General features: G+C 36.1%; 175 protein-coding genes and 2 tRNA genes (1 of these 177 running past the window's edge). 79 read left to right on the forward strand and 98 right to left on the reverse strand.

Annotation, left to right across the window (positions count from 1 at the left end; genetic code table 11):
* The 3 genes from FJ651_RS02615 to FJ651_RS02625 form a co-directional block, all read left to right on the forward strand.
* Positions 1-545: the 3' portion of a NifU family protein gene (locus FJ651_RS02615; RefSeq protein WP_140988837.1), read on the forward strand. The gene continues 349 nt to the left of window position 1, outside the view; the window shows 545 of its 894 coding nt (coding positions 350-894); its start codon lies off the left edge, out of view; it ends in the stop codon at positions 543-545.
* 95 nt (positions 546-640) lie between these two features.
* Positions 641-1330 (forward strand): hypothetical protein, encoded by a 690-nt coding sequence (locus FJ651_RS02620; protein WP_140988838.1) that lies wholly within the window; start codon positions 641-643, stop codon positions 1328-1330.
* 76 nt (positions 1331-1406) lie between these two features.
* The gene (locus FJ651_RS02625; protein ID WP_140988839.1) at positions 1407-2219 is read left to right on the forward strand and encodes a mechanosensitive ion channel family protein; all 813 of its coding nucleotides are present in this window, start codon (positions 1407-1409) and stop codon (positions 2217-2219) included.
* Here FJ651_RS02625 and tsaB read toward each other — a convergent pair.
* From tsaB to FJ651_RS02795, 34 genes are all read right to left on the reverse strand, one after another.
* A complete protein-coding gene (gene tsaB, locus FJ651_RS02630) occupies positions 2216-2887 on the reverse strand; it encodes a tRNA (adenosine(37)-N6)-threonylcarbamoyltransferase complex dimerization subunit type 1 TsaB (protein ID WP_140988840.1) in 672 nt (223 codons plus the stop codon). The genes FJ651_RS02625 and tsaB overlap by 4 nt on opposite strands.
* A 2-nt stretch (positions 2888-2889) precedes the next feature.
* Positions 2890-4179 (reverse strand): efflux RND transporter periplasmic adaptor subunit, encoded by a 1290-nt coding sequence (locus FJ651_RS02635; protein ID WP_140988841.1) that lies wholly within the window; start codon positions 4177-4179, stop codon positions 2890-2892.
* Positions 4180-4211: 32 nt separating this feature from the next.
* Positions 4212-5552: a TolC family protein gene (locus tag FJ651_RS02640; RefSeq protein ID WP_140988842.1), complete on the reverse strand. Its 1341-nt coding sequence runs from the start codon at positions 5550-5552 to the stop codon at positions 4212-4214.
* A gap of 47 nt (positions 5553-5599) precedes the next feature.
* Complete coding sequence (locus FJ651_RS02645) at positions 5600-6766, reverse strand: efflux RND transporter periplasmic adaptor subunit (protein ID WP_140988843.1); 1167 nt, start codon at positions 6764-6766, stop codon at positions 5600-5602.
* A gap of 45 nt (positions 6767-6811) precedes the next feature.
* Positions 6812-8071 (reverse strand): ABC transporter permease, encoded by a 1260-nt coding sequence (locus FJ651_RS02650; RefSeq protein WP_140988844.1) that lies wholly within the window; start codon positions 8069-8071, stop codon positions 6812-6814.
* Position 8072: 1 nt separating this feature from the next.
* Entirely contained in the window at positions 8073-9317 is a 1245-nt protein-coding gene (locus FJ651_RS02655) for an ABC transporter permease (protein WP_140988845.1), read from the reverse strand.
* Positions 9310-10011 carry an ABC transporter ATP-binding protein gene (locus FJ651_RS02660; protein ID WP_140988846.1) on the reverse strand — a complete coding sequence of 234 codons (702 nt, stop codon included), beginning with the start codon at positions 10009-10011 and terminating at the stop codon, positions 9310-9312. Before FJ651_RS02660 ends, FJ651_RS02655 begins: the two co-directional genes overlap by 8 nt.
* Positions 10012-10145: 134 nt before the next feature.
* Positions 10146-10367 carry a hypothetical protein gene (locus FJ651_RS02665; RefSeq protein ID WP_140988847.1) on the reverse strand — a complete coding sequence of 74 codons (222 nt, stop codon included), beginning with the start codon at positions 10365-10367 and terminating at the stop codon, positions 10146-10148.
* On the reverse strand, positions 10360-10908 hold the full coding sequence (locus FJ651_RS02670; RefSeq protein ID WP_140988848.1) for a DUF420 domain-containing protein: 549 nt from the start codon (positions 10906-10908) through the stop codon (positions 10360-10362). Before FJ651_RS02670 ends, FJ651_RS02665 begins: the two co-directional genes overlap by 8 nt.
* Positions 10905-11654, reverse strand: coding sequence for an SCO family protein (locus tag FJ651_RS02675; RefSeq protein ID WP_140988849.1), 750 nt, complete (start codon positions 11652-11654; stop codon positions 10905-10907). Before FJ651_RS02675 ends, FJ651_RS02670 begins: the two co-directional genes overlap by 4 nt.
* Positions 11647-12357, reverse strand: a complete 711-nt coding sequence (locus tag FJ651_RS02680; protein ID WP_140988850.1) for a thioredoxin domain-containing protein — start codon at positions 12355-12357, stop codon at positions 11647-11649. The genes FJ651_RS02675 and FJ651_RS02680 overlap by 8 nt, the downstream gene beginning before the upstream one ends.
* A 75-nt stretch (positions 12358-12432) precedes the next feature.
* Entirely contained in the window at positions 12433-12813 is a 381-nt protein-coding gene (locus FJ651_RS02685; RefSeq protein WP_140988851.1) for a cytochrome C oxidase subunit IV family protein, read from the reverse strand.
* Positions 12814-12831: 18 nt separating this feature from the next.
* Positions 12832-13833, reverse strand: coding sequence for a cytochrome c oxidase subunit 3 (locus FJ651_RS02690; RefSeq protein WP_140988852.1), 1002 nt, complete (start codon positions 13831-13833; stop codon positions 12832-12834).
* A gap of 44 nt (positions 13834-13877) precedes the next feature.
* Positions 13878-14459, reverse strand: coding sequence for a cytochrome c oxidase subunit 3 (locus tag FJ651_RS02695; protein ID WP_140988853.1), 582 nt, complete (start codon positions 14457-14459; stop codon positions 13878-13880).
* A gap of 2 nt (positions 14460-14461) precedes the next feature.
* Positions 14462-15355, reverse strand: coding sequence for a heme o synthase (gene cyoE, locus FJ651_RS02700; protein ID WP_140988854.1), 894 nt, complete (start codon positions 15353-15355; stop codon positions 14462-14464).
* 76 nt (positions 15356-15431) lie between these two features.
* Complete coding sequence (locus FJ651_RS02705; RefSeq protein WP_140988855.1) at positions 15432-17555, reverse strand: capsule assembly Wzi family protein; 2124 nt, start codon at positions 17553-17555, stop codon at positions 15432-15434.
* A gap of 97 nt (positions 17556-17652) precedes the next feature.
* On the reverse strand, positions 17653-18411 hold the full coding sequence (locus tag FJ651_RS02710) for an energy transducer TonB (RefSeq protein ID WP_140988856.1): 759 nt from the start codon (positions 18409-18411) through the stop codon (positions 17653-17655).
* 101 nt (positions 18412-18512) lie between these two features.
* Entirely contained in the window at positions 18513-19235 is a 723-nt protein-coding gene (locus FJ651_RS02715; protein ID WP_140988857.1) for an energy transducer TonB, read from the reverse strand.
* A 64-nt stretch (positions 19236-19299) separates the two neighbouring features.
* Positions 19300-19683 (reverse strand): VanZ family protein, encoded by a 384-nt coding sequence (locus tag FJ651_RS02720; protein ID WP_140988858.1) that lies wholly within the window; start codon positions 19681-19683, stop codon positions 19300-19302.
* Positions 19655-20035 carry a glycine cleavage system protein GcvH gene (gcvH, locus tag FJ651_RS02725; RefSeq protein ID WP_140988859.1) on the reverse strand — a complete coding sequence of 127 codons (381 nt, stop codon included), beginning with the start codon at positions 20033-20035 and terminating at the stop codon, positions 19655-19657. Before gcvH ends, FJ651_RS02720 begins: the two co-directional genes overlap by 29 nt.
* Before the next feature lie 61 nt (positions 20036-20096).
* Positions 20097-27332: a T9SS outer membrane translocon Sov/SprA gene (gene sov, locus FJ651_RS02730; protein ID WP_449406376.1), complete on the reverse strand. Its 7236-nt coding sequence runs from the start codon at positions 27330-27332 to the stop codon at positions 20097-20099.
* A gap of 5 nt (positions 27333-27337) precedes the next feature.
* Positions 27338-27919, reverse strand: coding sequence for a Holliday junction branch migration protein RuvA (ruvA, locus tag FJ651_RS02735; protein ID WP_140988860.1), 582 nt, complete (start codon positions 27917-27919; stop codon positions 27338-27340).
* Between the two features lie 77 nt (positions 27920-27996).
* On the reverse strand, positions 27997-30279 hold the full coding sequence (locus tag FJ651_RS02740) for an NADP-dependent malic enzyme (RefSeq protein WP_140988861.1): 2283 nt from the start codon (positions 30277-30279) through the stop codon (positions 27997-27999).
* Between the two features lie 51 nt (positions 30280-30330).
* Complete coding sequence (gene queG, locus FJ651_RS02745; protein WP_140988862.1) at positions 30331-31251, reverse strand: tRNA epoxyqueuosine(34) reductase QueG; 921 nt, start codon at positions 31249-31251, stop codon at positions 30331-30333.
* An 8-nt stretch (positions 31252-31259) separates the two neighbouring features.
* Positions 31260-32282: a Holliday junction branch migration DNA helicase RuvB gene (gene ruvB / locus FJ651_RS02750; RefSeq protein ID WP_140988863.1), complete on the reverse strand. Its 1023-nt coding sequence runs from the start codon at positions 32280-32282 to the stop codon at positions 31260-31262.
* Positions 32283-32383: 101 nt separating this feature from the next.
* On the reverse strand, positions 32384-33157 hold the full coding sequence (locus tag FJ651_RS02755; RefSeq protein ID WP_140988864.1) for a prohibitin family protein: 774 nt from the start codon (positions 33155-33157) through the stop codon (positions 32384-32386).
* A gap of 230 nt (positions 33158-33387) precedes the next feature.
* On the reverse strand, positions 33388-35181 hold the full coding sequence (locus tag FJ651_RS02760; RefSeq protein ID WP_140988865.1) for a cytochrome c oxidase subunit I: 1794 nt from the start codon (positions 35179-35181) through the stop codon (positions 33388-33390).
* 36 nt (positions 35182-35217) lie between these two features.
* Positions 35218-36279, reverse strand: coding sequence for a cytochrome c oxidase subunit II (locus tag FJ651_RS02765; RefSeq protein ID WP_140988866.1), 1062 nt, complete (start codon positions 36277-36279; stop codon positions 35218-35220).
* A 24-nt stretch (positions 36280-36303) separates the two neighbouring features.
* Entirely contained in the window at positions 36304-37614 is a 1311-nt protein-coding gene (locus FJ651_RS02770) for a quinol:cytochrome C oxidoreductase (protein ID WP_140988867.1), read from the reverse strand.
* A 21-nt stretch (positions 37615-37635) separates the two neighbouring features.
* Complete coding sequence (locus FJ651_RS02775) at positions 37636-38193, reverse strand: c-type cytochrome (protein ID WP_140988868.1); 558 nt, start codon at positions 38191-38193, stop codon at positions 37636-37638.
* A gap of 1 nt (position 38194) precedes the next feature.
* Positions 38195-38737, reverse strand: coding sequence for a DUF3341 domain-containing protein (locus FJ651_RS02780; RefSeq protein WP_140988869.1), 543 nt, complete (start codon positions 38735-38737; stop codon positions 38195-38197).
* A gap of 8 nt (positions 38738-38745) precedes the next feature.
* Positions 38746-40473: an NrfD/PsrC family molybdoenzyme membrane anchor subunit gene (gene nrfD / locus FJ651_RS02785; RefSeq protein ID WP_140988870.1), complete on the reverse strand. Its 1728-nt coding sequence runs from the start codon at positions 40471-40473 to the stop codon at positions 38746-38748.
* Positions 40474-40502: 29 nt separating this feature from the next.
* Positions 40503-43616: a TAT-variant-translocated molybdopterin oxidoreductase gene (locus FJ651_RS02790; protein ID WP_140988871.1), complete on the reverse strand. Its 3114-nt coding sequence runs from the start codon at positions 43614-43616 to the stop codon at positions 40503-40505.
* 24 nt (positions 43617-43640) lie between these two features.
* Entirely contained in the window at positions 43641-44930 is a 1290-nt protein-coding gene (locus FJ651_RS02795; protein WP_140988872.1) for a c-type cytochrome, read from the reverse strand.
* Positions 44931-45150: 220 nt separating this feature from the next.
* On the opposite strand from FJ651_RS02795, the gene FJ651_RS02800 reads away from it, so the two are divergent.
* Positions 45151-45528 (forward strand): SPOR domain-containing protein, encoded by a 378-nt coding sequence (locus FJ651_RS02800; RefSeq protein WP_246085294.1) that lies wholly within the window; start codon positions 45151-45153, stop codon positions 45526-45528.
* A gap of 28 nt (positions 45529-45556) precedes the next feature.
* Here the strand turns inward: FJ651_RS02800 and infB are convergent, their stop codons facing one another.
* Genes infB through rimP form a run of 3 tightly spaced genes read right to left on the reverse strand, consistent with a single transcriptional unit; the run spans position 45557 to position 50029 of the window.
* Entirely contained in the window at positions 45557-48292 is a 2736-nt protein-coding gene (infB, locus tag FJ651_RS02805) for a translation initiation factor IF-2 (RefSeq protein WP_140988874.1), read from the reverse strand.
* Positions 48293-48319: 27 nt separating this feature from the next.
* Complete coding sequence (nusA, locus tag FJ651_RS02810) at positions 48320-49552, reverse strand: transcription termination factor NusA (RefSeq protein WP_140988875.1); 1233 nt, start codon at positions 49550-49552, stop codon at positions 48320-48322.
* 12 nt (positions 49553-49564) lie between these two features.
* Entirely contained in the window at positions 49565-50029 is a 465-nt protein-coding gene (gene rimP, locus FJ651_RS02815; protein ID WP_140988876.1) for a ribosome assembly cofactor RimP, read from the reverse strand.
* Positions 50030-50179: 150 nt separating this feature from the next.
* On the opposite strand from rimP, the gene FJ651_RS02820 reads away from it, so the two are divergent.
* The gene (locus FJ651_RS02820; protein ID WP_140988877.1) at positions 50180-51007 is read left to right on the forward strand and encodes a universal stress protein; all 828 of its coding nucleotides are present in this window, start codon (positions 50180-50182) and stop codon (positions 51005-51007) included.
* Positions 51008-51199: 192 nt separating this feature from the next.
* On the opposite strand, the gene FJ651_RS02825 is transcribed toward FJ651_RS02820, so the two are convergent.
* A tRNA-Gln gene (locus FJ651_RS02825) sits at positions 51200-51272 on the reverse strand.
* Between the two features lie 145 nt (positions 51273-51417).
* Here FJ651_RS02825 and FJ651_RS02830 point away from each other — a divergent pair.
* Together FJ651_RS02830 and FJ651_RS02835 are read left to right on the forward strand one after the other, a co-directional pair.
* Positions 51418-54747 carry a glycosyltransferase family 117 protein gene (locus FJ651_RS02830; protein WP_140988878.1) on the forward strand — a complete coding sequence of 1110 codons (3330 nt, stop codon included), beginning with the start codon at positions 51418-51420 and terminating at the stop codon, positions 54745-54747.
* Positions 54747-55370, forward strand: coding sequence for a polysaccharide deacetylase family protein (locus tag FJ651_RS02835; RefSeq protein WP_140988879.1), 624 nt, complete (start codon positions 54747-54749; stop codon positions 55368-55370). Before FJ651_RS02830 ends, FJ651_RS02835 begins: the two co-directional genes overlap by 1 nt.
* Here FJ651_RS02835 and FJ651_RS02840 read toward each other — a convergent pair.
* The 6 genes from FJ651_RS02840 to FJ651_RS02865 form a co-directional block, all read right to left on the reverse strand.
* Positions 55367-55663: a thioredoxin family protein gene (locus tag FJ651_RS02840; RefSeq protein WP_140988880.1), complete on the reverse strand. Its 297-nt coding sequence runs from the start codon at positions 55661-55663 to the stop codon at positions 55367-55369. The two genes, FJ651_RS02835 and FJ651_RS02840, sit on opposite strands and share 4 nt — an antisense overlap.
* A 137-nt stretch (positions 55664-55800) precedes the next feature.
* Positions 55801-57030, reverse strand: a complete 1230-nt coding sequence (locus FJ651_RS02845) for a metallophosphoesterase (protein ID WP_140988881.1) — start codon at positions 57028-57030, stop codon at positions 55801-55803.
* A 42-nt stretch (positions 57031-57072) separates the two neighbouring features.
* Positions 57073-59484, reverse strand: coding sequence for a beta-mannosidase (locus FJ651_RS02850; protein WP_246085295.1), 2412 nt, complete (start codon positions 59482-59484; stop codon positions 57073-57075).
* 62 nt (positions 59485-59546) lie between these two features.
* Positions 59547-60269, reverse strand: coding sequence for a copper homeostasis protein CutC (locus FJ651_RS02855; RefSeq protein WP_140988883.1), 723 nt, complete (start codon positions 60267-60269; stop codon positions 59547-59549).
* A 13-nt stretch (positions 60270-60282) separates the two neighbouring features.
* Positions 60283-62583, reverse strand: a complete 2301-nt coding sequence (locus tag FJ651_RS02860) for a beta-N-acetylhexosaminidase (protein ID WP_140988884.1) — start codon at positions 62581-62583, stop codon at positions 60283-60285.
* A 19-nt stretch (positions 62584-62602) separates the two neighbouring features.
* Positions 62603-63229 (reverse strand): putative polyvalent protein kinase domain-containing protein, encoded by a 627-nt coding sequence (locus FJ651_RS02865; protein WP_140988885.1) that lies wholly within the window; start codon positions 63227-63229, stop codon positions 62603-62605.
* A gap of 139 nt (positions 63230-63368) precedes the next feature.
* Between FJ651_RS02865 and FJ651_RS02870 the strand changes: the two genes are divergently transcribed.
* The 3 genes from FJ651_RS02870 to FJ651_RS02880 are packed head-to-tail and all read left to right on the forward strand — an operon-like array spanning position 63369 to position 68640.
* On the forward strand, positions 63369-66320 hold the full coding sequence (locus FJ651_RS02870; protein WP_140988886.1) for a GH92 family glycosyl hydrolase: 2952 nt from the start codon (positions 63369-63371) through the stop codon (positions 66318-66320).
* Positions 66321-66325: 5 nt separating this feature from the next.
* The gene (locus tag FJ651_RS02875; protein WP_140988887.1) at positions 66326-67636 is read left to right on the forward strand and encodes a sugar MFS transporter; all 1311 of its coding nucleotides are present in this window, start codon (positions 66326-66328) and stop codon (positions 67634-67636) included.
* The gene (locus FJ651_RS02880) at positions 67633-68640 is read left to right on the forward strand and encodes an isoaspartyl peptidase/L-asparaginase family protein (RefSeq protein ID WP_140988888.1); all 1008 of its coding nucleotides are present in this window, start codon (positions 67633-67635) and stop codon (positions 68638-68640) included. The genes FJ651_RS02875 and FJ651_RS02880 overlap by 4 nt, the downstream gene beginning before the upstream one ends.
* A gap of 51 nt (positions 68641-68691) precedes the next feature.
* Here the strand turns inward: FJ651_RS02880 and FJ651_RS02885 are convergent, their stop codons facing one another.
* Positions 68692-70101 carry an aldehyde dehydrogenase family protein gene (locus FJ651_RS02885; protein WP_140988889.1) on the reverse strand — a complete coding sequence of 470 codons (1410 nt, stop codon included), beginning with the start codon at positions 70099-70101 and terminating at the stop codon, positions 68692-68694.
* Positions 70102-70342: 241 nt separating this feature from the next.
* Here FJ651_RS02885 and FJ651_RS02890 point away from each other — a divergent pair, with 241 nt between their 5' ends.
* Positions 70343-70618 carry a hypothetical protein gene (locus FJ651_RS02890; RefSeq protein ID WP_140988890.1) on the forward strand — a complete coding sequence of 92 codons (276 nt, stop codon included), beginning with the start codon at positions 70343-70345 and terminating at the stop codon, positions 70616-70618.
* Positions 70619-70785: 167 nt separating this feature from the next.
* Here FJ651_RS02890 and cphA read toward each other — a convergent pair whose 3' ends face one another.
* On the reverse strand, positions 70786-73419 hold the full coding sequence (cphA, locus tag FJ651_RS02895; RefSeq protein WP_140988891.1) for a cyanophycin synthetase: 2634 nt from the start codon (positions 73417-73419) through the stop codon (positions 70786-70788).
* A gap of 95 nt (positions 73420-73514) precedes the next feature.
* Between cphA and FJ651_RS02900 the strand changes: the two genes are divergently transcribed.
* Positions 73515-74384: a cyanophycinase gene (locus FJ651_RS02900; protein ID WP_140988892.1), complete on the forward strand. Its 870-nt coding sequence runs from the start codon at positions 73515-73517 to the stop codon at positions 74382-74384.
* Positions 74385-74389: 5 nt separating this feature from the next.
* On the opposite strand, the gene FJ651_RS02905 is transcribed toward FJ651_RS02900, so the two are convergent.
* Complete coding sequence (locus FJ651_RS02905; protein WP_140988893.1) at positions 74390-75319, reverse strand: isoaspartyl peptidase/L-asparaginase family protein; 930 nt, start codon at positions 75317-75319, stop codon at positions 74390-74392.
* An 89-nt stretch (positions 75320-75408) separates the two neighbouring features.
* Between FJ651_RS02905 and polA the strand changes: the two genes are divergently transcribed.
* From polA to FJ651_RS02975, 14 genes are all read left to right on the forward strand, one after another.
* Complete coding sequence (gene polA / locus FJ651_RS02910; RefSeq protein ID WP_140988894.1) at positions 75409-78258, forward strand: DNA polymerase I; 2850 nt, start codon at positions 75409-75411, stop codon at positions 78256-78258.
* Between the two features lie 21 nt (positions 78259-78279).
* On the forward strand, positions 78280-79242 hold the full coding sequence (locus FJ651_RS02915) for an L-threonylcarbamoyladenylate synthase (RefSeq protein WP_140988895.1): 963 nt from the start codon (positions 78280-78282) through the stop codon (positions 79240-79242).
* 153 nt (positions 79243-79395) lie between these two features.
* On the forward strand, positions 79396-79851 hold the full coding sequence (gene rplM / locus FJ651_RS02920) for a 50S ribosomal protein L13 (protein ID WP_140988896.1): 456 nt from the start codon (positions 79396-79398) through the stop codon (positions 79849-79851).
* Positions 79851-80237, forward strand: coding sequence for a 30S ribosomal protein S9 (gene rpsI / locus FJ651_RS02925; protein ID WP_140988897.1), 387 nt, complete (start codon positions 79851-79853; stop codon positions 80235-80237). Before rplM ends, rpsI begins: the two co-directional genes overlap by 1 nt.
* Before the next feature lie 213 nt (positions 80238-80450).
* Positions 80451-81218, forward strand: a complete 768-nt coding sequence (gene rpsB / locus FJ651_RS02930) for a 30S ribosomal protein S2 (protein WP_140988898.1) — start codon at positions 80451-80453, stop codon at positions 81216-81218.
* Between the two features lie 25 nt (positions 81219-81243).
* A complete protein-coding gene (gene tsf, locus FJ651_RS02935; RefSeq protein WP_140988899.1) occupies positions 81244-82065 on the forward strand; it encodes a translation elongation factor Ts in 822 nt (273 codons plus the stop codon).
* Positions 82066-82143: 78 nt separating this feature from the next.
* Positions 82144-82932 carry a hypothetical protein gene (locus FJ651_RS02940; protein ID WP_140988900.1) on the forward strand — a complete coding sequence of 263 codons (789 nt, stop codon included), beginning with the start codon at positions 82144-82146 and terminating at the stop codon, positions 82930-82932.
* A gap of 120 nt (positions 82933-83052) precedes the next feature.
* Positions 83053-83760: a UMP kinase gene (gene pyrH / locus FJ651_RS02945; protein ID WP_140988901.1), complete on the forward strand. Its 708-nt coding sequence runs from the start codon at positions 83053-83055 to the stop codon at positions 83758-83760.
* Positions 83761-83806: 46 nt separating this feature from the next.
* The gene (gene frr, locus FJ651_RS02950; RefSeq protein WP_140988902.1) at positions 83807-84361 is read left to right on the forward strand and encodes a ribosome recycling factor; all 555 of its coding nucleotides are present in this window, start codon (positions 83807-83809) and stop codon (positions 84359-84361) included.
* A 55-nt stretch (positions 84362-84416) separates the two neighbouring features.
* Positions 84417-85676 (forward strand): DUF5686 family protein, encoded by a 1260-nt coding sequence (locus FJ651_RS02955; protein WP_140988903.1) that lies wholly within the window; start codon positions 84417-84419, stop codon positions 85674-85676.
* Positions 85677-85750: 74 nt separating this feature from the next.
* Positions 85751-88144 carry an efflux RND transporter permease subunit gene (locus tag FJ651_RS02960; protein ID WP_140988904.1) on the forward strand — a complete coding sequence of 798 codons (2394 nt, stop codon included), beginning with the start codon at positions 85751-85753 and terminating at the stop codon, positions 88142-88144.
* Positions 88145-88184: 40 nt separating this feature from the next.
* Positions 88185-89618: an asparagine--tRNA ligase gene (gene asnS, locus FJ651_RS02965; protein WP_140988905.1), complete on the forward strand. Its 1434-nt coding sequence runs from the start codon at positions 88185-88187 to the stop codon at positions 89616-89618.
* A gap of 88 nt (positions 89619-89706) precedes the next feature.
* Positions 89707-91170, forward strand: a complete 1464-nt coding sequence (rpoN, locus tag FJ651_RS02970) for an RNA polymerase factor sigma-54 (protein WP_140988906.1) — start codon at positions 89707-89709, stop codon at positions 91168-91170.
* A complete protein-coding gene (locus tag FJ651_RS02975) occupies positions 91167-91775 on the forward strand; it encodes a hypothetical protein (RefSeq protein ID WP_140988907.1) in 609 nt (202 codons plus the stop codon). The genes rpoN and FJ651_RS02975 overlap by 4 nt, the downstream gene beginning before the upstream one ends.
* Here the strand turns inward: FJ651_RS02975 and FJ651_RS02980 are convergent.
* From FJ651_RS02980 to FJ651_RS03015, 8 genes are all read right to left on the reverse strand, one after another.
* The gene (locus FJ651_RS02980; protein ID WP_140988908.1) at positions 91770-92474 is read right to left on the reverse strand and encodes a porin family protein; all 705 of its coding nucleotides are present in this window, start codon (positions 92472-92474) and stop codon (positions 91770-91772) included. The genes FJ651_RS02975 and FJ651_RS02980 overlap by 6 nt on opposite strands.
* Positions 92475-92597: 123 nt before the next feature.
* Complete coding sequence (locus tag FJ651_RS02985) at positions 92598-93068, reverse strand: ExbD/TolR family protein (RefSeq protein ID WP_140988909.1); 471 nt, start codon at positions 93066-93068, stop codon at positions 92598-92600.
* 21 nt (positions 93069-93089) lie between these two features.
* Entirely contained in the window at positions 93090-93719 is a 630-nt protein-coding gene (locus FJ651_RS02990; protein WP_140988910.1) for an ExbD/TolR family protein, read from the reverse strand.
* Positions 93720-93721: 2 nt separating this feature from the next.
* Positions 93722-94171, reverse strand: a complete 450-nt coding sequence (locus FJ651_RS02995; protein ID WP_140988911.1) for a hypothetical protein — start codon at positions 94169-94171, stop codon at positions 93722-93724.
* Between the two features lie 22 nt (positions 94172-94193).
* A complete protein-coding gene (locus tag FJ651_RS03000; protein ID WP_140988912.1) occupies positions 94194-94961 on the reverse strand; it encodes a MotA/TolQ/ExbB proton channel family protein in 768 nt (255 codons plus the stop codon).
* An 83-nt stretch (positions 94962-95044) separates the two neighbouring features.
* Positions 95045-95133 (reverse strand) — tRNA-Ser (locus FJ651_RS03005).
* Positions 95134-95209: 76 nt separating this feature from the next.
* A complete protein-coding gene (locus FJ651_RS03010; RefSeq protein ID WP_140988913.1) occupies positions 95210-96238 on the reverse strand; it encodes an asparaginase in 1029 nt (342 codons plus the stop codon).
* Positions 96239-96243: 5 nt separating this feature from the next.
* Complete coding sequence (locus FJ651_RS03015; protein WP_140988914.1) at positions 96244-97011, reverse strand: TatD family hydrolase; 768 nt, start codon at positions 97009-97011, stop codon at positions 96244-96246.
* Positions 97012-97061: 50 nt separating this feature from the next.
* Between FJ651_RS03015 and FJ651_RS03020 the strand changes: the two genes are divergently transcribed.
* Positions 97062-97511 carry a retropepsin-like aspartic protease gene (locus FJ651_RS03020; protein ID WP_140988915.1) on the forward strand — a complete coding sequence of 150 codons (450 nt, stop codon included), beginning with the start codon at positions 97062-97064 and terminating at the stop codon, positions 97509-97511.
* A 667-nt stretch (positions 97512-98178) separates the two neighbouring features.
* On the opposite strand, the gene odhB is transcribed toward FJ651_RS03020, so the two are convergent.
* Positions 98179-99399, reverse strand: coding sequence for a 2-oxoglutarate dehydrogenase complex dihydrolipoyllysine-residue succinyltransferase (gene odhB, locus FJ651_RS03025; RefSeq protein ID WP_140988916.1), 1221 nt, complete (start codon positions 99397-99399; stop codon positions 98179-98181).
* A gap of 25 nt (positions 99400-99424) precedes the next feature.
* On the reverse strand, positions 99425-102181 hold the full coding sequence (locus FJ651_RS03030; protein ID WP_140988917.1) for a 2-oxoglutarate dehydrogenase E1 component: 2757 nt from the start codon (positions 102179-102181) through the stop codon (positions 99425-99427).
* A 168-nt stretch (positions 102182-102349) separates the two neighbouring features.
* On the opposite strand from FJ651_RS03030, the gene FJ651_RS03035 reads away from it, so the two are divergent.
* Positions 102350-102829 (forward strand): alpha-ketoglutarate decarboxylase, encoded by a 480-nt coding sequence (locus FJ651_RS03035; protein WP_246085296.1) that lies wholly within the window; start codon positions 102350-102352, stop codon positions 102827-102829.
* Here the strand turns inward: FJ651_RS03035 and FJ651_RS03040 are convergent.
* Positions 102826-103173, reverse strand: a complete 348-nt coding sequence (locus FJ651_RS03040; RefSeq protein WP_140988919.1) for a hypothetical protein — start codon at positions 103171-103173, stop codon at positions 102826-102828. The two genes, FJ651_RS03035 and FJ651_RS03040, sit on opposite strands and share 4 nt — an antisense overlap.
* On the reverse strand, positions 103174-104148 hold the full coding sequence (locus FJ651_RS03045; RefSeq protein ID WP_140988920.1) for a polyprenyl synthetase family protein: 975 nt from the start codon (positions 104146-104148) through the stop codon (positions 103174-103176). It lies immediately after the preceding gene.
* 121 nt (positions 104149-104269) lie between these two features.
* On the opposite strand from FJ651_RS03045, the gene FJ651_RS03050 reads away from it, so the two are divergent.
* From FJ651_RS03050 to FJ651_RS03085, 8 genes are all read left to right on the forward strand, one after another.
* The gene (locus FJ651_RS03050; RefSeq protein ID WP_140988921.1) at positions 104270-104884 is read left to right on the forward strand and encodes a TetR/AcrR family transcriptional regulator; all 615 of its coding nucleotides are present in this window, start codon (positions 104270-104272) and stop codon (positions 104882-104884) included.
* Positions 104877-106217 carry a TolC family protein gene (locus tag FJ651_RS03055; RefSeq protein WP_140988922.1) on the forward strand — a complete coding sequence of 447 codons (1341 nt, stop codon included), beginning with the start codon at positions 104877-104879 and terminating at the stop codon, positions 106215-106217. The genes FJ651_RS03050 and FJ651_RS03055 overlap by 8 nt, the downstream gene beginning before the upstream one ends.
* Positions 106218-106244: 27 nt before the next feature.
* Positions 106245-107408, forward strand: coding sequence for an efflux RND transporter periplasmic adaptor subunit (locus FJ651_RS03060; protein ID WP_140988923.1), 1164 nt, complete (start codon positions 106245-106247; stop codon positions 107406-107408).
* 9 nt (positions 107409-107417) lie between these two features.
* On the forward strand, positions 107418-110918 hold the full coding sequence (locus FJ651_RS03065) for an efflux RND transporter permease subunit (protein ID WP_140988924.1): 3501 nt from the start codon (positions 107418-107420) through the stop codon (positions 110916-110918).
* A 160-nt stretch (positions 110919-111078) separates the two neighbouring features.
* A complete protein-coding gene (gene aspS / locus FJ651_RS03070) occupies positions 111079-112830 on the forward strand; it encodes an aspartate--tRNA ligase (protein WP_140988925.1) in 1752 nt (583 codons plus the stop codon).
* 38 nt (positions 112831-112868) lie between these two features.
* Positions 112869-114650, forward strand: coding sequence for a chloride channel protein (locus tag FJ651_RS03075; protein WP_140988926.1), 1782 nt, complete (start codon positions 112869-112871; stop codon positions 114648-114650).
* 21 nt (positions 114651-114671) lie between these two features.
* A complete protein-coding gene (locus tag FJ651_RS03080) occupies positions 114672-114908 on the forward strand; it encodes a hypothetical protein (protein WP_140988927.1) in 237 nt (78 codons plus the stop codon).
* A gap of 87 nt (positions 114909-114995) precedes the next feature.
* Positions 114996-115187: a cold-shock protein gene (locus FJ651_RS03085; RefSeq protein WP_140988928.1), complete on the forward strand. Its 192-nt coding sequence runs from the start codon at positions 114996-114998 to the stop codon at positions 115185-115187.
* Positions 115188-115235: 48 nt separating this feature from the next.
* Here the strand turns inward: FJ651_RS03085 and FJ651_RS03090 are convergent, their stop codons facing one another.
* On the reverse strand, positions 115236-115688 hold the full coding sequence (locus FJ651_RS03090) for a nucleoside deaminase (RefSeq protein ID WP_262710577.1): 453 nt from the start codon (positions 115686-115688) through the stop codon (positions 115236-115238).
* 7 nt (positions 115689-115695) lie between these two features.
* Entirely contained in the window at positions 115696-118350 is a 2655-nt protein-coding gene (locus FJ651_RS03095) for a T9SS-dependent M36 family metallopeptidase (protein ID WP_140988929.1), read from the reverse strand.
* Between the two features lie 111 nt (positions 118351-118461).
* Between FJ651_RS03095 and FJ651_RS03100 the strand changes: the two genes are divergently transcribed.
* Complete coding sequence (locus FJ651_RS03100; protein ID WP_140988930.1) at positions 118462-120237, forward strand: 1-deoxy-D-xylulose-5-phosphate synthase; 1776 nt, start codon at positions 118462-118464, stop codon at positions 120235-120237.
* On the opposite strand, the gene FJ651_RS15685 is transcribed toward FJ651_RS03100, so the two are convergent.
* The gene (locus FJ651_RS15685; RefSeq protein WP_216746064.1) at positions 120227-120394 is read right to left on the reverse strand and encodes a hypothetical protein; all 168 of its coding nucleotides are present in this window, start codon (positions 120392-120394) and stop codon (positions 120227-120229) included. The two genes, FJ651_RS03100 and FJ651_RS15685, sit on opposite strands and share 11 nt — an antisense overlap.
* A gap of 105 nt (positions 120395-120499) precedes the next feature.
* A complete protein-coding gene (dgt, locus tag FJ651_RS03105) occupies positions 120500-121846 on the reverse strand; it encodes a dGTP triphosphohydrolase (protein ID WP_140988931.1) in 1347 nt (448 codons plus the stop codon).
* Between the two features lie 191 nt (positions 121847-122037).
* Between dgt and FJ651_RS03110 the strand changes: the two genes are divergently transcribed.
* Entirely contained in the window at positions 122038-123285 is a 1248-nt protein-coding gene (locus FJ651_RS03110; RefSeq protein WP_140988932.1) for a hypothetical protein, read from the forward strand.
* A 90-nt stretch (positions 123286-123375) separates the two neighbouring features.
* Positions 123376-126198 (forward strand): TonB-dependent receptor, encoded by a 2823-nt coding sequence (locus FJ651_RS03115; RefSeq protein ID WP_140988933.1) that lies wholly within the window; start codon positions 123376-123378, stop codon positions 126196-126198.
* Positions 126199-126272: 74 nt separating this feature from the next.
* Here the strand turns inward: FJ651_RS03115 and FJ651_RS03120 are convergent, their stop codons facing one another.
* Positions 126273-126632, reverse strand: coding sequence for a toxin-antitoxin system YwqK family antitoxin (locus FJ651_RS03120; RefSeq protein ID WP_140988934.1), 360 nt, complete (start codon positions 126630-126632; stop codon positions 126273-126275).
* A gap of 266 nt (positions 126633-126898) precedes the next feature.
* Here FJ651_RS03120 and FJ651_RS03125 point away from each other — a divergent pair, with 266 nt between their 5' ends.
* Entirely contained in the window at positions 126899-129142 is a 2244-nt protein-coding gene (locus FJ651_RS03125) for an inorganic phosphate transporter (protein ID WP_140988935.1), read from the forward strand.
* 2 nt (positions 129143-129144) lie between these two features.
* Here FJ651_RS03125 and FJ651_RS03130 read toward each other — a convergent pair whose 3' ends face one another.
* Positions 129145-130269 carry a hypothetical protein gene (locus tag FJ651_RS03130; protein ID WP_140988936.1) on the reverse strand — a complete coding sequence of 375 codons (1125 nt, stop codon included), beginning with the start codon at positions 130267-130269 and terminating at the stop codon, positions 129145-129147.
* 136 nt (positions 130270-130405) lie between these two features.
* Here FJ651_RS03130 and FJ651_RS03135 point away from each other — a divergent pair, with 136 nt between their 5' ends.
* Entirely contained in the window at positions 130406-131161 is a 756-nt protein-coding gene (locus FJ651_RS03135) for a DUF6503 family protein (protein WP_140988937.1), read from the forward strand.
* Positions 131162-131365: 204 nt separating this feature from the next.
* Positions 131366-132217, forward strand: a complete 852-nt coding sequence (locus tag FJ651_RS03140) for an OmpA/MotB family protein (protein ID WP_140988938.1) — start codon at positions 131366-131368, stop codon at positions 132215-132217.
* A 165-nt stretch (positions 132218-132382) separates the two neighbouring features.
* Here FJ651_RS03140 and FJ651_RS03145 read toward each other — a convergent pair whose 3' ends face one another.
* Together FJ651_RS03145 and FJ651_RS03150 are read right to left on the reverse strand one after the other, a co-directional pair.
* Positions 132383-134854 (reverse strand): ribonucleoside-diphosphate reductase subunit alpha, encoded by a 2472-nt coding sequence (locus tag FJ651_RS03145; RefSeq protein ID WP_140988939.1) that lies wholly within the window; start codon positions 134852-134854, stop codon positions 132383-132385.
* 183 nt (positions 134855-135037) lie between these two features.
* The gene (locus FJ651_RS03150) at positions 135038-136018 is read right to left on the reverse strand and encodes a ribonucleotide-diphosphate reductase subunit beta (protein ID WP_140988940.1); all 981 of its coding nucleotides are present in this window, start codon (positions 136016-136018) and stop codon (positions 135038-135040) included.
* A 634-nt stretch (positions 136019-136652) separates the two neighbouring features.
* On the opposite strand from FJ651_RS03150, the gene FJ651_RS03155 reads away from it, so the two are divergent.
* Positions 136653-137387: a LytR/AlgR family response regulator transcription factor gene (locus FJ651_RS03155; RefSeq protein WP_140988941.1), complete on the forward strand. Its 735-nt coding sequence runs from the start codon at positions 136653-136655 to the stop codon at positions 137385-137387.
* A gap of 16 nt (positions 137388-137403) precedes the next feature.
* Entirely contained in the window at positions 137404-139347 is a 1944-nt protein-coding gene (locus FJ651_RS03160; RefSeq protein ID WP_140988942.1) for a tetratricopeptide repeat-containing sensor histidine kinase, read from the forward strand.
* A gap of 39 nt (positions 139348-139386) precedes the next feature.
* Here the strand turns inward: FJ651_RS03160 and FJ651_RS03165 are convergent, their stop codons facing one another.
* The 9 genes from FJ651_RS03165 to FJ651_RS03205 all read right to left on the reverse strand — a co-directional run bounded on the left by FJ651_RS03165 (position 139387) and on the right by FJ651_RS03205 (position 152306).
* Positions 139387-142224, reverse strand: coding sequence for a T9SS type A sorting domain-containing protein (locus FJ651_RS03165; protein ID WP_140988943.1), 2838 nt, complete (start codon positions 142222-142224; stop codon positions 139387-139389).
* An 18-nt stretch (positions 142225-142242) separates the two neighbouring features.
* Positions 142243-142956, reverse strand: coding sequence for a hypothetical protein (locus FJ651_RS03170; RefSeq protein WP_140988944.1), 714 nt, complete (start codon positions 142954-142956; stop codon positions 142243-142245).
* Between the two features lie 12 nt (positions 142957-142968).
* Positions 142969-143568, reverse strand: coding sequence for a hypothetical protein (locus FJ651_RS03175; RefSeq protein ID WP_140988945.1), 600 nt, complete (start codon positions 143566-143568; stop codon positions 142969-142971).
* A 49-nt stretch (positions 143569-143617) separates the two neighbouring features.
* On the reverse strand, positions 143618-144367 hold the full coding sequence (locus tag FJ651_RS03180) for a hypothetical protein (RefSeq protein ID WP_140988946.1): 750 nt from the start codon (positions 144365-144367) through the stop codon (positions 143618-143620).
* A 35-nt stretch (positions 144368-144402) separates the two neighbouring features.
* A complete protein-coding gene (locus FJ651_RS03185) occupies positions 144403-144951 on the reverse strand; it encodes a hypothetical protein (protein WP_140988947.1) in 549 nt (182 codons plus the stop codon).
* A gap of 11 nt (positions 144952-144962) precedes the next feature.
* Positions 144963-145781 carry a DUF4412 domain-containing protein gene (locus FJ651_RS03190; RefSeq protein WP_140988948.1) on the reverse strand — a complete coding sequence of 273 codons (819 nt, stop codon included), beginning with the start codon at positions 145779-145781 and terminating at the stop codon, positions 144963-144965.
* Positions 145782-146300: 519 nt separating this feature from the next.
* Positions 146301-147503, reverse strand: a complete 1203-nt coding sequence (locus FJ651_RS03195; protein ID WP_140988949.1) for a T9SS type A sorting domain-containing protein — start codon at positions 147501-147503, stop codon at positions 146301-146303.
* Between the two features lie 196 nt (positions 147504-147699).
* Positions 147700-151644, reverse strand: a complete 3945-nt coding sequence (locus FJ651_RS03200) for a hybrid sensor histidine kinase/response regulator transcription factor (protein WP_216746065.1) — start codon at positions 151642-151644, stop codon at positions 147700-147702.
* 95 nt (positions 151645-151739) lie between these two features.
* Positions 151740-152306: a DUF3109 family protein gene (locus FJ651_RS03205; RefSeq protein ID WP_140988951.1), complete on the reverse strand. Its 567-nt coding sequence runs from the start codon at positions 152304-152306 to the stop codon at positions 151740-151742.
* 101 nt (positions 152307-152407) lie between these two features.
* On the opposite strand from FJ651_RS03205, the gene FJ651_RS03210 reads away from it, so the two are divergent.
* Genes FJ651_RS03210 through FJ651_RS03220 form a run of 3 tightly spaced genes read left to right on the forward strand, consistent with a single transcriptional unit; the run spans position 152408 to position 153791 of the window.
* Entirely contained in the window at positions 152408-152986 is a 579-nt protein-coding gene (locus FJ651_RS03210; RefSeq protein WP_140988952.1) for a MarC family protein, read from the forward strand.
* Positions 152986-153189, forward strand: a complete 204-nt coding sequence (locus FJ651_RS03215) for a hypothetical protein (protein WP_140988953.1) — start codon at positions 152986-152988, stop codon at positions 153187-153189. Before FJ651_RS03210 ends, FJ651_RS03215 begins: the two co-directional genes overlap by 1 nt.
* Positions 153186-153791 (forward strand): FAD-dependent oxidoreductase, encoded by a 606-nt coding sequence (locus FJ651_RS03220; protein ID WP_140988954.1) that lies wholly within the window; start codon positions 153186-153188, stop codon positions 153789-153791. The genes FJ651_RS03215 and FJ651_RS03220 overlap by 4 nt, the downstream gene beginning before the upstream one ends.
* Positions 153792-153880: 89 nt before the next feature.
* On the opposite strand, the gene FJ651_RS03225 is transcribed toward FJ651_RS03220, so the two are convergent.
* From FJ651_RS03225 to FJ651_RS03235, 3 genes are all read right to left on the reverse strand, one after another.
* On the reverse strand, positions 153881-155479 hold the full coding sequence (locus FJ651_RS03225) for a S41 family peptidase (protein WP_140988955.1): 1599 nt from the start codon (positions 155477-155479) through the stop codon (positions 153881-153883).
* Complete coding sequence (locus FJ651_RS03230) at positions 155476-155910, reverse strand: deoxycytidylate deaminase (RefSeq protein ID WP_140988956.1); 435 nt, start codon at positions 155908-155910, stop codon at positions 155476-155478. Before FJ651_RS03230 ends, FJ651_RS03225 begins: the two co-directional genes overlap by 4 nt.
* Before the next feature lie 110 nt (positions 155911-156020).
* Entirely contained in the window at positions 156021-156611 is a 591-nt protein-coding gene (locus tag FJ651_RS03235) for a HupE/UreJ family protein (protein WP_140988957.1), read from the reverse strand.
* Positions 156612-156809: 198 nt separating this feature from the next.
* On the opposite strand from FJ651_RS03235, the gene FJ651_RS03240 reads away from it, so the two are divergent.
* Positions 156810-157274 (forward strand): hypothetical protein, encoded by a 465-nt coding sequence (locus tag FJ651_RS03240; protein WP_140988958.1) that lies wholly within the window; start codon positions 156810-156812, stop codon positions 157272-157274.
* Positions 157275-157436: 162 nt separating this feature from the next.
* On the opposite strand, the gene dinB is transcribed toward FJ651_RS03240, so the two are convergent.
* Positions 157437-158654 (reverse strand): DNA polymerase IV, encoded by a 1218-nt coding sequence (gene dinB / locus FJ651_RS03245; protein WP_140988959.1) that lies wholly within the window; start codon positions 158652-158654, stop codon positions 157437-157439.
* Complete coding sequence (locus FJ651_RS03250; RefSeq protein ID WP_140988960.1) at positions 158651-161623, reverse strand: DNA polymerase III subunit alpha; 2973 nt, start codon at positions 161621-161623, stop codon at positions 158651-158653. The genes dinB and FJ651_RS03250 overlap by 4 nt, the downstream gene beginning before the upstream one ends.
* 207 nt (positions 161624-161830) lie before the next feature.
* On the opposite strand from FJ651_RS03250, the gene FJ651_RS03255 reads away from it, so the two are divergent.
* From FJ651_RS03255 to FJ651_RS03265, 3 genes are all read left to right on the forward strand, one after another.
* Entirely contained in the window at positions 161831-162607 is a 777-nt protein-coding gene (locus FJ651_RS03255; RefSeq protein ID WP_140988961.1) for an XRE family transcriptional regulator, read from the forward strand.
* 33 nt (positions 162608-162640) lie between these two features.
* Entirely contained in the window at positions 162641-162904 is a 264-nt protein-coding gene (locus tag FJ651_RS03260) for an ORF6N domain-containing protein (protein WP_140988962.1), read from the forward strand.
* A 451-nt stretch (positions 162905-163355) separates the two neighbouring features.
* Entirely contained in the window at positions 163356-164117 is a 762-nt protein-coding gene (locus tag FJ651_RS03265; protein WP_140988963.1) for an isocitrate lyase/PEP mutase family protein, read from the forward strand.
* A gap of 184 nt (positions 164118-164301) precedes the next feature.
* On the opposite strand, the gene FJ651_RS03270 is transcribed toward FJ651_RS03265, so the two are convergent.
* Genes FJ651_RS03270 through FJ651_RS03280 form a run of 3 tightly spaced genes read right to left on the reverse strand, consistent with a single transcriptional unit; the run spans position 164302 to position 167482 of the window.
* Complete coding sequence (locus FJ651_RS03270) at positions 164302-164751, reverse strand: DoxX family membrane protein (RefSeq protein ID WP_140988964.1); 450 nt, start codon at positions 164749-164751, stop codon at positions 164302-164304.
* 3 nt (positions 164752-164754) lie between these two features.
* Positions 164755-165378: an HmuY family protein gene (locus tag FJ651_RS03275; protein ID WP_140988965.1), complete on the reverse strand. Its 624-nt coding sequence runs from the start codon at positions 165376-165378 to the stop codon at positions 164755-164757.
* A 19-nt stretch (positions 165379-165397) separates the two neighbouring features.
* Positions 165398-167482, reverse strand: a complete 2085-nt coding sequence (locus FJ651_RS03280; protein WP_140988966.1) for a TonB-dependent receptor plug domain-containing protein — start codon at positions 167480-167482, stop codon at positions 165398-165400.
* Positions 167483-167574: 92 nt separating this feature from the next.
* Here FJ651_RS03280 and FJ651_RS03285 point away from each other — a divergent pair, with 92 nt between their 5' ends.
* Positions 167575-168483: a DUF6607 family protein gene (locus FJ651_RS03285; RefSeq protein WP_140988967.1), complete on the forward strand. Its 909-nt coding sequence runs from the start codon at positions 167575-167577 to the stop codon at positions 168481-168483.
* A 92-nt stretch (positions 168484-168575) separates the two neighbouring features.
* Here the strand turns inward: FJ651_RS03285 and FJ651_RS03290 are convergent, their stop codons facing one another.
* Both FJ651_RS03290 and FJ651_RS03295 read right to left on the reverse strand, forming a co-directional pair.
* Positions 168576-168782 carry a DUF2283 domain-containing protein gene (locus tag FJ651_RS03290; RefSeq protein ID WP_140988968.1) on the reverse strand — a complete coding sequence of 69 codons (207 nt, stop codon included), beginning with the start codon at positions 168780-168782 and terminating at the stop codon, positions 168576-168578.
* A gap of 76 nt (positions 168783-168858) precedes the next feature.
* On the reverse strand, positions 168859-169020 hold the full coding sequence (locus tag FJ651_RS03295; RefSeq protein WP_246085297.1) for a hypothetical protein: 162 nt from the start codon (positions 169018-169020) through the stop codon (positions 168859-168861).
* Between the two features lie 209 nt (positions 169021-169229).
* Here FJ651_RS03295 and FJ651_RS03300 point away from each other — a divergent pair, with 209 nt between their 5' ends.
* Both FJ651_RS03300 and FJ651_RS03305 read left to right on the forward strand, forming a co-directional pair.
* Positions 169230-171146 carry a fumarate reductase/succinate dehydrogenase flavoprotein subunit gene (locus tag FJ651_RS03300; RefSeq protein WP_140988969.1) on the forward strand — a complete coding sequence of 639 codons (1917 nt, stop codon included), beginning with the start codon at positions 169230-169232 and terminating at the stop codon, positions 171144-171146.
* A 7-nt stretch (positions 171147-171153) separates the two neighbouring features.
* Positions 171154-171885: a succinate dehydrogenase/fumarate reductase iron-sulfur subunit gene (locus tag FJ651_RS03305; RefSeq protein ID WP_140988970.1), complete on the forward strand. Its 732-nt coding sequence runs from the start codon at positions 171154-171156 to the stop codon at positions 171883-171885.
* A 137-nt stretch (positions 171886-172022) separates the two neighbouring features.
* On the opposite strand, the gene FJ651_RS03310 is transcribed toward FJ651_RS03305, so the two are convergent.
* Positions 172023-172265: a hypothetical protein gene (locus tag FJ651_RS03310; RefSeq protein ID WP_140988971.1), complete on the reverse strand. Its 243-nt coding sequence runs from the start codon at positions 172263-172265 to the stop codon at positions 172023-172025.
* Between the two features lie 573 nt (positions 172266-172838).
* On the opposite strand from FJ651_RS03310, the gene FJ651_RS03315 reads away from it, so the two are divergent.
* The 24 genes from FJ651_RS03315 (at position 172839) to FJ651_RS03425 (ending at position 196658) form a co-directional block, all read left to right on the forward strand.
* Positions 172839-173951, forward strand: coding sequence for a glycosyltransferase family 4 protein (locus FJ651_RS03315; RefSeq protein ID WP_140988972.1), 1113 nt, complete (start codon positions 172839-172841; stop codon positions 173949-173951).
* Positions 173952-174073: 122 nt separating this feature from the next.
* Positions 174074-175084 (forward strand): UDP-N-acetylglucosamine 4,6-dehydratase (inverting), encoded by a 1011-nt coding sequence (gene pseB / locus FJ651_RS03320; RefSeq protein WP_140988973.1) that lies wholly within the window; start codon positions 174074-174076, stop codon positions 175082-175084.
* A gap of 2 nt (positions 175085-175086) precedes the next feature.
* Positions 175087-176274 (forward strand): UDP-4-amino-4,6-dideoxy-N-acetyl-beta-L-altrosamine transaminase, encoded by a 1188-nt coding sequence (gene pseC, locus FJ651_RS03325; RefSeq protein WP_140988974.1) that lies wholly within the window; start codon positions 175087-175089, stop codon positions 176272-176274.
* Positions 176261-176782: a GNAT family N-acetyltransferase gene (locus tag FJ651_RS03330; protein ID WP_216746066.1), complete on the forward strand. Its 522-nt coding sequence runs from the start codon at positions 176261-176263 to the stop codon at positions 176780-176782. Before pseC ends, FJ651_RS03330 begins: the two co-directional genes overlap by 14 nt.
* Positions 176775-177653 carry an aldo/keto reductase gene (locus tag FJ651_RS03335; RefSeq protein ID WP_140988976.1) on the forward strand — a complete coding sequence of 293 codons (879 nt, stop codon included), beginning with the start codon at positions 176775-176777 and terminating at the stop codon, positions 177651-177653. Before FJ651_RS03330 ends, FJ651_RS03335 begins: the two co-directional genes overlap by 8 nt.
* Positions 177644-178405 carry a cytidylyltransferase domain-containing protein gene (locus FJ651_RS15690; protein WP_216746067.1) on the forward strand — a complete coding sequence of 254 codons (762 nt, stop codon included), beginning with the start codon at positions 177644-177646 and terminating at the stop codon, positions 178403-178405. The genes FJ651_RS03335 and FJ651_RS15690 overlap by 10 nt, the downstream gene beginning before the upstream one ends.
* Positions 178405-179712 carry an aminotransferase class III-fold pyridoxal phosphate-dependent enzyme gene (locus tag FJ651_RS15695; protein WP_216746068.1) on the forward strand — a complete coding sequence of 436 codons (1308 nt, stop codon included), beginning with the start codon at positions 178405-178407 and terminating at the stop codon, positions 179710-179712. Before FJ651_RS15690 ends, FJ651_RS15695 begins: the two co-directional genes overlap by 1 nt.
* Before the next feature lie 9 nt (positions 179713-179721).
* Positions 179722-180288, forward strand: coding sequence for a GNAT family N-acetyltransferase (locus tag FJ651_RS03345; RefSeq protein WP_140988977.1), 567 nt, complete (start codon positions 179722-179724; stop codon positions 180286-180288).
* Between the two features lie 3 nt (positions 180289-180291).
* Positions 180292-180957 carry an SDR family NAD(P)-dependent oxidoreductase gene (locus tag FJ651_RS03350; RefSeq protein ID WP_140988978.1) on the forward strand — a complete coding sequence of 222 codons (666 nt, stop codon included), beginning with the start codon at positions 180292-180294 and terminating at the stop codon, positions 180955-180957.
* Positions 180954-181652 carry a metallophosphoesterase family protein gene (locus FJ651_RS03355; protein WP_140988979.1) on the forward strand — a complete coding sequence of 233 codons (699 nt, stop codon included), beginning with the start codon at positions 180954-180956 and terminating at the stop codon, positions 181650-181652. The genes FJ651_RS03350 and FJ651_RS03355 overlap by 4 nt, the downstream gene beginning before the upstream one ends.
* Positions 181653-181658: 6 nt before the next feature.
* Complete coding sequence (locus FJ651_RS03360) at positions 181659-182609, forward strand: ATP-grasp domain-containing protein (RefSeq protein ID WP_140988980.1); 951 nt, start codon at positions 181659-181661, stop codon at positions 182607-182609.
* Between the two features lie 17 nt (positions 182610-182626).
* Complete coding sequence (gene pseI, locus FJ651_RS03365; protein WP_140988981.1) at positions 182627-183670, forward strand: pseudaminic acid synthase; 1044 nt, start codon at positions 182627-182629, stop codon at positions 183668-183670.
* A 43-nt stretch (positions 183671-183713) separates the two neighbouring features.
* Positions 183714-184901 carry a glycosyltransferase family 4 protein gene (locus FJ651_RS03370; protein ID WP_140988982.1) on the forward strand — a complete coding sequence of 396 codons (1188 nt, stop codon included), beginning with the start codon at positions 183714-183716 and terminating at the stop codon, positions 184899-184901.
* Positions 184902-185004: 103 nt separating this feature from the next.
* A complete protein-coding gene (locus FJ651_RS03375; RefSeq protein WP_140988983.1) occupies positions 185005-186540 on the forward strand; it encodes a lipopolysaccharide biosynthesis protein in 1536 nt (511 codons plus the stop codon).
* 53 nt (positions 186541-186593) lie between these two features.
* Positions 186594-187667, forward strand: a complete 1074-nt coding sequence (locus FJ651_RS03380) for an EpsG family protein (protein ID WP_140988984.1) — start codon at positions 186594-186596, stop codon at positions 187665-187667.
* Between the two features lie 70 nt (positions 187668-187737).
* Complete coding sequence (locus FJ651_RS03385) at positions 187738-188589, forward strand: motility associated factor glycosyltransferase family protein (protein WP_140988985.1); 852 nt, start codon at positions 187738-187740, stop codon at positions 188587-188589.
* A 55-nt stretch (positions 188590-188644) separates the two neighbouring features.
* Positions 188645-189427 carry a glycosyltransferase gene (locus tag FJ651_RS03390; RefSeq protein WP_140988986.1) on the forward strand — a complete coding sequence of 261 codons (783 nt, stop codon included), beginning with the start codon at positions 188645-188647 and terminating at the stop codon, positions 189425-189427.
* A gap of 699 nt (positions 189428-190126) precedes the next feature.
* Entirely contained in the window at positions 190127-191143 is a 1017-nt protein-coding gene (locus tag FJ651_RS03395) for an NAD-dependent epimerase/dehydratase family protein (protein ID WP_140988987.1), read from the forward strand.
* Complete coding sequence (locus FJ651_RS03400; RefSeq protein WP_216746069.1) at positions 191124-191462, forward strand: cupin domain-containing protein; 339 nt, start codon at positions 191124-191126, stop codon at positions 191460-191462. The genes FJ651_RS03395 and FJ651_RS03400 overlap by 20 nt, the downstream gene beginning before the upstream one ends.
* Before the next feature lie 2 nt (positions 191463-191464).
* Positions 191465-192208 carry a WecB/TagA/CpsF family glycosyltransferase gene (locus tag FJ651_RS03405; RefSeq protein ID WP_140988988.1) on the forward strand — a complete coding sequence of 248 codons (744 nt, stop codon included), beginning with the start codon at positions 191465-191467 and terminating at the stop codon, positions 192206-192208.
* 2 nt (positions 192209-192210) lie between these two features.
* Positions 192211-192975, forward strand: a complete 765-nt coding sequence (locus FJ651_RS03410) for a methionyl-tRNA formyltransferase (protein WP_140988989.1) — start codon at positions 192211-192213, stop codon at positions 192973-192975.
* Entirely contained in the window at positions 192975-193823 is an 849-nt protein-coding gene (locus FJ651_RS03415) for a polysaccharide deacetylase family protein (protein ID WP_140988990.1), read from the forward strand. Before FJ651_RS03410 ends, FJ651_RS03415 begins: the two co-directional genes overlap by 1 nt.
* Positions 193824-193959: 136 nt before the next feature.
* Entirely contained in the window at positions 193960-194757 is a 798-nt protein-coding gene (locus FJ651_RS03420) for a class I SAM-dependent methyltransferase (RefSeq protein ID WP_140988991.1), read from the forward strand.
* A gap of 203 nt (positions 194758-194960) precedes the next feature.
* A complete protein-coding gene (locus tag FJ651_RS03425) occupies positions 194961-196658 on the forward strand; it encodes a carbamoyltransferase family protein (RefSeq protein WP_140988992.1) in 1698 nt (565 codons plus the stop codon).
* A 29-nt stretch (positions 196659-196687) separates the two neighbouring features.
* On the opposite strand, the gene FJ651_RS03430 is transcribed toward FJ651_RS03425, so the two are convergent.
* Positions 196688-198739 (reverse strand): right-handed parallel beta-helix repeat-containing protein, encoded by a 2052-nt coding sequence (locus tag FJ651_RS03430; protein WP_140988993.1) that lies wholly within the window; start codon positions 198737-198739, stop codon positions 196688-196690.
* Positions 198740-199201: 462 nt separating this feature from the next.
* Between FJ651_RS03430 and FJ651_RS03435 the strand changes: the two genes are divergently transcribed.
* A complete protein-coding gene (locus FJ651_RS03435) occupies positions 199202-200014 on the forward strand; it encodes a metallophosphoesterase (protein WP_140988994.1) in 813 nt (270 codons plus the stop codon).
* Positions 200015-200231: 217 nt separating this feature from the next.
* On the opposite strand, the gene FJ651_RS03440 is transcribed toward FJ651_RS03435, so the two are convergent.
* From FJ651_RS03440 to FJ651_RS03490, 10 genes are all read right to left on the reverse strand, one after another.
* Entirely contained in the window at positions 200232-202538 is a 2307-nt protein-coding gene (locus FJ651_RS03440) for a GumC family protein (protein WP_140988995.1), read from the reverse strand.
* A gap of 32 nt (positions 202539-202570) precedes the next feature.
* The gene (locus FJ651_RS03445; protein ID WP_140988996.1) at positions 202571-203329 is read right to left on the reverse strand and encodes a polysaccharide biosynthesis/export family protein; all 759 of its coding nucleotides are present in this window, start codon (positions 203327-203329) and stop codon (positions 202571-202573) included.
* A gap of 349 nt (positions 203330-203678) precedes the next feature.
* A complete protein-coding gene (locus FJ651_RS03450) occupies positions 203679-204359 on the reverse strand; it encodes a WbqC family protein (protein ID WP_140988997.1) in 681 nt (226 codons plus the stop codon).
* A gap of 1553 nt (positions 204360-205912) precedes the next feature.
* Positions 205913-207043, reverse strand: a complete 1131-nt coding sequence (locus FJ651_RS03460) for a type II secretion system F family protein (protein WP_140988998.1) — start codon at positions 207041-207043, stop codon at positions 205913-205915.
* Positions 207033-207509 (reverse strand): PulJ/GspJ family protein, encoded by a 477-nt coding sequence (locus tag FJ651_RS03465; protein WP_140988999.1) that lies wholly within the window; start codon positions 207507-207509, stop codon positions 207033-207035. Before FJ651_RS03465 ends, FJ651_RS03460 begins: the two co-directional genes overlap by 11 nt.
* On the reverse strand, positions 207487-207825 hold the full coding sequence (locus tag FJ651_RS03470) for a hypothetical protein (RefSeq protein ID WP_140989000.1): 339 nt from the start codon (positions 207823-207825) through the stop codon (positions 207487-207489). The genes FJ651_RS03465 and FJ651_RS03470 overlap by 23 nt, the downstream gene beginning before the upstream one ends.
* Entirely contained in the window at positions 207813-209066 is a 1254-nt protein-coding gene (locus FJ651_RS03475) for a hypothetical protein (RefSeq protein WP_140989001.1), read from the reverse strand. Before FJ651_RS03475 ends, FJ651_RS03470 begins: the two co-directional genes overlap by 13 nt.
* Position 209067: 1 nt before the next feature.
* Positions 209068-209529 carry a hypothetical protein gene (locus FJ651_RS03480; RefSeq protein WP_140989002.1) on the reverse strand — a complete coding sequence of 154 codons (462 nt, stop codon included), beginning with the start codon at positions 209527-209529 and terminating at the stop codon, positions 209068-209070.
* Positions 209519-209881, reverse strand: a complete 363-nt coding sequence (locus FJ651_RS03485) for a hypothetical protein (RefSeq protein WP_140989003.1) — start codon at positions 209879-209881, stop codon at positions 209519-209521. Before FJ651_RS03485 ends, FJ651_RS03480 begins: the two co-directional genes overlap by 11 nt.
* A gap of 474 nt (positions 209882-210355) precedes the next feature.
* Positions 210356-210847, reverse strand: a complete 492-nt coding sequence (locus FJ651_RS03490; protein ID WP_140989004.1) for a hypothetical protein — start codon at positions 210845-210847, stop codon at positions 210356-210358.
* Between the last annotated feature and the right edge of the window lie 284 nt (positions 210848-211131).

The following is a 211131-nucleotide window of genomic DNA, read 5'->3' on the forward strand; positions in this document are numbered from 1 at the left end:
TAAAATTTGTTGCCAACAAAAAACTGGTGCCTGTAGCCATGGAATTCAACAATATTGACGAATCTAAATATTCGCCATTAGCCATGGATCTTTTCCAATTTCCATTTGTTAAAAGCTTATTTTTTGAGGATAACTTTATTGCTATTAGTAAGTATGATATTGCAGACTGGAATGATATTACCATAGAATTAAGAGAATTTATAAGAAATTATATTGAATCAGGCAAAAGAGTATTAGAAGATGAGGCACTTTCTCAACTAGAAGAAAAAGAACAAAAAACAACTGTTGAAAACATTAATCTTGATATCACATCGAAAGAAATAATAAAAATTCTTGAAGAGTATGTAAAACCTGCTGTTGCCAGCGATGGCGGCAACATAGAATTTAAATCTTATAACTCCGAAACCCATAAAGTAAGTGTTTTACTTCAAGGAGCTTGCAGTGGTTGCCCATCTTCAACCTTCACCTTAAAAAATGGTATTGAAACCATGTTAAAAGAGATGCTTAACAACCAAAATTTAACAGTTGAAGCTTTAAACGGTTAAATTTATCATAATTAACAAATTAAAATTTTTTATTGCTTAGATTTTGTTGAATTTGGCACACTTTTAGAAACAACCTTAAAACAAAAACTTGTATTATGACAAAACAATTTGCTATCAAATTTTTCATTTTAATTTTAATTTTAATTCCTTTTGTAGGTCAAGCACAACAATTAGATTTTGCATCTGAAGTAGGCTTCTCACCAAAAAACATCTCAAGAGCAATGCCTAATGTAATGGGCAGCCCTTATGTTAATGAGGACTACCAGCAGGTAAGAATAAATGGAGCTGATAATAAAATCTACAGTGGCCGATATAATGCCTACATAAACGAAATGGAAATTCTCGTTGCTGCTGGTAGAGATCCAATCGCGTTGGACATATCTAATAATGATTACGAAGTATTTTTTATAAATGAAAACAAATTATACAAAACTTTCAACTATGAAAGTAATAGGGGAATAACTAAAAGAGGTTTTTTGGTTGTGATGTCAGAAGAAAATGATGTGACTGTACTAAAAGAGGAAATCGTAAAGTATTACGACAAAGTAGCCGCGAGCTCATCCTATGATCAAGATAAGCCTGCTAAATTTAGAAAAGAAGATGATAATTATTACATCAAATTGAAATCTGGTAGAGTTGTATACCTGCCTTCAAAAGATAAAGATATTGCTAAGGCTTTTCCGGAACAAAGTAAAGAAATTATGACTTTCGTTAAGAAAAACAAATTGAAAACTAAAAAAGAAGAAGATCTTATTAAAGTTGCAAATTTTATAGGAAGTTTGTAAAATTGTAAAACTATAAATTTTTTAAAACGCTATTAGTTAATAAATTAATAGCGTTTTTATTTAAAACAGAAAAAATATGGATTTACAAGTATGGATTGACAAAGCCTATGAACTCATTCTAGATTTTGGCCCCAGAATTATTGGGGCGATTCTTATCTACATTATTGGTGGGTGGATTATTAAGATTACTTTAAAAAGCTTGAAACGCTTTATGGAAAAGGCCTCTTATGAAGAGAGTTTGAAAAAGTTTTTAGTAAATCTGCTTAATTGGACTTTAAAAATTGTACTCATCATTGTTATTTTAGGTATTGTTGGCATTGAAACCACTTCTTTCGCAGCAATATTAGCCGCAGCCGGTTTGGCTGTAGGTTTAGCACTCCAAGGTTCTCTGGCCAATTTTGCCGGTGGTGTTTTAATTATGATTTTTAAGCCATTTAAAATTGGTGACCTAATCGAAGCGCAAGGAGAAATGGGGGTTGTTAAAGAAATTGAAATATTTACAACCAAGCTAACAGGCTTGTCTAACAAAGAAATTATTATTCCTAATGGAACGCTCTCTAATGGTAATATTGTTAATTACTCTGTAACCGGGACACGACGTGTTGATCTAGTTTTTGGAGTACATTACGACTCTGATATCAAAAAAACAAAAGAAGTCTTAATGAATGTTATTAAATCGCATCCAATGGTTATCGAAAGCCCGGAGCCAACGGTAAACGTATTAGAACTGGCAGATAGTTCGGTTAATTTTGCTGTAAGACCTTGGTGTAAAACTGCAGATTATTGGACTGTTTATTTCGACGTTATTGAAAATACAAAAATAGCACTTGATATGGCCGGAATTGAAATTCCATATCCGCATCAGGTTGAAATACAAAAGAAAGGTTAGGCTTTTGGTTTGGTTACCATAAAATCTTTTAAATAAAAAGGTTCAAAATAGGCAACATCTTCGGTGTTGCCTATTTTATATTTTTGATAAGCCAACTTTGCCATTTGTTTTGCAGATGGTAGTTGATCCAAAATGAAATGGGCATTTTGGTGATTAACAACTGTAGCGATTTTATTAGCGCCGCTTCCAAGAAAATATGCAGTGTTTTCAGACAATAAACTATTAAAACTATCAGGAGTTATTACTTGAGCTTTTACTCCTTCAACCATTTGGTATTTTTGATTAAATACAGCACTATAAACTTCCATTCGTCTTGCATCTAAAACAGGCACAATAAAACCGTCTTTTATTGTTGTTTGATGTGCTAAACTTTCTAATGTGTTTATTGATATAAGAGGGATGTTTAAGGCATAACATAAGCCTTTAGCCGCCGAAACACCAATACGCAGTCCCGTATAAGATCCCGGACCTTTGCTTATTGCCACCGCAGAAAGGTCTTCTAATTGTATTTGAGCCTCGGTAATTACTTCAAGAATATAATTGTGTAACAATTCTGAATGCGAGTAATTACTATCATTATACTCTTTTAACGCAATAACCTTATCATTTTTTGATAAGGCTACCGAACAATTGGTTGTTGATGTTTCTATTAATAATATATAGGTCAAAACTATCGTGGCTTTTTATCTACCTCTTTTTTCTCAGAGACTTTATCGCCTGTTTCCAAGGTTTTGGACACTAAGTTGTAAGGACCAATAATAACGGTCTCATTTTCGCTTAAACCCGAAGTTATCTCAATATTAGCGTTATCCTGGATTCCTGTAGTAATAACTCTTAATTTAGCCACATCACCATCTTTTACAAAAACACACTCAAATTTTTCATCTTCTCCCGAAAGTTTAACTTTCTTAAATTTCTCTGCAGCTGTTTTTTTGGTGCTTGTGGTATCGGTTTTGATAACAACAGAACTAATTGGAACTGCCAAAACATTAAATCTCTTTTTGGTAATAACATCAACCGTTGCTGTCATTCCTGGACGAAATGGAGAATAGCCTTCATTTTTACCTTCTAACAAATCTTGATAAGACGATTCTAAAATTCTAACCTTAACTTTAAAATTTGTAACCTGATCGGCTGTAAGATTTCCCTGTGCTGAGTTGGCAATTTCGGTAACCACGCCACTAAATTCGCGCTTTGGATAAGCGTCTACCTCTACTATCGAGGTGTCACCAATTTTTACTTTCACAATGTCATTCTCATTAACATCCATGAGTACTTCCATGGTGTTTAAATTAGCAACTCTCAAAATTTCGGTTCCTGCCATTTGCTGAGTTCCTACAACTCTCTCACCTAATTCAACACTTAAGAGTGAAATGGTACCATCTATAGGTGAATAAATAGTGGTTCTTAATAAATTATCACGCGCTTCATTTACGGTGGCGCCGGCACTTTGAACACCATAATAAGCAGATTGCTTTGCAGCTAAAGCCCCTTCGTAATTGGCAACGGCTCTGTCCCAGTCGGCTTTAGAAATTACGCCGCGCTCAAATAAACTCTTATTGCGTTCGTAATTAAAAGTTGCTTCTTTTAAGGTGGCTTCGGCCTGATTTAAATTGGCCTGTACGTTTTGATAACTGGCTTGAGCTCTGTTAAGCGCTGATTGAATTAAATCTGGATTTACCTTAACCAATAAATCTCCTTTAGTAACTCTATCTCCTTCTTTAAAAGGAAGCTCAATGATTTCTCCTGAAACTTCACTTGATATTTTCACCTCTGTTGAAGGTTGAATTTTACCTGTGGCTGAGACTTTCTCGAAAACATTTACAGGCTCAATTACCTTTAATTCAACCTCTTTAAAGTCTTCTTTATTACCAAACCAGCCCGCTTTTTTACCGCCGATTAAAGCAGCGATAAGCACCAAGGCAATTACAATAATGATGATGAGTTTTTTGCGTTTCACTGTTAAGTTATTTTAATTGACTGAAGTTATAATTAATATAAGCCAGCTAAATCTACTCCGAAATAGAATTCAAGTACTTTTAAACTGAATATATAATTAAATTTTGTTCTAACAATATCAGATTGAGCATTTTCGTAAGCTATTCTACTTTGATTATAATCGAAGGCATTAGATAGGCCAACATCATAACGCTCTTTAGCATATTCAAAAGCTAAACGTCGTGCTTCGGCAGTTTTAACGGCTGCCTGGTAAAATTTCTTTGAATTTTTAGCATCATTATAGGCCTGATAAACGTTAGATTCTAAATCTAAACTTACTTGTTCTAATTGAAGTCTCGATCGCTCTACGTTTATTTTGTTTCGCTGAACATTGCTTCTAACATTAAGTCTATTAAAAATCGGGATGTTTAACTGAAATCCTATCGCTGTACCATCAAATAACCATAACTGATCTGCAAAACTAATCTGTTCTCCAGTAAAAGGATTTCTTTGTGTACTTGCCCAACGAGCATTGTAGCCCATAAAAGCTGTTACCGTTGGAAAATAATTACCTTTAGCCAATTGTAAATCTTTTTCTGCAATTTCTAAATTGGCACTTGCTATTTTAACATCGTTTAATTCGTCTTTGGCTTTTTCAAAAATTGAAGCCGGTTTTTCTTCCAAAATTGCTTCTGAAATTAATTCAAAGTTTTCGTCGGCTATATCGAAGGTCTCATAATTTCTAAGCTGAAGTAATTGAGCTAAACCAATTTTTGAAATAATTAAATTATTTTCAGCAGCAATCATTTGTTGTTCCTGGCTCGCGCTTGTTGCTAAAATCTCTAGTAAATCTCCTTCAGGTAATACTCCGCCATCAACAAGTTCTTTGGTGTTTTTAATGTTTTCCTGAGTAACTTCAAATTGGCCCTGAATAACTTTTAATTGCTCTTTATTTGAAAGAATTGATAAAAATGAATTTGCTATCAAGAGTGAAATATCATCTTTCATTTTATCTAATCTGTAACGGGCAGCTGTTATATTTAATTTCGCTCTTTGCAAATTACGCCAGTTCTGTAATCCTGAAAACAAGTTTAACCCTGAGTTGGCACCACCTGAAGCAGATCTAAACACAGTATTTTCAAACTGGTTAGTTGCAGGGTTAATGTTAGCACCTGTATTGATATTAAAACTTGCATTGGCATTTAAAGACGGTAAAAAATTAGCTATTGCCTGCGTTTTATCAACATTAGACTGATCTACATCTAAAAGCGACTGCTCAACAGAAATATTGTTTTTATAGGCATATTCAATACACTCTTTGAGCGTCCACTTTTTTTCTTGTGCAAATCCAGACACAAAGACAAAGGCTATTATAATGACGATGGTATTTCTCATAGTTCAACTGTAAGACTTAAATTATATAAAATTGTTACAAAAAAAGTTTAATTTCTGCCGGCGTAAGCTGGTGGACCTTGAAGCTGATTCCAAACTTTGATCTTGTCTGATTCTGAAACACCTTCTAAAACCTGAACAAAAATTCCGTCACTGAGACCTAATTTCACATCACGACGTTCAAATTTTTGATTACCAATTTCAACTTCTACAAATGGCTTTTTTGTTTGTGAGTCGTATTGCACCAAAGCTTCTTTAATGGCCATTACATTTTCGGCTTTGTCTAATATAATTGAGGCATTGGCCGATAATCCAGCCCTTATAAAGGTGGTTTCATCCAAATTTTTTAAGGTTCCTTTAATATCAAATTGAATGGCGCCATTTTCAACAATCCCTTTTGGCGCAATGTAATCTAACACAGCTTCAAATTTTTGGTTGTCTATAGCTCCAATAGTAATTTCGAGCGGCAAACCTTCTTTTATTTTACCAACTTCGCTTTCATCTATTTTACCTTCAAAAATCATTTTTTGAATATCGGCAATTGAAGCAATAGAAGTACCTTCGTTAAAATTATTGGCTTCAATAACTTGATTACCTTCTTTAATTGGCACATCGAGTACCATTCCTGAAACAGTTGCTCTTACAAGTGTTTGTGCTGCATTACCCAATCCCGATGTTGTACCGGTTTTAATAATATCGTAATTTTGTCTGGCAGCGTTTAGCGAAATTCTGGCCTGTTCAACTGCTTGCTTTGCCTGAAGGTAGTTGTTATTAATTAAGTCAAAATCATTGGCAGAAATAACACCCTTTTCAAATAGAGATTTTTGTCTGCTATAAATAGCTTCCTGGTTTTGAAAATTAATTTGGGCGGTTTCAAGCGATGTTTGGTTAGAGGCAATATTATTCTTTGCACTTGTTAAAGTTGAAACGTTTGGAATTACTCTAATCTTGGCAATTAAATCACCTGAATTTACAAACTCCCCTGCCTGAATAAACACTTCTTCAACAACACCTGAAATATTTGGCTTTATCAACACCTCTTCTTTTGGCACAATACTGCCGGTTGCCATAGTTTTTACTACTATACTTTTATTTAATGCGGTATCTGTTGTATAAGTTACAGGATCTTCCTGGTTTTTTTTCCATAAATAAATCAAAGCTGTTGCAAATGACAGCACAATGATAACTAATACTATAACGGTGGTTGTTCTTTTCATTTTAAATGAATATTAAGGTCTTATTTTGTTTATTTCTAAATTTGATTATTCGGTTCTAAGGGCATCAACAGGTTTCATTTTAGTGGCGATATTGGCGGGTATCAGTCCTGCCAACAAGCCTGAAACTATTAAAATACTCAGTGCGGCAAACACAACAGGCATACCTACACTTGGATTTACAAAGTTTTCAATTGGACCGTTGATTTCAATGGCATAATTCATTAAATATATGGCACCGGCCGAAAAAGCAACCCCTACCATACCAGCCAATAAAGTTAATACTAAACTTTCCTGAAGTACCTGCGATTTGATATCCCACGGAGTTGCTCCTAATGCGCGCCTAACGCCAATTTCTTTGGTGCGTTCTTTTACAACAATTAGCATGATATTACTAATGCCGATGATACCCGACATTAAAATAAGGGCACCAACAAAAAATCCTACCACTGTAAGTATATTGAAAAGTCCATTTACTCTTTCAAATTGCTCGGCCAAATCTCTATGGCCAAAGGCTCTTTCATCGTCAGGGTGTACTCTGTGTCTTGTTTTTAAAAAATCGAAAACTTGCTCTTTTACATCGGTAATACTAAATTGGTCATAGGCGGTTATGGCCATCCATCCCACGTTATCACCACGATTAAAAGCTTTTCCAAAGGTTGTAAATGGAATAAATACGGTATTAGCTTCTTCTTCTGAATCGCCTTGACTATTAGTAATTTTAAAAGTCCCGGTTACCATAAAATTAACCCCATTTATCTTAATATAAGATCCTATAACAGGTTCGCCTTTATCGTACAAACCGGCAACCACATCAGGACCGATGACGCAAATTTTTCTGTCGTTGTCAATATCAGACTGGCTAATAAAACGCCCTTCGAGAATATCCATAGGCTTTTGTTTGATAAATTCAGGATAATCACCATAAATTTGAAAAGCCCCGGTTTTAGTACCTCTAATCACGTTACTGGCACCTTGATAGCCGCCCAATGAATTACGAGGCGATACATATTTCAATTGCGGGAATTCTTGTTTCAGCGCTACAACATCATCGGTTTTATAGTTAAATCTTCTTCCTCTCGGCAAGCCTTTGTAAGGTATTGAGGTACGTTGCACCCAGGTAAACATAGAGTTAGTGGCAAAATTGCTAAAACTAGAAGTCACCCCATTTTTTAAGCCATTGGTCAGGGCAAGAAGCAACACTAAAATAGTGATACCCCAAAACACACCGAAAGCCGTTAAGAATGTTCTAAACTTATTGGCTGTTAATGCTTCTAATATTTCGTCCCAACGATCTTTACTAAACATATTATTCGTCTCTAAGTGCTATAATTGGTTTGATTTTGGCTGCTCGATAGGCCGGAAGAAACCCTGCAAAGGTGCCCGCAATTACCAATATGAAAACAGTGGTTAATGCTGTATTAAAATCTACCTGAGGATATTTTATAAAATCGTTATCAATGGTTGGTCCAACTAATTCTAACAACCCCAAACCGGCAATTAATCCAAATAAACCCGAGAACATCGTAACGAAAATAGATTCTTGTAGAATCATTCCGATGATAGAAAGAGGTTGAGCGCCGAGCGCTTTTCTGATTCCAATTTCCTTAGTACGTTCTTTTACTATAATAATCATGATATTTCCCACACCCACAACACCGGCGATTATGGTACCGATTCCAACAAACCAAAATACTGCTCTAATGATATCAACCAATGAGTAGATTTTTTTGGCCTCTTCTAGAGTATTGTCAACCCTTATGGCCGCTATATCATCCGGGGCGATAATATACTTTTGTTTTAAATCGTATTCAATACCTGCTACCAGATCTTCAGATAATTCTAAAGCTTCATTTAAACTACCTGACATTGGCACTGTAAATGCCATGTCTCTTACCCGATCACCACCATTAAAAGCTTTTTGCGCTGAAGTTACCGGTATATAAACATTACTTTCTTCTCTTTCGCCTCCGGGATCAAAAAACACGCCAATAACTTTAAATTGAATACCGTAAATGGACACATATTCGCCTAAAGGACTTTTTCCTTTAAATAATTCAGTTTTTACTTTATTGCCAACTACAATTACCTTTTTGGCTTCATTTATGTCTGATTCATTTAAAAATCTTCCTTCTGAAATATCAGCATTTTCAATAAATTGAAAATCGGGCATAACGCCTTGAACACGAAAATTTCCTGATTCATTTTTATAATTGATTAAGCTACCCCATATAGAGTAATTCCCTGATCGATACTCGAGATAATCATCGTAATTTCTGGATACGTCAATAAAGTCTTCCATCTTAAGCTGAATATTTCTGCCCGGGTTTAAGCCTTTGTAACCTTTTGTAGTACTTCTTGTTCTAATAGACAATTTATTTGTGGCATCACTGGAAAACTGATCTTTAACGCCGTTTTGTATGCCAGAGCTAAAACCGAGTAAAACTATCAAGATAAAAATTCCCGAAGCAACCGAAATACAAGTTAAGGCTGTTCTCAATTTATTTTTACTTAGTGTCTCAAAGACTTCCTGCCAACGTTCTATATCAAACATATTGAGAGGCTCTAATTTGTTCTACTTTATGATCGTCAATAATTATCCCGTCTTTTAAATTTACAATACGCTTGGTCATTTGCGCTATGTCTGGCTCGTGGGTTACAATAAGTATGGTTTTGCCTTCATCATTAATACCTTGAATTAATTCCATTACTTCGTGTGAAGTTTTAGAATCTAAAGCGCCGGTTGGTTCGTCTGCCAATAATACCTTGGGGTCACTGGCCAATGCTCTTGCAATGGCAACACGCTGCTTTTGTCCGCCGGAAAGCTCACTTGGCAAATGGTGAGACCATTCTGCTAATCCTACTTTTTCAAGATAATGAAACGCACGATCCATTCGTTCTTTACGCGGCATTTTTTGGTAGTATAATGGCAAAGCAACGTTATCTAAAGCAGATTTATAATTAATTAAGTTGAACGATTGAAATATAAACCCAAGAAACTTATTGCGGTATTTTGCCGCAACACGTTCGTTTAAATTTTTTATTGGCACACCATCTAAAGTGTAGGAGCCTTCATCGGCCTCATCTAACATACCAAGTATGTTGAGAAGTGTAGACTTTCCAGAACCTGAAGAACCCATAATAGAAACAAGTTCTCCTTCTTCAACATTAAAATTAATGCCTTTTAAAACGTGAAGACTATTGCTTCCCATTTTATAAGACTTGTGTAAATCTTTAATTTGTATCATACGTAAGTGGCCAAATGTGGCGCAATGTTAAACAAAAGCACAGATTATTTATACTAACAAACTGTTAAGAGTTCAAATACTCTGTATTACTTAGACTTTTACAAGCCTAAAAGGTTAAAACCTTTAATAAATGTTTAACTTTTAGCGTATTTTTTGTACAGGAAAAAAGCGATACCCCCAACCAATATGTAGGGAATTGCCATAAGATATACTATTCCATTATTAACACCTTCGGCTATAGAAGTATCGGCTTCGCTTTCCAAAACAGCACGGCACATAGCACATTGTGCTTGCGATGCTGTAGAAGCAAGCAATATGATTAAGAAAAGCGCTATTTTGAGAACAATTTTAGGCATAGTATGGAGAAATCATCAAATAAACAATCACACCTGTTACGGCAACGTAAAGCCAAATTGGAAACGTGATTTTTGCGATTTTTTTGTGGCGCTCAAAATTATTGGTAATAGCCCGAACGTAGGTTATTAAAACAAAAGGAATCACAACAATAGACAATGCGATATGGGTGATTAATATGAAAAAATAAACATATCTAATAAACCCTTCACCACCGTATGGTGTACTGTCACTGGTCATATGATAAGCCACATACATCACCAAAAAAAGAACAGAGCACCCAATAGCGGTTTTGTTAAGTATTTCGTGAAGGTTTCTTTTTTGATTTTTTATTGCCCATAGCGACACCACAAGTAGAATTGCCGTGATGGCGTTAATACCGGCATAAATTGGAGGTAAAAAAGTTAAAGGTTGAACATCAAATCCTAACTTTCTCAAATTTATACCAAACAGCGCTGCAACGGCTATTGGAATAATAACCGATAAGGCTATAATTAATTTGTTATACTTTTTCTCGTTTTGTAAGTTAATATCTGTACTCATTCTTTTAGTAGTTTAGCAATATCTTCTTTTAAAATGGTGATTTGTTGGGTCATGCCATCTTCGTCGGTTTCGTCTTCGGCTAATATGCCATTGTAGTAAATTATCGGATTTTTAAAATCGTCTAACCTAGATCTTATAAACCCGTTTTTATCAATTAAGGCAAAATTTCCTGAATGTTCAAAGCCGCCTTCTACTTCACGGTCTTCGGCAGCATAAAGATTAAAACCCTTATTTGCTAGGGAATAAATATCTTCTTGATTCCCGGTCATTAAATGCCAGTTAGGATTGGTCATTCCGTAGTTTTGCGCGTAGGCTTTTAAAACTTCAGGTGTGTCGTGAGTAGGATTAATGGTAAACGAGGCCACTCCAAAATTTTCAAAATCTGAAAAATGATTTTGAATTTCAACCAAGTTTCTGTTCATTCTTGGGCAAATAGTTGGACATGTTGTAAAGAAAAATTCAACTACATAAACCTTTCCCAAATAATCTTTGTTGGTAATGGTGTCTCCATTTTGATTCACAAAACTAAAATCGGGTACCTTTCTGGCGCCTTCACCTACGTTAATAAAAGCGAGGTCTGAAGATTTTTCTCCTGTAGCTCCTTTAAGATTAGTTGATCTACTTTCGGCATCTCTACTAATGTCGTTATTTTGTAAGCGATCAACTATTTTAGGTATAAAAATTATACCGAATAGAAGAACAATAAAGGCTATTCCTATGTACGAATAGTTTGGTTTTTTACTCATTGCTTTCTTTTAAGTCGTCTGCTCTTCTAATTGAAGAATCAAAATTACCTTTTCTTTTTTGTCTGTATTCTGTAAACAAAATGCGCATATCTTCGCTCATTTTATTTTTTATTTGAGACACTTCTAAACAATTGTATTCTACTTTGCTGTATGGATCCATGCTTTTGGCAATCTCATTTTTTTCTCTATCGTCAATTCTTCCGCGTTGGTTAAGATCTTTATCAATAATAAATGCCGATGGTGTAGCCATATAGTCATCAAGTGCCTCAGATGATTTTAAACTTTCAAACAGCTGATTGATTTGATCATCGGTACCCAACACATAATGCCAGTGTTTGAGTTCTTCGTACGCCGATATGTTATTTTTAATGTCTTCTAACTTGTCTTTTGCCTGGTTAGGTAATACAGCCACCACCTGAAAGTTTTTAAACCCTTTAAATTTGTCGTAAACCAACTCCTTAAGATTTAAAGTTGCTATCATACTTTCACTTGGGTTAGCTCCTAGAAAGGTTAAAACGGTTATTTTATCCTTAAGCTGAATGATTTGATTGTCATCACTTCTAAATCCATTCAACTCCTTAACGTTTAAGTTTACTATTTCTAAGGGATTATAATTATGAGTTGAAGGATATAAAAACAACAAAAACATCACAGGCAAAAAGAAAAGCACTCCCAGGGTGATATTGCGTTTGATATTTTTCATAGATGATGCAAAATTAAAAAAAGACGACCTTAAGTCGTCTCTATTTTATGAATGATTAACAATCAAAATGTTTTTTTAAAAGTCTCGTTTTACGAATTCTTCATCATAGACATCGAATACATAGCCACCTTCCTGTAATAAAATAAAAATCAAGTAGGAGATTAGGAAAACTGCGGTCCAGACCACCGCACGTCTTAAACCGGCAGTTTCATCGCGCATGTGCATAAAATCCCAAGTGATGTAGTATGCTTTTACAATTGTAAGGATGATGAATATCCAGTTTAATAATTTCATGCCTCCCACTACCGTCATAAGTGATGCCGGTTTGTAAATACCTAATACCACCTCAACTGCAGTTACTATGGAAAGTAAAATTAAAACACCCCAAATTTTTTGAGTGTTAGATTTAAACTTTATAAGACCTCTTAATATTTCTAATTTGTGTGCGTGTGCCATTTTTTAAATAAATTCGAATTAAACCAAATAGAAGAATGTAAATACAAATACCCAGACTAAATCCACAAAGTGCCAGTAAAGTCCAACCTTTTCAACCATTTCGTAGCTGCCTCTTCTCTCGTATGTACCGATTAACACATTAAAAAAGATAATAATATTAAATACCACGCCCGAAAAAACGTGGAATCCGTGAAAACCGGTGATAAAGAAAAAGAAATCGGCAAATAAGGCGGTGCCGTATTCATTAGCTCTTAAGTTAGCGCCTTCAACAACAACTTTGCCATTATCTTTAATAGCTTTTAAAGACTCTTCTCTTGATAATATAGTTTTGTGGCCTTCTTCATTTATAATTTGAGTTCTTACCAAAATGTTGGGGTTGGCTTCCAAACCGCTGTAAACCTCATCTACCGTGTAGTTTGGCAACGTACCTTCTGATCTGTACCAAATACCTGTTTTTCTCTGATCTTGAACGCGCACTCTTTCACCTGCTTGGGTAAAGTCGGCAATAGCCACTCGTTTAAAGACTTGTTCACCATCTTTTTCTACATATTCGCCAAACTGAAGAATATTTCCACCTTGTGTTTGCACTGCTCCGTAATCACCTTTGATAAAGGTTGCCCATTCCCAAGCTTGCGAGCCAACGAATATCGCACCAAAAATGATGGTTAAAAAGAGATATATGGAAACTTTTGATTTGTTCATATTATGACCTGCATCAACGGCTAATACCATGGTTACAGATGATATAATTAAAATAAAGGTCATAAACGCCACATAAATCATTGGCAATTCTTGTCCGTGTAAAAATGGTACGTGGGTGAATACCTCATCGGCTATTGGCCATGAATCAATAAATTTAAATCTTGAAAAGCCATAGGCTGCCAAAAAGCCCGAAAAAGTTAAGGCATCTGATACAATAAAAAACCACATCATTAGTTTGCCGTAACTTGCCTTAAACGGCTCGTTACCGCCACCCCAAGTTTTTTCTGCCGTACCAGTGCTTGCAATAGAAGTATCCATAGAAATTGATTAGGTTAAATTTTGGACAAAAATAAGGATTTAATTTATTTAAAGAAATATAAAAAGAAAAACAGATACACCCATAAAATATCCACAAAGTGCCAAAAAGTTGCTGCAAGTTCAAAACCGAGCATATTTTGTGGATTGTATTTTTTTCTAAGTTGATTAATTAATACCACCAATAAGCATATTAACCCAACTACAACGTGCAATACATGCACAAAAGCGATTAAAAAAATGTAAGACATGGTGACATTACTTGTTGGACCTGTAAAGTGATACCCTTGAGAAACAATTTCATCGAAACCACTAATCTGATTAACTATAAAATAAACCCCCAACGCAAATGTTATAACAAGAAAAATAGTAGTCAGTTGCAGTTTATTTTCTTTAAGTGCTTTCTTAGAAAGAATCATGGTAACACTACTGGCTATAATTACGAAAACACTTATGAGAAATGGTTGCGGTAAAACAAAATCAGAGAGCCAGTCTTTTCTGGTACTACTCACTATAAAAGCGCTGGTCCAGCCGGCAAATGACATAATTAGTGATACAATGCCAAACCAAAGCATCATTTTTTTTGCTCTGGCCAATTTTTCCTGGTCTGTTCCCTGAGTTAAATCCATATCTATATAAACTTGTCTATAACGTAAACTATTTGTAATAATGTAATGTATAAAACACTAGACAGCATTAATTGTTTAGCTGCCTGAGTGCTTCGTTTTTTAAACAACTCAAATGCATAATAAAGCATTACCAATCCAAGTGCCAATACAATAATAGCAGCTACTATCGAGAGTTTTAAATCGCCGGTTATTCCAAAAGCAGGCAAAACAGAGACAATGATAGTCCAGATGGTATAGGCTATAATTTGTAAAGCTGTGCCTTTATCTTGCTTTTTGGTTGGTAACATTAAAAATCCACCTTTTTTATAATCGTCATAAAGTAACCAACCAATAGCCCAAAAGTGTGGAAACTGCCAAAAAAATTGTAAAGCAAACAAAGTTCCCGGTTCAATACCAAACTGGTCTCTTGCGGCAACCCAACCCAACATAAAAGGAATAGCTCCCGGAATGGCACCAACAAATACAGCAAATGGGGTTTTGGTTTTTAAGGGTGTGTAAACACTGGTATATAAAAAAATGCTAATTGCGCCATACATGGCGGTTCTTGGGTTGATAATGTAAAGAGCTATAATACCTAAAACCGTAAATGTAACAGCAATAGTAAAGGCAGTAGACACTTGCATTCTACCTGCAGGAATGGGACGATTTTTAGTGCGATTCATAAGCGCGTCTAAATCTCGTTCAATAATTTGATTATAGGCGTTAGATGCGCCTACCATAAAGTAGCCGCCAAAACACAACAGGATAATTGTAGTTATATCAATTGAATAAGCGCCTAAAAGATAACCCGCCACAGACGAAAAAACCACACTCAATGACAATCTCATCTTTGTGATTTCTTTGAAATCAGAAACTATGTTACTTAAAGTTAATGGGTGTTTTGCGGTACTCAACATGCAATTAATTAACGCTTTTAATAAAGGTGCAAAGATACTTCATAAATTGATTTTCACCAATGTTATAAAATGTTAATTAAAAGTCAATATGCCAATTAAATAAATCGGTTCTTAGACCAACTGTAAACCAAACGGTGTTGCTTCTTAATGTGGTAGTTGTTTCTTGAAGCGGATCAAAATTTCGATAACTTATATTAGTGAAAAGTCTCAAGTTACTAGACGGATTCAAAATATATCCTGCCTGTAACTCGCCATGAAAAACTGAAGTGGTATTACCTTGTGCTACTTTGATGTTGGTGTCGCCAATACGCTCTTGTTCCCTTCTATAAATGTTACCTCCGTAGTTGAAATTATTATCGTCTGTATTAAAATCAAAGCCGCGTTCACCTAAAATAAATTTAACATCGGCAAACCATCTTTCATAATTATACCTACCTATTAAAATGGCTTCTCTAAAATTGGCGCCCCATAAATGTGCCATGGGTTGATTGTTATGCGCATAGTTGAGCACAATGGTGTTATGAGAGTATGTGTAAGGTCTTACCTGATTGAATTCAAACTGAAGCAGCAGGTTATCAACCTTAAAAGCATTGTAGTATTTAACACCCAACTGATAACCAAATTTATTTTTCCAGCTTTGATTTCCTGCAGTTACATCGTCTAAAGAAAACTCATCTAAGATAAACTGTCCGTAAGCATTTACTGCATTACTAAACTTATACTTACCAGAAAGTCCTATCAAAGCATTACCTGCGGCTTGCCCGGTGGCAAACTCTATCGCTCGATAAAAAATTATTGGGTTTAAATAGTTAATGTCAAAACCTCTACCATTGCTATTATCCCAGATTACAGATTCAAAAACACCTAAATTAAGACGTTTTGAAACATTCCAGCTTAAATAATGATTGGCCATATATTTTCCCAAAAAAGCACCGTCAACTACAACTTCGGGCCTTACATCGTTTAACCACATCCAGGTATTTGTGTATTTAATCTTCCAAAAGGACGTGTTTAATTTTAAAAACGGATGTGGACTAGACACATCGCTTAACAATAAAGATCTGTAGCCATCACCTATAAAATTTTTCCCGTATCCAAACTGAACATTCAAAAAATTAGCCGGCGAATAAGACAAGTAAGCCTCCGCAACAGGATAATCATAGGCCGAAGTTTTAAATCGTTTGGCAATGCCTCTGCCGGGAATTATGGCCGGATCAGGACCAAAACCTCTCAAACTTTCGGCGTATTCATTAAAATATTGTGCAAACCGACCTTGACTTTCAAAAACCGAGGTATAAAAGTTAAACTTTTTACCCAAACCACCTTGAATTAAGAGCCCGCGCGTATTATTAAAGGTAGAACTAAAATCGGCTTCGGTATCTTTGCCAACTTGTAAGTCAAAAATTGGATCGATGGTAAACCAATAATCTTCACCTTGTACTTGTACCAGATTTTCATTCCAGAATTTACGCCCTAACCATGTTGATTTTTCTTTGGCCAAAGCCGTTCTTTCGGCTTCGATATTGTAATATGGCTGCACATCGGCAAATAAAAATGGTTTTGAAGCTGTGTGACTATTGGTGCCAATAGCGTTCATATTAGCATCAAACCTTGCGTAATAACTATGCGTAAAAGGAATATTTAATTGACTCGATGTTTGTAAACTTTGATACGGTACCAGGCTGTCATTAACTGCTTCAAACTCCTTTAAGCTTTCAGGATTTATATTGTAATATTGTTTGATATCCTGAGTTTCATTTGTTAATTCAGCCCCTCCAGCAATTTGTGATGGCAGTTCATTTTCAAAAGGTATATTAATAACAATAGAATATTGATAAAATGTTGGTTTACCGTTATATCGCCCGGGTTGAACCGGTGGCAGGTTTTCAAATACTCTTTTGGCTTCTGTTTTTAATTCATCATAAATGGCATCTGCATAGATAAATTTAAAGGCGCCTTCTTTGTCTACTTCAAATAATACTTTTACGTCTCCCTTGTAATTATTTTGTTGAACAGCTTCAGGTACTACAAAATTTTCTTTTATTTGTTGAAGTAATTGCTGCTTAAAGCATTTTTTTAACTGCGTAAAATCGACTTTTTGACAAGCTTCAAAAATCGGCGGTTGTTCTAAACTTTCAATATTTTGGGCAAAAAGCACACTTTGAAAAAACATTAAAGAAACTAATAGATACTTTGTCATTTATCTCAAGCATTGAAAACGGCTGAAAGATACCATTTTTTCAAAACTCTAACAGATAAATTTGAAAAATTGAGTTGTTAAAGCTTTACAATTCAAACTAATTTATCACAAACTTAATTGGCAAGGCATACTTAACATTTACCGGTTTGCCGTTGTGTTTTCCCGGAGTCATCATTGGAACTTTATTTAATACCCTGATAGTTTCTTTCTCTAAAGCCGGGTGTGGTGCTCTTGTTTCTATTTCAACCACATTACCATTATTGTCTATTTTAAATTGAACACCAATTACTTGTTTTCCGTTTAATCCGTAGTCTTGAGCTAAATTGGTGTTGAAATTCTTTTGAATAATTTTATGTATGTTATCCGACAAACATTTTCGTTGTTCTTCATTGGTTTGAAGGTGCTCACATCCCGGAAATACCGGCACTTTTTCAACCATAATTATGGACATATCCTCAGGAGGTAAAACAACATGAATATCGCCGGGTTTTAATTCTTCACCATTATCTATAGGTTGGTTTTCAATTACCGATTCTCCTTGAGCAGTATCGTCGATGGCATTCACAGATGTCGTTAAAACTCTGGATTTATTTGGTTTGGGTTTTGGAGCCTCTACAATAGGCTCTATATAAACTTTAAATGGTTCGGTTGGTAATTCAAAATTGTCATCGGTTACTTTAGCGAGATTATTTTCTGAAATAATAGTTGAGCTTAATGAAAATTCAAAGGCAAAATAGGCCGTTAGTAAACAAATTATCAATCCAATTTGGAAGTAAACTATACTGCTTTTGTTAAGATTTAAATCATTCTTTTTTGAAGATGATTTAGCGGTTTTCGAGGAATTTGGTGTTATCATAATATTGAAGATTAATAGATTATTAAATCAATACCAACAAACGTACCAAAATAAAAAAGGGTCGTTTAAAACGACCCTTTAATTTATCTTTTAAATAAAATTTAATCTTGAACCTGGAAGATAATAGGTAAAGAGTATTGTACAGTTACAGACTTACCACGCTGTTTTCCGGGTTGCATCTGAGGAAGTTTACTAATTACTCTTGCTGCCTCTCTTTCTAACCCGGGATGCGGAGCTCTTGACTTAACGTCGGTGATATTACCGTTTTTGTCAATTTTAAAAATCACACTAATTCTTTGACGACCAGATAATCCCAAATCACCAGCTAACTCAGTATTGAAGTTTTTATTTACATGTTGAGTTATCTTTTCAGACATACATTGTTTTTTGGCCTCATTTCCACTTTTATTCTCACAACCGGGAAAAACAGGTACATTTTCAATAACTGCGAAAGGTACCTCGATGTCTTCTTCTACTTCCTCAACAACCACATCTTGTACTTCTACAATTTTAGTATCCATTTCTGTTTCAGTAGACTCAATTATTGTTTCTTCAATTTCCTCGTCATCGTCAACCACTTCAATTTCTTCGGGAGCTGCCGGTGGGGGTGGCGGTGGCGGTGGTGTTTGAATTTGCTCGGTTAATGGAATTTCTTCTTCAATTTCATCACCTAAATCTAACAAACCAATATCAATACCAGATTTATCGTAAGTTTTGAAATTAATTGCGCCATACGTTAATAATAACACAATTGTTAGGCCAACAGCGAAATAGAGTGCGCTGTTTCTACCAATGTCGGCTTTTGGATTTTTTTTCGGCTCCATAATTATAAAGTTTTATTAGGGTTGCTAAAATAACCAATAAATAATTTAATATACAAATGTTATTTTAATTTAACTTCAATTTATATAGACCCCTGACTAGGAAATATCCTATAATTACGCCTATACCATTTGCAAAAATATCGAAGATATCAAAGGTTCTATCGGTATTCAATACTTTTTGAAGTACTTCAAGAACTGTGCCGTAAGCAAAGCTAACTATCATTGCTATCCAAACAGCACTTTTAACATTGGCTTTTTGTAGAAAATTAAACAATACAATAACAAAAACCGTATAAGCCAGGGCATGAAAAATTTTGTCATCATGACCGGTATTAATCTCGGGTAAATTATGCAGTGAAACTAGGCTTAAAACAGTAATTAGAACTACATAACATATTAATAAAGGTAAAGCAAAACGACTAAGCGTTGATAATAGCTTTGTAATCATCAGCGCTAAGCAAATTATCTATTTCTGAGCTATCTGAGAACTTCAGTTTTACCATCCAGCCTTCGCCGTACGGATCTGTATTTACCTTTTCAGGCTCGTCTTGTAAAGCTTCGTTAAATTCTATTATTTCACCAGATAAAGGCAAGAATAAATCCGAAACTGTCTTTACTGCTTCAACGGTTCCAAAAACATCTTCGGCATCTAATGTTTCATCTACAGTTTCAACTTCAACATAGACAATATCTCCCAATTCGCTTTGAGCAAAATCGGTGATACCAATAATTGCAATGTCTCCTTCAATTTTTACCCACTCGTGGTCTTTAGTGTACTTTAAATCTGATGGTACTTTCATTTTTAGAAATTAAATTAATTAAGCAGTACAAATGTAAAATTTTAAAGTAATGCAATAAAGATTAATTGCCAAAATTATATCGTAAAGTGAATCCGGTTCTAATAGAGGTTTGCGGAAATGCCGTAGAAATAGCAAAATCTGAGAACGCATAATCAAAATAGAAAATAGCCGTGAGATATTTACTAAAAGCATAATCTGCTGTATACTTCACATTCCAGATGGTTTGACCTGCGGTTACCTGACTATTGGTAACATCTAAAGGCCTAATAATTGTTTTGTTGTCTCTTACAGAAATATCGGCTCTCATGTTTAAATCGCTCTTAACTACTTGTTGTGGACCCGCAATTTTTGAGCGTATGCGTACGTCTTTAAATCTGTAACCCAAACCTAAGGTGTATTCTTGCCCTTGAATCTCGGTGAGTAAATTATTATCGAAACTAAGTGATAAAATGCGGTCGCGTTTGATTTCTGCTAAAATTTTTACCGAATTTTTCATTTCCATGTCTAAACGCATCAAGGGACTAAAAGATTCTTCTAAGTTAATATTACTTAATAATGTTTGATTTTTAAAATCACCGTTCTGGTTAAGCGCCTCGATGCTTTGCTCACTATATTCTGCGCCTAACTCAGGTGCGACATAATCTAAGTTAGCTCTAAATTGATTAATGGTATAAGATGAACGATAGCCATGATTCACAGAAAATCTTCTAAAGTTATCTTTAAACCACTTAATACGCATAAAACCGGTGTATTTGATATTCCAGTTAGGCAATGGAAAGTTTCTGAAAGCATCGGCGCTAATACTTTCAGGGTTTGAACCTTGATAAGCAGCTAAAAACGCAGGCAACAGCACGCGCTGACTATTTTTGCTAAACCCAAGCGGAAAGCCGTCCGCATCGGTTGCAAAGTTATTGGTGCCGTAAAACTCGCGCGCTAATCTATTGGCTACTGTAAGTCGATTTGCTCTAAACGTTTGAAAGGTTTCTGAATTAAATTCGTCGCTCTTTTTAAAAGCGGTACCAATCATAATGGTAGAGATATTAAAGTTCCCGAAAGAATTTCTAATTAAAGAATTATACTCTAATTGGCCGTCACCACTAATATCTTCCACTCTAAAATTTTCGGAATTGTTTTCTGCGTATATTCTTCCGCCGGTAACATCAATGGTGAAATCTGTTAAAGGTTGCACACTTGCAGAGTAATCTAATTGTTTGTTGGCAACTTCGGTGTACTGCTGGTTAAAATCAGGAAAAACCGTGAGCCAGCCATTGCGTGCGGCCAGTTGCCGTATGTCTCTCTGAGCCCCGAAGGTGTAACCAAGCGTGGGTTTTAAAGTTCCTACAATTCCGGGAGTTCTTAAGTATCCCGGCAAAAATGTACCATTATTTTCTGAGTAATTAACCTGAACACGTTTTACCATGGTTACAATATCAACTACGGTATTGAAAACAGCACTGGGTTTTTTAGGTGGTTTTTGTTGATCTTCTGGTGTTTGACCGGCTCTTGAAGTTTGAGGCATACCCGGCTGCGACAAACGATTGTCTCGCTGAGCGGCTCGAGGTGATTTTTTTACCAAGCCTAAATACCTGTAAAGAGTTTCCATATTTAAGGTGGTATTTAGGTTGTGGGTATTAGCATTTTGTATCGAATTTCCTAAATCAAAGGTAGATACCGTTCCGTTCGGGTTTGTTATTTCTAAATTCGAATTGATATCAGAGCCTTTGGTCCATTGGAAATTTCCGGTGTAGGCATAAGTTGACCTTATAAACCCAAGGGTTGGTATTTTGTTTAAGGGTAATTCGTAATTAAGCTGAAGTTGTTGATTTTGAATATTCGGATCTCCTAAATCAAAGAAATCGTCCCAAACATTCAAAGATGGATCTTGCCTACCGTTAATTCGGTCATCAATAAAATAATTTCTTACAATGTTACTGTTATTAGCTGTGAAGTTAAGGTTGAGTGCATCGGTAATATTGTAATTTAACACATATTGCATATTGAAATTGTAGTTTCGCCGGAAGAGTTCTTCAATGCCTATATTATCGCCACCTAATTCAACTTCTCTAAATTTTTGCCTGCTAAACTGCCTAATAAAATCAGTGTTGACAGAAAAACTGGTTGGCAACAAATTAAAGTTAAAGTCTTTTAATATTTTTAAATATTTACTTCTAAAAAGTGAATCATTCTTTTTAAAGGGTTCTATTTTAACAGGGTTAAAACTAAAGTTGTAGTTAACACCTGCTCGAATATTTTGATCTAACGAATTTTCTATTTCAAAATCTCTAAACTCGACTTTATTGTAAGAGTAATTGAAGGTTAAGTTTTCAACATCGTAAAATCTTGGAGTGGCTTCGCCGGTTCTCAATTTTCTAACACCTATAAAATTAATACTCTTTCGTTTTGTATACGATTCATTAACGTTGAGAATAGAATCTCTGTTATTGGTGTTGTTTAATTGTGTTTCTAATCTGATATCTCTGTAAAATTCGTCGAACTCGGGTGTTACAATTTCCTCGGCAACCGCGTAGTTAAATGGCAATTGAATACCCCATTTTTTTGGTAACAACTGCCCAAGATTCATGTTAGTAACAAGATCGTATTGCGAAATATCTTCCCGGCTACGTTCATTTGGTTTTTGTTCTAGTGATCCAAATCCTGATGTACTGCGTCTGCCTGTTGCACTAATGTTTGCAAAATCAGCCACGTTCGAATCCAAGCTTACTATACCGGCCCAACCACCACGGCTATCTATTTCAGACAGTCTTAACTCATTAAACCATACTTCTCCACAAACATCCATACCGGTTTGCCCGGGGTTTTTTAGTCCCAACATTAAAACCCTAATATCTCCAAAATTAGGATTTCCTTTAATGGCTATTCTTTGTTGTCCGGGCGTATGCGGATCAAATTGGTTAACTTCTACCAATCCGCTTGGCGTTACATCATACCATGTTGGTTCTAAATTGCTCAGTGTACCATTGGCAATACCTCTTGACTTAATTTCTTGTAAAGCGCTGAGTTGTATATTAATTTCGTTGACCCATACTTCTTCGGGGCTGGAACCGTTGTTGACTTCCAACGGTAGTTCAACCTGATAGAAGTTTTCGGTAAAATCGTTACCCATTCTAATAAAAGCTACCATATCGCCACTCGATAGCCTTCCTGATTCACCATCTTTAGCGTGTAAAAACATGCGCATTTTTTTATATTGCCGCATGTCGAGATTTACATTTTTAAAAACACCACGAGAATCCTCAGGCTCCAAATCGCACACTTGAAGCACTAAAGACTGTTCGTTTTGTCTTACAATAGTGTTATTATTGTTTAGTCTTTCTCTTACAACGCCAGGCGGAGATACATATGTACCGTCGTTTTCCTGAATGCCGATAACTCCAATATTAAATGCAGTATTGTCGTTATCATTGTTAGGTTCGTCATCAAGAGACAATCGGTATCTTCGCCAGTCGCTTCTCACCAAATCTAAAGTTGCAAACCTTAAGGTGGTTACTTCATTAAAATCTGTTAGATACATTCTGGCAAATCGAATAGACCTGATATCGGCAATACCACCAACAGCATTAGTTGCTTCAGAAATTGGAATTCTAAACTGATACCATCTCACTTCCCGGGTATCGCCGTTTGGCAATGTAATATTCCTGACTTTTAAATCGTTAATTTGTGGATTAGCAGTACTTAAAGTGTTTGGTGTGATAGGTATTTCGTATTCAAAATAACTATCAATAGTGTTCATGGTATTGTCTCGGTTGATGTCTTCAGCATCGGGCTGTGGTGCCGCGCCACGATTGAAATTTGAAAACTCCGACGGCGAATTTCCTTCTACTCCGTTGTATCTTTTATAGCGTTCAAAGATGTTTCCTGTAGTATTTAAATAAAACTCGTAATTATCATTAGCCGGGTCTGAGCCAAAATCGCCTGTAATACCTAGCGTGCTTAACATGGCCTGTTCTTCTTGATCGTTATAACCATCATATCCAACATCCTGGTTTATTCTTTCCTGACCGGTAGAAGAAAAGGTGTAAATTAAAGATTGTGCTTGCGGCACAACGTAAGGATTTGCAACAGACAAACTTCCTTGCAAAAAGGAAATATCGCCATTTTCAGGCAAACCGTTTTCGTACATTTTCTTTCCGTCCTTTAATATATCTTCTGATATATTTCCTAGGTTGAAAGTTAAGGTACCACCTGTACTTGCCGGATTGTCTAAAAACGGATCTTGTAACCAAAACTCAATAAACTCAACGTTGGCTTGTTCAAAATCGGTAGTATTAATAGCTCTTGAAATTCCTGCCCAGCTTTGGTTAGGATTTAATGATGTATTGTTGGCTGCCTGAGGATCAAAATTATAAGGACCTCTTTCGGTTGGATAATAGGTTAAATCTAAGGTGTTCGTAACACTTGTTTGACCTTGTACAATGTCAATTTCAGGGAAAATTTCTTCAATAAATACACGTCTGGTGTAGAGATTAGACACATCGTCGTTGGTGACACCCTCTGGTCTTTGAGCGCCGTAAAAAATAGGGTCGATGGTGTACCAGTTCATTAAGGCTCTGCCATAGCCATTGGTTAAACCATTCACATCATTAGCGGTGCTTCCAAATAGATTAACAGGTCTGGAAGACAAAAACCAAGACAACGGATTTTTTAAATCGATAGCACCTTGAGTACCTTCAAAATCATCTATATACGAGGTAGCTTCACCATCAAAATCGGTACCTTTTGGTGCTCCGGGTGCCAGGTAAGCAAATTCACCTCTTATCGAAAGGTTTGATGGTACATCGGTATCTATATTTGGCAATTTATTGACCATCCTTGTTAAAAACGGCACTTCAGTAGAATAGTTCCCATTGAAGCCAAAAATGCTGTTACTTACAGATTCCTGATTAAAGTCGGCCTTTTGAGTAATAGGTCTTTCGGTTAAATTTAGGAACGTTGCGCCCAGAACAAAATTTTCATTAAACTCATGGTCTACATGAAAACCTGCAAATCTTCGGGTTTGTTGACCAAAAACCGCATTATTTTCAACCGATACGTTAATTGGCGTATTTGAAGCCTTAAGTGCTTCATCTAAAATATTAACACGACCCAACTGATAATCTACGGTATAATCAATTCCTTCAACCAGTGTTCTACCACCGGCAGTTACAACAACCGAACCACGCGGAACATTAAATGCGCCCAGCGGAATACCACCACCGCCGGCAGATTGAAACCTTCCTTTGATAAGGAATTTATTTTTTTCAGCCTCATCTAAGGCTGCTATTTTAGTAGATTTATAAAGAATGTCGTAAACGTATTTGCTTTGGTTAGGATTGAAGTTGCCGGTCTCGTAATCAACATTGTTGTTTCCCGGGTTGCCGTCATCGTCTAAAATATCGAATAGATATTTACCAAATGGTTCTACTTTAGTAAAAATAATTTTACCGTTTTGAGACAATACCGTTAACCCTTCTACGTAATCAAAAAATCCATCGCCTTGTTCTTGAGGATCGTTGTTAAAATTTAACCTGTCTAAATGAAATAACCTGATTAATGGTGTTTCGGTAATTTCACTGTCGTCATTAGGGTTATTGGGTGTATTATTCTGAAAAATTGGGAATGTTGTACCTTCTACGGGTCTTATATAATTAAGAGGTGATGCTTCGTTATAAAAAATATTAAGTCTAAAGTCTTCTCTCTCTAATTGAAAAGCACCGGTGTCGTAAACGTTTTTCATCATTAAATCCCAAACAGGCAAATCAACAACAGTGACTGCACTTTTCAGCATCTTTAACACCAAAGCATTATTGGTAATATTTTGTGTATTGTTTGTATTGTCAACTACATCTGAAGCATTCACACCGTCATTGGCAAACTCACCAACCTGATACACCTGGCCTCCAACCGTATATTGAAAAGCCACTGCCAAAACCTCATCGTTTAACAATCGCTGATTTAATGAAATATATCCCAGACGTTGGTTTAAAAAATATTCGGTGCCTTCTCTAAGTTTTCTGGCGCTTTCCATTTTACCGTAATCAAAACCTTCGTTTACAGGCACTAAAACACCATTTTCAGTTGCTGTGATATCTCTTACTTGTTGAGTTAAAAGTGAGCCGGCACCACCAATGTTGGTGGGATCAAAATCATTATTTTTATTATCGGGAAATGCACCTTGACCGACATTAACAAAACCTCCGGGTGGGTTGGGTAACCCAATAATATCAGATTCTCCCAAATCCTGAAATGCCACAATATTTCTTACGTTTTCTGTAGCATTATTCCGGTTGGTAACCCAAACTTCTATTCTGGTTATTTGAATGTTATTATTAATAAACGGATAGCGAAGCATGGCCTCGTCATAATTATTTCTGAAATATTGCGCTAAGAAAAAGTGCCGGTTTTCGTCGTAATTCTGACCAAAAAATTCAAACTCTTCAAGTGTGCCACCGCCTTGGGCTACTACCGATGAAGATTGGGATTGTTGTTCAGAGAAAACTGCAGTAATACGGGTTTTCCCAAATTGTAATTCTGTTTTTACACCAAACAAACTTTGGGCCCCTCGAATAAGCGAACTATTGAGCGGCATATTGACGTTACCAACTTCAATTTTTCTGATAATATCATCTTCGGTTGGGGTGTATTCCAACTTGATAAGATTTTGAAAGTCGAACGTTGACTGTGTGTCGTAATTGGCGGTTACCTGCAGGCGTGTTCCAACCTTACCAAGCAAACTCAAGCTGATACGCTGATTAAAGTCGAAAGTGAAATTACTTCGGTTTTGTGGCGAAAAATTAGGATTATCTTGTTGGGTAAACAAGACTCCTAAATCAACTTCAACCGAACCTTGCGGAATGACTTCAATAGTATCTCCACCAAACAAGGTTTGGAAAAAACCTGAGTTGATATAAAAGTTAGGCAGCAGGTTTTTCTGTTCTTCCTCTGTACCTTCCTTTTGTCCGGCCTGTGCATCAATTTTTTGCTTGTAGTAAGAACGTATTTGCTCCTTTTGCACTAGTTTTTCAAACTCGGCCGGCGTTAAAAACAGAGGATAATTGATATTAAATTCGCCTACCTTCTGTCTGTAAACGTACATGTTTGTTAGGGGATCATAAGTATACCTTGATATGATACTATTGGGATCTTTTAAAATAATTTTTCCGGTGTTGTAACCGGTGGCTGTAGAATCGCGCTCAGGCTCTCTTTCCTGAGAGAAAACAACAGATGATGCAAGTAACAAGCTTATTACTAACAGCTTAAAAACGATGTATTTTAGATTTGTATAGTTGGTTGCGATCAAATCTTTTATAAATTTTTTAGGGCCTGCTTGATAATAGTCTCAACATTAGCTTCAGGTTGAGTTGCTATAATCTTATCTACCACGCGCTCGGCCTGTTTTTTAACAAACCCGAGAACTTCCAAAGCAGATAACGCTTCATCTTTGATGGTATTGTTTTGAGCCACCGAAATTTCATCTATATCATATACTTTTAGTATTTTATCTTTTAAATCCAAAATTACACGTTGAGCGGTCTTAGCTCCTATGCCTTTTATAGATTGAATAAGAGCCACATCATTGGTGGCAATGCCTTCACGCACTTGTTTTGGTGTTAATGAAGATAACATGGTTCTTGCTATGCTGGCTCCAACACCACTTACTGAAATGAGCATTTTAAAAATTTCTCGTTCGGCAAGTGACGAAAAACCGAATAGGGTATGCGAATCTTCTTTTACTTGCAGATAGGTGTAGAGTTTAATGGCTTCTTCATCCGGAATTTGCGAATAGGTATGAAGTGAAATATTAATGGCATAGCCTATTCCATTACATTCAATAACAACTTCCGTTGGATTTTTCTCAACAAGTTTCCCTCTAATATGTGTAATCATGCTATGATTCAGGTTAGCGAACCAAATGTAATAAAATTATTAAGATTACAAACTTAATTTAAAGGTTTGAGACCCTATCATACTTCAGCTCTCTTCTCTTTTTGCTGAGCATCAATTACTGCTATGGCAGTCATATTTACAATTTCATCAACACTGGCATCTAGCTGTAAAATATGAACCGGTTTTCTCATCCCCATTAAAATCGGACCAATAGACTCGGTTGCATTGAGTTCCTTTAAGATTTTATAGGTTATATTAGCTGAATCTAAGTTTGGAAAAATAATGGTATTGACGCGTTTACCGGCCAGTTTGGAAAATGGGAATATGTCTTGCAACATTTTGCTGTTTAAGGCGAAATCTGTTTGCAACTCGCCATCAACAATCATATCGGGATAATTTTCGTGCAAATAAGCAACTGCTTCGCTTACTTTTTTAGCCCTTGGATTATTAGACGACCCAAAGTTAGCATACGATACCATTGCAATAACCGGTTCCATTCCAAATAAGCGAACAGTTTTAGCGGTCATCTGAGCGATGGTTGCCAACTCCTGAGCCGAAGGATCAATGTTTATTGCAGTATCACTGAAAAACATAGGTCCACGTTGTGTTAGCAGCAGATTTGTAGAGGCAATTCTAGTGGCATTTTTGGCCTTACCTATTACCTCCATCATAGGCTTGAACACCGTAGGGTAACTACGTGAATACCCTGAAATTAATGCATCGGCATCGCCTTCGTCAACCATCATAGCGGCAAAATAATTACGCTCGCGCATTATTTTTTCGGCTGAATATTTCGTTACCCCTTTTCGTTTATTTTTTTGCCAGTACACTTCGGCATAACGATTTTTTCTTTCGGTCTCAGAGTCGTCTTTAGGATCTATAATGGGCACATCGGCATCGAATTCTATTTCTTCTTTTAGTTTTTCAATAGATTCCTTTCTGCCTAAAAGGATTGGAAATGCAATTCCTTCATCATAAACAATCTGGGCGGCTTTAAGCACATCTAGCTGGTCGGCCTCTGCAAAGACCACACGTTTAGGGTTGGTTCTCGCCCGATTGAGTAATAATCTTACAATTTTATGGTCTGAACCAAGACGCTCTAAAAGTTCTTCTTCGTATTTATCCCAATCGTCTATTTTATGCTTGGCTACGCCACTTTCAATGGCTGCTTTGGCTACTTCGGGCGGAACGGTCGCAATTAATCTTGGGTCAAAAGGTTTAGGTATGATATAATCTCTACCAAAGGTGAGTCTTGTTTCTCCATAGGCGATATTGACCTGTTCGGGCACCGATTCTTTGGCTAATTTGGCCAATGCTCTCACCGCTGCCATTTTCATTTCCTCATTAATTTTAGTAGCCCTTACATCTAAGGCACCTCTAAAGATATATGGAAAACCAAGTACATTATTAACCTGGTTAGGGTGATCGCTTCGGCCGGTTGCCATGATAATATCTTTACGCGTGTTGATTGCAAGATTGTAATCTATTTCGGGATCGGGATTGGCCATAGCAAAAACTATGGGGTTATCGGCCATGGATAAGAGCATTTCCGGAGTAACGATATTAGATGTTGATAATCCAATAAATACATCGGCATTAACAAAGGCATCATCAAGGGTATGTAAATCTAAATGTGTGGCGAATTCTGCTTTTTCAGAGGATAGGTTTTCACGGTCTTGTCTAATCACACCTTTACTATCGGTCATTACCACATTTTCTCGTTTCACCCCAAAAGCCTGGTACAATCTGGTGCAAGAAATGGCAGCGGCTCCTGCACCGCTCACCACAACGCGAACTTCATCAATTTTTTTATCGGCCAATTCCAGGGCATTCAACAAAGCTGCTGCCGAGATAATAGCCGTGCCATGCTGGTCGTCATGCATCAGCGGAATATCTAACTCTTCCTTTAACCTACGTTCAATCTCAAAAGCTTCGGGAGCTTTGATATCTTCCAGATTGATACCACCAAATGTTGGTGAAATATTTTTGACGGTTTGGATAAATTCTTCAACATCTTCCGTTCCTATTTCAATATCAAATACATCTATGTCTGCAAATATTTTAAAAAGCAATCCTTTTCCCTCCATAACCGGTTTTGAGGCTTCAGGACCAATGTTTCCTAAGCCTAGTACTGCGGTACCGTTGGTAATAACAGCAACCAAGTTTCCTTTGGTGGTATATTTATAAACGTTATTAACATCTTTGGCAATCTCTAAACAAGGCTCTGCAACACCGGGCGAATAGGCTAAAGACAAGTCGCGTTGCGATCCGTGTTTTTTGGTGGGTACTACTTTTATTTTACCGGGAGTTGGCTTGGCGTGATATACTAGTGCTTCTCTGCGTTTACTTTGTTTGCTCATAAAGTATCTTATAAGATGAAGAAACAAATTTAAGCAAACTATACAGATAGCCTATTTCAAAAACCGAATATTTCGTTTCAATCCCTCAAACTTGGTTCGTTTAACAGCCGAATATTTAAACACCTTTTTAAAAGTTTCTTCTGTGATGTCTTCCCAGTCTTGTTTTGTCATGGATAACAAATCGGGATGTGGATTAAAAAGTGGCTCGCTGTGAGGCTTTGAAAAACGATTCCAAGGGCAAACATCTTGGCATATGTCGCAGCCAAACATCCAGTCGTCAAACTGACCTTTAAAATCAGTTGGAATGTTTTCTTTAAGTTCGATGGTAAAATACGAAATACACTTGCTGCCATCTACTACATAAGGCTCGGTTATGGCTTGCGTTGGACAGGCATCAATACATTTGGTGCAGGTACCACAGTGATCGGTTGTTGGGGTGTCGTAATCCAGTTCTAAATCGATAATGAGTTCTGCAATAAAGTAGAATGACCCGACTTGCTGTGTCAATAAATTACTGTGTTTACCAATCCAGCCCAAACCTGATTTTGCCGCCCATGCTTTATCTAAAACCGGCGCAGAATCAACAAAGGCACGGCCATGTACTTCGCCAATTTCTTGTTGAATAAATTGAAGCAATGATTTTAGTTTATCTTTAATTACAAAGTGATAATCTGTTCCATAGGCGTATTTAGAAATTTTATAAGTGCTGTCTATTTGATTTTCATTCGGAAAATAATTCAACAAAAGAGAAACAATAGATTTTGCACCATCTACCAATTTTGTTGGGTCAAGTCGCTTATCAAAATGATTTTCCATGTATTGCATGGTGTCATGCATATTGTTGTTAAGCCATTTTTCTAAACGTGGTGCTTCTACCTCCAGAAAACCAGCTTCACTAATGCCACATGACAAAAAACCGAGGCGTTTGGCTTCGGTTTTGATGAGTTTGGTATGTGTACTTTTTGCGTTCATTAAGCTTATCAAAACAAGCCACCTTGAATATTTCCTTTTATTTTACCCAGGTGTTTATAGGCTAACTCGGTTACTTCGCGCCCGCGAGGCGTGCGCATTATAAAACCTTGTTGAATAAGAAACGGCTCGTATACTTCTTCAATGGTTTCGGCATTTTCGCTTACGGCTGTTGCCAAAGTTGTAAGCCCCACGGGGCCACCTTTAAATTTATCGATGATGGTGGTGAGTATTTTGTTGTCCATATCATCTAAACCAAAAGTATCCACATTTAGCGCTTTTAAGGCGTATTGTGCAATTTTAATGTCTATTTGTCCGGTACCTTTAATTTGAGCAAAGTCTCTAACTCTTCTTAATAGGGCATTAGCGATTCTTGGCGTACCACGACTTCTACCGGCAATTTCAATGGCGGCCTCAACGGCAATCGGCACGTTTAAAATGGAGGCACTGCGCTGAATGATATCGCTCAATAACTCTGTGTTGTAATACTGCAATCTGCTGCTAATACCAAATCTGGCGCGCATTGGTGAGGTTAACAAACCGGAGCGTGTTGTAGCGCCAATAAGGGTAAATGGATTGAGGTTTATTTGTACGGTTCGAGCATTTGGACCCGATTCTATCATAATATCAATTTTGTAATCTTCCATGGCAGAATACAAATATTCTTCAATTACGGGGCTAAGCCTGTGAATTTCGTCAATAAACAACACATCTCTTTCGTCTAGGTTGGTGAGCAATCCTGCCAGATCTCCAGGTTTATCTAAAACCGGTCCTGAGGTAATCTTGATGCCTACATTTAATTCATTGGCTAAAATATGTGCTAAAGTAGTTTTCCCTAAACCCGGCGGCCCGTGCAATAAGGTGTGATCTAAGGCTTCGCCTCTTAAATTAGCTGCTTTGACAAAAATTTGTAAGTTATCCAAAACCTGTTCTTGACCCGCAAAATCATCGAAGGTAAGCGGCCTCAATTTTTTTTCTACGTCGAGTTCTTCAGGTGTAAAATTACTTCCGGTAGGATCTAGGTTTTGGTTCATTGAGCTCACAGATTTAATAAGGTCACAACAAAGATAAATAAAAAGCCTCTCTAATTTTAGAAAGGCTTTTGATTGTGGGTATTTTTAAAAGACTAATGAGGTTATTCACCTACCATAATGGGTGCCTTACCATCGGTTATGATAATCTTGGCATTATTAGACCTACTTAACTCTCTAAATGCTTGAATACTTTGATACTGAATTAGAATGGGCGTAAGTCCTTGATTAATGATGGCTTGTGCGTCTCTGATACCTTCTGCTTCAGCTCGCTTACGGTCTGCCTCTTTTAATTCGCGTTGAACCACAAACTCCATTTCCTGAAATTGTTGTTCTGCTCGTAGCTTATCCTCAATAGCCGAAGACAATCTTGCCGGTAAATTAATACTTTTTAAAAGTACGGCCTGAATATCGAACCCTTTTTCGCTCAATACAAGGTTCATTTTATCTTGAATAGCCTGTTCAATTTCGTTTCGTCTGGTACTGTGCATGTCTTTTGCAAAATATTCGGCTGATATATTTGCCGCAGCAGATCTTAAAGTATTGATTAAAACATTTCGCTCGTAGTGTTTACCAATATCTTTGATAATATTTGGAGCTTCGTCCTTTTCAATGTTATAAAGAACAGAAACTTCGGCTGTAATCGTTAAACCTTCTTTAGAAGGCAGTAATAATGTTTGTTCAACATTGGTGGTCCTGATTGGAACTCTGATAAAGGTAGTTGTAAATGGATTAAAAAAACGAACACCTTCTTCTACCGGTTTATCGTTAAGCTTACCTAAAGTTTGCTTTACGCCTACTTCTCCGGGTCTAATAACAGCACAACTGGTTAAAAATAATGCTGCGGCAATGACTGATAATGTTTTTTTGAACTGCATAATTTTAGAATTTATTGTTTAAAAAAACATGACCAATCAGCATGCCAATTTATGCCTAAAACTACTGTTTAATAAATATTTATGATTTTACACACAGTTATTTTTAGATAACTAGTTTTTTTAAAATCGGAATGGTGGAGAAACTAAAAAGCCTTTCTAAAATTAGAAAGGCTTTTTATTATAATAAAATCCGCTATTACTTGATAAGATTCCTGCTTTCGCAGGAATTATCAATGCTGGAGTTCTTCTTCACCTTCTTTTAAAGGTACATTTTGAGGTACAAAATCTTCATCATGGCCCGGTTTACTGTAATCGTAAGACCAACGATATACAGTTGGAATTTCGCCAGGCCAGTTTCCATGGATGTGCTTAACAGGAGTTGTCCATTCTAAAGTGTTAGAACGCCATGGGTTTTGTGATGGCTTTTTACCATAGAATATACTGTGGATAAAGTTGTATATGAATACTAATTGGAATACCCCTCCAATCAACGCAAAAATCGTAATCACCACGTTAACATCGGCCAAATCGTCAAACAGCGGGAAGGCTGTGTTGGTATAATAACGTCGTGGTAATCCAGCCATTCCAATGAAGTGCATTGGGAAGAATACACCATATGCCGAGATAGCTGTTACCCAAAAGTGCAGGTAACCAAGGTTTTTATTTAACATTCTACCAAATAATTTTGGGAACCAGTGATAGATACCGGCAAACATACCATATAAGGCCGAAATACCCATTACCAAGTGGAAATGTGCCACCACAAAATAGGTGTCGTGTACGTTAATATCAAGTGCACTGTCACCTAAAATAATACCTGTTAAACCACCTGTTATAAAGGTTGATACTAAACCTATAGAAAATAACATGGCCGGGTTTAATTGTAGATTACCTTTCCATAAAGTAGTGATATAGTTAAAAGCTTTTACCGCAGAAGGAATTGCTATCAATAAGGTTGTAAAGGTAAATACCGATCCTAAAAATGGGTTCATCCCTGATACAAACATGTGGTGACCCCAAACTATGGTAGATAAAAACGCTATGGCTAGGATTGATGCCACCATGGCACGATAACCGAAAATTGGTTTACGTGAATTGGTTGCAATAACTTCGGAAGTGATACCTAAAGCGGGTAGCAATACGATATACACTTCGGGGTGTCCTAAAAACCAAAATAAATGTTCAAATAAGACCGGAGATCCTCCTTGGTAGTGCAAAACTTCACCTTGTATAAAGATATCTGATAAGAAGAATGAAGTCCCAAAACTTCTGTCCATTATTAACAGTAAAGCCGCAGAAAGTAGTACGGGGAACGAAACGGTACCGATGATAGCAGTTACAAAAAATGCCCAGATCGTTAATGGTAACCTAGTCATAGACATCCCTTTTGTACGAAGATTGATAACAGTAACGATATAATTTAACGAACCTAAAAGCGATGAGGCGATAAATATAGCCATAGAAACTAACCACAAAGTCATACCGGCACCAGAACCGCCTTGTGCCATTGGCAGTGCACTAAGTGGTGGATAGATTGTCCATCCAGCAGCAGCCGGCCCCGCTTCTACAAAAAGCGAAAGCACCATAATAACACTAGACAAAAAGAACAACCAATATGAAACCATATTAAGGAAGCCCGATGCCATATCTCTTGCACCAATTTGCAACGGAATGAGTAGGTTACTAAAGGTACCACTCAAACCTGCTGTTAATACAAAAAACACCATGATGGTTCCATGAATGGTTACCAATGCCAAATAAATATCGGCATCCATAACGCCACCGGGAGCCCATTTACCTAACAATGCTTCAAAAATAACATTAGGTTTTTCAGGCCAGGCCAATTGCATTCTAAAAATAAGCGACATTAAAATACCTATGACACCCATAATAGAACCCGTAATCAAGTATTGTTTAGCGATCATCTTATGATCTTGACTAAAAATATACTTAGTTACAAAAGTCTCTTTGTGGTGGTGGTGTCCGTGGTCGTCGTGCGCGTGTGTTTCTACTGTTACTGACATAATTTTTCTTAACTTTTCTTTTTAAACAATTTTTTGCTAATTTAATGAATTTTCAAATACAGTTTGCTGCGCCATCCATTCATCAAACTCATCTTGTGTCTCCACTATAATTTTCATTTGCATGTTATAATGAGATTTTCCACAAATTTTATTGCACAATAGCAAGTAGTCAAAATCATAGCGTAATTCTTGACCACGGTCTAGTACATCTTGTTGATTATCTAGTCTTATCTGATTGATTCGAGCTACTTTATCCTGAATATCAGGATTTTCTCTCATTTCTTGGGTTGTAACTGTAGGAGTAAATGCAAATTGGGTAACCATGCCCGGCACGCAATTCATTTGTGCTCTGAAGTGTGGCATGTATGCCGAGTGCAACACATCTTGAGAGCGCATTTTGAAAATAACCGGTCTGTTAACAGGTAAGTGTAATTCTGAAACGATGACGTCATCTTGAGCATAGGGATCGTTTTCATCGACTCCTAATATATTTGCTCTGTCTATATTAATCAATCTAACATTGGCTTCACCTAAAACATTGTCTGCTCCTGCGTATCTGGCTTTCCAGTTAAATTGCTGGGCGTATAATTCAACAATTAAAGGATCTTCATCCTCAAAGTCTGGATTCATAATATTTGTCCATGCAAATAATCCGGAAATGATTAAACCGGCCAGAACAATTACAGGAATAATGGTCCAAACTGCTTCTAAGGTATTATTATCGGCGTAAAACAAAGCTTTCTTACCTTTTTCTCCGCGATATTTATAAGCAAAATAGTGTAACAAAAACTGAGTAACAGTTTGTACAATAAATATGATGATTAAAGAAACAATGAGTAACTTATCAATTGTTGGCCCATGCTCAGAAGCTGAGTTTGATAACAATGGTAAATCTCCCCATTTTACAACACTATAAATGGTGATGGCATAGATGAACACTAAAAAGGCCATCATTAGGTAACCATTTACTTTATTGTCTTTATCTGTTGCAATTTGATTGTTATTGGTTCCAACTTGTGATAAATCAAATATTTTTACCATTTGCCAGATGGCGATGGTTACAAAAATTACAATACTTAACGTTAAAAGAACTGTCATCTCTCCTAATTAGGTTTATAAATGTTAATAATGAAAGTTTTCACTTTCTTTAATAAATGGATTTCCTTTAGCCAATAGTGGTGCCTTAGAAATAGAGGTAAATACTATAAGTAAGAACAAACCTCCAAACAAGAAGATTGATCCTATTTCAGGCACTCCTATAAACCATCTGTCTCCAACGGTTGCTGGCATTATCATATTAAAGACATCCAGGTAATGACCACATAAAATTACAATACCTGCCATTACCACAAACCAAGGAATACGTTTGTAATCGCTATTCATTAATATGAGTAATGGAAATATAAAATTCATGGCTACCATACCAAAGAATGGTAGTTTATAATCGTTGATTCTGGTTACATAATAGGTTACTTCCTCAGGAATATTAGAATACCATATTAACATGAATTGAGAAAACCATAAATACGTCCAGAATATACTAATACCGAACATAAATTTAGCCAAATCGTGTAAATGGCTGTCATTTACAAATTCTAAATGGCCTTTAGATTTAAGATAAATTGTAATTAAGGCAATAACTGTGATACCGCTTACAAACATACTTGCAAACACATACCATCCAAACAAAGTACTAAACCAGTGTGGATCTACACTCATAATCCAATCCCAAGACATAATTGATTCGGTTACGATATAGAACACCAAAAATCCTGCCGAAATACGGAAGTTTTTCTTAAAGTTTATATTATCATTAGCTTCATCTTGGGCCAAAGAAAACTTTCTTGAAAAGTGTCTGTAAAGTGCCCAACCTGAGATAAACAATACACCTCTAATGATAAACCCGGTTAGGTTTAAAAAGCCCGATTTATTTTGAATTATTTTATCATGTTCAACAACCTCGGGATCCATCCAAAGAAAGATATTGTAATGCCCGATTGTTCCGGAAGCAACTGCAATTAATAAAACAATAATGGCCCCAGGCAACACATAGGCTGTAATTCCTTCCATAACTCTAAAAAGTACAGGAGACCATCCAGCTTGTGCAGCATATTGAATGGCATAAAATGCCAATACCCCAAGTGCAATCATAAAGAAAAAGAAAGCACCTACGTACAATGCTGCCCAAGGTCTGTTGTGTATTTGGTGCATTACGTGTTCTGCATGATCTACGGCATGTGCATCTGCTTCATCGCCGTGATGAGCTTCATCGGTATGTGCAGCTGCACCACCATGACTAGCCTCTTCGGCAAGCATTACCTCGACCTCTTCTTTCGAAACGTGAGACGACATAAAACCGTAGGTTAACATGATGGCTCCTAAGATCATCAATATGAAAGAAAATAACTTTAATTTACTTGAAACTGTGTACATATCTGTATAATCTTTATCGTCTTACTTTTCTAATTCGGCTTTTAGCTCCATAACATAAGTTGTTACTTGCCAGCGCTCTTCTTCGTTCAATTGATTTTTGTAGGCACCCATGGTGTTTAAACCGTAGTAAATAACGTGGTAAACGCTACCTTCTGTAATTGCGCGACCTACATCATCATAACTGGGAACGCCTAGTATTTTTTCACGCTCAACTAATTTACCCTTTCCATTACCGCGATTACCATGGCAAATACCACAATAAATCTCATATAATTCTTTGGCACGAGGTTGATCGTATTTAAAATCCTTTACAGGGTTTGTTAATTCTGACTTGGCTTGCAGATAGCCTTCATTAGAATCTTCTATTTCATAAAATTTATAACCTCTTGGAATGCTTCCCTCTGCAGGTAACTGCGCTGCAATACCGTTGGCAAAAGCATCAGATTCCTGATAAGTCTCATAACCAACAGACTCATACATATTCGGCATATATTGAAAATTAGGTCTTGAATTTTTTTGACAAGACACCAAGCCGGCGAATAGTAATGCTATGATTGATATTTTTAGTGTAGTCTTCATGTTAATGTTGTTCTTCTTCAATTTCAACAATGTTTATTTCAACAGCACCTGTTTCTTCGAGCAGAGCTGTTAACTCAGCCTCGTTATTATTAAGGGCTATTTCCATTAAGAAATGGTCGTCTGTAGTTCTTACATCAGGATTTTCGGCTTTTTTAAATGGCCACATTCTGCTTCTTAAATAAAATGTAATTACCATTAAGTGCGCCGCAAAAAATACGGTAAGCTCAAACATAATTGGCACAAAAGCCGGCATGTTTTCAATATAGCTAAAGCTTGGTTTTCCTCCAATATCTTGCGGCCAATCTTCAATCATGATGTAGTTCATCATAACAACTGACACCGTTAATCCAACGCAGCCATACAAAAATGCTGTAATGGCAAGTCTGGTTGGCGCCAAGCCCATTGCTTTGTCTAGTCCGTGAACAGGAAATGGCGTGTAAACCTCTTCAATTTGATGTTTTGCTGCCTTAACCTTTTTAACGGCCGCCATGAGTATATCGTCGTCCGTGTAAAGTGCGTGTATAACTTTTGATGGTGCTTCCATACTGCCTGTTAGTTTATTAAATTTTTAGCCTGACCAGCCCAATCGTCACGCTCAGCTCTTCCTGGGAATAATCCGGTGATGTCATCTAGTAGGTCATATTCGTTTTTGGTCATTTTACTTACCTGAACATAAGTAAAGATGCCTATGCTATTAAGCGCTTCTTCCATTTTAGGACCAACGCCATTAATTTTTTGTAAGTCGTCGGCCGTTTGCGTAGCAGCGTCAAAACTTCCAATGTTCCCCAACAGACTATTTATTTTTTCTGTATTGTCTGAAGTCGATTTTTCAGGAGGTGCTGCAACGGCGATTGGACCAGAAGTTCTGCTATCTGCGGCAGCTCCGGCAAGCGTTTTACCGCTTTCTCTTAAATTTTTATACTTGTCACCTGAGGTTTTCAAAATGGTTTTAACCTCAGCTTGTGCAATAACCGGAAACGTTCTCGCATATAGTAAAAACAACACAAAGAAGAAACCTATGGTACCAATAAATATTCCTATATCAACAAAAGTTGGGCTGAACATTGTCCATGATGATGGCAGGTAATCTCTGTGTAACGATGTAACAATAATTACAAAACGCTCAAACCACATACCTATGTTCACTACAATAGAAATAAAGAACGAAAACATAATACTGGTTCTTAATCTCTTGAACCACATTAATTGCGGTGAAAACACGTTACAGGTCATCATGGCCCAATAAGCCCATGCGTATGGTCCCGTGGCTCTATTCAAAAAGGCGTATTGCTCATATTCAACACCCGAGTACCATGCAATAAAAAGCTCTGTGATGTAGGCAACACCAACGATAGAACCAGTAATCATGATAACAATATTCATCAATTCAATATGTTGTAATGTGATGTAATCTTCCAGACTTACTACTTTTCTCATGATGATAAGCAGTGTATTTACCATCGCAAAACCCGAGAAAATAGCACCCGCAACGAAATACGGAGGGAAAATAGTGGTATGCCAACCTGGAATTACCGAAGTAGCAAAGTCAAATGATACAATAGTGTGCACAGAAAGTACCAGTGGTGTAGCCAAACCTGCCAATACCAGCGATACTTCTTCAAAACGCTGCCAATCTTTTGCTCTTCCAGACCAACCAAAGCTCAACAGAGAGTAAATTTTCTTTTGGAAAGGTTTCACGGCGCGGTCGCGAATCATAGCGAAATCTGGTAACAAACCTGTCCACCAAAACACTAAAGACACCGATAAGTAAGTTGAAATAGCAAACACGTCCCATAACAGAGGTGAGTTAAAATTCACCCACAATGAACCAAATTGGTTTGGAATTGGCAATACCCAAAAGGCTAACCATGGTCTACCCATGTGGATAATTGGAAATAAACCCGCTTGAACAACCGAGAAGATGGTCATGGCCTCGGCCGACCGGTTAATTGCCATTCTCCATTTTTGACGGAATAATAGCAGTACCGCAGAAATCAATGTTCCTGCGTGACCGATACCTACCCACCATACGAAGTTGGTAATATCCCATGCCCAGTTAACTGTTTTATTAAGACCCCAAACTCCAATTCCCGTTGAAACGGTATAGAGAATACATCCAATTCCGTAAAGGAAAGCAATGAGTGATATTCCGAAAACGGTCCACCATAATTTATTGGCTTTACCTTCAACTGGTCTGGCAACCTCTACAGTAACATCGTGATAAGATTTCTCTCCGGTTACAAGTGGTCTTCTAATAGGTGCTTCGTAATGAGACGCCATAATTTATACTGATTAAATCTTTAACTAATTTATACTTCTGTTGTGTTTCTAACTTTAGTGTGATAGAAAACATTTGGTTTTGTACCAACATATTCTAGTAGATGATACATTCTATCATCTTTCTTAAGATCTGCAACTTTGCTCTCCTTATCGTTAATATCCCCAAAAACAATAGCGCCATTGCCGCAAGCCGAAGAGCATGCAGTTTGGAATTCGCCATCTTTTATTACACGACCATCACGCTTGGCATCTAAAATTGTTTTTTGTGTTTTTTGAATACACATAGAACATTTTTCCATGACACCACGTGAACGAACAGTTACATCAGGATTTAAAACCATTCTGCCTAAATCGTCGTTCATGAAATAATCAAACTCATCATTTTGGCTATACAAGAACCAGTTGAAACGTCTCACTTTATAAGGACAGTTGTTGGCACAATATCTGGTACCTACGCAACGGTTGTAAGCCATATGGTTTTGACCTTGACGGCTGTGAACCGTAGCAGCAACCGGACATACAGTTTCGCAAGGCGCGTGATTACAGTGCTGACACATTACAGGCTGGAAAGCTACTTGTGGGTTTTCGGCTGCCACTTCCATTTCTCTAAATTCACTAAGCGAACTTGTCAAACCTGAAATGTTCTCTTTCTTATTCATATCACCTGCAAAAGTATCTTCTGAAGAATAATATCTGTCAATACGCAACCAGTGCATATCTCTACTTCTTCGCATTTCGGTTTTGCCAACAACAGGTACGTTATTTTCTGCATGACAAGCAATAACACAAGCACCACATCCGGTACAAGCATTTAAATCTATTGAAAGATTAAAGTGATGACCAATAGAGCGATCAAACTCATCCCATAAATCTACTTCGGGAGAAGAAACCGGTGTTTCAATATGGTTTAAAGATACCATTGGTGTATGGTTCCAAATTGCCTTATCTTTTGTATTGAAAATTTCAAGCGTCGTTTCTTTGATGATATCACCACCACGACCCATCAAAGTGTTGTGCAATTGCACACAAGCAAACTCATGTTCGCCCGCAGCCTTCTCAATACTTACAGCTTGACTTACTTTAAAGTCTTGATATACTTTATAGGCGTTAACGCCTGTTTTCATTTCTTCTTTTAAACCTTCCGTTCTTCCGTAACCAAAAGAAAGTCCTATTGATCCAATAGCCTGACCGGGTTGGATGATTACAGGCACTTTTTCTATTGTTACCCCATTAACTGTAATGTTAGCATAACTACCGTTAAGGCCACCATTGGCAACATTTCGGTTGATTAATCCGAGTTTATCGGCATCAAATTTTGAAACCGTTATATAGTTATCCCATGAGGTTCTAGTAATTGGATCAGGAAACTCTTGTAACCAAGGGTTATTGGCTTGTTGACCATCGCCTAGACCCGTTTTAGTGTAAAGAGCCAGTTCAAAACCATCAACATTACCAACTGCAGCTACCAGCTTTCTGGCAGCATCTCCAGTGGAAGATGAAGCTTCATTAACCTCTGAAGTTTCAGATGTAGTAACGGTTGAATTTTCTGTTGAATTTTCAGCCACAAAAACACCATCGTGTATTGCATCGCTAAAAGAGGTACCATTTAAAATGGTTTCGCTCCAATGTGCTTTGATGTAGTTATGATAAGTATCGTCTATTCCTAACCAACTCATCAATACTTCTTGAAATTGCTTGGTATTAAATAACGGTCTAATGGTTGGCTGCATCAATGCAAAATGACCCTTTTTCAACTCAACATCACCCCAAGATTCTAGGTAGTGAGGAGCTGCTGCTATATAGGTACATCTATTAGAGGTTTCGTCTTCTTTAAGTGATGACGCAACTGATAAACTAACCTTTTCCAGACCCTCATTAAAATCTGAAGCGTTTGGTAAGGTATAAGATGGATTAACACCACTCATAATAACAGCACCAATCTTACCGGCTTTCATATCATTAACAAGTTGAGCAACTGCTTCGTTGCTACCTTGTCTGGTTTTAATAGTTGTTTTAGGATCGAAAGCTTTACTACCTAAAAACTCATTAAGTTCTAAAACTAAGGTTTGAGCATTAACATCATCAATTCCGGTAACTACAACCGCATTGCTTCCTGCTTTTTTAATTTCGGCTGCGGCATTTTTTACGGTAGTATCTATTTTTTCAGGTAAGCTGCCCGATACAGAGGTTCCTACTACATAACTATAAAGCTTAGCCAAAGCCAATTTTTGCTGACTTGGTGTTAACGGCACACGCTTATCTGCATTAGCGCCCGAAAGCGACATGTTGGATTCAAATTGAATGTGGCGCGACATTTTGCCGTCTTTTGGCACGCGCCCTTGAGAATAAGCACTATCAAATCCACCACCTTGCCAATCTCCCAGAAAATCTGCTCCAACTGAAACAATGGTCATGGCTTTTGAAAAATCGTAATTGGCCAAACCTCTTGTACCATATTTAGCCTGATAGGCGTCTAGTGCAGCTGAATGAGAAATAGCATCGTAGATTACATGCTTCGCAGTAGCATACTTTTCTTTAAATTGACTTACCAGTTTATCAGTTGAAGGACTGGCAAAAGTTTGGGTCAATAACACAATAGCTTTACCTTCAGCATTCAATTTGTCTAATTGAGAGGTTATTTCACTATTGAAATCTTCCCAGGAAATGTCTTGACCGTCTTTTTTTGGACCTTTAACCCTAAGGCTGTCATACAAACCTAATACAGAGGCATTCACTCTGGCATTGGCATGGCCATTGGTTGGTGCTAAACTATTGTTTTCAATTTTGATAGGACGACCTTCGCGTGTTTTAACCAAGACGCTGGCAAAATCATATCCATCGGCAATAGTTGTAGCGTAATAATTGGCGACTCCGGGAATAATTTCTTCGGGTTGTAATACGTAAGGAATAGATTTTATAACCGGTCCTTCACATGCAGCCAATGATGCTGCAGCTGTACTAAAACCAACATATTTAAGGAAGTCACGACGCGTAGTTGCAGAATTTTGTAAACTTTCTTTATTCCCCAAAAACTCATCTGTAGGGATAGGTTCAACAAATTCGTTTTGCTTAAGCGTCTCAACAATTGAACTATTTTGGTCTAGTTCTTCAACACTTTTCCAGTATTTCTTGTTTGATGACATATATATAAGTAATTACTTTTTAAATTAATAATGACACTTACCACACTCTAAACCGCCCATTTGCGCAGCAGTAAGTTCTTCAACACCGTATTTTTTTGAAAGTTCTTCGTGAATCTTAGCATAGTATTCATTGTCCTGAACTTTAACATTGGTTTCTCTGTGGCAATTAATACACCAGCCCATTGTTAAAGGTGAATGCTGGTACATAATTTCCATTTCTTCAACCGGCCCATGACAAGTTTGACATTCAATACCTGCAACCGACACGTGTTGTGAGTGATTAAAGTATGCAAAGTCAGGTAAATTGTGGATACGCACCCATTTTACAGGCTGAGTTTTCCCGGTGTAAGACTGTGTAGCTTCGTCCCAACCAACAGCAGCGTATAATTTTTTGATTTCTCCATCATAGAATTCTTTACTGTATTCCGCAGTGGCGGTAGATTCTGCTACCTCACCAATGGCCTTGTGGCAGTTCATACAAATATTTAATGATGGAATACCTGAGTGTTTACTTACTCTGGCAGATGAGTGACAGTAGTTACAATCAATACCATTATCACCTGCGTGAATTTTATGCGAATAGTGTATTGGTTGTACCGGCATATAGCCTTGGTCAAGACCTACCTGCATAAAATATCCGTAAACATAATAAGCACTTGCCAGTAAAAAGATAATAGAAGTAACCAACACTAAAAACTGGTTTTGAACAAAGGCTTTCCAGATTGGCGTGGTTTTAGTTTCTTCAATTTGCACACCTTTAGCCTCGGCAAATCTATTAAGGGTTTGTCTTACCAAAATTAGCGCCATTGCTAATAAAGCAAATAACACTGCAAGCGCACCTAATATTAATTTTTCTGAAACGCCAGAACCACCAGAATTACCTTCTCCTTCTGTTGCAACAGATGCAACAGCAGGTGCAGGCGGCTCTTGTGCCGTATAAGCTAAAATATTATCGATATCAGTATCAGATAATTGCGGAAATGCATTCATGGCTACCTGATTCCACTCGTTGTAGATTTTGTTCGCGTAGGCATCACCTGATTTGATTAGCGCAGAACTATTTCTAATCCAGCTATACAACCATTGTCTATCCAACCCTTGCTCATCATATAAGCGCTGTTCTACATAACGAAGCGCAGGACCTGTCATAGGTTTGTCCAATCTATGGCAAGCAGCACAATAAGTATTATACAGACCTTTACCTACGTCGGGATCTCCTTCTTGAGCTGTGGCTGAAAAAGAAAAAGTAATTGAAAATAATAACCCGAAAAACAGACTTGAAATAGAAAAGTTGCGGTAGTTTACCTTTTTCATATGTGTTGTTAAATTATCGTCTAATTTTTTGGCACGATTTTTCCACGCAAATATTAAAAAAGTGCCTCTAAAAACTCAGGCAAAAATAAGGTATAAAGTCGATTTTAGAAATTGAAGTTTAACCTTACAATGTAATTTATAAACATTCTAAATAATAAGAAAGTATAAATTTAAGTTATTAAGATATACTTTTGTAAAATTATTTGAAAATATGAAACATATGAACCTAAAAATATCAGCAACCTTACTAGTTTTCATGGGATTAACATCAATAGTGTTTGCTCAAAATCCCACAGTTCGCATTGATCAGGACCCACAAATTGAAAAGTTATTAGATTTTAAAAAAGATATCAGAACTATAGATGCTTTTAAAATTCAAATTTATAGTGGTGATCGGTCAGGAGCGGAACGTGTAAAAAACGACTTTTCCAGTCTTTTTAATGACATCCCTGCTAGTATGGAATTTAACACGCCTAATTATAAAATATGGGTAGGTAATTTTGCGAACAGGCTTGAAGCTGAGCGTGCACTTGTTAAAATTAAAAAAGAATACGCCAATGCTTTTATCTTTAAACCGAAAGTTAATTTGAAATCATAAAAAAAGCGGCAAAAGCCGCTTTTTTTATTTACTTAAGTTTCTTTTTAACTTCAACTTCTCTAAAGGATTCAATGATATCGTTAACCTGAATATCGTTGTAGTTTTTCACTTGCATTCCGCAATCATAACCTTTAGCTACTTCTTTAACGTCATCTTTAAATCTTTTTAAAGATGTTAGTTCACCGGTATACACCACAACGCCATCGCGAATTAATCTAATACTATTGTTACGAATAATTTTTCCGGTTAAAACCATACAACCCGCAATAGTTCCAATTTTAGAAATTTTAAAGGTTTCTCTAATTTCGGCGGTACCTGTAATTTCTTCCTTAAGTTCAGGAGATAGCATACCTTCCATTGCATCCTTCAAATCATTGATAGCATCATATATAATAGAATAGGTTCTGATATCGATTTCTTCACGCTCGGCAATTTGATTGGCATTACCCATTGGTCTTACATTAAAACCAATAATAATTGCATCGGAAGCTGAGGCTAGTAACACATCACTTTCGGTTATGGCACCAACACCTTTATGGATAATATTTACCTGAATTTCTTCGGTAGATAATTTTTGGAAAGAGTCTGTTAATGCCTCAACCGAACCATCCACATCACCTTTCAGAATAATATTAAGTTCTTTAAATTCGCCAAGGGCAATTCTTCGTCCAATTTCATCTAAAGTAATATGTCTTTGTGTTCTAACAGATTGTTCTCTTTGTAATTGTGTACGTTTTGCGGCAATTTGCTTGGCTTCACGTTCATCTTCAAACACATTAAATTTATCCCCTGCTTGAGGCGCTCCATCTAAACCAAGAATTGAAATAGGAGTTGCTGGCCCGGCACTGGTAATTTCTTTACCGCGTTCATCATGCATGGCTTTAACTTTACCACTATGTCTTCCTGCCAATACAAAATCGCCTATTCTAAGTGTTCCGCCTTGCACCAACACTGTTGAAACGTAGCCACGTCCTTTGTCTAAAAAGGCTTCTACAACTGTACCGGTTGCTAATTTATTAGGATTGGCTTTAAGCTCCAGAATTTCGGCTTCTAATAATACCTTTTCTAATAATTCATTTACACCGGTTCCAACTTTTGCTGAAATATCGTGAGATTGAATTTTTCCGCCCCAATCTTCAACCAGCAAATTCATGGCCGCCAACCCTTCTTTTATTTTCTCCGGATTGGCATTTGGTTTATCTATTTTATTGATAGCAAAAACTATTGGTACACCGGCTGCTTGTGCATGTGCAATAGCCTCCTTTGTTTGCGGCATGATGTCATCATCTGCTGCAACCACAATAATGGCCATATCTGTTACTTGTGCACCTCTGGCACGCATGGCAGTAAATGCTTCGTGACCAGGTGTATCAAGGAAGGTGATTTTTTGTCCGTTATCTAAAGTAACACCATAAGCACCAATATGCTGAGTGATACCACCTGACTCTCCGGCGATTACGTTTTCATGTCTGACATAATCGAGTAAAGAGGTTTTACCATGATCTACGTGCCCCATTACAGTAACAATAGGTGCCCTAGGCACAAGGTCTTCTTCTCTATCTTCGTCAACTTGAATAGCGTCTTCTAAATCGGAAGTAATGAACTCTACATCGTATCCAAATTCGTCTGCCACAATTGATAAGGTTTCAGCATCTAAACGCTGATTCATGGTTACCATCATACCCAGAGACATACAAGCCGAAATAATTTGCGTTACAGGAATATTCATCATTGTAGCCACTTCACTTACAGTAACAAACTCTGTTACTTTTAATACTTTAGAGTCGGCTTCTTGCAATTCAATCTCTCTCTCAGACTGCTGTCTGTGGTGATCTCTTTTTTCTCTTCTATATTTGGCAGCCTTTCCTTTGTTTCCTTTTCCTTGAAGCTTTTCGAGGGTTTCTCTAATTTGCTTTTGTACTTCTTCTTCGCTCGGCTCTTCTTTATTTACAGGCGTAAACTTTCCTTTTGGAGCACCTTTTTTATTATTACCCGCATTAAAATTAGGCGCAGACGAATCAACGCCTTTGCTAATTCTTCGGCGTTTTTTCTTATTTTGATTGGTTGACTGACCTTCGGTCTTTGCAGCAGGCTTTTCTTCTTTCTTCTTCTTTGGTTTGTTAAACTGACTTAAGTCAATTTTCTCACCGGTTGTTTTGGGTCCGCTTAGTTTTTGATATTTAGTGGTAAGTGTTTCAGATTCCGGTTCGGTTTCTACCTCAGGCTCTTTTGCTCTTTCTTGAGGTTTTTCTTTGGGTTCCTTAGGTTCTGATTTTTTTACTTCTATAGGCTCTATTGGCTCTTCTTTCTTTGGTTCTTCAACAACAGTTGTCTCGGGTTCTTCAACTACTTTAACCTCAGGCTGATCTTCTTGCTTAGGTTCTTCAACGGGTTGTTTTGGCTCTTCTTTTTTGGGCTCCAAATCAATCTTACCCACTTGTTTTGGCGCAGTTACCTGTGCTTTGGCTTTGATAACTTCTCTCTCCGCTTTCTCTGATTTGGCTTTTTCTTCAATTTCCTTTTCACGAAGTATTCTCAATTCTTCCTTCTCCTTTATTTTGGCTTCGCTAACCTCCTGCGCCTTTTCCTTTTTTGAAGCATCGGTTTGGAACTCGTCTGAGAGCAACTCATAAACGTCCTGAGAAATTTTGGTATTCGGACTTTTTTCAATAGACACTTTCTTGGATTCGAGAAAATCCACTGCTCTATCTATTGAGATATTGAGTTCTCTTAGTACTTTGTTTAATCTAATTGTTTCAGCCATAAACGGTGGTAATATAATTTATTTCTGTTATTCTTCAAATTCTTCTTTAAGAATTCTTATAACATCTAATATGGTTTCTTCTTCTAAATCTGTTCTTTTAACCAAATCATCTACTTCTAACTCAAGAATACTCTTGGCTGTATCTAATCCGGCCTTGCTTAATTCTTCAATAATCCATCCTTCTATTTCGTCAGAGAATTCTCTTAATTCTACATCTTCCTCAGCACCTTCTCTAAACACATCTATTTCGTAGCCGGTTAACTGGCCTGCCAATCTAATGTTATGACCACCTCTACCAATAGCTTTTGAAACTTCTTCAGGTTTTAAAATGACTTCTACGCGTTTGGTATCTTCGTCAATTTTCATTGATGTAACCCTAGCCGGACTTAAAGCTCTTGTTATAAATAGCTGTAAGTTATTAGTGTAGTTAATTACATCGATGTTTTCGTTTCCTAATTCTCTCACAATGCCGTGTATTCTGGAACCTTTCATACCAACACAAGCACCAACGGGATCTATTCTGTCATCATATGAATCAACGGCAACTTTAGCCTTTTCTCCAGGTATTCTCACAACTTTCTTAATGGTAATTAATCCATCAAACACCTCTGGAATTTCTTGTTCAAATAACTTCTCAAGAAACACAGGTGATGTGCGAGACATTATTATCGTGGGTTTGTTGCCTTTAAGATCAACATTTTCTATAATACCTCTTACGTTCTCTCCTTTTCTAAAGAAGTCTGATGGTATTTGTCGGTCTTTTGGAAGAATGATTTCGTTGCCTTCATCATCGAGTAAGATAATGGCTTTGTGACGAATGTGGTGCACCTCAGCCGTATAAATCTCTCCTTCGAGATCTTTAAACTGCTTGTATATGTTTGTATTATCGTGTTCGTGAATTTTAGCAATAAGATTTTGTCTCAGAGCTAATATAGAACGTCTTCCTAAATCGATTAGTTTTACTTCTTCGGCAACATCTTCACCAACTTCAAAGTCTGGCTCAATTTTTTGTGCTTCAGAAAGTTCTATTTCCTGATTTGGGTCTTCAACCTCGCCATCTGCTACTACAATACGATTTCTCCAAATTTCTAAATCGCCCTTGTCAGGGTTAATAATAATATCGAAATTATCGTCATCGCCATATTTTCTCTTTAACGCACTTCGCAATACGTCTTCAAGAATGGCCATTAGCGTTACTCTATCTATTAACTTATCATCTTTAAATTCTGAAAATGATTCAATTAATGCAATATTTTCCATAGTTGCAGCGGATTAAAATTTTAATACAACATTTGCCTTTTCAATATCATCATAGTTAATTTCGGCCTCATTAACTACTGTTACTTTACCTTTACCAACCGGTTTAGGCTCTCTTGTTTTCCATTTTACAATAATACCATCATCTTTAACTTCAAAAAGTTCAGCTTCGATGGCCCCATTGGTTTTAGTTTTCAACTTTAAAGTTCTACCAATGTTTCTCTTATACTGTCGTTTGTTAATAAGATCTGAAGCCGCACCGGCAGAAGAAACTTCAATTGAAAAATCATAAGACTCTCTGTCTAAATTATGCTCAACAGCTCTACTTACATAAACACAATCTTCTACAGATACACCGTTATCACCATCGACAATAACACGAATGGTGTAATCACTCAAAATTTCCAAATCAATAAGGAATAAATCTGAGCGATTTTCGAAACAACTATCGAGAAGTGCTATTACTTTTTCTCTGAACATTTTTAGTATAAAAAGAGGGGACTTTGGTGTCCCCTCAATTTTTTTTTCTCTAACGACGGCGCAAATATACAATTTTTATCTTGATTTTTACAAGTTGAAACCAAGGCTTTTTTTTGTTATATTTAGGAAGTTATAATCAACCATAACAAAATGAAAAAAATACTTGTACCAACCGATTTTTCAGAACAAGCTGAACATGCTTTAAAAGTAGCTGCCGAAATTGCACGCAATCACGAAAGCGATATATATTTACTGCATATGTTAGAACTTCCGCTGCAAGGCGTTGATGCCTATGGCTCTCATAACGAACTACCTGAAGCCATATTTTTTATGAAAATGGCACAAAAACAATTTGATAGTGTATTAAAAAAAGATTTTCTTCAAAATCTCACTGTACATCAAACTATTAAGGCCGATTTGTCATTTTCTGAAATTAAAAATACTTGCGATGAACTCGATATAGACCTCATTGTAATGGGCTCTCATGGCACCAGTGGTTTAAGTGAAGTTTTTATTGGCTCTAATGCCGAAAAGGTTGTTAGAAACTCAAAAGTGCCTGTTTTGGTAATTAAAAATAGTCATGAAAATTTTTTCATAGACAATTTTGTATTTGCATCAGATTTTAAAGACGAAAGCAAAAACGCCTATAAACAAGCGGTGAATTTTGCCAAAAAATTTGATGCCACCATACATTTATTAATGGTAAATACACCAAACAATTTCAGAACTACCCATGATGCAAAAGCCAGAATTAACGAATTCACAAAAGACGAAGTTTACTTCCCGGTATCAGTAAATATCTATAACGATGAAAGTGTTGAACAAGGTATTTTAAATTTCTCTAAAGAAATCAATGCCGATTTAATAGGTATTAGTACGCATGGCAGACAAGGAATTGCGCATTTTTTTAATGGTAGTATTAGTGAAGATATTGTGAACCATGCTACCAGGCCTGTGATTACTTTTAAAATCAAGTAGTTATATCCTGAAATAACCTCAAACTACTGATCTGAATTATATTCTATATTAAAAACAAAAAAACCCAAACACCTAAATGATTGGCATTTTTGTTGGTCTACTAGGGCTTACCTAGACGCTGCTCGGCACAGGCTTCTCGCCTATACCCATATAAAAATAAAATCCCAACCACTTTCATGATTGGGATTTTTGTTGGTCTACTAGGGCTCGAACCTAGACTCTTCTGGACCAAAACCAGACGTGTTGCCAGTTACACCATAGACCAGCTTTATTTGAGGATGCAAATTTATAACAAAGTTTGGTTTGCGCAAAAAAAAGCACGAAAATAATACAAGCAGGTTAACGTTAGTTAATTATTACCCCATGTTTACTTTATAATTACTAAATTCGCCCATCATTATTTCATAATCATGACTTCATTAAAATTTAATAAAATCAATACCATTCTTGGCTGGGTAGTATTTTCTATTGCTCTTATTGTGTACACTTTAACCATAGAACCAACAGTTAGTTTTTGGGATGCAGGCGAATATATCTTAACATCATCTAAACTCCAGGTTGGACATCCACCGGGTGCACCATTCTTTCAAATGTTAGGTGCATTCTTCTCTATTTTTGCGCTAGAACCGTCGCAAATTGGCTTTTTATTAAATATGATGAGTGCGCTTTCAAGCGCTTTTACCATACTATTCATGTTCTGGTCTATTACTTTACTGCTTAAAAAGTTGGTAAATCAAGACCACAACGATTTAGATGGAAAAGCCATAGCCATTCTTGGCAGTGGTTTGGTTGGCAGCTTGGCTTTTACTTTTACAGACACCTTTTGGTTTAATGCCGTAGAAACCGAAGTTTATGCCATGGCAACTTTAATTATGTCTGTAATGTTCTACCTAGGCTTGCGTTGGGAACAAGACATGGATACCGCCAGAGGTAATAAATGGCTTATTTTAATTGCATTTGTAGTTGGATTGTCGTTTGGCGTTCATTTCATGGGTTTACTTACCATTCCTGCTATTGGACTTATTTACTACTTTAAAAACTATAAAACGGTTACCGTACAAGGATTTATTCTGGCCAATGTTATTTCGGTAGCAGTATTGTTATTTGTTTTTAAACTCATGTTTCCTAATATTTTAAGATTTTTTAGTGCTCTCGAAATATTTTTCGTTAACACCATTGGCCTGCCTTTTAATTCGGGAAGTATTATTGCCGGACTAATTTTGGTGGCGTTTTTCTACTTCGGATTAAATTATACCAGAAAAAAAGAATTACCTCATTACAACACCATATTACTTTGCTTAATGTTTGTAATTATAGGAAGTTCATCATGGCTTATGTTGCCAATTAGAGCCAATGCCAACGTGGTTATAAACGAAAACAATCCCGAAAGTGCCCGCGAACTGCTCGCCTATTACAACCTCGAGCAATACCCGGAAACACATCTCTTTTACGGTCCGCAATTCACCGAAATTTACTCTGGGGCAGATAAAAACAAACCCTTTGTTGACGATAAACCCAAATACGAAAAAGACGATGCAGCCGGTAAATACGTAATTGTTAACGACTACAAAAATGCCAAACAAAATTACAATAGCGAACATGCCGTTGTACTGCCAAGAATGTGGAGTGCCGAGCACGCCCAAAACTATATGATGTTTACAGGTTATGTAGATTTTAGAATTAAACCTGAATATCGTTCAGAGCCTGAACTAGTGTCACTGGTAACCGATTTTAGAAGCAGAGTTCGCGCCGGTGAAATTGATTATGACGACTATAACCAATTCTTAAGAACTTATGGCCAGTCTTATTTAGATGTAGATACCCCCAGTTTTGCTTCTAACATTGCCTACATGATTCAATATCAGTTAGGTTATATGTATTGGCGTTATTTTATGTGGAATTTTACGGGACGTCAAAATGATGTTCAAGGTAAATTAGACGACTTTAATGGCAACTGGATTAGCGGCATCAATTTTATTGACGAATGGCACCTTGGAATGTCTCAGGAAAATTTACCCAGCGATGTAAAAAACAACAAAGGCCGAAATACCTACTATTTTCTTCCTTTTTTATTGGGATTACTAGGTATGTTTTTCCTTTTGCAATACGATAAAAAGCGCTTTTGGGTAATGTTGGTATTTTTTCTGTTTACAGGAATTGCCATACAGGTTTATACCAACGTAAGACCATTTGAACCAAGAGAACGCGACTACTCTGTTGTGGGTTCATTTTATGTGTTTGCTATTTGGATTGGCTTTGGCGTATACGCACTTTACGACTTGCTTCAAAGTAAACTCAAAACAAAATTACTGGCACCCGCTGTTACAACTGTTTGCCTAATTGTACCTCTGGTTTTGGCTGTGAATAATTGGGATGATCACGACCGATCCAAACGAAGAACCGCAGAAGCCATGGCGGTTAAATATCTGGAATCTTGCGGACCCAATGCCATTTTATTCACCATAGGCGATAATGACACCTTTCCACTTTGGTATACCCAAGAAATTGAAGATATTAGAACCGATGTTCGAGTGGTAAATACAAGCTTATTTCAAACAGACTGGTATATAGACCAAATGAAACGAAAGGCTTACGAAAGTGATCCAATTCCCTCGCAATTAACGCACGACCAATATAAATACGGTACGCGAGATTATATTATGCGCAGAGAAATAACACAAGACACCTTAGATATAAAAGACTTTATTGAATTTGTTAGCAGTGATAACCCGAGAACAAAACTAAAATATGTACTACAACAATCGGGAGAAGATTTTACAGGATATCCAAGACAAATGCTCAATTCTAATTACTTTCCAACAAGACACGTTAAAGTTCCTGTAAACAAAGAAAATGTTTTAAAAAGCGGATTGGTAAAACCGGAAGATGCCGACAAAATTGAGGACTATCTCTACCTAAAAATTGACGAAAGTGCCCTATACAAAAACAGGTTGCTTATGTTAGACATTGTGGCCAACAACAACTGGGAAAGAGAAATTTGTTTTAGCGGTGGCAGCTTTGGAAACGATGATTATATATGGCTTAAAGATTATCTTCAGTTAGATGGTATGGTCTATAAATTAGTGCCCATAAAAACTCCTGTGAACAGAGCCAACCCATATGATATGGGGCGTGTTAATACCGATTCTATGTACCAAAAGGTGATGTCTTGGGATTGGGGCAACAGCGGTAGCGACGACATTTACCACGATCCGGAAACCCGTAAAAATGGCATTACCTATCGCGGTAATTTGGCAAGACTCATAGAACAACTCATTAACGAAGAAAAGTACGATAAAGCTGAAGCCATAGCCGATTTAGCTATGGAAAAAATGCCCGTAAGACATTTTGAGTATTACACGCTCTTAGAACCTTACATAAGTGCTTATTATGAAGTTGAAAGTGAGGATAAAGCGAGAGCTTTATTTTTAGAAGTTTCTAAAAAATATCAGGAACAACTGTTATATTTCAGTTCATTGCCTATTGATGTTCAAAAAAACAACATTGAAGAAATTTTCTCAAACATCGAGCGCTACCGAAGTTTGGTAGATGTGCTGGTTGTTTATAAAGACACAGATTTTGCTCTTGAGGAATCAAAAAAATTCAACAATCATTTGAAATTATTCGACCATTTTATGGGCCCGGACGAAGAACCCGAAGATGAAACTCCCATTACAGATGAAGGCGAGGCATTTTTAGATTCTTTAATCAAAAGTATTAATGCCCAAAATCAAGAATAATGAAACTGGTACCCGTTAAAACACCAAGCGTGGCAAAACGGTTGTTTCCTTCCTATTTATGGGATGTAAAAACAGACTCGAATACCTTATATTTAACCTTTGATGACGGACCAACACCAGGTGTAACAGAGTTTGTTTTAGAGACATTAGCGACATACGGTGCCAAAGCCACCTTTTTTTGTATAGGTGAAAATGTTTTGAAATATCCCAATATTTATCAAAAAATTCTTAATCATGGGCATGCTGTAGGTAACCATACATATAATCATTTAAACGCCTTTAATTACGATGTTGAAATTTACATGCAGAATGTTAAAAAAGCATCTGGATTGATAAACTCAAAGCTGTTTAGGCCTCCATATGGTAAATTAAAATTACCGCATGGCAAGCAACTTAAACTGGAAGGCTACAACATTGTCATGTGGGATGTCTTGTCGTTTGACTGGGAAGCCTCAGTTTCAAAAGAAGCTTGTTTAAATAACGTCATTTCTAAAGCAAAAAAGGGAAGCATTATAGTATTTCACGACAGTTTAAAGGCAGAAAAAAATATGACTTTTGCGTTACCTAAGTTGCTAAATTATTTCTCAGAAAAAGATTTCACATTCGAAAAAATCGAAATCTAAACGTACTCCTGAATAATTCCTATGAGCGTGTTTGCATCTTGCTCGCCACTATGCCGCCAGCGCATTTCGCCGTTTTTGTAGATTATTAAGGTTGGTAAGCCTTTAACTCTTAAAGCATCTGCCAACTCTTTATTTTTCTCAACATCAATTTTAATCACCTTTGCCTTGTCTCCTAAAGCTGCTGCAACGTCTCTTAGTACGGCGTGCATGGCGGTTGACTGTTCGTTCCATTCTGCAAAAAAATCCAGCAAAACAGGAATATCAACATCAATGAGTTCCCCAAATTTTGACATAACCTTAAGTTTTAAAGTCAATTATACAAACCTACACATTTTTTTTGATATTTATATAATTGTTGTTTAAGATAATAGACCATACTTCTTGTAGTATAAAATTAACGAAAATCCTTGAATAAAGGTAATTTCTTAATTTATAGGGTTGAATTACCCTTTTTCAATTCAATAACAGTAATTTCTGGCCAAATTCCAACCCTACCGGGATATGCCAAATAGCCAAATCCTCTGTTTACATTAATATATTGATTCTTTTCTTTATAAATACCTGCCCAATATTTATAGCGCCAGCTCACCGGACTCCATTTAATCCAGCCCGGAATTTCGATACCAAATTGCATCCCATGGGTATGCCCGCTTAAGGTTAAATGCACATGCATGTCATCGTTTATGATTACTTCTTCCCAATGGCTTGGGTCGTGACTCATTAAAATCTTAAAATCATTTTTATCTAAGCTTTCACTAGCTTTCTTAAAATCTCCAGATTTTTTAAAACCACCTTTCCCCCAATTTTCGACGCCAATTATGGCCAAACGCTGTCCATCCCTTTCTAAATAAGTGCTTTCATTCAACAGCAATTGAAAGCCCATTTCTTTCTGAATTTGCTTTAAGGTTTCTAAATTTTGATTTTTTTCTTCGGCAGAATTCCAATCTACGTAATCGCCATAGTCATGATTTCCTAATACAGAATAAATGCCATCCTTAGCTTGAAGATTAGAAAACATGTCTTTCCATGGCAACATTTCGTCTGCCTTATTATTGACCAAATCTCCTGTAAACAAAATGCAATCAGATTGTTGTCCGTTCACTAAATCAATAGCGTATTTAATTTTATCTGGATTGTCAAAACTCCCCGCATGTATATCGCTTAATTGTGTAAGTTGGTAACCATCGAAAGCCTCAGGTAAATCCTCAAAATGAAGCGTATATTTTAAAACTCTAAAGTTGTATTTACCGCGATACATTCCGTAAAGCAATGAAAACATTGGTATGGCTGCAATGCCAAGTGCAATCTGGCTCACAAACTTACGTCTTGAAGGAATGGTTAAATCCTCCTTTGAAGCAATAAATTTATCGTTAATTCCAATGATGGCTCTTAAAACGTCTTCGCCTAATAACAGCGGAATCACAACCATTTTAAAGGTCATAAAGGTGATTAAAAATCCGAGTGCAAAACTCTTGGTTTGGGTAAGCACCCTACTATCGCTGCCAGCTGTAAATTGATACACAAAATTGCTGAAAACCAACACCGAGACCGCAATAAAAATGATATGAGCCCACCCAAACTTTGTAGCCGTCTTTACAGCTTGAAAGGCATAAAAACTAAAAAACGCATAAATTAAAAAGAAAATTATCCAGCGAACCATAACTAATTTAAATCACACAAAGTTAGCTCTAAAGCCAACCTTTTATCTTATGAAAGTGTTAAACGTTTTAAATTGAATGGCGGCTTCTTCGGCACTGGTTTTAAAGTAAACGGTTTTTACTTCGCCGGACAGTAAATCAAAATAATTATCGCTAAAATGACCTTTTTGAGGACTAAATAGAAATACATTTTTTTGAAGAACTTCGGAAGTGACTTTAATTAAAAAACCTTCACTTACTTTTTTTAAAGACAGATTTACAGTTCCTTGCGGTAAATCAAGATCTTTAGGTTTTACTAGATAAAACAAGGAGGAAGACTCGTTAAAACTAGCTTTTAGAACTGCTTGATATTTCTTTTTATTAAAAATTTCTATGGGTAAAGTTGCATAAATGTTACTCCCGGAAGCTTCAACTTTAATTTCAACGCGTTCTTGCCAAATTATATGTCCTTTAAAATCTATTAATTGAAGTTCTAACAAGCCATCTTGTGGTGATAATTCATCGTTTACTACATAAACATCGACATTGTTGTTGTTTTGTTCAAACGAAATCAAAACATTCTCAAAACTCCGTTTGGCTTGATAATGCAATGCCTTCCAGTCACCAAAAAAATCGATGCTCGACCAACTTACAGCGGGCCAGCAGTCGTTGAGTTGCCAATATAAACTGCCCATATTATAAGGTCTCGAACGCCGATGTGCCTCAATACCTTTGCCGATGCCATAGGCTTGCAACAACTGACTCATATACACGTAATCTTCGTCATTATCAGGCACCGGAAAATCATGTTCCATATATTCTTTAATTCGCTCAAAACCAATTTGATGTTTTTGATGGGTTTTAAACGCAGGTGAATTAATATCGATACTGTCGTTGTCGTTTATAAATTTAATAGTTTCGTAGCTTGGAAACGCCTGAAAGCCAAATTCACTCATAAAACGAGGCACATTCTTTTCCAAACTTTCAAACGGATATCCATCGTGCCAAACCCACCAATCGTGTGCATTGCCTTCGGTTATGTAGCGAATATCACCCCGACCAAATTTTGGAGAAGTTTCCCAATAAGGAACTTCCGATAATTTATTCACGGTATTTGGTAAAATGGTGTCGAAAATTTTTAAATAATTGTTCCAAATCTCTTCTTTTTCAGCTTCACTTCTGCCTTCCTGCCAACCCCAGCGGTGCCAGCCTTCGCTTACTTCATTGTTACCGCACCACAAAGCAATAGAAGTAAAATTTCGCAATCGTTTTAGATTATCGATGGCTTCCTGCTGCACATTTTCAAGGAAAGTATCATCTCCGGGATACATCGCACAGGCAAACATAAAATCCTGCCAAACTAGCAAGCCCTTTTCATCACATTTTTCATAAAACACCTCATTTTCATAAATGCCGCCACCCCAAACCCGAAGCATATTCATATTGGCGGTCACCACATCATTAAGTAATTGCTCATAATGCTGTTCTGTTACTTCACTTTGAAAACTGTTTTGCGGAATGTAATTGGCACCTTTCATAAAAACAGGAACACCGTTTACTTTAAAATAAAAGGACTCGCCCACCTCATCCTTTTCTGCGATATGCTCAATGGTTCGCAGACCTTTTTTAAGTTTTTTTACATCCAATATTTTGTTATTTCGTCTTAAGCGCACTTCCATATCATACAAATGTGGCTCACCCAGGTTGTGTGGCCACCAACGTTGAGGGTTTTCAATAGTAAATGGGATATTCATCACATGTTCTCCAGCTCTAAATACTTGTTTTATTGTCACCTTTAATTCTCCCTCAACAAGAATATCGAGGGTTAATTCTTTTTCTTCATTGAGTGTGATAGCGATTTCGGCCTCAAGTTCTGCAATATTATCGCTTAGTTTAATTTGTTTAAAATAAGTGTCTTCTATTCTAGCTATATTCCAGCTTTCTAAAAAAACCTTGCGCCAAATTCCTGAGGTTATAAATGTTGGCCCCCAATCCCAACCGTATTGAAATTGCGCTTTACGCGAAAAAATACGAAGACCTTCAGGAAGTTCATAATCTAATTTGTCCTTTTCGGCTTCTTCAGAAATACTGGTGGGCTCAAAAACAATTCTTATGTGATTTTCTAATTTAAGAAATGGCTTTACATCTGCCTTCCAAAACCTAAAAGCGTTATTGGTACTTAATACTAAACTGTCATTTATATAAACTGAAGCGCAGGTATCTAAGCCATCAAAGCTTAACATATGATTGGATTTTTGAAGTGTTTTTTCATCAACAAAAAACCTTGTTTGATATTCCCATCCTGTTTCAGAAATCCATTGCAATTGCAACTCATTATCTTTTACAAAAGGATGCGGAATAAGTTTATTTCCATACAAATCAGTATGGACCGAACCGGGAACGGTTGCCGGATACCAAATAGAATCTGTGGTTTTTTTGAATTGCCAACCTTCATGAATTAATTGCTTGGATATCAAATGTTTTGATTGTCTTTCACAACTCAAAATCAAGAGTAGTAATAATACTAATAGCCTATATTTCAATCTAAATTCTTTAAAATTCTACAAATAATTTCGGTGTTAGATTCAAACACTTTATTTTCCTGAAAAAACTTTGTGCTATTCATTGTAACTATTGGGACGGCTGTTTCTTGAACCAAAGTTGTGGCAGAAGCGTGGATTTCAGTAAATCCCTTATCTTTAAACAACTTCACATTATTTTCGTTGATGCCGCCACCCGGCAAAATCTGAATCCGATTATTTGCTTGTTGATGCAGTTGGGTTAACAACTCAATACCTTTTTCTGCAGTAGATGACTGCCCGGATGTCAAAATCCGATGAACACCAATATCAATTAACGTTTCTATCGCTTCTGCTGGGTTTGGCACCCAGTCAAATGCACGATGAAACGTAAATGGTAAAGGCTTGCTTAGTTCAACCAATTCTTTAGTTCTAATAACATCAATAGAATTATCAACATTCAAAACCCCGGAAACAATGCCTGTACAACCCATCTTTTTGCAATTAAGAATGTCTGCTTTTATAATTTCAAATTCGTCTTCGGAATAAGTGAAATTACCACTCCGAGGGCGAATCAAGACAAAAACCGGAATGGCTACTTTCTTTAAAACCTCTTGAATCATTCCAAATGATGGTGTTATACCACCAACGGCTAACTCACTGCATAACTCAACGCGATGTGCTCCGGCTTTTTCAGCATTAATAGCAGATTGGATATTGGCAGCACAAATTTCTAAAGTCATAATAATCTTCAATTTATTCAACGACAATCTCATCAACAAACAACCAGGCCTTATGGCCGGCACCTTGCGCACCATCGGGAATGACACCGTAATTTTTGATGTTAATATGAATGTATCTCGCATCTAAATTTTCAACACGAACTTCTAAATTTTTTAAATTTTTCCCACCATCATCCAAAGTAGCATTATTCTTTGTCAAATTATTTCTTTCACTATCTAAAACTGCAACTTCAATAATTGACGGTGCGTAAATCCATTGCCCTATGGCGTCATAAAATCTGGTTGAAATCTTGTTTATTTGAGTAGTTGTGCCTAAATCAATCAGGATTTCCAAATCATCGCCCCAAAACCCCAGCCACTCCTTATCACCATAACGTTTGTCACTACCTTGTATGCCATTAATCAAACCGGCCGCGCCACTGCCGCTGTAAACCTTGCTTGGCTCTACACTCAGTTCAATTTTTTTGCCCACGGCCTTATGTATTTCAATTGTTTCCTCAAAAATGGAACTTATTTGCTTTCCGTTTTCATCAAAAACTGCTGCCTTTATTAGAAGGTCTTCAGAGACAGAGAGTGCCTTTTCATACTTGTAAGATTTTAAATTGGGCTCGCTGCCGTCTGTGGTATAAAAAATGGGGTTGGAGTTACTTTCCGATTTTAATTGAAAGAAAATACCATTTTCATTGGATTGAATTGTTCCTTTTATTTCATACAAATGATTGGCAACATTTACGTTAAGCATATCCATCCGCTTTTGGAAATGCTCCAACCGCTTCACAAAATCTTCGTAATTTCTATGTTCTTCTGAAGTCCACAAGACTTCACTTAACGCTATTGCCCGTGGAAACGCCATATATTCCACTTGCTTCTCATCCCTCATATATTCTGTCCAGAGGTTGCCTTGCGCGCCTAATACAAATTGGGATTCTTCGGCGGTTAAACCTTCAGGAATCGGATTAAAATGATAGACTTTTTCTAAAGGTAAAAATCCGCCAATGGCCAGTGGTTCGGTGTCATTTTCGCTTTGGTAATAATCAAAATAACAATGCGAAGTAGGTGTCATAATTACCTTGTGCCCTTGTTTGGCAGCAGCCACAGCACCTTCAACACCACGCCAGGACATCACGGTGGCATTGGGTGCCAGACCACCTTCCAAAATTTCGTCCCAACCGATGATTTGTCGACCTTTGCTATTGAGATATTTTTCCATTCGCGTGATGAAATAGCTTTGAAGTTCGTGCTCGTCTTTTAGCCCTTCTTTTTTAATGAGTGCCTGACAACTTTCGCAATTTTCCCATCGGGTTTTGGGTGCTTCGTCACCACCGATATGAATGTACTCACTAGGGAAAAGCTCCAGAACTTCATCCAGAATGTCTTCCAAAAAAGCGAATGTTTCTTCCTTAGGGCAATAAATATCCTCAAAAACACCCCAAAATTTTGCCACTCCGGGGTTTTCACCTGTACATCCCAAATTCGGATAAGCGGCAATGGCTGCCTGTGAATGTCCGGGCATTTCAATTTCCGGAATTACGGTAATATGTCTTGCCGAAGCATATGCAACGATTTCTTTGACCTCTTCTTGGGTGTAATAACCACCATAACGTTTTCCGTCAAATTGGTGTGGCATATCGTTGTAATGACCAATGAGCGTCTCGTCGCGCCAGGCGGCAACCTCTTGTAATTTTGGATATTTTTTAATCTCGATGCGCCAGCCTTGGTCTTCGGTTAAGTGCCAGTGAAAAGTATTCATCTTAAGCAGTGCCAGCATATCGATGTATTTCTTGATAAACGCTACCGGAAAGAAATGGCGACCCACATCCAGATGCATACCGCGATAAACAAATTGTGGTGCGTCTTCTATCTCTTGGGCTTGCAGGTGAATTTGATTGTCTTCAAAAGTTTGACTCTCAAATGCCGGTGGTAAAAGTTGTCTTAAAGTTTGAACGGCATAAAAAGCGCCTATGTCGGTTTGGGCTGAAATGATGATATCATTTTCTGAGATTTTTAAATGATATCCTTCTTTTTCAATTGTACTATCAAATTGAAAGCTGATTTTAGATTCGGATTTATCTTTATTAAGACGAATACTACTGCCGTTTTCTATAAAGTTTTTGAGAAATGACGAAGAAAGTTTAAAATATTCATCCGCAATGAGTTGAGTGTTGGAAGAAATTGTAAAATAACCCAATTGAATAATTTGTGCTTGTGGATTGGGAATAATAACTGAATCGAGTGGTTGATCAGCGTTTTTAGTACAACCAAATACGCAAAATACAATTACACCTAATAATTTTAATACATTACATCTTATCATATATTGAATTTGTATTTCATTATAACATCCAAAAGTCATCGGTTAAATAAAATACCGTATCTACAAAATAAAGAACGTCATTCTTTGTAAGTACATTTTCATCGTGTAAATCCTCTAAGATAATTCCAAGCTCATCGTTATAATAGTCGTTATTCCTCGTGTTTATAAAACCGTTTGCAGCCATAAATTCTTTTACTCTATTTAAGTCTGTTTGCTGTGTTATTTGCACGTAAGCTTGTTTTAAAACCGCATACAATACGTCTTTTTGATTAGTAAAACCAAGTAATTCATAAGCCGTGTCAGGAAAAAAATAATTATGTAATAAAAGGTTATGAAAATAATCCAGCCATGAAAGATAATAAATAGAATCGTTTAATTTTAAAACGTATTGCGAATTCTTTAAGTACACGCGCTGCTCGGCACCTTCGCTAATATATTGTGAATAATCTACATCTTGAAACCAATATTTTTGAGATTCAATGTAGTGTATTAAGCGCTCTGTTTCTTGTTTTTTGAAGTGCTTAGTGTTCTTAATTTCTTTGCTTGGCTTCGTGCCATCTGCAAGGTAACCGGTGATTGCTTGGATAGTAGCTCCAAACCTAACTTGGCTCTTTCCTGAAAGGACATTGTATAATTCATTTTTCATAAATGATTTAAACAAATATACAACAAAGAATGGAACTGTTAAAGACAGAATCTTTATGAAAAAGGCCTAAACAAATTTCTCAAACCTTCAATCGCATTTTTAGTATATTAGTTGCCATAAATGTACCAATCAAAATCGAATGCAAGCAAAATTCATCCTTCTTTTTATTCTTTCTTTGTTTTTTATTAATTGTTCGCAAAACAATCAAATAGCGCCCGCAACCAAAGACGCGCTATTAATATCTTACGTTAACCCAATGATTGGCACCGACGGTACCGGACATACATTTCCGGGAGCAACACTGCCTTTTGGCATGATGCAACTAAGTCCTGATACCCGTGTAGATGGCAGCTGGGAAGGATGCAGCGGTTACCATTACAGCGATGACTATATTTATGGATTCTCTCATACACACCTCAGCGGCACAGGTGTTTCAGATTATGGCGATGTGCTATTAATGCCAAGTAACGTAATCGAGTTTAATAATGGTTTTGATGGCAAAAAAGGCTACCGAAAACCCTTTTCTCATGAAAACGAAACCGCTTCAACAGGTTACTATTCGGTGGTTTTAGACTCCATTAATGTGAATGTAGAACTCACTGTTTCCTACCGAAGCGGTATTCATAAATACCAATTTCCTGATGCTGAAAATCAATTCCTAATTCTGGACTTAGAGCACAGAGACATGCTGTTGGATCACAAAATTCAACAAATTGATGATGTCTCGGTTAGCGGATACAGGTTTTCGAAGGCTTGGGCAGAAGATCAACGACTGTTTTATTACATCACTTTTTCCCATCCAATTGAAAACATTACTTATCAAATTGAAAACGCGCAATCTCAAAAAAACTACAAATTTGAAAGTTCTAAAGCGGCCATTAAATTTAACAATCCCAACAATGAACCCGTTTTGATGAAAATTGGTATTAGCGCTGTTGATGAAAATGGTGCTAAAAATAATTTATTGAGTGAAATTGGCAATAAAACATTTGAACAAGTTAAAACCGAAGCTGAAGCCATTTGGGAGCAACAACTTGAAAAAATCATTATTGAAACACCAAACGACGACTACAAAACTGTATTTTACACCGCCATGTACCACGCCATGATCGCGCCAAACATCTATCAGGATGTTGACGGCCGATACCGTGGAATGGATTTAGAAATTCATCAAACCAACGATTTTGATTACTACACTGTTTTCTCTCTTTGGGATACTTACCGCGCAGCACATCCGCTGTACACTATTATTGAACAAGAACGCACCAAAGATTTTATTCAAACCTTTTTAGCAAAATACGACGAAGGTGGCATCATGCCCATTTGGGATTTGGCGGGCAATTATACCGGATGTATGATTGGTTACCACGCCGTGCCCGTAATTGCGGATGCTTACTTAAAAGGCATAGATGGATTTGATTCCGACAAAGCACTTGAAGCGATGCAGCACAGCGCTATGCAAGATCACCTCGGACTTGAATCTTACAAAAAATTTGGGTTTATTCCATTAGAGGAAGAAAGTGAATCGGTTTCTAAAACTTTGGAATATGCTTACGATGATTGGACCATTGCCATGATGGCCAAAGATATGGGCAGAAATGATATTTATGAATCATTTTTAAAGCGCGCCCAAAATTATAAAAACGTGTTTGACCCCGAAACACAATTTATGTGTGCCCGATTTAGAAATACCTGGTTTTCGCCATTTGACCCATACGAAGTAAATTCAAACTACACCGAAGCCAACGCCTGGCAGTACAGTTTATATACGCCTCAGGATTTTTCCGGGCTGATGAAATTAATGGGCGGAAAGGAAAAACTTGAAAAACACTTAGACGAGCTTTTTACAGCAGAGGCTGAAACTTCGGGAAGGCATCAGGTTGATATCACGGGACTTATTGGTCAATACGCACACGGAAACGAGCCGAGTCACCATATGGCATACATTTACAACTTTGTTAATAAGCCGCACAAAACTCAGGAGCGCGTGAGACAAATCCTTACTGAACAATATCAAAATCATCCTGACGGTATTTCGGGAAATGAAGACTGCGGCCAAATGAGCGCCTGGTATATTTTTAGTTCATTAGGCTTTTATCCGGTAACACCGGGCAGCAACCAGTATATTATTGGCGCACCATTATTTGATAAAGCCACCATTAATCTTGAAAACGGAAAAACCTTTACCATTTTAGCTGAAAACAACAGTCCTGAAAACCGTTATATAGCTTCGGTAAAACTTAATGGTAAATCGCACCCCAAGTCTTATATCAATCACGATGACATTGTTAATGGAGGAACGCTCATTTTCACAATGACCAACCAGCCCACCAACTGGGGTACTAGTGATGAAGCCATCCCTGTGAGTGAAATTTTAGAACACCTCATCATACCTTCACCTTTTATTAAAAGTGGCGATGTTGCTTTTAAAGATGACACCGAAGTTGTACTCGAATGTGCTGAAAAAGATGCTACCATTTTTTTTAGAATAAACGATAAAGATTTTGAACCATATCATGCTCCAATCAACATTTCCGAAGATACCCAACTCACGGTTTACAGCGAAAAAAATGGTGTGAAAAGTGCCGAAGTTGGTACCAAATTTTACAAAATGGATTCTGATTTAAGTATTGAATTAGGTACTGCCTATGCCAACCAATACAATGGTGGTGGACCAAACGCCTTGATCGACGGTTTGCGCGGCACTAAAGATTTTAGAACCGGTGCCTGGCAAGGCTATCAGGATACTGATTTAATAGCCACACTCAATCGAGGCGGTAAAAAGCCCTTAAACTCGGTAAGCATTAACTTTTTGGTAGACCAACGCAGCTGGATTTTTTATCCTACTGAAGTAAGTTTATACATTTCAGAAAACGGAAAAGATTTCACCTTAAAAGACACTAAAACCTTTAATGCAGAAGTTCCAATCTCTCAAACCGAAATTGCAAACATTAAATTTAATTTAGACAGTCAACCGGTGCAGTATTTAAAAATTATAGCTAAAAATTTTGGAGACTTACCAGATTGGCATTTGGGTGCACCTTTTAATGGAAAAGCTTGGTTATTTGCAGACGAAATTGTTTTAAAATAAAACCGATGAGCCAGAAACCTAACTACCAATCTTCATTTATTTTATTAACCGTTTTATTTTTTCTTTGGGGATTTATTACGGTGTTGGTTGATTCTTTAATACCGCGTTTGCGCGAACTTTTTACCCTAACTTATTTTCAGGCCGGTTTGGTTCAATTTGCCTTTTTTGGCGCTTATTTTTTACTGTCAATTCCTGCAGGTTATTTATTGTCAAAAATTGGATACAAGCGAGGAATTGTTTTTGGTCTTTTAACTATGGCAATTGGATGTTTATTATTTTACCCTGCGGCATCTTTGAGGATATTTGGCGTTTTTATGCTGGCATATTTTACACTTGCTGCCGGAATGACCATTTTACAAGTAGCAGCCAATCCGTTTGTTTCTGTATTAGGCAGCGAGGATGGTGCATCCAGCAGGCTCAACCTTTCACAGGCTTTTAATAGTTTAGGAACCGCCATTGCACCGGCTATTGGCGCTTTATTTATTTTAAGCGATGCCATAAAAACCGAAGCAGAAATTGCAGCGCTCAATAATATAGATAGAGAACAATATCTGTTAAACGAAGCTTCGGCAGTACAAATGCCATTTATAGCATTGGCCGTTTTTATTGCATTTATAGCATTGGTTTTTGTATTTGCAAAATTGCCTTCCATTATCAATGAAAAATCAACCGGTACTTATTGGCAGGCACTTTCAAATAAAAAATTAGTTCTAGGAGTTCTTGGCATTTTCTTCTATGTAGGCGCCGAAGTGGCTATTGGCAGTTACTTAGTCAATTATTTTTTAGACTTGAATTTGGTTGACCTTATCAAAAATAATAGTCTAATGACTTCTATTTCAGAGAAATTACTCAACGCAGAACTCTCAAGTAAAGACGGAAAAGCCATTGTAGGCGTATTTGTCACCTTTTACTGGAGTGGTGCTATGATTGGAAGATTTATAGGCTCGTACCTCACCAAAATTTTTAATCCAGGAAAGATATTGGGCATTTTTGCCAGCTTAGCCGTTACCATGATTGTCATTTCAATAAATAGCGTAGGTTTACTGAGTATGTGGAGCATTTTGGCAGTTGGCTTGTTCAACTCCATTATGTTTCCAACTATTTTTACCTTGTCACTGGATGGTTTGGGTGAACTAAAACCAAAGGCTTCAGGGTTACTTTGTACTGCCATCGTTGGTGGTGCTGTTATTCCGCCACTCTTTGGAAAATTAACCGATTTATTTGGATTTCAAATGGCACTTATTTTAGTAGTGGCTTGCTATTGCTACATCATCTATTTTGGATACCTTAACTTAAAGAAAACACAACAGACATGAAACGCCGAAAATTCTTAAAAAACGCCTCATTATCTACTGCAGCAATAGCGATAGCACCCACCATTTTAAGTTGCAAAGACAATGTGAAAGAATCCGATACTCAAGCTATCGCAACTATTGATACAGCTAATAACATTCCTCTGGTAATTGCTACATGGGATGTAAAAGAAGCTACGGCGAAAGCATGGGAAGTTATCAATAACGGTGGCAACGCCTTAGATGCCGTTGAACAAGGCTGTATGGTTGAAGAAGCCAACGATAAAGGTCAGAGTGTTGGTAAAGGCGGTTTGCCCGACAGAGATGGTAACGTTACACTAGATGCCTGCATTATGGATAAAAACGGTAATTGCGGTGCGGTAGTTTATTTACAGAATATTACTCACGCTGTGTCGGTAGCACGAAAGGTCATGGAAGAAACACCACATGTTATGTTAGCTGGTGATGGTGCCAGACAATTCGCCATTTCTCAAGGTTTTCAACCCGAAGATTTACTCACCGATGCTTCCAAAAAAGCCTGGGAAAACTGGAAACTCACCTCAGAATACAAACCCATCATTAATATTGAAAATCACGATACCATTGGCATGTTGGCTATTGATAAAAATGGCGATATTTCAGGCGCTTGCACCACCAGTGGTCTGGCTTATAAAATGGCAGGACGCGTAGGTGATAGTCCGATTATTGGCTCTGGTTTGTTTATTGATAATGAAATTGGCGGTTGCGTGGCTACCGGATTAGGCGAAGAAGTTGTAAAAACAGTTGGCAGTTTTTTAGTGGTTGAGCTCATGCGACAAGGAAAATCTCCACAAGAAGCCTGCGAAGAAGCCATCAGCAGAATTGTTAACAAACCCAATAGCGACTATAAAAACTTTCAAGTGGGTTACATTGCCGTTAATAAAAAAGGTGAAACAGGCAGTTATGCCATTCACGAGTATTTTAGCATGACTAAGTACCAAAATGAGGTGAATGAAAACATTCAGGCTGATTTTATCATTAAAGGGTAAATGCGGTGGTAGATTTATGACGCACGACTTACGACGTAGGACAAATTTCTTCTAAAACCACCTGACGGTTAAAGCTGCAATTTTCTCCTTAATTGAGGTATATGGAGGCGTTACATATTCTGAAATTCCTTTAAAATGCTGTTTCATAAAGGCGCGTTCATTACTAAAAGCTTTAAATCCATAATATCCATGACTTTTGCCAATGCCACTGTTATTACTGCCACCAAATGGTAAATGGTGGTTGTTAAATTGGATGAGGTTATTATTGATCACGGTAGTACCGGCTCTTGTATTATTTGAAATAGTCTTAATAAAAGATTTTTTATCACTAAAAATATACACAGCTAACGGCTTGTGATTGGCGTTAATATGATGCAGAATATCTTCAGTATTTCTAAAATTTACAATTGGTAATATTGGACCAAAAATTTCTTCTTGCAAAATACGCATCTCATTATTACAGTTGGTGATGATGGTTGGCTGAATATAGTTTTCAGATTCAATTATATTTCCGCCATAAGCAACCGTTGCGCCTTTAGCAACGGCATCATCAATTAAACTTTTTAATCTATTAAGATGATGTTGATTCACAATTCTACCATAAGAATTTGATGTCTCGGGGAGTTGTGAATAATAGAATTCAATTGACTTGATACAATGATCGATAAATACATCTTGCGAAGTTTTATCGATTAACACATAATCAGGCGCAATACAGGTTTGTCCGCAATTTACCAGTTTACCCCAAATTAGTCGTCTGGCCGTTGTTTTTAGATTGGCCGATTGATCAATGATGGCGGGCGATTTACCTCCAAGTTCTAAGGTAACAGAACTTAAATGCGCTGCTGCTGCCTTCATTACAATTTTTCCTACTGCCGGCGAACCCGTAAAGAATATATGATTAAAAGGTAAATTCAATAAATGCTGAGCGGTTTCAACCTCACCTTCTACTAAGGCTACTTCGGTTTCATCAAATAAATCTTGCACCATAGTTTTCATCAATGCTGAAGTATGAGGCGTCATTTCAGATGGTTTTAGAATAACGGTGTTGCCTGCTGCAATAGCAGAAACCAAAGGACCAAAAGTTAAGTTCAACGGAAAATTCCAGGGTGAAATAATCAAACAAACTCCTTTTGGCTCATATTTTATGTAAGAGCTGGCGCCAAATAACGACAATGGCGTTGGCACCTTTTGGTTTTTTACCCAATGCCACAAATGTCTTTTAACATGTTTTATTTCGCTGATAATTGGATAAATCTCGGTAAGGTCTGTTTCGGTGATTGACTTGTTAAGGTCTTTTTTTAGCGCTACATGAATTTGACTGCGATAGGTTACCTCTAAAGCTGCCTTTAATCGATTCAGTTTTTGTAATCTGGCTTTAACTGTTGTATTTCCAACTTCAAATTGATAGGCTTGTTGCTTCTGAAATAGCGTTAAATATGGGTTTTCTACAATATTCATTCTTTTTTGTTTAAAATTAACGGATTTACTGCACATTTCAGGGTTGAATAACCTAATATTTCGTTAACTAATTGATTTTCAATAAATATTTTTCATCTATTTTGAAATTTGTGCATTTCGTCGATGTTTTTTGTTTTGGGGTTCATTTCATCTAATTATAGGCGCATTGGTCTAAAATATTCAAGTTGAACCTAACTACCGCCTTTTATTTGCAGTGTATTTAAACGAAAGCGTTAAACAAATGAAAAATTTATTAATAATAGCAGTTTTAATTTTAATGCCGGCCTTAGGGTTTGCGCAAAGTACTGTTACTACGAATGACGCTATCGAACAAGTTGCCAAGGAAGAAGTTTCTAAAACTACTATTGAAAGCCCATCTGTAAAAGAAACCAAATTGAACAATCAATTAAAATTGCAGTTAATTGAATTGAATCAAAAAAAGAGCAACGACATCATCAGTATTAAAGCCTACAGAAAGAGCCTTCAAATCAAAACTAAGGAAGTTAAGCTTTGCTAATCTCGGTTTACTTAAACAAACTTCATTAATCTTTACAAATTATTATTCGCGCTAGGGATAGCAGCGAAAATCCTTTTTTGAGGTACGAGAAAAAGATTGCAGCGTATAGCCCGACTCTCCCCAAGTAAACTTGGGGAGGGTAGCTCCCAAATCATCAAACCACTTGGCTAAACCAAACTTTCGCCACGCATTTCTTTTTCTTTTAAAGACTTCACCAAATCCAGCGCATCAGGAATCACATCGCTGCACAACACTATAAGCGATCCGTTTTTGGCATTCTTTACAGCGTGAATAATAGCTTCCTTTTCTGAAGGGATGATGGTAGTTTGTTTACCCGGCATTTTGGATTTGATGCCATCGTCTAACATTTTGATAAGTTCGGCTTCAGATCTGCCTCTCAAGTTTTTGTCCTGCCTAATAATAATTTCATCAAACATTTCAGCAGCTATGGCACCAATGGCATTGGTATCTTCTTCACGTCTATCGCCTACGCCTGCTATAATGCCTACTTTGTGCGTACACTCAAAGGTGTCGGTAAAATTCTTTAAGGCATACATACCCGCCGCGTTATGGGCGTAATCTAAAAGAATACTAAAGTTTTTAAACTCAAATAAATTAAGTCTTCCAGGGGTTTGAGAAGCCGACGGGATAAAAGTGTCTAATCCGGCTTTGATATCTTCTATGGAAATACCTTGCACATGCGCCGCTAAAATAGCCGGCAGCACATTTTGAATCATAAAAGTGGCTTTACCTCCAAAGGTTAGTGGAATTTGCTCTGCTTTCATCACACGCATTTTCCACTCGCCACGACAAATAGTAACATAGCCGTTTTCATAAATGGCGGTAATACCATTAAGCCGCTGCATAGCCTTGATTCTTGGGTTATTTTCATCCATAGAAAACAGTGCGACATTGCAATTGACGGTTCGGCGCATTTCATAAACCAAATCGTCGTCGGCATTTAAGATAGCGTAGCCGCTGGGTAGTACGGTTTCAGGAATCACACCTTTTACCTTGGCCAATTGTTCGATGGTATGGATGCCTTTTAAGCCCAGGTGGTCTGCCGCCACATTGGTTACAATACCAACATCGCATTTTTTAAATCCAAGTCCGGCTCTTAACAATCCACCACGAGCACATTCCAACACGGCAAAATTTACAGTTGGGTCTTTCAGCACAAATTCGGTACTTGCCGGTCCGGTGCAATCGCCTTTCATTAATAATCGGTTTTGAATGTACACACCGTCGCTAGTGGTGTAACCAACTCTGTAGCCATTCATTTTTACGATGTGCGCTATAAGTCTGGTGGTAGTAGTTTTTCCATTAGTACCGGTAATGGCGATAATGGGAATACGTCCGGTATTTCCTTTTGGGAACAATTTATCAATTACCGGAGCCGCTACATTTCTTGGTAATCCGGAGGTTGGTGCTAAGTGCATTCTAAATCCGGGTCCTGCATTGACCTCAAGAACAGCACCCCCTGTTTCAGATAATGGTTTGGTGATATCGGTGGTCATCACATCAATACCACAAATGTCGAGATCGATAATTTTTGAAATCCGTTCGGCCATTGAGATATTGGCAGGATGCAAAATATCGGTTACATCTTCCGCTGTGCCTCCTGTACTTAAGTTGGCGGTATCTTTTAAAATAAGTCTTTCGCCTTTTGGTAAAATGCTATCAAGAGTGTATCCGGCATCTTTTATGATGGTTTTAGTGAGTTCATTCACCGTAATTTGCGTGAGTACATTTTCGTGACCATAACCGCGTCTTGGGTCTTTATTAACCTCGTTAATAAGTTGTTGCACCGATAAAATACCATTTCCAATAACATGTGCGGGAGTTCGTTTGGCGGCCGCCACCAGTTTATTGTTGATGACTAATAACCTGTAATCTTCTCCGGTCACAAATTTTTCAACGATGATGGTTCCACTTCGCGAACTCTCTTTGGCATTTCTGAAAGCCACCAAAGCATCGTCGTAATTTTGAATATTAACTGTGATACCGCGACCGTGATTGCCATCTACGGGTTTTATCACCAACGGAAAACCTACATGCTTACAAGTTTCAGCCAAGCTGCTTTCTCTTCTGATGATATCGCCGCGCGGTACTTCAACTTCGGCTTGTTCCAATAAATATTTTGTGTCTTCCTTATTACAGGCCAGTTCAACCCCAATGCTACTGGTTTCGCTGGTAACGGTGGCTTGAATGCGTTTTTGATTGGCACCGTAACCCAGCTGACACAGCGAATATTTATTTAACCTTATCCATGGAATACCGCGCGCTTCGGCTTCTTCAATAATAGAACCGGTACTTGGACCCAAACGATCGGCTTCACGCAATTCTCTCATGGTTTGAATATCTTCTGATAAATCGTAAGGCTCGTCGTTGATTAAAGCCTCACAAATTCTAACAGCTACTTTAGCGGCATATCTGCCAACAGACTCTTCCATATAGGCAAACACAACGTTATAAACCCCTTTTTCGCCATATCCACGCGTACGACCAAAGCCAACATCCATTCCTGCAAGGGTTTGTATTTCTAAAGCGATGTGCTCAATAATATGGCCCATCCAGGTTCCTTCATCAACCCGTTGAAAAAATCCGCCGGGTGTTCCAACAGAACATCGATGCTCATACATTGAAGGAAACATGGCTGCCAAACGTTCTTTAAATCCTGGAATGGTATTAGAAGGACGCTCTTCCATCTCTTCCAAATCCAACACCATAACAATAAGTTTATGTCTTCTAATAGACCAATAATTGGGGCCGCGCATGGCGTTGATTTCTCTTATTCTCATAAGTTTTGGAATTGAAAGGTTGATTGGAGTTAAATATAAAATAAATTTTAATTAATTAAGCTTAATTTTGCGGCATAAAATATTGACAATTAAAAATGAGCATCCGTAACCCAAAAGGTATTCTGATTCCCATAGGCGGCAACGAAGACAAAGGCATAGAAAAACACGAAATTTACACTTTAGAATTTATTGAAGAAGGCATACTTGCCCATGTTTTAAAAGCTGCGGGCGGAAAAGATGCCTGTGTAGTGGTGATACCAACTGCCAGTAGCATTCCGGTAGAGGTTGGTGAAAACTACATACAAGCCTTTTCAACTTTAGGATGTAAAAATGTACACATTTTAGACATCAGATCTCGTGAAGACAGTGAAACTCCAGAAGCTATTGCCTTAATAAAAAAAGCCAACTGTGTGATGTTTTCCGGTGGTGATCAATCCAGAATCATCAAATTTATTGAGAACTCAACCATTCATGACATCATGGTGGAACGATTTATAAAAGAGTCAAATTTCGTGATTTCTGGAACCAGCGCCGGCGCTATGGCCATGTCTTTTGAGATGATTGCCGGTGGCAACCCAAAAGATGGTTTTACCAAAGGCGCTACCATTATGCGAAAAGGTTTAGGCCTGTTACCCGAAGTTGTGATTGACACCCATTTTATAAGACGCGGACGTTTTGGACGTACCGCCGAAGCTGTTGCTAAATTCCCCAATTTATTAGGTATTGGCCTGGCTGAAGATACCGGACTTATCATTAAAAACGCCAACGAATGTACCGTTATTGGCTCGGGTATGGTGATTATTTTTGACGGCAGCACGTTGGCTCACAACAATGAAAAGATTCTGGAAGATGGCACGCCGATGACCATGACCAATCTAACTGTGCATGTGCTGTCTAATGGTGATCAGTATAATATTAAAGAACGACAGGTAAAAGTGTTGCCGCTTGAGGCGCCGTTTATTTAAAACAGCTATTTGTAAATCCCAATTTCCTCTATTCCCGCAGAAGACTTACAAGCCCGATACATCCCTTCAGTATTAAATGGCATAGCGATAGTACCTTTGGCATCTACTGCTATCAATCCGCCATCGCCACCAATGGAAAGTATCCGCTTCATAATAACTTCGTTTGAAGCTTCTTGAAGCGACAAACCTTTATATTCCATTAAACAAGACACATCATAAGCCACAACACCGCGAATAAAAAATTCACCACTTCCCGTACAACTCACTGCGCAGGTGTTGTTATTGGCATAGGTGCCGGCACCAATCATCGGGCTATCACCTACTCTCCCAAATTTTTTATTGGTCATACCGCCTGTTGAAGTGGCCGCTGCAACGTTTCCGTATTGGTCGCATGCCACGGCACCAACTGTACCGAATTTACCATCTTTCTTAACACTGTGATCTAATTGAAAGCCTTCACTGTCTTTAATACCTTGCCACTGCTGATAGCGCACCTCATCATAAAAATACTCCGGACTTAAAAATTCGTGTCCGTTAATTCTAGCAAACTGCATGGCACCTTCTCCCGCCAAAAATACGTGGTAACTCTTTTCCATGACGTCTCTTGCCAACTTCACAGGGTTTTTAAGGCCGGTAATTAAACTCACTGCACCGGCTTTCAACGATTGGCCATCCATGATGGCTGCATCCATTTCGTGAGTACCTTCGTTGGTAAACACACTTCCCTTTCCGGCATTGAATAATGGTGTGTCTTCTAATAGTTTTACTGCTAATTCAACAGCATCTAAAGCGCTTCCACCATTGGCCAAAGTTGAATATCCCTCATCTCTGGCTATTTTTAAGGCCAACTGGTATTGTGCTTCCAATTCGGGCGTCATTAATCCTTTTACCAAAGTTCCGGCACCGCCGTGTATGGCGATTGAGATTGTTTGCATAGGTAATTTTTAAAAGCGGAAAATTACAAATTGCTTTTCAATTAAACCCTCAACTTTTTGTAGTTTTATAGACTCAATAAATATTACGCATGTCAGACCAAAAACGCTTATTTCTTGTAGATGCCTACGCCTTGATTTTTAGAGGTTATTACGCTTTCATAAAAAACCCGAGAATTAACTCTAAAGGATTGGATACCTCAGCCATCATGGGGTTCATGAACTCACTTTTAGATGTTATTAAGCGTGAAAGACCAGACCATTTGGCCGTTTGTTTTGACAAAGGCGGCAGTGTTGATCGTGTTGAAATGTTTGAAGCCTATAAAGCCAACCGCGACGAAACTCCGGAAGCCATTAGAACAGCCATCCCTTATATCTGCGATATTTTACAAGCCATGCACATACCAATTATGGTTAAAGAAGGTTACGAGGCCGATGACGTTATTGGTACCTTATCGCGCCAAGCCGAAAAGGAAGGCTACAAAACTTTTATGGTAACGCCTGATAAAGATTTTGCTCAACTAGTCACCGAAAACATCTTTATGTACAGACCTAAATCGTTTGGAGGCGGTTATGAAACCTGGGGTATTGAAGAAGTGAAACAAAAATTTGAAGTTGACCATCCGTTACAGGTAATTGATTTCTTGGGAATGATGGGCGACAGCAGCGATAACATTCCCGGATTACCGGGTGTTGGCGAAAAAACTGCTAAGAAGTTTATCAAAGAATACGGCAGTATGGAAAACCTTCTGGCCAATACACATGAGCTTAAGGGTAAAATGAAAGAAAACATTGAAGCCAATAAAGAGTTGGGAGTACTCTCAAAACAATTGGCTACTATTATGTTAGATGTGCCTGTTACTTTTAATGCCGAAGACTTTGAACTCAATCATCCAGACACTGATAAAGTAACCGAAATATTTCAGGAGTTGGAATTTAGACAGCTTCTCACTAATTTTTTAAAAACCTTCGCTCTAGAAACTTCAAATACAGATCATACGAATAGTGGATCCGAAAATATTTCTCCTTCGGGGAAAATGTTAGAAGGACAAAAGGGAACAGCAGGCGCAGGCCAATTTTCATTGTTCGATGCCGATGGAGAATCGGCGGCCATAGCATCAACGAGCAGAAAAGATATCAAATCAGTACCGCATTTTTATCAAACTGTAGAAGCAGGCATGGCCACTTCTATTTTTATAAAAACCTTATTAAAACAAACATCGGTTTGCTTTGATACCGAAACTACTGGCCTGAATCCGTTAGAAGCGCAACTGGTTGGCATTGCCTTTTCATGGGAAATTGGGAAGGGCTATTATTTACCTTTTCCGGAGGTATTCGAAAAAGCCAAACAACTTTTAGAACAATTAAGACCTTTCTTTGAAAATGAATCTATCGAAAAAGTAGGTCAGAATCTTAAATACGATATTAAAGTACTTGCTAAATACCAAATTGAAGTTAAAGGTAAACTCTTCGATACTATGTTGGCGCATTACCTTATCAATCCTGATATGCGACATAACATGGACGTATTGGCTGAAACCTATTTGAATTACACACCTGTTTCCATTACGGAGCTAATCGGTAAGAAGGGAAAAAATCAGTCCTCAATGCGCGATGTTCCATTAGAACAACAAACTGAATACGCCGTTGAAGACGCCGACATCACACTTCAACTAAAAGAACACTTCGAAAAAGAATTAGGTGAAGCCAATACACAAAAACTGTTTGATGAGATTGAAATACCATTATTGCGCGTATTGGCGGCCATGGAGTTAGAAGGCATCAATTTAGACGTTAACTTTTTAAACTCCCTGTCTGAGCAACTCAACACAGATATTGCTTCACTTGAAAAAAGTATTTACGAAGCAGCCGGTGAAACTTTCAATATTGCCTCGCCCAAACAGTTAGGCGATATTTTATTTGATAAATTAAAGTTAGTTGATAAGCCCAAAAAAACCAAAACCGGTCAGTACGCTACGGGAGAAGAAATTCTGTCGTACCTAGCAAAAGACCACCCCATTGTTCAACACATTTTAGACTATCGTGGGCTTTCAAAACTTAAAAGTACTTATGTGGATGCCTTGCCTAATCAGGTAGAACCTTCAACAGGTCGTGTTCATACAGATTATATGCAAACGGTGGCAGCAACAGGCAGGTTAAGCAGTAACAATCCTAACTTACAAAACATCCCGATTAGAACCGAACGCGGTCGCCAAGTTAGAAAGGCATTTGTGCCGAGAAATGAAGATTACGTATTACTTGCGGCAGATTATTCGCAAATTGAATTGCGCATTATTGCGGCGTTAAGTGCAGAAGACAACATGATTGAAGCCTTTAAAAACGGTGAAGATATTCACGCCTCAACCGCTTCAAAAGTATTCAACGTTCCTATTGAGGAAGTCACCAGAGAACAACGCAGCAACGCCAAAACAGTTAATTTTGGAATTATCTATGGCGTTTCGGCCTTTGGCCTCAGCAACCAAACCGATTTAAGCCGCAGCGAAGCCAAAGATTTAATAGATACTTACTACGAAACCTATCCCAAGTTAAAAGCATATATCAGCAAACAAATCGATTTTGCCCGCGACAATGGTTATGTTCAAACTGTTTTAGGAAGAAGACGCTATTTAAACGATATCAATTCAAGAAACCAGGTAGTTAGAGGTGCGGCCGAGCGCAATGCTGTTAACGCTCCTATTCAAGGCAGTGCGGCAGATATTATTAAAATTGCCATGATTAATATCTTTGAAAAACTGAATAAAGACAACTATCAAAGTAAAATGCTTTTGCAAGTGCATGACGAATTGGTTTTTGATGCCTACAAACCAGAGTTAGATAAACTAAAAACTATGGTTAAAACCGAAATGGAAAATGCTTTTAAGTTGAGCGTTCCGTTGTTGGTTGACTTGGGTGAAGGTAATAATTGGTTGGAAGCGCATTAATTTTAATCTTTTGAAAAATAAATGAGCATTATCTCAACAAACATCAATAAAGCCGTTTCACTTTTATTAGCCGAAGAAATAGTAGCCATACCAACCGAAACGGTATACGGGTTGGCCGGTAATATATTTTCAGAAAAGGCCATTAAGGCTATTTTTGAAACCAAACAGCGCCCGTTTTTTAATCCGTTAATTGTACATATTTCAAGCGTTAATCAACTTCCTGAAATTGTAAGCTACATTCCTGAAAAAGCAAAATTATTGGCAGAAACGTTTTGGCCCGGACCTCTAACCATGGTGCTTCCTAAAAAAGAAACCATCCCCGATTTAATTACTGCCGGAAAGAATACCGTAGCTGTGCGCATACCAAATCATCCTGTTACATTAGAACTTTTAAGCAAATTGCCATTTCCGTTGGCGGCACCAAGCGCCAATCCGTTTACCACAATAAGTCCAACCACAGCGCAGCATGTAGAAACCTATTTTAAAAATAACATCAAAATGATTTTAGATGGCGGCCCTTGCAAACAAGGTATAGAATCGACCATTGTTGGCTTTGAAGGCGACAAAGCCGTTGTTTACAGACTTGGCTCTACCTCGGTTGAAGCTATTGAAAAAGTGATTGGTAAGGTTAGTATCAAAAACAAGAAAGAAATTGCGCCCGATGCGCCGGGAATGTTAGAAAGACACTACGCTCCGCAAACCAAAACCATTCTTACCGATAACATTATTGAAGCTGTTAAAAATAATAGAGGTAAACGCATTGGTTTAATATCATTCTCAAAGCACTTTGAAATCCGTGAAATCACCTTTCAAATAGCATTATCGCCTTCGGGAAATTTAGAAGAAGCTGCGTCAAATTTATACAAAATCATGCACGAGTTAGACCAAATGAATTTAGACCTCATCATTGCAGAGCAATTTCCTGATTATGGCATGGGAAAATCTATAAACGACCGACTCACGCGCGCTGCCAAAAACAACTGATTTTCAATATTTTTTAATCATTTCAATACTTGCTACAAAAAAATAAACAGCAAGCTTTGCGTATCAAATTAATAATCGTAAATTTGCAAACTCTTTTTTGGAGAGAAATGTTTAATCATCCCGTACGGGTTACGGGTAATAAAATCAATAAGTGTGGATACATTAAGCTACAAAACAGTATCAGCTAACAAAGCTACCGTTAACAAGGAGTGGGTTTTGGTAGATGCTGATGGACAAAACTTAGGGCGTTTGGCTTCTAAAGTTGCAAAACTTTTAAGAGGCAAACACAAGCCTAACTTCACACCACATGTTGATTGCGGAGACAATGTAATTGTTGTTAATGCTGAAAAAATCAACCTTACAGGTAACAAGTGGAACGACAAAACTTACATTCGTTACACGGGCTATCCGGGTGGTCAAAGAAGTTTATCTGCTAACGAAATGTTTGATAAAGATCCAACACGTTTAGTAGAAAAATCTGTAAAAGGAATGCTGCCCAAAAACAAATTAGGCGCAGACTTATTCCGCAACTTAACTGTTGTTGCAGGTACCGAGCACAAACATGATGCTCAAAAACCAAAAACAATTAATTTAAACGAATTCAATTAATGGAAGTAATTCACAAAATTGGCCGTAGAAAGACGGCTGTTGCTCGTGTTTATGTTGCCTCAGGAAAAGGTAACATTACAATTAACAAAAAAGACATGGCGGCTTATTTTCCTACTGCGCCTTTGCAGTACAAAGTAAACCAACCTTTAACCATGACTAACAATGAAGGCAACTTTGATATTACTGTAAACGTATATGGAGGTGGCGCAACCGGCCAGGCTGAAGCTATACGTTTGGCTTTATCTCGTGCTATGTGTGAGGTAGATGCTGAAAACAGAAGTATATTAAAGCCTGAAGGTTTATTAACCAGAGATCCAAGAATGGTAGAACGTAAAAAATTCGGTCAGAAAAAAGCCCGTAAAAAATACCAGTTCTCTAAGCGTTAATCTCAAAACTTTTATCAACATCCTGCACAAACAGGATGTTGATTTGTTTAACCGCTGTAAACAGCAAACAATTTATTATTTAACCAGTACTTGTTGTCTATCACGCAAAATCGTGAAGATTTAGTTTAGCATCTAAATAATTAAGGCATACCTTAAAAAATAAGTGACCACTTAATTATTGCTAATTCAACAGAACGTAAACTATTATCAAAAATGGAAAAAACAGAAGTAAAAGATTTACTTGAAGCAGGTGTACATTTTGGTCACCTTACCAGAAAATGGAACCCTAACATGGCGCCTTACATCTACATGGAGCGCAACGGTATCCACATTATCAACCTTTACAAAACAGCTGCCAAATTAGACGAAGCTGCCGAAGCCATGAAAAAAATCGCGGCCTCAGGTAGAAAAATTTTATTTGTTGCTACTAAAAAACAAGCTAAAGATGTAGTTGCTGAAAAAGCAGGTGCAGCCAAAATGCCATACATTACAGAAAGATGGCCGGGTGGTATGCTTACCAACTTTGTAACCATCAGAAAAGCTGTAAAGAAAATGTCTTCTATAGACAGAATGAAAAAAGATGGTTCTTACAACACACTTTCTAAAAAAGAGCGTTTACAAGTAGACCGTTTAAGAGCTAAGCTTGAGAAAAACTTAGGGTCTATTGCAGATATGACGCGTTTACCCGGTGCTTTATTTGTGGTTGACATCGTGCGCGAGCACATTGCCATTGCCGAAGCGCAAAAACTTAACATTCCAATCTTTGCAATGGTTGACACCAACTCAGATCCAAGAGAAGTAGACTATGTAATTCCTTCTAACGACGACGCATCAAAATCAATCGAAAAAATATTAAGTGTTGTTACAGGTGCTGTAACCGAAGGGTTAACCGAAAGAAAATCTGAGAAAACCGAGGGTGATGAACCAAAAGTAAAAACAACATCTAAAAAGAAAGTTGTAGCAGATCAAGAAGAAGAATAAACAAAACCATAAACTCTAAAAAGTTATGACAAAAATAACAGCAGCCGAAGTTAATAAATTAAGACAAACAACCGGCGCAGGTATGATGGACTGTAAAAAAGCCTTAGTTGAAGCTGAAGGCGATTTTGAAAAAGCCATAGAATTATTACGTAAAAAAGGACAAAAAGTTGCCGCTAATCGTGCAGACCGCGAGTCTACCGAAGGTGCTGCCATCGCAAAAGTAAACGACTCAAAAACCGTTGGTGCCTCTATAGTACTAGGTTGCGAAACAGACTTTGTTGGTAAAAACGAAAGCTTTGTTAACTTGGCCAATCAGTTAGCTGAGATGGCTTTAAATTGTTCTACAAAAGAAGAATTATTGGCTTCTCAGATTGGTAACATTACCGTAGCCGAAAAATTGATTGAACAAACCGGTGTTATAGGCGAAAAAATTGACCTTACTGCTTTTGAAAAAATAGAAGCGCCTTTTGTAGGTTCATATATTCACGCAGGCAATAAAATTGCTACTATGGTAGGTTTATCTGCCAATGTAGAAGGTGCCGAAACTGTTGCTAAAGATGTGGCTATGCAAGCAGCTGCCATGAATCCTATTGCCTTAGATGAAGCATCAGTTGATGCTGCCGTTATCGAAAAGGAAATAGAAATTGCCAAAGATTTATTACGCCAAGAAGGCAAACCAGAAGCCATGCTTGACAACATTGCAAAAGGTAAATTAAACCGTTTCTTCAAAGACAATACCCTAGTAAATCAAGATTTTATTAAAGACAGTAAAATCAACGTTGCTACTTATGTAAAATCATTAGGTGATGTTAAAGTAACCGGATTTACTCGTGTAGCTTTAGGTTAAGAAGTTAATTTCAAATAAATTAAAAAGCCATCGCATTTGTGATGGCTTTTTTTTATTTTTAAATCAAATTTTTCAAAAATGACAAGAGAAGAATTTGACGAGTTTTTTAAAAATAATGAAGGTAACTTCATTATTGGCATTCACAACTATTGCGACAGATGGTGTGAAAGATGCAAATTCACCGCTAAGTGCAGTGTTTTTCAAATAGACGAAGAACGCGCCAGAAAAAGAGCAGAAAAAGGAATCCCTGATAATGACTTTGCAGAAATTGTTTCTGAAAATTTCCAAATAGTGATGGACATGATGGAGGACATCATGGAAGATACAGAGTTTGAAGAGGAAGCCATAGATTTAGAAGCTATTCAAACCGAAGAAGAGGTATTAGAAAACTACGCCAAAAACCATCCCATTTCTAAAAACAGCGAAATTTATTTAAAAAAAGTACGCCTTTGGTTTGACCAAAACGAAAGATTGTTGAAAAGATACAAGGAAACCTTTGAAAACACCTATAACCTAGGTATTAATGACACCCAAATCATTCGCGATTACGAAAACACCTACGAAGCCGTTGAGGTTATCAACTGGTTCCATGCCCAAATCCATGTAAAACTTATACGCGCCCTTCGCCATGGAGATGTAGATTTAAGTTATGAAGATCCAATTCAAAACGACGCCAACGGCTCAGCAAAAGTTGCCTTAATAGGTATTGAAAAATCAATGGACGCGTGGGGAATCTTACACAAACATTTCCCTGAAATAGAAGATCATATAATAGATATCTTGGTGCTGCTGGAAACAATTAGAAAAGACATTCTCAAAGAATTTCCTAATGTCAATCAGTTTTTACGTCCGGGATTTGACGTCTAAATATTCCGTATATATTAAATCACATATGTCACGACATTCAAAAAAAACACAATCCATTTTTTTCTGTTTTAAACCTTACAATAATTGTGTAGTTTTGCTAAACTTTCAAAAAAGCATATTGTGAAGTATAAAAGAATTCTATTAAAACTATCTGGAGAAGCACTTATGGGCAATCGCCAATACGGAATTGACCCACAGCGCTTGGCCGAATACGCCAACGAAATCAAACGAATAGTAGACAAAGGTGTTCAGGTAGCCATTGTAATTGGTGGTGGTAACATTTTTAGAGGTGTTGCCGGAGCCAGCAAAGGAATGGATAGAGTTCAAGGCGATCATATGGGTATGCTAGCTACCGTTATTAACGGTTTGGCACTACAAGGTGCTTGCGAAGACGCCGGCATACAAACCAGATTACAGTCGGCCATACAAATCAATGAAGTTGCAGAACCATTTATTCGCAGACGCGCCATAAGACACCTGGAAAAAGGCCGCGTAGTTATTTTTGGTGGTGGCACGGGCAATCCATACTTTACAACAGATTCGGCTGCGGTTTTGCGCGCTATCGAAATAAATGCCGATGTAATTTTAAAAGGCACCAGAGTTGACGGTATTTATACTTCAGATCCTGAAAAAGACGTAAATGCCACCAAATTCGACTTTATTACTTTTGAAGATGTGTTGAAAAAGGGATTGAAAGTAATGGATACCACAGCATTTACCCTAAGCCAGGAAAATGAATTACCCATCATTGTTTTTGACATGAATAAAAAAGATAATTTATATAAGGTAGTTGCAGGCGAAAATATAGGGACCAGAGTAAATCTTTAAATTTAATTTGGCTTACTAATTGATAAGACTCATAAAATTTTAAACCATGGATGAAGATATTGAATTTATTTTAGACAGCACCAAAGAATCTATGGAGGCTGCTATTAAGCATCTCGAAAAAGCTTTCGTTAACATTAGAGCAGGTAAAGCCAGTCCGGCAATGCTGGGCAGTGTTATGGTAGAATATTACGGCTCATTAACACCACTTAATCAGGTGGCCAACGTCAACACACCAGACGGTCGTACAATTACGGTTCAACCCTGGGAAAAATCAATGCTTCACGAAATTGAGCGCAGCATTATGATGGCCAACCTTGGCTTTAACCCAATGAACAATGGCGAATCTATAATTATTAACGTACCACCATTAACCGAAGAACGCAGACGAGAATTGGCAAAACAAGCAAAAGCCGAATCTGAAGAAGCTAAAATTGGTGTTCGGGCCGCCAGAAAAGACGCTAACACTGACATTAAAAAATTAGACGTTTCTGAAGATTTAAAAGCCAATGCCGAGGTAGACGTACAAGAATTAACCGATAAATACGTTAAACTAATTGACGATATTCTCGCCGTGAAAGAGAAAGAAATCATGACCGTTTAAAAACTTAAGCGACCCCAGCGTCGCTTTTTTAATACTCTTAATTCAATTATAGCTAATGCGCTTAGGCTTTATCCTTGTTGTTTGTTGCATCTGTTTTGGCTCAAGTGTTAATGCTCAAATTGAAGAAAAAGAAAAAGATTCAATATCTAAAGCCGAGTTTTTTAAAAAGTTAGGAAATGGTTTTTTTTCAACCAAATATTTTGATTTCGATTTAAAATATCTGGTTAAATTTAATCAATACGAAGGTTTAAGAAATGGTATAGGCGGCAGAACCAACCGCAATTTTTCTGAAGTTTTTAGACTCAACGGCTATTTTGCCTACGGTTTTAGAGATAAAACTTCAAAATACGGAATTGGCGGTGGTTTTAGATTAAGCGAAGCCAAAAACACCTGGATTAATGTAGATTATATTAACGATTTACAAGAAACCGGTAGTTCGGCATTTTTAACCGATAGCCGATTTTTCTCATTTTTTGAACCGCGGTTGGTTAATATTAGTTTGTTTCATAAGCATATAACTAAATCTGTTTCGATAGAACATCAACTGCTACAAACCCTATTAACAGAAACTGAAGTCTCTACAAGCCGTATTTCTCCTACCTACAACTATACCTTCGTTACAGATAACGGCAACTTCAATCGATTTGATATTGCAACCGCCACCATTGGCGCTCAATGGAGTCCGTTTAGCAAATTCGAAAATGTCGATAATAAAATTATTGAGGTTGAAAACGCTTTCCCTAAATTCACATTTCAATTTACAAAAGGTCTACAAGATGTATTTAACAGCGATTTCAACTTTGGCAAAATTGATTTTAAAACCAACTACGAATACGCACACAAAAATGAATCTTTAACCAGTTTTTTAATGGTGGCCGGTTTGGCTTTGGGCGACGTGCCACTCACCCATTTATATCATGCCTATCCCAATCAAATCAACAAAGCTACCATTATGCAACGATTTACCGTAGCAGGCCTTAACAGCTTTGAGACTATGTATTTTAATGAGTTCTTTAGTGACCGATTTGTAACCTTGCAAACCAAACATTTTTTAAAACGCTTTCAAATTGGTCAAAGGTTTAAACCACAGTTGGTACTAATTTCTCGCCATGCTATTGGCAACATGAATAATATTGAAAGGCATCAAGGCCTTGAATTCAATACCTTAAACCAGATATTTAACGAATCGGGTTTTGAAATTAATAAACTAATCTTCGGCTTTGGATTGAGTTTTGCCTACAGATACGGCGCCTATCACCTACCTGAATTTGAAGATAACTTCTCATTTAAATTCACTTTTAATCTTTCTATCTAAAAGCTTTAAAATAACATTATTTTAATCAGATTACATCAGGGATTTTCCTAACTTTGCCCCGCTAAAAATCGCGGATGCTTAAACTTTTTACCACAGGATTTTGGGAGGCCGTTGCCAGGATTATTTTACGAAATAAGATTGTTATATTAACACTTATTTTACTGGCAACCCTATTTTTTAGCAGCCAGTGGAAAAACATGCGCTTTTCCAATACCGAAGCCAATCTTTTGCCAGATGAGCATCCTGTTAACCTTATTTACAATAATTTTCTTGAAATCTTTGGAGAAGAAGGTAACCTCATTATATTAGGCGTTCAAGATAGCACCTTATTTACGGTAGAAAAACTCAACGCTTGGAATCGTTTGGCAGATGACTTTAAGGCTTACCCCGAGGTTGATCTGGTAGTATCGGTTAAAGATTTACAGTTGCTTACCAAAAATACAAGCCTTGAAAAATTTAGTTTACAACCTTTTATAAAAGACAGTATTCAATCTCAAGACCAAGCCGATGCTTTACAACAAAGCTTGTTTAACGACTTTCCGTTTTACGATAAGTTTTTGTTTAACGCCAAAAGCCAAACCCTTAGAACAGCTATTTATCTTAAAAAAGATATTGTAAATACCTCAAAGCGTAAAGATTTTATTTTAAATACTTTACAAACCAAAATTGACAATTTTAAAGCCAAAACCCAACTAGATGTAAAGGTTTCGGGCATGCCTTACATTCGCACGTTGAACTCTCAATTAATTATTGAAGAAATAGGCGCTTTTATAGGAGCAGCATTGCTTGTAACCTCCTTGATTTTCTTTATGTTCTTCCGTTCGGTAAGAGCTACGTTTATATCGCTCGTCGTGGTTTGTATTGGTGTGATGTGGACTTTTGGTATTTTGGGATTGCTCAATTATGAAATCACTGTTTTAACAGCGCTTATTCCGCCATTAATTATTGTTATTGGTATACCAAACTGTATCTTTCTCATCAACAAGTATCAACGCGAAGTTAATTTACACGGCAATAAGGTGAAATCGCTGCAACGGGTGATTACCAAAGTAGGCAACGCAACCCTGATGACCAATGTTACCACTGCTTCGGGATTTGCAACCTTCATGCTTACACAAAGTAAATTACTTAAAGAATTTGGTTTGGTGGCATCGTTGAGTATCTTATCTATTTTTATCTTGTGTTTGCTCATTATTCCTATTATTTACACCTTTTTGCCCTTTCCTAAAGACCGGCATTTAGAGCATTTAAATAAACGATGGATTGGCGGTTTTGTAGACTGGATGGAACGCATGGTTAAAGAACATCGCGTTACCATTTACGCCATATCGGTAGTGCTTTTAGCAGGAAGTATTATTGGTATTTATCAAATTAAAATTTCGGGTAGTATTATTGAAGACATGCCGCAAGACACCCAATTTTTTGAAGATATTAGGTTTTTTGAAAAGGAGTTTGACGGCATTATGCCACTTGAGATTATGGTAGATACCAAGCGCAAAAAAGGTGTGATGAAGTTGAGCACACTAAAGCGAATTGACCAGTTAGAACAAGTGATCAACGACATTCCCGAGCTGTCAAGACCGCTATCGGTAGTAAGTTTGGTTAAATATTCAAAACAAGCCTACTACAATGGTAACCCAAAATACTATCAGCTTCCAACGTCGCAAGAAAATAATTTTATTTTGTCGTATGCTCGTAATTCAACTTCAGAAGTAGATTTACTTAAGAGCTTTGTAGACTCTACCGGCCAATACGCGCGTATTACCACCTTTATGAAAGATACGCCAACAGACCGTATGGAACGTATTGAAGAAGAATTAAAAAGTGAGATAGCTAAAATTTTTCCCGCCGAGCAATACAGTATCACCATTACCGGTAAAGCGCATGTATTTCAAAAAGGTACCAAATATTTGGTTACAAACCTTGTGATTTCTTTATCCTTAGCCATTTTTCTAATTGCCTTGTTTATGGCTTACATGTTTAGGTCTCTTAGAATGATTGTTATTTCGCTTATTCCAAACTTACTGCCGTTAATTATTACTGCCGGACTCATGGGCTTTATTGGCGTACCAATAAAACCATCAACCATATTGGTGTTTAGCATTGCTTTTGGTATTTCGGTAGATGACACCATTCACTTTTTAGCTAAGTACCGTCAGGAATTAATGGTGAATCACTGGAAAATCCGCAAATCGGTTTATGCTGCCTTGCGTGAAACAGGTGTGAGTATGTTTTACACGTCCATTGTTCTGTTTTTTGGTTTTTCGGTATTTACAATTTCAAGTTTTGGAGGTACCGTTGCCTTAGGTGGATTGGTATCGGCCACACTATTGTTTGCCATGCTATCCAATTTACTGTTGTTACCATCGCTGTTACTTTCACTTGAAAGAAGTATAGCCAACAAGGAAGTATTAAAAGAACCGGCCATCAATATCATTCCCGATGAGGAAAACGAAGAACGCTATTAAATCATATCAAATAAAACTATCTTTGCAAAAATTTTAAACCATGATAAAGAGCACAGTTGCTGCATTATTAGCTGAAAACGCCAAATTACAAGATGTAGAAGTTAAAGGTTGGGTAAGAACCTTTAGAGCGAATAGGTTTTTAGCCTTGAATGATGGATCTACGCTTAACAACATTCAGTGTGTGATAGATTTTGAGCAGTTTGACGAAGCTTTACTAAAGCGCATTACCACAGGTGCTGCGGTTCATATAAAAGGTGCGTTGGTTGAAAGTCAGGGTAAAGGTCAGCGCGTAGAAATTCAAGTGTCTTTCTTAAATATCTTAGGAGATTCAGACCCTGAAACTTATCCCATTCAACCCAAAAAACACTCGTTTGAATTTCTTCGTGAAAATGCACATTTAAGAACCCGTACCAATACTTTTAGTGCTGTTATGCGTTTACGCTCAACGCTATCTTTTGCCATTCACAAATATTTCAACGAGAATGGCTTTTACCATATGCATACACCAATCATAACCGGCAGCGACGCTGAAGGTGCCGGCGAAATGTTTAGAGTGAGCGTTCTGGACGCTAAAAATCCGCCATTAAATGATGAAGGTAAGGTTGATTTTAAAGAAGATTTCTTCGGAAAAGAAACCAATCTTACCGTTTCCGGTCAGTTAGAAGCCGAAACTTACGCCATGTCTCTTGGTAAAGTTTACACCTTTGGCCCTACATTCAGAGCCGAAAATTCTAATACGTCGCGCCACTTAGCCGAATTTTGGATGATTGAGCCCGAAGTGGCCTTTATGGACCTTGCAGGCAATATGGATTTGGCCGAAGACTTTATGAAATACGTACTCAAATACATACTAGAGCATAATGCCGAAGATTTACAGTTCTTAGAGCAACGCTTATTAGAGGAAGAAAAAACAAAACCACAAGAAGAGCGCAGCGAACTATCGCTTATTGAAAAACTTAAATTTGTAATTGATAATAACTTTAAACGCGTCACCTATACCGAAGCTATTGATATTTTACGCGATTCTAAACCTAACAAGAAAAAGCAGTTTAAATACGTAATTAACGATTGGGGTGCCGATTTACAAAGCGAACACGAGCGTTTTTTAGTTGAAAAACACTTTAAATGTCCCGTAATACTATTTGATTATCCGGCTAATATCAAAGCGTTCTATATGCGTTTGAACGAAGATGGAAAAACCGTTAGGGCCATGGACATCTTATTCCCGGGAATTGGCGAAATTGTGGGTGGCTCACAGCGTGAAGAACGTTTAGAAGTTTTAAAAGAAAAAATGGCCGCTTTAAATATCCCTGAAGAAGAACTATGGTGGTACTTAGATTTGAGAAAATACGGCACGGCCGTGCACTCGGGTTTTGGTTTAGGATTTGAACGTTTGGTAATGTTTGTAACCGGTATGACCAATATACGCGATGTAATTCCGTATCCGCGTACGCCCCAGAATGCAGAATTTTAAATTAAGTAAAAATGATTTTGAAAAAACAATCTGATTGACATACAATTTAGATTGTTTTTTTTATTTTTAGAAAACCCAATACAAAATAATGCTTAAACAGTATTTACAACTTAAATTATCGCAAAAGCTTTCGCCTCAGCAAATTCAATTAATGAAATTGATACAGCTGCCCACACAGGCATTTGAGCAGCGTATTAAACAAGAGTTGGAAGAAAATCCTGCTCTTGAAAGCGGTAAAGAAGTTGATGAATACGAAGATAATTACGATGAGTTTGATAACTCAAACGACGATTACGACGATAACGAATCGATCGGGGCTGATGACATTAATGTAGATGATTACCTTAGCGATGACGAAATCCCTGATTATCGCACTCAGGCTAACAATTACAGCTCAGACGACGAAGATAAAAACATGCCTTATGCCGCGGGAACTTCGTTTACACAGTATTTACTTTCGCAATTAAATACTTTTGTTTTGGACGATGACGAGCAGGATATAGCCGAATTTTTGGTAGGAAGCATTGACGACAGCGGCTACATAAGACGTGAACTTTCTGAAATAACAGACGATTTAGCCTTCACACAAAATATTTTTACAACAGAAGAAGAAGTTGAAAAAGTACTTAAAATTGTTCACGACCTGGAACCTGCCGGTGTTGGCGCCAGGAATCTTCAAGAGTGTTTAAGTATTCAACTTCATAGAAAAGATAAAACCAAAGCTACCAATTTGGCCATTGCTATTATAGACGAAGCCTTTGATCAATTCAGCAAAAAGCACTACAAAAAACTCATACAAAAATTCAACATAACCGAAGACGAGTTAAAAGATGCTATTGAAGAAATTGAACGTCTCAACCCCAAACCCGGCGGATCTTATGCAGGCAATAATAAAATAGTAGAACACATTGTACCCGATTTTACCATTAGAATTGTAGACGGCGAATTAGAATTAACCCTCAACGGACGCAATGCACCTGAACTGCATGTGTCTAAAGAGTACAGCGATATGCTAAAAACCTACAAAGAATCTATTAGCAAGTCAAAGTCGCAAAAAGATGCCGTGATGTTTATCAAGCAAAAATTAGATTCGGCTAAATGGTTTATTGAAGCCATTCAACAACGCCAGCAGACCTTGTTTGTAACCATGAGTGCCATTATGCATTACCAAAAAGACTATTTTTTAACCGGAGACGAACGGCAGCTAAAACCAATGATTTTGAAAGACATTGCCGATGAAATTGAAATGGACGTTTCAACGGTTTCGCGGGTTGCCAATAGCAAATATGTAGACACACCCTACGGAACAAAATTGATAAAAGACTTCTTCTCTGAATCGATGAAAAACGAGCAAGGCGAAGACGTATCAACCAAAGAAATTAAGAAAATTCTGGAAACCGTCATATTAGAAGAAGAAAAGCGCAAACCTCTAACCGACGATAAACTGGCGAAAATTTTGTTAGAAAAGGGCTACCCAATTGCTAGAAGAACTGTTGCCAAATACAGGGAACAGTTGGATTTTCCGGTGGCGCGGCTTAGAAAAAAAATATGACCGACTTTCTTCTACGCAGCATATCGTTTATTTTTCATCCTTTAATAATGCCCTTGTTGGGTGTGATGTTTTATTTCTCTAAAACACCACGTTTTATACCGCAACCAATAATTTACGGCAAACTGTTTTCGACGCTTATTTTAACCGTTATCTTACCGTTACTGTTATTCTACCTGCTTAAAACCTTAGGAAAGGTTGACTCCATATATTTAAAAACAACCAAAGAGCGCATTATACCATTAATCTTAAATTGTTTAATTGTGTTGGTTGTATTGTTCAGAGTTTTTCCAAGCTATGAAATTTTGGAGATTTATTATTTTTTTGTTGGTGTATTATGTTCAACATTGGCCTGCTTAATATTAGCATTTTTAAAAATTAAAGCTAGCATACATACAATGGCTGCATCGGGATTTTTTATGTTTGCCATAGCTATAGGTGTTCACTTTAAAATAAATATTAACGGAACTATAATGCTTACTACAATAATAGTAGGCGCCATTGCAACCTCACGATTACACTTAAAAGCACATAACGGATCAGAACTGTTAATTGGATCGTTTTTAGGCTTTATGCCTCAGTTGGTTCTTCTTAATTATTGGCTATAAAATATAGGTAATAAGTCCTATTTTAATACTGTATAATTCTATTGGTTCAACGCCTAAAAAGGCATCGCTAAATATGTTATTCAATCCGTAATACACATGGAAGTTGAAAGTTGAATAACCCAGGCTAAAGGTTAATCCATATTGAAAATTATTAAAGTTATCAATATTGGTGTTTTTAATTGTCCCCAGATTTCCTTTGTATTTGCTACTGTTTAAAAATACATAACCAATCTTAAATCCGGTATGAATTCTCCAAAATTTATAAGATTCTGCTGTTGATGTGCGCCATCTCAACTCAAATGGCATCTCTACTAAGTAAGTAGTGAACTTATTATTATTAAAGGTAATTTCAGAACCATCAATAAATTGAAAGTTATTATCTCCAGAACTGCTTGTTATTAAAATATTTGAATTATATGAATTTGATGACAAGCCTAAGCCTAAACCAAATGCCAAATTACGTCTTTTATTAACGGGCATATCTCTTATAAATCCAATATGAAAGCCTGCAGGAAAGCCTCTTTGTTGTACGTTAGCAGGTTGATTTGCCAAATAATTATAGGTGAAGGCAAAATAGAATTGATCTTCCCGATAAAGTTCGTCAGGCTCATAAAAATCATCATCTAATTGCGCAACAATACTTTGAAAACTAAGTAAAGAAAATAATATGATGTAAGTTGTGTTAAGAATATTTTTCATGAATTGGGTGTAACAAACAGATGACTTAAATAGAGGTCAATCAAACTGAAAACAAGATACAAAAAAAGCGTCATGACAATTTCATAACGCTTTTAATAATTAAGATATTTTTAGAACTATTTTTTACTCGTTAGGATTTCTAACCGTTGTAACGTACATTAGTTTTAAAGCGTTGATTTTTCTCAATTCCTGTTTAATATCAGACACCAACCCGGCATTAGTTTCTTTATCTACCTTAAGTGCTACTACAAACTTGTCTTGCAGCTCTTCACGCAATGCGTTTCGGGCCTCAGTTACAGCCAACTGTACAGATTCGATACCCACAAAAGCGTCGTTTATTTGTATTCTTGGCAATTCACCATACTTACTTTTAAAGCCTTCACTTGGTTTACCTGCATAGATAAAGGTGGTTCTGTCTTTACTTAGCTTTTCTACCTGATCGGCATTTGGCAATTCATTTTTAACCATTAAGGTATTATCTCTCATTACCGTTGCCACCATAAAGAAAAATAGTAACATAAACACAATATCTGGTAACGATGCCGTTGAAATAGCCGGTAAATCGCCTTTCTTTTTGTTTTTAAATTTTGACATAATTGTTATTTTTCAAAATTATTATTTAGGCTCAGCTTCAGAGAGTTTCATAGGATACATCGTTTTAATTTTTGCAATGCGCTCTTCTAATTGTTCGTCTCTTTTAAACTGGTTCTTTTCTTTCTCTGCGAGCATGGCAAAATACACATCGTCTACTTCTGGATACGACGAACCATATAAACGTTTGGCCTCTCTGTTTCTTAAAAAATTATAGGCTGCAACCAATTCGTTTTGAACTTCAATGTATTTTCCATAAGTAGTTTCGCGGTCATGCTGCAAAGATATAATGGCTTTGTCCGGATGATCTGAAGAACTTGGATCTCTTTTTCCCTGACAGTAGTCACAGGGATTTCCTTCGCCATCAACATCGCCACCATTATCTAAAAACTCGATAGTAGCTTTTCTCAAATCTTTTAATTGCATGAGCTCATCTTCAACTAAAAGTTGATCGTTTCTGTTAAGCAGCACAACAAATAAATTTTTTTGCTTAATTACTACATTTTCCTCATCTGGCGGCTCAATAGGCGGCAAACTCCTTAATATACCTTTATCTTTTTCGATGGTGGTTGTTACCAAGAAAAAAATCAAAAGTAGAAAGGCGATATCTGCCATAGAGCCGGCATTAACTTCCGGTGCTGATCTCTTTGCCATAATTAATTATTAAATAGTTTTTTAACGCCGGTATATATCATTGCCAAAATAGCAATAGCTGTTAATATATAGAAGGTGATTAAACCCATACCAACGTATTTAGATGTGCTCTCGGTAACGTCAAGTCCTTTACTTACAAAAGGTTTTAAATCTAAATCTGTACCACTAGACATAACATAACCAATAACTACTACTACAGCAAACAAACCTACATTAATAAGTGTTTGCTTAAGTACCGCAGGCTTTTTAACCAAGTTGATAACTGTAAATAACAATACAGCTGCAATAGTTAAAATGAGTGCAACATAAGCCATGTACATGAGCGGTTGAACTACGCTGTCTTGACCGGCTTTAATTTCGTCATCGCCTACGCCTATAATTCGAACAAGAAATATAGCAGCAAGAACGCCAACGACGGCTACTATAATTCTCATAATCTTTACGATATTCATAATATTATTTTTAACGAGGTTATTACTTCTTATATCTTACTAACAAATCCATCAAATTGATAGAAGCGTCTTCCATATCATTTACAATGCTATCTATTTTAGCAATGATATAGTTGTAAAATATTTGAAGAATGATAGCCACAATAAGACCAAATACAGTTGTTAAAAGAGCTACCTTAATACCACCGGCTACTAATGATGGCTGCATATCTCCCGCTGCTTCAATTTTATCGAATGCCTGGATCATACCAATTACAGTACCCATGAACCCAAGCATCGGTGCCAAGGCAATAAACAATGAAATCCAAGAAACATTTTTTTCTAATTGTCCCATTTGAACTCCACCGTAAGCAACAACAGCTTTTTCAGCTGCGTCAATATCTTCATCGGCTCTATCTAAACCTTGATAAAAGATAGAAGCAACAGGACCTTTTGTGTTTCTACAAACTTCTTTGGCAGCTTCAACACCACCTGAAGATAAAGCATCTTCTACGTTAGAAGTTAATTTTTTTGAGTTGGTTGTTGATAAATTTAAAAAGATAATTCTCTCAATAGCGATGGCTAATCCAAGAATTAAACATAATAATACAATGCCCATAAATCCGGCACCACCTTCAATAAAACGTTTTTTAAGCTCCTGGTGGAAACTTAGATTTTCTTCATCGACCGATGAATCTTGAGTTACAGTTGTTACTGTAGTAGTGGTAGATAACGATGCACTTGTAGTGGCATTTACAGTTCCAAAAGCCATTGTACCAGCAATAGCAAGGATAGAAAATAATCTTTTCATTGTTCTAAATCTTAATTTATTAGTTAAAGTGTTAAAGATAAAAAAATAAATGTAATTGTTTTAATTACTACAAAAATTTACAGCAGAGAGGAAGGGATTCGAACCCTCGATCCACCGATAGGCGGATACACACTTTCCAGGCGTGCGCCTTCGACCACTCGGCCACCTCTCTAAATAAACCTTGTAATTTATTACAGGGGATGAAATAACAAAAAAATATTTAAAGGCTCAAACTTTTATCATTAATTTTAGGACATTTCTCCACGCAAAGAGCTTTCAAAATTGGTTTTAAACTCATTAGGCAAACAATTTTGACCTAACAAATACATCAACTTCGTCACAGCTGCCTCGGTTGTTATATCAAAACCCGAAATAACACCTATTTTCTTTAGTACTTCACTGGTGGCATACTGCCCCATTGCAACGCTGCCACCTGAACATTGAGTGACGTTAATGATATAAATTCCCTTTTTAATACATTTTTCCAGTAGTTCAACAAACCATGATTGTGTGGTGGCGTTTCCTGCACCATAAGTTTCTAAAATAATACCTTTTATGTGCGGATTTACCATAAAACAATTTAACGTATGCTCTGATATTCCCGGAAAAAGTTTAACTATGGCCACATTGGTATTGAAATTTTTATGAACTTTTAATTCTTTACCCAAAGGTCTAAACAAAACATCTTTGTTTACTTTTAAATGAACGCCAGATTCTGCCAATACCGGATAGTTTAAAGAGGCAAAGGCTTCAAAATGTTCAGCATTAATTTTTGTAGTTCTGTTTCCCCGGTATAATTTGTATTCAAAATATAATCCAACTTCTGTAATCACAGGCTGGTCGCCATCTCTCAAAGATGCCATTTGAATTGAGGTAATCAAATTTTCTTTAGCATCGGTGCGCAAATCACCAATTGGCAATTGAGATCCGGTAAAAATTACGGGCTTTTGCAAATTTTCAAGCATAAAACTTAATGCCGAAGCCGAATAACTCATGGTATCACTGCCGTGCAATATTACAAAACCGTCAAATTCATGGTAATTCTGTTCAATAACCTCAGCCATTTCAACCCAATAAACAGGGTGCATATTAGATGAATCTATAGGATTATTAAATGAAATGGTTTGAATTTCGCAGTCTAATATTTTCAATTCTGGAATATTATTCAGAATTTGATCAAAATTAAAGGCCTCTAAACTTCCCGTTAACGGATTTTTAATCATCCCAATGGTACCACCGGTGTAAATGAGTAAGATATTTGGTTTTTTATATTCCATAATAGTTAGATTCCAAAAACATCTTTTGAGTTTTGGGTAGTGATTTTCGCAATTTCTTGGGCAGGTAAATTATAAATTTCTGAAAGTTTATTCAGTACTTCAATAATATAGGCACTTTCATTGCGCTTTCCTCGATAAGGCACAGGGGCCAAGTAAGGCGCATCGGTTTCTAAAACAATATGTTTTAAATCTATTTCGCTTAAAAACTGATCAATTTTACCGTTTTTAAAAGTAGCAACACCTCCAATGCCCAGCTTCATATTAAAGGATATGGCTTTTTTTGCTTGTTCTAAATTTCCAGTGAAACAGTGGAAAATTCCGAATAATTGACTGTGATTTTCACTTTCGAGAACTTCAAAGATTTCATCAAAAGCATCTCTACAATGAATAACAATTGGCAATTGATACTGTTTGGCCAATTGTATCTGGTATTTAAAAGCCTCCTGCTGAATGGCTAAAGTAGAGGTATCCCAAAACAAGTCAATCCCAGTTTCGCCTACTGCATAAAACCTTCGTTTTGAAAGCATAGAGCTTACGTGCGCTAATTCATCTTTATAATTTTCTTTCACCGAAGTTGGGTGCAAACCCATCATTAAGAATACATTTTCAGGATAAGCGCGTTCTAAATCCAGCATTGCCGTTGTGTAAGATGAATCTATAGCCGGAATAAAAAACCTCTTAATATTTAGTTTTAAAGCTCTTTTAATCATGGCATCACGGTCTTCGTCAAACAATTCGCTGTAAAGATGCGTATGGGTATCGGTGATCATCATGATGCAAATTTAATTGAATTATAGGATTATATTTGCAAAAAAGACAAGCAATGGAAACTGAAGATCTTCAGGAATTTTTGAAAAAGAAAGGCTATACCAAGTGTAAACTGAAACTTTTAAAAACAAACCACTTTCAAATAAAAGCTACCATTAATGGTATAACCGGCACTTTTATTTTAGATACCGGAGCATCGAGCTCACTCATTGGTACTCATAAAACTTCTGAATTTAATTTACTTCCTGAAGATTCTGAAATTAAAGCCACCGGTGCGGGTGCTTCAAATATGAGCACTCAAATTTCTACGATTGATACTTTTAAAATAGGTCGATGGAAAAAACAAAAGATGCCAATCATACTTTTTAATCTTACGCATGTAAATGACGGACTCATAAGTCAGGATACCAAGCCTGTGGATGGTATTATTGGGGCCGATATATTAAAAAAAGGAAAAGCAATTATTGACTACCAGAAAAAATATTTGTATTTGAAATTGAGCTAACCGATAATTGGCTTCAACAAAAATTTTAACATTTTTTATTTTTCTGAATATCAATCATTTAATTGACATTAACCAAATTTTTTAAAAAATATTAAACTTTTTATTTTTTATTATATTCTAATAATCAATTTGTTATCTTTTTTAAGATTGAAAAATACGTATAAATACGTATTGCGCTTTATTTATTTTTTACAGAATTTAGCAAAAATCTTAGCTCTTTGGGTTAGTTACTCAAACTAGTTATTATTAGTTTTTAGGGTTAGCGAGTTCTGCATATTGCAGAACTCGTTTATTTTATACAACCCTCAAAGCATGAAGTAAATGATTCCCTTTAAAATGTAAGTATTAACTTACACAAAATACGTAAAACTACGTATTGTACAGTATCCAATTTTTTTCGAATTTAGCATTGCTATTAATCAATTGTGTCTGCGAAGTAAAAATGGAAGCTCAATTCGAAATGATTTTGAGCTTCTACTTCCAGATATGCTCCAAATTTTTAACCTATGAATACCCAACAGAATAATCTTGGCTCTGGCACTAAAACGCTTGTTATAACAGTTATTATATGTGCTTTTTTAGTAATTGCCATTAATATAGTTGTCAATATTTTATAATCAAAAAACTCGGCTGTAAGGGCCGAGTTTTTTATTATAAATTAGTTAAATTATAGTTCTAAAGCTTTTCTAAGGTTATTATCCATTAATAACTCTTCCGGATTTTCGAGTGCTTCTTTAACTGCTACTAAAAATCCAACGCTTTCTTTACCATCTATAATTCTATGGTCGTAAGATAAGGCAACATACATGATTGGCCTGATTTCAACCTTACCATTGATAGCAACCGGACGTTCCACAATATTGTGCATACCAAGAATGCCACTTTGTGGCGGATTGATAATTGGTGTAGACAACATACTACCAAAAACACCTCCGTTAGAAATGGTAAACGTTCCACCGGTCATTTCATCTACGGTTATTTGTCCGTCACGTGCACGTATCGCCAAGCGCTTTACCTCTGCTTCAACACCTCTAAAACTTAAGTTTTCGGCGTTTCTGATAACAGGAACCATCAAGCCTTTTGGTCCTGAAACGGCAATACTAATATCACAAAAATCGTAGCTTACCATTTCCTGACCGTCAATCATAGAATTAACAGCCGGATACATTTTAAGAGCTCTTACCACAGCCAATGTAAAGAAACTCATAAACCCTAGTCCAACACCATGTTTATTTTTAAAATCTTCTTTGTACTGGTCCCGTAAATTAAAAATGGGTTGCATATCTACTTCATTAAAAGTAGTAAGCATGGCTGTTTCATTTTTAGCCAAAACCAAACGCTCTGCCACTTTTCGTCTAAGCATAGAAAGTTTTGAGCGCGATTCGCCACGACTACCACCAGTAGGTGTTCCCATAGAAGGTACTGCTTTAACTGCATCGTCTTTAGTGATTCTTCCATCTTTACCGGTGCCACTAACGGTTGAGGCAGTGATTCCTTTTTCGTCTAATATTTTTTTTGCTGCCGGACTTGCAGTCCCGGTGGCGTAGGTTTTATTTTCGACAGGTGCGGGCGTTGTTTCTTTTTTGACTTCCTCTTTTTTTGCTGCCTTCTCCTCTTTTGGAGCAGAATCACTTTCGCCCTCAGGTTTTGAGGCCGAAGTGTCAATCAAGCACACTACTTCTCCAACAGCTACGGCGTCGCCCTCTTCAGCTTTAAGTGTTATAATACCGCTGGCTTCAGCAGGTAATTCTAAAGTAGCTTTATCGCTGTCAACCTCAGCTATAGCTTGATCTTTTTCAACATAATCTCCATCTTGAACAAGCCATTGTGCAATTTCTACCTCTGTGATAGATTCTCCCGGTGACGGCACTTTCATTTCTAAAATCATTGTATGATTATTTTAAAGTATATAATTAATATTGATTGCTTTTTGTTTTATCGAATACGTAATCGATGGCCTCTTGATGACGTCTTTTTGAGCGGGTTGCACTACCGGCAGCCGGCGCACCATAAGGTCTTCTTCCTGCGTAGCGGCAATTTTTAAACTCGTCCATGTGCATCATTAAATGCGAATAGGCTCCCATATTTCTGGGTTCTTCTTGCGCCCAAACAAGTTCGTCGGCATTTTTATATTTTTTAATAATGGCTCTTATGTCTTCTTCAGGAAGTGGGAACAATTGTTCTAGCCTTACCAAAGCCACGTCATCTCTTTTTTGCACTTCTTTGACTTCTAATAAATCGTAATAAAATTTACCGGTCACAAAAACCAGTGACTTGATTTTATCAGGATTTGCAGTCTCGTCATCTATTAACATTTGAAAACTTCCGTTGGCAAATTCTTCAACAGTTGAAACTACTCTTGGATGTCTCAATAAACTTTTGGGCGTAAAGACTATCAACGGTTTACGGAAATTAGCTTTCATTTGTCTTCTTAACAAGTGAAACATGTTGGCCGGCGTCGAGCAATCGGCTATAAACATATTATCTTTTGCGCATAATTGAAGATAGCGTTCCATTCTCCCGGAAGAATGTTCTGCACCTTGGCCTTCATAACCGTGTGGCAAAAGCATTACCAGTCCGTTTGAAGTTTTCCATTTGGCTTCACCCGATGAAATATATTGGTCAATCATGATTTGAGCACCATTACTAAAATCCCCAAACTGGGCTTCCCATATGGTGAGGGTATTTGGACTAGCCATGGCATACCCGTAGTCAAAACCAACCACACCGTATTCAGAAAGCAATGAATTATAGATATAGAATGATCCTTGTTTTTCGCTTATATGATTATGAAGAATAATTTCTTCTTCACTGTCTTCAACCTTAACAACTGCATGACGGTGGGAGAACGTACCGCGTTCAACATCCTGTCCTGAAATTCGCACATCAAATCCTTCTTCAAGTAATGAGCCATAAGCCAGATGCTCAGCCATAGACCAGTCGAGTTTGTCTTCTTCAAACATGGTAATTCTCGATTCAATAAGGCGTTGTATTTTTCTTATAAAGTCTTTATCTTCCGGTAGTTTTGATAAAACTTCAGTGATTCTTTGAAGTTTCTCCTTTGGGTAGGTAGTATCTATATGCTGTAACATTTCAGGTGCCTTAGCACGAATAAAACCTTCCCATTTTTGTTGCATAAATGGTGTTACAACTGTTTTATCAATTTTTCTGGAACTTTCAAGTTTTTGGTCCAGTTTGGCTTTGTAGGCTTCTTCTAGTTCGGCTACATAACTGTCGTTAATAATACCCTGCGCTATTAATTTCTCTGCATAGATATCTCTTGGATTTCTGTGCTTGGCGATCATTTTGTACAACTTTGGCTGGGTAAAACGCGGTTCGTCACCTTCGTTATGGCCATATTTTCTGTAACCTAATAAATCTAAAAATACATCTCGTTTAAACTGCATTCTAAACGCCAATGCAAAAGAAGCTGCATGAACTACGGCTTCAACATCATCGGCATTAACGTGTAAAATTGGCGATAAGGTAACTTTCCCCACATCGGTACAATAGATACTTGAGCGCGCATCAAGATAATTGGTGGTAAATCCAATTTGATTGTTAACTACAATATGAATGGTCCCATTGGTTTTATAGCCATCTAACTTGGCCATTTGAACTATTTCATAAATAATTCCCTGACCGGCAATGGCGGCATCGCCATGAACAGCAATTGGTAATACCTGTGAAGCATCGGTGATATCGTCTCTATCTTGTTTTGCGCGAGCAATACCTTCTATAACAGCACCAACGGTTTCGAGATGCGATGGGTTTGGCGCAATATTTAAGTTAATATGCTTCCCCGTGATGGTTTGTCTGTCGCTGGTCCAACCCATATGGTATTTAACATCACCATCAAAAACGGCTTCTTCGTAATCTTTCCCGTCAAATTCACTAAAAATATCTTCGGCAGATTTACCAAATATATTAGTTAAGGTATTTAATCTGCCACGATGTGCCATGCCCAGTACAAATTCTTTAACCCCAAAATCGGCTGCTTCTTCTATTAAAGTATCGAGAGCCGGAATTAGAGATTCATTTCCTTCTAACGAAAAACGCTTTTGACCCACATATTTTGTGTGAAGGAAATTTTCAAACGAAACAGCTTCGTTTAGTTTTCCTAAAATATATTTTTTCCTTTCAGGTGAAAAATTAGGGTGGTTATCATTGATATTTAGACGTTGCTGAATCCATTTTACCTCCTCGGGCTGCCTAATATACATGTATTCTATACCAATAGCATCACAATAAATAGCCTCCAGATGTTGTATAATATTTTTTAATGTTGCAGGCCCAATACTTAAAATCTCACCTGCATTAAATACGGTATCTAAATCGGATTGATTTAACCCGAAATTCTCGATAGCCAATGTTGGTGAATATTGACGACGTTCTCTAACCGGGTTTGTTTTGGTAAACAAATGGCCCCGTGTTCTATAAGCTTCAATAAGTTGAACTACCTGAAATTCCTTTTGAACATGCTCAGGGATTTGAGTGGTAACGCCTTCTACAATTTCGCCTTTTAATCCATAATTCTCACTGCCAAAATCAAAGCCTTGAAAAAAGGCTCGCCAACTGGGCTCTACGCTGTCTGGATTTTGTAAATATTGTTCGTATAAGTCGGCAAAATAAGCCGTATGTGCTGCGTTTAAAAAGGAATACCTGTCCATGATATTGTGCGTCGCTGAAAATTCAACAAAATTTAAGCAAAAATACAACTTTTACAGATATTCTATGCCTAATTAGTATATTTGTAACATTACCTTTTAAAATATTTTAACATGCGAGTTGTCAAATCATTATTCCTTAAATATTTCATTGTTCTAAGTGTTTTTTGTTTGTTTTCTTCTACTAACAATTTTGCTCAAAATAGTTACAACGACAACCCATTTTGGTCTAAAGTTCGTTATGGCGGTGGTATTGGTTTAGGCTTTGCAAACGATTTTTTTAGCGCTACACTTGCCCCGCAGGCTATTTATGAATTTAATTCTCAGTTTGCATTAGGTGTTGGTTTGAATGGCACTTACAACAGCCAGAAGAATGTTTTTAACTCAACGGTTGTTGGTGCCAGTGTTATTGGATTGTTCAATCCTATCCCCGACGCTCAAATCTCGGCAGAGTTTGAGCAACTCAACGTTAATCAAAGATTTAAAAACAACCTTGGTATTAACAGAAATTATTGGTATCCGGCGTTATTTTTGGGAGCAGGCTACGGCAACCGAAATTTTATGGCAGGCATTAGATATGATGTGCTTTACAACAGAGATAAAAGTATTTATGGCAATGCCTGGATGCCTTTTGTAAGAGTGTTCTTTTAGTAATGTTTTTTGTACCAAACTTTTTGCCACTCGCGCTTTAATATTAAAAAACTTACGTTTTTTGCGAGTACCTCCAAATCATTGCCATCTAACCGTTTGATTTGGCTCTCAGGAACATCAATAATATATAATAAATTAAGGTATTCCATAAATTTCTCACGCAGTAAATAATACACAGTTTGTGTTAAATCACTAAATAAGATTTCGGGAGTTGTGTTTTCTGAAAATTCTAAATCAATCCCAGCCAAAAGCAAATCTTTATTTATTTGGAGAATTAAATTGGTATACAAATCTAAGGCCGTAACCTCGGCAATCAATTCTTCAATATTTGATGGCTTATGCATTTAAACTTTGCGTTGCATGAGTTGTTCGCCAAACTGTTTTAAGGCAAATTTATAAACATCGTCTAAACTCAAATCTTCTAAATATTCAAATGCCTTTGCGGTGTAATTAGAAATAGCCGTTTTCGTTTCTTTCACTGCTCCCGAGGTTTCAAATAGTTGTTTAACCCTTTCTACCTTTTCTTGTAAATCGATTTCAGACCCATTAAACAATTGAAAAAGTTCGTCTTTAACTTGCTGACTACCATGCTCAATTGTCTTAAGATACAGATATGTTTTTTTGTTTTCAATAATATCACCACCTACTTGCTTACCAAAGGTTTCAGGATCACCAAAGGCATCGAGATAATCGTCCTGTATTTGGAAGGCTATTCCAAGGTTTTTTCCAAATTCATAAATTAAATGCTGGTCCTGACTCGATGCTTGGGCAATAATGGCGCCCATTTTCATGGCTGCAGCTACCAGCACCGACGTTTTATAGGTTATCATCCTAATGTACTCATCAATAATAACATCATTTCTGGTTTCAAAATCAATATCGTATTGTTGACCTTCGCATACTTCTAAGGCTGTTTTGGTAAACAGGCTATTTAACTCTTTAAAAGTTGTTCCGTTATAATATTCTAATAATTGATACGACAAAATTAACATGGCATCTCCCGATAAAATGCCCGTATTCAAATTCCATTTTTCATGCACGGTTGGTTTTCCGCGTCTTAGCGGTGCATCGTCCATAATATCGTCATGAATTAAAGAAAAATTATGAAACACTTCAACACACAAAGCAGCGTTTAATGCATTTTCCGCTTTGGCGCCAAACATTTCGGCAGTCATTAATGTTAAGGTTGGTCTTAACCGTTTGCCTCCTAAACTTAAAATATATTGTATGGGTTGATACAAAGTTTGAGGTTCTTCGTCTAACTGATAATTAGAAAGAAAATTATTAAAAATTGACTGGTAGTAAGTTACATTTTGCATGCCATCATCATATTAGTGATTGCAATATCAAAATTTTAAAGTAAACCTTTTGTTAAATTTACATTAAACTAAGGAAACTTTTTTTGTTTTAAAAGTTTCCTTCATTACTTTTGTCGCCACTATGGAGGAAAAAATATTAGAAACATCGGCTGATTTGTTCTTGAATTACGGTTTTAAGAGCATTACCATGGATGATATTGCCAACAGAATTGGTATTTCAAAAAAAACTATTTATCAGCATTATAAAAACAAACACGAGCTAATTGAAGCCTCGACTCTTCATTTATTTGAACAAATTTCGACAGGGATTAATTTAATATGCAACCTGCATAACAATCCGGTTGAAGAAATTTATCAAATTAAAAATTTCGTGATGACACATTTAAAAGGCGAAAAATCTTCGCCTCAGTACCAGCTTCAAAAGTATTATCCTAAAATTTACAAAAACTTAAAAAATAAACAGTTTGATTTAATGCAAGGTTGCGTTATCGAAAATTTAAACCACGGTATTCAACAAGGTTATTACAGAAGTGATATCGATGTTCAATTTATATCTCGATTATACTTTAGCAATATGGTTGCATTGAAAGATCACGACTTATATCCGGTTGAGCTATTTTCAATGCAAAACATTATGAATCAATATTTAGAGTATCACCTTCGTGGTATCTGCACTCCTAAAGGACTGCTTGTTTTAAATAAAGTACTCTCAAAAGAATCCCTTTCAAATGAATAAAATATATTTAACACTCTGCCTACTCACTTTACTCGTTATAAAGGTTAATGCGCAAGAAACACTAACATACAGCTTACAAGAAGCCATTGACTTTGCTTTGGAAAATAACCGCGCAGCCAAAAATGCCGTTCGTGATATTGAAGCCGCCAAACAACAAAAATGGGAGACTACAGCAACCGGTTTGCCTCAAATTGATGCCAATATTGATTATCAAAACTTTTTAAAGCAGCAAATTTCATTAATTCCTGCTGAGTTTGTTGGCGGTAATCCCGGTGAATTCGCTGAAGTTATTTTTGGAACCAAACAAAATGTGAACGCCTCTGCCACTTTAAGACAGCTGTTATTTGATGGATCTTATTTGGTTGGTTTACAGTCGGCTAAAGTGTTTCTTGAGATTTCTGAAAACGCGAAAGAAAAAACTGATTTAGAAGTAAGAAAAGCAGTTATTAATGCCTACGGAAACGTTCTACTTGCTGAAGAAACCATTAAAATTCTTATCAATAACAAAGCGGTTCTTGAAAAAAATCTGTTTGAAACTCAAAAATTATTTGAAAATGGATTTGAAGAAGAAGAAAGTGTTGAACAACTTCAAATCACACTTTCAAGCATTGAAAGCGCACTAAACAATGCCGAAAGATTAGAAATTATTGCCAAGCAACTATTTAATTTAACCATCGGCATTGATATTGAAACCCCTATACGGTTAACCGATGTTCTCGACGATTTGGCTCAAAAAAATATTACAATAGATTTAATTGAAGCCGAAGAAAACATCGACAACAATATAGATTATAAAATAGCTTTTAACGACAAGGTTTCAAAAGATTTACTACTTAAACTAGAGCGCAGCAAGTCGTTACCAAGTTTAAGCAGTTTTGTAAATGCCGGATATTTAGGTTTTAGCAATAGTTTTACCTTTTTAGACCGCGAACAAGATTGGGCAGGCTTTGCTTTGGTAGGCGTTAATTTAACTGTGCCCATTTTTTCTTCCTTTGGTAGAAGTGCCGCTTCTCAACGCGCAAAAATCAATGTTGAAAAAGCCAAAGAAGATTTAATTGAAATTGAACAACAACTTAAATTGGAGGCAGCCAGAGCAAAAAGTAATTACAAATTTTCCATAGAAGATTATCAAATTAAACAAAGAAATTTAGAACTGGCCGAACGCATAGAGCGAAAAAATGAAATCAAATTTTTTGAAGGTATTGCAAGCAGTTTTGAGCTAAGACAAGCCCAAACACAACTATATAGTGCTCAACAGGATTATTTACAAGCCATGCTGGATGTAATCACCAAAAAAGCCGATTTAGAAACCGTACTCAACATTACCAATTAACAATCAAAAAATAAGAATCCACATATCATGAAAACCAATACCATTATAACCATTTTTTTGCTAACATTAATAGTGTCTTGCGGTGGCAAAAAGGACAATTTTGAAGCCGTACTTGAATCCGGCGATTCCAAATTACTACACACCAAAAAGTCAGAACTTTTAGAATCTCAGCGAGCCCTACAGCTTCAAATTGATGACATCAACGCTAAATTAGATGAAATTTCAGGTACTGATAAACTACAATTGGTTTCTACATTTAATACTTCTGAAGAATTATTTAAACATTATGTCGAACTTCAAGGTAATGTTACCACCAAAAACCTGGTGGTTATAAATGCGGAATTTGGTGGATTGCTTAAAACTGTTTTAGTAAAAGAAGGACAGCAAGTTACAAAAGGCCAGATTTTGGCTAAAATAGACGATGGCGGATTGAGCCAGCAACTTTCTCAAATGCAAATTCAGGCCGATTTAGCTAAAACTACTTTTGAGCGTCAGGAGCGATTGTGGCAACAAAGTATTGGAAGCGAAATTCAGTATCTACAAGCCAAGTCTGCATACGAAAGTCAGTTAGAGGCCATTAATCAAATGAAACAACAATTGGCAAAAACTACCATCACATCCCCATTTTCGGGTACAATTGACGATATTCTCACAGACCAGGGAACTATTGTGGCTCCGGGAACATCCATTTTTAGATTGGTAAGTTTAAAGGATATGTATGTAGAGGTTGATGTACCTGAATCCTACTTAAAAGACATTACCACCGGAAAAGAAGTAATTGTAGAGTTCCCCGTTTTAAATATGAGCATCAACTCGGTTGTAAGACAAGCCGGCAGCTATATCAACGCCGCTAACCGAACCTTTAAGGTAGAAGTGGCCATCCCTAATGGTTACGACAACATTAAGCCCAATCTTACGGCCAAACTTAAAATTAACGATTATACCAGCGGCAAGGCCATCTTAATTCCACAAGATATTATTTCTGAAGATGCATCAGGCAGCGAATATATTTACGTACTCGATCAGGTTAACGAAAAGACAGGTACTGTAAAACGCACCAACATTGCAACAGGAAAAACCCAGGGCGACATCATTGAAGTTCTGGAAGGTTTAACACCAAACACACTCGTCATTCAAGAAGGTGCTCGCAGTGTTAAAGACGGTCAAAAGGTAGAAGTTAAACAGATTTAATCGCACAACATGTCTGAAAATAAAAATCTCAATAAAGAATTTAAACTCTCGACCTGGGCTATCGCCAATAAAACCACTATGTATGTGGTAATTATGGTTATTCTGGTGTTGGGTGCTTCGGCTTATTTTTCGATGCCGCGCGAAGATTTCCCCGAAATTAAAGAAACCAAAATTTACATCAGTACCGTATATCCCGGTAACACTGCTGAAGATATTGAAAAACTCATCACCAATCCGCTGGAAGACAAATTAAAAACAGTTAGTAATGTTGTTGAGATAACTTCTACGTCTCAAGAAGATTACTCTATTGTTATAGTAGAATTTGATGATGATATACCGGTTGATATTGCCAAACAAAAAGTTAAAGACCAAATTGATACTGAGGTTGCCAGCGAAGATTGGCCAACCTTTAACGGTGCCAAAGTAGACCCTAATGTTTTTGATTTAAGTATTAGTGAAGAAATACCTATTCTAAACGTCAATCTGTCGGGCGATTACCCAACCGAAAAACTTAAAGATTTTGCAGAATACCTTCAGGATGAAATAGAAAACCTTATCGAAATTAAACAAGCCGATATCAGAGGTGTTCAGGATAACGAAGTTGAAGTAGCCGTTGATATTTATAAAATGATGGCTTCTCAAGTTAGTTTCGACGATGTAATCAACGCCATTAATCAAGGAAACGTTACTATTTCGGCAGGCAATTTAATAGCAAGCGGACAAAGACGAACGCTAAGAGTAGTTGGCGAGATTGAAAAACCTAACGACCTGGCCGATTTTGTGGTTAAGTCTGAAAATAATAGCGCTATTTACCTTAAAGATATCGCTGAAATAAATTTTAAAGAAAAAGACAAAACTACTTATGCCAGAAAAGATGGTGAACCGGTTGTGATGCTCGATGTTAAAAAACGTGCCGGTAAAAACATGGTGGAGGCTACCGAAAAGGTGAAGGCTATTGTGAATAACGCCATCGAAAATGTGTTTCCTCCAAACCTTGAAGTTACCATCACCAACGATTTGTCTGATAAAACTATTAGTCAGGTTGAGGATTTGGTCAACAACATTATTTTCGGGGTAATTTTGGTAGTAACAGTATTGATGTTCTTCTTAGGATTTAAAAACGCGCTTTTTGTTGGTTTTGCCATCCCCATGTCAATGTTTATGTCGCTTATGATTTTAAGTGCCCTTGGCTACACACTCAATACCATGATTTTATTTGGATTGATTATGGGTCTAGGTATGTTGGTAGACAATGGTATCGTGGTTGTAGAAAACGTTTATCGTTTAATGGACGAAGAAGGCATGTCGCGCGTTGAAGCTGCTAAAAAAGGTATTGGTGAAATCGCCTACCCCATTATTATATCAACAGTAACCACCGTGGCGGCATTTGTTCCGTTGGGTTTGTGGCCGGGTTTGTTTGGGCAGTTTATGATTTATTTTCCTATCACGCTATCGGTTGTGTTAGGTTCTTCGTTGGTAGTGGCTATATTTTTTAACTCGGTTTTGGTGTCTCAATTCATGAAGGTTGAAGACAAAGAAATGCCTTTAAAAAGAATTATCAGGCTATCGGCTATTATAGGTGGATTTGGTCTGCTTATTCTAATTGTAGGCGGACCCTACCGCGGGTTGGGAACACTAATGATTGTAAGTGCCATAATGGTTTGGGTATACAGACTATTTTTAAGAAAAGCAGCCAATTATTTTCAAAAACACACCTTGTCAAAGCTTGAGAACGCTTATGAACGCACCCTTAAATATGCACTAAGCTCTTGGAGACCTTATGCCATTGTTGTTTCTACTTTTGTACTACTATTTTTAGCTTTTGGCGGATTTGGAGCTTCGATAGCAAGCCAGCGTACCAAAATTGAATTTTTCCCCGATAATAAACCCAATCAAATTATTGTTTACATAGAATACCCGGAAGGTACAGACATTGAAAAAACCAACGCCATTACCAAACAAATTGAGCAACAAGTCTTTAATATTTTAAATGAGGATATCTACCTGGAAGGCGATTATAATTACATGGTTGAAAGCGCCGTTTCACAGGTAGGCGAAGGTTCCGGTAACCCACAAACCGATGGAGGCTCAGCCGCCGAAATGCCTCATAAAGGTAAGATTACCGCTACAATGCGTCAGTTTAAGTACCGTAAAGGCCAAGACAGCGAAGCCCTTCGTCAAAAAGTTCAACAAGCGCTTACCGGTATTTATCCGGGTGTTTTAATTTCTGTAGAAAAAGATGCCAACGGTCCGCCTGCAGGCGCGCCCATCAATATAGAACTTGAAGGTAAAGATTACGATCAGCTTATTGAAACGGCTGAAAATATGCGGCGGTTTATCAATGCGCAAAATGTTGCAGGCATAGACGAATTAAAAATTGATGTAAACAAGGCCAAACCAACCATGAAGGTGATTGTTGATAGAGAAAAAGCAGGCGAACTGGGCGTTAAAACAGGTCAGGTTGGTCAGCAACTGCGCAACTCAATTTTTGGTGCCAAAGCAGGTATTTATAAAAAAGATGGTGACGATTATGATATTTATGTGCGCTTTAATGAAGATTTGAGATACAACACCAGCGCTATTTTTAATCAGAATATCACATTTAGAGATATGGCATCTGGTCAGGTTAGAAATATTCCTGTATCTTCTGTAGCCAGCCATACCAATACCAGTGGTTTTAGTGCTATAAAACACAGGGACGCAAAACGTGTTGTAACAGTTTACTCGGCTTTAGCTCCGGGATTTGTGGATGCTGCTGCGGTGGTTGGTACCATCCAAGAAGAAATGAAAAACTTCACACAATTACCCGATGATATTAAAATTGATTACACAGGCCAAATCGAAGAACAAAACAAACAGCAGGCCTTTTTAATGGGTGCCTTTTTTAAAGGTCTGGGACTTATTTTTTTCATTTTAATCTTTCAATTTAACTCGGTATCGAAACCGGCGATTATTATGCTAGCCATATTTTTAAGTTTAATTGGTGTTTTTGGCGGACTCATTATAACAGGTTGGTCTTTCGTTATTATGATGACCATGATGGGTATTATTGCATTGGCCGGAATTGTGGTAAACAATGGTGTGGTACTCCTAGATTACGCCCAATTGCTCATCGACAGAAAGAAACAAGAACTCAATATGAACCCATCGGCATATCTTCCGGCAAACATTTTGTTTCTAACTATTGTACGTGCCGGAAAAGCCAGATTGCGACCCGTTTTATTGACAGCCATTACCACTATTTTAGGTTTAATTCCGTTAGCCATAGGTTTGAATATTAACTTTTTTACACTGTTTTCTGATTTTGACGCCAATATTTACATTGGTGGAGATAACGTAATATTCTGGGGGCCATTGGCATGGACTGTCATTTTTGGACTGTTCGTGGCTACCTTTTTAACGCTTATTGTGGTGCCAATTATGTTCTATTTGTCAATGATTTTGAAAATGTGGTTTTTCAAAAAATTTAAAAAAGATTTACAAGTAATAGAAGACACCCCGCTTTTCTAATATTAAAAGGAAGGTATCTGATATAATCACTGAAGAGTCATTTTATTGATTAGTAGCTACAGCCATTACAATTGTAATGGCTTTTTTTATTTAAACTGCACAAACTTCATTAAATTTGCGCACCGTTATAACAAGGGTTTTCACTAGAAGAATATTTTTTATGTATAGAAGTCATAATTGCGGACAATTAAGATCGTCACACATCAACACCGAAGTAACTTTAGCCGGTTGGGTACAAAAAATAAGAGATAAAGGTTTTATTACATGGGTAGATTTAAGAGACAGATACGGTGTTACACAGCTGGTTTTTGATGAAGAACGCACTTCAGAAAGTATTTTTAAAACGGCTCAAAAGCTGGGAAGAGAATTTGTAATTCAGGTTAAAGGAACGGTAATAGAACGCGCTTCAAAAAACCCAAACATTCCTACCGGTGATATAGAAGTGCTGGTTAATGAACTTCAAATTTTAAATATTTCTAAAGTACCTCCTTTCACTATTGAAGACCAAACCGACGGTGGCGATGAGTTGCGCATGCAGTTTCGTTATCTCGACATAAGAAGAAATCCGGTTAAAAATAGCTTGATTTTTAGGCATAAGGTGGCACAAGCCGTTAGAAATTATTTGTCTTCAAAAGATTTTATAGAAGTTGAAACGCCCTACCTCATCAAATCTACACCCGAAGGAGCCCGAGACTTCGTAGTACCTTCGCGTATGAATCCCGGTGAATTTTACGCTTTACCACAGTCGCCACAAACCTTTAAGCAATTGCTTATGGTAGGTGGTATGGATAAATATTTTCAAATTGTAAAATGTTTTAGAGATGAAGATTTACGCGCCGACCGCCAGCCCGAATTCACTCAAATAGACTGCGAAATGGCCTTTGTAAATCAAGAAGACATTTTAAATACTTTTGAAGGCTTAACCAGACATTTACTTAAAGAAATTAATGGTGTTGAAGTAGATGCGTTTCCGCGTATGACCTATGATGACGCCATGCGCCTATACGGCAACGACAAACCAGATATTAGATTTGGTATGCAGTTTGGCGAGCTAAACAATGTTGCCAAACACAAAGATTTTAACGTGTTTAACACAGCCGAATTGGTTGTTGGTATTGCAGTTCCGGGCGGTAATGCATTTACCAGAAAAGAAATAGACCAGCTTATAGACTGGGTTAAACGTCCACAAATAGGAGCCTTGGGAATGGTGTATGTACGCTGCAACGAAGACGGTACTTTCAAATCATCGGTTGATAAATTTTACAATGAAGAAGATTTAAAAGCCTGGGCAGATATAACCCAAGCCAAACCCGGCGATTTAATTTGTGTACTTTCAGGCGAAACCAATAAAGTTAGATCGCAATTAAGCACCTTAAGAATGGAACTTGCCAACCGCTTGGGGTTAAGAAAACCTAACGAGTTTGCGCCACTCTGGGTAGTAGATTTTCCTTTGTTGGAATGGGATGAAGACACCCAGCGTTATCATGCCATGCACCATCCGTTTACGTCACCAAAACCGGGGCAGTTAGAATTATTAGATACCAACCCCGGAGCCGTAAAAGCGAATGCCTACGATTTGGTCTTAAACGGTAACGAAATTGGTGGCGGCTCCATTAGAATACACGACAAAAAAACACAAGCCGTCATGCTAAGACATTTAGGATTTAGCGATGAAGATGCAAAAGCCCAATTTGGATTTTTAATGGATGCCTTTGAATACGGCGCACCACCGCACGGCGGCATTGCTTTTGGTTTGGATAGACTTGTTGCTATTTTAGGCGGACAAGAAACTATTAGAGACTTTATAGCCTTCCCAAAAAATAATTCGGGGAGAGATGTTATGATTGATGCGCCGGCCAAAATAGATGAGGCTCAACTGGAAGAGTTACATTTAAAAGTGCAGTCAAAATAACAATCGCAACTTTAATACATTTTTGATAAATTTAATTCATGAACCACCAAACTAAATTTATCAAACAGTTGCTAATTTGGAGATACAAATTTATCTCTGAAAGAAACTTTCTATTCTTTTTAAGCATTCTAATTGGATTGCTTTCCGGTTTGGTTTCGGTGGTGTTAAAAAACCTGACTTTTGCCATTCAGAACCTATTAAAAAAGGGGATTATTTTTTCTGAAAACCAGTTGTATTTTATACTACCCATAGTAGGTTTATGGCTGGTGTTTCAATTTGTAAAACGCATTAGTAAAGAACCGGTACAGCACAGTTTATCAAATGTGCTATTTGCCTTATCTAAAAAAGACGGACTTTTAAGTCGTAAAAATATTTATTATCCCCTTATCACGGCACCTTTAACTGTTGGCTTTGGTGGTTCGGTTGGACTGCTGGGGCCTGCCATTGCATCGGCTTCGGCTTTAAGTTCTAATGTAAGCAGATGGTTTCACGTAGACCGAAAAACGCGTAGTTTACTTATTGGCTGTGCCGCAGCCGGCGCCATTGCCTCTATTTTTAAATCACCCATTGCTGCCATTATTTTTGCCATTGAAGTATTTAGTCTTGATTTAACATTTGCTTCATTATTACCTTTATTAATTGCCTCAATATCATCGGTGCTTACCTCTTATTTTTTTTTAGGCGATGATGCTATTTTCAATTTTACGGTGATAGACAAATTTAGAATAAGAGACACGGCATTTTACCTTTTACTTGGTTTGGGAACCGGAGTTGCTTCTATTTATTTTTCTAAAATTCACTTTAAAATATCAGCCTTTTTTGGCAAGATTAAATCAGCTAAAGCCCGACTTATCATAGGCGGATTTGCCATTGGGGTGATGCTGTATTTTATTCCACCTTTATACGGTGAAGGTTTTGGATATATCAATAATTTAATGGCCGGAAACCATATTGAAGCCTTAGGAAAAACCCCGTTTAACAGCGAACTCAATAACATATGGGTGGTCATAGCTTTACTATTCGGAGTCACCATTTTTAAAGCGGTCGCCATGACCACCACGTTTGCCGCAGGTGGTACCGGTGGTATTATTATTCCAACACTGGTTATGGGCAGCACTTTAGGAAATGTGGTCGCTAAAATTATTAATAATTTGGGATTTGGTTTTGAGGTGTCAGAATCTAATTTCACCTTGGTGGGTATGGCCGGACTTATTGCGGGAGTGCTGCATGCGCCACTAACTGCCATATTTTTAATTGCTGAAATTACAGGTGGTTACCAATTATTTGTGCCGCTGATGATTACTGTTTCAATGTCGTTTATTATCAGTAAAAACAGTCTTAATTATACTATTTACAACAAAGAACTCGCTGAAAAAGGTGCCTTATTAACTCAGGATAAGGATAAAAACGTGCTAACAGTTATGAAGCTCGACAATGTTATTGAAACCGATTTTATCCAGTTAAGACCCGAGATGAGCTTAGAAGATATGCTTATGAAAGGCGTTTCAAAATCTAGCCGAAACCTATTTCCGGTTACCAATGTTCGAGAGGAATTTTTAGGTATAGTTTTGCTCGACGATATACGCTCTGTTATGTTTGATCAAAGTCTATATCATTCAACCTCAGTAGAAACTTTTATGCACAATCCACCGGCCGTTATTATCTATGAGCAAGACGATATGCAGGCAGTAATGAAGAAGTTTCAAACATCCGGTGCATGGAATTTACCGGTTTTAAAAGATGATAAATACTATGGTTTTGTGTCAAAATCAAAACTGCTTACTGCATATAGAAATGAATTGATTAACTTTACATCCTGAAAAAGAGTAATACTTAAAGAGATGAAAACCATTATCTGGATTTGTTTTTTAGCTTCGTTAGCCAGCATTATTTTTGGTTTAAGTACAGAGACTGAACAATCACAAAAAATGATTGGTTTTGGGGTTTCGGGTATGTTTTTTATTGTATTTCCGCTATTTTCATACCATCGTTGGAAAGACAAAAAGGTTGAAGACTACATGCTAACCAAGGAGAATTTAGATAAAATGCGTGAGAATCAGCGTAAAAATAAGTACTAGGCTGCGCTTCAACTAAATTATTTTTGATATTAACAACTTTGAATTAATTAAATTCTACCTTTGTACTTTAATTTTTATTTTATTACAATGACTGGAACAGTTAAATTTTTTAATGAATCTAAAGGATTCGGATTTATTACCAACAATGACACAGGCAAAGACATCTTTGTACACGTTTCAAATTTAGGTGGTTTAAGCCTAAACGAAGGTGACGAAGTATCTTATACCGAAGAAGAAGGCAGAAAAGGAAAGGTTGCTGCCAACGTGCAGGTAATCTAATAACCATAAAATTATTAGAATGTAGACGCCCTGAAATTCAGGGCGTTTTTAATTTAAATTTCTTTTTTCAATAAAAAATCGCTTTAGTAGCGCTTCTGCTTCAGTTTCTAAGACTCCGCCTTGAACCACAGTTTTTGGATGTAGTTGTGTTCCCATCTTTATAAAACCTCTGTTCTCATCACGCGCTGCAAATACTACTTTGCTTATTTGAGACCAATACAAAGCGCCGGCACACATTTGGCAAGGTTCTAAAGTAACGTAAAGCGTACAACCGGTTAAATACTTCCCACCTAAAAAATTAGCTGCCGCAGTTATTGCTTGCATTTCGGCATGAGCCGTTACATCGTTTAATAACTCTGTTAGATTGTGGGCTCTTGCAATAATTTGATTATCAACTACAATTACAGCGCCAACAGGAACCTCGTTTTTCTCGAATGCCATTTCTGCCTCTTGCAAGGCTTTTTTCATAAAATATTCATCATTAAAAATAAATGGTTCCAAAGTAAAATTACTGTTTTATTATTTTTTCAGAATAAGTAAAGTTATCATTTGCAATTGAAATAATGTACATGCCAGGTTGTAAATGGCTCAAATCAATAGTGATACTATTCTCAAAAATGTTTGATTGCTTTTTTATAATTCGACCGTTTAAATCGTACAAACTAATGGTAGCATTGCTCAGCACATTTACACCACTAATCGTTAAATCTCCTGAAGTTGGATTTGGATAAATTTCAATAGACCGTTTTAAGATATCAGAGGTACTTAATGAGTTACAACTCGCCAAGGATTCAAGACTTGAAGGCGGCAAAGAAAAATCCTGAACCTGATCATCTCTTTCGGTTGAAAGACCTTGTGTTGCGTTAAAACCTAGACCTCTTTGTGCAAAAACCTCCCATATCATACATTGATCTTCTCCTCCGGTTAAAGCCAAATCGGCTGCTAAAAGCGCATCGCGACCATCAATAAATCCTGGCTGGCAAGGCTGGAGTTTTAATCCGTCTAGAACCAACTGCATTACTTTATTATTTCCACCGTTGCCATTATATAAATCAGAATCAAAACCATATTTATCGATATAAGCCCAAGTTAAATCCCATAACATTGTAGCCCAAACAAAACCAACACCATGAGGGATGCTTAATGATGGATTATTGGTGGCATTGTAAGTAAAGCCGTTTACACCAGTGTCGGTAGAATATCTGGCCGGTCTAATGCCACTGCCGTTGATGTCTTGGCCTATCGAGTAAGTAGCAATACCTCTACCAGTCTGAGGTATATCGCTTGCTTTCATGGTTACCATTAGTCCAAACCAATCAGACCAGCCTTCGCCCATTTGTTCATCGTTAAACAGGCAATTAACGGTAGACGGACCGGCGGTAAGCCTGTTAGAAATACCATGACCATACTCATGTGCAATGATACCGTTATCAAAATCACCATCTTTTTGAAACGGCGGAGCAGCTACCAAAGACACATTAATATTTTGGCCATCAATCAAGGCATTGATGAGTTGTTCTCCTAATTCTTGATTAATCATAACTGATGGAATGTTAACCAAATTACCTGCAGCCCCTGGTCCCATTGTAATTGGTGCGTCGGGTACATTATTAACCATAATTACCGCAATAGCGCCTTCGTTTTGTGCAGCAAACACCTTAGCACCAAACTCACATGAGCCTCGTCTAATGACCGCTATTTTACCTTTGAGATCAGTTCCATTTAGAATAGCATCACATGCATCAAAAAAGTCGGTCGAGGCACCCGCGTTACTATCTATTACCAATGCAAGATCTGATGTTAAAGGATCTATAGATAAAGGATTTCCAAACGAAGCCGCTATTCCGGGATATTCTCCCACAAAACTACTGTTATTGATAATAAGCGGATTGCCTTGCGGCCCGGATGCTGACCATAAAAACATGGTCATTACAGGATTTTGACCATCTGGGGGTGTACCAAATGTGGCATTATTTAATCCGCTGCCATCTTGAGCATCAGCATAAACAAAGTCATTTTCAATACCACCACGACCGTAGTTATTTTGTTGAAAATTTCCGCTTTCCTCATCAAAACCGTAGTGGTAAAAAATGTCGTGCATCATGTTGTTGGTGTAAAACAAATTGGTGATGGCAGCATCTTCGTAAAAAGCCGGTGGCTGGTCAAGATTAAGTTCAAAATCAAAGTTTAAACTCGCTGTACCATCCGGTGAATAACCAATTTGATTGGTCCCGGCTCTGTCTTCCATAGCCCAGACATTATTACCACGTGTGATGGTGTGTTCTGTTCCGGGTATACCATCAGTATCATGCCAACCAAATGGTGATGCTAAACCACTGGCAGGCTCGATTACAATTTGTCTATTGCCGTGTATCGGACTTTCAATGGGTAATGCAAAAACGTTATATCGTGAATTATCGTTTGGTGAAAATGCTGAAGTTTTGCGCTCTAGATTAACCTCTTGAGTAATATGACTGGGAACATGCAAGTGTTCAAGGTGGTTATTATCTCCAAAATTACAAGTTAGAATATAGTCCTGAATGTCTACAATTTCACCTGTTACAGCATCAATTCTAACGGTCCACCAATTTTTACCCGAGACATCAAAAATGCTCAAATCCCAAACCAACCTTAATTCTGACTTACCTTTTGCAAAAAACATTAACTCAACCGGAATGTCAACTTGTGAAATATTTCCTTTAGTAAAAATATATTTATTATCACGAGTTTCTTTTGGCACTATATTTTCCAATAAGGATAATCCTAAGCTTTGAGAGACCTTTTCAATTGCTAGAAAAGGGGTTAATACAGGATTAATAGCATTTACCTTATTAGCTATATCAGGAATAAACCTGTTGGCATAATAAAAAACCTCATTATTCTTGATGGCCAAACTAGAAATTGCATTATAAATTTTAATACCGCGATAGCGCTGATTTAAATACAAATGGGTGATACCTGTACTTTTCGAAAAAACTTGATTTTGTATGACAAGATCTTCATAATCTAATTTTTGTACTTTGTATTTAATCAGGTTTTCATCAAAATAACTTGTAACCACAGATTCAAATGAAGATTGAGATAGTGACACCTGAGCATTGTTTAAATTAAAAACAAGACTGAACAGCACCAACAAACTAAGCGTTGGATAATTTAATTTCATAAGGTAATTTTTCGTTTTCACAATGCACCATTGGCACAACAATGAAGCAATTTACAAATATTTATAAAAATTGTGGTTTGTTATTTCTAATTTTACCAATTAAATCAACATATGACCTACAAATTTTTAAATAATATTAATTATCCAAAAGATTTAAAATCCCTTTCCGTAGCCAATCTTAAAGTCTTGGCAAGTGAGTTGAGACATTTCATCATTAATATTATTGCCACAAAAGAAGGTCATTTAGGAGCCAGCTTGGGTGTTACCGAGCTAAGTATTGCCTTACATTACGTTTTCAACACACCCGAAGATTTGTTGGTTTGGGATGTAGGTCATCAAGCGTATTGCCACAAAATACTAACAGGCCGAAAAGATATTTTTCCAACAAACCGACAGTTAAACGGGATTAGCGGATTTCCGAAACGGGATGAAAGCGAATTCGACACCTTTGGTGTTGGTCACTCATCAACAGCCATATCTGCCGCTTTAGGAATGGCTATTGCATCGCAATTAAAAGGCGAAGTTAAAAAGCAACATATTGCGGTTGTTGGCGATGCTTCTATTGCCAGTGGTATGGCATTTGAAGGTTTAAATCACGCCGGTGTAACCAATTCAAATTTACTGGTAATTTTAAATGATAATGCCATTGGAATAGATCCTAGCGTTGGCGCATTGAAACAATACCTCACCAATGTAAAACAAGGCATTAAAACCCAAGATAACATTTTTGAAGCGCTGAATTTTGATTACAGTGGACCCATTGACGGTCATGATTTAGACTTGTTAATTTTTGAACTATCAAGACTTAAAAATGTAAATGGCCCGAAACTTTTGCATGTCATCACCACCAAAGGCAAAGGTTTAAAACAAGCTGAAGAAGATCAGGTAAAATACCATGCTCCGGGAAAATTTAATGCCGAAACAGGAAACATAGAAGGCAAAACCAATGAAAATTTGCCGCCAAAATTTCAAGATGTATTTGGTTATACATTGGTAGAATTAGCAGAAAAAAACGATAAAATTATTGGAATTACCCCTGCAATGCCAACCGGAAGTTCTGTAAAATTTATGATGGAGGCGTTTCCAGAACGTGCATTTGATGTTGGTATAGCAGAGCAACACGCCGTAACCTTGGCTGCCGGCATGGCCACGCAAGGGTTGGTACCGTTTTGTAATATCTATTCAACTTTTTTGCAGCGGGCTTATGATCAGGTTATTCATGATGTAGCACTTCAAAAATTACCGGTCATATTTTGTTTAGACCGCGCCGGATTAGTTGGCGAAGATGGTGCTACACACCACGGCGTTTTTGATTTGGCTTACCTCAACTGTATCCCTAATATGATAATCATGGCGCCAAGAAACGAAATAGAATTACGCAACATTATGTACACAGCACAGCTTGGTTTAGATAGGCCCATTGCCATAAGGTATCCAAGAGGTCGCGGTTTTGTAACAGATTGGAAATGCCATTTTTCAAAAATACCTATCGGTACCGGCATTCAATTAAAAGAAGGTAATAAATTGGCGATTTTATCTTTAGGAACTACCGCTCACGACGTTGAAAAAGCCATAAACAAGTGTGGTTCTCCAGAAGACATCGCACATTTTGATATGCGCTTTATGAAGCCATTAGACCAACACCAACTTCACCATATTTGCAAAAAATATCAGGATATCATTACAATTGAAGACGGTTGTTTAACAGGGGGTTTTGGAAGTTTAATTAAAACCTTCGCCTTAGACAACAAGTATAATGTTAACATTATTAGCATGGGAATTCCGGATGAGTTTATTGAGCACGGTAAAGTCGAAGAACTTAAAGCAATCGTTGCGATAAATCCTGAATCAATTACTGAAATGATTAATAAATTACTTAATCATTAGAATCTAAAGTTGCCATTTCAGATTGTTGACCGTGTTGAAAAACTTTAGCGTTCTGGGGATTTCGAGGTTGGCCATTACGTGTAATGTCATCAATCATTAAAAACAATGCTACTGTAATGAAAATAATAACAAAGGCGCCTAAAATGTTCTTTTTCATGTTGGCTAGATTTGAGGTTAATGGTCAAATATAAAATTTGATTCGCTAAAATACAAATTTTATCGATGAAATGCATATTTAAGTGAATTTTCAGTCAAAATATAATTAAAGTATAATATCTCCGCTAAGTCTTCTGTATGCTAAAATAGCGTTGGTATCAGACAATTTCGAGATGTAACTGCAAACACTCATTAAATTAAAATAAAAATCATCGTCTTTAAATTGAACATGTTCAGGCAGACTTTTAAAAACAAGGTTATCGTAACTAGTGGAATTGGCTTTCATTTTATTTTCAACAGATGCTGTATAAATATCTAATAAACCATTTAAAACTTTATAACCAGCCAATTCCTTGTTGACAACCTCTTTAGATTGGTAAATATTAGATACACTAATATTAATAATATCTGTTATTTGCGCCAGATATTTGCTGTAATCTAGAAGCGACTTTGGTAATTCACCTTCAAGAATGCTTGGCTCATGCTTCATAAATAATTCGGCACATTCGTTTATTAGGGTGTTGATGGCCAAAGCTCTTAAATAACTTACGCGGTCTTGAACCGTTTTTAGTACAGCATACTTTTGCTTGTTGATAGAATCCCGCACCAAATTGATTAAATATTCAAGTGCGTACTCTTCCTGAATTAATCCCAGATTAATTCCATCTTCAAAATCTATAATGGTGTAACAAATATCATCGGCAGCTTCGACCAAATAGGCCAGCGGATGCCTGCAATAACTTAGATCGTTTGATGTGGTTCTGCTCACTAGCCCAAGTTCCTCAGTAAGTTCTTTAAAATTGTTTATTTCAGACTGAAACACTCCAAATTTTTTATCGCAAATATGTTTGGTGGGTTTCATGGGGAGCGATTCTTTCGGGTATTTAATAAAGGCGCCCAAAGTGGCATAACTCAGTCTTAAACCGCCGTCTCTACCTGCTCTGCTTTCGGTTAAAATTTTAAATCCGTTGGCATTGCCTTCAAAAGTGCATAAATCCTGAAATTGTTTTGCGGTGAGATTATTTTTAAATCGGTTACCATTGCCAGACTTAAAAAATTCGCCAATGGCTTTTTCACCCGAGTGACCAAATGGCGGGTTACCAATATCGTGTGCCAAAGCAGCAGTTGCCACGATGGCCCCAAAATCATTTACCTCATAACCGTGTATTTCCTTTAAATAAGGATATTTATATAGGATTTGTTGACCCACTTTTCGACCTAAAGAACGCGCCACCACACTAACTTCTAAACTGTGGGTTAGCCTTGTGTGCACAAAATCTGTTTTAGACATAGGTATCACCTGAGTTTTATCCTGCAGGCTTCTAAATTCTTTTGAAAAAACAATTCTGTCGTAATCAACTTCAAAACCCAGACGCGTTTCGTCTTGCTCTTTTCTCAGGCGTTTGTGTGTGTCTCCAAATCGTTTTAACGAAAGTAACTGCTCCCAAATCATAGTGTAAGTCTTAGTTGCGGCAAGATACTATTTTCAATGTTAAATTAATGTTTAGTTCCAGAAGAAAAATAAGGGTTTAGTTAACCTTATAATAACCTTTTTCTTACCGAGGTTTAACCGCCAGTTAACGCTCACTTTACAGTTTAGGAGTTTCTTTGCCACATTAATTTAAATGAACAAAATCAAACAAAATGAAAACAATTAAAAACTTTTTTTTCTTCTTAACGGTGTCATTATTTGCATTTAATTGCAGTAGTGATGATGATAATAACGACAATGGCGGCGGTGGCGGTGGTGGCACTGATCCACAGTTGGTTCAAAAATTTGGCGCTATCACTACTAATGAAAGATGGACTGCAGACAATATTTATGTATTAAATGGAAAAGTAGTAGTGGACGAAGGTGTAACTCTTACTATCGATGCCGGTACAATTATTAAAGGTGCACAAGGTCAAGGGTCTTTAGCCTCTGCTTTAGTGGTTGACCAAGGTGGTAAAGTTGAAGCCAATGGAACAGCTCAAGCACCAATTATCATGACTTCTACTTTAGATCAAATTCAACCTGGCCAAATTAACTCACCTAATTTAACCATCAACGATACAGGTTTATGGGGTGGTTTAATTATATTAGGTCGTGCTCCAATTTCTGTGAGTGGAGATGTTGAGCAAGCTCAAATTGAAGGGATTCCTGCAACAGATCCATTTGGTCAATATGGTGGTACTATTGCAAATGATAACTCAGGAATTTATAGATATATTTCAGTAAGACATGGTGGTATCACCATCGGTAATGATAACGAAATTAATGGTATCACAATGGGCGGTGTTGGTTCACAAACCATCATGGAAAACTTGGAAGTTGTCGCTAATCAAGATGACGGTTTTGAGTGGTTTGGTGGTACTGTTAACGGTAGTAATTTAATTACATATGGTCACGGTGATGATGGTTTTGATGCTGATCAAGCTTGGTCAGGTACTGTAACTAATGGTTTAGTAATTCAAACTGCTGAATCTGGTAGTGCTTTAGAATTAGATGGTCCTGAAGGATCTGCCGCTACTGAAGCTGGTTATACATTTAACAACATTACTTTAATTGGTGCGCCTTCAACAAATGCTTTTATTGCTGATTGTAGAGATGGTTTAATAGTCAATTTAAATAATGTACTAGTATACAACTTTGGTGCAGGATCAAAAGTTAGAATTTCAGGAGCTGATTCTCAAACTGAATTGGCAAATGACAGAATAGCTTTCTCTAACTGGCAAGTAGTATTACCAAACGGTGTTGCCATTGGTGACTTAATTACCGGTGCATTGCCTGGTGACGAAGTAAAATTCACAAATAATGCCTCAAGTATCGCTAATTCGGGAGCTGCCACTGTAGGTGCAAATGTTTCTGTATTTAATGCTTGGACCTTTGCCGATGTAAACGGTGCCTTTTAAATTCTTTTAAAAACATTATAATAAAATGTCCATTGCTTAGGCTTTGGACATTTTATTCTTTTTAAAACCTAACACTAATTAACGCACACAATGTTAAGATATTTAGTTTCAGTAGTTGTTTTTTGTACAACTTTTTTATTCGCTCAAGCGCAAACCGGAAAAGTAACCGGAAAGATTTTAGATGGAGAATTTAATGATGTACTGGCTTTTGCCAACGTACTGGTAAAAGATACTAGTAAGGGTACAACCTCAGATTTTGACGGTATTTACTCTTTAAATTTAGAACCTGGAATTTATACCCTTATATTTTCATTTGTTGGTTATGAAACAAAAGCCATTACAGATGTTGAGATCAAAGCAAATGCTGTTGTAGAGATTAATGTAACTTTAAGACCTTCGTCCGCAACTTTAGATGAAGTGGTTATCACTACATCGGCAAGAAGAAATACTGAAGAAGCAGTGCTTAATCTACAGCGAAACTCTGCAGTACTTTTAGACGGTTTATCTATTGAAAGTATTAAAAAAGCAGGTGCTGGTGATATCGCTTCGGCTATTAGAACCGTTCCGGGGGTTTCAGTACAAGGCGGTAAATTTGTTTATGTAAGAGGTCTTGGAGACAGATACACTAAATCTATTTTAAATGGTATGGATATTCCGGGATTAGACCCTGATAAAAACACCGTGCAAATGGATATCTTTCCAACCAACATTTTAGAAAATATTATTGTTGTAAAATCTGCCTCTGCCGATTTACCGGCTGATTTTACCGGTGGTGTGGTTGATATCATCACTAAAGATTTCCCTTCACAAAAAACCATGAGTGTTTCTTTTTCAGGTGGTTTTAACCCTGATATGAATTTTAATTCTAATTATGTTGGCTATCAAGGTGGCGGAACTGACTTCCTAGGTTTTGACGATGGCAACAGAAAATTACCAATTTCACCTAATACAGTAATTCCAAATCCGGCTTCAGCCGACAATAGTTCACTTGAAGGTATTACTAGATCATTCAACAGAACCCTAGCCACAGAACGCCAAACCAGTATGCCAAATTTTAGTATGGGCTTTAATTATGGTAACCAATTTGAAGTAGCCGGGAATAAGCTAGGTTTAATAGCTTCTGTTGATTATAAGAATGAGACATTGTATTATGAAGGTTTTGAAAACGGTATTTATCAAAAAAATGAAGATCGTGATATTTTTGATTTAAGATTTGACAGAAGACAATTTGGAGATTTAGGCCAAAACAATGTCTTATTAAGTGGTTTAGCCGGCTTGTCATACAAAACCAATAAGGCCAAATATAATTTTAACGTGCTACATATTCAAAACGGTGAAAGTCAGGCAGCATTATTTAACCAAAGAACTGAAATTTCGAATGACATTGATGTTAACCGAGATAACTTAGAATATTATGAGCGTTCTATTACCAACATCTTGTTGGCAGGAAAGCATACCAGTGAGAAAAGTGACTTTACCACGGAATGGAAGGTTTCCCCAACTTTTACCAGCGTTAACGATAAAGATATTAGGTTAACTACTTTTATTTTAAATCCTGATGGAACTACCAATATAAGTTCTGATGCAGGTTTTCCTCAGCGACTTTGGAGAGAGTTACAAGAAGTAAATCTAGTAGGTAAGGTTGATTTTACCAAAAAGTACAATTTTTTAGATAATAAAGCCTCTTTGAAATTCGGAGCACTGGGCAGTTACAAACAGCGTAATTATGATATCTTTAGTTATGAGGTTGCCTTTAGAAACGTGAACACCACATCGTTTAACGGTGATCCCGATGCCATTCTTGCTCCCGATAATATTTGGACGCCACAAACCAACTCAGGCGCATTTATCAGAGGAAACTTTGAACCGGCCAACTCTTTCGAATCGAATCAAAATACAGCGGCCTTATATGTTTCTAACGAATTTAAACTAGCAAACAAAATAAGAGCTATCATAGGTTTAAGAGCCGAGTATTTTACAACATTTTTCACAGGTCAGAATAATGCAGGAACTCAGGTTTTTGACAATGAGCAAACTATTGATGTGTTAGATTTATTCCCATCGGCAAACTTCATTTATGAAGTAAATGAAAAGTCTAACGTAAGAGCCTCCTACTATCGTACCACGGCCAGACCAAGTTTTAAAGAATTATCTGTGGTTCAAATACCCGATTTATTAACAGGAATTATTTTCTTAGGTAATATTGAATTGCAACCATCATATATTAATAACTTCGATTTAAGATACGAATTCTTTGGTGAAAAAGCGCAAATGTTTGCCGTAAGTGCTTTCTACAAACAATTCAACGATCCTATTGAACTTGTGGCCTTTTCATTTGTGGCTCCAAACCAATTCACGCCGAGAAATTCTAACGAAGCCACAGTAATTGGTGTTGAGTTCGAAGGGAGAAAAAACTTCAACTTTATAGCTGAAAGTTTAAAAGATCTAAGTTTAAATGTCAATGTGTCTTTAATTCAGTCTGAAATTGAAATGCCAAAAGGTCCAGGACAAGAATTTGAATCCAGACAGCAATTTGCAAGAAACGGCGAAGTAATAGACGATACAAGACAACTTCAAGGGCAATCTCCATTTTTAGTGAATGTTGGTTTAAATTATAACAACACAAATTTAGGATTGGAAACCGGTATGTTCTTTAACGTACAGGGAAAAACTTTAGAAGTTGTTGGTTTTGGTAGAAACCCTGATGTATTTACAGTACCGTTTAACAGTTTAAACTTTAACTTCTCTAAGACCTTTGGACAAGATCAAAGATCAAAAGTTAGCTTTAGAGCTGAAAACATTTTAGGTGCTGAACGTATTAGTCGCTACGAGTCTTTTGGTGGTGCCAGAGAAAACTTCTCTTTTAGAGCGCCCGGTACTACTTTTACTCTTGGTTATTCATTGAATTTTTAATTCTTAAGTTATATCAACAAAAAAGCGCTATGACAGCAAAGTCATAGCGCTTTTTTTATTTAATTAATAACAGATTAATCTCTTGTTACCAAAGCTCTTTCGTTAGACCATTCTACAACACTTACAATCGCATTGGTGCTGTAATCTACTTCTTTTAGGGTTCCATCGGTCCAGAAAAACCATTTTCCGGTTTTGTTTCCGTTTTCGTATTTTGCCACGGCAGTTTTTTTGCCTTTAACATCATAACTATACCAATTACCCTGTAACTTCCCGTCTAAAGTGTAAAAACCTGTTTGACTAATCTGTCCGTTATCATGAAACATGGTAACCTTTATTAAATTGTTCTCTACTTCGTATACATTTTTCTTCACTTCTTGCGAAAATAAGGCCGCTGAACAAATAAGCGCTACAATTAAAATGAGTAATTTTTTCATAATACAACAGATTTGGTTAATAATTACTTTACAAACATACAAAATATTTTACATATAATATACATTTTGGTAACATTAATTTAACATTAAAACATTAATCAACTGTTTTAAAGTGCTTTATTATTATTTTAAACATTGAATTTAGTTCTAAAATTTAGCATAATTAGGCTTTAAATCTGTAAGGTATTATGTAATTTTACTTATTATCCCTTTGGAAGGATTTGTCAGGTTTTAAAAATATGATTTATTGCTTATCAGCTAATTAAATGGATGGTTTTTACCTTATATTAATTACAATTATACTCCTTCTCGCAGTAATCGACCTTATTGTAGGGGTAAGTAATGATGCCGTTAACTTCTTAAACTCGGCAATTGGCTCTAAAGCTTTTCCGGTAAAAACTATTTTGATTGTGGCAAGTTGCGGACTGGCCTTAGGCGCTGTATTTTCGTCAGGACTCATGGAAGTTGCACGGGTCGGTATTTTTCAACCACAATTGTTTAGCTTTCAAGAAATTATTATATTATTTATATCTGTAATGATTACCGATATTTTACTTATTAATTTTTTTAATACGCTGGGAATACCAACCTCTACAACTGTTTCAATTATATTTTGCTTGTTAGGTGCCTCAGTTAGCACGGGGCTTTTACAACTGTATAATCAAGGAAATGATTTTAATTTAATTGGCAACTACATCAATATTTCTAAAGTATTATTAATTATTGAAGGCATCTTTTTAAGTATCATCATTGCTTTTACCGTTGGTGCCGTAGTTCAATTTATTTCGAGACTCGTTTTTACCTTTCAATACCATTCTATTTCAAATTTTACGACATCACTTTTTACGGGTTTTGCCCAAACTTGTATTGGTATTTTTGTGATTCTAAAGGGCTTTGGCACCACTATTTTAAAAGACACCTATCTGTCTGTATGGATAACCGACCACCTCATAATAACATTTGCTGTCTTGTTGATTTTCTTTTGTGGTTTATCGTTTTTGCTAAGTTCATATTACAAGAAAAATATGCTTAAAGCCACGGTTTTATTAGGCCTTTTTGGATTGGCCTTATCGTTTGCCGGCAATGATTTGGTAAATTTTATAGGCGTTCCTATTGCGGCGCTTCAATCTTTTGAATTATGGCAGGGCAGTAATTTAAGTGCCGAATCGTTTAATATGGTTGGACTTGCTAATACCGTTCAAACACCCTACTATTTACTTGTTATTGCCGGTGCCATTATGGTAGGAACGCTATGGCTATCTAAACGCGTTTTCTTAGTAACCGAAACCGAAATCAATCTGGCGCGTCAAGATGCAGGTTTTGAAAGATTTAAACCACATGCGCTATCCAGAGCGATTGTAAAATTTGGCATAGCTATTGGCTATGCCGGTAATATGTTATTACCTGAAAAGGTAACAGCATCTATCAATAGTAAATTTCAAAAACCCGAAGTCCTCACCGCTAAATTTAATGCTCCTTCTTTTGATTTGGTAAGAGCTACTGTTAACCTAATGGTAGCAAGTATTCTAATTTCATTTGCAACATCCATAAAAATTCCATTATCAACTACTTATGTTACCTTTATGGTTGCCATGGGAACAGCACTTGCAGACCGTGCCTGGAACAGCGAAAGCGCCGTTTACAGAGTTGCCGGTGTGTTGAACGTTTTAGCTAGCTGGATCATGACTTCGCTTATGGCATTTTTACTGTCAGGTCTATCGGTGGTACTCATATTTTATGGTGGAATTACGGCAGTTTTAGTATTCTTACTGTTTTTAGGTTTTATTCTTTTTAAAAGTGCTATTAATCATCGTAAACGCGTAGCAAAATTGACGGCGAAAAAGAAGTTTAAACCCGAAGAACTTGAAAACATCCATATCATCACCACCAAATATTCAACAAACATTAGTGATGTTTTTAACAGGTTACAGTTACTGTATAGTGATTCTATCAAAAATCTGGGATTGCTTAATGCTATTCAATTAAGACAAAACAAAAAGGAGGTTAATGATATCCTGTCTGAAATTAACATGCTTAAAGAAATTATCTTTTACCAGGTAAACATCCAAGAGAAAAGTAGTGCAGCAGCCAATAAATTTTATATTTTAACACTTGACGATTTGGAAGCTGTTGCATTGGCAATGTCACAAATAATTAACAACAGCTATGATCACGTTAAAAACAATCATAAAAAACTAACCTTTAACCAAATAAGAGGCTTAAAGTCTATCGATATTAAAACCAAAGAGGTCTTCCCGAAAATAAACCACAGTTTTCAAAATTTAGATTTTTCAAATCTCAAAAGTGTTATTAAATCATTGGTAGTTATTCAAACCGAAATTGAACAATTATTAGACCAGCAAATTTCGCGCGTTAGCGTTAAGGACAATAGCTCAAAAAATATGCGTCTTTATTTTGAGTTATTAAAAAAATCAAGCGACATGGTTGATTCCCTGAAGATCATACTAATTCGTTATAAAGAGTTTAACGACACCCCAATTGATGAATAGCCTTAAAAGATATTGGTAATATAATTCCATATTTCAGATCTCACTCCTTTATTTGCTCCCGAAGCCAGTGCAATAGAAATAAATAACCCAATCATGGCATAACTAAAATCTTTAGCAACCATCTTCACCGCCTTTACTTTATGACGTGTACCTACTTTTTGTCTTATCAAACTTACGGCAATTTCTCTACCGCCTATAATTCCTAAAAACACCCAGGTGGTACTCATCGGTACAGTACTGATGAATAATTTATAAATTAATAAAATTACATAAGAAAAATCAACCAATGTGGCCGCACGCACGTCAGATATTCTAACCTTTTCACTAACAATTTCCTGAATTTTATCACCTCTAAGAAAAAATAACAAGCCCATTCCCGCAAAAATGGTAACCGCAAATATTAAAAATTGAAAGGGTGTTTGTTGTCTTGGTAAAAATACGGCTATGTTGGCGCCGTCCTGCATAATCCATACCGCCCACAAAGAACCACTAACTGCCCATTGCACAACCGTCCAGGCTATATGTGTTTTTCTACTCCTAAAATATTTTCTGATGATATTATATGAAAAATACCAGATGGCAAATGACAAAACAAAAGCCATCACATAACCCGACCAGCTCTTTACAACAATTGAAGAAATACCGCTGGTATCTGCACTAAAAACACTTAGTAACAAAAAAGTAGTGCTTACAGGCATTTTTAACCGTGTTAAAATAATCAACACGAGTGGCGCTATGATCTGGAAAAAACTAAAATTCTCTGGATGAGGGTACTTGGTAACGCCATCATCATCTAATAACCTTTGATAGGTTACATCACCATTAAAATAAAACCAGCTAAAGGTAACTACCGCTAAAAAGATACCTCCGGTAAACAACCACAAAATCCACCATTTGCGCTGTTTATTACTTTCAATAAATGTTCCTAAAGATTGAATACTGTCGTTGGAAACAGCTGCATAAGCCGCAAAAAAGAAACCAACCCACATGGCAGATTGGCCAAAATTTACCGAGACAATTGACAGGATAATCCCTAAAATAACTATTAACAGGAAAACCTTTTCCTGGACCAAATAATCTAAAACGTTAAGATAAGGCCTGTTTCTGTTAGGAAGTTGTTGCTTCATTTAGTTGGTAAAAGTATTACAAACATAATACAGGTTGCAATAATAAAGCTATTCTAAATTAAATTTTTACTTTTAATGTTGTGTTATTGTTAATTTTTTTAAGTTAACAGGCATTAATTAATCTAATATTTAAAATATGTCTCAATCAAAATGTATTCTCAAATGTAAGCTCGTCTTGTTATTTTCATTGTTGTTTTGGATAATCTCTCTAAACCCATCAAACGCACAAAATATTAACGCAGAGCAACTCATTAAAGCAAGTATTAACTATCACGACCCTGAGTTAAACTGGAAAACTTTTAAAGATACACTTATTGTTGAAATGACCACCCCAAATCAAACTCCCAGAGTTAGCAAAGTTCATATCAACAACCTCAATAACGACTTTTATTTGAAAGTTGAAAAAGATGGCAATAATTTTAGTTACAACATAGCATCGAATAAGTGTGACATGACACTTAATGGAAATTCTAATTTTAATGAAAGTGACGCTAAAAAGTTTAATCTTAACTGCGATCGCGGCAACATGCTCAAGAATTATTACACTTACTTATATGGTATGCCCATGAAGATTCTTGATCCGGGTGCTATTATATCGAATAAGGTTGAAAGGAAATCATTCCACGGTAAAGATTATCTGGTAATTATAGTGAGCTATTCTCCAGAAGTAGGCAGCGATATTTGGTTTTTTTACTTTAACCCGAAAAATTATGCGCTTGAAGCTTATCAGTTTTTTAAAAGTGATGACAACGGTAAGATAATTACTGATACCGGCGAATACATTTTATTTGAAGGCGAAACAATTATCAATGATATTAAATTACCAAAAATTAGAAAATGGTACTACAATAAAAACAATCAATACCTTGGTACAGATACCCTGACGAATTAGTTCAATAAAATGCTATTCAACAACAGTTTATAAGTACTTCATAAATATAAATTAGGGTAACAATTTAAAGCCTTTAGCCGGCGTATGTACCGGCTCTTGCGTACACGCAAATTTTTAAGTTTCCAATAATACTTAAATTATTTAATTCTAAACGTCTAAACTAAAGCTTTAAGCGTACATACTATATTAACCAAAAATATATTTATGAAAAATGTTTTAATTTTATTAGTAGCAACCATTTTATTAAGCTCTTGTGTTTCCAAGAAAAAATATGTTGCTCTAGAACAAGAAAAGGGCCAAATTTTAAGCGAACTCACTAAAACTAAAGTGGAAAAAGAAGACTTAGAAAATAAATTTGCGATTATAGAAGCGCGTGTTAACGAATACAACTCAAAAATACAATCGCTTAATGATGATGTAGAAGGATTAACCATAGAAAATAAAGCAAAATTTGAAGTGTCTAAAGATGGTACCGTTACCTCTGGTATTAGTCGCGAAAAAATGCGTGAGACACTTACAAATGTTGACCAAAACAAATTGGCTGCAGCAACAACCCTTAAGGACTCTATGAATTTAGCTGTTCAGTACAATCTTAACAAAGCCATTAACAATACAGATCTTAACGAGGATAACGATATTGTTGTAGATATTAATGACACTGTAGTTATGATTTCTATAGCAGACGATATGCTATTTAATACTGCCAGTTACAATGTTAGCAACAAAGCCGATAAAATTTTACAGAAATTAGCCGACGTCATTAACTCTGAACCGAGTTTAGATGTTATGGTTGAAGGACATACCGACTCCAGATCTATTAGCACCGATAAAATTGCAGATAACTGGGATTTAAGTGTGTTACGCGCTACTTCTGTAGTTAGAAAACTACAAAATCAATTTAAAGTTGCGCCAGAACAATTGATTGCCTCCGGTCGTGGCAGCTTTCAACCGGTTGCAGAAAATGATTCAAACGTTAACCGTGCTAAAAATCGCAGAACACGAATTATTTTAATGCCTAATATTGATAAATTCTTTGCTTTGATGGAGGCAAAATAAAAAAGTCCATTAATATTTTAAGAAAGCATCCTCCCATAAAGTTTGGCATTGGATGCTTTTTTATTTGTAAAAATCTTACTTACGAACTCACACACTGAATGACAAAAAAAAGCATTCCAAAAAAAGGAATGCTTTATTAACACTTTAAAAAATTAATCTCTCAACTTAAGAACCACACATTAGGCAATCGTCACCTTCAGCTTCTTTTGCCTGAGCGATTAAGGCTTTCATTTCTTCGGCTGTGAGTGGCTTTATCTCAGATGTTTCTTTTGCAAATTTTGAAGCCGTTTTTGCTGCTTGCTGTTGTTGTTGCATTACAACATCGGCATTAGATACCGCTACTTCTTTTGCGGCAGGCACAGTTTCAGATTTTTTATCCAAGGTAAATTTAATGGCGTCAACAGCGCTTTTAGTTCTCAGGTAATACATTCCTGTTTTGAGTCCGCTTTTCCAGGCATAAAAATGCATAGACGTAAGTTTGGCCATTGTTGCGCCTTCTAAAAACAGATTTAAAGACTGAGACTGATCTATAAAGTACCCTCTTTGACGACTCATATCAATAATGTCTTTCATACTCAATTCCCAAACTGTTTTATAAAGTTCTTTGATATCTTGAGGGATAATATCTATATGCTGAATTGAGCCATTAGCACGCATTATTTCCTGCTTTAAATCGTCATTCCAAAGGCCTTGTTCTACCAAATCCTGCAGCAAGTGCTGATTAACCACAATAAACTCGCCCGAAAGTACACGTCTGGTGTAAATGTTAGAAGTATAAGGTTCAAAACATTCGTTATTACCCAGAATTTGTGAGGTACTGGCCGTTGGCATTGGCGCCACCAAGAGTGAATTTCTTACACCGTGCTTTACTACTTGCTGGCGCAGTTTATCCCAATCCCATCTGCCGCTTAGTTCTTCGTCCTTAATGCCCCATAAATTATGCTGGAATTTACCTTTGCTAATTGGCGACCCCTTAAAAGTTTGATAAGGTCCGTCGGCTTTGGCTTCTTCCATAGAGGCGGTAACAGCTGCAAAATAAATGGTTTCAAAAATTTCTTGATTTAGCTTTTTTGCTTCATCACTGGTAAACGGTAAACGCAATTTAATAAAAGTATCAGCTAATCCTTGAACACCTAAACCTATAGGTCTGTGACGGAAATTAGAATTCTTGGCCTCTTCTACCGGATAATAATTTCTGTCTATAACTCTGTTTAAGTTCTTGGTGACACGTTTAGTAATTTTGAATAATTCTTTATGGTCAAACTCATCATTTTTTATAAACATTGGTAGTGCAATAGACGCCAAATTACATACGGCAACTTCGTCTGGAGATGTGTATTCTAAAATTTCAGTGCATAAGTTTGATGAACGGATGGTTCCTAAATTTTGCTGATTTGATTTACGGTTACAAGCATCTTTGTAGAGCATGTATGGCGTACCGGTTTCAATTTGAGATTCTAAAATTTTCTCCCAAAGCTCTCTGGCTTTTATGGTTTTTCTTCCTTTGCCTTCAGCTTCATATTTAGTGTAAAGTGTCTCAAAGGCTTCACTATGTACATCAGCTAAACCGGGACATTCGTTGGGGCACATCAGTGTCCAATGACCATCTTCCTGTACGCGCTTCATAAACAAATCTGATATCCACATGGCATAGAATAAGTCGCGCGCACGCATTTCTTCTTTACCGTGGTTTTTCTTCAAATCGAGAAAATCAAAAATATCGGCATGCCAGGTTTCAATGTAAATAGCAAAACTTCCTTTGCGTTTTCCGCCGCCTTGATCTACATAACGCGCCGTATCGTTAAAAACTTTCAACATTGGCACAATACCGTTTGACGTACCATTAGTGCCGGAAATATAACTTCCTGTTGCTCTAACATCATGAATTGACAAACCAATTCCACCGGCAGATTGCGAAATTTTGGCTGTTTGCTTTAATGTATCGTAAATGCCATCAATGCTGTCGCTTTTCATAGAAAGTAAAAAGCAAGACGACATTTGTGGTTTTGGTGTACCGGAGTTGAAAAGTGTTGGTGTGGCGTGTGTAAAATACTTTTTAGACATCAACTCATACGTTTCAACCACCGCTTCCATGTCATCTAAGTGAATACCAACCGCAACCCGCATAAGCATATGCTGTGGACGTTCGGCTATTTTGCCGTTTAATTTTAATAAATAGGAACGCTCCAGTGTTTTAAATCCGAAGTAATCGTACCCAAAATCGCGGTTATAAATAATGGTAGAATCTAAAAGTTCTTTGTTAGCCTGAATGACTTCGAATACTTCATCAGACAACAAAGGCGCCTTCTTTCCGGTGCGCGGGTTGATGTATTCGTATAAGTCAGTCATGACCTCGCTGAACGACTTTTTAGTATTTTTATGTAGATTAGATACCGAAATTCTCGCTGCCAACTTAGCATAATCAGGATGAGTTGTGGTCATGGTTGCTGCAATTTCAGCTGCCAGGTTATCTAACTCACTTGTGGTAACGTTATCGTATAAACCTTCTATAACGCGCATGGCAACTTTTACGGGATCAACTAATTCGTTTAATCCGTAACACAATTTTCTCACTCTTGCAGTGATTTTGTCGAACATCATAGGTTCTTTTCGGCCGTCTCTTTTTACTACATACATATTATTTTAAAGTTTTAGCTGTTCTGTAAACAGAACGTTGGTTAGCGGTAAACAGCCCAAAAGTTTGAGCTGTTATTATTATGGTTTTTTTTAATTATCAGGTTGTGCAGCCAACAGGCCACAACGCAATACACAAGACTGGTTAAATGCAAATTTGGGGCTCCAATAAATTAGAATTGCATTTTAAAAATCGGCATCAAAAGTGAACTTATCTTTTTCTTCTTCTTTGTTCATTACACCGGCTTTTTGGTATTCAGACACGCGTTTTTCGAAGAAATTAGTTTTACCTTGAAGCGAAATCATATCCATAAAATCAAACGGGTTAGATGAATTGTATTCTTTTTCACAACCTAACTCCACTAACAATCTATCGGCCACAAACTCGAGGTACTGGGTCATTAACTTAGCATTCATGCCAATAAGGCTTACTGGCAATGATTCTGTAATGAATTCACGCTCAATGTTTAATGCATCTACTAATATTTCACGAATGCGTTCTTTTGGCACTTTATTCACCAAATGCTTATTGTGCAGGTGTACAGCAAAATCGCAGTGAACGCCTTCATCTCTGGAAATTAATTCGTTAGAAAATGTTAATCCGGGCATTAATCCGCGCTTTTTCAACCAGAAAATTGAGCAAAACGCACCAGAGAAGAAAATACCTTCAACGGCTGCAAAGGCTATAAGACGTTCGGCAAAACTTGGAGACTCTATCCATTTTAAGGCCCAGTCTGCCTTTTTCTTGATAGCCGGAAAATTATCTATAGCGTTGAAAAGTATGTCTTTTTCTTTCTCGTCTTTAACATAGGTATCAATTAACAACGAATAGGTTTCACTATGAATATTTTCCATCATGATCTGGAAACCGTAGAAAAATTTGGCCTCACTGTATTGTACTTCATTCACGAAGTTTTCAGCCAGATTTTCATTCACAATACCGTCACTGGCGGCAAAAAATGCTAAAATATGCTTGATAAAATAACGCTCGTCGTCACTTAATTTGGTAGCCCAATCACTCAAATCCTGATGCAAATCTATTTCCTCTGCCGTCCAGAAACTGGCTTCCGATTTCTTATACCACTCCCAAAGGTCGTGATGTTGTATTGGAAAAATTACGAAGCGATCTTTGTTTTCTTGAAGAATGGGTTCTACGATTTGTGACATTTCTTTGAGTTTTTTTATTAAAATTAGACGAAAATTTTAGTGTGACTTGGGACCAACAAAGATTCAAAAATGTGTTAGATTTTGAAAGGTTTTTTTAGAAACGTTGTCAACAAGTTTTTAACAACCGAATTTACTTACAAATTGAATACAATATTTAACAATTAGACTTTATTTATTGTTTTTCAGTTATTTATGAAATTATTGAACGTAAATAAAATGTAGGAATTTTAAAGTTAAAAAATGTCTGACTAGCGAATTTCATTACTGTCTTAAAATTAATTTCAGGCATTAGTAAAAAACAAAAAGAGGACGAAAATTCGTCCTCTTCTAACCCTAATAAATAACTAACTAAACTAAAACAATTCTAAGATATCCCTATTTTACAAATTTTCACTCTTGATATTCAAAGTTCCAATTTAAAGTTAACGATGTCTTGAAAAAATTATTTTTCAAAATCAAAAATCCGAAAAACCTATGCAATAAAAACCTCAGTTTGTATAAGTGGTTTTAATTTTTGTATAATTGGTTTTACCAAAAGTAACAGCTTTTGCTAAATCTATACGTTCTACACAAAATTTACCACTAAATGCACAGTTAAAATTATTTGATTGACAAATATTACTACTTTTGATTTATGATTTCAGTTGTAATAGTAGATGATGAATTAAGCGCTGTAGAAAGTCTGGTTTGGGAATTAAAGCATTTCAATACAGACATATCGGTTGTTGCTCAATTTACAAATCCTGAAGAAGCTATTGATTACCTAACAACCAATAACCCCGATTGCCTTTTTTTAGATATTCAAATGCCAACTATGGATGGCTTTCAATTTCTTAACAAATTTCCAAAACGCGATTTCGCAGTAGTCATTACAACAGCTTATAACGAATATGCCATCAAAGCCTTAAAACATGAAGCTATTGATTATTTATTAAAACCCATAGACTCTGATGATTTGCAGGAAACCATCAAAAAAATAAAAAAACATAAATCAAAACAAAAATCTGAACTCAATTTTGAATTGGCGTTTGAGCAGTTTAATGAGCGTTTTAACAAAAAAAAGGTGACCATTAATACAGACGGAAAACTTATTTTTATTGATGCAGATGACATTTTACTTGTCTCGGGTGATGGCAATTACAGCACTATCGAACTTGCCAATAATCAAAAAATTGTTGTAACCAAAAAACTAAAAGAGGTTAATTCACTGTTGCCTCAAGATCACTTTTTTAGAATACATAATTCGTATATTATCAACCTCAATCACCTAAAGGAGTTTATAAAAAGTGATGGCTACGTAGTGTTAACCAATAACAAAAAAATACCTGTTGCCAGACAAAGAAAGTCAGATTTTCTTGAGAAGTTATAAGAGTTAATAGAAGTAAATGTTTAAACCAGTGCCTCTTCTTTTTTGTTTGTTTTTCGTGCTGTTATTTGCACTTAATATACATGCACATGACAATCATGATTCGATAATAAATAGCCGATTACAGCTTCTTAAAAATGAAAAATTCAATAAGTACAACGTACTCGATTCAATTTTTAAAAGTGAGAAACGAGACACCTTTTTCTTAAGGCAGTTAGCCATTAAATCAAAGGCTAATAAAAATTTTCTAGCCGAAGGGTTTGCGCTTAATTTTTTAGGAATAGGCTACCGAAATGCCTCTTTGTACGATAAAGCCATTGAACTCCACAAAGAGTCTTATGATGCGGCGATTTTGGCCGGCGATATTGAACTACAAGTAGTGGCTCTTAACATGATTGGCGTTGCTTACCGCAGGATGGATCTTGTAAAACCAGCACTTGATTACCATACACAAGCACTAGACTTGGCCAATAACGTCAACAATAAAACCAGTCAATTAGAAGCCAGTATTGCGGTTTCTCAAAATAGCATTGGTAATATATATTTGGCGCTTAAGCGCTACGATCTGGCTATTAATCAATTTATGAAGTCCTTAAAAATAGAGGAAAAACTCAACCAAAAATTGGGCTTGGCCATAAATTACCACAACATTGGTTATGCACAGGAAGCGCTGGGTAATTATAAAAGTGCAATGGAAAATTACCAGCGTTCGCTAATGTTTAATAACGATATAAATTCAGATGTTGGACGAGTTATATGCTATAACAGTATTGGTTCACTTGAAATAAAACTTGGGAGACTTAATGAAGCCAAAGAAATTATTGAACAAGCCTTGAGTAAAGGTATTAAAATTGGAGACCAGTTTTATATTGCTAATTCTTACCTCAACTTGGGTTGGGTAAATTTAGAACTTAAAGAATTTGATATATCAAAGAAATATCTGGAAAAAGCTCTTGAAACGTCAAAGAAGTATAACCTTACCTCATCAGCTGTTGAAGCCAATAAAAAACTATCTGAACTTTACGAAGAATTAGGAGAACATCAACTGGCGTTAAAATATTACAAAACGGGCATAGATTTAGAAAACACCATTACCAACGAGCGCAACTTTCAATATGTCAATGATATAGTACTTGAATATGAAGACGAAGTAAAAAACAAGCAAATCAAACTACTAGCCGACAGAAATGAAGAACTGTTAAAAAATCAAAAACTGTATTTGTTAGTTATTTTTAGCGTTGTGCTTTTAGCGGTAATTATGATTGCCCTTAACCGAAATCGACAATTGCGTCAGGAAAAGCAAATTTTAACGCTTGAACAAGATATGTTGAGAAGTCAAATGAATCCGCATTTCATATTTAATTCTTTAAATTCAATAAAGCATTTCATCATCAATAATGATCAGCAAAACGCGGTTTATTACCTTAACAAATTTGCCAAACTCATCAGAAAAATTCTTGTTTCCAACACCGAAAAACACATATCATTAGAAGACGAACTTGAAACTATGAAGTTGTATCTAAGTGTTGAGAATATGCGATTTTCTAATCAAATAGATTTTTCAATTCACATAGATCCAACAATTAATACAGCGGCCATTAAAGTGCCGTCGTTAATTTTACAGCCATTTCTTGAAAATGCACTTTGGCATGGTTTATCGTCGAAAGCAGACGATAAAAAAATTAATCTTAAGGTAACCAAAGGCAGCAAAAATCATGTGGCCGTTACCATTACCGACAATGGAATTGGGCGAGTAGAATCAGAAAAAATTAACAAAGACAAAAGTCTTAATCGTAAATCGGTTGGTTTAAACATTACCAAAGCCAGACTTTCAAATTTTTCTAAACGTTTTACAACCGACTACAATTTAAAAATAACCGATTTGTACGACGACCATCAAAAAGCAATAGGAACAAAGGTGGAGTTGCTCATTCCAACAAATCCTGCGTTGCTGAAAACTTAACATCATCTGCTTTGTTCCTATTTTTAAAAGAACCCTCGTTTATTGCACTATAAGTTTTCTTTGAATACTTTGATTATTTAAATTATCATGAATTTTCACTAAATATAGTCCTTGAGGCATGTTGTCAACAGCAACCTGCAATTCCCTCGTAACATTCTTAAATTGTTTAATTAACTGACCTGAAATAGAGATCAACTCTATATCATATTGGCTGTTTGAATTAAGATTGATTTTAAACCAATCTTTTGCAGGGTTTGGGTATAAGGTAAAATTACCGGCCAGAAAATCCTGATTTGACAAGGATGCCTGTAAACTAAATTCAGAAGTATTGCCATTATCATCAGTTGCCGTACCAACGATAAATTCATAATCATCTTGCCCAAAACCATCAGGAAATGTAACTAAAAAAGATTTTGGACCTGTCGTGGTATAGGTATCTGTTCCTAAATAAGTTTTGCCTTGACCGTTATCTGCTCCGAAGAATTCAACTGTTATTGGATAAGCAGAATTTGCAGGGTCACTTGGTACTTCATAAGAAATTTCAACTTGGTTACCTCCAGAAAAATCAATACTGATTATTTCGGGATAGTTTTGAAGATTATTTGGTCCAGTGTCGGCATCACCCGGATCATTAGCATTGGCTCCTGCTAATCTGATTCCCTCACCAGAGTTTCCATAAATACTATTCTCAGAAATAGTAACTCCGGTTGCTGCACCTAAGGCCGGATCTAAAAATACGCCGTTGCCAGACCCTGATAATACATTTTTTGATATAAATGCACTTGTAATATTACCTGATAACACAATGCCTGATGAAACCCCTGTTCCATTTCCTACCACCGTTTCACCATCTATGGCTAAACCAATTAAATTATTCAATATTTGATTACCATTAGAGCTAAAAATTAACAAAATGCCATCATTTCCGTTACCACTAATTACATTTCCTAAGTCTGCAGTTGCACCTCCAATAATATTGTTTGAACTATTTTGCAACACAATACCTGGAGCATTAATTCCACCCGGTAAATCAAATCCGTTAGATTGTAACCCGATAATATTTGAATACGCTTGAAGTTGGGTTGCCCCATTTAAAAGCAAATTTCTGGCACTACCGGCTGAAAGGCCATTTCCTGAAATAACGTTATGGTGAATTTGAGTGCCTTCCAACAAACCAAAAGCTTGTACACCTATTTGATTTGGCAACGCCGAAGTACCGGCAGGATTTAACCCTACATAATTATAACTAATATTGTGTCCTGTTCTTCTTACCGTTAAACCAACCTGATTCCCCGAAATAATATTTCTGCCTGACTCTTCTCCACCTATAGTTACCGCCTGGGCATTACTGGCTATATTAATACCCGAACTTTGATTTGGCACTGCCGAACTTCCGGAAGCATCTGTACCAATAAAATTGCCTTGTATAATTGTTCCAGTGCAATTCTCTTCTAAAGAAATACCTACATTATTACCCGAAATAATATTTCTGCTTCCCGCAATAGTTCCTCCAACTGTATTATTAACATCAAGTATAGCAACACCCGTTGGATTTGCAACAGCTGTATTACCATTGCTATTAGTACCAATATAATTGCCAAAAATTTGATTGTTATTACCGGCCAAAATGGCCACACCTGTATTACTATTACCTGAAATTATATTTCTGGCTCCAGGAACCAAACCACCTATAAAATTATTGTTATTAACCCCCGAAAACAGTGCAACACCAATTTGATTAGACAAAGCCAAGTTTCCGGTAACGTCTACTCCAATTTTATTACCTTGAATAAAATTTTCGGTTACGGGTGAATCTTCATTCCCTTGAAAATAAACCCCATAAAACCCATTACCCGAAATTAAATTTCCGTCTCCCGGGTTAATCCCACCAATTTCATTATTATTGGCGCCAAACAATAACAACACCCCGCCACGAAGATTAGGTATAGATTGAGTACCAGTTATATCCGTACCAATATAGTTGCCTAATATTCTATTGCCAGTTGCCGATGCACCTACAATGGAGAAACCGGTACCATCAAAAGTCTCATTTTGGTCATTTTTACCCCCTGAAATAATATTCCTCGCCTCCGGAACTGCACCGCCAATGGTATTATTAGAAGAATTTATGAGTTGGACGTTAAATCGGTTACCTCTGTTTAACGTTGCTGTAATATCAGTGCCTATGAAGTTTCCTTGCACCAAATTATTTGTGCCGTTTTGAAAGGTTAACCCACCCGAAAAATTACCTGAAATAATATTGCCTTCATTTGGATTTATACCACCTACAAGACTATTACTACTATTGTTAAACAGAATGCCGCCGCCCGTATTGGTAAATAAGGTTGTACCATCAGATCTTAAACCTATATAGTTCCCTTGAAACGTAATATTATCAACAAAATTGACCAAAACACCAAAACCAAAATTAAACGGACTCACATCTTGTTCCTGAAATCCACCTATAGACATTCCATACATCTCGCTACCATGGGCATTACCGGTAAACTGAATACCTTGGTAACCAGCACCCAACAAGGTGCCGTCTATTTCAATTAAAGGTGCATTTGTATAACCTGTTTGGGTTCTTCCATCAACTACTGCAGGCTGTTGAATTGGCGGTAAAACATCAGACACTACTTGAATTTGAAATGGTGCTGTTCCGCTTATATCAAATGCAATGATATCTTTATTTGAAGTTTTATTAGCATTTTGAATAGCAGCTCTAAAAGAGCAGTTACCGTTACTGTCTGCGCAAATAGTGTCGCTTAAGTCTGCGTCTTCGGTATCGTCGGTGGTATTTACGGTGTAAGTTACTTGAGCGTGTGTGAACGCCATAAAAATAAATGTAAAGAATAGTGTAAAGTTTGTTCTCATAATTATAAAATTTAATGGTTAAAAATATTTTGCCGTCCAGATAATCCCGGAAAAATCGGTTGGTGATTTTATCTTGATTTTATTGGGTTTATTGGTGATTTCGTTGGAATTGGTTTCGAATATGTCTAGGATTTCGTATTCGATTAGGTTATAGCCTTTTTTTAAGTTTAAATCAACCTGATATTCCATATCAATTTTAAAGTCTGCAATTTCCCAGGTGTTTTCGCAAGTAGTTTTAATTTCGGCATCTTCGGTGACGTAGATGATTTCATAATAAGATCCAAGAACCGGCTGCATATAAGCATCGTCTTCTAACCACGGTATTAATTCTTTATTTGAAACAGCAAATACACTGCCGGCCCAGCCGCTTCTTTTACCTTCTCTCCAAAGTGCAAAGTAACCACCTCTAAAACCTTTTAAGCTCTCACTCACTTTTAAATCGGATGAATTGCCACATCTAAACTTAACAATGTATTCAAAGTTTAAAAGGTCGTCATGAACCACATTTGAAGGTAATTGAATACTTGAAAATTCAGGGATATTTACCTCTAAAGTTCCATCATCTTTAAGCTTACCAATTGATACGCGATTGTCCATATCAAAAGGCATGATGATAAAATCCATTTCGGGAAGGTCTTTTTGAAAATTGTCTAGTTTTGAGCTAAAGTTTTGGGATTGCAACAACCCGCACAATAGTATAAACAATATCACAAGTATTAGTTTTGTTTTCATAATGCTAAAATTTTATTCCGGAAAGGAAAGCTGTATCACCTCATCTAAGGCCTTGGTTAATTGGTTACCGGGTATATGCCTACCTGTAAGATTGATATGAAACCTTTGGTTTTTTATCATATCTATACTTGAGGTTACGGTAGACTGAATACCTGTTTTTTCTGTTTTTGTTTGTTCTTTAACTAAAACACTTTGGCCGTTGTGCATAGTTGTTTTGGCCCATCCGTTTTCAAAAGAGGTGTTGGTACTTGTATTTAATTCTTTAAAAATTGCATTTACGTGCGGCATTCCAACAGTTCCCGCGCCATCAACTATTGTTACGCTAATGGTAGAGCTCATGTAGTTAGGATCTGGTACTTTGCTATATGTTCCAATCACCTTTTGTACTCCTATACTTTCAACACCTACAAGCGGCATATCTTGCAATTCTGCAGGAAATAATTTGGTTAATTCTTCGGCATTAAGCGCACTTTGTTCCGATAATTTTATAAGCCAGGCGTCGTTATCAGCGGAAGTTTCAAATTCGTCAACAATTTTATTCACCTTAGAATTATTACATCCAAAGACGAAAATCGATATAATTACAATGAAAAAGCACTTATTAAAATTCATTTTAACTTATTTGATGATGTTTTTTTCGATTGATTTTTTAGCGTTCTGATTAGTTATCTCCTAAAACCACCCACTTTAAGTCCTCGGGTACAAATTCTACCACGCTTACGGTTGTTTGTTTAGGAAACACCTTACCGGTTGACGAATTAAACACTTCGGTTATTTCATATTTAACGATATTCCAACCTTCAACAAGATTTAGATTATAGGTTTTAATATTATCATATAATTCTTCTCCATTGCCTGTATATGTTGACCTTTCGCAAGTACCGGAAACAGTTGCCGGTTTTTCAACATAAATCCACTCAAGGTAATATCCTGTTGTTGGATTGTCATCTCCATAACTATATAGCCATTTAGCGATGGGTGCATCGCTTACCATAAATAAATACCCGTATTCTGTGTTGCCATCTTTACTCATTACACTGAGTTGTGGTACACCTGTTACGATGGCGTCTTGATTGTTATATTCCAACGGATTGTCAAATCCACCGCAAACAAAGGTGTCTCCGATGGTTTTAAAACGCATAGTCCAACCTTTGGGCGCACCCTTTTGAGCCTCTGCAGCTTTTTTCTTAAAGGTTTCCAAGTAATCATATTCCAATTGCATGTTCAAAACACCATTAGCATCAATGCTTCCCCAACTTTTAATATTATCGGTCATGATATCGGCATAGGCCAATATGGATTTGCCGTTGGTCCAATTATCGATTTTGCCTTCAATAGATAATTGGGCATTTAAATTACTGGCGTAGCAAATAAAAAATGCTACTATGCCAAGTTTGAGTGTTGTTTTCATAAAGAAGTAATAAAGGTTTTGTATAAGATTATATATTAATAATGAGCGCTTTTGATGTAAAATTCCCCTTCGGTGACTGAAACCTTTTGTCTGTTTACAGGGTTGATCACTACACCTGAAAATGTGCCTTTAACATGGGTGTTAGTAAGCTGATTAATTTTCAAGAAAGATTCCGGGTTATCAACATCCGTCATATACATTGCAGATTGAGATACATCCATAAAAGCAAGTGTAACGCCTTTAAATCCGTATTCAAATTGCTTTCCTCCCGAGTAACTTCCAACACCAATTTTTCCGGTTTGTCTTATAATTATAGAAATGCTGTTTGTGACAGAATAATCGTTGTCATCTATATTTGAAGCGCTTAAAACGCCATCGTGAACATTGTCTATATAAAGACCAAAACTAGCACTAAGTTGTTCATTTTTATTATATTCAACCCACTTCCCGTTGACTTTAGCCTTCAAAAAATATGTCTCAATTGTGTTTTGAGCCGGCTTTTCGAATTGCACGTACTCACCTTTTGTGATACCTAAAAAAATAAGTACAAATGTTATAGCTACCAGAGAATTGATGAGTTTCATTGCATAAATTTTTATAATAATTGATACCCTGCAGTATTTAACTCGTAACTGATTGTTTCTAAAGCCGTACATTCCATGGTGCCTGAGGTGTTTTTCTTACCCTTATTTTTTTTGTCTTTCATATCCATATACATCATCAATGCATTTTGGTTGTCTTTAAAATGGCTTCTCAATGCAGGTGGTATTCTGTCCGGATCAGATTTAAACACGTCGTTAAAACTCACCGGGGCATCGTTAGTGAAGTACATAATAAAAACATAGTCGTCGCTCTCCATTTGCATGCCTTGACAGTCAAAACCCAGAAAGGTTTTGTTGGGCAGATTTGTAATGGTGTAATCTTCCAGGTCGTTAAATTCCTCATCAAACTCATCAGAAACATCTAAAGAGGTGGCCGTGCAAATTTTAGAATCTTTAGATTCCATAAACATATAGGTGATATTCTCTGCGCCATCCATCACCATCAACATTTTAGGGCCAACATTCATCGAAACACCCATATAACTTGCCCCCGGTTTAAGCATGTAATCCATACTCATTTGGTCCTTTCCAGAGGAGATTTGAAGTTGATATTTATATTCAAAGCTGAAGCTTTCGGGTAAATTTTGTGGGGTTACTTTTTTTCCTTGTTTGCCACCGCCGAAGTTAGGGTCAAAAACCTTATCCATAGATTTGCTTGCTTGTTCAGCAGCCTTATCAGCAGTTTTGTTGATAACCGTCTGCTCAACCTGATCTTCAACTTTCTTTTTTAATTTTTTTAGAAATTGTGCTTCTGCACTGAAGGTAAATAGCATGTAAATTGAAAATGCCATTATGATTGGTTTTGTCTTCATTTGTTTGCGTTTTTTAATATTTATTCTTGATTTTTTTTGAATTGTTTTTATTATGATTTTTTAAGTAAAAAACATCCAATTTGTTGACACAAAGTTTTATTAAAACAGCCAATCAAGCTATCACTTATGTAACAAATGCTATAACATATGTAACATTTACCGAGATTTTTGGGCTTTTTTTGTTGATAAGAGGTGATTACGGGAATATCTGCAAAAATTTATTTCAATTAAATCAAAACGCGTTTTAAAGAACAATAAAAACACCATCACAAGAAAACAATTGAATAATAAAAACGTGAAGTTATACTGTAAATGAACTACCTGAAAATTGTATGAAATCGCCATTTGAAACGAAATGGGTAATATGGCCTCTATAAAATGATTTAAAAAAAAATTAGATTTTAATCTACCATGTAGATAAATTAATCTTAATGAAACCGTAATACATTTTAAACAAAACCACTCTAGTTATTTTACTAAAGTGGTTTCTATATTTTTAATAAGATGAACGTCTAAATTCTAATGCTTAACAACCAACTGTTTTGCCACAGTATGTAATTGGTCACTTAATTTTAAAACATATAAACCATCTGTTATATTTTGGGTAGAAATGGTGAAATCTGAGTTTAATTTGCCCTGTTTTACCAAACGACCGGACATATCATATATGGTATAATTTAGTGCAGATTGATCTTGCGAAAGATTTAAAATTTTAATATGACCGTTTGAAGGATTAGGGTAAAAACTAAAATCGAAAGTTGTAAATTCCTCTGTTGATAAAGACTGACAAGCAGGGTAGATAAAAGTAACTCTCGCAGTGTTCTCCCAATCGACACCATTGTATTCTTGTAAAATTATTTGTGCTATTAAGCCATCGCCATTGTAGCTTAAAAGGCTTCTGTCTTCGGGTACATACTCAAAGCCATCCCAATAGGAGGTTATAACTTCAGAAATAGTAGATCCTGTGTAAAAATAGGTTCTCAATTCTGAACTGTCCCAAGCTGTGCCGGCTGCATTCCATTCCTCATAGGCTTCTTGTACTAACAAATCAGAAGCATCGTAAGTATAAACTGTTCTGTTGGCATTTTCCCAAGCTGTATTCTCTGCATTACGCAGCTGAAATAAATCATCCAGCAACTGATTAGACACGGTGTAATTGTAAAGCGTTCTGCTAAACAACACCCAATTAGCGCCATCCCAATTAGATTCAATTTCTTCGGTTAAATTATCACCGGTATACGTGTATTGAAATCTAAAACTGTTCAACCAATTTGCGCCATCCCAATTAGACACGATTTCCTCTGTTAGATTACTGCCGGTATAGGTGCTTTGAGTTCTCAAACTATTCACCCAACTGGAGCCAGTCCAAATAGATTCTATTTCATCGGTTAGATTATCGCCAGTATAAGTATTTTGGGTTCTGGAACTATTAATCCAAGTACCCGCATTATTTATCTGATTAATGATTTCTATTACCTGTTTTTCTGAATTATAGCTATATATTGACCTGGTAGATTCCAAACCCGAAATTAAAGTCGTAATTGTTTCTACTAAACAATCCACATTAAACGTTGCTTCTTGGGTTGCAATCTCGTTCCAATCTGTTCCTGTCCATTCGTCTATGGTAAGTGTTTCAGGTTGCTGGCCAAATTCATTTTCAAAGAATTGCGCGTGCGCATTAACAAACAAAAGCAAAGTAATTAAAAGTGTAATTTTTTTCATGTGAATACAATTTGAAAGATTAATAGTCTATGATAGTTTCTAATAATTTGTTGATACAAAGGTTTATGAAAACTGTCTATCGGGCTATCACATATGTAACAAATGCTATCACATATGTAACATTTTGAAGGGTTTTTGTGTTGATAAGAAGAGGTTTAAAAGAACCAACCGGATTTGAATATTCTAGTCTAAAAAATTAATCTCCATTAAAATACTCTAAAGGTGATTTTCCGTAAGTGTCCTTAAAACTTTTGGCAAAATAGGAAGGTGAGTTGAATCCGGATGAATAGGCTACTTCAGCTACGTTAGCATTTGAATTTTGCAGTAAGTTAACAGCGTATTTTAAACGCTGTGATTTAATAAATGCCGTAGTGCTCAATCCTGTTAATGCTACTAGTTTTCTGTGAAGTTGCATTCTACTCATCCCAATTTCTTTGCTAAAACTTTCAGCACTAAATTCTGGATTTACAAGATGTTCGTCTAAAATTTGTTGAAGTTTATTTAGAAATTTCTCATCGGTGGCGGTAATAGCTATATCTTTTGGCTCAAGTGAAATAGCCTGCTGATATCGCATTCTAAGATTGTTTCTTATTTCGATGAGTTTTTGAACTCTAATTTGAATTTTTTCAGGGTTAAAAGGTTTTAGAATATAATCGTCTGCGCCGGTTTTTAAACCAATTAACTCGTTTTCTTCTCCACTTTTCGCCGTGAGTAAAATAATGGGCACATGCGATGTTTTTTCATCCTCTTTTAAAGTATTGCAAAGTGTAATACCATCGGTTTTAGGCATCATGATGTCTGAAATAATTACATCAGGAATGTATTGAAATGCTTTATTGATACCATCAAGACCGTCTTGCGCTTGAATAACGTTGTATTTTGGCTCAAAAAGTCTGGTTAAAAATTGCAACATATCTGTATTATCCTCAACCACAAGAATAATTTCCTTTTCTGATAGTTGTTGAGATGACTCTTCTTCTTGCGTCAATATATGTTTTAATTCTTGCGCAGTTGGCTCTTGTAGATCTGATTGGTTAAATAGCGTTTTTTCAACCGGTATATTAATCAAAAATTGTATGGTTTTATCGTTTAAATATTCAGCTTTTATAGTGCCTTTATTAAGCGCTACTAATTCTTTAATTAAGGAGAGGCCTATTCCAAATCCTTCGTTATTTGAATCGATTTGATAAAAACGATCAAATATTTTTTCAAGCTCTTGCTCTTTAATTTCAGTAATCGTATTTTGAACTGATAGCATTAGATGTCCCTCCTGGATCAAAGCATTAAAAATAATCTCGCCTCCTTTTGGGGTATATTTTACAGCATTTGAAAGAAGGTTATTTATTATTTTCTCTAAAACATCTGTATCGTACCACGCAAACTGGGTAACCTCAATATTGTTAGATAATTTTAGTGGTTTTTGAACTGCCAAGGGCACAAATGATGAAACAATAGCATGTAAAAACAATTCTATATTGCTGTAAGATACTTTAAGTTTGATGAAACCAGATTCCAGCTTAGACAATTCTAATAGTTGATTTACCAATCCTGATAATTTATTGGCGTTTCTGTCTACCAAGATTAAATCTTCGCGTGCTTCGCTAGATAAATCGTTGCTTTGCAATTGTTTTTTAACAGGAGCCGATATTAAGGTTAATGGCGTTCTAAACTCATGCGATAAATTGGCATAAAGCTTTGTTTTATAATCATTTAATTGCTTAAGCCTTTCTGCTTTATCATGCTCAACTTTTAATTCTAATTGCATTTGCCAGCGAACTTTAAAATAGGTATAGATTAAATACGATGCTAATAAAGTTAAAAGTGTATAAATTACTATTGCACCCGTACTTGAGTACCATGGTTTTAATATTTTGAATGAAAATTGAGCCGGCGACTGGCTCCAAACACCATCATAGTTGCTCGAAAGCACTTTAAAACTGTAATCGCCAGCAGGTAAATTGGTGTATCTGGCAAAATTAATGTTAGAGGCTTGACTCCAGTTTTCGTCGTACCCTTCAAGCTGATACCTAAAATAATTTTTGTGCGGTAAGGAAAACTGTAAACTAGAAAATGTAAGGGTTAAAGTGTTTTGAAATGATTTTAACTTTAATTTTTCTGAAACATCCATTTCTGTATTGTTCACCTCGAGCTTTGAAATTACTGTTTTTGGCGGTTCTGAGTTATTTTTTATGTCTTTAGGATTTAACCAGTAAAACCCATCCAAAGCACCAAAATAAATATCGCCATTTTTTGAGGTGTGGTAAGCTCCGGTATTAAATTCAATAGACAATCCATCGTAGCTGGTGTAGTTTGTAATTCCTGGTTGTTCATCCCATGTTTTTGGAGGCAAGAACAGTGAAATTCCTTTGTTAGAGCTCAACCAAAACCGCCTCTTTTCGTCTGGCATAATCGCGTAGATAACATTATTTGCCAATCCATCTTCAATTGAATAATTATATAATTTTTGAGATATTAAATCGATGGCCATAATACCATTACCGGCAGAACCAATCCACAATACCTGATCATTTTGATACAGTAATGTTTTGATGGCGTAATTGTATTGAATCTGCGATTGATTTTGAAATAAAATTCGACTAAAATCTTCATAGCTGCCAGTTGCCGTGTTAAGTTTAAGGATATGTCTTTCTTCTGTTGCAACCCATAAAAAGCCGGGCTCGGCATTAATCACTACCCTAATATTGTTACTTGGGAAATTTTTTTGATCCTTGGAAAAAGAATTGACAACACCCTTATTTTTATCAAACTGAATTAACCCCTGTTGCCCGGTTGCCAGCCAGATATGATCATTATAATCTTCATGAATTCTCCAAATAGTATTAGCATCGACTCTGGCTGTGGGGTGGTTTTTATATTGAATAAATCTTTCATTCTTGTCTTTTAGATGTAACCCACCATCTTGAGTGCCTACCCAAAGGTTATTTTGTTTGTCAACATGCAAACTCATAATTCTGTCGCAGGCTAAACCAAAAGATTCGTTACTTTCTAAAAAGGTTTTCCAACTTTCGTCATTAGGATTAAATTTTGTTAATCCCTTACCACTTGTGCCAACCCAAATCACCCCATCGCTGTCAGTAACCACAGACCTTACAACGTCAATATTGATATCTTCCGGGGCTAAGAAGTTAGTATAATAATTAAATTTGTCTAAATATTCATCGTAATAACTTACACCAGCCCCATCGGTTCCAAACCACAAAACCCCTGAAAAATCTTCATAAATAGATAAGATATCATTGTAATGAATAGTTTTTGGATTGTTCTTTTTTACAGTAAACTGCCTAATAAGTGATTCGTCAAAATTAACTTTAAACAAGCCACTGCCGTAAGTACCAACCCATAGATTGTTTTTAGAATCCATAAACAAAGACAAAACATAAATATTTTTTAACTTGTCTAAATCTTTAAACCGATCATCATTAAAATATTTAAATTGCTCATCATTTACACCTTTTACCCAAAGTCCGTCACCAAAAGTTCCTGCAAAAATGTCGTTGTTACTATTAATTACAATACTTCCAAAATGAATTTCTTCGATCAAATCTGGCTTATAATTTGTAATTTTTCGACTAATTAAATTGTAAGAAATCATTTTGCCTTTGCAACCAATCCAAAGTTTTCCGTTGTTATCTTCGGTTATTGCATAAATTTTAGAGGTAATTTCAGGAGCAAGTATTTGTTCAATCTCACCCGAATCGTGGTTCAATTTAAACAAACCGTTTTGGTAAGTTCCAAACCAAAGATTGAGTTGTAAATCTTGGAATATACAGCTTACATCCTTTAATTCCGGTATGGGCAAAAATGTATCTCTTTGAACGTTGTATTTGTGGGGTATGTTTGAACTGGGAATGATCCAGAGGTTATCCTCTTTATCTAGGTAAATTTTTCCTAAATCACTATAGTCAACGTTAGTGATATCGGTAAACAAAAACTCGTATTTCTTGAAGCTTTGGCCATCATATTTATTTAAACCATCCTGTGTTGCCAGCCATAAATAACCTGTAGAATCTTGTGCAATTGAAATAACACTGTTTTGCGAAAGTCCTTCCTTAACCGAAAGCTGTCTAAAGGTAATCTGAGATTGCGCACCAACTTTATAAACAAAAAGTTGTACAATCAATAAAAAGGCTAGCCTAAAATTGAAATTTAAACGCAAGAACATTTAGGTGGTTGGTTATATACGTTCTAAATATACATTAAATTAAATTAAAAACGTTATTTAATGGCTTTGGCAACTTCCTCTAAAGCGTTATACCAGTCTTCGCCGAATTTTCTAATAAGCGCCTCTTTTACAAATTTATAAACCGGGACCTGTAATTCTGCGCCTAAAGTACAGGCCGGATCGCAAATTTCCCAGCGGTTGTAATTAACGGCGGCAAACTCGGTGTATTCTTTTACCCTTAATGGATAGAGATGGCAAGACACGGGTTTTTTCCAATCTATAACACCTTTGTTTTGGGCTTCTTCAATACCACAAAGTGCTATACCTTGCTTGTTAAAGGTAACATAAGCACATTCGTTGCCGTCAACCAGAGGTGTTTCGTGCTCATCAAAGGCATTGGTAATGTGAGTGCCTTGTTCTTCAATAGCCTTAATACCTTCAGGTCTTAAAAATGGTTTTATTTTGGGATAAATTTCTTTTAAAATTTGGGTTTCTTGCGCCTCTAATGGAGCGCCGGCATCACCCTTAACGCAGCAAGCACCTTTACAGGCCGAGAGATTACAAACAAAATCGTTGCTTAAAATTTCTTCTGAAACTATGGTTTTTCCTAACTGAAACATACCGCAAAGTTAAGATAAACCGCATTAAAATTTAACCTGCATTTAATGATAAAAGTCTGAATTAATTAACGACCTTTGCCGAAATTTTAGCAAGGTATTTTATGCAACTTAACTTTAAAGAAATATTTACTGCATTTATGGTGTTATTTGCTGTAATTGATATTGTTGGGAACATTCCCATCATCATCGACTTGCGCAAAAAAGTAGGACACATTCAAAGCGAAAAAGCATCGATTATTGCCGGTCTTATCCTAATTTTATTTCTGTTTGTAGGAGATTCTATTTTAAAATTGATTGGTATAGACGTCAACTCTTTTGCCGTTGCGGGTTCGTTTATTATCTTTTTTATTGCTTTAGAAATGATTTTGGGTATTACGCTTTATAAAGATGAAGGCAACAATGCTCTCACTGCTTCCATATTCCCACTGGCGTTTCCGCTGATAGCCGGACCCGGAAGTTTAACTACCTTATTGTCGCTTAAAGCCGAATTTGAAACACAAAACATTATTGTAGCTTTAATTGTGAATGTTATAGTAATATATATTGTGTTAAAAACCTCTTCAAAAATTGAAAGAGTATTAGGTGCCAACGGCATTAATATTGTAAGAAAAATATTTGGTGTAATTTTGTTAGCCATTGCGGTAAAATTATTTACCACCAACATTAAATTATTATTCTAATGAAGTTATTTACTATTATTTTTTCCATTATTACTATTGGTCTCGTTGCTTTTAATCTTTCTAAAATAAATTACAGTGCACCTTTTGAAGGCGATAGTATGACCGCTCTTATCGTGAGTTTTCTAAGTTTATGCGCTCTTTTACTTGTATGGATTTTATATACTTCTCAGCAAATAGCAAACAAAGCCAAGTTTAAAAAATGACATTTGATGTTTTAATTATTGGTGGTGGTGCTGCGGGCATGTCCTGCGCTCTTGTCTTGGGTTCAGCTGTTAATAAATCTTATGCTACTGATAAGCAAATTGGCATTGTGCTGCATCAAAAAACGTCGCATTTGCAAACCGCCTTGTTCAATAATGTTTTAGGTTTAACTCCGGGCACTACCGGGGCAGACATTTTAAATTCAGGTGCTGCACAATTAAAAGATTTGTACAGCCATGTTCAACAAATTGAAAACGAGAAGGTATTGGCCGTTGAACAAATTGCTTCGAATTATAAGGTTGTGACTAATAAAAACACTTATCATTCTAAGATAATAGTGATAGCCGTTGGTTATACCAATTTAATAAGTATCAAAGGACTAGAATCTTACATTGAACCACATCCACGTGCCGTTGCCGAAAAGCAACGCATTTGGCTTAAAAACACCAATCACCTCATCAACAAAGGTTTATATGTAGCAGGTACCTTAGCCGGATGGCGAAGCCAGTTTGCTATTGCCAGCGGTAGTGGTGCTCAGGTTGCAACCGATATTTTAACACTTTGGAATGATGGTAAAGATGCACAGGTGCATGATAAGATTTAGCGAGTGTCTGTTCTCACAGATAGCACAGATCATCACTGATAATTATTACCTTATTTAAAATTAACGGCTAATTAATCTAAAACAACTTACTAATTGCTATTCCCGCTACTTAAGAAAATCACCTCGTTAATCATGTTATCGGTTTGACCGGTGATTTGGTAATAGGCATCATCACCATATAACTGACGTGCCATTTCGGCTTTGATCATGTCTTTCATCTGACTGTGATACACGGCAAAATTAAACTGGGTGCGCTCTATTTGGTTGATGTAATTTTCAAAACTTTGCACCAAAGTGTCGCTTACTATAAAATGGTCTATAAAATCGCCTTCTAAAATATCATTATAGGTGAAACGGTCTTCGTCTAAGGCTTCAAAAACAAAATTGCTCACATAACCACGTCTTGAAATATAGTTAAGCGTTTCGTTATTATAAGTATTTTGAAGCGGCACAAACACATCGGGAATAATGCCACCACCACCATACACCACCTTACCTTTGGGTGTGGTAAATTTTAGAGAATCGGGTAAATCTATAGTTTGTTGATTGCTCAATTCACCGGTGCTTAAGCGTTTATAATAGTCGTGATAATAGCTTTGGTTATCACCATTAGTGTAAGGACGTTGAATAGATCTACCTGTTGGCGTGTAGTATCTAGATACTGTTAAACGCACTGCACTGCCATCGCCTAAGGCCATTTCGCGCTGCACCAATCCTTTGCCGTAAGAACGCCTGCCTACAATAGTACCTTTATCGTTATCCTGCAAGGCTCCGGCAATAACCTCACTGGCCGAAGCAGAACTTTCGTTAATAATTACAAATACATCGCCTTTTTCAAAACTACCGCGTTTGGTAGCGTAAACATGATCGGTATTTCCGCTTTTATTTTTGGTGAATAAAATGAGTTTGCCTTCTTCTAAAAATTCATCAGCCATCTTTTCGGCCACACCCAAAAATCCGCCAAAATTGTCTCTTAAATCTAATGCCAACTGGGTAGCTCCCAATTTTTGAAGTCTGGACAAGGCTTCTTTAAATTCGATGTAAGTTGACTCTGCAAATCTGTTAACCTTAATATAGCCCAAGCTTGGCGTTAACATATAAGCGGCATCTATACTTTTAATGGGCACATCATCTCTTTTTAAATTGAAATCGAGAAATTCGTCGGTTTGCTTTCGGTAAACCTTTAAATTAACTCGGCTATTTTTATCACCTTTTAATTTGGCGATAATGTCTTCGTTTTTCCATTCTCTTCCAAAAATGGTATCGTTATTTGCCATAATAATTCTGTCGCCGGGCAATATACCTGCGCGTTCGCTTGGCCCGCCTTCAATGGTTCTTATTACGGCAACCGTATCTTTGTACGTGTAAAAACTAATACCAATACCCACAAATTTTCCGCTCATATTCTCTGAGACTTGCTGTAACTGGTCTTTTGAGATGTAAGTAGAATGCGGGTCTAGATTGTCAAGAATACCATTAACCGTAACATCTACAATACTATCGGTATTAACATCATCAACGTACTCTAAATCAATATAATCGATTAGGCGGTTGAGTTTATCTTTTTTACTGTTAGTGGTAAACAATCTGTCGGAAGTGTCGGTAAAATTAAGTTTTCCACCAATAAACACACCGGCGGCTATGGCTAAGCCGAGTAATAAAGGAATATATTTTTTAGAGGTGTTCATTCAGCTTTTAAATCTTCAATTAAAACAACTTCAACGCCGGCTTTTTCCAGAAAGTTAATACCACTGTCGTCTTTATAAGCTTCGCCATAAACCACTCTAACAATACCGGCCTGATGAATGAGCTTACTACATTCTTTACACGGCGATAGCGTGATGTAAAGCGTTGCACCTTTACAAGACTGAGTTGATGAGGCTACTTTTAGTATAGCATTAGCTTCGGCGTGTAACACATACCATTTGGTATAACCTTCGTCGTCTTCGCAATAATTTTCAAAACCGGTTGGTGTGCCATTGTAACCATCTGAAATAATCATTCGGTCTTTAACAATTAATGCACCAACCTGCTTGCGCTTGCAATGCGATAGCTTACCCCATTCCTTAGCGATTCGCAAATAAGCTTTATCGTAACGTAATTGTTTTTTTTTAGACATAAATTGATTGCGACACTTTCAAAATAAAGAACGAAGATAATTGTATGCTATTGTAATTACAATGCTTGGGCGTTAAACTTTTACCAAAAGTACAGTGATTTAATAATTCTTTATGAAAGTAAGTCGCTTTCCAGAATCATTGGTATCACCAAACCAACCACAACAGCCGATAAGACCATGATCCAATCACGTCTTGAAAATCTAAAGATAGTTTGACAAATCCAGCCTAAAATAAGTACAACCACAACAATTATGATTTGTGCTATTTCAATACCTAAAGCAAATTCAAGTAATAATATTAACTTGTTTTCTGTATTTCCGGCAAACATTAAAAATTCTCTTGCAAAGCCCAGTCCGTGCACCAATCCAAAAAACAAGGTTGAAAAAAATAAGGTCCCAACTTTTTGGTTTTTTGATTTTTTACCGGCTGTAAATACATTGTAAATTGCCACGACCAAAATGGTTACCGGTATTAAAAACTCTACAAGACTGGCATTTACTTTTACAACACCGTAAGCAGCCAAAACCAAAGATAAAGTATGACCAATTGTGAAGGTAGTAACCAAAAGTAATACCCGCTTCCAGTCGTTAAATAAATAAGGAACGGTAAGAACGGTTAAAAACAATACGTGGTCGTAGCCATTAATGTCAAGCACATGGTTGATACCATACTGTACATTGAACCAAAATTCGTTGAGCATGATGATTAGTTTTGGGTTGGCACAAAGTTACAATTTAATTGGAATGCAGATAATAATAAAGTTAAAATGGATTTTATAACACTGGCGAGAACATAAACTTTATTGTTATCAGTTAATTATGCGTTAAAATGACCGGTTCAATTAAACTATTATAAGTTTAAAGAGTCTTAGTATTAGTTAATTTAAAACCTAAATATCATGAAAAATTTATTATTAATGCTGGTGCTTCTGATCAGTTTACCAATGGTTGCAACTGCTCAAAATACACAAAGACAAAACCAGTCAGCCAACGGTCGTGGTATGGCCGATTACACTCCTGAAGAAGCTGCAACGCTTCAAACCAAACGTATGACCTTGTTATTGGATTTAAACGAAAAACAACAAGCACAAGTTCAAAAAATATTTCTTGAAAATGCCACTCAACGACAAGCCATGAGAGAAGCGAATCAGGCCAAAAAACAAACCGGCCAGGGCAATAAACCTTCAAAAGACGAGCGCTTTGCGATGCAAAACAAAAGATTAGACCATCAAATTGCCATGAAAGCTAGAATGAAAAACATTTTAAACGAGGAACAATTTGCTAAATGGGAACAAACTCAAATGCAAAGAAAAAACGATTTTAATCAGAATAAATCCAACCGGAAAAATCGCGGAAACAAATAGTTTAAAAAGTTAGTTGTTTTAAAACTCACAGATTTTTATCTGTGAGTTTTTTGTTGAATAGACCTCACAGTCCCGAGGCTTCGGGATTGAAACCTGTGAGGTCTAGCAATTACAACTTGTAGAACCCTTTCAGGGTTTGAAACCCTGAAAGGGTTAGTTGACTCACTGATGCCTATTAGCCAACAACGGTGGTGGCTCGCCATTAAAGGGATTCCAACGACTAATGGTTTTGGCTTCCATACCTGCGGCGGAAATAACGGCACGATCACCGTAACGCTCACGTAATTTATCGATAGATTGGATGAGACTCAAGTGTTTTTGGTTGTCTTCAAACAAATTAATTTGTTGTCCGCCTTCCACCAAATGGCTAAATCTCACACCTATTAATCTAACTAACAAACGCCTGTTATAGAGTTTATAAAACAGGTCTAAAACGGCGGGAATCAGGTTATGATCCATGGCCGTGTAGGCAATGTGTTTTTGCTGGGTATAGGTTTGAAAATCGGAATACCGTATTTTAAACGTCACACAGGCTGTGAGTTTGTTACCGCGCCGCAGCTGGTAGGCCAAATTTTCGGTCATGGCAATAATAAGTCCTTTTAGCTTTACCACATCGGTAGTGTCTTTACCAAAAGTACGCTCGGTAGAAATGCTTTTTCGTTCCTGATATTGCACCACGGGGCTGTTGTCTATGCCATTGGCCTTTTTCCAAATGGTGAGTCCGTTACTGCCCAGTACCTTATGCATTAATTCCATAGGCATTTCTTGCACGGTTTGAATACGTTTCACGCCCAGGTCGCACAGCGTTTTATAGGTAACATTGCCTACCATGGGTATTTTTTTAACCGATAGTGGTGCTAAAAAAGGTTTTTCGGTACCTCTTATAATGTTGATTTCGTTGTTGGGCTTGGCTTCGCCGGTAGCAATTTTAGACACCGTTTTATTAATAGACAATCCAAACGAAATGGGTAGTCCGGTTTCTTTGATGATGCGTTGCCGCAACTCCGAAGCCAGTTTATGGCAACCAAAAAACTTATCCATTCCGGTAAGGTCGATATAAAACTCATCGATAGAAGTTTTTTCGTAAAGCGGCACACTTTCTTTAATTACTTCGGTAACATCATTAGAAAATTTTGAATAAACCCCCGAGTTACCGCGCAGTACAATGGCTTCGGGACACAGCTGCTTGGCCATACGCATAGGCATGGCTGAGTGCACTCCAAATTTGCGGGCTTCGTAACTGCACGACGCTACCACGCCTCTATCGCTGGTACCGCCAATAAGTACCGGTTTGCCAATAAGGCGACTATCGAGCAAGCGTTCGCAAGACACAAAAAACGTATCTAAATCCATATGTACTATGGCGCGTTCGTTGCTCATACGGCTATAGGTTTTGGGTTGGCATAGCGCGGGTCTTCCATCACGGCCAGGCGTTCCATTTTGGCAACTTCAATAGTAATACAGTCAAATTCTTCTTTTACCACACCGATAATACGGTACACGCCTTTACCTCTAAACGGATATTTGGCCGCTACCGGCGGAAAGTGTACGGTGTCTATAAAATAACCGTCAGCATCTAAAAAAGTACCAAAAAACATGGGCTTTCTACCGGAAGTTTTGGTAGGTTTGGCCGTTACCAGATAGCCATCAATAACTACTGTTTTCTCTAACAACCCTTCTAAATGCTTAGCTCTTAATTTACTAATCAATCCACCAGCTAATAACTTAAACGGATTGCAAAGCGGATAACCCAATAATTCTATCTGGTCGAAAGCGTTTTCTTGAGCGGTGCTAGGCAATTCGGGAGTGCTGTAATTAACGCGCTGGGCTTTAAACAGACTTAAATTGGGGTTGCTTACATCGGCAGTTCCTGCCTTTAAATGGGCTTCCCAAAGTAGTTCCCTTTTATTGGTATCGGTAAATCTAAAGGCGTTTATTTTAATGAGAATACTGAGCTGTTCTACTGAAATTAGCACACGCTCGGTGAAATCGTCCAGACTACTAAAAGCGCCATTTTGGTCGCGCTCTTTCAGAATAGACTGTATAGTTTTAGACTCTAAATGCTGCAGAAACATGAAACCTATATAAATGGTTTTACCCTTAATAACAGTTTCTGTACGGCTATTGTTAATGCAAGGTGCTTGAATGTTGCCGCCGTGCATGCGCGCTTCGTGTACGTAGAGTTCGGTACTGTAAAAACCGCCAAAATTATTAATACAAGCCACCATATATTCCAACGGATAGTAGGCTTTTAAAAACAAACTCTGATAGCTTTCTACGGCATATGAAGCCGAATGACCCTTGGCAAAGGCATAACCGGCAAAACTTTCAATTTGTCGCCAGATTTCGGCAGTGAGTGCTTCGGGTTTACCATCGTTTTTGCAGTTGTCAAAAAATTGTTGTTTTACCTTTAAAAATTCTTCTCTGGAACGAAATTTACCCGACATACCGCGGCGCAGCATATCGGCTTCACCTAAGGTGAGTCCGCCAAAATGATGCGCCACTTTAATCACATCTTCCTGATACACCATCACGCCAAAGGTTTCGGGCATAATGCTTAGTAAGACTGGATGCGCTTCTTTGCGACGCTCGGGATAACGATACCGAAAAATATACTCGCGCATCATGCCGCTTTGCGAAACACCGGGCCTAATCACCGAACTGGCAGCCACCAATCCCAGATAATTATCTACCTGAAGCTTTTTTAGCAACATGCGCATGGCAGGCGATTCTACATAAAAACAACCAATGGCTTTGGCGTTTTTAAGCAGGTATTTAATGCGTTTGTCTTGCTTGAAGCGCTTGATATCATGGATGTCTAAGGGCGCATTTTCGGGATGATTTTTGGCAATGATTTTGGTGGCGTCTTTGATTTTCCCCAAGCCACGCTGACTCAATATATCAAATTTATGAAGTCCCACATCTTCGGCCACCACCATATCAAACTGAGTAGTAGCAAAGCCTTTGGGTGGCATAAACGTAGCCGTATAGGTGTGAATGGGCTGCTCTGAAATTAAAATCCCACCGGCGTGGATACCCAGATAATTGGGAAACCCTTGAATGTATTCGCTGTAAGTAAGTACCAATTTTGAAAGTTTGTCTAACTGATTCAGATTGAATTTTCCGGTGGTAAGCACATCAATTTCAGCTTTTGGCAGTCCGAATACTTTACCCAATTCGCGCACGGCAGCCTTAAATTTAAAGGTGTTGTACACTGCAATAAGCGCGGTGTGTTTAAAACGTTTAAAAATAAATTGGGTAATATCGTCGCGATCGGTCCAGGAGAAATCAATATCGAAATCGGGCGGATTGGTGCGAAATAAGTTGATAAAACGCTCAAAATACAAATCCAATTCCACCGGATCTACATCGGTAATGCGCAGCAAATACGCCACAATACTATTGGCACCACTACCGCGACCCACATAAAAATAACCTTTGCTGCGGGCGTATTTTAAAATGCGCCAGTTAATTAAAAAATAAGACACAAAACCCTTTTCATTAATGATAGCAAGTTCTTTTTCAATACGGTCGAACACGCGCTTGCCAGGTTTTTTGTAACGGTAATATAAACCGGCATAAGTAAGTTTTTTAAGCAATCTAAAATCTAAGTCAATATTGTGCGTGTAACTTTGTTGGTTATTGGAAGTGGTTTTAGAAAAATCGAAAGTTTGCTTGCAATTTTTAAGCATTGTATTGGTATTGTCAACAAGCTCGGGAACCTCAGCATAACGTGCACAAAGTTCTTGGTAAGGAAGCATGACGTGGTATTCGGCGCCTTGTTCAGATTGGGGAAGTTTACTCAGCAAAGTATTGTTATCAATGGCACGCAACAATCGGTGGGTGTTGAAATCTTTTTTATGTTGAAACGATACCGTCTGCAAAACCACTAGTTTAGACCTTAAATGATTCCACTTAGAAAATTTCAACTGATTTAAATCTTCAGGCGCAATTCCTAGAAATTCGTTGGGTTTTAAATCGAAATGCTTTCCCTTTTGGTAAGGATACACTACAAAGCAATCGGGCAAATCGATGGTTGGTCTTGGTGGAATGTTTACTTCATCTTCATGCAAAAAAGACGACAAATAGGCATTAATAGCTTTAAAACCTTGGTTGTTTTTGGCTATCAAAATAAATTCTTGCGTGGCTCTGTTTCTAAAATCGACCCCAAATACCGGTTTTACTTCGTACTTTTTAGAAAGCCGCAACACTTCCATACAAGCCGAAGTACTGTTAATGTCGGTCAATGCCAGAGTTTGTACACCATTTTTGGCGGCAATGGCCAACAGTTGCTCGGGCTGTATGGTGCCGTAGCGCAAGCTGTAGTAGGTATGGCAATTGAGGTACATAGCAGTTATTTTTTAGTACATGACAACAGTTGACTTAATAGATTTTTCAAGACTTTTTGCCCTATCCCTAAAGGATAAAATCATGAAAAATCAGTTTTGTTATCTACCATTGTGATTTTACACAAAATTAGCTACATTATGTAGTGATTATTGCTTACATTTGTAGTAATTAATGTTAAAGTTGAATTTAATTTTTTAAATATCTGCATGAAACCCATACAATCCAACATCAAACATTTACGTGGGCTTAAAGGCTTTTCGCAAGAGCGTTTTGCCGATGAGTTGGGCTGGACGCGCTCTATGGTAGGCTCTTACGAAGAAGGTCGTTCTGAGCCACCCATAGACCGACTGGTAGAGCTGTCTAACTACTTCAATATTCCCATTGATATTTTGGTAAAAAACGATTTGCGTTTGGCTAAAGACACGTCTTTTATCGCAATTGGCAACAAACGCGTACTGTTTCCTATTACGGTAAACGAGCAAAATGAAGACTTGATTGAAATTATTCCTGCGCAAGCCTCGGCCGGTTATTTATCGGGTTACGACGACCCTGAGTATATCGAGCAATTACAAAAAATAAAACTGCCCTTTTTACCTACCGGCACGCACCGCGCCTTTCCTATCAAAGGCGACTCGATGCTACCCGTGAAAGACGGTGCTTTTGTAGTAGCCAAATTTGTGGAAGACTTTAAAAGCGTTAAAAACGGGCGCACGTATATTGTGCTGACCAAAAACGACGGACTGGTCTATAAACGCATTTATAATCAAGTTGAAAAAAACAATACGCTACTGTTAAGTAGCGACAATAAAGCTTACCAAGCTTATGAAATACCTATTGAAAACGTATTGGAACTCTGGGAATTTACCTGCTGCATCAATACCCAAGAATACAAAGAAGACGAGCTCAAACTGAGCAGTATTTTAAGTATGTTTAATGAGTTGAAGGTGGAGTTGGAGGCTTTTAAGTTAAAGGTGAATGTTTAGTTAGATAAAAAAATAAGATTTAAACCGACTTATATGAAAAATGAATTATCTATACCGGACGACATCATCACCAGCAAAATTTATTACATACGGGAGCAAAAAGTAATGCTAGATAGAGATTTAGCGGAACTCTACCAAGTAGAAACCAAACAATTAAAAAGACAAGTTCGTAGAAATATTGAACGATTTCCCGAAGATTTTATGTTTGAGCTTAACCAGCAAGAGTTTGATAACTTGAGGAGCCAATTTGACACCTCAAGTTGGGGCGGCACCAGATATGCACCAATGGCCTTTTAATAATCCTTTTTTATCAATAGGCTTTGTAGGTGCGCTTTTCTAAATACATTATGATCTATTTGAAAAAAACAAAAAACATCTACAAATTGAAAATAAATTTTTATCAATTAAGGAAAGTCAATCGTCTTGGATATTTAAGGAGTTTTTGGTATTCATTTATGCAATAGGGTCCATAATTGTTTTTATTTTCCTTATTTGAAACACGCTTGCGCAGATTCCAACCAGCGCAGAAGTTATAAATGAGTAGCAACTTATCTATAAATAAACATCAGACCTAACAGTCACCCAAGAATACAAAGAAGACAAACTAAAACTCAGCCGTATTTTAAGCTATAAGTATGAAAATTTGCTTTACTTTCATTTCATTTAATTATAATGTTCTCATAAATATAAGCTATCTTCAATTATATTGATTAAATTACTGAAGATTCTAATCCTTAAAAATTGTATTATGAGCTTAGTAAGTAATTTTAAAACCCTGCATCAAAACGATACCCCATTAGTATTGGCTAACGTATGGGATGCACATACGGCAAAATTAGCACAAGAAGCCGGCTTTAAAGCTTTAGGTACTTCCAGCCATGCCATCGCCAACTCTTTAGGATTTAAAGATGGCGAAGAAATCAGCTTTGAGGAATTATTTTTTGTTTTGAAGCATATTCTAGCTGTTGCTAAAGTACCCGTTTCAGTCGATTTTGAAGCAGGATATGCTAAAGACCCAAATCAAGTGGCAAAATATGTAAAGCAACTTACAGATATTGGCGTGGTAGGCATTAACCTGGAAGATGGCATTGTAAAAGATGGTAAGCGTGTGCTTGGTGATGCAAAAGTAATGGCTGCAAAAATTAAAGCCATTAAAGAAACCACAGCTATTTTTATAAATGCCCGTATTGACACCTATACCACCAAACATCCTGACAGTCTTAACGAATCAATTTCCAGAGCACTAATCTACAAATCAGCGGGTGCTGACGGTATTTTTTTACCGCTGATAGAAAATGAAACTGATATTAAATCATTTATAGCAAAAATTGATTTACCACTCAATGTGTTTACTACACCAAAATTACCCGACTATCAAACTTTGGGAAAACTAGGCGTAAAACGGATCAGTCATGGTGCTAAACAGTATGAATTACTGATGAAAAAATCAGAAGAGATATTTAAAAATTTTATGCAAACTAAAGACTATAAATTAGTGTTAGGCTCTTAAGGACGGGTCACTTTATGACTACTCCATAGATACTTCATGGATACTTAATGGCAAAGGCATGGATAAAGGCACTACTGGCGTTTTTAGAATTATTCTATTTTAACAATCAGATCATATTAAAGTAATCGCAAACACCATAGCCCATGGTCGCGACCATGGGCTCAAAAACACCTAAAAATACAGTTTACAGCGGTTTAATCCACAATAAATGTTTCCATTGATCGCGTTCTTTTAAAACCAGTACTATGTTTACCAGAAACAGCGCCCCGGTTTGCAGTAACTCTGGTACATCGTCGGGTTCTAAAAACACGTGGAATAGAAAAATATGAAGCGTAATGGGCAACAAAAGCAAAGCGCCAATAAATCCTGTTCCCTGTAAAAGCAGTAACAAGCCAAAAAGCAATTCGCAAATACCCAAAACTTCCCAAAAGTAACCGGTTTGTTTGGCACCGCTGATGTATAATATTTTTTGTAGGGTTTCTACTTGATCGGGTGAGGTAAACTGTTGTGCTTTTTCAACTACTTCAATCGGTGCTGGCATGGGTTTGGAGAATTTTTGAATACCACCGTAAATCATAAATCCGCCTAAAAACAACCTTAATGCTATAAATGCTATGGATACTATTTTATTCATGGCTTAAAACGTTGTTACATCTTCATTAGGTTGATATACATAGTTAAAAGTATAGTAACGACCTTCATCAACCATAGCGTTTGGATTTTCAGGTGCATCCTGGTAATAGCTTAATATCTCAACCTTGGCATAGCGACCATCATGGGTTCTAAATACTAAAATTTTACCTGCTATTGGCGTTACCAAAAACAATTGCGGATTGTACAAATACCAGCCGTTACCACTTCCTGATGGTATGGCATAGCCGTTAGTAGAATCTGCAATCAATAAATCGGTGTCGACTTCGGTAACCGATGCCATCGTACCATTAGCAATATACGCAGCGGCATTACCCGTTCTTACGGGTTCGTCGTTGGTGCCTAAAGATTCGCCGCCATTCACAATAATGGTGGTACCTCTAAAGGCAATGTCCCAGTTGGTATCACTGGTAGTAACAGTACCGGTTTCAAAGCTAAATTTTGTAAACGCCCCGGAAATTGGCTGACCCTGTCCACCAATTTGTGGTGCGTGTAAATTAAGTACAGTTTCTGTTTGTACTTCTAAAAGCACAGTGTTATCGTCTTCGTTACTGCAAGACACAATGCTGATTAAAAAAATTGAAAGAAATAACAATTTAATGGTTTTCATAAGATTAATAATTAAAGGTTTATAATTGAAAATTTAACGTTGCATATATAATTCTTCCGGGGACATTGGGGATGTTTGGAGCATCGGTAAAATTGAAAAGGTTATCGGCGCCTATACCGAGTTTATATTTGTCGAACAGGGTTTTGTTAACAGCAAGATTCACCACCGCATTGCCTTCAACAAAACTGTCGAAGTTGTCTAAATAGCCATTGCCATTAGAATCGAACAGCCCAAATTTACTGCGATAGACCACTCTCAAATTGGTTGATAATTTCCATTGTGGTAGGTTGTAAAATACCTTGAAATTTGCCATATGTCTGGAACGATTCAGCAATCCGAAATAATCGTTTTCAGAAAGTTGGAATGCGGGTGATGTTGGACTTTGCCTTGCAAATACTTCACCGTTACTAAAGGCTGCCTCGGCTTCTTTGTCTTTGGCATACAACAATTGATAACCACCGCTTATCGAGAGCTCATTATTGGGTTTCCATGAGGCATTAAATTCCAGACCTTGTGTATAGACCTCAGAAATATTGAAATAGCTAAACACATTTTGTCCGTTGGTTTTATTGGCAATGATTTGTGTATCGATTAAATTGTTAATGTTATTTCTAAAAGCATTCACATTTAACTTTACAGATGAAGAAATATCATAATCAAATCCCAAATTAAAACTTACCGAACTTTCAGCTTTCAACGCCGAATCAAACTGAGAAACCGGCACTAAAATATTGGCGATTTGCCCCTGATTTTGAAGATTGGCAATCGCTTCTTCCACCACATTATAGCCAAGAACAGTATAGCCAACGGTGGTATTATTAAAATCAAAATACAACTGCCTGAAATCGGGTGCTTTAAAACCATAACCCACCGATCCTTTTATCGCTAATTTGTTGTTCACTTCGTACCTGAGCGCAGCCTTCGGACTTAATTGCGATTCGTATTCGTTGTGGCTGTCGTATCTGGCTCCAACAATTACATTTAGTTGATCATTGAGATGAGCATCCCATTGCGCATAAATGTATGGCGCATTAAATAACGGCGTAGTGGAAAAATTGGTGCGGTCAAGCGTTTCGTGGGTAAGACCGATGCCACCGACAAATTCATTGTTTTCGTTTAACTTAAAAATAGCTCTGCCTTCGGGCCTTATCATTAACTGATTAAAGAAATTATCACTAAACCTGTTACCGGTGTCATCATCTAAAAACTCATTTGTTTTATAGCGCGTGGTGTAAAATTCAAAAGTGGACTGCCATTTAGAATTGAACTCGTGGTTGAAAAGAAGAAGTGCATTCCATTCATTGATATCACTTTCACCTCTCAGCGCTTCAGAAGCAACAAAGTCTTGGTTTTGTGTGAAATAACGCAGAGATATTTTCGCGTCGGTTTTTTCGGAAAGCTCGTAACCAATTTTAGTGTTTAAGGTGTAATTTTCAAAAGGTTCTACGGTATTTATGGCCGGATTATTTCCTAGATTATAACCATCGCTTGAGAATCTATTTAAAAATCCATTGATACTAAATTGCTCTTTTTTATGGCTCAAACTGGTAGACAAGTCTGATGTATTAAAGCTGCTTTGCCTATAATTAATTTCAGCATCGAGTCCTTCTTTTGGTATTTCAGTAATAATATTAACCACACCGCCAAGTGCTTCACTACCATATAAACTAGACGATGCACCTTTAACTACTTCTATTTGTTGAATGTTACCAACCGTTATTCTATTCAAGTCTAATGTGCCTGCCAATCGACCAATAAGTGGTACGCCGTCTATTAAAATTAGGGTGTATTGCGAATCCAGACCTTGAAGTTGTATCCCTTCGCCACCACCAAAATCGGGGACAGTGATTAGGCCGGTTTGTTCGCCCAAAACATTAGATAATCTAACAGAATTGATGTTTTGAATTTGTTTTTTTGAAATGATTTGCGCCGGTAAGGGCAAAGACGACAATTGCCTTAAGGTACGTGTTCCTGTAATAAGAACTTCGGAAAGCGACTCAACTTCCAGTGAATCTTTGGGAGTGCCTGATGATTCCTGTGCCGACGATCTTCCGATGAAAAAAATGAAAAAAATAAGTGTTAAATTATTTTTATTTAGACTCATTCCATTTAAATTTGCCGCAAATATATATTATTTTAATTTATTCTAAATAATAATAACACTTGAAAAATTTGTTAAACTTTTAATCTTAAACTATGAAAAAGCTCATGCTCATCACTGTGGTGTTTATGTGTAACTTATTGTTATTAAATGCACAGTCTAAAAAATCACAAGACATTACCGCCATTAAAAATATGTGTGGTTGTTATGAAGTCAACTTCGATTTTGCCGAAACTTTTAATTATGCCAACGATTCGTCTTATGTACCTTCAGCCGTAAAACACGATAAAGGATTGGAATGGGTTGAACTGGTAGAAGACTCAAATAACAAATTGGTATTACAACATTTACTTATTGTTGGACCACCAACAAAACAGTCGGTTATCAAGCACTGGAGACAAGACTGGATTTTCGAAAACACCGATTTTTACATGTTTCATGCCGATAATAAATGGCGATTTGCTACTAAGAATCCAAAAGAAGTAAAAGGTCAGTGGACACAAAAAGTATATCAGGTAGATGATAGTCCGCGTTACGAAGGCAGCGCCACCTGGGTTCATGTAGATGGAAAAAGTTACTGGGAAAACACCACCGATGCGCCGCTACCCAGAAGAGAATATACCAAAAGAAACGATTACAACGTCACCGTAAGAACAAACCGACATGAAATTACCCCGTTTGGATGGGTACATGACCAGGATAACCTAAAAGTAGTTAGAAATGACAACGGTGAAGATTTTACGATGGCCAAAGAAAAAGGGTTCAACACATACACCAAAGTTGATGACGCCAAGTGCAAAGCCGCTCAAGATTACTGGATGAACCAGCAAGATAAATGGGCCAAGGTTAGGTTAAAATGGGATGAAGTCTTCAACAAAAAAACCGATTTGGTATTACTCCCTGAAGTAGATGGGAATCCGCTTCACCGACACTTGTTTAAGGAAGATTTTGAGCCTACAAACCAAGCCATTAATGAGATCATTGATGCTTTTGTTGCGAAATAGAGACTTTCAATAAAAATTGATTACAATAGATACTGGCAAGTGTCCAAATTTAATAAAGTTGGACATTTGCCTTTTTGTTTATTGCGAAATCATTAAGCGGTTAACTTAGTTATTTGGTCAAATGAAAATGAAGAAACTTCAGTTTGTTTGGTAGCGTGCTCAATGGTGATGGCAACCAAATTCCCCTTAGCGTCCAAATCTATAATGGTATTCTCGTTGATGTCCTTAGTATCAACAACTTCACTGTTACTAAACGTCACCAGAAGTGTATCTGTGTCTTTAAAATAAGTAACTTTCATAAACTTTCAATTTTGAAATTTCGATCGAAAAAAGCATTGTGAATGGTTTTTTCGTCTTCTAAAGAATAATACGCAATTATTTGTTTACTTCTTCAATGTAGGCCCATCTTCTTATACGACCATCAATTTGTATATGTTCAAAAATTGGTGAATAGAATGCCTTTTCAATCCATTCCATTTTTATATGTTTTCTATCACTTCTGCTTTGGGTAAATTTAAAGTATTCTGTGAAATTCATAAAAAATGGATTTTTATAATAATTCCTATAAGCTAAGTTAATATTTATTAAATACATATCCTATAAAATTTGATTCACTTAAAAAACTCATGCGCTTAGTTGCCTCAAACACCATATCAGAATTAAAGCTACTGATTAATAAAATTCTCACTTCAATAAATCTGATCAAACTCATTGCCCAAAAGTTATTTTTTTAATAACTTTTGGGCATGTTAAATTCCAGAATTCCGGCCGGTCCGTTAGAAGACAAATGGACCAACTATAAAAACAAGGCCAAGCTTATTAATCCCGCCAACCGCAGGCGCTATAAGATTATTGTAGTGGGTACAGGTTTGGCAGGTGCTTCATCGGCAGCTAGTTTTGCTGAACTCGGTTTTAATGTAGAAGTTTTTACATTTCACGACTCGGCACGTCGTGCCCATTCGGTGGCTGCGCAAGGTGGCGTGAATGCCGCCAAAGATTATCAAAACGACGGCGATAGCGTTTGGCGTATGTTTTACGACACGCTTAAAGGTGGCGATTTTAGAGCGCGCGAAGCCAATGTGTATCGCCTTGCCGAATGTAGCATGGAATTGATAGACCAGGCCGTGGCCCAGGGTGTACCGTTTGCCAGAGAATACAGTGGCTACTTAAGTAATCGCTCTTTTGGTGGCGTACAGGTTAGCAGAACTTTTTATGCGCGCGGTCAGACAGGACAACAATTGTTGCTAGGCGCGTATCAAGCTTTGATGCGACAAAATGCACAAGACAACCTTACTTTACATACTCGGCACGAAATGTTGGATGTGATTACCATAGACGGAAAAGTCAAGGGTATTACGGTACGTAATTTAGACACTGGAGACATCACCTCTCATGCCTGCGATGCCCTCGTCATAGCTTCGGGTGGCTACGGAAAAATATACTATTTAAGCACGCTGGCCATGAACTGCAATGCCACGGCTATTTGGCGTGCTCATGCCAAAGGTGCCTTGATGGCTGCTCCAAGTTGGACACAATTCCACCCAACGTCCTTACCACAGTTGGGTGATCATCAAAGTAAACTCACCTTAATGAGTGAATCGTTGCGAAACGACGGTCGTATTTGGGTTCCTAAAAAAGCCAAAGACACCCGAAACCCTAACGAGATACCAGAAAATGAGCGCGATTATTATCTGGAGCGACGTTATCCGGCTTTTGGAAATCTGGCTCCCAGAGACATTTCATCTCGTGCTGCCAAAGAACGAATTGACGCCGGTTGTGGCGTTGGTCCCATGAAAAATGCAGTTTATTTAGATTTTAAACATGCTGTTGAACGCCTTGGAAAAGAAGTGATTGCGCAACGATACGGCAATTTGTTCACCATGTATCAAAAAATAACAGGCATGGATGCCTACCAAGAACCGATGATGATTGCGCCGGCAGCACATTTTAGCATGGGCGGACTTTGGGTTGATTACCGATTGATGAGCAATTTACATGGTTTGTTTGTGTTAGGCGAAGCCAATTTTTCGGATCACGGCGCAAACCGATTGGGCGCTAATAGTTTGCTTCAGGCTTGTGTAGACGGTTATTTTATTGCGCCCAGAACGGTGATGGATTTTTTAGCTGAAGAAACTCCCGAAGCTTTAAATGCTTCGGACAGTTTTGAACAGGCAGCCAAGGCATCAAAAGATGAGGTCGAGAAAAAACTAAATGCCTTGCTCAACATTAAAGGCACAACAACAGCCGAAGAATTTCACAAACAATTAGGGCGAATTCTTTATACCAAATGTGGTTTATCCAGAAATGGTAAAGACATGGCAGCGGCGAAATCTGAGCTTTTAGAACTTCAGCAAACATTTTATAAAGATTTACTGGTTCCGGGAACTGAAAAAGATATCAATTTTGAATTGGAAAAAGCCTTTCGCGTTGCCGATTATTTAGAAATGGCCCTATTAATTGTTGAAGACGCCTTACAGCGACAAGAATCTTGCGGCGCTCATTTTAGAGAAGAATACCAAACCCCCGATGGCGAGGCTCTGCGCAACGACAACGACTTTTGCTATGTAAGCGCCTGGGAATATTTAGGAAACAATAAATACCAACTACACAAAGAACACTTAAACTTTGAGTTTGTGGAATTGCAAACCAGAAGTTATAAATAGAAAAAATATGAAATTAACCCTACATATCTGGCGACAAACCGGTAACAAGGACAAAGGAACATTTGAAACGCATCATTTAGACGACTTAGCACCCGATATGTCTGTTCCTGAAATGCTGGATCATCTCAATATTCAAATTATCAAGTCGGGTGGCGATCCGGTGGCTTTTGAAAGCGACTGCCGCGAAGGTATTTGCGGACAATGTGGTTTTGTAATTAATGGCCATATCCACAGCCCCGAAAGTCATACCACCACCTGCCAAACACACCTGCGCAGTTTTAAGGACGGCGAAACACTGCACATTGAACCCTTTAGAGCCAAAGCATTTCCAATTAAAAAAGATTTGATGATAGACCGCTCGGCTTTTGACCGTATCATAGAAAGTGGTGGTTACATTGGTGTTAATACCGGTCAGGCAAACGAAGCCAACAGCACGCTGATTAATCACGATTTAGCCGAAAAGGCCTTTGATGCTGCTGCCTGCATAGGTTGTGGAGCCTGTGTAGCCACCTGTAAAAATGCCAGCGCCATGTTGTTTACTTCGGCTAAAGTAAATCATTTATCCATGTTACCACAAGGCGCACCCGAAGCAGCACAGCGTGTAAAAAACATGATTGTGCAAATGGATGCTGAAGGTTTTGGTTCCTGTACCTTCACCGGCGCCTGCGAAGTGGTGTGTCCGCAAAGTATTTCAGTTTTTAATATTACAGAAATGAATGGGCGTTGGTTGTGGGGTTGAATATAATGCCAAATGTTACTGACATTCGATATCGAAAGATAATTTAATCCAGATTATAATTTCATTTCTTAGCAATTCAACAATACCTAATAATTGTTATTTATATAGAGAAATTAACTAGGGTATTTTAACTAAGCTCAATTTTTTGAACCCGCCTTATCTTTTATCTTGTTGTTTTTACGACTATGTGCTTTAGGTTGTTGCGAAGTCAATATCTTTTCGTCTAATTGGTTATAAGACTTAAAGATTTGTTTTTCAATGTCTTTACTTTTTTTCTTTTTAGCCTGGCGCTTATCAAAATAAACCATCACAGATGCAAAAGCATACATGGCTATAAAGAGTAAGATAATTCCTAATATTATATAAGTGCCATTTTTCATTTTTTTTGTACAATATGTTGATTAAAAGTAAATAATTACCATTATCACTAAAAATAAATAAGTTAAAATACTAAAATTAAAGACTAACGATTAAATTTAACACAAAACCGCAAGTATTGCTAAAACCTAAAAAAATTATTTTTAAAAAAGCTAACTTACCAATTAATTTGTTGATTTTTAAATAGTAAAAGTAAAGCATGGTATTTCATTATAAAACCTACTTTCAATATTTTAAACTCCAACAATGGTTTTTAACACAACCAACAACCTTTAATGCACTCTAAAGACCATACAAAAACTTAACATTACCACTACAATTTTACGTTTTGCTTGTTTTACCATAAATAAAAATTATAGAATGACTGTATGTTTAATGTATTTCAGCTATTTATTGATGTCGTTCAACTAATATAGCGTTTGTTCAGGTTTTTGTATGTTTTTTGTAATCAAACTATCTCGCCTACTTGCTTTTTATAATGTAATTTAGTGTCAATATTAGAGTTTGATTTGGGCATGATTGTTTTAATTTAAAACAATTAATTTCTAGCTCAAATTCTTGAAACTTTTAAGAGCATGTTCGATAATTTATTTTTAACCGCGGCAATTGTTTTTGTAGGATCATTTCTGGCCGTTAGAATTTTAACCCCCAAAATAACTTGGGTAGTAGAGAGTAGAAATTTAGCGGATGCCCCTGATAACAGAAGTTCTCATAAAGTTACAACACCAACAATGGCTGGCTTTGCGTTTTTTTTGGTACTCCTATTTTCATTAGCTTTTATAAGAGAATGGGACACCGATACTATTGGCATTAATTTGGTAGCTTCTCTTGCTTTAATGTTTGCAATTGGATTAAAAGACGATTTAGTTTTATCAACACCTAAGGCAAAAATCATGGCAGAGCTGTTAGCCATTTCATTTGTCATTTTTTGTAGTTGTTTTCAGTCTTTTTCTTTAGATGGATTTTTAGGGATTTACAATATGCCATCAATTTTAAACTATTTAATTATTCCGGTTATTATATTAGCCATCATTAACTCCTACAATTTAATTGACGGTATTGATGGTTTGGCGACCACTGTTGGTATAATGACCTTTGCCATATTTGGTGTAATTTTTTATTTTGGTGGAGAATATTTTTATTTTCTATTAAGCTTAGCGTTAATTGGAATTTTGCTAGCCTACCTCCCGTTTAATTTATCTTCTTCTAAGAAGATTTTTATGGGTGACACCGGCTCTTTAATCATAGGCTTTTGTATTGGTTTTATGTCGATAAAATTTTTATCGATGGAGCATCTAACACTGATTGATTCTCAATTTCAACCAGAAAATAAATTAATTGTAATTGCGGCCATACTTTTTATTCCATTATTTGACACCATTAGAGTTATGGGAGTGCGTATGCTAAAAAAGAAAAGCCCATTTTCCCCGGATAAGAGTCATATACATCATATTTTAATAAATTGTGGAATCCCTCATTTTAAGGCAAGTTTTTTCTTATGTTTCCTTAATTTGGTGATTTCTGTTTCGCTTATTTTCCTTTCATTCAGTTTAAATAGTTTTCAAATGATTTTAGTAATGGCACTTCTATTTATTGCCCTACTAGGTTTGTTTCATAAATTCGACACACACAAGGAAAAAAGAAAGCCATTTATCTACTTAATTAGAACCATACAATTTCTATTTTAACTAGAAATTTCAGGCATGTTAGAATATTTTTATAACTTTAATCATGCCTTTTTCGGAAAAATCCTAATTATTTTAAAATGAAGGGGTTTCATATTTCAAACCACTAATTATTATTTCATACAATGCTAAATAACAAATCAATATTAATAACAGGTGGCACTGGCTCTCTAGGAAAAGCGTTAACAAGTACTATTCTTCAAAAATGGCCTGACGTAAAACGACTCGTTATTTTTTCAAGAGATGAGCAAAAGCAATATCAAATGGCTCAAGACTATCCGGTTTCGCAGTATCCTCAAATTCGGTTTTTTATCGGAGATGTTAGAGACAGAGAAAGATTGGTTAGAGCCTTTTCGGGGATAGATTATGTGATTCATGCGGCAGCAATGAAACACGTACACATTGCAGAATACAATCCTGACGAATGCGTTAAAACAAATATTGGAGGTGCAGAAAATGTGATTCAAGCTGCCTTGCAAACCGGCGTTGAAAATGTGGTGGCTTTATCAACAGATAAAGCTTGTGCTCCTATCAATTTATACGGTGCGACAAAATTAACCTCAGACAAATTATTTGTTGCGGCTAACAATATAAAAGGTAAGCGCAACATTAAATTTTCGGTGGTGCGTTATGGTAACGTCATGGGCTCAAATGGTTCAGTAATTCCATTTTTCTTAAACAAACGTTCCGAAGGTGTACTTCCAATAACCGTCAAATCTATGACCAGATTTAACATCTCGCTTCAAGGTGGTGTTGATATGGTTTTACACGCTATGAAATCTGCTTGGGGTGGTGAAATTTTCATCCCTAAAATCCCTTCATACAAAATAACAGACGTTGCTGAGGCCATCGGCCCAGGTTGTGAACATAAAGTTGTAGGCATTAGACCTGGTGAAAAAATCCATGAAGAAATGATTACCTCATCAGATGCTTTTTTCACCTACGATTTGGGTAAGTATTTTGTTATTCTGCCACAAACACCCTTCTGGAATGTAAATGAATTTATTTCGGTCTTCAATGCAAAACTCGTCCCTGAAGGATTTGCCTACAACTCCGGAACCAATTCGGAATGGGAAACAGTTGATTCATTAAGGTCTTTGATAAAAGAACATCTAGACCCTAACTTTAAAATCTAATTATGAAGGCAATTCCTTACGGCCGACAACATATTTCTGAAGAAGATATTCAGGCAGTTATAGAAACACTTCAATCTGATTATTTAACACAAGGCCCAAAAATAGCACAGTTCGAAGAAGCTTTTGCTAATTATATTGGGAGTAAATATGCGGTTGCTTTATCTAATGGTACCGCAGCACTGCATTTATGCACACTTGCATTGGGCGTAGAAACTGGCGATAAAGTAATAACTACACCTATTACGTTTGCTGCTTCGGCGAATTGTATTCGCTACTGTGGTGGTGAAGTGGTATTTTCTGATATTGACCCGGAAACTTATTTGTTAGATATTAATAAAGTACGCACCCTGTTAGAGAGCGCTCCCAAAGGAACATATAAAGGTATTATTCCTGTTGATTTCGCCGGTAGAGCGAATAATCTCGAAGCCTTCAGAGAACTAGCCGACGAGTATGATCTCTGGATTATAGAAGACTCTTGCCATTCACCAGGTGGTTCATTTAAAGACTCCCATGGCAATACCCAAAATTGCGGCAATGGAAATTTTGCAGACTTAGCTATTTTTTCATTTCATCCGGTAAAACACATAGCTTCAGGGGAAGGCGGGATGATTTCTACTAACGACAAAAATCTGTATGAAAAGTTATTGCAATTACGTACCCACGGAATAGTAAAAAATAATGATTTATATACCAACACGGTTGAATTGGCAGGCGGAGACGAACAATATCCAGGATGGTATATGGAAATGCAAAATTTAGGCTTTAACTATCGCCTCACCGATTTTCAAGCGGCCTTAGGGTTAAGTCAGTTGTCTCGAGCAAATAAAGGTATTTCTCGCAGAAGGGAAATTGCCGCTAAGTACTTTGATGCATTAAAGGATAAAGCCTACATAAAGGGACAATCTAGTGTTGTTGAAGGTCATGCCTATCACCTTTATGTTATAGAAGTTGAAGACCGATTGGGATTATATAACTATTTGCGAAATAAAAACATTTATGCCCAAATTCATTATATCCCTTGTCATTTAATGCCGTATTACAAACAGTTTGGTTGGAAAGAAGGTGATTTTCCCTATGCCGAAAACTATTATAAACACTGTATAAGTTTACCAATGTACCCAACATTAACTGATGATGAACAAGCTTATGTTATCAATGAAATAAATACGTTCTACAGTGAAAAATATTGATATTGAATCTGAACGTTTAACTTATAAAAGAGTATCGTCTGAGCACATTTCAGAAGATTACGTTAGTTGGATTAATGATTCTGAAGTCAACAGATATCTAGAAACCAGAGGGAATTATACCTTAGATTTATTAAAATCTTATATTGAGCAACAGTACAATAAAGCCACTTTTTTTTGGGCTATTCATCTGAAAGACTCAAATAAACATATCGGAAATATAAAAATTGACCCAATAAATTTTGAAACAAAATCGGGAGAATACGGCATTTTAATTGGAGATAAATCAAATTGGGGAAAAGGTTACGCAAGTGAGGCCACTATAAGAATTATAAACTATTGTTTTGATGAACTTGAACTCACAAAAATAACACTTGGTGTAATTGAAGATAATGTAAGCGCCGTTAACTTGTATAAAAAATTAGGTTTTAAAATAGACGAGGTCATTCAAGGAACTAAGGTCTATAACAACAAAATAAGTAATTCATTAAGAATGTCGATACATGCCTAAAATTTCAACAAATAAATTTATTCTCGGAACCGTTCAAATGGGCTTGAATTATGGTATTAATAATTCAAGTGGAAAAGTATCCTTAGAGGATAGTTTTGAAATTTTAGAATGCGCTTTTGACAATGGTATTAGTATTTTAGATTCTGCTGAAGCTTATGGTGATGCACATCAAGTTATAGGAGCGTTTCACAAAAACCATCCCGAAAAAACTTTTGAAATTATCACCAAATTACCACATCATTTTGATGCACAAATCAAAGAAAAGGTTTCCATATATCTCGCCGAATTGCAGGTGCCTCAATTATACGCTTTGTTATTTCACAGTTATGATAGTTACAAGAAAAACATCAGCAATTTTGACGTTTTATTAGAATTAAAAGCACAGAATAAAATAAAACATATTGGTGTTTCGGTTTATACTAATGCAGAAATTGAAGCTGTAATTTTAAACGATGATATAGAAATTATACAAATTCCATTTAATCTTTTAGACAATAACTCTCTACGTGGTGAAATACTAAAAAAGGCAAAAGCTAAAGGCAAAACCATTCATACACGTTCGGCTTTTTTACAAGGCTTATTTTTTAAAGATTTAAATTCAGAAAATCACACACTAAAACAGCTGCATAAAGAATTAATGGAACTTGGCGATATAAAAATTAAAAGTAACTGCGCTATGTCGCAGCTCGCCTTAAATTATTGCGCGCAGCAAGATTATATAGATAATGTTTTGATTGGTGTAGATTCTAAATCACAATTAAAAGAAAATATAACAGCATTAAATCATACCATTTCACCCGAGATAATGGCAGATTTAGATGCAATAAAAGTTAAAAATGTAGACCTTTTAAATCCTTCGTTATGGACATAAAAACGGTATTAATAACACAAGCCAGATCTGGCAGTACGCGATTACCTGGCAAGGTTTTAAAAGAGGTCAACGGTCAATCATTACTCGAAATTCACTTAGAGCGCTTAAAAAAATGCACTAAAGTTTCAAAAATAATTGTCGCTACTACTGTTGAAGCAGCCGACGAAATTATATACAATAATGCTATTTTACGGGGATTTGCGGCTTCAAGAGGCTCTGAAAATGATGTATTAGATAGATTTTATCAAGCTGTAAAGCATGAAAATGCCGACTGGATTGTTAGGGTGACTTCAGATTGTCCATTACTAGACCCTGGTTTGGTAGACGAAATTATTTCCTATGCACATGCTAACAACTATGATTATATTGCAAATGGCTTAATAGAACATTATCCCGATGGACAAGATGTGGAGGTTTTTAAATTTTCAGCATTAGAAACCGCTTGGAAAAATGCAAAACTGAATTCAGAACGCGAGCACGTAACACCCTATATTAGAAATAACGCCAACGGAAAAGGTACAGACACTTTTAAAATTGTGAATTATCCGTGTGAAAAAGATTATTCAAATATTCGAATGACGGTAGATGAGCAAGCAGATTTTGATTTAATTACACATTTAATACAAAAACTCGGTACAGATAAGACTTGGTTAGATTACACCAATTATATGATTAAAAATGATCTTACCAAAATGAACAAACAAATTATAAGAAACGAAGGTTTTCTAAAATCATTAAAAAATGACCAATAATGGGAAAAGGACAAGAATTATATATTAAAGCAAAAACATTAATTCCAGGCGGAACCATGTTACTTTCAAAACGGCCAGAAATGTTTTTACCAGATCATTGGCCATCTTATTTTTCTAAATCAAAAGGCTGTAAAGTTTGGGATTTGGACGGTAAAGAATTGCTAGACATGTCTATTATGGGCATTGGTACCAACAGTCTTGGATACGGTCATGCAGAGGTAGATGCCGCCGTTATGGAAACCATTAAAAATGGTAACATGAGCACGCTCAATTGTCCGGAAGAAGTATATCTCGCCGAAAAATTAATTGAAATAAACCCGTGGGCTAACATGGTGCGTTTTGCACGTAGTGGCGGTGAAGCTAACTCTATTGCCATAAGAATAGCCCGCGCTGCTTCAGGTAGAGACAATGTAGCTATTTGTGGTTACCATGGCTGGCACGATTGGTACTTGTCTGCTAACCATAATGGTGGTGACGATTTGTCGGCGCATTTAATACCGGGATTAAGTCCTAAAGGTGTACCAAAAAATTTAAAAAACACTGTGTTTCCTTTTCATTACAACAATTACGAGGAGTTGGTAGAAATTGTAGAAAACCAAAATATTGGTGTGATTAAAATGGAAGTATTACGAAATTTTGGCCCGGAAGATAATTTTCTTCAAAAAGTGAGAGATTTGGCAACCCGTAAAAATATTGTATTAGTTTTTGACGAATGTTCTTCCGGTTTTAGAGAAACGTTTGGAGGTATTTTCAAAAAATTTAACGTTGAACCAGATATGGTGATGTTTGGCAAAACCATTGGTAATGGATACGCATTAACAGCGGTAGTAGGGAAACAATCGGTAATGGAAGCAGCGCAAACAAGCTTTATAAGTAGCACCTTTTGGACCGAACGTATAGGGCCAACAGCTGCCTTGGCCACTCTAAAGGTTATGGAGCGCATAAAATCATGGGAACTTATAACAGAAACAGGCAGAAAAATGCAAGAGGGTTGGGCTAAATTGGCTAGCTCGCACCAATTGGAAATTGCAATTGCCGGTATTCCTGCAATGACAACCTATGGCTTTAATAGTCCAAATGCAGCCATATACAAAACATTTATCACCCAAGAAATGCTAAAAAAGGGCTTCTTGGCAAGCACACACTTTTATGCTTGTACAGAGCACAATGACGCACACTTAAATTCATATTTTGATGCCTTAAATGATATTTATGCAACTATTGCCAAATGCGAATCTCAAGAAATAGATGCCAACACCATTTTGGACGGTCCGGTTTGCCATGGTGGTTTTAAACGATTAAATTAAGTCCTAACGATGAAATCTTATACTGTTTTAAAAAATCAAAAATTTTCTGTTGGTGAGTATGCACTCGTTCCCATAAGGTATGAAGACAGAATGGATATTTTAAAATGGAGAAACGAACAAATTTATCACTTACGACAAAACAAACCGCTTACAGAAAAAAACCAAGAGGATTATTTCAACAATGTTGTCGCTAAATTGTTTGAACAAGAGCAACCAACTCAACTATTATTTTCATACCTTGAAAACGATAAGTGCATTGGATACGGCGGTTTGGTACATATTAATTGGGTAGATAAAAATGCTGAAATTTCATTCATCATGAATACCGAATTAGAACCTTTATTTTTTACAAAGCACTGGACTACATTTTTAAAATTAATAGAGCAAATTGCTTTTCGAGAATTAAACCTTTATAAGCTTTGTACCTATGCATTTGATGTACGGCCGCATATTTATCAAATTATTGAAAATGCAGGGTTCACGAAAGAAGCTACTTTAAAAGAACAATGCTTTTTTAATGGTGAATTTAAAGATGTTATCATTCATTGTAAGTTTAATACCCTATATAAGTTATAAGTCATGAAAAAAATATTCATCATAACAGGAGCAAATAGAGGTTTGGGTAGTGCCTTTGTGAATGTTTTGATGGAAGACCAAAATAACTTTGTTATTTCAATTTCTAGAAGCGTAAATGAAGTACAAAAAACGTATGCCGAGAGCAACTTCTATTTTTTAAATATAGACCTATCTCAAAATAGTATTGATAAAAAAATTACTATTTTAAAAAAGCTCATTAATACTGAGGCCATCTATTTTATAAATAATGCAAGTATTATCAAACCAATATCAAAAATTGAAGATTTAGACGAAACCAATATAGATCATACCTTATCAGTAAATGTTAAATCAACTATATTAATTACCAAATACTTATTGCAACATTTTAACCAAAATAAGCTGTCCTTTATAAATATTAGTTCAGGCGCCGCTAATCGTCCCATTAGCCATTGGTCGCTCTATTGTTCATCAAAAGCATTTATTAAAATGTTTTTTAATGTTGCAGAAACCGAATACCCAAAACACCGTTTTTTCAATATAGATCCCGGTGTTATGGATACAAATATGCAGGAAAACATAAGAGAGAGCAATTTCCCGGAAGTTTCAAATTTTAAAAATTTAAAAGTTGACGGAAAATTAAAATCACCAAAAGAAGTGGCTATAGAAATATTAAATACTGTCATATGAAAATAGCTGTTATTTCAGATATTCATGGTAACTACGATGCCTTAGTAGTAGTCTTAAAAAAGGCAAAAAAGGAACATGTAGAACATTTATTAATTTTAGGTGATATTGTAGGTTATTACTATCATCCAGATAAAATACTAGAATTAATTTCGGAATGGAGTTATGATATCATTAAAGGTAATCATGAAAAAATACTGGAAGATTTGATAGCAAATCCAGGTTTAGCAGCATCAATTCGTTTAAAATATGGAAGTGGGCATCAAGAAGCGCTTAATAAGTTAACAGAAGAGCAATTATCTTTTTTAAGAGGTTTACCCGAAACAAAATCAGTGCAATTTGACAATATTTCACTACTAATGTGTCACGGAAGTCCATGGTCTAACGATTATTACATTTATCCCGATTGTGAAAAAGAGATACTATCTAAATGCGATTCAAAAGAACACGATTTTGTACTCATTGGGCATTCGCATTATGCCTTTACCATAAAAACTGAAAACAGCATTTTAATTAATCCAGGTTCTGTTGGGCAATCCAGACAAGCTGGAGGAAAAGCCACATGGTGTATCATTAATACCGAAAACGGCTGTATTCAAATGCTTTCAACAGATTACAATACCGAAAACTTACTAAAAGACATTGCTAAAAAAGATCAAGATATTGAATATTTAACCAAAGTTTTAATCAGAAATTAATAGGACATGAATAAAGGCTTAAACATATTAGTTACTGGCTGTGGCGGCGACATTGGTCAAAGTCTAGGTAAAATATTACTCAAATCAGATTATACCAAAACCCTTTACGGCATTGATATTTCCGATAAAAATGCAGCGCAGTTCATTTATCCTAATTTCTCTGTTGGCTTGCGCTTTACTGATGAATCATATTTACATCAATTAAAAACCTTTATAAAAAACAATTCTATTGATATTGTAATCCCCATTGCTGAACCGGAATTACGGTATTTTTCCGAGCAAAATATTTTAGATACTATTGGTTCTGCAAAAATGATCACCGCATCGTCAAAAGCATTGGAAGTTGGTTTTGATAAATATAAAACAGCCCAATTTTTAAAAGCTGAAGGCTTTCCATTTCCGAAAACCCAGCTAGCTCAAGATTTAAAAACCTTAGAATTATTTCCGGTTATTCTAAAATCCAGAACCGGTTCGGGTAGTAAAGATATCCATAAGATTAACAGTATGGAAGAGTTTTCATTTTATACCAGAAATAATGTAGAAGATTATGTTGTTCAAGAGCATATCACTGATAAAAATGGAGAGTTTACTTGCGGATTATTTAGAAGCAGTAAGGGCGAAATTCGTTCTCAAATTTTTAAAAGAGAACTGTTAAGCGGTTATAGCGGTTATGGCGAGGTAGTAGAAAACAAAACAATTACATCGCTGCTAGAAGAGTTGGCAGTAAAAATTGACTTAGTAGGAAGCATCAATGTACAGCTCAGACTAACAGAAAGTTTACCAATGATTTTTGAAATAAATCCAAGATTCTCTAGCACCGTATTATTTAGACACTTATTTGGATTTGAAGATTTAATATGGTCTATTGAAGATCGCTTAGGATTGGAATTATCAGACAACAGAAAAAATGTTGTTGGCAGAAAATTCTATAAAGGTTACGAAGAATATACCAATTAAGAAAGAAGAAGAAACACATGAAAATAGAAAATTTTACGATTGATCAAAATTCCCCTGTTTTTATTATTGCAGAATTGTCTGCAAACCACAACGGCAGTATTGAAACGGCTATAGAAACAGTAAAAGCAGCAAAACGGGCCGGCGCCAATTGTATCAAACTACAGACTTTTACAGCAGATACCATCACCTTGGATTCTAAAAATGACGATTTTAAAATCACCCAAGGTACCTTGTGGGATGGACAATATTTACACGATTTATATAAATCAACGCATTTACCATGGGAATGGCATGAAAAAATTATGGAAGTCGCCAAAGAAGAAGGATTGATTTGTTTTTCATCCCCATTTGACCCGACATCAGTAGAATTTTTAGAAACATTACAGGTGCCGGCTTACAAAATAGCCTCTTTCGAAATTACAGACATTCCGTTAATTGAATTGGTCGCTTCAAAGGGTAAACCGGTAATTATATCTACAGGAATTGCAAATGAAGAAGATATTGAATTAGCCCTAGAAGCGTGCTATAGAATGGGAAATAGAGATATAGCATTACTTAAATGCACTTCCAGTTATCCTGCACCTATCGATGAAGCCAATATGTGTATGGTTAAAGATCTAGCCGAGCGTTTTAATGTTATTAGCGGACTTTCCGATCATACCATGGGCAGCACCGTTCCAATTGTAGCAACTGTTTTGGGTGCAAAAATTATTGAAAAGCATTTTATTTTAGACCGATCTATTGGTGGGGCCGATGCTTCTTTTTCGATGAATGAAGCCGAATTTACTGCCATGGTAAAAGCCATAAGAGAGGCCGAGAGCGCTATAGGTGTTGTAGACTATACCTTAACCGAAAAGCAACTTAAAGGAAAAGAATTTTGCCGATCGTTATACGTGGTAGAAAACATAAAAAAAGGTGACCTTATTACAAAAACGAATGTGCGTTCTATTAGACCCGGATTTGGAATGCATCCAAAACACTATCATGAGGTTTTGGGAAAGAAAGCCAGTAAAGATTTACATCGAGGAAATCCTTTAACTAACAACGATTACATTTTATAATTGCAATTGTACGCAATTCCTTGTGATACATAAAACTAAAAAAATGAAAAAAGTAGCATTAATTTATAGTGCAAATTTATCTAATCCAACGGGCGCCAGTGCTATCATTCGAAATTTTGCAGATTCACGAGCAATTTTTAAAGAAAATGGAATTGAACTTTCTATTTATGCGCCTGATGTTTTAAATCAAGATGAAAAAATCTCTGTTCAAAAAGAAACCAAAAAAGGGTTTTACGGCAGGAGCGCCGTTATGGTTAGTAGCTTTGGCGTTAATTATGCTATTGGTGCCGTAATTAGATTGCTTGTTCCTTACTTGCGCTCAACGATTGTAAAAGATTACTTAAAAAAGAAACCCAAAGATGATGTTGTTTTCTTTCACGAACTTTTTACTTGTTATAAATACCTTAAAAAAAGGAAAAATAATAAGGCAAAAGTGGTGCTTGTAGTTCACAACGACGGCGACACTTATAAAATGCTTAGGACAGAATATAAAACACTTGAAAAATCAATTTTCTATAAATATTTATTAAAAATTGAACAATATGTGTTAGAGAACATCGATATGCTTGGGTTTAGTGCAGATTACCCTTGTCGAAATTTCATGGAAATTCACCCGGAGTTCGATAAAAACAAAATATTTTATGTTTACAACGGACTTTCGGTAAGTCCTTTGAAAAAAAATCTAGCAACTAATAATTCTGATGTTTACGAAATCTGTTGTGTGGGTACAGTGATGGAAAGAAAAGGACAAAGGTTTATTGTAGAAGCCTTGCATAAAATGAATGTCAGTTCTTCTATTCCTAACGTTCATTTTTCCATTGTAGGCGGAGGTCCACTAAAAAATGAATTAGAAACGCTGGCAGCGCAATATGGTGTTTCAAAGTATATTACCTTTCATGGGTCAACTAGTCAGGTTAATAAATATCTTGAAAACAGCGACTTATTTATTCTTCCCAGTATTACAGAAGGATTTCCGATAGCCATATTAGAAGCCATGAGATTAGGGTTACCCATTGTATCTACCAATGTCGCGGGAATTCCAGAAATGATTAATGATGGGCAAACAGGAATCATTATTGAGCCATCCGTTGAAGGTGTATTTGGGTTTCTTAGCAGCTTTGACAAGTACGACTGGAAGAAAATGGGAGAAAATTCACGTAAACTGTTTCTTGAAAAATTCACCACAGAAAAAATGATGAGATCTTATTCAGCTGTATTAAAATCAGTGTAGTTAATGCGCCTTTGTCCATATTTTTTAATAAAACTAAGCGGTTTATAATTTCATGAATAATCAAAAAATGACATCCCCAAAGTATTGAATAGAGCTATAATTTATGCTGAACGAATCCAATAAACGTATCGCCAAAAACACCATGTTTTTATACATGAGGATGATCATAATCATGCTTGTGTCTCTATACACTGCAAGAATTGTATTAATTTACTTAGGGATTGAAGACTTCGGTATCTACAATGTAGTTGGTGGCGTCATAGTGCTATTGGGTTTTTTGCATACGGCCTTAACAAATGCTTCTCAGCGCTTTATAACTTTTGAAATTGGTAGGAATGATAATGCACAACTGAAAAAAACCTTCAGTTTAATAATGACGTCTCACTTCATGATCTCATTAATTATTCTTGTGTTAGCAGAAACCATAGGGTTATGGTTTGTCAATACACAGCTCAATATAGCAGAAGATAGGATGATAGCCGTAAATTGGGTGTTTCAATTTTCCGTTTTTACTTTTATCATTAATATTTTACGGGTTCCTTATAATGCCATGGTAGTTGCTTATGAGGAGATGTCTTTTTTTGCCATAGTCAGCATTATTGAGACTGGCCTTAAGTTAGGAGTCGTCTTTTTGTTACCTATTATTGATATTGACAAATTAAGTCTCTACGGCGGATTAATGTTTTTGGTACCACTTTTAAGTACTTTCATGTATAAGTTATACTGCAACAGAAAATTCGAAAGTTCTAAATACATATTTCAGTGGGATAAAAAACTATTCATGCAATTAACCAGCTTCTCAGGTTGGTCGATGATTGGTGCAACTGCCAATATTGGAGCTTTGCAGGGTGGTAATATTTTATTAAACTTATTTTCTGGTGTAGTAGCAAACGCAGCGTTTGGAATAGCTACGCAGGTAAGTACTGCGGTATCTACATTTTCGTATAATCTTCTTGTGGCATTTAATCCTCAAATAATTAAAAATTATTCCAGAGGAGAAAACGAAAGCATGAATAAATTGATCATAAGAGCTTCGTCGTATTCTTCTTATTTAGTGTTACTCATTGCTATTCCTTTTTTGCAAAATACCGAGATGATTTTAAACCTTTGGCTAAAAGACGTACCAGAATATGCGGTTGTTTTTTGTCAATTAATGATTATATATCAAGTAATTGATGTTATTCAAGCTCCTTTAAGCACACTTATTTTTGCAACAGGCAAAATTAAAGTATATCATATATGGCTGAGTGCTTTGCTGATTTTGAATGTTCCCGTATCTTGGTATTTGTTAAAAATTGGCTGGGAACCTTACTGGGTTTTGCTTACGAGAGTTGGATTAAATTTTATTTCAGCCGTTTTGAGAACCATTTATGTAAGTTATCTTGTTAATTTCCCTTCTTGGACATATTTTACCAGTGTGGTATTTAAATTTCTTATAGTATCTGTCCCTGCTTTTGGACTTTCCATTTTAATAAAACAATATTTCAACACAGGCATTTCAGGATTCATTTATGCTGCTTCGGCTTCAATAATAATTACTGGACTAATTATATACTTTATAGGTATTAATAAAAATGAACGCGCATTTATAAATAATTTTTTGGTAAATTTTATTCGCTCAAATATAAAAGGGGTGTAAATATTAGGTTTTCTTTTGTTAAGTGAGTTTTTTTGTAAAATGGTTTCTATAATATGATAACTAGTCTTTTATTCTATTTAATGGTAATGTTTGTTTGTTTAGGCCTCATTAATTGGTCTAATAACAATAATACCAAACTTGGAATTTACGGTGCTTACTTAATTTTAATAGTAATATCGGTACTTAGATTTGATATCGGTAATGATTACCAAACTTACACGGAAATAATTAGACATATAGCGTATAAATTTGAATCTAATATCCCTTTTGGTGATGATAGTAAAGAGCCTTTAATTACCCTGTTAACAATTGTATTCAAAGACACTACTTATCCCTATTTATGGGTTCTTGGAATTCATTTTATTATCAGTTTATTTTTTCTATATAAGGCCTTCGAAGACAATGACAGTCATCTTTTCGGAATTTTGATTTTTTTTATTAGCGGGCTATTATTTATCTATTGGGATCAGGTGCGACAAGCAGTTTCAATTTCAATAATAATATATGCGATTAAGTATATTAAAGAAAATAATTTTCCGAAGTATTTGTTATTTGTGCTTTTAGCTGCTACTGCACATTATTCTGCCCTTTTACTTTTACCATTTTACTTTGCTGACAAAGTCAAACCGCAAAAACTTATTTATATTGTTATTATTCTCGCATTAGCACTCTCCAATGCAGCAAGTGTTGTATTTGAAAAAGCGATCGCTTTAATACCCTACTGGGAAGCTAAAACAGATAAATTCTCTTATGTTCAACTGGTTTCATGGGGCTACAAGTTTAGGATATTTTTTTATAGTCTTGTTTGGAGTACCATCATCTATTTTCTGCCTGATAAACAACGGGTATTAATTAATTTTCTTTTCGTTGGGGCCATTATTTTTATTCTGGCAAGTGGTGCGCTTAACATTATGAGAATAAGTTTTTATTTTATATTTACCATGACACTTTCAATTCCAATATTATTAAAAATTGAAAAAGCTAGAACTATCATGATGGTAATGGTTTTAGGATTATTTCTGTTTTTTGTGAGAGATGTAGTAACAAATACAGGTACCAGAGGATGCGTACCGTATGAAAACGTTTTTTCTGATAAATTTCCAGATTATTTTAGGATTAGAGAATAAAGATTCTTTCAAAGTAAAATTATAACCACACAAATTAATTACCCCACGGCATGCAAGAAATTTATAAACAATGTTAAAAGCAAGAATCTTTAAAAAACTATACACACTCTCAAAGGAGTCATTTGATACTATTATTTCGTTGTTATCGGTTTTATTCTTGAGCTCATTTTCAACGGCCCGAAAGTTTAAAAAACTTGATATCAATAAAAAGAATGACACCTGTTACATATTGGGCAATGGGCCTTCATTAAAAGCAGAACTTGATAAAAATATAGAATTATTTTGTGAAAATGATGTGATTGTTATTAATACAATGTGCAAATCACCCTTCTACAAAGTAATAAAACCTAAATACTATATTTTATTAGATCCTATAATTTTTGATTCTAAATGGAGTGAATATGATGTAGTTGTTGATGGTTTGTTAAACACCGATTGGGAAATGATTTTATTTCTTCCAAAAAATTTGTGTCCAAAAAAATACCATTCCATTTTCACCGCTAACCCCAATTTAAAAATCGTATTTTTTAATTATACGAGAATAGTTGGGTTTTCAAATATTACATTTTTCCTTTATAAACACAATTTAGGAATGCCCTATTTACGTAATGTGATGACGCAAGCTATCATGTGTGCAATTAACAAGGGTTACAAAAAGGTACTTCTTTACGGTGCCGACCATTCTTGGACCAGAGACTTGGATGCCGACGAAAATAATAGAATTTTCATTAAAGACAAACATTTTTACGAAGCAGATGTTAAACGGTATCTTCCGGTTGGTATGTATCGCGAATACTTATACCAACATTACGTAACATTTTTATCGCATCATATCATGAATAAATATTCAAAGTACCGCGGCACAAGAATCATTAATAAAACCAAATTTTCATTTATAGAAGATTATGACACCGAAGAATAATCGGAATATATTAACCTAAATTAGGTTCATCACAACAAATAAAATCAACATATTTATGCTCATTTTTTGTATTCCATTAAGGTCGAAAGAAGTCTCTAAAGATTGGAATAAGGTATCATTACTTTTCAATAGAACCTTAGAATCTGTCTATAACCAAACCAATCCCAATTTCAAGATATTTGTAGCTTGCCATCAAATTCCCAATCTCAATAAAACGTATGATGACAGAGTGCAATTTATCATTATGAATATTAAAATCCCAATTACCTATTTGGATATGATGTGGGATAAAGATACCAAAATATATGCATGCCAAAAGGCTGCTCGCAACTATTTAATTGAACAAAAGCTAGAAGGATGCTATTTCATGAATGTAGATAGCGATGATTTAATTTCAAATAAAATAGCAGATTTCGTTGCCAATAAGGCGAAGAAGCTTGTTTACACATCAAGATTCGGTTATATTTATTTTGAGGGAAATACTTATTTGAAAAAGGCAAGACGCCTTGAAAGAACCTGTGGCAGCTGTTTTGTGATATATCTAGATATAAATCAATTGCCATATAATGACGAAGGTTATTTACTTAATAACGTTGATAAATGTCCGTTTACCCCACATCACAGTGATATATACCATAAGTTAGTTAAAATTAAGAAATGGAGTCACGGTTATATTCCTTTCGCCACAACAATTTACATTGTAAATGATGTTAATGTAAGCAACTTCGCCAATCATCAAGTTGGCAGAAATAGAAGGCTAGAATATAAATTAGAATTACGAAGAAATATTTCTCATTATGAGAAGGAATTCAATATAAAACAAAATCTTAATCCATAAGTAACTGTAAATATATAGCTTACAATCTATTACTGTTTTAAATAATAGATTGCTCACGTGTTTTTGAATAAAACAATTGTAATTTATTTAAATTGAGCAAGAAAACAAATTAAGAAGATACATGGTAAATTCTTATAAAAAAGAATACATATAATTAAAATACCTATACAAAAGCACTACTCAAATTTTCTTTAGAGTCTAATTAACAGTGTATTTAAGTTATAATATTTTAAAACTGTTAATATTTAAGCCGTTTATCCGTTAATTTTTGCCAATCAGCCCAAAAATTAAATTTTGAAATGTATTTTATCTGACTTTTTTTCTGTTTTAACTAAAAAAGTGCAACAATTTTTACTGTATGTTTTTTGTAGTGGCACTAGATCTTAAAGTTCTTCATATATTCTTTAGATTTGGAATGTAATATATTCTTGTATTGGATTCTATTGTTTATATCCAGTAAGATTAACGAATTCCAATCATGAATAAACTATTTTTTAATTCGTCTTTACCAACCTTAATATTTTTGACATTCAAATGTTGTTCGTTTACAGAATGTCAAAATTCAATAGACCATCCAAATCAAAAAAGTTGAAATCAAAATTTGCTACAAGCGAAGAATAGCAACATTTTGTTGAAATCATGTAATTTATTCTAAGTTCTATAAAGTTTCGGGGAACTTAAAATCAATTTTAGAAAATTATGACACAGAAAACATCAAGTAAAATCTTAATAACTGGTGGAGCCGGAATGATAGGCTCAAATTTAGCTAAAAGATTGATTAAAGAGGGCCATCAGGTTAAGATTGTAGATAATTTATGGCGAGGGAAACTTGATTATTTACACGAAGATAACAAGCCCATTATTGATTTCGACAAAGATTTCTATAACAGAGATTTATCGATCTCGGGCAGTTGTGATGATTTGTTAGACGATATTGAAATTGTATATCATTTAGCAGATATCGTTGCTGGTATAGATTATGTATTTAGTAATCAGGGTAGCCTTTTTAGACAGAATAATTTAATCAACTCAAATGTGATTACATCTGTAAGGCATTCAGGAAAAAAAGTTAAAGGTTTTATTTATGTAGGAACTGCCTGTAGTTTTCCTTTAACGCGGCAAAATTCATTAGAAGTTATTCCGTTAAGAGAGGAAGAACTTTATCCTGCCCACCCCGAGTCTGCCTATGGTTGGAGTAAATTAATGGGGCAATATGAAACAGAGCTGTTAGAAAAAGAAACCGGCATTCCATGTTCGGTATTAATGTTACACAATGTTTATGGGTCTCCATGTGATTTTGGTGAACGGAGTCAGGTTATACCTGCCTTAATTAGAAAAGCGATTAATTTTCCAAATGAAGATTTCATCGTTTGGGGAAGTGGCGAACAAGGCCGGGCGTTTATTCATGTTAATGACGTGGTGAATGCGCTATGTTTAACAAAAGACAAAGGATTAGGAAAAGGCATCATACAAATAGGCCCATCTATTTGTACTTCTATCAAAGAAATAGCAGAAACTGTAGTACAAATTTCTGGCAAGCAAATAGATATAGTTTTTGACACATCCAAACCTGAAGGCGATAAAGCTAGAAGCGCTGACTATTCAAAAGCACAAAGCATTTTGGGTTGGGAACCATTAGTTAATCTAAGAAGCGGATTAGAACAACAATTTAATTGGATTGAAAAACGCATTGAAAGTGAAGGAAGTCATACATAAAAATCTCAAAAGCATCGTGGCAGAATCCACATCGCACGCAATTGGAGAAAAAAGAATTTTGCTAAATGGATCTGAATGTGAATCTATGCTAACCCAGGCTGCGATAGGTTCTTTGTTAGAAGGTGAATTTGTAGATAATCATGTACATCCAACCATGGAGGAGTTTTATTTTTTTTTAAAAGGAGAAGCAAAAATTACCATTAATAATGTGGATCATTTTTGTGAAAAAGACACCTTTATTAAGATCCCGAAAGATTCAATCCATTCTTTACAAGCTATAACGGCAATAGATTTTATATACTGGGGCATAGCCATATAATTATGAACGAAGGCACTTATTTCAACGTAAAATTAGAATTTGATTGCAACAAAGTAGATCAAATAATTCACGATACAATCGTTAATAAAGGAAAAGGATACGTTTGTTCTGTTGAAAGAAATGTGATGGCAACGGCCAATTTAGACCCACATTATCAAAAAATAGTTAATAACGCTTTAGTAAATATCTGCGATGGGGCTTTTGTTGCCAAAACGATTGGTTGGGCTCATCATAAAACATTTGGCACCTACATTGGAGCGGATCTTTTCATTAACTACATAAAGAAAAAAACATACTCGCAATACTTCTTAGGAAATACCCCGGAAGTATTAAGTCATTTAAAAAATAGTCTATCAGCTATTGATCCAAAAGTTAATGATATGCAATTTGTAACGCTTCCGTTTAAAAAAGTGGAAGATTTTGATTACCAAGAAATAGCAAATAATATCAATAAATATTCACCCGATATCATTTGGGTGAGTTTAGGTGCTCCAAAACAAGAAGAGTTCATGTATAACCTTTTACCATACATCAATAGTGGTGTAATGTTTGGATTTGGTGCCATTTTTAATTTTTATTCTGGATTGCCCGGTCAAAAAAGAGCCCCTAAAATATTTATTCACTTTAAATTAGAATGGCTTTACAGAATTTATCAAGAACCTTCTAAAAATTTCAAGAGAAATTGGACTTATTTAAAAATGACGCCTAAATTAATTAAAGAAGAGAAAAAAAATCTCAAGAAATAATAATGAGAATAGTTATTATAACACAAAACGAACCATTTTATCTAATAGATAGTCTCAACTATTTAATAGATATTTTACCCAAACATTCTCAAATAGTGGGTTGTGTTGTTAATGATGTTTCACCTTTTGGCAAGAAAGAAACTTTTTTTGAAAAAGCAAAAAAGACCCTTCATGTTTTCGGATTTGCTTTTTTTATGCATTACGGTTTCAAGTTTGTAAAAAATAAATTTGATAAAAGTAAGAATATCAAAAGATTCTTGAGTGTAAATTCAATTTCTGAAATTAGTCTCGACAAACATATAAACCATCAAGACTCCATTGAAAAAATTAAAAGTTTTAAACCAGACCTGCTCATTTCAATTTTAGGGAATCAAATTTTCAAAAATCAAATTATTAATCTAGCTCCAAAAGGTTGTTTAAACCTTCATACTGCGCTATTGCCTAAATACAGAGGTTTAATGCCAACATTTTGGGTGCTTAAAAATAATGAAAAATTTACGGGCGTGTCAGTTTTTCAGGTTGACGAAGGTATTGATAGCGGCCCCATTGTTGTACAAGAAAAAGTTGAAATTGGCAATAGATCTCAAGAAGAGTTGATTGTTCATACAAAAAAAATAGGAATGGAGGCCATTGCAAAAGCAGTAGATCTTATTTATAAGGATAAGGTGGTTTTAATTAACAACGATGCCTCTCAAAAAACATATTATTCTTTTCCCACCAGAAGTGATGTTAAAGAATTTTTAACCAATGGAAAAAGATTTTATTGATGCATATTCTAACCTTTGATATCGAAGAATGGTTCCATCTATTAGATAATCCATCCACTAAAACAAATAGTCAGTGGGGAAATTATGAGGTTCGTATACATCAAAACATGGAACGTGTTTTCAATATATTAGATGCAACAAATACCAAAGCTTCTTTTTTCGTATTGGGTTGGATAGCTGAGAAATATCCTGAAGTAGTTAGAGAAATCTGTGATAGAGGTTACGAAATTGGCAGCCACACCACATCGCATCAATTAGTTTATGAGCAGAGTAAACAAGCATTTCAAGCGGATGTGGAGAGATCTATTAAGTCATTGGAAGATATCTCAGGTAAAAAAGTAAAAATGTTTCGTGCACCCGGTTTTTCAATTAAAGAAAAAAACAAATGGGCCTTTGAGATATTATTTGAGCTTGGTATTGAAATTGATTCCTCAGTTTTTCCTGCAGAGAGAGCACATGGTGGCTTACCCTCTTATGGTAGTGCAAAACCTTCAATATTACAGTATAACGGCACTCAATTAAAAGAATTTCCTATAAATACTTTTCCAATATTATTTAAACCAATGATATTCTCAGGTGGCGGTTATTTCAGATTTTTTCCTTATAAATGTATTAAAGAATGGACTCAAAAATCAGATTATGTAATGTCTTATTTTCATCCGAGAGATTTTGATCCCGAACAGCCCATTGTTAAAGGGCTATCGCCTCAAAGAAAATTTAAAACCTATGTTGGCTTAAAGAGGACAGAAGAAAAGCTAAAAAACTGGACTTCTGATTTCGAATTTATAGATATTGAAATGGCAAATAACCAAATAGATTGGAAAACAGTTAGAAAAATTCAGTTATAATATTTGGAGGTTTGTTTATAACAGATTGAATGGGAAATAACCGCTATTATCTGAAACAACGCAAAATAAAGGCGATATTTGTTTCAAATTTAGCCGATTATGAAAAAATTAATCGATCACTTTAAACACAAAAATTATGAATAAAGAACCAATTCCACACAATGAATTTCTTGAAATAGAAAAAGAATTTCATGACAATTACGCAAATAAATTAGACTGGGATACACCCTTAGAGGAGCGATTAAGTTATGATACTGAAAGTATAAGCCATGCTAAAATTGAAGAGCGCTTTGTGAAAATGCTTGGTTCTGTAAAGGGTAAAAAAATATTAGACATTGGCTCCGGTTTTGGTAATGCGGCACTTAATCTAGCACAAAAAGGAGCCATTGTTACAAGTATCGATATTTCGCCAAATTTAATTAAAGGGTGCAAATACAGGGCTCAAAAAAATGATTTAGAAGTAGACTTTCGTATAATGGATGCTCAAAATCTTGAATTCGAAGATAACACTTTCGATATCATTTTAGGTTATAGAACCATTCACCATTTGCAAGATATAAATGCATTTCTTATAGGTGCTCATCGTTGTTTAAAACCAAGTGGATTTGTTTTATTTGTTGAACCTCAAAAACACAATCCTTTTGTTGAATTTGGTCGCATATTTATTAGAAATAGCTATAAAGACGATAGAACTCCGACGGAACACCCTTTAGTACCAAGCGATCTTAGATTAATGAAAAAAATATTTGGCAACATGGAAAAAGATGAATATCTATTTTTAAGTTCTGCTTGCCAATTTTTTAGTATCAAAGGATACAAAACCCTTTTTAAGATAACCGATAGAATATTTACCCCAATTGATAGCCTTTTATGGCACCTGCCTTTTCTAAGACCATTGTATTGGCAAGTTCTGGTAAAATGTGAAAAACAATAAGCTGTTTTAAAAATCCCTAATTGGCTAGACCGTTTTAAGGATCTCATATATTTATATAAAACCAGCCTGCAACAAAAAGTGTGCAGAACGAGTTATGTATATATCACAAAATGTAATTTATACATATGGCTATACCGCTAAGCACTAAATTTTTTAATTCTTATATTCGTTTTTGTTAAGATGATAAGACATAACTTTCTCAGATGATTATATTAGGACTAAATTATTATTACCACGACTCAACAGCGTGCATAGTTGTAAATGGGGAATTAGTAGCCGCTATAGAAGAAGAGCGCCTAAACAGGGATAAACATACCACAGTATTTCCATATATGGCTATTGATCGTTGTCTTAAAATCGCAAAATTGAGTTATAGCGATATAGACCACATAGCAGTATCTATTAAACCCACACATAATTCCGGAAAAAAACTAAGGTATTGGGCTTTCAATATAAAATCTATATCTATACTTAAGTCGTTTGTTAGTACTGAAATTATTCATGGGCTTGTTAAACAGAAAAATTTTTGGAATTGGTATAAAAAATATTTTGTTTCAAAGAAGAAGGGACCAAAGGTTCATTTTATTCCGCATCACAACTGTCACGCTCCAGGATCTTTTTTTGTTTCTCCCTTTAAAGAAGCTGCTTTATTAGGCGTTGATGGTTCGGGCGAATGGGCTACAACCTGGTTAGGACATGGCAAAGGTAATGAGATAGCGGTTTTAGGAGAGAGTTTCATTCCACATTCCCTTGGTTCATTTTATGTAGCTATTACTTATTATTGCGGTTTTAAACCCTATTATGATGAGGGCAAGACCATGGGTTTGGCTCCAATGGGTAACCCCGAAGTATATAAAGAGGATATTGCAAAATTGGTTCGCGTAGACGAAAATGGACAATTACATTTTGATCTTAGTTATTTCAATTTTCAGAACTTAAGTTTGGAGCGACTTTCACCCAAGTTTTATGAAAAATTTGGACAACGCAGAAAACCTGATGAAGAATTTACACAACGCCACATGGATATGGCGGCAGCTTTCCAGCGAGTATTAGAAGATAGGGTTCTGGAAATATGTGATGTGTTATACAAAAAAACGAAGGCTGAATACCTTGTTGTTTCTGGTGGTGTATCATTAAATAGCGTGATGAATGGCAGAATTGTGCGCGAAAGTAAATTTAAAGATATCTATGTAATGCCCGCAGCCGGAGATAACGGCACAGCCATAGGAGCTGCTTATTACTTATACAATGGTATCTTAAAAAACCCTAGGAATTTTGTTCATTTAGACCCCTATGTTGGTACCTATTATACCAACGAAGAAATAGAAAGCGTTTTAAAAGGTGCCAAATTGAATTACGAATTTATTGAAGATATTTCTGAAAAGGCCGCTTCTTTACTGGAAAAGGGTAAAATAATAGGTTGGTTTCAAGGAAAGATGGAGATTGGACCGAGAGCTTTAGGCAATCGCAGCATTTTAGCAAACCCTTGCTTTCCTGATATGAAAGACAAAATTAATTCTGAAGTAAAATTTAGAGAAGCCTATCGCCCTTTTGCTCCTTCAACAATTTTAGAAGCAAAAAATGATTATTTTGATTTAGAAGTTGAAGCCCCATTTATGCTAAAAGTTTGTAATGTTTTAAAGGACAAACAAAGAATTATTCCGGCTGTGACGCATGTAGATGGCAGTGCCCGATTGCAAACGGTAACCAGAGCATTAAATCCAAGGTATTACGATTTAATTAAAAAATTAGGAGAAAAAACAGGGGTTCCGGTAGTTTTAAACACTAGTTTCAATATTCAGGGCGAACCTGTGGTGGAATCTCCAAAAGACGCCATTCGTTGTTTTTATTCCACCGGATTAGATGATCTGCTTATAGGTAATTACTATTTAACTAAATAAGCATTGCATGTTAGCATCAACAAATTGAGCTATTGCATTGTTGAATTAAAATATTGCGACCCCACATAGCCCTGTAGCTCATATGCTCTAACCACCCAGGTTGTAGGGGTCCCATTGACCGGATAATCTATTGTATTTCCTTCAATAATCAAATTCTCCAGTGCCATTTGAGGTGCTCTCATAGTCATGATGCTGCCTGTTGATATATCACCTAGTGGAACTGTGTTGTAAAAATAATTATGCTTCATCGTAAAACTTAGAGGATGATGCGAATGAGGGCCTACTTTGGCTTCTTTTATTATATTGTTATTAAAGACGTAATGACCATAATATAAATACCCAAAAACATCGGTTTCAATTATTTTATTATTTGTTACTATATTTTCCGGGCAATTTAAGAATAAGGCTTCACCAGAATTTTTAATAGTATTACCGTCAACTATCATTTTACCTGTTGGTGAACTTTCAACGGTAGCTTCTCCATAAATACCTCTAAACACATTCTCAATATGATTATCAGAAATAGTGACATTAATGTGATCTCTGACTTGGATGCCCACTGTAGCACCTTTAATTGTATTACCATCAATTATTAAATTATCAAATAGCGTTTGGTCAGTCGTTGAACCTCCTATTACTATAGCGGCATTGTCATTGCGGTATGCTGTGTCTCGATACAAATCTTCAATTAGGTTATTCAATATTTTTACATGTTTACCATTTGGTACAGCAATTCCTATTCTTCCTGTAAGAATTGAATTACCTGTTGGCGTTCCGTCGGCATTAAATTTAACAGGGCCTCCTGTAATATGATTATTTTCCACTACCGAATAACTCGAATCAAAAGGTAAGCCCGGATAATTAATTTCATCAAAAGGATGCCCCATGGTGATACCAAAGGCATTAGATGCTTTAATTCTATTATCACCTATATATGCATAATTGGCACTGCAACCAATAGTACTTGCGTCAAACCATTGTGTCCCTATCGTGTTATTGGTTACTTTATGGTGCTCTCCCAAGTAGATTTCAATAGCCGTACTTACAGTTGTATCGAACACATTATTATCCACGATACAATTTGTACCATAACTTACATTAATAGGTGTAGAATTAATAGAATTATTGTTTTTATAGAAACAGTTAATTGATTTTTCTATAGCACAAACAGGCATGATGCTGTAATGTGTTGAATTCTGCCCATCTATAAACGTACAATTCTGTATGCCCGAGTCTTGAGCATCTGTTAATCTTACGGCATTAAAAGAAAAGTGCAACTTATTAGCTTGAAAAAAAGCATCGGTCGCGTCTCTGTTTAAGTTAAAGGTCACATTGTCTATTACAATATTCCTGAACTTAATAATACCGTTCCCCAACTCAAAACCAGGAGCAGCAAAAGGCTTATCGGAAACATGTAGAGTCGCAAAAATTGCATAAAATCCAGAGTTGACTGCTTGCCAATTAGCAGGATTTACGCTTATTGTTGCACCATTACCTAAAATACTAATATTACTGGTAAGTAAGATTTCTTTATCAATAATGTAATCTTTTTCTGAAGTAAGTATCAAATTACCACCATTCATCGATTTTAAAAAACCAACTGCTTTAATAAATGCATGAGCGTCATAAGCAGTGCCATCGCCAAGGGCACCAAACCATTCCGGATATACACTTTCTAAATTCCAAGTTCCGGATAAACTACCAGACCCATCAAAACTGCCAACTAATCCTGCATCTATTCTAGTGTTTGCTCCTGAAATAGATGTGTAATTCTTAAGGAGACCTCCTGAAAATTTGAGCGTAACATTATCGGGTAGCGTAATGGATGCGTCACCTAAATCGAAATCAAACTTAATTTCCCAAATACTATCAGCATAATTATCGGGAATATTGGTCCAATCAAAATCATTAGGAATAACTTTACATCCTGATTGACCGTTAATATTCGCACAATCACTTATATTGTCAATTGAACTAACAACTGAGGTTTTTACGTTATCGTCAAAACCCTCTGTATAACAAAAAAATAACATTAAGACCACTATTATGACCATGAGTTGCATTTTAGAGAATTGCTCCATAGATTAAGTAGATTTAGACTTGGGTAAGTAAATTTATAAGTCCAACTTAGAGGTATTGTTAATATAATGTAAAAATCGTTTAAAAACACGTATTTTATATAGTTATTTTACTTTTGATCGGCAGAATGAATAAAAGTGACGAATACAATTCTGCCCTATGAAATTTTACAAATTAACTTTAAAAATTGTTCAGACAATTTATTTCATTTTTTTACTGTTTTTCATTAATCGGCTTTAACTTTAAAAAATCTATTTCTCACATCTGTTTGTGTAGTCTAATAACACAGTCTTGTTAACCGTTATTGCAATGAAAAACAAAACATTGAAATTTAAAAAAATTAAATGTTGTAATTCATTTCTACAGTTTAAAACTTTATTCATGGCATTTTAAAAAAGATTTCGAACTATATTTACATTTCTAAATAGAATTTGTTTACAGACTCTAGTTGCCCATAATTTAAAATGAAAAACTTAACTAGAAGAAAATTTATAAAAGGAGCAATATTAACCACAATTGGATTCATATTTTTAGATGCGTTCTGGTTTGAGAAATATATCATTGAATGGAACTATTTTGACATCTCAAAATCTGATGAGAACAAAATAAAAATCGTTCAAATCTCTGATTTGCATATTGACCAATTAAGATACTTTCACAAATCTATTGCGAAAAAAATAAATACAATAAAACCAGATTTAATATTTATCACAGGAGATGCTCTTAATACAACAGACCAACTTATACCTCTAAATGAATTTCTTGAACTCCTCGATAAATCTATTAAAAAGTACGCAATTACAGGGAATTGGGAGTATTGGGGTAATGTAAATCTAACAAAACTTAAAGACATCTATTCTCAAAATAATTGTGAGTTATTAATAAACGAAAACAGAACTATTTCAATAAAAAATCGTGAAATATCAATAATCGGAATTGATGATTTTGTTGGAGGAAATGCCAATTTCGGTAAAGCTATTAAGAATCTAAAAAAAACCGAAACCAATATTGTTTTATCGCATTGTCCGGAACACAGAGATATAATTACAAAGCAAAAAGGAGATTTAAATATTGATTTAGTCCTTTCTGGTCATACCCATGGCGGACAAATTACATTTTTTGGAATTGTCCCGTTTAAACCTCAAGGTAGCGGAAGGTATTTAAAAGGATGGTATAAAGAATCTGAACCAAAAATGTACATCTCAAAGGGGATTGGAACCAGTACCTTACCCATACGATTTGGAGCACGAGCAGAAATGGTAGAAATGGAACTATAAAACTACTGACAACAGGGTTGTTAAAATTCAAGAAACTTTAAAAAAAGCAACTATGTCGGCTTTATCCTTACCTTAAAAGTCTCATTATTTGTGAACCCATTTTTGTCAGCTATTCTACTGAGTTATTAATCTTTTATTATAAAAGAAGAATTTAATTTATTGATTGACACATACCGTTAGTGAAAGTTGATGTCATAAATCCGTATAACAAACAATTTTACCCCATAAATTTTTTCCACCATGGCTTTTTAGTTAACCCATAAGTTTGGCTATAACCATATGTTAAATTGGGATTACTGGAATTAAGGACCATCACCATATTATCGAGCTGTTTCGTTTCATAAAGCTTTTTCGGAATTTTCAACATACGCTTGTCTAGATAATTTGCTCTTACTACATAAATAAACAAGTCTGACCTGTTTTGACTCAATAATATACCATCTGTAACCATACCCACTGGAGAAGTATCAATAATAACAAAGTCGTAGTTTTTATTGGTATAATCAAATAATTGATCTAGACGACCGTTCATTATTAATTCTGAAGGATTAGGAGGAACAGTTCCGCTTTGTAAAAAGTCGAAATTTAACGATAAAGATTCAATCAGTGTTTCCGGCTTAAGCGTATCGTCTATTAAATAGTTTGTTAGTCCTTCTTTGTTTCGCGCTTTTAAATTTTTAGCTACAGAGGGCTTTCTTATATCTCCTTCAATAAGCAACACTTTTTTTGAGGACAAGGCTAAAACTTTAGCTAAATGAATAGACAGACTTGTCTTCCCTTCACCTTCTATTGTGGAGGAAATGAATATATTTTTGGATACGTTTTTATTCTTTGATAGAACAAAATCTATTTGGGTTCTAAAAACACGTAATGCCTCGTTTAAAGGACTGCCGTCGTTTTTCATTAAAAATTTGTTCATGTTTTTAGACATCGGAATATCCCCAAGTATCGGTGCCGAAATAACAGATTCCATATCTTCTATGCTCTTAACCTTATTATCTAATAAAAAATAAAGATTCAGGAACATAAATGGGACTATAATTCCTAACATTAAAGCTATTAAATAAACAATAATTCGTTTTGGCGATACCGGATTATAACTACCGTAAGGAGGGTCTATAATTTTAGCCTTAGGAGATTTGACCGCTAATGTAATGGCATTTTCCTCTCTTTTTTCCAACAAATACAAATACAGGGTTTCTACAATTTGTTGCTGACGTTCAATATCTTTAAGTTGCCGCTGCTGTTTTGGTATTTCAGTAATTTTAGAACTCAATCTATTTCCTTGCCGCCTCACATCATTTAAGGAAATTGTTAAAGAAGATTCTAAGTTCGATAAACTTTGTGAAATACTTCTCTTTAAATCCTGAAGCTGACTGTCTAAATTAATAATTGTTGGGTTTTCACGATTGGCGCCTCTTAAAAGTCTTTTGCGCTCCAGTAAAATTTCATTATATAATATAGTACTCTGATTTAACGACATATTTGATAATCCTAAATTTGTAGGAATGAGTTCGTTGTCTTTATTATTTATAAAATCTGACATATACTCCACTAGTTTGAGCTGCGTGCTCAAATCAAGGGCGACCTGCTCTAATTCACTACTTGTATTTACTGCTAAGCGTGAGTCAGCGTCAATATCTGTAAGAAGGTTACTTGCTTTAAAGTCTTGGGTATTGCTGTCCAATTCAGATAGTTCTTTTAAAATACCATCTATGCGTTCGTTAATAAAATTTTCTGTGTTTTCAGCAATTAAGGTTCCGTCGCTTATACCGTCCAGATTATATTCATCAATTAATAGTTTTACTATATCTTTCGCTCTTTCTATTATAGGGTCTTCTAATGAGATCATAATAAGATTAGCCTCTCTGTCTATTTGTTCGATGCGAAGATTGTTTCTATATTGATTAGCTATAAGCGATAACGGCGTTATTATAACGTTGATTTTTAAACCAACTTCAATGGGTGCAGTATTAGTGGGTGTTAAAGTAAAATTAGCAATGTAGCTCTCAATATTTTCGCCAAATAAATAACTGCCTACTACTTTATCTTGAGCATCTAATAAGTTAAATTTTGTTTGTGAGGTAGGTATGATAGATATGAGGGTGTCCTGATAATGCAAGAGGGAATCTTTCCCATAGAAATCAAGTTTAAATGGAAGTGTAGCTCCATACAATCCAATATTATGTATTCTGCCTTCTCTTAAATAAGTTTTATTTAGACCCAGTTCAGAAACCACCTTTTCAACTAAACTTCGCGATCTTAAAACACCTATTTCAGTGCCAAATGTTGAATTATTATATACAATCCCTAAATCTTTAAAAGCCGAAATCTCTGAATTATTATTTTCTTTATCATTAATTAAAATAATAGCATCAACCTTAAATTTTGGTGTGGCATAACGCAAATAAAGAAATGAAATAGTTGCTGCTAATATGATACCGAGAGCAAACCATTTCCAGTGATATAGGTATTTCTCTAAAAATCCTCTTAAATTAAATGTGTTATTTTTGGAAGAATCCATATTAATTATAATGTTTATTAGAGTTTTATTTACTACCTAACAAGTATTGCTATTAAAGAAATTAAGATAGAAATACTTGAAACAAGTATTGCTGTATTTGGCCCAACCGCCGATGAGTTTACACGAGTTTTATTGGCTTCTACATAGATAATATCGTTTTGAGCCAAAAAATAATAAGGTGAATTAAACAGCTCTTTATTAGTTAAATCAATAGGAATAAACTTCCTTTCGCCATTGTGTTCTCTAATAAGGGTTACAGTTTTCCGATTACCATAAATGGTAAGATCTCCCGCTAAGGCTAATGCTTCCGGAATATTTATTCGTTCATTTAAAATGGTATAACTTCCAGGAGTGCGCACCTCACCTAATACTGATATTTTAAAATTTATAAATTGAACAATAACCGTTGGGTTATTTAAGTACTTTGCTAATAATTCTTTTATTTTGTTCGTTACTTCTTGAGTTGTAAGTTGTGCAACTTTAATCTTACCAAGAACAGGGAAATTAATTTCTCCGTCTGTATTAACAATATAGGGCACCTGTCTTATTAGTTGGTTATCTCGAGTTTCAACGATGTTAAATGGTATTGCAAGCTCTGGCTCAAATGAAGAAACATTGATACTTAACATATCTCCATACTGAATAGTCGGCTGGTAATTAATAATAGTACTATTGACTTCAATATCATTTTTATCATGGAAATAGTTAATTTTTTTTGAAGAGGCACACCCTGTAAATAAGACAGCAAGAATGGTTATTAAAGAAAATTTAAAATAAATATTTTTTACCATAATAAATAGGTTGGATTGTTAATTTGCATAATTCGGACAACAATGTTTCTGTTTTAATCCACAAACAGCCCGCGAATAATTTGGTTGACTGCAATCTTACTCATCCGTAAATAAGTAGCGTTTTTATTAATTGATAAATGTAGTATTTTTTTCTAATATTAGTATGCCTAAAATCTGCATTAATATGCACTTCATCTATTAATTTGACTAAAGTTATAAAGTATATACTTTTTTTAAAAAATCAAGAAGGCTGATATTTCTCAAAATATCGAAAAATAAGTTTAAAGAAATTTAAAAAATTGGAATACATACAAGAACGCCCAATAATTATCCAACACAAAAAGTCATTTCAAATAAACACCCTCGACTTTTCTTTTTCTGAAAACAATAAATCTAAAATAGATAAATTCTCTAAAAATATCTCCCCGGCTTGGTTGTATTTAGGGTGCTTGAAATTATGATAGGTAATGCTAATATTTTCATTATCGAAAATTGCCCTATCCTTTTCTAAATAAATCTCCGACCCATTATTTGCTAATAACTTATCTGCATTAAGTTGTTTACATATATCTAAAACAAGATCACTTTTTGTGCCTTTAACATTCAGTTCTGATGCGCGAACCAAGGTTGTTTTTATATCGAGGTATACACAACATTGAGTTATAAACTCAATATTAAACTCTGCGATTTTTCCCCAATCCCTAGCATAAAGTTCATTTAAAAAAAGAATATCTTTATAATGACTACCATAATTGTATTGAAAATAATCGAGATGCTTCTGTTTCCAGTCTTGATTATTGTCGATATAAACATCCTTAATCATGGTATTAGTTTTTGGCAATTTTGTAGGTACTCGTATCCAAAACTCGGCTTCATCCACTTTAGCGCTAGATTTCAATCTATTACGCATATGCCATGACTGCTTTTTAAACTTTACATTATCAAGAAATACAAAGACATCAGAATTCTTTATCATATTAAAATAACCAAGCCATGGGAAAAGTGTTGGTTGAGATATGCTTATTGTCATTTATTTATAGGTTAATCTTTGATTCGTTTAAAAATTTTTTATTAAAATCTCGATAACAGGAAAGAAAGTCCTTCAATCCAGGCATTAAATTTAAGATGTTCTAATTGAAATTTTTAGCGATCAAGGCATCAGGGTAAAAATAGAAAAAAATAGTTTATCTTAAAATGATGTTAATCATATTAAATTTCATAAATAAATTCAAGTGTGTAGAGATATTTCATAATATTTAAGAAAGTTGCAATCAGGCTGCCTCGTCTTTCATTCTATAAAAAATTAAAAAACAATAGAGTTGACAATCTGATTAAAAAATGCCAAAGCTATAACGTAGCTATCTTTTTCAAAGATTCTTAACTTAACATCAATAAGTAAATATGTTAACCCAATTGAAGGTTAAGGTTTGGGATAAAACCTCGATTTTCATAAATGAAATAAAAATTTATAATCCTATTTGTAAGCGCAATACGATTAAAGTAAGCCCTGAAACGACCAATATCTGTTATCTATGAATTAGCAAGAGAACTCTTTATTCGAATAACCATGCTTTAGATAATGGTAGATAGAGGTTTAGTATATTTAAAGAAGGTAGTTTCCCAGAACGAGGAAAATTTAAACTAAGCAAAGAAAAGGAAACTTGATTGTGCAAATGGATACCGAAGGTTTTGGTTCCTGCACCTTTACCGGTGCCTGCGAAGTGGTTTGTCTGTAAAGTATTTCAGTTTTTAATATTACTAAAATGAATGGCCGCTGGTTATGGGTTAAATGTCATCATTCTATACTGATGTAATTTCTTACTTTTTTTATTATCAAAGTTCTAAAACCGTAAGAAAAGGCTTTCTGCTTGTAAGTTTTATTTTACAATCATCTTAAAATTAACATTTTTCTCATGTTTCTCTTAAATATATGTTAATAATTTTTTTAACTTAGTTTCTATTAACCAACCTAACCAACCAAAATGAAACAGTTAAAATACGTCAATTTTTTAGGGCATCATATCCACTTTGTCCTATTTGGAATGATAGCCATTATTGTTTTAGGCTTAACATTTTCTTTATTTACCTTCATCAATTCTTATCAAGAAGTCGTTCAAAACGGGATGTTGGCCAGTCTCGGTTCAATAGAATACCCTAGGTAGTCTTAAAATTTTATATTTTAAATAAAGTTGGGGAATATGCCGGAACACTTTGGCACAAAAATTTGACCTATTTTCGAACCAAAATATTAATTTTTTTAAAACATTGAACGATTTTTTCAGAACTTAATAACATGTAGATATAAAGTTTAATAAAACCTACATGGATTGTATATTGGATGCATACTTATCTGATTTAATTGATGAAATTAGGAATGTTATATAAGGTCCAGGTAAAACATCTTAATCGAGACCTTCCATATAAAAAGCTGATTGGTATAAGTCCTATGACACCTAAAGAAGAATTGCTCTTTAATGGTTTCTTATGCAAGCAATGGCATCTGATAACTTCTAAAGGATATCAAATTTGATAAAAATTTATCGTTCAAAACTTCAGTAATAATTTAAAGTACAAATACAACCATCACCCGATAATACTACTAAGCCTAAACATCGGCAAATACATGGCAATCAAAATAAATCCTACAAACAAACCAACAAATAAAATAATAAATGGCTCCAAAATTGTTGAAAGCATCTTTGATCGCTGTTGCACGCTCTCGTTGTAGCGCTCATTCAACTTGCTAAACATGTGCTCGGTTTGATTGGTTTCTTCAGCTACCTTTATCAGAGCAATCATTTTACCGTCAAATAATTTATGTGCTGCCATGGCCTCACTTAAAGAAACACCATTCATTAAACTGCCTTCAATTTGTTCGAGTGCGCTTTTTAACGGATAATAATCAATCATTTTTTCTACCAATTCTAAACATTGTACCAACGGTATTCTCGAAGCTGTTAATAATGCCATGGCCTGCGAAAATTGCGATAAATAAATGGTTTTGATAAAGTTTCCCAAAACGGGTATTTTACTTAAAAAAATGTCCTTAGCCCTGCGATACCATTGCTTTTTATTTAAAGGTCTTTTCAATATCCAAAAAACGATAATAACGGCAAGCATGTAATAAAAATTCTGTTTGATAAAATCAGACATGTTAATCACAAAAACAGTAATGCCCGGTAGTTCCACCTGCTGCTGCTTAAAAATATCTTCGAACATGGGCACCACAAATTGCAACATAAATAAAACCACCAAAATAGCGGTACTAATAATAATTATCGGATAAGTCAAGGCATTGATTAAATGCTTGCGCTGCTCATTCTTACGTTTGTAAAAGTCCCCTAATTGCAAGGTGATTCTGGCAGTTGTACCGGTCTCCTCCCCAATTTTTAAGGAGTAATATTCATAATCACTAAAATATGGCTGGGATTGTATTGCTTCTGAAAGATTTTTGCCTTTTACCAAGTCTTGTTCAATGTGTTCAATAAGACTGGAACTCGATTTGCTTTTCGTAGTGTCCTTTATGAGTGATAGCGTATCCTTGAGATTGATACCCGCACTTAACAAAATACCAATTTCAGAGTAAAAGTCTTCTTTCACTTTATTACCAAATGGCCTATTAAAAACAAATAGCTCCTTCTGCAAGAAACCGGTATCTATGGCAAAACCAGACTTCTTTTCGTTGACTTGTATGTTGTCTAGCTTAAAGGCCATGAGTGTTGATATATGTGGTGGCGTCATTTATTTTATAAACAAACAAGGCTTTATGTCTTAAGGGTTTAAACATGGTTAACTTGATGGCATCTACCAAACCATCTTCTCGAGATTGGGCTTCGAAAAATAGCTCAATTTCACTCACGCCTATGGGAATGGTATCCAAATTTCTGAGCACATAGTTGTCGTTAAATTGATACAAAACGGCTTCTTCATGTTGTTTCAAGGTCAATACCGCATCTTCAGAATTATAAGTAATATTAGAACACTTACTAAAATCTATCCAAAGGGCTTGTTCTAATAAACGACACTGGGTTTGGTGTTCAAAATTCTTGGTAATGGTTTCCATATGCTGCTGTACCATACGTAGCACCGCAAATGCCATACCCATAACGATGGCCGAAATAACCAACACAATTACCATCTCATTTAATGTTAATGCCTTAACGCTTAATCGGATTCTCATTAAGAATGCTTTTAATGGTTTTACGCGTGTCGTTTTGAGTAGCCTCTATGATTAAGGTGCCCGTTGAATGGTTATCTTTTAAAATACTAATATCCCAATCTTCAAAACTATCTGAATAGGGTATGGTGATAGCTCCATTTAAATACCTGTATTCTAATTCATTGATGTAATTTTGCACACTCCCTGTACTATTTCTAATACTTGTGGTAAATAAATTATTCAATATAAGGCCGGCTACGACCATAATCACCAAAACCAAAACCGTAGCCACCAAAGTTTCCATTAGTGTAGATGCTTTTAATTTTAGTACAGCCATTTCGCGATGCCTTTTTCATGTTCATCATCTATCTCAATACCTAAAAATTCATCCGCCAAAGCTGGTCTGTCAACCACGGCATTAAACAAATGGTTCATATATACCGCACCTGCTTCTTTTATGATAAACTGGTCTGCTATTACCAACCCTTTAACCGTACCGCGTAATTCCATGTTTTGTTCACAATACACCATTCCTGTTACACTGGCGATGGGCAAAATGGTAAGTTGTGGCTGATAGTTTTTTGGTAACTGTGTGCCCAAAACTAAAATAACACCCTTAACATCCGCTTCTTCACCAATAGTAATATGGCCCAAATCATCTGCATTTCTAATTGAAGCTTCGCTACGCAATACCAATGCTGATGGATACATGAGTAATACCTCCTTGCCTACTTGTATGGCTTTTGTGGCAATGGCCTGGAAATTACCAGATACATGGTCCGCGATATTAATTACCGGTGCTATTAGTATGATATCATTGAGTTGTGCCGTTTGCGTTACTGTTATCTCGGTATTGGATTGAATGATGACATGACCCAGAATGCTGAGGTTTTCTAAAACCAATGCCTCATCGGTTTGGTAGTAAACCATGGGTTTTAAAAAGGAGTAGCTGCCATTTTCTAACTGATCTATTGGTATTACCGACTGCCCGACGTTTGGGTTTCCCAATATTTCAATAGCTTGCCTCACTCGGTTAGTAATTTGCGGAAAAACTCTGGGTGTAACTTGTTCTTCACCGTAAATCAATTGTTCCTTGTAATAACTCACTCCGCCTATATGCCCTGTTTTTACACCGCGCTTTGGCAAAATTACATCGCCGGTAATAGTGGTTCCGCCTACTACCACCAATGGCATGTGGTGGTCCTTTAAAATCAAAGCTGTTTTCTCATAACGGGAGTTTCCGGCACCAACCAAGGCCATACTGGCAAAAGATTTGTTATGGTATCGACTAACGGCATAATAGGTTTCAAATACACCCCAATTTCCTCGCTTAAAGGTGGTGTTGCCCATTTCGGGAAAATCATTATCAACCTTTATACTATCATAAGAAATATCTTGAACTTCTAAGAATTGATGAATAGTGCTCTGAGAACTTTTAATTTGCTCAATTTGCAACTGCGTGTCAACACCAAACTTCTTATAAGTGTGTACTACCATAATAAAAGCCGCCAATAGTAACGCTATTAACATCACTATATAGGTTACCAATTGTAGTGCACCGGCCTTTACTAAACGCATATTATACCTTTATTGGGATTTGACGAACGATATGGTTATATTTTATGGTAACTGTTGATGCATTGCCTTTAACTAGGGTAACACTGTCAACGCTTTGTCCAACTTTCAGCAATCGTTCTCGGTTTTTGATCTGTAAAATAAATATGGCTGCTTCTTTTGAAGAAGGCATGATAATACCTTTATAGGTCACTTGTATGTTGTTTTTAGGGATTGAGGATTGGGCTTTGACGATTTTAAAGGTGTCTTGTTTGGTGATGGTCCCTAAAAAGGGATCGCGGTCGAGCTTGGTCATGGTAAAACTTAAGCTATCTCTTTTTATGGATTCCACTTTTAACCCACTAAGCGATGGCGGTGTTAAGTCTGGTAATTCGGGGTTGAGTGCGGCTATAATTCTATAAATAACCAGACCCCAAACTACCACCACCAATACAAGTAATACGTATGTTTTTTTCTTATTCTTCAATGCTAAAATTCAATAAGGTATAATTGGTAAAATAAGTGGAGTTTTCCGCCCTGATACGCCATTGGTATTGATTAGGTTCCAAATTCTTAAAAAAATGCGTGGCAACCACATTAGTGTCTGCAAGAATTTGTTGGGCATTTTCAAAATTGGGGACGGCAATTTGTAGATGATAACGATTGGCCTGCTCAACAGCTTCCCACGTAAACAAGACATCACCGCTGTTAAGAACCACCTGATTTACCGGGGCTAAAACCATCACAGTTTCATTGCTAATGTCTACTTCTTCTATCAAGTCTTCGCAGCCTGATATACTTATAATAAAAATAATTGCTAAAAATGATATCATTCTCATACAGCGACAGTTTTTCAATAAGTCCAAATTATGCTATTTAATTGAAAAGCAGCTAAGGCTTTTCCTTGGTTTTAGTAAGGGTTTTCCTTAGTTTTTGATTTCTGGAATGCAGCAGAAAAAACAATTTGAGTGCACCGTATTTTTTATAATTAAAATGAGACAGCTTTCATTGGTGATATCAATACGTCAGTTGCATAAATTGGATACGAGGTCAAATTTGCAATAAATTGTATAAATGTTTCCCAAACAGGTTATAATCAATATTATTTTAACCTATGAATTTTGAAATTATATTTCAAAAACACAAAATTTTGGATAAACTCTTCAAAAACTCTCCAAAAAACAAAAGTAAACTGTTATTGATTTCTTTTCTGATTTTGTTCTTAAAGCTTATTTAATCCAAAAATTGTTGCAACAATAAACAGCAATCAAAATGATTGCTGTTTAAAAGTTTGCTTTAAATGAAAATTAAAGCTATTCTTTTTCACTACTTCCAAGTATTTCTTCCGTGGTTTTATTAGTTGCCTCATATTCAATCTTATCTTTTAGCATTTTCAGTAGCTTTTCAGAATCATTCATTCTTATACCATTTATCATAATACCATAACTTTCGCCAAAACATAATGTATCGGTTTTTTTATCATTATAATGAACAAATGCCATTATTCTATTATCTGGATGATTTTTATTTACGCTACTAACTTTTAAGCTTTCATACTCGTTATAAAATCTATCTATAAAGGACTTATCAGTTATTTTTTTATAAAATAGATTTCCTGTCTGCTCATTTTCATTTCCGTTAAAATTGCAATCCATTGAAATAGGAAAAGTAGTTCCAGATTGTATAAAATGGACATTTATATACTTGTGATTTTTTGAACTCTCACAGTTTACTGTGGTAATAAAAACAAGCAATATTGAAAAACACTTAAGGCTTCTTATAATGGTTTTTTTAGTTACGAGCATTTTTATACTTTTTTGGGTCAGGATTATAAAAAGGGAATCTTTTTTGTATCCGTTTAGTTAATGATTTTGTTTTTGACTTATTTACAGTAGTGGATTTAACACCTCCTGTAATAACGTACATTCCATCTTCATTAGTTCTGGTAACTTGCCCTGAAGACCCCTGCTGCCGCACGATTGCATCGTGTGGTTCCAACAATACATAAATGGTTCTATTCTTTCAACCAAAATACTGAAAAACAATAACATTATCTAGTAATCCTTTTTTGTCTGCATAATCTGCCGCA

The sequence above is a fragment of the Paucihalobacter ruber genome, assembly GCF_006494535.1.
Classification (GTDB): Bacteria; Bacteroidota; Bacteroidia; order Flavobacteriales; family Flavobacteriaceae; genus Paucihalobacter; species Paucihalobacter ruber.

Coding starts and splice junctions, on each gene's coding strand:
- FJ651_RS03250 (WP_140988960.1), bottom strand. CDS start 161,623: ATGTACCTCAATTGCCATACCTACTACAGCTTGCGCTACGGCACCATA.
- FJ651_RS03485 (WP_140989003.1), bottom strand. CDS start 209,881: ATGAGAATGATATCATTTTTAGCAATTATTTTTATTATAAGTATATCA.
- FJ651_RS03490 (WP_140989004.1), bottom strand. CDS start 210,847: ATGCTCGTAACTAAAAAAACCATTATAAGAAGCCTTAAGTGTTTTTCA.
- FJ651_RS03055 (WP_140988922.1), top strand. CDS start 104,877: ATGAATAAAATATATTTAACACTCTGCCTACTCACTTTACTCGTTATA.
- cphA (WP_140988891.1), bottom strand. CDS start 73,419: ATGAGAATAAGAGAAATCAACGCCATGCGCGGCCCCAATTATTGGTCT.
- FJ651_RS15695 (WP_216746068.1), top strand. CDS start 178,405: ATGGGAAAAGGACAAGAATTATATATTAAAGCAAAAACATTAATTCCA.
- FJ651_RS02690 (WP_140988852.1), bottom strand. CDS start 13,833: ATGGATACTTCTATTGCAAGCACTGGTACGGCAGAAAAAACTTGGGGT.
- FJ651_RS03115 (WP_140988933.1), top strand. CDS start 123,376: ATGTTAAGATATTTAGTTTCAGTAGTTGTTTTTTGTACAACTTTTTTA.
- FJ651_RS03080 (WP_140988927.1), top strand. CDS start 114,672: ATGAAAACCATTATCTGGATTTGTTTTTTAGCTTCGTTAGCCAGCATT.
- FJ651_RS02870 (WP_140988886.1), top strand. CDS start 63,369: ATGCAAGCAAAATTCATCCTTCTTTTTATTCTTTCTTTGTTTTTTATT.
- FJ651_RS03180 (WP_140988946.1), bottom strand. CDS start 144,367: ATGAAAACAACACTCAAACTTGGCATAGTAGCATTTTTTATTTGCTAC.
- FJ651_RS02960 (WP_140988904.1), top strand. CDS start 85,751: ATGCTTAAACTTTTTACCACAGGATTTTGGGAGGCCGTTGCCAGGATT.
- FJ651_RS03165 (WP_140988943.1), bottom strand. CDS start 142,224: ATGAGAACAAACTTTACACTATTCTTTACATTTATTTTTATGGCGTTC.
- FJ651_RS03050 (WP_140988921.1), top strand. CDS start 104,270: ATGGAGGAAAAAATATTAGAAACATCGGCTGATTTGTTCTTGAATTAC.
- FJ651_RS02715 (WP_140988857.1), bottom strand. CDS start 19,235: ATGGAGCCGAAAAAAAATCCAAAAGCCGACATTGGTAGAAACAGCGCA.
- FJ651_RS02780 (WP_140988869.1), bottom strand. CDS start 38,737: ATGGAAGCACCATCAAAAGTTATACACGCACTTTACACGGACGACGAT.
- FJ651_RS02695 (WP_140988853.1), bottom strand. CDS start 14,459: ATGGATTTAACTCAGGGAACAGACCAGGAAAAATTGGCCAGAGCAAAA.
- FJ651_RS03225 (WP_140988955.1), bottom strand. CDS start 155,479: ATGAACACCTCTAAAAAATATATTCCTTTATTACTCGGCTTAGCCATA.
- FJ651_RS02860 (WP_140988884.1), bottom strand. CDS start 62,583: ATGATAAGATGTAATGTATTAAAATTATTAGGTGTAATTGTATTTTGC.
- FJ651_RS03380 (WP_140988984.1), top strand. CDS start 186,594: ATGATAACTAGTCTTTTATTCTATTTAATGGTAATGTTTGTTTGTTTA.
- ruvB (WP_140988863.1), bottom strand. CDS start 32,282: ATGAACCAAAACCTAGATCCTACCGGAAGTAATTTTACACCTGAAGAA.
- FJ651_RS02790 (WP_140988871.1), bottom strand. CDS start 43,616: ATGTCATCAAACAAGAAATACTGGAAAAGTGTTGAAGAACTAGACCAA.
- FJ651_RS02685 (WP_140988851.1), bottom strand. CDS start 12,813: ATGGCACACGCACACAAATTAGAAATATTAAGAGGTCTTATAAAGTTT.
- FJ651_RS02800 (WP_246085294.1), top strand. CDS start 45,151: ATGAACCTAAAAATATCAGCAACCTTACTAGTTTTCATGGGATTAACA.
- FJ651_RS03125 (WP_140988935.1), top strand. CDS start 126,899: ATGGATGGTTTTTACCTTATATTAATTACAATTATACTCCTTCTCGCA.
- FJ651_RS02640 (WP_140988842.1), bottom strand. CDS start 5,552: ATGAGAAATACCATCGTCATTATAATAGCCTTTGTCTTTGTGTCTGGA.
- ruvA (WP_140988860.1), bottom strand. CDS start 27,919: ATGATTACACATATTAGAGGGAAACTTGTTGAGAAAAATCCAACGGAA.
- FJ651_RS03260 (WP_140988962.1), top strand. CDS start 162,641: ATGAAAAATGAATTATCTATACCGGACGACATCATCACCAGCAAAATT.
- FJ651_RS03015 (WP_140988914.1), bottom strand. CDS start 97,011: ATGATGATCACCGATACCCATACGCATCTTTACAGCGAATTGTTTGAC.
- FJ651_RS03375 (WP_140988983.1), top strand. CDS start 185,005: ATGCTGAACGAATCCAATAAACGTATCGCCAAAAACACCATGTTTTTA.
- FJ651_RS03045 (WP_140988920.1), bottom strand. CDS start 104,148: ATGCAAAATGTAACTTACTACCAGTCAATTTTTAATAATTTTCTTTCT.
- FJ651_RS03385 (WP_140988985.1), top strand. CDS start 187,738: ATGTTAAAAGCAAGAATCTTTAAAAAACTATACACACTCTCAAAGGAG.
- FJ651_RS03295 (WP_246085297.1), bottom strand. CDS start 169,020: ATGAATTTCACAGAATACTTTAAATTTACCCAAAGCAGAAGTGATAGA.
- FJ651_RS02755 (WP_140988864.1), bottom strand. CDS start 33,157: ATGCAGTTCAAAAAAACATTATCAGTCATTGCCGCAGCATTATTTTTA.
- FJ651_RS03285 (WP_140988967.1), top strand. CDS start 167,575: ATGAAAAAGCTCATGCTCATCACTGTGGTGTTTATGTGTAACTTATTG.
- nusA (WP_140988875.1), bottom strand. CDS start 49,552: ATGGAAAATATTGCATTAATTGAATCATTTTCAGAATTTAAAGATGAT.
- aspS (WP_140988925.1), top strand. CDS start 111,079: ATGTATAGAAGTCATAATTGCGGACAATTAAGATCGTCACACATCAAC.
- FJ651_RS03060 (WP_140988923.1), top strand. CDS start 106,245: ATGAAAACCAATACCATTATAACCATTTTTTTGCTAACATTAATAGTG.
- rpsB (WP_140988898.1), top strand. CDS start 80,451: ATGGAAAAAACAGAAGTAAAAGATTTACTTGAAGCAGGTGTACATTTT.
- FJ651_RS03000 (WP_140988912.1), bottom strand. CDS start 94,961: ATGAAAAGATTATTTTCTATCCTTGCTATTGCTGGTACAATGGCTTTT.
- frr (WP_140988902.1), top strand. CDS start 83,807: ATGGATGAAGATATTGAATTTATTTTAGACAGCACCAAAGAATCTATG.
- FJ651_RS03465 (WP_140988999.1), bottom strand. CDS start 207,509: ATGAGAATCCGATTAAGCGTTAAGGCATTAACATTAAATGAGATGGTA.
- FJ651_RS03405 (WP_140988988.1), top strand. CDS start 191,465: ATGAACGAAGGCACTTATTTCAACGTAAAATTAGAATTTGATTGCAAC.
- FJ651_RS03040 (WP_140988919.1), bottom strand. CDS start 103,173: ATGCATAAGCCATCAAATATTGAAGAATTGATTGCCGAGGTTACGGCC.
- FJ651_RS03475 (WP_140989001.1), bottom strand. CDS start 209,066: ATGCGTTTAGTAAAGGCCGGTGCACTACAATTGGTAACCTATATAGTG.
- dinB (WP_140988959.1), bottom strand. CDS start 158,654: ATGAGCAACGAACGCGCCATAGTACATATGGATTTAGATACGTTTTTT.
- FJ651_RS02835 (WP_140988879.1), top strand. CDS start 54,747: ATGAAACTGGTACCCGTTAAAACACCAAGCGTGGCAAAACGGTTGTTT.
- FJ651_RS03160 (WP_140988942.1), top strand. CDS start 137,404: ATGTTTAAACCAGTGCCTCTTCTTTTTTGTTTGTTTTTCGTGCTGTTA.
- dgt (WP_140988931.1), bottom strand. CDS start 121,846: ATGATTTGGGAGCAGTTACTTTCGTTAAAACGATTTGGAGACACACAC.
- FJ651_RS02720 (WP_140988858.1), bottom strand. CDS start 19,683: ATGATTACAAAGCTATTATCAACGCTTAGTCGTTTTGCTTTACCTTTA.
- FJ651_RS03075 (WP_140988926.1), top strand. CDS start 112,869: ATGAACCACCAAACTAAATTTATCAAACAGTTGCTAATTTGGAGATAC.
- FJ651_RS03235 (WP_140988957.1), bottom strand. CDS start 156,611: ATGCTCAACGAATTTTGGTTCAATGTACAGTATGGTATCAACCATGTG.
- FJ651_RS03360 (WP_140988980.1), top strand. CDS start 181,659: ATGAATAAAGGCTTAAACATATTAGTTACTGGCTGTGGCGGCGACATT.
- FJ651_RS03355 (WP_140988979.1), top strand. CDS start 180,954: ATGAAAATAGCTGTTATTTCAGATATTCATGGTAACTACGATGCCTTA.
- FJ651_RS02840 (WP_140988880.1), bottom strand. CDS start 55,663: ATGTCAAAATTTGGGGAACTCATTGATGTTGATATTCCTGTTTTGCTG.
- FJ651_RS03130 (WP_140988936.1), bottom strand. CDS start 130,269: ATGAAGCAACAACTTCCTAACAGAAACAGGCCTTATCTTAACGTTTTA.
- FJ651_RS02885 (WP_140988889.1), bottom strand. CDS start 70,101: ATGAATATTGTAGAAAACCCATATTTAACGCTATTTCAGAAGCAACAA.
- FJ651_RS03215 (WP_140988953.1), top strand. CDS start 152,986: ATGAAGTTATTTACTATTATTTTTTCCATTATTACTATTGGTCTCGTT.
- FJ651_RS03095 (WP_140988929.1), bottom strand. CDS start 118,350: ATGAAATTAAATTATCCAACGCTTAGTTTGTTGGTGCTGTTCAGTCTT.
- FJ651_RS02775 (WP_140988868.1), bottom strand. CDS start 38,193: ATGAAGACTACACTAAAAATATCAATCATAGCATTACTATTCGCCGGC.
- FJ651_RS03100 (WP_140988930.1), top strand. CDS start 118,462: ATGACCTACAAATTTTTAAATAATATTAATTATCCAAAAGATTTAAAA.
- FJ651_RS02645 (WP_140988843.1), bottom strand. CDS start 6,766: ATGAAAAGAACAACCACCGTTATAGTATTAGTTATCATTGTGCTGTCA.
- FJ651_RS02650 (WP_140988844.1), bottom strand. CDS start 8,071: ATGTTTAGTAAAGATCGTTGGGACGAAATATTAGAAGCATTAACAGCC.
- FJ651_RS02760 (WP_140988865.1), bottom strand. CDS start 35,181: ATGTCAGTAACAGTAGAAACACACGCGCACGACGACCACGGACACCAC.
- FJ651_RS03110 (WP_140988932.1), top strand. CDS start 122,038: ATGAAAACAATTAAAAACTTTTTTTTCTTCTTAACGGTGTCATTATTT.
- FJ651_RS02655 (WP_140988845.1), bottom strand. CDS start 9,317: ATGTTTGATATAGAACGTTGGCAGGAAGTCTTTGAGACACTAAGTAAA.
- FJ651_RS03190 (WP_140988948.1), bottom strand. CDS start 145,781: ATGAAGACAAAACCAATCATAATGGCATTTTCAATTTACATGCTATTT.
- FJ651_RS02875 (WP_140988887.1), top strand. CDS start 66,326: ATGAGCCAGAAACCTAACTACCAATCTTCATTTATTTTATTAACCGTT.
- FJ651_RS02985 (WP_140988909.1), bottom strand. CDS start 93,068: ATGTCAAAATTTAAAAACAAAAAGAAAGGCGATTTACCGGCTATTTCA.
- FJ651_RS02915 (WP_140988895.1), top strand. CDS start 78,280: ATGAGCATTATCTCAACAAACATCAATAAAGCCGTTTCACTTTTATTA.
- FJ651_RS02900 (WP_140988892.1), top strand. CDS start 73,515: ATGAGCATCCGTAACCCAAAAGGTATTCTGATTCCCATAGGCGGCAAC.
- FJ651_RS03085 (WP_140988928.1), top strand. CDS start 114,996: ATGACTGGAACAGTTAAATTTTTTAATGAATCTAAAGGATTCGGATTT.
- rimP (WP_140988876.1), bottom strand. CDS start 50,029: ATGTTCAGAGAAAAAGTAATAGCACTTCTCGATAGTTGTTTCGAAAAT.
- FJ651_RS03175 (WP_140988945.1), bottom strand. CDS start 143,568: ATGAATTTTAATAAGTGCTTTTTCATTGTAATTATATCGATTTTCGTC.
- FJ651_RS02620 (WP_140988838.1), top strand. CDS start 641: ATGACAAAACAATTTGCTATCAAATTTTTCATTTTAATTTTAATTTTA.
- FJ651_RS03290 (WP_140988968.1), bottom strand. CDS start 168,782: ATGAAAGTTACTTATTTTAAAGACACAGATACACTTCTGGTGACGTTT.
- FJ651_RS15685 (WP_216746064.1), bottom strand. CDS start 120,394: ATGAAAAAGAACATTTTAGGCGCCTTTGTTATTATTTTCATTACAGTA.
- FJ651_RS03440 (WP_140988995.1), bottom strand. CDS start 202,538: ATGGATTCTTCCAAAAATAACACATTTAATTTAAGAGGATTTTTAGAG.
- tsf (WP_140988899.1), top strand. CDS start 81,244: ATGACAAAAATAACAGCAGCCGAAGTTAATAAATTAAGACAAACAACC.
- FJ651_RS02865 (WP_140988885.1), bottom strand. CDS start 63,229: ATGAAAAATGAATTATACAATGTCCTTTCAGGAAAGAGCCAAGTTAGG.
- FJ651_RS03425 (WP_140988992.1), top strand. CDS start 194,961: ATGATTATATTAGGACTAAATTATTATTACCACGACTCAACAGCGTGC.
- FJ651_RS02795 (WP_140988872.1), bottom strand. CDS start 44,930: ATGAAAAAGGTAAACTACCGCAACTTTTCTATTTCAAGTCTGTTTTTC.
- FJ651_RS03370 (WP_140988982.1), top strand. CDS start 183,714: ATGAAAAAAGTAGCATTAATTTATAGTGCAAATTTATCTAATCCAACG.
- FJ651_RS02990 (WP_140988910.1), bottom strand. CDS start 93,719: ATGGCAAAGAGATCAGCACCGGAAGTTAATGCCGGCTCTATGGCAGAT.
- FJ651_RS02665 (WP_140988847.1), bottom strand. CDS start 10,367: ATGCCTAAAATTGTTCTCAAAATAGCGCTTTTCTTAATCATATTGCTT.
- FJ651_RS03275 (WP_140988965.1), bottom strand. CDS start 165,378: ATGAAAACCATTAAATTGTTATTTCTTTCAATTTTTTTAATCAGCATT.
- FJ651_RS02740 (WP_140988861.1), bottom strand. CDS start 30,279: ATGAGCAAACAAAGTAAACGCAGAGAAGCACTAGTATATCACGCCAAG.
- FJ651_RS02625 (WP_140988839.1), top strand. CDS start 1,407: ATGGATTTACAAGTATGGATTGACAAAGCCTATGAACTCATTCTAGAT.
- FJ651_RS03415 (WP_140988990.1), top strand. CDS start 192,975: ATGCATATTCTAACCTTTGATATCGAAGAATGGTTCCATCTATTAGAT.
- FJ651_RS03120 (WP_140988934.1), bottom strand. CDS start 126,632: ATGAAAAAATTACTCATTTTAATTGTAGCGCTTATTTGTTCAGCGGCC.
- pseC (WP_140988974.1), top strand. CDS start 175,087: ATGAAGGCAATTCCTTACGGCCGACAACATATTTCTGAAGAAGATATT.
- FJ651_RS02845 (WP_140988881.1), bottom strand. CDS start 57,030: ATGGTTCGCTGGATAATTTTCTTTTTAATTTATGCGTTTTTTAGTTTT.
- FJ651_RS03300 (WP_140988969.1), top strand. CDS start 169,230: ATGTTAAATTCCAGAATTCCGGCCGGTCCGTTAGAAGACAAATGGACC.
- FJ651_RS02880 (WP_140988888.1), top strand. CDS start 67,633: ATGAAACGCCGAAAATTCTTAAAAAACGCCTCATTATCTACTGCAGCA.
- FJ651_RS03395 (WP_140988987.1), top strand. CDS start 190,127: ATGACACAGAAAACATCAAGTAAAATCTTAATAACTGGTGGAGCCGGA.
- FJ651_RS03435 (WP_140988994.1), top strand. CDS start 199,202: ATGAAAAACTTAACTAGAAGAAAATTTATAAAAGGAGCAATATTAACC.
- infB (WP_140988874.1), bottom strand. CDS start 48,292: ATGGCTGAAACAATTAGATTAAACAAAGTACTAAGAGAACTCAATATC.
- FJ651_RS02995 (WP_140988911.1), bottom strand. CDS start 94,171: ATGAATATCGTAAAGATTATGAGAATTATAGTAGCCGTCGTTGGCGTT.
- FJ651_RS03030 (WP_140988917.1), bottom strand. CDS start 102,181: ATGGACAGGTATTCCTTTTTAAACGCAGCACATACGGCTTATTTTGCC.
- queG (WP_140988862.1), bottom strand. CDS start 31,251: ATGAACGCAAAAAGTACACATACCAAACTCATCAAAACCGAAGCCAAA.
- FJ651_RS02820 (WP_140988877.1), top strand. CDS start 50,180: ATGAAAAAAATACTTGTACCAACCGATTTTTCAGAACAAGCTGAACAT.
- FJ651_RS02830 (WP_140988878.1), top strand. CDS start 51,418: ATGACTTCATTAAAATTTAATAAAATCAATACCATTCTTGGCTGGGTA.
- FJ651_RS02955 (WP_140988903.1), top strand. CDS start 84,417: ATGCGCTTAGGCTTTATCCTTGTTGTTTGTTGCATCTGTTTTGGCTCA.
- FJ651_RS03205 (WP_140988951.1), bottom strand. CDS start 152,306: ATGTTTCAGTTAGGAAAAACCATAGTTTCAGAAGAAATTTTAAGCAAC.
- FJ651_RS02855 (WP_140988883.1), bottom strand. CDS start 60,269: ATGACTTTAGAAATTTGTGCTGCCAATATCCAATCTGCTATTAATGCT.
- rpoN (WP_140988906.1), top strand. CDS start 89,707: ATGCTTAAACAGTATTTACAACTTAAATTATCGCAAAAGCTTTCGCCT.
- FJ651_RS03430 (WP_140988993.1), bottom strand. CDS start 198,739: ATGGAGCAATTCTCTAAAATGCAACTCATGGTCATAATAGTGGTCTTA.
- FJ651_RS15690 (WP_216746067.1), top strand. CDS start 177,644: ATGGACATAAAAACGGTATTAATAACACAAGCCAGATCTGGCAGTACG.
- FJ651_RS03450 (WP_140988997.1), bottom strand. CDS start 204,359: ATGACAATAAGCATATCTCAACCAACACTTTTCCCATGGCTTGGTTAT.
- FJ651_RS03255 (WP_140988961.1), top strand. CDS start 161,831: ATGAAACCCATACAATCCAACATCAAACATTTACGTGGGCTTAAAGGC.
- FJ651_RS03195 (WP_140988949.1), bottom strand. CDS start 147,503: ATGAAAAAAATTACACTTTTAATTACTTTGCTTTTGTTTGTTAATGCG.
- FJ651_RS03280 (WP_140988966.1), bottom strand. CDS start 167,482: ATGAGTCTAAATAAAAATAATTTAACACTTATTTTTTTCATTTTTTTC.
- FJ651_RS03140 (WP_140988938.1), top strand. CDS start 131,366: ATGAAAAATGTTTTAATTTTATTAGTAGCAACCATTTTATTAAGCTCT.
- FJ651_RS03065 (WP_140988924.1), top strand. CDS start 107,418: ATGTCTGAAAATAAAAATCTCAATAAAGAATTTAAACTCTCGACCTGG.
- asnS (WP_140988905.1), top strand. CDS start 88,185: ATGATAAAGAGCACAGTTGCTGCATTATTAGCTGAAAACGCCAAATTA.
- cyoE (WP_140988854.1), bottom strand. CDS start 15,355: ATGTTGAGTACCGCAAAACACCCATTAACTTTAAGTAACATAGTTTCT.
- FJ651_RS03220 (WP_140988954.1), top strand. CDS start 153,186: ATGACATTTGATGTTTTAATTATTGGTGGTGGTGCTGCGGGCATGTCC.
- FJ651_RS03170 (WP_140988944.1), bottom strand. CDS start 142,956: ATGAAAACAAAACTAATACTTGTGATATTGTTTATACTATTGTGCGGG.
- FJ651_RS02660 (WP_140988846.1), bottom strand. CDS start 10,011: ATGATACAAATTAAAGATTTACACAAGTCTTATAAAATGGGAAGCAAT.
- FJ651_RS02890 (WP_140988890.1), top strand. CDS start 70,343: ATGAAAAATTTATTAATAATAGCAGTTTTAATTTTAATGCCGGCCTTA.
- FJ651_RS03305 (WP_140988970.1), top strand. CDS start 171,154: ATGAAATTAACCCTACATATCTGGCGACAAACCGGTAACAAGGACAAA.
- FJ651_RS02670 (WP_140988848.1), bottom strand. CDS start 10,908: ATGAGTACAGATATTAACTTACAAAACGAGAAAAAGTATAACAAATTA.
- FJ651_RS02940 (WP_140988900.1), top strand. CDS start 82,144: ATGACAAGAGAAGAATTTGACGAGTTTTTTAAAAATAATGAAGGTAAC.
- FJ651_RS03350 (WP_140988978.1), top strand. CDS start 180,292: ATGAAAAAAATATTCATCATAACAGGAGCAAATAGAGGTTTGGGTAGT.
- FJ651_RS03210 (WP_140988952.1), top strand. CDS start 152,408: ATGCAACTTAACTTTAAAGAAATATTTACTGCATTTATGGTGTTATTT.
- FJ651_RS03145 (WP_140988939.1), bottom strand. CDS start 134,854: ATGTATGTAGTAAAAAGAGACGGCCGAAAAGAACCTATGATGTTCGAC.
- gcvH (WP_140988859.1), bottom strand. CDS start 20,035: ATGAAAGTACCATCAGATTTAAAGTACACTAAAGACCACGAGTGGGTA.
- FJ651_RS03155 (WP_140988941.1), top strand. CDS start 136,653: ATGATTTCAGTTGTAATAGTAGATGATGAATTAAGCGCTGTAGAAAGT.
- FJ651_RS03270 (WP_140988964.1), bottom strand. CDS start 164,751: ATGAATAAAATAGTATCCATAGCATTTATAGCATTAAGGTTGTTTTTA.
- FJ651_RS02675 (WP_140988849.1), bottom strand. CDS start 11,654: ATGAGTAAAAAACCAAACTATTCGTACATAGGAATAGCCTTTATTGTT.
- rpsI (WP_140988897.1), top strand. CDS start 79,851: ATGGAAGTAATTCACAAAATTGGCCGTAGAAAGACGGCTGTTGCTCGT.
- FJ651_RS03390 (WP_140988986.1), top strand. CDS start 188,645: ATGCTCATTTTTTGTATTCCATTAAGGTCGAAAGAAGTCTCTAAAGAT.
- FJ651_RS03410 (WP_140988989.1), top strand. CDS start 192,211: ATGAGAATAGTTATTATAACACAAAACGAACCATTTTATCTAATAGAT.
- FJ651_RS03335 (WP_140988976.1), top strand. CDS start 176,775: ATGCCTAAAATTTCAACAAATAAATTTATTCTCGGAACCGTTCAAATG.
- FJ651_RS03315 (WP_140988972.1), top strand. CDS start 172,839: ATGTTCGATAATTTATTTTTAACCGCGGCAATTGTTTTTGTAGGATCA.
- FJ651_RS02905 (WP_140988893.1), bottom strand. CDS start 75,319: ATGCAAACAATCTCAATCGCCATACACGGCGGTGCCGGAACTTTGGTA.
- FJ651_RS03150 (WP_140988940.1), bottom strand. CDS start 136,018: ATGTCACAAATCGTAGAACCCATTCTTCAAGAAAACAAAGATCGCTTC.
- FJ651_RS03460 (WP_140988998.1), bottom strand. CDS start 207,043: ATGGCCTTTAAGCTAGACAACATACAAGTCAACGAAAAGAAGTCTGGT.
- FJ651_RS03445 (WP_140988996.1), bottom strand. CDS start 203,329: ATGGTAAAAAATATTTATTTTAAATTTTCTTTAATAACCATTCTTGCT.
- FJ651_RS03010 (WP_140988913.1), bottom strand. CDS start 96,238: ATGGAATATAAAAAACCAAATATCTTACTCATTTACACCGGTGGTACC.
- FJ651_RS03230 (WP_140988956.1), bottom strand. CDS start 155,910: ATGTCTAAAAAAAAACAATTACGTTACGATAAAGCTTATTTGCGAATC.
- FJ651_RS03240 (WP_140988958.1), top strand. CDS start 156,810: ATGAAAAATTTATTATTAATGCTGGTGCTTCTGATCAGTTTACCAATG.
- pseI (WP_140988981.1), top strand. CDS start 182,627: ATGAAAATAGAAAATTTTACGATTGATCAAAATTCCCCTGTTTTTATT.
- pseB (WP_140988973.1), top strand. CDS start 174,074: ATGCTAAATAACAAATCAATATTAATAACAGGTGGCACTGGCTCTCTA.
- FJ651_RS03265 (WP_140988963.1), top strand. CDS start 163,356: ATGAGCTTAGTAAGTAATTTTAAAACCCTGCATCAAAACGATACCCCA.
- FJ651_RS03470 (WP_140989000.1), bottom strand. CDS start 207,825: ATGGCTGTACTAAAATTAAAAGCATCTACACTAATGGAAACTTTGGTG.
- FJ651_RS02680 (WP_140988850.1), bottom strand. CDS start 12,357: ATGAAAAATATCAAACGCAATATCACCCTGGGAGTGCTTTTCTTTTTG.
- FJ651_RS02705 (WP_140988855.1), bottom strand. CDS start 17,555: ATGACAAAGTATCTATTAGTTTCTTTAATGTTTTTTCAAAGTGTGCTT.
- nrfD (WP_140988870.1), bottom strand. CDS start 40,473: ATGGCGTCTCATTACGAAGCACCTATTAGAAGACCACTTGTAACCGGA.
- FJ651_RS02765 (WP_140988866.1), bottom strand. CDS start 36,279: ATGACAGTTCTTTTAACGTTAAGTATTGTAATTTTTGTAACCATCGCC.
- FJ651_RS03310 (WP_140988971.1), bottom strand. CDS start 172,265: ATGAAAAATGGCACTTATATAATATTAGGAATTATCTTACTCTTTATA.
- polA (WP_140988894.1), top strand. CDS start 75,409: ATGTCAGACCAAAAACGCTTATTTCTTGTAGATGCCTACGCCTTGATT.
- odhB (WP_140988916.1), bottom strand. CDS start 99,399: ATGATTTTAGAAATGAAAGTGCCGTCACCGGGAGAATCTATCACAGAG.
- FJ651_RS03420 (WP_140988991.1), top strand. CDS start 193,960: ATGAATAAAGAACCAATTCCACACAATGAATTTCTTGAAATAGAAAAA.
- FJ651_RS03020 (WP_140988915.1), top strand. CDS start 97,062: ATGGAAACTGAAGATCTTCAGGAATTTTTGAAAAAGAAAGGCTATACC.
- FJ651_RS03135 (WP_140988937.1), top strand. CDS start 130,406: ATGTCTCAATCAAAATGTATTCTCAAATGTAAGCTCGTCTTGTTATTT.
- FJ651_RS02980 (WP_140988908.1), bottom strand. CDS start 92,474: ATGAAAAATATTCTTAACACAACTTACATCATATTATTTTCTTTACTT.
- FJ651_RS02770 (WP_140988867.1), bottom strand. CDS start 37,614: ATGTACACAGTTTCAAGTAAATTAAAGTTATTTTCTTTCATATTGATG.
- FJ651_RS03345 (WP_140988977.1), top strand. CDS start 179,722: ATGAAATCTTATACTGTTTTAAAAAATCAAAAATTTTCTGTTGGTGAG.
- FJ651_RS02710 (WP_140988856.1), bottom strand. CDS start 18,411: ATGATAACACCAAATTCCTCGAAAACCGCTAAATCATCTTCAAAAAAG.
- FJ651_RS03185 (WP_140988947.1), bottom strand. CDS start 144,951: ATGAAACTCATCAATTCTCTGGTAGCTATAACATTTGTACTTATTTTT.
- FJ651_RS02975 (WP_140988907.1), top strand. CDS start 91,167: ATGACCGACTTTCTTCTACGCAGCATATCGTTTATTTTTCATCCTTTA.